We start from the raw sequence: 227,674 nt of genomic DNA, 5'->3' as shown, positions 1-227,674 counted from the left end.
GATAGAATGCTGAGCAAGGAAGGCGGAAACCCAAATCTTCTATGGGGGATTGAGTCAAAAAGCTTGGTCGTAATTGATCACAACCAAGCGTTCGATCTCGATTTTTCTATCGAAAACTTTACTGACATGCATGTTTTTCATGATCAAATCAACACTTTGTGTGGCGATTGGCTCACTCGCGAGAATTATTGCACTAGGTTTGCCGATGTCGTGGCAAATTGGGATTTTATCTGCAATACTATCCCTCTAGAGTGGTGGTTTGTAGATCCTGAGCAGACCATTCTTGTAGACTTTGACCGCGCCGCGGTGAGGCAGCAACTCCTAGAGTGTCAAAATGACACGTTCTGGAAAATGATATGAACAACATTCCCTGCCTATATGCAATCATCCGCTTTTGTCCTTTTGTGGAGACTGGCGAGTTTGCGAATGTCGGCATCATCTTGATGTCGCCAGATCACCGATACTTCGGCTACAAACTCATGGGGAAGCGGCATGCGCGAGTGACGCAGTTCTTTGAGGATCTTGACGCCCAGGTTTTCAAGGCAACAATGCACACATTGCAAGAGGAATTGAAACGAATTTCCGATACCCTTAAGCCGCATGGCTTCGATAGACGCTTGAAGCTTAATGATACCGAGTCCGCAAGGAGAATTTTCTTGGAGGTGATTCGCCCGCGAGAAACTGTAATCAAATTTAGCGAAGCTCGAGGAGTACTGACAGGCAGCCCCATCGAAAAATTAAAAGATCTTTATGGGTATTATGTTGGCAGAAACTTCGTCACTCCTGAATACAGGGAAAAAACCTTGGAAAACGGAATGAGGAAATGGCTATACCAAGCAGCCATAGGAAATAGGTTTGAACGGCTTGAAGTGGGGAATGATGAATATCATGCCACATTCCCATTTGTCGAAACAAATGGTGATCTTCCGGTGACTGCTATAAAGCCACTAGACCTTGCACAGGATCAGCCAAATAAAATAATTGATCATGGCGGCACATGGGTTCATAGGATTAGAGCTCTAAAGAAGAGAGATTTACTACCCGAGAAAGTTTTATTTGCTGTTGATGGCCCTGATGAAGACGGCCCTCGATTTAGAGCCTACGAAGATATCATCAATGAAATGATGGATGTTGGCGTAAAAGTCATACCGTTTTCTGAGAAGAATGAAATTCTTGATTTCGTTGCCTCATAACTGACGTGTATCGCAACTGGCCCGCCCCGCGCGGGCTTTTTTACGCCTGTCACTGCAACTATTGGTTAGATTTACTATTGCTAATTTTACATATAATTGGTGTGCGAAACGGCACGCACCTATGCCGCACCAGGAATAAAAATGAAAGCAATATTGGTTGCAGCACTGGCAGTTTCCGTCTCCGTATCCATTCCAGCCTTCGCACGCGGCGGACATTCGGGCGGCCATGTAAGCCCATCTGGCCACAGCGCCAAAGCCGCAACTGGAACGGGGGCGAAAGCATCTCACGAACATGTCGGCAGTTATACAAGAAAAGATGGCACGGTCGTCAAGGCTCACGACCGGTCCACGAAGGACGACACCTCGGCAAATAACTGGTCGACGAAGGGCAATACCAATCCCGAGACTGGCAAGGCCGGGACGAAATGAAATCCATTTTCCTTAGCTTCGCCTTGATCGCCTCTGTCGCATTGAGCGGCTGCGGCGGTGGCGGCATTGATGACAGCGACACCGTTACCTGCAAAGATGGATGGATTTCCCATTCAAAAGATAAGCAAGGTGCATGTTCCTCTCATGGCGGCGTGCGATAACTTTCTGTCGAATTTCCTTTAAGGCAACCGACGTGCGCGGGCTCATTAATGCCCTCGCATTCCCAATAGCTTCCAAATTGGCAATATTCAAAGCATAATGCATTTATGCAACTATGCGCCGCCATAATTAAGATCAAGCAAATCAAGATAGCCGTGGTCCAGGTCGAGCCAGAACACACCTGGCCCGGCACTGGACCGGCCGCGCTGGTGCGAGCGCAACTGTTCTTCCCTACCCTCCCCATCCTGCTACTGGCGCCACGCGTCGGCGGCTTCTCGCGAAGCTACGCCACGTTCGATATCACGCCACTGATCAGCAAGATCAACGCTAACGAAATCAAATGGCAGGCTTACCGGCGCCCACCGCCGCCCGAACTCCCTTTTTAAGCATCCATACCAGCCTCGACGATTCGAGGCTTTTTTTCGTCCGTCAAATCCTATCATCTCCCGACACACAAAATAATTACACAAATTGTTTGCTATGAATACACACCATGTGTAATACTTCATTTATCGAAAGCAAATACAGGAGTACGACATGTCCCCAGCCGAACTTGCAGCACTCGAAGCGGTCCTCATCGCACACGGCGAAGTGATCCCTGCAATCGCAATCCCAGCGCGCGGCTGATCGCTATGAAGATCACTCCACAAGTCCGCGCCCTGCTGCCGCTGCGCCACGCCGGCCACCGCACCATTACCAGCGCTGCTTACGACATGGTGTGCACTGTTCGTTCGGCAGGATTTGGCGCGAAAGCCGCCGACGAGCTGGAATCTCTGATCGTCACGGCGGTGAATGCGCACGAGGCGCTGGTAGCGGCACTGTCAACCATGGTCGCAGCGAACGCGACGGGCAAAGAGGTTTCGATTGATGAGTTTCGCGCTGCAACCGAAGCGCTGGCACTGGCAGCAAAGCCATGAGCGCCCGTGATGCGCTCCCCGGTCTGTTCACCGCCCCACCGGCGCGCGCAACGCTGCGCAAGTACAACGTATCGATCAAGTTTGCAGACGGAATTTTTGAAGCCACAGCTTGGGCAGGAAGCCCGAATCAGGCGCATGAGCTAGCGCGAGTAGATGCGCGCATGGCGTCTTGCACCGGCACGTTTTATGGCCGCGAGCTGGGCTGGACTGCGGAGCTGGCAAAGGTTTAGCGGTCGCCCGCGCCGTAGTTCAAGGCGGGACAGGCCGGCGGGCCGGATAAATGCCCTGTGGGATCAGCATGCCCCGATTGATCTTCGTGAGGATCAGGCGCCCGGGGAAGCCCGGCGCCACAACCAACCTTGAAGGAAACACAGCATGTCGAATTTCAAAGAAAACCAGAAGGTGAATGTGAAGGGCACGAAAACCGAGCCGCTGCCGCGCCCGGGCAAGTTCGTGAAGACGCATCCGGGCGCCCGTGGCGACTTCCTGGAAGTGCTGCTGGACGGCTCGACCGCATCGGCCAAGTTCCGCCCTTCGCAGGTGTCGGCAGCCTAATTTCACCCCGGCCAGTCGCCCTGGCCCGTCTCGCCGGCGTAACCGGCGGCCAAGACATGACCATCGAATCTGCCGGGGTGATTGCCGAGCAGGTACGGCCAGATTAATCACCTGGTGTCGGCGTCCCACGAGGGATTCTCGATGGTCATGTGTTGGCGGCCCACCAGCCGCAGGAATCACACGCCCGACGGATTGACCGGGTCGCCAGCAACCCATTTAACCAGAGGAGCAGGACATGAGCTACATCATCACCATCCGCACCGCCAGCACGGTGCACAGCTTCGCCGCCATCGGCAATCTGGCCGCGCTGATCGATGCCGCCTACGACGACGGCGCACTGGGCGTCACAGCAATGGTGCAGCCATGATCGCCCTCTTCCACCGCCTGTTGGTCGCCCACCGCCATTACCAGGCACAGCACCAGCACCGCATGAACAAGATGCGCCTGGCCGGCGTGCGCCGTGAGCTGGCCGGGCTGGAAGAAATGCGCAAAGAACTGATCACCGCGCAGATCGAAGCGCTGATCGACCTGGACGCATCCGCCGCGCGCGTGCAGCGCCTGGGCCGCGCCCACCGGGAGGCGCAGTGGACGTCGTCAGCCAAGCCGTGATGGACGTGGCCAGCCAGGCCCTGCGCAACTGGCATGCCGGCCACGCCATCGTCTACGCCGTCCGCCTGGCGCTGTTGAAGGCAGAAATCATAAAACTCACAAGGAAAAAGTCATGAACGCAGTTACGCAAGAAAGCCGCACCGTCATGCAGCCGACGCAATACGACCAGGGCGACATGCCCGTGGTGGCCACTAGCAGCGCCTCGTTGATTCTGGACAGCGCAAGCATGGACAGCATGATGCGCCTGGCCGACATCATGGCCAAGGGCCGCGCCACCATCCCGGAGCATCTGCGCGGCAGCCCAGCCGACTGCGCCGCCGTCATCATGCAGGCTATCCAGTGGCGCATGAACCCATTCGCCGTCGCGCAGAAAACCCACCTGGTGAACGGCGCCCTTGGTTATGAAGCCCAGCTGGTCAATGCCGTGATCCAGTCGAGCGGTGTCACGCGGGATCGCTTCAACTACGAATGGTATGGCCCTTGGGAAAAGATCATCGGCAAATCCAAGGTCTGCACCGCGCCGGCGAAGGGCACGAAGGGCGCTGCTGACTACAAGAAAGAATATCAGTTCCGCGTGCCGGACTACGACCTCAAGGACGAGGATGGCCTGGGCGTGCGCATCTGGGCGACGTTACGCGGTGAGGCTGAGCCACGCGTGCTCGAACTGCTGTTGGTGCAGGCCAGCGTGCGTAATTCCCCTCTGTGGACGACGGACCCGAAACAGCAGTTGGCGTACCTGGCCGTGAAACGCTGGACCCGCCTCTACTCCCCCGACGTGATCCTGGGTGTCTACACCCCCGACGAGCTGGACGAAGGCAACCGCGAGGCGCGCGATATTACGCCGGATACGGGAGGCATGCGCGCACCAGCGCCAGCCCAGGCATCGCAAGCATTGATCGACGTGGCCGAAGCGGCCGCAGGCAAAGGCGTAACTGCGTATCAAAAATTCTGGACTGACACTGGCGTACCGAACCGGAAAGCCCTGGCTGCCGATCACGAAAGACTGAAAGCAAAAGCTGTGGCTGCCGATCAAAGCCGTACGGTTGATGCGGCGCCGGTGGCCAGTGCAACCCCTCCCCCACTCTCGCTTGAAATGGAAGAGTTGGCTGCCGACCTTGGCGCGGTCGCTGACGAGGGCCTGGAGGCATTTGTTGGCGCTTGGGATCGGCTCTCCAAGACCACGCAGGACAAGTTGGCCGGCGCCTACCCTGCAATGAAGGCACGCGCAGAAGCTGTCGAGGTGTCCAAATGATCATCCTTACCTGCGAGCAAGGAAGCCCCGAATGGCATGCCGCCCGAGCCGGGGTAATCACCGCCAGCATGTTTGTGGTGGCGCGCGCCAAGCTGAAATCGGGTGCAAACAAAGGCCAGCCCACGTCAGCAGCCAATGATTACGCCTTCCGCCTGGCCATCGAGCGCATCAGCGGCATGCCGCTCGACGAAGGATTCGAAACCTATGCTATGCGACGCGGCCATGACCTGGAGCCGGCCGCACGCCATGAGCACGAGGTGCAAAGCGGTCACGTTGTTGAACGCGCTGGCTTTGTCCTTACCGAAGATCGCTTGTTTGGAGCCAGTGCGGACGGGCTGATCGGCGATGACGGAGGCAGCGAATACAAATGCCTGATCTCACCCGAACGTCTCCGCGACGTTCTGATAAACGGCGATTTCAGTGAATTCATGGACCAGGTGCAGGGCTGCATGTGGATCACGGGCCGCCGCTGGTGGGATTTCTGCCTGTACTGCCCTGCTCTGGCTCCAGTCGGCAAAGAGCTGTGGTTCCGCCGCGTCGAGCGCGACGACGCCTACATCGACGCGATGGTGCTCGACCTGGTCGATTTTGAAAAACTGGTTACTGAAAACGAAACAATTTTACGAATGAAGGAGGCAGCATGATCACCGAAACCACCCAGGCCACGCCGGCTACCACCGCCCTCACCCTGCCGCAGCGCGCTGCCGTCGCGCTGGGCGCCGTGGACTATGAGGCAAAAATCAAGGAACAGGTTGCCGCCTCGACCGATATCACCGCCGTCATCGATCCCGCCGGCCGCGAGCAGGCACACCGTATCGGCATGAACCTACTGAAACTGCGCACCGGCATCAAGGCCGTCGGCGAGGCCGCACGCAAAGACGCGACAGATTTCAGCAAGGCGGTGATTGCAAAGGAAAAAGACCTGATTGCGCTGATCACGCCAGAAGAAAATCGCGTGTTCGAGCTGCGCGACGCCTACGACACCAAGGTCGAGGCCGAAAAGCAAGCTGCGATTGCGAAGGAGCGCGAACGCATTACTGCGATCCAGGCTGATATTGCGGCAATCCATGATGCGCCGCTGGAACTGGTGGGCAAGTCCGCTGCCGATATTCAGGCGGCTGCAGCTACCGTGGCTGCCATCGTCGTGGATAAGGAGCGCTTTGCCGAATTCGAGAAGGATGCTGCCAAGGTCTTTGCCGAAGTGAGCGCCAAGCTGGCCAGCCTGCATGCCGCAGCAGTGGCGAACGAAGAAGAGGCCGCCCGCATTGCCGCCGAGCGCGCCGAGTTGGCGCAGCTGCGCGAAGCGGCTGCCGAGGCCCGGCGCATCGCGCAGGTGGAAGCTGAGCGTATCTCCGCCGAACGCCAAGCCGAAGACGACCACCGCGCGGCGCTGGTCGCCGAGCAGGAAGCCGAGGCGCTGCGCCAACGCGAGGCCCAAGCCGCTGAATTGAAAAAGCAGGCAGACGCCCAAGCAGAGCAGAACCGGCTGGAGCAAGCGGAAATCGCACGCCAGCGCCAGGAACTGCTGGACATGCAAAGCGCTGCAGCAGAAGCCGCACGGCTGGCCCAGGTCGACGCCGACCGATTGGCCAATGAAACTGTGCAAGCCGCACAGCTCGCCGTGGCGCGCGCCACCGAGCAAGCCGCCCAGGTTGCCGCGCCTGCGCCCTCCGCTCCTATCGGCATCCGCCGCGCGCCCGCCGCCATCGCGCAGGCCGCGAGCCACCCAGCGCCAGCACCTGACCTGCTCGACGCCGCTGCCGATGACCTCTACCCATCCGACAGCGACATCCTCGACGTGCTGTTCGACCAGTTTGGCCTGACGGCGGCCGAGGCCATCGACCGCCTGGCCAAGTTCGACTTTGCCGCCGCGCGCGCCGGCCTGGTCGCCCAAGCCGCATAAAACACAGCCCCGCCCACCACCAGGAGAAACCAATGAATACAGCAGTCGGAGCACCCCAAATCACCCTGCAAGCCATCCAATCCTCGCAGATCGCCGCCATCGGCCACTGCCCGTCGACCGAAACGCTGGCCGTGCAGTTCTTCCGCAAGGGCGCACCGGCGGACGTCTACCACTACGCCAACGTCACGGCCACCGAGTATGCGGCCTTCGCCGGCGCCGAATCGGTCGGCAAGCACTTCTACGCGCACATCAAGCCGCATGCCGACAAGCACCCGTACACGAACACGGGCACGCCGGCCGTCGAGCTGACGCCGACCAAGCTGAGCAAGGAGCTGCTGGCCGGCTTGCTGACGGGCCGCGAATACGGCAGCGAAATGGCGAAGGAAGAGGAGCAGCAGGCCAAGGCCGCCGGGTTGATCGTGATTTTTGGCGCCAGCGACGACCTGATGGAGTTCCGTGGCTTCGTGGACGACGAGCGCGGCGCGCCGACCATCGCTCTGCTCGACGCCAAGGGCTTGCTGCCGTTCCGCGAGGATATCCAGCACGACGACGATGCACTCAAGGACTATTTCGCCCGGGCGCCACAGGTGCGCGCCGTGGATGCCCTGTGGGGCAAAGAAGACGGCTACAGCTGGACCTATCGCACCGACGTGCCGCACGCCACGTTCGAAATCGTGGAAGACGGCGAGCCGTATTGCCGCGGCATCGTGATCGACGTGGCCGACCTGGCGCTGGCGGCGGTGCCAGCGTGACTTCCTACCGCAAACCCGATCCGGCGAAGCTACAGGCTGCTTGCGACAAGTTCAATGCTGTGCACCAGGTCGGCGCGGCCGTCCGCGTCGAGCTCGACGGCGGGGAGATCCGCGAAACGATTACCACCAGCGAGGCCCAGGTGCTCAGCGGGCACACCGCAGTCATCTGGCTCAAGGGCGTCAGCGGCTGCTACCTGCTGGACCGCGTCGCGCCGTTGCCGCCAGCCAGCACGGCTGCTGGATCGCCGCCATGACGAAGCAAACCTATTTCCTCGTGCACGACGAGGCACGGCGCCGGGCGGCTGAATTCGCCAAGACCGCGCCGCCCGGCTGGATGGTTGTGTTTTCCGAGCCGAAGAAGAAGCGTGCCCAGGAAGAAAAGTACCACGCCATGATCGGCGAGATCGCCAAGCAGGTCAAGCACATCGGGCGCAAGTGGGATGCGGATGACATGAAGCGGCTGCTGGTGGACGAGTTTGCCGACGAAATGCGCCTGGCCGGCACGCCGCTGCACCACGACGGGCGCGTGACGCCCAGCTTCGACGGGCGCCGCATCGTGCAGCTGGGCGTCCAGACCAGCGACTTCTACGTGAAGGAAGCCGCGCAGTTCATTGAATTTTTGTATGCCTTCGGTGCCGCGCGCGGCGTCATGTTCTCAGAATAAGGAAGCGCCATGTTTTTCAAGAATCTTCAAATCTACCGCCTGCCCACAAACTGGCCCATGAGCGTCCCGGAGCTGAACAGCATGCTCGAGCGCCAGGCCTTCACGCCCGCCACGAGCGCCGAGCTCCAGCGCCAGGGCTGGGCCGCGCCACGCGGCGCCGGCGAGCCGCTGGTACACGCCGTCGGCGGCCAGTTCCTGCTGCAGCTGAAAACCGAGAAGAAGCTGCTGCCGTCGACCGTCATCAACCAGGTGGCCGCCGCCCGCGCGCTGGAAATGGAAGAAGCCCAGGGCTTCGCGCCCGGCAAGAAGGCCATGAAGGAACTGAAAGAGCGCGTCACCGACGAACTGCTGCCGCGCGCCTTCGCGATCCTCAGCAGCACGGCCGTGTGGATTGACCCGATCAACGGCTGGCTTGTGGTGGACGCGGCCAGCCCGGCCAAGGCCGACGAAGTGGTGAAGCTGCTGCTGAAATCCGTCGACAAGCTCCCGCTGGAAAGCCTGCGCGTCATGCGCTCGCCGGTGGGCGCGATGACGGAATGGCTGCAGGCGGACGAATCCCCTGCCGGCTTCACGGTCGATCAAGACGCGATCATGCGCGCCACGGGCGAAAGCAAGGCCCAAGTGGCGTACAAGCGCCACACCCTGGAAGCGGACGATATCCGCCGCCACATCGCCGCCGGCAAGCAGTGTACCCGCCTGGCCATGACCTGGAGCGACAAGATTAGCTTCGTGCTGGACGAGTCGCTGGCCATCAAGTCCGTCAAGCCGCTGGAGATCATCAAGGAAAGCGCCACGCGCAACGACGACGAGCGCTTCGACAGCGATTTTGCGCTGATGACGGGCGAGCTGGCCAAGCTGCTGGCCGACCTGGTCGATGCGCTGGGCGGTGAAGTGGATGCCGTGGAGCCTGCGGCGCGCCCGGCCGCAAACGCGGCGCCAGCCAAAGGCCATGAGCCTGTGCGTGAGCAACGCGTGGTGCTGGAATTGAACGGCCAAGCGCCCGGTACCGTGCCGCCAGGTGACGGCAGCGCGAGCGATCCGCTGTACGAGCAGGCCGTCGAGGTGGTGCGCACCCAGCAACGCGCATCGGTCTCGCTGGTGCAGCGCCACCTGCGGATCGGCTATAACCGGGCAGCCCGGCTGCTGGAGGCGATGGAGGCGCTAGGCGTGGTGAGCGACATGGCCTCGAACGGCGCGCGCGAGGTGCTCTCCCAGGGGAATTGGCTAAGTCATTCTAAGAGCGCTCCCGATGGTGGGTCAGATGATCTGCCGAAGTAAAGGAAAGCTGAAGCGGCAGATTCTGCGCGACACAGAGCTGCCGCCTCACTGTCGCAAATTTCGCTTGCACAGAATAGCTTGCGCTCAAGACATCTGGTAAATGCGCTCATGGATTCATCACATTCAGGAATGGCCTCGCAATAAAAGGCCGCCCAATATCCGTTTCGCTTCCGCTTGGCAAAAACGCAAGCGCAGCCGTAGTCGAAGTCGATTGTTATAGCAGTAGCGTCCATATAGGAATATTAACATGAGCCTGCCTTACGAAAACGCCACCAGCGGCGCCAACGCGCTGGACGAGATCGGCAAGGTGCTGACGCGCTTTGGTTGCGCGCGCTTCGGCACGATGACAGATAACGAGGCCGGCGAGCTGCTGGTGCAGTTCAGCCATCGCGGCAAGGACGTGTCCGTGAAGGCCAGCTACCGCGGCTACGCCGCGGCTTGGCTGAAGGCGCACCCGCACTCGAACCGCATGAAGTTGAATAAAGCACAGCACGAGCTGGCGGCTGTGGCCCAGGCTAAGATCAGCGTTTGCTCGATCTTGCGCGACTGGATCAAGGGCCAGGTCACGGCCATCGAAGTCGGCATCCTGACGTTCGAAGGTGCATTCCTTGGCCATATCCTGCTGGGCGATGGCAAAACGGTGTTGGACCACGTTACAGGCAGCGGCCTGCTGCGCATCGAATCGGAGGGGAAATGAAAGAAATTGGCATGCTTTTCAACGCAACCATGGTGCGCGCCCTGCTCGACGGCAGCAAGGTACAGACGCGGCGGATCGTCAAACCCGCTCCGCAAATGGTTACCGACAAGCGCATCGAGCCGTGGGCAGGCAATCCAGCGGCTCTGCTCCAATTGCTGCTGGCATCGAAGCGCGGATGCCCCTACGGCCAGCCCGGCGACCGCATCTGGGTGCGCGAGACCCATCGCCCGATCTTCGGCCAAACCTGCGGCCTGATCGTGGTCGACTATCGCGCAGACCCACGGGAAAAGTGGGAGCGCTTGTTCGACGCCCCCGGTTGCCTGGTCAAAGGCACCAAGTGGACGCCTTCCATCCCCATGCGCCGTGAGTACAGCCGGATCCTGTTGGAGATCGTGTCTGTTCGCGTCGAGCGGCTGCAGGACATCAGCGATGCCGATATTTTGGCCGAGGGTATCGACGCGGAGAAGTTGGCGGAATCGCAGGACAAATTCAACACCCTATTCCGCCCTGGTGAGGCCGATGGCCGGCCAACGCTTCGCAGTGCATGGCGCAACCTGTGGGAATCCACTGGCGGCGACTGGGATGTCAACGAATGGTTGTGGGTGATCACGTTCAAGCGGGTGACGCCATGAACCCGCGCATCTACAAGAAGCAGGCAAAACGGGCCGCCCAACTGCTGCGCAGCCATGGCGACACGACCAAATACGCGCCCACGGGGGAGCCCGGCGTCACTGAGGAGCCGTTTTCTTACAAGCGCGCCAAGTGGCTGCGCCGGCACCGGCCAGCGGAATACGGAATGTGGCAGCGCATCAGCGGCATCCCGGAATTTGCCTACCAGGACTTCGATGGCGAATGGGATGGCCATGATTCGCGCGTGGGCTGGGAGCGTCATTACGATCACGCCCGCTTGCCAGCGGATTATTGGGAGGGCCCGGAATGGGAGTGCGGCGGCAAGCCGTGGCCGCGCATGACCACCAGCGATCGCATGGGCATGTGGCGCTATAGCCAGATTGCACCAGGCTGGCGGTGGCGCGGCGGCCGTGCTGTGCGAGCGGCTTCATGAAGCCGGCGGTCGCAGCGTGCGTGCATGGGGTACACGGGGTCGGAAGTCGCAACCCTAGAGGTAATGCGCAATGAACGACAACGACGAAGTGCCGAACGGCGAGCGCAACCCTGGTGCTGCGCGCGTCGCGACGGCCCTGATCCTGATTTACGTGGCGGCGACCCTGACGGGCGTCCTGGCCACGACAACCTGAGAGGCAAATATGGAAAAGATGATTGAAGCAGCGCCGGTGGCGCGCGATGAATACGGATTCTGGAGCCACCCCGACCTGCCAGGCTTTTACGAAGGAGACGGCGACAAGTACCGCGCATGGATCGAGCAGCAACAGCTCACGGCCAAGCGCGTCGACATGGAGGATGACGCCTCGGACGAGCTCAGCGACCGCATCATGGATGGCGACATCTCCGCTACCGCCGATTGGGCGCCGACCTCGCCAGGCCCGTGCTGGTTCCTGCTGGCGATCTACGACACCGAGGACGGCCCGGTGGCCTGGTTCGCCTCTCGTGCGCCGACTGACGGGAGCGCGCCATGAACATGAGCGATATTGAAATGCGCCACATCGCTGAAATGGTGGCGGCGCTGAACAAGGCTGGCGGAAAGCGCACCGCCAACACTGCCGGGGAATTGAATAGGCAACAAATCTGCGCCGCCCTCGGGGTCAGCGAATCAACGATACGGCGCCTCGAGCAGGCCGGGCTGCCATATACACCGGTCGGTGCGCGCTCCAAGCGCTACGACCTTGAAGAGTGCAAAAACTGGTTAAAGGAGAACAACCAATGTCCATCTGGGACGACAAGGACGGAAGGAAGCACATCGGCTTTATGGTCGGCGGCAAAAGATTTCACCATATCCTGCCGCAGGGCACAACTGCGCGTGATGCCAAGCGAATAGAAGCTGAAATGCGCGCCTCCGTGGCGCGCGCACCCACGAAGCCCGTAATTATTCAGGGCGACCCTCCCATGCTTGCCATCTTGGCTATCTATGTGGAGCACTCAAAAACCCTTCGCAGTGCCGAGACGTCTGAGCATCACGCAAAGCGTCTTGAGCCATGGGCTCGGAAGTATAAGGCAAGTCAAGCGCAAGAATTCTCTGATCACGTCATCAAAGATATGAGCCAGAAGATACTGGACAAAAAAACAGGAAAAATGAAGCATGCATATGCGCCTGCCACCATCAATCGCTCGCTGGCCTGCGCAAAAAAGGGACTTGCGATTGCATGGCGGCAACGGTTAATTTCCGAAAACTTCGGATTAAGAATTGAGAATATGAAAGTGAACAACAAACGGGAGGTATTTCTTTCTGTGGATGAAGTCCAGCAGATCGCTCAGCATTGCACTGTCCAGGTACAGGCCGCCATCTGGGCTGCGCTTTTGACGGGTGCCCGTCGTGGAGAGTTGTTCCAAATTCGTGAGGAGGATATTGGCATTGACACGATCACCTTGCCTTCGATCCACACAAAGACCTTAAGGGCGCGTGTAATTCCAATCATCCCCGCGCTGCGACCTTGGCTCGCCCACTTTCCGCTTGAAGTGAGTGTTGATGGGCTGAAATCCGCTTGGCGCCGGGCGCGCGTAAAGGCTCGTATGGAGCATGTGAACTTTCACGACCTACGGCATTCTTGTGCCAGCATCATGCTTGGTTTGGGGGTCGATCTTTATACTATTAGCAAGATTCTCGGCCACAGCAATGTGCAGACGACTCAGCGCTATGCGCACCTCCAGGTCGACGCTCAGCGTGCTGCGTTGGATAAGCTATCGGTGCTAGTACAAAACAAAAAGTAAAATTACACAGGCTAATTACACAGGCACAAAAAAAGCCGATCACGTAACGTGTCGGCTTTAATGTAAGTACTTGATTTTACAGCGAATTCTTGGTGGGAAGTGCAAGTTTCGAACTTGCGACCCCTGCAGTGTGAATGCAGTGCTCTACCCCTGAGCTAACCTCCCGAAGCGAGGCGAATTATCGCATAGGTGTTGCGGCATCTGCAAGGGCTGGCAACAGTAAATTTGCCACGCCCACGCTTTTTTCTCAGGTGGCGGCCGGGGGAGCCGTGACGGCGGTCCAGATGCACTGGCCTTTGGCTGCCTTGTCGAGGCCAGCGATGGTCGCTTCGTGGGCGGCAAGCTCGTCGGCCGTGGCGCTCTGGAAGATGACTTCGGCCAGGGGCACGATTTCCAGCACCCCGCCATCGGCGGCTACTTCCACTTCTTCCTCCATGCTCAGGCTGTTCTGGCCGCGCGTCATGGCCAGGTAGACGTCGGCCAGCAATTCGGAGTCGAGCAGCGCGCCGTGCAGCTTGCGGTGGGCGTTCGACACGCCATAACGGTCGCACAGGGCATCGAGCGAGTTGCGCTTGCCTGGATGCATTTCCTTCGCCTGCACCAGGGTATCGATCACGCCATGCACTTGCTCATGCACGGGCGGCAGGTTCAGGCGCTTGAATTCAGCGTTGAGGAAGCCGATATCGAACGGGGCATTGTGGATGATCAGCTCGGCGCCGGCGATAAACGCGCGGAATTCTTCCGCGATTTCCGCGAACTTCGGCTTGTCGCTGAGGAATTCCGTCGTCAATCCGTGGACGGCCAGCGCGCCCTCTTCCGAATCGCGCTCGGGATTGATGTAATGGTGGAAATTATTTCCCGTCAACATGCGGTTGTTCAGCTCGACCGCCCCGATCTCCAGGATGCGGTCGCCCGTGCGCGGGTTCAGGCCGGTGGTTTCAGTATCGAGAACAATTTGACGCATGGCAGATTCAGTCGTAAAAGCAAAAAGCGAAGGGCACAGTATAGCAAACCTGTGCCCTTCGATTACGCCCTGCCCGCCGTTTCGCGACAGGAATTTTTAACATCAGGCGCGCACGGTTTCCACGCCCAGATTAGCCAGTTCATCGGCCCGCTCATTGCCCGGATGTCCATTGTGGCCGCGTACCCAGCGCCATTCCACTTCATGGACGGCCTGGGCCGTATCGAGGGCCTGCCACAGGTCGACGTTCTTGACGGGCGCCTTGGCCGCCGTTTTCCAGCCGCGCGCCTTCCAGCCGTGGATCCATTCGCTGATGCCCTTCTGGACATACTGGCTATCGGTATACATCACCACTTGGCAGGGGCGTTTGAGCGCCGTCAATGCTTCGATCACGGCCTTCAATTCCATGCGGTTATTCGTCGTGTTCAGTTCCCCGCCGTAAATTTCTTTCTTGGCGCCATCGGCCACCATCAGCGCGCCCCAGCCACCCGTGCCTGGATTGCCCTTGCATGCGCCATCGGCGTAAATTTCTACCTTATCTTCAAACTTAGCCATCTTGCTGTTCCCGCCTTTTATTCGTGACCGGTGCGCCTGCGGGCGCCGTCGCCGGTTTCTTGGTCCACGCCGGACCGATCAAACGCATCCCTTTGACGCGCTTGATCGCCTGCACTATATACACTGCGCCCAGATATGGCCACCAGCGCGCGCCCGCCTTGTCCATGAAGGCGTTGCGGCGCAGCCATTTTTCTGTCCTGCAGGCTGGTGCGTAGCAGCCGAAATGGCTTTGGCTGACGCCCATGTTCAGCAATTTTAACCAGTCTTTCATACGCGGCATAGAGATCAGCTCGCCCGCCTGCGGCAGGTAATGACGTCCCGTGACCCGTCCCAGGCCCTGGCGCATGCCCCACAGGCTGGCCGGATTGAAGCCGCAGACGATCACGCGCCCCTCGGGGATCAGCACGCGCTCGACCTCGCGCAAGACCTGATGTGGCTCGGCGGCAAATTCAAGCACGTGCGGCAAGACCACCAGGTCCAGGCTTTGCGAGTCGAATGGCAGCTCGTCGAAGGCCGATACCAGGGTCAGGCGCCTCTCCTGCGGCGGACGCGACGGCAGACGCGAATCGAGCAGCCATTTGTTCGGCATGCGGCTGGCAGCCAGCGCGTCGAGCTGGGGCAAGCCAATCTGCACCGCATTAAAACCGAAGATGTCGACAGTCAGGCTATCGAGGCATTGCTGCTCCCAGGCGCGCACGTAGAGACCGGCCGGCGTCTGTAGCCAGCCGTCAAGCGCTATAATGGATTTTTCGGATGCTGCACTGTCCATTCAGTTTTCTCTTTTGCTCATGACACACTCCCCTGAACACGCTTTATCGGTACTTGCCGTGCCCGCCTTTGCCGACAACTACCTGTGGCTGATCCATGACGGCCGCCACGCCGCCGTGGTCGACCCTGGCGATGCAATGGCCATCCTCGATGCGCTGCAGGCCCATCAGTTGACCTTGTCCGCCATTTTACTCACGCACCACCACGCCGACCACACGGGTGGCGTGCCTGAATTGTTGCAGCACTTCGCCGTGCCCGTCTTCGGTCCACGCAATGAGGCTATCACAGCCATCACGGAACCGCTTGCTGAAGGCGATGTCGCCTATGTGGCCGAGCTGGGTTTGCAGATGACGGTCATCGACGTGCCCGGCCATACCAAGGGACATATCGCTTACGTGCGCCAGCGCGACGACCGCAGCGGCGCACCATGGCTATTTTCCGGCGACACCCTGTTTGCCGGCGGCTGCGGTCGCCTGTTCGAGGGCACACCCGGCCAGATGGCCGACTCGCTGGGCAAGCTGGCCGCCCTGCCCGACGATACCGAGGTATTTTGCGCGCATGAGTACACCTTGTCCAATCTGCGCTTCGCCAACGCCGTCGAGCCGGGCAATGTGGCCTTGCAGGAACGCATCGCCATCGACACGGAAAAGCGCCAGCAGGGTTTGTCCACCGTGCCGTCGACCATTGCCATGGAAAAAGCCACCAACCCCTTCCTGCGCTACCGCGAGCCCGCGATTTTGACCAGCCTGAAGGTGGAAGGCAAGCTGGCCACCGACGCCTCGCCCGTGGAAGCGTTCGCCGCGCTACGTATGTGGAAAAACAACTTTTAAGGTTCTGCTTCTAAAAAGAAAATCCCGGCGGCGCCATCAGGCATCGCCGAGATTTTTTTATGCTTCTATTTGATCAGGATCAGATTTCTTCGTAAAGAGGCAAGGTCAGGAATTCGGCGAACGATTCCGACGTCGACATTTCCTCGAAAATCTGGCCGGCGCGCACATAGGTTGGGCCGTCGCCGCCTGGCGCATCGCGCTGCACCTTGGCCAGCTCTTCCGGAATCATGGCGCGCACCATTTCGGCCGTCACCTTGCGGCCATCTTCCAGCACGCCCTTGCTCGAACGAATCCACTGCCACACTTGCGAGCGGCTGATCTCGGCCGTGGCCGCATCTTCCATCAGGTTGTGGATAGGCACGCAACCATTGCCGGCCAGCCAGCTGCCCAGGTAGTGGATGCCCACGTTGATGTTGTAGCGCAAACCCGCTTCCGTGATCGGCGCTTCCGGCTGGAAATTCAGCAAGTCAGACGCCTTGACGTCGATATCGGGACGCTGCTTGTCGATCTGATTTGGCTTGTCGCCCAGCACTTTGGTGAACTCGCCCATGGCCAGCTCCACCAGACCCGGATGAGCAACCCAGCCGCCGTCATAGCCGTCGGTGGCGTCGCGCGCCTTGTCGTTGCGCACGCCGCCCATGGCGATGTCGTTCTTTTCGGGATCGTTCTTGATCGGGATCAAGGCTGCCATGCCGCCAATCGCTGGCGCGCCGCGTTTGTGGCAGGTTTTCAGCAGCAGCAAGGCGTAGGCGCGCATGAATGGCGCCGTCATCGTGACCTTGGCGCGGTCTGCCAGGCAGAAATCCTTGTCCAGCTTGAATTTCTTGATGCACGAAAAGATGTAATCCCAGCGGCCCGCGTTCAGGCCCGAGCTGTGTTCTTTCAATTCGTACAGGATTTCATCCATTTCAAAGGCGGCCAGGATGGTTTCGATCAGCACGGTCGCCTTGATCGTGCCTTGTGGCAAGCCCAGCTCGTTTTGCGTCATGACAAAGATATCGTTCCACAGGCGCGCTTCCAGGTGCGATTCCATCTTCGGCAGGTAAAAGTATGGGCCGGCACCGCGCGCCAATTGCTCCTTGGCATTGTGGAACATGAACAGGGCAAAATCGAAGATGCCGCCGGAAATGCGCTTGCCGTCGACCAGCACGTGCTTTTCATCAAGGTGCCAGCCGCGCGGACGCACGACCAGGGTAGCGATCTTGTCGTTCAGCTTGTACGACTTGCCATTTTGCTCCAGCGAAATCGTCTTGCGCACGGCGTCGAACATATTGATCTGGCCCGTCAGCTGGTTATCCCAGTTCGGCGTGTTCGAATCCTCGAAGTCCGTCATGTAGCTGTCGGCGCCGGAATTGAAGGCATTGATGACCATCTTGCGCTCGACGGGGCCGGTGATTTCCACGCGGCGGCATTCGAGCGCCTTCGGAATCGGCGCGATCTTCCAGTCGCCGTCGCGGATGTGCGCGGTTTCTGGCAGGAAATCAGGACGCTCGCCCGCGTCGAGGCGCTTGGCGCGCTCCACGCGCACGGCCAGCAATTGCTGGCGGCGCGGCTCGAATTCACGCGTCAGCTTGGCCACCAGCGCCAGTGCCGCAGGCGTCAAAATCTGTTCGTAGCCGGGCTGGATTTCACCCGTGATTTGCATGCCTTCGGGAAGTGCGATCGTGTTCTGCGTCATGAAGTTCTCCGGTTTTTAATAAATGTAAGCAAAAGTAATCTGGTGATCCAAGTATAAGCTGAACGACTGTGCGGGCAAGCTGGACAGAGGTGCAAAAACACCCTGCCGGGCGGCGCGTTTATTCTATAGTATTGCACTATAAGGCATGGAAACGAGATTAAAAATCACTTCATCTATGCGTTTTTATCACAAGTGATGGCACCGCGGGAGCACGGCATGGGACAGTTCAGACAAATATCAACGTTCGTGGAAGTCGTGGCCAAGGGCAGCCTGTCGGCGGCCGCGCGCGCGGAAGGGATAGCGCCGGCCATGATAGGCCGGCGCCTCGATGCGCTGGAGCAGCGCCTGGGTGTCAAATTACTCCAGCGCACGACGCGCAAGCTGGCGCTGACGAATGAAGGCGCCGCCTTCCTGGAAGATTGCCAGCGTATCCTGGGCGAACTGGAAGAGGCGGAAGCGGCCGTGGCCGAGCGCAGCGTGAAGGCCAGCGGCCATTTGCTCATTTCCGCACCGGCCGGCTTCGGACGCCAGCATGTGGCGCCACTGATCCCCTCGTTTGTCGCCGAACACCGCGACGTGACGGTGTCGCTGAACCTGAACGACCGCCTGGTCGACCTGATCGGCGAAGGCATCGACGTGGCCATCCGCATCGCCAGCCTGTCCGATTCCACTCTGGTGAGCACGAAACTGGCCGATAACCAGCGCGTGCTGGTCGGTTCGCCCGCCTATTTGAAACGGGCAGGCACGCCGCGCATCCCCGCCGACCTGGCGAAACATAATTGCCTGGCGATCAGCAGCGAAGGTAGCCAGCGGGGCTGGACCTTCCGCGAAAACGGCAAGAACGTCATTTTAAAGGTGGCGGGCAATATGGTGTGCAACGATGGCGAAGTGCTGCACGACTGGGCCCTGGCCGGCAAGGGGCTGGCGTGGCGCTCGATGTGGGAAGTGGGTGCCGAAATCGCCTCGGGCCAGCTGGTGACGGTGCTCGATCAGTTCGCCGCGCCGGGCAACGACATCTACGCCGTGTTCGCCCAGCGCCGTCATTTGCCGCTGCGCATACGGGCGTTTGTGGATTTTTTGCGGCATAGCTATTCGCAAGCCGATTACTGGCGCGAACGCGCTATCTGAGGACGCCGGACCAACGCCGCTGCGCGTCTGCACAAGCCGCCTGCGATGCTCACCACCTCGGCGGCCCCGTACTGACGACGGTTGCGCTTCTCGGCCACCTTTGCCTTCCGCTTGCAATGGTGTTGTCCGGGTCGTGACGTCAATGGAGCAAATCGCAGCGGAGCAGCCTGGCCCCTGACGAAAAGTACGCAAAAAAGAGCTGCGGAACCCATAAAACACACGCAAAACCCATGCTTCACGGAAATTTAGGCGAAAAAAAATCCTCGGAGACCGAGGATTTCTTTATTTCGTTTGATCCAGCGTATTAGATTGGCTGAATGTTCGAAGCTTGCTTGCCTTTAGGGCCAGCGGTCACTTCAAAAGAAACGCGTTGGTTCTCTTGCAGGGACTTGAAGCCGTTCGACTGGATAGCCGAGAAGTGAGCGAACAGATCTTCGCCGCCTTCGTCAGGGGTAATAAAGCCGAAACCCTTCGAATCATTGAACCATTTTACGATGCCAGTTGCCATTACAATTTCCTATTTCAGTTAAGTTGGGCTTGCGCCCGTTATATCGTTTGAAGCAAGAAAGAAATGACAGACTAACTGCACTACTACCTCGAATCCAACGATGTCCAATTATACCAACAAAACCGAGAAAAACCATTCTTTCGCAAAATAAACTTGCGAACACTACTTTGATAGCCAAATCCCAGTCTTGCGGCGCCCCGTACCAGCGGCTTGGAGACACTATATCCTAATCTGCGACGCCGATGCTTTGCGTTGCATCAAATGAATCATAGTAACCACAATGCCTAGCTGAACTTATTCACACGCTGAAATGGGTGGCGCCTGCGTCGCGTGCGGCCCAGTGCAACAAGGCCTCCACTTGCCCCCGCACGGCGGGCCATTCCGCCACCGCCTGCGCCGGCGCATTGAGCATGGCGCGCACCTGCTGTTCGATGCGCCGGCATTCCTGGCCCAGCGCAGCGAAACCGAAGGTGGCGGCCGAGCCGGCAACCGCATGCAGCGCACGGTGCAGTTCCGTCAACGGTTCCAGGCGAGGGCCTTCGCTATCGCAGCGGCCGCTGGCCTGCGTGATCGCTTGCATCAGGGCTGGCACGCCGGCCGCATACTTCTCGTTCAGGGCGCGCAAACGCGCGCGATAATCCGGGTCGATCAAGGTTGCCATCGCAATACTCGCCTGAATGCGCTTACTTGGTGCCGAAGATGCGGTCGCCGGCATCGCCCAGGCCCGGCACGATGTAGGCGTGATCATCCAGGTGCGAATCAAGCGAGGCGCAGAACATCTTGACGTTCGGATGCGCGTTCTGGAACACGGTCACGCCTTCCGGTGCGGCCACCAGCGCCAGGAAGATGATCTGCTCGTCCGTCACGCCCCGCTTCTTCAGCACGTCAACGGCGTACACGGCCGAATTGCCGGTCGCCACCATCGGGTCGCACAGGATGAAGGTGCGCTCGTTCAGGTCCGGCAGGCGCACCAGGTATTCCACCGGCATATGCGTGGCCGGGTCGCGGTACACGCCGATGTGACCCACGCGAGCCGATGGCACCAGGTTCAGCAAGCCATCGCTCATGCCGATGCCGGCGCGCAGGATGGGCACAATCGCCAGTTTCTTGCCTGCAATAACAGGCGCGTCTATGGTCACCAGCGGCGTCTTGATTTCGCGCGTGGTCAACGGCAGGTCGCGCGTGATTTCATAGCCCATCAGCAAGGTGATTTCCTTGAGCAATTCGCGGAAGGTACGCGTCGACGTGTCGTGCTCGCGCATGTGGCTCAGTTTGTGCTGGATCAATGGATGATCGGTAATGAACAAATTCGGGAAGCGTGGATCTTGTTTCATCTTGTTTTTCTTTCTCTGCTATCTGGCGCGGCGGCAAGCATGGCCGCAGGCGCGTTGTGTGTCGATAAAATGATGGATTGCCGCATTATCCCAGCCCACAGCCCGCCTGTGGCTGGAATTTTCGAAATAATCGGATTTATCGGGGTCAATACTCGCGCAGAGCGCGCCTCAGGATAGCCGCGCAATCGGTGCCCGCCGGCAAGCGCCCATACGCGCCACCCGGCGCTTGCACCAGCCGCGACTGCAGGAATGCCTGCGCAACGAAGGGCGGCGCATGGCGCAGCAGCAATCCCGCCTGCACGGCCAGCACGATGCGCTCAGATAATTGCCTGGCGCCAAATTCATCGGCCTGCGGCCCGTCCAGTTCGGCCATCAGGCGCGTCCGGTACTCAGCAAAGGCGGCGTCGGTATCGCCGGCCAGCGCCAGCTCGGCCGCCAGGGCGTCGCGCGCGGCCGGCGACTTGCCGAAAGCGCGCAAGACGTCGAGACACATGACGTTGCCCGAACCCTCCCAGATCGAGTTGACGGGCAGCTCGCGATATAGGCGCGCCAGCGGCGCATCTTCCACATAGCCAGTGCCGCCCAGCACCTCCATGGCTTCCGCGCCGAAGCCGGGACCGCGCTTGCAAATCCAGTACTTGCCGGCCGGTGTCAGCACGCGGGCCAGCATGGCTTGCTGCGGATCGTCCTTTTCATCGAAACAACGGGCCAGGCGCAGGGCAAAGGCCGTGGCGGCCTCGGATTCAAGCGCCAGGTCGGCCAGCACGTTCTGCATCAGGGGCTGCTCGACCAGCGGCTTGCCGAACACGGCCCGCTGGCGCGCATGATGCAGCGCCTGCGTCAGGGCGGCGCGCATGATGCCGGTGCTGCCCAGCACGCAATCGAGGCGCGTGTGGCTGGCCATTTCCAGGATGGTGGGAATGCCCCTCCCCGGCTGGCCCACCAGCCAGCCGTAAGCATTGACAAATTCCACTTCCGACGAGGCATTCGAACGGTTGCCCAGCTTATCCTTCAGCCGCTGCACGCGGATGGCGTTGCGGCTGCCGTCGGGCAGGTAGCGGGGCAAAAAGAAACAGGACAATCCCCCCTCTTCCGCCTGCGCCAGGATCAGATGGGCATCGCACTGCGGCGCCGAGAAAAACCATTTGTGGCCGACGATGCGCCAGGCACCGCCAGCCTCGTCGCCGAACAGGGCCCGCGCCTCGTCCGGCGGCACGGGCACGGCGCGCGTGGTATTGCTGCGCACATCCGAGCCGCCCTGCTTTTCCGTCATGCCCATGCCGACCAGGGCGCCGCGCTTCTGCTCCACAGGCAGGGAGCGGGGATCGTATTCGCGCGAGAGGATTTTCGGCAGCCAGCGCTGCGCGATTTGCGGCAGATCAAGGGCCTGGCGCAAGGCCGGCACCGAGGCATACGTCATCGTCACGGGACACTGCGTGCCGTTTTCCACCTGCCCTACTAATAGATAGGCGGCCGCGCGCGCCACCTGGGCACCGGGGCCTGGCGACGCCCAGGGCGCAGCGTGCGCGCCGGCGCCCACGAGGATAGCCATCAGCTCATGCCAGGCCGGATGGAACAGCACTTCGTCGATGCGGCGCCCGGCCCGATCGAACTGCTGCAGCTCGGGCGTATGGATATTGGCCAAGCGCGCCAGCGCGTAGGTCTCGGCATGGCCCAGCTTTTCGCCCAGCGCGTCGAGCTCCTGCAGCGCGGCGCCGCCGCCCTCGCGCAGCAGCGCTTCGATCAGCGCGGGATCGCTGGCGAACAGATTGACGTTTTCAAACGGCGTGGCCTGGTTGAAAACTTCATGCGTGTCAAAGGCATTCATGGGGGTCTCCCGCGTTTTGTTATCATGGCGCCCTTGCCGTCGCTGGCGCACCGTCAACACCGTCTGCCAGCCAGACTAGCCTAAAGCGCATGTCAGGGCAAGCGCGCTACAGGAGACAGGTGCGGCAGAAAGTTTCCACAGGGAACGAAATGCCTGCGCGTGTGGCGCGGGATGATTTTTTTCATGGAAGACAGGAATATTTACAAAACCTGAAGTAATGTTGCTCTATTTCATGTAATCGAATGCTTTTCAATGATACATTTCGTGTAGATCGCGTTCAGATATTTGCCCGCCGGCCCGCTGTGGCGCGCGTAGCGCACGATGCACTGTTTCCGTTGGCGCCCTGCCCTGCAGCGAGCGCCGGCACTGATAATAAAAAGGTAAAAGCCAGCACGATGTTTTCCAGTACCCCATCCGCCGCCCACCGCGAGGCACGCCACGAGTTGGACAACCTCATGGAAGAGGCCGGCGACGTCGTGTTCCGGCTCGATACGGACGGCCTGATCCTGTTCGCCAGCAAGCGCGCAGCCACCCTGTTCGGCGCACCATCGGGCCTGACCGGCCATTTGCTGCTGCCGCTGGCGGCCGAAGCGTCGCGCGCGGCGCTGCAGGCCGCGCTGGAAGATTCCCTGGAAGAACCGGGACGCCTGGAAGTGCGCCTGCAAACGCCGGACCAGGAAATCTGGTTCGAGCTGCGCCTGTCTTCTTATATGAACGCGGACGGCATCGCCGAATTGCTGGTGGTCGGGCGCGACACGTCGGCCCAGCACAACACGGAAGAACGCTTGCGCCACATGGCCACGCACGACGCGCTCACCGGTCTGCCGAACCGCCTGTTGCTGTCGGACCGTATCCGCATGGTCATCGCCCAGGCGGCGCGTTCGGGCCAGGGGTTTTCGGTCGCCACCATCGGTCTCGATGGTTTTAAAAAGGTCAACGATGGCCTGGGCCACCCCGTCGGCGACGCCGTGCTGCGCCTGGCCGCCGCGCGCCTGCGCAAGACCTTGCGTGACAGCGATACCCTGGCGCGCGTTGGCGGCGATGAATTTGTCGCCGTGCTGCCCGGCAGCGCTACCGATGCGCAAATCAAGCTGGTGACGGGCCGCCTGCTGGCCACCCTGCAGGCGCCTTTCGAAGTCGACGGCCATACGATTTACGTGGGAGCGTCCGTCGGTGTATCGATCTATCCGCAGCATGCGGAAGATGAAGTGCGCCTGGTGGCGCTGGCCGATGCAGCCATGTCGCGCGCCAAGGAAACGGGCAAGGCCCGCTGCCTGGTCTACAGCCCGCGCCTGAATGGCCCGTCGGAACATGATATTTCGCTGGAAGCGGCCATGTTCCACGCCGTGCGCGAAGGAGAATTTCTGCTCTTTTACCAGCCCATCGTCGATGCGCACACGCGGCAAATCCAGGGTTTCGAAACCCTGATGCGCTGGAAACACCCGACCTTGGGCCTGGTGCCGCCCGTGCGCTTCATCCCGATCGCCGAAGCCAATGGCCTGATCAACCTGCTGGGCGCCTGGGCGCTAAAGGCTGCCTGCGTGCAGCTCAAGCAGTTCCAGGAAGTGGCCAAGCGGCCGCTGTACATCTCCGTCAATATCAGCCCGCGCCAGTTCCGCAACGACAAATTCCTCGACGTGCTCGATGACGCCATCGCGTTTTCAGGACTCTCCGGCGAACATCTGGTGCTGGAAATTACGGAAGGCACCCTGATGATCGACCCAGTGCATGCGGAAACTATCCTCGTCAAGATGACGGAGCGCCGCGCGCGCATCGCCATCGACGATTTCGGCACCGGCTATTCCTCTCTCGCGTACTTGAAACGCTTCCCCATTTCCGTACTGAAGATCGACCGTACCTTCATCAAGGACTTGCCCGAATCGAGCAAGGATGCGGCCATCTGCAACACCATTCTCGACCTGGCCAAGCATTTGAATTTGTCCGTGGTGGCTGAAGGCGTGGAAACGGAGGAGCAGATGCACTTCATGGAGTCGCGCGGCTGCCAGTATGTGCAAGGCTACTTGACGGGCAAGCCGATGCCGGCCCATGCCGCGCTATCGGCCTTGAGCGAAAAAACCTATGCGGCGCTGGTGCCCACGCCGTCTGCCAATGAACAGCGCGGAGGGGTGCAATGAATCCAGGTCATTTCACAGTGCCGACACAGCTCGGCAAAAACACCCTGGACCTGCTGTGGGCACGCACGCGCCAGCAGGGCGACATGCCAGGCTTCGCCAAGGCCATCAGCGCCATTCTGGGGGCCATGCGCGGCGAGGATGACCACGAATTCGATATCACGCAAACGGTGCTGTCGGATCCTGTCCTCACGCACAAGGTGCTCAGGCTGGCCAACAGCGGCATGTACTCGGCCTTCGGCCAGCGGGTCAACACCGTCTCGAAGGCCGTGCTGGTGCTGGGCATCGACGCCATCGGCCATCTGGCGCTGGGCCTGAAACTGATCGAGGAGCTGTCACAGGCGTCGCCCGACTCCGTCAGCGCCCACGTGGAAATGGAAAAGGCCGTGCTGGCCGGGATGGTGGCGCAGCAGGTAGCCACCAGCGCCGGCAGCTTGCAGGCGGAGCAAGCCGTCGTCTGTTCGATGCTGCACACCCTGGGGCGCATGATGGTGACGTTCTACATGACGGACTTCTGGGCGCGCATGCAGGCGCATGCGGGTCCCGGCAATGAAGCGGCCGCTGCGCGCGAAATCCTTGGCCTGTCGCTGCCGGAAGTGGGCTATGCCACGGCCGCCCACTGGGGCTTGCCGCAGCACCTGATCAACGGCATGCGTCCGATGGACCCGTCGCCCGACAACGCGCCCGTCAGCGGCGCCGACTGGATGGCAGGATTGTCGACCATGGCGGCGCGCTGCGCCGACTCGCTGTGGCATGACGATGCGGCCGGCGCGGCGCAGGTGCATGCGCTGATCGACGACTATGCGGGCACCCTGGGCATCACGGCGACGGACCTGGTGGTGGCCGTGGACAAGGCCAAGGCGATGGCGGCGGCCGACCTGTCGATCGCGCCCCTGTCGAAACCGGCCGAACGGCGCGCGCGCCAGCTGGCCTCGACGCGCATGCGCGCCGAAGGCAATCGCGTCCTGATCAGCGGCCTGGCAGACCTGCGCGGCGCCATCGGCAGCGCCAACCCGGGCCAGATGGTCTCGATGGCGCTCGAAACGCTGCACCAGGGCTTTGATTTCTCGCGCTCGGTGGCTTTCGTGCGCAACCACCGGGATCATTTGTACTCGGCGCGCATCAGCATGGGCGAAGGCATGGCCGACCTGCAGGACTTGATGGTGTTTGGCGACACGTATGAACCGAACGTGTTCCACGCGGCCCTCAATAGCGACCGCGTGATCTTCATCGACAATGCGCGCGACCCGAAATTTGCCGCCAAGCTGCCGCAATGGTGGAAAGCCACGCTGTCGGAGGCGCGCAGCTTCGTCGTGCTGCCCCTGTCGGCCAACGGCCACCCCACGGGGTTCCTGTACGGCGACTGGGACGACAGCTTCCCGCCGATCCAGCTGAACCAGACTGAATTCAACCTGATCAACGATATCAGGGCGTTACTGGTGCAGTCGGTGGAGATGCGCCATCAACTCGAATTGGTAGCAAATAAGGTAGCGTGACAGAAACGCCAACGATGTTGTCGGATTACGCGGGGAGATGCCCCGCTAATCCGACCTGCACATAGCGTGGGTCGTAGGTCGGATTAGGGCCGCAGGCCCGTCATCCGACAACATTCAACTTACTTCAACTTCGGCGTATTCACCGACACATCGCCGCATTGCGCGCGGTGCATCAGGGCATGGTCGATCAGCACCAGCGCCAGCATGGCTTCGGCGATCGGCGTGGCACGGATCCCCACGCAGGGGTCGTGGCGGCCGAAGGTTTCCACCATCACGGGATTGCCCTCTTTATCGATCGAGCGGCGCGGCGTGCGAATCGACGACGTTGGCTTGATGGCAATCGACACTTTGACATCCTGTCCCGTCGAGATACCACCGAGTACGCCACCGGCGTTATTGCCGATAAAGCCTTCCGGCGTCAGTTCGTCGCCATGCTCGGAACCCTTTTGCGCCACCGAATCGAAACCGGCGCCGATTTCCACGCCCTTGACGGCATTGATGCCCATCATGGCGTAGGCGATGTCCGCGTCAAGCTTGTCGTAGATGGGCTGGCCCAGGCCGACCGGCACGTTTTGCGCGATCACGTCGATGCGCGCACCGATGGAATCGCCGTCGCGGCGCAATTGATCCATGGCCTCCTCCATGCGCGCGATCAGGTCCGCGTCGCCGCTGGCAGCAAAGAACGGATTCGCATGCACGTGTTCCCAGGACTGGAACGGCACGGCAATATCGCCCAACTGGCTCATGCAGCCCTTGAAGGTGGTGCCGTACTGCTGCAGCAGCCATTTTTTGGCGATGGCAGCCGCGCCCACGACGGGCGCCGTCAGGCGCGCCGAGGAGCGCCCGCCGCCGCGCGGGTCACGCACGCCGTATTTATGCCAGTAGGTGTAATCGGCGTGGCCGGGGCGAAAGCTTTCCGCGATATTGCCGTAATCCTTGCTGCGCTGGTCTTCATTGCGGATCAGCAGCGCGATGGGCGTACCCGTCGTCACGCCCTGGTACACGCCCGAGAGAATCTCCACCGTATCCGATTCCTGGCGCTGCGTCACGTGGCGCGACGTGCCCGGCTTGCGGCGATCCAGCTCGGGCTGGATATCGGCTTCCGACAGGACCAAGCCCGGCGGACAGCCATCGATCACGCAACCGATGGCCGGGCCATGCGATTCGCCGAAAGTGGTAACAGTAAACAGTTTGCCAAAAGAATTGCCGGACATAGTAGGAAGTGTGAAAGACTGGAAAACTCAATTCTACCAGCCTGCGGGGCATGCCATGCCGCTAATGCCGCAGCAAGGCCCGATATTCCCCAGCCCACATCGCCATTTTTATATCCCGTGTGTTTTTTTCAACTAAAAAACACCAAGTATGAGTTGCAATCATGCAATACAAGAAATATTGCTCGACGGAATAGATTTAAAAAAACATTTTGCTTGTTAAATAGCTATATACTTGAACGATAGCGCGCCGACCATGTCCGATGCCAAGCCGGATTTGGGCTGCGCCGAGAGCACGTCACAACATGCCCGGGGCTAGGCGTCGTTGCCGAAGACAGTACGCGAGTACGGCGAGGCAGCGCAACAACACCATGGGCTTCTTTGACGTGCTCGTAAAAAATATCGAGTCATCTTGGAGAAGCTATACATGCCCGCACCGATCATCCCCCTTGACGCCAACAAGGACGATCACGACGACCTGGTATTCCTCGATGAGCAACCAGCGCCGCTGGCCGTCGCACCGCGCAGCGTCTGGCGGGTGATGATCATCGACGACGATGAAGACGTCCACTCCACCACCACTTTCGCCCTGGGCAACCTGGAAATGCAGCACCGCCCGCTGGAATTCGTGCATGCGTATTCAGCCGGCCAGGCGCGCGAACGGCTCAAGCATGAAGACGACATCGCTGTCATCCTGCTCGACGTGGTGATGGAACAGGATGACGCGGGCCTGCACCTGGTACGCTACATTCGCGAAACCCTGAAGATGACGGATGTGCGCATCATCCTGCGCACGGGCCAGCCCGGCTACGCGCCGGAAATCGACGCCATCCGTGATTTCGACATCAACGATTACAAGACCAAGTCCGAATTGACACGCATCAAGCTGTTTACCACGGTGACGGCGGCCATCCGCTCGTACGAGCAGATACGTTCGATCAGCAACAGCCGGCGCGGCCTGGGCCAGATCGTCCACGCCAGCACGCAGCTGATGGCGCTGCACGGCGTGCAAAATTTCTCGGCCGGCGTGCTGGCGCAGATCGCCGACCTGCTGGACATCCGCGCCGACGGCGTGTTGTGCGTGCAAGACTTGCAGGACAGCGGCGCAAGGGAGCTGCTCGTCTCGGCCTGCACGGGCAGCTTTTCCGGCTTGCCGCACAGCGCGCTGTGCGGCCTGCAAAACCCCCGCGTGATGGCGGCCATCGAACACACGCTGGCGCAGCGGCGCAATGTCTACACGCACGACTACGCCACCCTGTACTTCGCGGGCAAGGCCAGCCGCGACGCGGCCGCCTACCTGGTGCTGCCGCGCCCCCTCTCGGCCATCGATGAAAGCCTGCTGGAAGTGTTCTGCAGCAACGTCGCCGTGGGCCTGGACAATGTCGAACTGGTATCGCACCTGCACAATGCCGCCTTCTACGACCAGTTATCGAAGCTGCCCAACCGCACGCGCCTGGTGGAAATCCTCGACGCTGCCCTGGCCGGTCCGGCGCGCGACGATGCCACACTGGCGCTGGTCGATCTCGACCACTTTGCCGAGACCAACGACGCGCTGGGACACCAGTTCGGCGACACCCTGCTGATCGCCGTGGCGGGCCGCCTGCAAACCCAGCTGGGGGCCCAGCTGACCGTGGCGCGCCTGGGCGGCGACATCTTTTGCGTGCTGGGCGACTCCTCGCAAGTCAATCCGGCCAATATCCTGGCCCTGTTCCAGGCACCGTTCAGCATCGATGGCCAGGATGTGCAGCTGTCGGCCACCCTGGGCCTGGTACGGCTGGGCGAACATGCGGGCACGGGCGCCGATGCGCTGAAGGATGCCGATATCGCCTTGAAACGGGCAAAAAGCCAGCAGCGCGCCGGGCACTTCTATTTCTCGCGCAGCATGGGCATCGAAATCCGCGAACGGGTGCGCATGATGCACGCGCTGCGCACGGCCTTCAGCCAGGACCAGCTGTTTGTCGTCTACCAGCCGCAGATCGACCTGACCACGCGCCGCCCGGTAGGCGCCGAAGCGCTGCTGCGCTGGCAGACGCCGGATGGCAAATTCATCTCGCCTGACCGTTTCATCCCCATCGCCGAGTATTCGGGCATCATCATCGACCTGGGCGAATGGGTGCTGCGCACGGCTTGCCGCGAACTGGTGCTGCTGCGGGAGCAGGGCCACCGCAACTTCGTCATGTCCGTCAACGTGTCGCAAGTGCAGTTCCGCCACCCCCTGTTCCTGGAAATGCTGCGCGCGGCGCTGGAAGAGACACAGGCACCGCCCGAGTTCATCGAGCTGGAAATCACGGAATCGATGGCCATGGAAGAGCCGGACATGCTGATCAAGATGTTGTGGCAGATCAAGCAGACGGGCGTCAGCATCGCCATCGATGACTTCGGCACGGGCTTTTCCTCACTATCGTACCTGCAGCGGCTGCAAGTCGACCGCCTGAAAATCGACCGCGCGTTCGTGACGGAAATCACGGGTTCCGCGCGCGGCAGCAGCATCGCCGAAATGGTCATCCAGCTAGGCCGCAACCTGGGCCTGGCCGTGATCGCCGAAGGCGTGGAAGACGAGCGGCAAGCACAAATTTTGCAGGCGCTGGGCTGTCCCATGGCGCAAGGTTTCCTGTTCGCCCGCCCCATGACGGCCACGGCGCTGGGCACCTGGCTGAACAACGAGGCGCTGCAGGGCGCGGCATAGGCGCCACTCGCCCCTGCAATGCAAAACGCCGGCAGTTGCCGGCGTTGCCTTTTATTGCATGAGTGAAGCTTAGTCGGTAGTTTCGGCCGGCCAGTCGCGGATATACGCCTTGAGCATCTGGTTTTCAAAGCTTTGCGCTTCGAGCACGGCGCGCGCCACGTCGTAAAAAGAGATAACGCCCAGCAAGGTCTTGGCGTTCATGACGGGCAGGTAGCGCGCATGCTTTTCCAGCATGATGCGGCGCACTTCGTTCACTTCCGTATCCGGGGTGACGGTGATCGGGTGGTCGTCCATGTGCTTGCGCACGGTGCCGCCACCGATCTGGCCCGCGTTTTCATGCAAGGCATTCAATACTTCGCGGAAGGTCAGCATACCGACCAGGTCGCCAAATTCCATGACCACCAGCGAACCGATGTCTTTTTCAGCCATGGTATTGGCCGCGTCAAGCAGGGGCTGGTCAGGCGTGACCGTGTAGAGGATGTTGCCCTTGACTTGGAGAATTTCAGATACTTTCATATTGGCCGTCCTGTCCGCGTGATTGGTATTTTAGTTATTCTAGCCCTTACTGCGACTGTAGCCTATGCCTGCGGAAAAATCCAGCCTTGCGCGCAATCAAATCGAAGAGGATTGCGCGCAACTTTTCATCACGCGCGGCGGCGGAACCAGCCTGCGATCGAAAGGCGTTCATGCGCCGTCGGCAGCACCTCGTGCAGCATCTCGCCCGACAGGAACATGGCCATGCGGCCAGCTACCGGCGCGATATCCACGTGGTCGCCGTCCTGCGGGTGCAAACGCAGCGCGCCGCCGTGTTCGGGCAGCCAGTCGTCGTTCAGGTACAGCACGACGGACACGGTGCGCTTGTCGTCGTCGCGGAAACGGTCCAGATGGGCGCGGTAAAAGGCGCCCGGCGCATACAGCGCGAAATGGCTTTCGTACTCGTCCAGCCCCAGGAACAGCTCACGGTTGAGTACCTGGCGCAAGGCTTCCATGTGTTCCAGATAGCGGTCACATACCTCTGAACGGCCCGCTTCCAGCCATGCGATATGGTCGCCGCGGATGTCCGGCTGCAGCAGCGGTGCATGACCACCGCCCACGCCGGCGCCTTTCATCTTGCCGCTGAGCATGGCCTGCACGCATTCGGCGGCCAACTGGTGGCTGAGCTCAGGGGAGATAAAATGCTCTTGCATGTGCCAGCCTGCGCGGCACAGGCCGTCGACGATAGACGGTCCGGGCACGGCTAGGTCGCCGTCGAACGATATTGCGGGCATAAAATCTTTCCTGGTGGACATACATGAGAGTGCGCCTGAAGCCCAGGATTTCGTTCGCTTGCAGCTGTTTCCCCGCGGTGCGGCGCACGCGCAAAGGTCGAACAGCCCGAATATCGCTGACACGGCATCCTACCACCGCCACGCAGTGCCGGTCACATTTTTTCGACTTCAAGTTACACGCACGGCCCGCCAGGACGGCGCCATGCGCCCTGCACGCCAGCCCTTTTACTCGGCTGCAAATCAGGTTACGATCTTGCCACTATAAAACTTGGCGGAGACACCATGAGCGGCCCGAAATACCCCGGTTTCGACACTTTATCCCTGCATGCGGGCGCGGCGCCCGACCCGGCCACGGGCGCGCGCGCCACGCCCATCCATTTCACCTCCTCGTTTGCCTTCAAGAGTTCGGAACATGCGGCCTCGCTGTTCAACATGGAACGGGCCGGCCACGTGTACTCGCGCATGTCGAATCCCACCAACGCCGTGCTGGAAGAGCGCATCGCCGCACTGGAAGGTGGCGTGGCCGGCATCGCGACGGCCAGCGGCCAGGCCGCCATGCACCTGGGTTTATGCACCATCGCCGGCGCCGGCTCGCACATCGTTGCCTCGCGCGCCCTGTACGGCGGCTCGCACAACCTGCTGGCCTACACATTAAAACGCTTCGGCATCGAGACGACCTTTGTCGACCCGCGCGACGTGGATGCCTGGCGCAGTGCGATACGCCCAAATACGAAAGTGCTGTTTGCCGAAACCCTGGGCAATCCCGGCCTCGACGTGCTCGATATCCCGACGATTGCCGCCCTGGCGCACGAACACCAGCTACCGCTGATGCTCGATTCAACGTTTACCACGCCGTATTTGCTGCGCCCCTTCGAGCATGGCGCCGACCTGGTGTTCCACTCGGCCACCAAGTTCCTGTGCGGGCACGGCACGGCCATCGGCGGCTTGCTGGTCGATGGTGGTACCTTCGACTGGCAAGCCGCGTACGACAAGACGGGCCGTTTTGCCGAACTGTGCGAACCGTACGACGGCTTTCACGGCATGGTCTTCGCCGAGGAATCGACGGTGGCGCCGTTCGCCCTGCGCGCGCGGCGCGAAGGCTTGCGCGATTTCGGCGCCGCCATGAGCCCGCACAATGCCTTCGCCATCCTGCAGGGCATCGAAACCCTGGGCCTGCGCATGGACCGCCACGTGGCCAATACACGCAAGGTGATCGACTTCCTGCTGGCCAATCCGGCCGTGGATGCCGTGTCCTACCCCGAACTGCCGTCCCACCCCGACTACGCACTGGCGAAAACCCTGCTGCCGAAAGGCGCGGGCGGCGTCTTCACGTTCCGCCTGCGCGGCGACCGCGCGGCCGGCCAGCGCTTTGTCGATAGCCTCAAGATATTCTCGCACCTGGCCAATGTGGGCGACGCCAAGTCGCTCGTCATCCACCCCGCCTCCACCACGCATTTCCGCGTGCCCGACGATCAACTGGCGCAGGCGGGCATCACGCAGGGCACCATGCGTCTGTCGGTGGGCCTGGAAGACGCAGACGATTTAATTGAAGACCTGGCCCGTGGCCTGAAACTGTCGCAGAAAGGCGCCTGAGATGTTATTCACCATCGAGAACACGAGGGCCTACTGTTATACGGGCGGCAAACCATTCAATCCGAGCCAGCCCACGGCTGTCTTCATCCACGGCGCGCAGAACGACCATTCCGTGTGGGCCCTGCAAACGCGCTATTTTGCCCACCACGGCTGGAACGTGCTGGCCGTCGACTTGCCCGGCCACGGGCGCAGCCTGGGCGCGGCGAAAACCAGTGTGGAAGCACTGGCGCGCTGGATCCTTGCCGTGCTGGACGCGGCTGGCGCTGCCAAGGCCCTGCTCATCGGCCACAGCATGGGCTCATTGATCGCGCTGGAAGCGGCGTACCTGGCGCCGGATCGCATCAGCCACCTGGCCATGCTGGGTTCCACCTACCCGATGAAGGTCTCGCCAGCGCTGCTGGAAACGGCGCTCAAGGACGAACAGGCGGCCATCGACATGGTCAATATATGGTCGCATTCGTCGATCGCGCAAAAGCCGTCGTTCCCTGGCCCCGGCTTTTATGCCATGGGCGGCGCGCGGCGCTTGAAACAGCGCATCGCCGCCCTCAACCCCGATCACGTGTTTCACACGGATTTTTTCGCCTGCAATGCCTATGCGAACGGCGAAATCGCCGCCGCTTCGGTACACTGCCCCGCTTTATTCATTTTCGGCGCGCGCGACATGATGACGCCGCCCAAGTCGACCCGGCTGCTGACAGCGGCCATAGCGCATGGCACCGTGGTGCAGGTCGACAGCGGACATGAATTGATGGCCGAGCAGCCCGATGCCGTGCTCGACGCGCTGTTTGCGTTTGCGCAAAGCACCCAGGCATGACGCCATGCCACGCACACTTTTTTAGGATAGATAGATGATGTTGTTAAATACCCTGCTCGATGAATTGACTGGCCGCGGCAGCGGCACGGAAGCGGAACGGCACGAACGCTACAACTGGCTGGAGCAGCTGCGCTGCACCAATCCCCAGGCGGACGAAAATGGCCCCATGGCCGGCATACCCAGCTATCACTGGTTCCGGCTGCCGCAGGCGCTGCAGGTGGCGGGACAGGAGTCCGACCTGCTGGCCGGTACCATGAACGCCCAGTACCTGGTCTTCGAGGGCCGCCATGCGGCGGCGTTTGCGGCCGAACTGGGGCTGCAATACGACGCCAACAACCGCATCGACCGCCCCGGCGGCATCGACGAGCTGCTCGACGCCTATGAAGAGCAGGACGACGGCAGCTGGACCACCGTGCCGAATGAAGCGCCTGCCCCACCGCTGGCCGGCTGGGACGACGTGTATTTCCGCGTGCGTGACCTGAGCGACGGCATAGCCATCCAGAGCGTGACCACCATCGCCTACGAGAGCAGCCGTTTTCCCGGCTACACCCTGCTCGGCACGACCCTGGTGGGCGCGGGCGCCATCGCCCACGACGACGAGACGGCGGAATATTTGCAACAAATCTTCGCCGACTGGGCTATCCAGCGCGAATGCGCCGCTACCTGCCTGCCTTCATCCACGCCCTGGCCATGCACGCCGCGCCAGGCGCCGCCCGCACCGTTCGATTTCGCCCGCAACCTGACTTACCTGGACGCGCTGCTGGCTGCCTACGGGCGTGCGCAGGCGCAGGCGGAAATCGATGGCGGCGATGATGCGTACTGGGCGTGCGCGGCCGCCAGCACGGCTTATCAGGTATTCTCGCTGCGCTACACGGCTGGCTTGCCCTTGCTTGACGTGGAAACGGCGCTGGAAACGGCGATTGCCGCCTGCGAAACGGCGCGCGCGGCCCTGGCCGCCGCCTACGATGACGACGCCTTGCCCGCCTTTGATTTCGAACAATTGACGGACTATGCGCGCACCTTGCAGTTGCTGGGCGCCGCCCTGCTGTTCGGCCGCCACGACCTGGCTGCCCGCCTGGCCGCCCTGCAAACGGCCTTCGATGGCGAAGACGGCGTGTATGAGGCACTGCTGTCGACCATCGATCCACAGCGTCCCGCCGTCGACGAATGGTATTTCGCCGAACCCTACTCGGCCCTGTTCGAGTGCCTGGATGCGGACGATCCCGCACAGCAGCTGGAACACTTGCGGCAGTATCTGGCCAGCTGGCATGGCGCGCTGGTGCACGAAGACTGGTTCAACGGCCATTTGCGCGCGCAAGGCCTGGGCGGCTACTACGGCCTGTGGGCCTTCGAGGCGGCAGCCGCAGCAAAGCAGCTGGGACTCGATCGCAGCGCGCTGGCGCACTGGGTCATGCCGCCATCGCCCTGACTACCCCGTTCACCTTTACATAAATATCAATGATCAATACCGCAGCCCTGTTCAGCACCACCTTCCTGCCCGGCCAAGCCGGCTTCGACACTGACGCCATCACGGGCCTGGCTGAATGGCGACTGGACACGCCCATGCTGTTCAAGCTGCTCATCGGCGCCGATGCGCAAACCGTCGCCTGGCCCATCTACGGCGATGGCGAAGACTGCCCCTGCGTGCTGGCCGCGCCGATGGCGCAGGCGCAGGTCAGCTGGCAAGCATTGTCCGCGCTCATGGACAAGCCGCGCGACGCGGCCGCCATCGTCGCGCGCAGCGCCATCAGCGCCCTGCTGGCCGGTGGCCAGGCGTGGCTGATCCTCGATTGCGTGCAGCTGATCCCCCACGATATCGACACGCCGGAAACCGCCGCCGCGCTCGAGGCCCTGCGCGCCGAAGCGCAAGCCTTGCACTCTGCCCTGCAGCGCGGCGACCGGGAAGCGCTGGCGCCCCTGCTGGCCGCTGGTTCTGCAGCGCCTGCGACCGGCTACTGGTCTGCGTCCGCCATCGCGCAGCTGGCCAATGTCGAGGAACTCGGCGCGGAAGAGCTGCCTTTCCTGCAAGGCCTGGAAGTAGTGAGATGGAAGGAAGACGCGCTGTGCTATGAAGTAAGCACCGCCGGCGAACCGGCCGTCACCGGGCTGGTCACGCCTTATGGCCGCTGGATCGTGCCGCTGTCGCAGCGCTATGTCGACCTGTGTGCACACGATGCGGAAGAGGGCTGGATCACCTTTGCCACGGCAGACGCACCCGATGCGCACGGCGTGTTGGATCTCAATGGCACAGTGGTGCTGCCGCCCGCCCCCGGCGCCCTGTATGTGATCAGCCCCCATCTGGTGCAGCAGATCGATGCAGACGGCGCCAGTCGCTTGTTGCGCTTGCCCGATGGCGCGCTGCTCATCGACAGGGTAAACAACATGTGCGAGCGCGAAGACGGCTATATCGACATCGAGCGCCAGACAGACAATGACGACGAACGCAATGTCTGCGGCGTGCTCGACAAGACAGGCAAGGTCGTGGTGCCGCCGGCCTACAGCTCCGTGCAGGATTTCGGCACGAAGAAAAAAATCGCCGTCGTCAGTCAGCGCATCGCCGGGCGCTTCCTGTTTGGCCTGATCAATAGCCAGGGCGAACTGCTGGCGCCCTGCCAGTACGAAGCCATCGATAGCGCCACCACCTCGTCGCCGCCAAAAGTGCGCAAGAACCTGATCTTCGCCATCGACGCGCAAGGGCTGGCCTGCATGCTGACGCTCGATGGAAAACAGGCCTTCACGCCCCTGTATCCGCCCGCCCACCATTTGCGCGGCGTGGCCGTGCAAAGCGACTTTTTATATGTGGTCAAGGATGGCATGGCCTGGAGCATGGATTTCACGGGCCAGCTGCTGGAGCAGTTCGACACCGTGGAAAACTTCAAGGCGGCCATCACGGCCCAGTTGAGCGAGGCCATGGGGCTGAGCAAGAAAAAACCCGTCAGGCGCCGCAGCTTTACGCCCGCGCAGATCCTGGCAAAGGCTGACCGCGAGCAGTTGCGCGCCATGGCCGCCCTGCTCTTGCTGGGCGATGCGGCACTGGCCGCGCGTTGCGTGGACATCACTTTGGAAGAGCTGGCAGAGGACGACCCGGAAGAGGAATACGAAGGCGATACACCCGAAGCGGCGTGCTTCTTCCTGCTCTGGTCCACGGCCGCCGATGCGCTGGGCCACGGCACCACCCTGGACTGGAAATCAGTCGATGAAGTGCCGCGCATCGGCCAGCATATCGGCCTGCCCGCGCTGCGGGACTTCCGCTGGACGGACCGGGAAGATGACGACGCGATGGCCGAGGGCCTGACCGCCATCGCCGCCCACCTGGCGCCGCACCAGCTGCGCCTGGTGAACATGCACGGTGGCGAAGACACGTATTACCTGGGCGTGGTGCGCGCGTCCGATGCGTCGGCGTTCAGCAAGTTGGCGCTGCAGGCGGCCTTGCGCCCCGTGCTGCTGTAAGTTTTTCCACCCGGCGGCGGCCATGCGGCCACGCCCGTTCAAGACAAGGTAGCCATGCGCGCGAAAAAATTCATCGATGATGTCGTCGCATCCAATGCTTCGCTGCTAGCGCTATATGCGCAGGGACGCGAGGGACAGACCCGGCTTGGCGCCCTGCTCGACGGGCTGGCACTGGCCGAGGGGCAGCGCGAGCAAATCCTGGCGATGCTCAAGCTGGCGATCGATGACACCACCTACCAACTGGTGTGTGGCATCGAGGGCAGCGCCTCGCTCGGCGACAGCCAGCAGGATTACACGCTGCTCGACGAAGAGGGCAACACGCTGACGGGCGCACTCGATACCCTGCTGTACGACAGACTGAACACCTGATCGTCCGTCAGGCGCAGCGCACTTCGCCAAAATGCTGTGCCAGGGTCAGGCCCAGCCCCTGCTCCACGGCGTTTTCCACCTGCGCCGCCAGGGCGGCCGCTTCTTCCGCCGCCTTGATGTCGCGTTCATTGGTGGAACCGGCCGGATAACCGGAGTTCACGCGCATGCCGCCGAAGACGAATAAACGGTAGACGTCGGCCAGGCTGATGCGGTTGACATTGCCCAGCAAGACCCAGTGATCGGAACTGTCGGCCACGCGCTTGCCCCACTGCACCCGCACGGCACCATCCACATTGACCCTGCCCACCCAGCCCTGCTGCACCATCTTGTCGAGCAGGGTTTCCATCTCTTCGAAACCCAGGCGCGTGCTTCGGCGGATTTCGGCCGCCCCCACCAGGGCCGAATCGGCGCAGTGGCAGGCCTGGTGCAGCACTTTCAGGATGGCGACCGCGTCGACGAATTCGCTGCCCGGTGCCGCCTCGTACCACCAGCGTTCGTATTTCACGACGGGCAAGGCGGCCACCAGCAAAGCGCCCACAAGGGTGATCATCCAGCTCAGGTAAATCCACACGAGGAACAGCGGCAAGGCGGCCAGCGCGCCATAGATGCGCGAATACGTAGGGAATTCCTGGATGAATTCACCGAAGCCACGCTTGGCCACCTCGAAGGCCAGTGCCGCCAGCAAACCGCCCCAGGCCGCGTCGCGCCAGTCCACGTCGCGGTTCGGCACGGCGATGTACAGCAGGGTAAACGCCAGCATGGTCAGGCCGATCGACACCAGGGTATAAAACACGGCGCCGAGGAAAGGCACGGCGCCCACCACGCCGCTGGTGGCCATGAAGAGGCGCGAGGTCACCGTCAGCGACACGCCCACCAGCAGCGGGCCCAGGGTGACGATGGCCCAGTAGACGAGCAGGCGCTTGGTCCATCGGCGTTCCTGGCGCACGCGCCAGATGCGGTTGAAGACGCGCTCGATCAAGCCCATCATGCCCACCGAGGTGACGATGAGGGCGCCCGCGCCGATGGCCGACAGGCGCGTCGCCTTCGAGGCAAACGTGGTCAGATAGTCGAGGATGGTGTTCGAAATGCCCTTGGGCATCACGCTTTGCACGAAATAGTCTTCCAGCGCGTGGCGGAAGGTATTAAACAGGGGGAAAGTGGTGAAGATAGCCAGGGCCAGTGTGAGCAGGGGCACCAGCGCAAACACGGTGGCGAAGGTCAGGCTGCCGGCCACTTGCGGCAGGCTTTCCTCGCGCACGCGGCGGCGCGCGAACTGCAGCAGGTCGCGCGTTTCGGACCATGTCAGGCCGCGCACGACGGCCAGTCCCATGCTCAGGGCGCGCCACAGGTATTGAAAGAGGGGGAGTATATATTTTGAAAACATGTGCAAAATCAGAACGGCGCCATGACAGCAGTCGTATCAGGCTGTAAAGCGCCCTATAATACCAATGATGAAGCCAACCAATCTGATTATTCTCGTATTGTTTTATTCACGCCATGGCGCCACGCGCCAGTTGGCCGAGCTGATAGCCCAGGGAGTGGAAAGCGTGCCTGGCTGCGACGCGCGCCTGCGCACTGTGCCCGCCGTCTCCACGGTGACGGAAGCGACGGCGCCGGAAGTGCCGCCTGATGGCGCTCCTTATGTGGAACTGGAAGACTTGCAGGAATGCGCGGGCCTGGCCCTGGGGTCGCCCACGCGCTTCGGCAACATGGCCGCCGCCATGAAGTACTTCTGGGATGGTACGGCCAGCGACTGGCTGGCCGGCAGCCTGTCCGGCAAGCCCGCCTGCGTGTTCACGTCCACGGGCAGCCTGCACGGCGGCCAGGAATCGACCCTGCTGTCGATGATGATTCCCCTCTTCCACCACGGCATGCTGGTCATGGGCCTGCCCTACACGCATGCTGAACTGATGACGACGTCCACGGGCGGCTCGCCGTATGGCGCCACGCACTGGTCAGGCATGGCTGGCGACAAGGCACTCAGCGAGGATGAAAAACGACTCGCCATCGCCCTGGGCCGGCGCCTGGCGGAAAACGCCGCGAAACTGGCAGGCGCATGATGCACGGCGTACTGCACAAGTATTTTCACTGGGGTGCCATCGCCAGCCTCGTCACCCTGATCATCTGGTGCCTGCTGTGGGAAACCATCGTCGCGCCGCTGCAGCCGGGCGGCTCCTGGGTCGTGCTGAAAGCCGCACCACTGCTCATTCCCCTGTACGGCGTCATCAAGCGTGACGTGTACACCCTGCAATGGTCGTCGATGGTGATCCTGCTGTATTTTACCGAGGGCGTGGTGCGCGGCTACAGCGACACGAATCCCGTCTCCGCCATGATGGCCTGGGGCGAGGCGGCCATCGTCTGCATTTACTTCTTCTGCGCCGTGCTGTATCTGCGCCCGTACAAAAAGGCCGCCAAGCGCATGGCCAGGGAACTGCTGGAAAAAGTGAATAAAGTGAGCATCAAGAAATGAGTGATCAAGACTATGAGTGAGCAAGCCGATTTCCTTACCGCCTGCCGCAACCTGCTGGGCGACACCTATGTACTCACCATCGACGCCGAGATGTCGCCCTTCCTTACCGACTGGCGCGACAGGTTCACAGGCAAGGCGCTGGCCGTGCTGCGCCCCGCCAGCGTGGAGCAAGTGGCAGCCATCCTGCGCGCTTGCGCGCAATGGCAAATTCCCGTCGTACCGCAAGGCGGCAATACGGGCCTGGTATTGGGCAGCATCCCGGACGACGCCGGCACGGCCATCGTGCTGTCGCTGGCGCGCCTGAACAGCATCCGCGCGCTCGACCCCGTCAACCGCACCATTACGGTGGACGCGGGCTGCATTTTGCAAACCATCCAGGAAGCGGCCAGCGCCGCCGGCTGTCTGTTCCCCCTGTCGCTGGCGGCCGAGGGCAGTTGCACCATAGGCGGGAACCTGGCGACGAACGCGGGCGGCACCGCCGTGCTGCGTTACGGAAACACGCGCGAACTGTGCCTGGGCCTGGAAGTGGTCACGCCGCAGGGCGAAATCTGGAGCGGCTTGCGCGGCTTGCGCAAGGACAATACCGGCTACGACTTGCGCGACTTGTACATCGGCGCCGAGGGCACCCTGGGCGTGATCACGGGCGCGGTCATGAAACTGTATCCGCAGCCGAAGGCCTGCATCACGGCGCTGGCCGCCATGCCCTCGCCCGCCCACGCCCTGCGTTTATTAAGCCTGATGCAGGACCATTGCGGCGCCAGCCTGACGGGTTTTGAATTGATGTCGCAGTATTGCTTGCAACTGGTGGCCGAGCAGTTCCCCCAGTTGCCGCGCCCCTTTTCCTCCCCGCATGGCCAGTACGTGCTGCTCGAATTGTCCAGCAGCCAGTCCGAGGCGCACGCCGTGGAATTGCTGGAAGCGAGCATAGGCGCGGCCCTGGAAGACGCGTTGATCGAGGACGCCGTCGTCGCCAGTTCCGTGGCGCAGTCCGAAGGCCTGTGGCAGCTGCGCGAGCACATTCCGCTGGCGCAGGCGCAGGCGGGCAAGAACATCAAGCACGATATTTCGCTGCCCATTTCCTGCATCGCCGATTTCATCGCCGTTACGGACGTGGCTTTGGCAACGACCTTCCCCGGCTGCCAGCTCGTGTGCTTCGGCCACCTGGGCGACGGCAACCTGCATTACAACGTGGCGCCGCCTCCCGGCATGACGGACACGGATTTCCTGTCCAACCAGGAGGCGATCAACCGCATCGTGCACGACCAGGTCCATGGCTACGGCGGCTCGATATCGGCCGAACACGGCATCGGCGCGCTGAAGAAGGATGACCTGGCCCGCTACAAGTCGCCGCTGGAATTGCAGCTGATGCGCGCCGTGAAGCAGGCGCTGGACCCGCAGAACATCATGAATCCGGGGAAAATCCTGTGAAATCGCCTTCCCTCCTGCTCTGCGCCATGGCCTTGCTGGCCGGTTCCGCCAGTGCGCAGGACGTCTACAAATGCGTGCAGGATGGCCAGACCAGCTACAGCGCCACGCCATGCACGGGCGGCCAGCTGCAGATCCTTAAAATCCCCTCACCGCCGCCTGCCGTCGACAAGGGCGCAGCCACGCGCCAGGAGCGTGTCGCCAGCCAGATGGAAGCGGCGCGCAAGAAGCGCGAACGCCTGGAAGACCAGGCGCGCGAACGGGCCGCCAAGCAGCTTGAGGCGCGCGACAGGCATTGCGCCCAGCTGCGTCTGGATCAGAAATGGGCGGCGCAGGACGCCGTCGGCGCCGGCGACAAGAACCGCGACGCGGCGCAATTGAAAGCGCGGCGCGCCGGCGAACGCCTGGCCGTCGAATGCGGCAATTGAGTGCGCCACTGGCCAGCGCGGCGACGACGCGCCTGCTGTCGCGCTGGCTGCTGCTGGGAGAATGGCGCGCGCATCCCGTGCGCGCCCTCGTCGCCATCCTCGCCATCGCCATCGGCGTATCACTGGGCTTTGCCATCCACCTGATCAACGCGGCCGCCTTCAATGAGTTTTCCACGGCCGTCAAAAGCCTGTCAGGCCAGGCCGACGTGCAGGTGTCCGGGCGCGAAGCGCTGTTCGACGAAGCCATCTATCCTTGGCTGGCGCAGCGCGATGGCGTGGCCGTCGCTTCGCCCGTGCTGGAGCTGCAAGCCGGCGTGGCCGGCAAAAAAGACGGCGGCCCGCTGCACATCCTGGCACTCGACGTCTTCCGCGCCGGCTTCATCTCGCCCGACCTGATCGGCGCGCCAGCCGAGGGGCAGCCTTTCGACACCCTGGCCGATGACGCCCTCTTCCTGTCGCCGGCAGCCTTGCGCTGGCTCAATGTCGCCGAAGGCGGCCAGGTCGCGCTGCAATCGGGCACGAGCACGGTGTCGCTGCGCGTGGCCGGCTCCCTGCAGCGGGCGCGCGCCGGACAGCGCATCGCCGTGATGGATATCGGCGCGGCTCAGTGGCGTTTCAACAAGCTGGGCAAGCTGTCGCGCATCGACTTGAAACTGCGCCAGGGCGTCAACCGCGACGCCTTCCAGGCGGCGCTGAGCAGCGCGCTGGAAGCGCAGTATCCGGGGCGCTACCAGGTGGGGCAGCCGAATGACGAGAACCAGAATAGCCGCAACAATAACCTCAGCCGCGCCTACCGCGTCAACCTGACGGTGCTCGCCCTCGTGGCCCTGTTTACGGGCGCCTTCTTGGTATTTTCCACGCAGGCCTTGTCCGTCATCCGCCGCCGCGGCCAGTTCGCGCTGCTGCGCGTGCTGGGCATGGAGCGGGGACAATTGCTGCGCCAGGTACTGCTGGAAGGCGCCAGCCTCGGTATCGTCGGCGCCGCGCTGGGCATCGCTGGCGGCTATGCCATGGCGGCCGTCGCCCTGCGCTTCTTTGGCGGCGACCTGGGCGCCGGCTATTTCGCTGGCGTGCAGCCGCAGGTGCAATTCACGCCCGTCGCCGCCTTCGTGTATTTTGCCCTGGGCCTGGGCGTGGCCTTGCTGGGCTGCGCCGCACCCGCGCTGGAAGCGGCGCGCGCCGCCCCCGCCATCGCCCTGAAATCGGGCAGCGAGGAAGTCGTGACGACGCGCCTGGCGAAAACCTGGCCCGCACTGGCTTGTTTGCTGCTGGCCGGCGCCCTGACCTTGTTGCCTCCCGTGTTCGAGCTGCCTCTTTTCGGCTATCTGTCCATCGCGCTGCTGCTGATCGGCGCCATCGCCCTGATGCCGCAGCTGGCGGCCGTCGTCTTCCGTTTCCTGCAGCGCACCTGGCTGCGCACGGGCGTGAGCAGCCACGCACCCGTGCGCAGCCTGACCCTGGCCCGCCTGGCGAATGCCTCGGGCCAGGCCGGCATCGCGCTTGGCGGCGTGCTGTCGAGTTTTAGCCTGATGGTGGCGATGGCCATCATGGTGTCGAGTTTCCGCGTCTCCGTCGACGACTGGCTGCTGCAGATCTTGCCGGCCGACCTGTATGCGCGCACGGCGGCCAGCGGCGGGACGGCAGGCCTGAATCCGCGCGAACAAGCCGCCATCACCGCCCTCCCCGGCGTGGCCAGGGTGGATTTCCAGCGCCTCCGTTCGCTGTCGCTGGCGCCCGACCGCCCGAACGTGGTGCTGCTGGCGCGCCCCATCAATTTACAGGACCCGGGCAAGAGCCTGGTGCTGGTGGGAGATACATTGCCTGTGCCAGGTGGCGCGAAAGCGGTGTGGCTGTCCGAGGCGGCCGCCGACCTGTATAGCGTCAGACCGGGCCAGCAGTTAGACCTGCCGCTGGCGGGCGGCCTGCACCAGTTCTTCGTCGCCGGCATCTGGCGGGACTATGCGCGCTCCTCCGGCGCCATCCAGATGCCGCTGGACGACTACCGCGCGCTGACGGGCGACCTCGATGTCAGCGATGCGGCCCTGTGGCTGGAAAAGGATGCCACTGGCGAGCAGCTGCAGCAGCGCCTGAAAGCCCTGCCCTTCGGCGCCAGCCTGGAAGTATCGAATCCCTCGGCCATCCGCGCCCTGAGCCTGCAGATTTTCGACCGCAGCTTTGCCGTCACGTATCTGCTGGAAGCCATCGCCATCGTCATCGGCCTGTTTGGCGTGGCCGCCACGTTTTCCGCGCAGACCCTGGCGCGCGCCCGCGAATTCGGCATGCTGCGCCACGTGGGCGTGACGCGCGGCCAGATTTTAGCCATTTTGGCGCTCGAAGGCGGTGCGCTGACGGCGCTGGGCATCGCCACCGGTTTTGTTTTGGGCCTCTTGATCAGCTTTGTGCTGGTCTTCATCGTCAATCCGCAATCGTTCCATTGGACCATGCAACTGCACCTGCCGTGGCCCTTGATCGCCACAGTGGCCGGCGCCCTGCTGACGGCAGCCGCCCTCACTGCCCTCATCGCGGGCCGGCAAGCCCTGTCCGCTGGCCCCATCCGCGCCGTCAGGGAGGACTGGTAATGCGCCGTTTGACTTGTTTATTGTTGTTCTGCAGCGCCGCCGCCATCGCCGCGCCGCCCGCGTTCGCCCCCGTCACGCCGCTGCCGGCCGGTCAAAGCCTGCGCCTGCCGCACGACTTTGGCGCCCATCCCGCGTATAAAACGGAATGGTGGTATGCCACCGGATGGGTCAAAACCGCCGGCGGTGAACAACTGGGTTACCAGGTAACCTTCTTTCGCAGCGCCACGGCCACCGACACGATGAACCCCAGCGCCTTCGCGCCGAAACAGCTGATCATCGGCCACGCGGCCCTGTCCGACCCGAAGGTGGGCAAGCTGCTGCATGACGAGAAAAGCGCGCGCGAGGGGTTCGGCCTGGCCTACGCCAAGGTGGGCAACACGGATGTCAGGCTGGACGACTGGCGCATGCAGCGGCAAGCAGACGGCAGCTATCAGGTCAGCCTGGCCGCGCGCGACTTTAGCTTGCAGCTGACCCTGGCCCCCACACAAACCGTGCTGCTGCAGGGCGAAGGCGGCTACTCGCGCAAGGGCGCCCGGCCCGCGCAATCGAGCTACTACTACAGCGAACCGCAGCTTGCTACCCGTGGCACGATCGCGCGCGCGGGCGGCAAGGCGGAAGCCGTGACGGGCACCACCTGGCTCGATCACGAGTGGTCCAGCCAGGTGCTCGATGCGGATGCCAGCGGCTGGAACTGGATAGGCGCCAACCTCGCTGATGGCGGCGCCCTTATGGCCTTCCAGATCCGCAGCAAGACAGGTGCTAAACTATGGGCGCACGCGACATGGCGCGATGCGTCCGGTAAGATGACGCAGTTCGCCCCAGGGGACGTCGATTTCACGCCCACGCAGCTATGGCGTTCGCCCCGCACACAGGCCGAATACCCGGTCGCCACCGAGATCCGCACGGGCACCACGCGCTGGCAGATCAAGCCATTGCAAACCGACCAGGAGCTCGATTCGCGCCGCTCGACAGGCGCCGTGTACTGGGAAGGCGCCGTGACGGTGGAGCGCGACGGCCAACCGGTCGGCCGCGCCTACCTGGAAATGACGGGCTACGTGCAGCCGATGAAATTATAAGTAATTATAAATAAGCAATACCGGATACAGTACCTACTAAGCGAAAAACAATGACAACCAGCACAGATACAGGCAATACCAGCAGCACCGCAGCAAGCGCAGCCCCCTCCCCCGATACCGGCAGCAGCCGCGAACTGAAAAAAGGCAGCCTGGCCGCCTTCAAGGGCTTGATGCCCTTTTTGACGCCGTACCGCAAGCAGTTCTTCCTGGCCGGTATCGCGCTGGTGGTGGCCGCCGCCTCCACCCTGGCCATCCCCGCCGCGTTCAAGCAGATGATCGACCTGGGTTTCGGCGGTGCGGCAGGCTCCAAGAGCATCCAGCACGTCGACCTGGTGTTCCTCGCCCTGTTCGGTGTGGCGTCCATCCTGGCGCTGGCCACGGCGGCGCGCTTTTATACGGTATCGTGGCTGGGCGAACGGGTCACAGCCGACATCCGCAGCGCCGTGTACCGCCACGTCGTCACGCAAAGTCCCGAATTCTTCGAAACCACGCAGACGGGCGAAGTCCTGTCGCGCATCACCACCGACACGACCTTGATACAGGCCGTAGTCGGCACCAGCATCTCCATGGCGCTGCGCAATGTGCTGCTGTTCCTGGGCGGCCTGGTGATGCTGTTCGTCACCAGCGCCAAGCTGGCCGGCATCATCATCGGCTTGCTGATCCTCGTCGTCGTGCCCATCATCGTGTTTGGCCGCCGGGTGCGCAAGCTGTCGCGCGATTCGCAGGACCGCATCGCCGACGCTTCGGCCATGGCTGGCGAAATCCTCAACGCCATGCCCACCGTGCAGGCGTTCACGCACGAGAAAATCGAATCGAAACGCTTCGGCGACTCCGTCGAAGGCGCCTTCATGACGGCCATGCGCCGCATCCGCGCCCGCGCCCTGCTGACCATGATCGCGATTCTGCTGGTGTTCGGCACCATCGTCTTCGTGCTGTGGCTGGGCGCGCGCGCCGTGCTGGAAGGCTCGATGACGGGCGGCGACCTGGGACAGTTCATCCTGTACGCCTCCATCGTGGCCGGCGCCATCGGGGCCCTGTCCGAGGTCATGGGCGAAGCGCAGCGCGCCGCCGGCGCCACCGAGCGCCTGCTGGAACTGATGGCCGTCAAATCGGAAATCGAGTCGCCTGTCGCGCCCCTGCCGCTGCCCGCGCGTGCCGCGAATGGCGCTTCGCTGTCGCTGGACAATGTCATGTTCTCGTATCCGTCGCGCCCGGATACCCATGCGCTGGACCACGTCAGCCTCGATATCCGCGCCGGCGAAACGGTGGCCGTGGTGGGGCCGTCCGGCGCCGGCAAGACCACGCTGTTCCAGCTGTTCCTGCGCTTCTATGACCCGCAAAGCGGCAGCATCCGCCTCGATGGCGTCGACATCAAGCAGCTCGACCTGCATACCCTGCGCGACGCCATCGGCATCGTGCCGCAGGATACCGTGATCTTCTCGGCCGATGCCATGGAAAACATCCGCTACGGCCGCGCCGGCGCCAGCGACGAGGAAGTCATCGCGGCGGCAAAAATGGCAGCCGCCCACGAATTCATCGAACGCCTGCCGAATGGCTATAAATCCTTCCTCGGCGAACGGGGTGTGCGCCTGTCCGGCGGCCAGCGCCAGCGTATCGCCATCGCCCGCGCCCTGCTGAAAAACCCGCCGCTGCTACTGCTCGACGAGGCGACCAGCGCGCTGGACGCTGAATCGGAGCGCCTGGTGCAAAAGGCCCTGGAAGCGGCCATGGTGGGCCGCACCACCGTCATCATCGCGCACCGCCTGGCCACCGTGCAGCGGGCCGACCGCATCATTGTCATGGAAGACGGCAAGATCGTCGAGACGGGCACGCACGCGTCGCTGGTCGCCCTGGGTGGCATTTACGCCAATTTAGCGGCCCTGCAATTCCATCACGTACAGCTCAATCCAGCAGAATAATCATGAACGCACTTTTTCACGCCAACCTGGGCATCACCGATTTCTGGACCTTTTTACTGGGGACCATCTTCATCGTCATCCTGCCCGGCCCCAACTCCATGTATGTGCTGTCGGTGGCTGCCCAGCGCGGCGTGCGGCCCGCCTACCAGGGCGCCTTCGGCATTTTCGCTGGCGACCTGATATTGATGGTGCTGTCGGCCTGCGGCGTGGCGTCGCTGCTGAAAGCCAGCCCGGCCCTGTTCTACGTGGTGAAATACATCGGTGCGGCCTACCTGGGCTGGATCGGCCTGCAAATGCTGATCGGTTGCTGGCGCAAGCTGCGCGCGCCAAGCCTGCCCGATGGCGAAACGCCTGCGGTACCCAACCCCGTCAAGGAAAGCGATCCATTCCGCAAGGCCCTGATCATCAGCCTGATGAACCCGAAGGCGATTTTGTTCTTCATCTCGTTTTTCATCCAGTTCGTCGACCCGGCCTTCCCGAATCCCGTGCTGTCCTTCATCGGCCTGGGGCTGATCTGCCAAATAATCAGCTTCACCTATCTGACGGCCATCATCTTTATGGGTGCGCGCCTGGCAGAGACCTTCCGCCGCCGTCGCCGCCTGTCGGCCGGCATGGGCGGCGGCGTGGGCGCCATGTTCATTGGATTCGGCGCGAAACTGGCCACCGCCACACTTTAACTGTACTGGAGATGCGCCGTGACCGACTTGAACGAGCTTGAACTGCGCCAGCGCTGCCATACCGTCCTGCCGGGCCACCGCCAGCCTACGCCAGCGGCCACTTTCACCGCCATGGCCGCCTGGTGCGACGCCAACGACATCGCGCACGACACCTATGGCGAAGGCGCGCTGATCGAACAGTTCGAGAAAAAGGTCGCCAGCCTGCTCGGCTTCGAGTCGGCCGTATTCTGCATCACGGGCACCATGACGCAAGTGACGGCCCTGCGCCTGGCCTGCCAGGACCGGGGTTCCTCCCTGGTCGCGCTGCATCCCACTTCGCACATCCTGCGCCACGAACGGGGCAACCATGCATTGCTCGAACACTTCACGGGCCTGATGATCGGCGACCCGCATCGCCCGTGGACGGTGGACGACTTGCGCGCCGTGCCCGATGCGCTGGGCGCCGCGCAGGTCGAACTGCCAATGCGCGAAATCGGTGGCCAGTGCCCTTCCTGGGAAGACTTGAGCCAGATCAAGCGGCACTGCCGCGAGCACAATATCCACCTACACATGGATGGCGCGCGCCTGTGGGAAGCACAAGCGGGTTTTGGCCAGACCCTGCCCGCCATCTGCGACGGCTTTGATTCCGTGTATGTCTCGCTGTACAAGGGCATCGGCGGCCTCGGTGGCGCCATGCTGGCCGGCAGCCGCGGCTTTGTCGAACGGGCACGCCCATGGTTTCACCGCCAGGGCGGCAGTATCGTGCACCGTACACCCTACGTGGTCGCCGCCGCCATGCAGTTCGACGCGCGCATCGCCGCCATGCCCCGCTATTTCGAGCGCACGCAGTGGCTGTATGCGCTGCTGCGCGACTATCCGGCGATTGCCGTCAACCCTGCCCAGCCGCAGGCCAACATGCTGCACTTGCACTTGCCCGTCTCGCGCGAGCGGGCCATCGCCATCCGCAACCAGGTGGCCGCAGACCACGGCATCTGGCTGTTTGCCCGCGCCAGCCACGCAGCCCTGCCCGGGCATAGCGTGGTTGAATGGTATGTGGGAGATCAGTTGCTGGAGCTGCCGGACGACACGGTGCGGCTGGCTTTGACCTTGCTGGATCAGGGCATGCGCGCCAGAGAGTAATCGACACAGGTCGGCGTCGGCCGGGTTAGCGTAGCGTAAGCCGACACCACCACCACCGTAACACCAAAAAAAAAGCGCCCGAAGGCGCTTTTTTCATTTCATGGCGGCCGGGTTGGCCGCCACTACCTGCTTAGAACTTGTAGTTATAAGCGAGACCGATCAACTGCATGCGGGTCTTGAACAGGCCCTTGGTGGTTTCACCGTTGCCGGTGCAGCCAGTCTTGACAGGCGAGCAGTCGTTTGTGTAGTTGACGTCAGCATCCTTGAAGTCGATATAGCTGTAGGCCAGGTCAAGCGAAGAATTGGCGTTCAGCTTCCAGTTCGCGCCGATCGAGTACTGCATGCGGTCGCTGTCTGGCAAGGCCGGGTGGCGCAGTTCGGCGCTGCGGACCGGCGCCTGGTCGTGGGCGATACCGGCGCGCAACATCAGGCTTTCGCTGTACTTGTAGTTGGTACCCAGCGAGACGCGGTAAGTGTCTTTCCAGCTCTGGCGGATACGCTCGGCGCCTTCGGCCGTCGGCGGGAACTGGATGTCCAGGTTCTCTAGGCGCGAAGTGCGGGTCCAGGTCACGTCGCCCATCAACGCCCACTTGTCATCCATCTGGTGGAAGGCGTTGACCGACAGAGTTTCCGGCGTGCGCAATTCCACCAGCGCCTCGGAATTGACCTTGTTCGAGGCTTTGGCGATGAAGGCGTTCACGGCAGGATTGCTCGTCACCTGCGAGAAGTCCCAGATGGTGCTGCCCTTGAGCTTGTGCGAAATCGACGAGCGGTAAGCGATACCGAAACGCGTGCCTTCATTCAGCTGGTACAGATAGCCCAGGTTGAAGCCGAAGCCCCAGTCATGGCCATCCATCGAAGCGTGGCCATCCTTGATTGGACCTTGCAGCGCGGCGCCGGCAGCTTGCGCCGCAGCCAGGCCTTGCGTCTTGGCGATATTGGCCAGGAATGCCTGCGATGCGCCAGGCGCAAACTTGCCCAGGAAGGCAACCGAACCCGGCACGTCCACGCCCTGGCCCAGTTCCGCCTTCATGTATTCAGCCGTCACGCCGAAACCGAACGAGTGGTGCTGGTCCAGCTTGAACGATACGGAAGGATTCAGAGCAATGGCTTCCAGTTTGATATTGGTGATCGCATAGCGGCCAAACCAGTCATTGCCGTAGTCGAGCTTGGCGCCGTAGGGCACGAACAGGCCAGCGCCGACGGTCCACTGCTCATTGATTTTCTTGCTGGCGTACAAGGCAGGCGCGAACACCGCGTCCGGCGCGTAGTCCTTGGTTTGCGCGTAAGGCGCGCGATTACCCGGGAAGAAAGGCTTCGAGCCCGCATCCGTGTAGGTCGAATGCGGTACCACCAGGGTGCCGCCGCCAACGAACTGCGTGCCTTCCAGGCGCGACAGGCCGGCCGGGTTGTAGAAAATGGTCGACGCGTCGGCCGCTTCAGCGCCGCTGGCATCGGCCGTGCCTTGGGCGGAAACGCTTTGCGAGCCAAAACGGTAGCCCGATGCTTGTGCGGTGGAGGAGATGCCGGCGAAAGCGGCAACGATCAGGAGGGGCAGATATTTATGTTTCAAGTTAGTCTCTCTTTATTATATGAAATTGTCTTCGGCACACTATCGCGGGCATCACAAGCTGCCCCGTCTTGCACTTTTCTTGCCGCCGTGAACTCCAATTCACTGACGGCATGAGCGAAGCATATAATATTTTTTAGAAAAAAGCGAACGTTCGCTCTTTTTATGAAACAGCGTTGTTTTCCTCGTCAATCACGGGGCTGTAGGGGGGCAACACGGGCGCTGGAAGCGGTATCAGAAAGCGCTGGTGCATCAGCGCCAGCATCTGTTCGGCCGGCACAGGGCGCGAAATGAAATAGCCTTGCACTTCATTGCACTGCAACGCGCGCAGGATGTCGAGCTGCTCGCGCGTTTCCACCCCTTCGGCCACCACGCTCATGCCCAGCGCATGCGCCATCGACAGGATGGCGCGCACGAAGACCTCGCCCTGCTCCGAACGGCCCAGCTCCATGGTGAAGGCACGGTCGATCTTCAAGCCATCCATGGCGAACTTCTGCAACTGCGACAGCGAAGAATAGCCGGTGCCGAAATCGTCGACCAGCAGGCGCACGCCCAGCGCGCGGATGGCAGATAGCTGCTCCACGGCGCGGTTCTGTTCATCCATCATGGCCGATTCCGTGATTTCCACCTCGATCAGGCGCGCATCGATGCGGTGGCGCGTCAGCGCGGACGCCAGCACCTGGTGCACATCGCCACGGCCGAACTGGCGCGCCGACACGTTGATGGACACGGGCACCAGTTCCAGTCCGCTGGCCTGCCAGCGCGCCATTTGCAGGCACACTTTCTCGATGACAACTTCGCCCAGCTGCGAAATCAGGCCGCTGCTCTCGGCCACGGGGATGAATTCCAGCGGTGGCACCATGCCATGCTGCGGATGCTGCCAGCGCACCAGCGCCTCCATGCTGCACAGCTGCCCGCTCATGGCGTCGACCCTGGGCTGGTAGACGACAAGGAACTGGTCCTGCTCCAGCGCCGCCACCAGGCTTTGCTCCAGTTCGCGGCGGTTGCGGATGGTTTCAAACAATTCCGGCTGGAAGAAGCGGTGATGGCCCTTGCCTGCCACTTTCACGGCGTACATGGCGATATCGGCGTTCTTCAGCAGCACTTCCGTTTCGGCGCCATCGCGCGGATACAGGCTGATGCCGATCGAGGCGCCCATCTTGTGGCGTTCGCTGCCCAGGTAAAACGGTTCATCAAAGGCGATGGCGATGCGCTGCGCCACCTGCTCGGCGCGGCTGTCGTCTTCTACCGGGTCGAGCACGACGACGAATTCGTCGCCGCCCAGGCGCACCACGTGGTCGCCCGGTCGCAGCACGGCCTTCAGGCGCAGCGACGCGGCGCGCAGCACCTTGTCTCCCTCCGCATGGCCCTGGGTGTCGTTGATATCCTTGAATCCGTCGAGGTCGATGAACAGCAGCGCCAGCATCTGCCGCGCAATGGCGGCGCGCCCCAGGGCGCCAGGCAGGAATTGCTGCAGCCAGTAGCGGTTGGGCAAGCCCGTCAAGCCATCTTCATTGGCCAGGCGGCGCAAATCGCGCTCGTGCTCCTTGGCCGTGCTGATATCTTGCAGGGTGACAGCCAGGCGGTCGCCGCTGCGCACCAGGCGCCGGCGTATCCAGCGCAGCTTGAATGGATTCCCTTCCGGCAACTCGATCTCTTCCTCGGAAAAACCGGACTGCATGGCGGCCCGGTAATTATGGATCAGGTCGCGGAAATACGGCTCGTGGGCGCGCGACTGCAGGCGCATACCCAGCAACTGCTCGCGGCGCACGCCGAAGTAGCCGGCGCCCGGCTCGTTGCAGTCAACGATCTCGAAATCGAGGATGCTGCCATCCTCGCCGCGCAGGGCGGCAATGATATAAAAGCCATCGCTCGTGCCTTCGGTGGCCATGCGGTAGGCATTGCGCACGCCTTCGGACTGGTGGTGGCGCCACGCCAGTCGCAGCGACAGCATGGTGGCGACGGCGGCAAAGGCCAGCAGCAGTACAGTGACGGCCAGGGCGATGCCGATATAAATGGTGCGCGTTTCCGCGTAGGGGTGCAGCATTTCGCCGTCAGACAGCCCGACCACGGCCGTAAACGGATAGGCTTTCAGCGCCTGCCAGCCTACATAGCGGCTTTGCTTGTCGGAAAACGCGATCCTGCCGCCCGAATGCACGGCACCGCTCTCCGTTTCCAGGAAGCTGGTGTCGAGAAACGGCGTGCCTTTGCCGCTCTGGCTCGGCAGCACGCGCGAACCGAGGCGCGTGCTGAACAGCTCGCCCTCTTCGCCCACCATGGCGGACATGCCGAACTTGCCGAAATTGACACTATTGTAGAATTCGGAAAAATAGCTGGAATGGATGGAAATGAGCAGCACGCCGTCAAAATTGCCATCCTCGTCTTCCAGCCGACGCGTGAAGTGCACCAGGCTTTCGTCGGCGCCCGGGGTAGCCGGCGCCGCCTCGCTGGCCCTCCCCAGCGCGATGCGCAGCGCGCTGGAATTGCTGCGCCAGTGGCGCAGCAGGAAATCGCTGCGCTCATTGACCCGCAGGCGCTGCAGCGGTGCCGTGGCCGTCACGGGGTGGCCCTTGCGGTCGAGGATGGCGACGATGGCAAATTGCGGCAAGGCATACATGCCCTGCGTCTTCAAATGATCGAGGCGCAGCTGGCCGCGCGAATTTTCCCACTCATACTTGAGCTGCAAGGTCAGCTGGTCCATCTGTTCCAGGGTGCGCAGCAGATACTGGCCATACGCTTTCGACAGCGAAGACACGCTGTCAAGCGCCTGCTGCTGCGCCACCTTCTTTTCCGCTTCCAGCTGCAGCAAGGTGGCCGTCCACAGCACCGCGCACAGGACCAGCCCTAGCAAGGGCCAGGCCAGCATCAGACGCAGGTTGGCCTTGAGAAAATCGGCCCTGCTCATTTCCACCACGGCGGCGTTATTATTATTTACAATTTGTCGCAAGAACATGGTGCAGCATCTGCCGTTTCTGTGTATTTCTTTAAGGACACACAAATTACCACAGAGTCATGTTTGCAGGTGAAACGGCAGCGCATTTATGTGCGTGGACGGCAGCCCGCCTGTCGCGCCTGCGTTACAATCACCGTCCTTACCGTTGGAGAAATACATGCAGCAATATCAAGATTTGATCAAGACCGTGCTCGAAACGGGCAGCTGGCAAGACAACCGCACGGGCATCCGCACCCTGAGCGTGCCGGGCGCCATGATGCGTTTCGACTTGGCCAACGGCAGCTTCCCTGCCGTGACAACCAAGAAACTGGCTTTCAAATCCGTGATTGGCGAACTGTGCGCCTTCCTGCGCGCCTCGCGCAATGCGGCCGAGTTCCGCGCGCTGGGCTGCAAGGTGTGGGACCAGAACGCCAACGAAAATGCGCAATGGCTGGCCAACCCCTACCGCGAAGGCGAGGATGACCTGGGCCCCGTGTACGGCGTGCAATGGCGCTCATGGCCCGCGTACAAGCTGCTCGATGCCGACAAGCCGGCACAGATTGCCGATGCGCAAGCGAACGGTTTTACGCTGGTCTCCCCCATCGTCGACGATGGCGTGCAAAAAGTGCTGCTGTACAAGGCCGTCGACCAGTTGCGTGCATGCCTGGACACCATCATGAATAACCCGGGCAGCCGGCGCATCCTGTTCCACGGCTGGAACCCGGCCGTGCTGGACGCCGTCGCCCTGCCCGCCTGCCATTTGCTGTATCAATTCATCCCGAACGCCAGCACGCGCGAAATCTCGCTGTGTTTATATGTGCGCAGCAACGATATCGGCTTAGGCACGCCGTTCAACATCGCCGAAGGTGCGGCCCTGCTGCACCTGGTGGCGCGCCTGACGGGCTACACACCGCGCTGGTTCACCTACTTCATCGGCGATGCGCATATCTATGAAAACCACCTCGACATGGTGGAAGAACAATTGAAGCGCACGCCCTTCCCCGCGCCGCGCTTCGTCATTTCCGACCGCGTGCCAGACTATGCGAAAACGGGCAAGTACGAGCCGGAATGGCTGGAAAAGATCGAACCGTCAGATTTCTCGCTGGAAGGCTATGAACACCATGCGCCCATCAAGGCGGCGATGGCCGTCTGATGGCGGTCGCTCCGCTGGCCGCCCTGCACCGCAAGCTGTTTGACGAAACGGATGGCAGCAAGTTCGCCCGGCTGAAGGAACGGCTGCTGAAAAAGCATGTGCCCGACGACCGGCTGGCCGTGCTGGACATTCTGATGGCGTATGCGCGCGATGGGCAACTGCTGCACTGGCGCAGCTTCCTGATGACGGATATCGTCGCGCTGGTCGAACCCGGCGAGCACGGCACATTTTTCAGCTGGAGTCTCGAGATGGCCAGCCTCGCCTACTGGGGCGTCGATGGCATGCTCAAAAGCATGGGCAAAGCGGCGTACGGCCCGCTGCTTGCGCTGGCCACCGCAGAACATACCACGCTGAGCGTGCGGGCCAAGGCCGTGAAAAGCCTGGCCGTCTTCAGCCGCCAGCCTTTCGATGCAGGTTTGCCTTACGATCCCGGTCACTGGAAGGCAGAGCAGCTGCAACTGGACGCCGTACTGGCCTGGCAGCGCGATGGCTATCCGGATGGCGCAGGCCACGCGCTGCCCGCCACGCATGCGGCGCTCGATGATCCGCGCACGCCACTGGAAAAAGCCGCGGCCATGCTGGATAAAAAGCTGGCGGCCAGACGCAGGAAAGAGCAGGACCTGGCGCAGCCATCGAACTGGCTGACCATCGCCAGCGCCGCCGACATGGCCGGCATCGCGCAACGCTGGGCCTTGCCGGAACACTACCGGCGCTTCCTGGCTTGCCATTCGCCGCTTCGGGTATGTATCGACAGCCCACAGTATTTCCAGGGTTTGAGCCTGTACGGCGCGGCAGAACTGATCAAGGCTCAGCACGGTTACGCCTGGAATCCCGTCAGCGGTGACGCCATTGCCGGCTGGCCGGAACAGTACCTGGTGATTGCCGACGCGGGTGCCGATCCGTATTGCCTGGACCTGGGCGCCATTGCCGACGGCGATGCGCCCGTGTACACGGCCGAGCATGGCACGGGCACATGGTGCTTCGAGCGCCATGCGGATAGTTTCATCGACTTCCTGAACGAGATCGCGACAGCGGCCTAGCCTGCTTCGCCTGCAGGTCCGCCCGGGCCTGGACCGCCAGGCCCGCGTCCGCCCGGCGGACCGAACCGCGGTTCCCGCTCGCCTTCTTTCGCCGCCGTGGTGGCGCCGCCGAGGCGGTACGACAGCCCCACATAAATCATGCGCCCATCGAAGCGGCGTGTACTCGTCTCGCGCAAGGAGGCACTGTTGATGACGGTTTCCATTTTGTTGGTGCTGAACACATCGGTCACATTCATGACCAGGCTCAGCTGCGGGGTCACCGTGTGGCGCAGACTGAGGTTCAAGGTGTTGTTCGGCGAGCGGTAGCCCTGTCCCGACAGCATCTTGCCTTGCATTTGCAGGGCCAGTTGCAGCTGGTTAGCCGGATTGATCTGGTAATTCAGGCGTGCGCGACCGCTCAGGGCATTCGCCGTGCGCGTGCTGCGGTTACCCAGGTCGTCCGAGCTGGTTTGCTGGCTGCGCGCCAGGTTGCCACTCGTGTTCAGGGTCAGGGACGGCGTCAGCTTGCCGCTGACGCTGAACTCCAGACCGCTCGCATGGCTGCCTGCGCCGTTTTCGCGCGTGGTCAGCAGCACATTGTCGCTAATAAAATAGCGGTAATCGACGATGGCGTCCGTGTCGCGCCGGTGATAGGCGCGCAAGCTGCTTTCCAGGCCAAACAATTTGGTTTCATAGCCGATCTCGAACGAGTCCGTTTGCGTGGGTTTCAGCTTGGGATTGCCAGCCGACACATTGAACTCGTCGCGGTACACCACGTACGGGTTCAGGTCGCCCGCGTTGGGGCGGCGCAGGCGGTGCGCATAACTGAAGCGCAAATTGCTCTCGTCGCTGACTTTATAAGTGGCGAACAGGCTGGGAATGTAATTGACGTAGTTGTTGCTGGCCTCGACGCCGCCCGTGATCTGGCGCACGTTCAAGTCCGTGTATTCGGCGCGCAAGCCGGCCAGCGCGCCCCAGCGTTCGCTAAGGCGCATCTGGTAAGAGCCGTACAGCGCGATGGTGCGCTCATCCATCTCGAAACGATTGCTGCGCATGGGGTTGACGATCTCCGCCAGGCTGGCCGGGTTGATGTCCGTGTACAGGGTGTCGAAGCTGCTCTTGTTGTCGGCCACCTTGTAGCCCAGCTTGGCCGTGCCGCCCGCCAGCGGACGCTCGTAATCGCCGCTGAAGTCGATGATGCGGTTGCCCGTCTCGCTATGCTGGCGCGCGCGGCTGTCGAAGGCATTCACGGGCGTCACCGTGTAGGTGTTGGCGTAATCGCTGTCGCTCTCGTTGGTGGACGAGGACACGCGCAAGTCAATTTTGAGGGTTTCGCCCGGCAGTTCCCCCTTGTGGTCGTAGCGCGCGCCCCAGCTGTAGTTGCGGCTGTCGCCATTGCGCACGGTGCTGCGCACATAGTCGACTATGGTGCCGCCCATGGTGTCGCCATTGATGTAGCGGTCGAGCGAGCGCTGGTCGTTGCTGCGCCCGTTATACGACATGCTGGCGGCCAGGGTGTCATTCGTATTCAGGTTGTAGTTCACGGTGCCGTGCAAGCCCAGCGAGTCATTCAAGCCATTGCTGATGGAGCTTTGGCTGCTGGGGGCAAAGGCGCCCATACCGGGCTCCAGGCGCTCGCGGCTGACCTCGCCCACGGAATTGCGGCCGTCGTGGCGCACATTGATGCCGCCCTGGTAGCCCCACGGACCTTCATTGTAGCTGCCGGAGACGGCGCTGTTATAGCGCCCGGCAATGCCCGCATTCGCATTCACGGTGGCAAAGCCACCCGGCTTGCGGTTGCGCCGCATCACCAGGTTCAGAATCGGGCCGCCACCGGCCTCGTTGCCGAACTGGGCGCCGGGATTGTTGATCACTTCCACCGATTCGATATCGTCCGCTGCCATGGCGTTCAGGGTGGCGCCGCGCGAGTCGCCCTGCAGCATGGCCGAAGGCTTGCCATCGATCAGGATTTGCACGTTGCTGCTGCCGCGCAGGGACACGGAACCGTCGGGGTCGACGGCCACCGACGGTACATTGTTCAAGGCGTCGGCCGCCGTGCCATTGCTGCTACCCACGTCGGACTTGACATCGTAGACTTGCCGGTCGATGCGGCCCGTGGGACGCTCGGCCGTCACGCTGACGGACGGGGTATCGGTGGCCGGCGCCTTGGCCGATACTGGCGCTGGTGCTGGTGCTGGTGCGGGCTTGATGACGGTGTCGCCGGTGACAGTTTGCGCCTGAACAAAGGCGCCGGAGACCAGCAGGCTACTGCCCGCCAGACAGTGGAAAAGGATTTTATGCATTTGGCTAAAAAATAATCGAGACGCTACGGATGAGGCGCTACGCCGCAGCGTGAGGGCACCGTCAAAGCATGCCACGAGTCCCGGGACCAAGGCAAATGCGAACCATTGTTATTTACTTCAATTTACAAATCTCTTCCACTTGTGGCCGTACAGCCTCATCCGATGAGCTTTGCGCCAGCTTTACACTATCTCAGCAAGCCCTTGCCGCGCGCCAGTGTCAGCCAGCCCGGATATTCCGTCATCAATAAGTCATACAGTTCCGCATCGCTGTGCTCGTCGGGCGAGCTGACGGAAAAGTAATTGGCGTTATCGACCAGGCGTCCCTGCAGTTCGTCGAGCTTTTCCAGGAAGGGGAAGTCGGAATCGGCAAAGGCGGCGAGGAACTTGCTTTTCGATTTGCGTCCTTTGCCGATGCCCATGAATTGCCAGAAAATCGGCTCATTGCTGGCCCAACGCAACTGTTTCTCTGTCGTCGCCTGGTCGCTCGTGCCGCCATCGGTCACGAACATGACGTACACGGGTAATTCCGCCGCGACCGCCCGCGTGCGCTCGCCGCCAGCCGCGTCGGGGAAATAGAACGCACGAATGGCTTGCATGGCAGCGCCATAACGGGTGTCGCCTTCCAGCGGGTGGCGCTGTATGGCTTGACCCACATAGCTATTGCAGTTGCTCAAGGCCATGGGCGCCGGATGGTGGACGTTCTTGCCGAACAAGAAAACATCGATCTCGCCATCGTCATCGAACTTGCAGCCCAAAGCGAGGATGCGCTCGGCAAAGCGCTGCACCAGGCCTTCTTTATACAGCCGTCCCATGGAACCGGAAATGTCCAGGCATAAACAGACCTTGGCGCGGTGGTCGGATAAGCCCACTTTTTGCAGGGACACGCCCGCCTGCTTGACCAGGCTGACCAGTTGCGGCGCTTCGCGTTCAACGCGCTTTTCCAGGTTGATCTTCGCCTGCATGACGGCCGAAGCCGCCGGGGCCGCCGCAGGAGCGGCCGGCGCGGCCTGGTCGACTTCGCCGCCGAAATGGCGCACCAGCGCATCGAGGCCCCCATTGAAACCCTGGCCCACGGCCATGCAGCGCCAGCCGCCATCCTTGCGGTAGAGTTCCAGCAGCATGACGGCTTTTTCTTGCGCAAAATCAGACCCGGCAAAGGTAAAGCGGGCCAGTTCGCGCCCGCCCGCCTGCAAGCGCACGTGGCCAGATTGCAGCTGCGACATCACGCCGCCGCCATCGATGGACGCCGTCACGACAAGGCGGTCGATATTGGCCGGCAAGTGCGCCAGCTGCAAGGCAAATTCGGCCGTGTCGCCACCACTGCCGGCGCGCGCTTCCACGCCGCCGCACGGCGTGCGCGGTTGGTTGAAAAAAGTCATGTAGCGCTCGTCGGACAGCTTGCCCGCAGCATCGAGGCCAAAACAGGCCACGTCGAGCGCCAGCGCCTGCGCGGCAACGCCGATCTGCAGCACGCCATCAGGAACAAGATTGGCCAGCGGCAAGCGCTGACCCTTGGTCAAGGTTTCCATCAATGCCTCCTAGGCAATGTAGCGGCGCGGATTGTCCGCATTGAAATCATCCTCATCGTCCTTGTCCTCACCCTTGAAGACGACGGGACCATTGAAGGCCAGCTGCAGGTTCTCTCCCTGCCAGCTCAGCCACGGCGTCGCTTCGCTGCCGGGATCGGACGTCTTGCCGGACGGCTCCAGAATGATGCTGTCCGGCGTGATGCGGGCCATGCCGATCACATAGGTGTAGACCGTGTCGTCCTCGGCCGCCTTGGACAGGCGGAAGTCGAAGTCGCACTCGACGATTTGCTGGCCGTATTGCATGACCATTTTCGGCCGCATGGACGCCACCGGGACGGCGCCGTTGGCCAGCGCAGAATACACGCTGAAAACGAGGCCCACCGTGCCGCCGTAATGCTGCGCCAGCGCTGGATTGACTTCCACCGTTTCCGTGGCAGGCTCCTTGCCTGACGCGCCCGCCACATCGCCCAGGTGGCGTACAAACGGCATGGCGTCAAAGCTGCCGGGCGTGTCCGGCGCCTGGATGAAGCGCATCTGGCCATTCGGCAAGAGGATGCCGACCCGCAAGTCGAGATCGTCGTTATCATCGTCGCCATCGCCGTTATCGACCCAGGTGGCCTTGACGGTCAGTTTGCTGGGCGCGCCAGCGCCTTTTTCCAGCGACACCTTGTGCGTCTGGCCCGCCTTGGTCAGCGAGATTTTCGACAAGGAAATCTTGGGGGACGGCGCCGGTTCAGCGACCGGCTGCGCCACTTCGCCGCCGAAATGGGCCACCAGCGCGTCCAGCCCGCCGTTAAAACCCTGGCCCACGGCCATGAAGCGCCAGCCGCCGTCCTTGCGGTAGAACTCGCCCAGCATGACGGCTTTTTCTTGCGCAAAATCAACGCCCGCATACGCGTAGCGGGCCAATTCACGCCCGCCGTCGAGCAAACGCAGGTAGCCGCTGCCCAGCTGCGCCATGGTGGCCGCACCATCGATGGCGGCCGTGACGACCAGGCGTTCGATGGACGCAGGCAAACGCTCCAGCTGGTAGCTGAAGCCGGCCGCATCGCCGGACGGCGCCGATGTTTCCACGCCGCCGCACGGCGTGCGCGGCTGGTTGAAGAAGGTCATGTAGCGCTCGTCGGACAATTTACCGGCGGCATCGAGGCCGAAACAGGCAAAGTCCAGCGGCACGCCGGCGCTGGCGAGGCCCAGTTGCACGACATTGCCCGTGACGAGGCCGGACAGCGCCAGGCGCTGCCCCTTGATCAGGTTTTCCATGGGATCAGGTAGTAAGAAGGGAGATACAAAGGATAAGCAAAACCGGGCAGCGTGGCCGCCCGGCAAAGGTACGCCCTTTCAGGCGTCAACATGCTTTTTAAGCATTAATACCAAAAGAACGCGCCAGAGGGCCCAGGCCGCCTTTAAAGCCTTGACCAATCGCCTTGAATTTCCATTCGCTGCCGGCGCGGTAGATTTCGCCGAAGATCATGGCCGCTTCCGTCGAGCCGTCTTCCGACAGGTCGTAGCGGGCGATTTCCGTGCCGTTGTCGCCGTTCAGGCAGCGGATGTAGGCCTTGCCCACCATGCCAAAGTTCTGCTTGCGGGCTTCCGCGTCGTGAATCGTGACGGCCACGGCGATCTTGTCGATGTCGGCCGGCACGTTGGCCAGGTCGACGGCGATTTTCTCGTCATCGCCATCGCCGCCGCCCGTGGTGTTATCGCCCGCGTGGACGATGGAGCCGTCCACCGACTTCAGGTTATTGTAAAAAATGAAATCAGCGTCGGAACGGGCCTTGCCGTCGGTTTTCAGCAGGAAGGCGCTGCCATCCAGATCGAAAGCGGCGCCATCGGTGGCGCGCGGGTCCCAGCCCAGGCCAATCACGATTTTCTTCAAGCCAGGAGCTTCCTTGCTCAGGTTGACATTGCCGCCTTTTTGCAAACTGATCGCCATGGTATTTCCTCTTTAATGTGGGGGTTGCATTCGGTGTTTCAGGTCACGCCGCCGGTACTCCGGCTTGATGAGCCATGAGCCTACCATAAAGTTAGTGCTTGCCAGCCGCGCACTATTGAAAATAATGCCATACGGAAAAGACGGGGCCACTGCCCGGAGGCGCAAAATGACGGATAATGCCGCTCGACAAAAACTTTCACCATCCTGTACCCAGGCTTGTCCTTGAACAATACCAAAATACGACTCGATTGCATTCCTGGCACCCTGTGCGACGAGCGCCTCTGGTCGCGCCTGGCGCCTGCCCTGGGCCACGCCTTTGATCTGCAGCACGTGCCCCTGCACCAGGCGCGCACGCGCCCGCAAATGCAGCAGATGATCGCCAGCCATAGCGCTCCACAAGCCCATCTGGTGGGCTTCTCGCTGGGCGCCTACCTGGCGCTCGAACATGCGCTGGCGCACCCGCAGCGCGTGAAGTCGCTCACGTTGATCGCCAATTCGGCCCAAGGCTTGCTGCCGGCGGAAATTGAAGCGCGCCAGCGCATCGTCGCCATGCTCGAGCGCAATACGTATGCTGGCATCACGCGCCAGCGCCTGCGCGAACTGCTGCATCCATCGCACCTCGACGATGTCGCCATCTCGGGAATGATCCAGCAGATGGGGCTGGACCTGGGCAAGGACGTGCTGCTGGCGCAATTCATCACCACGATAGACCGCCCCGACCTGATGGCGCGGCTGCCCGAGCTCGATTTTCCCGTGCTGATCGTGGGCGCCGAAGACGATAAGCTCGTCAATCCCGACGACCTGCGCGCCATGGCGGCCCGGCTGCCGCAAGCCACCCTGCACTTGCTCAAAGATAACACCGGCCACATGATCCCGCTGGAAGCGCCAGGCGCGCTGGGGCAAGCCATGCGTGCGCATCTGGAGGCGGCAAGCGATTTCAACGATAATGACGGGCATCGGGTCATGCCCCCACCACTTTTACAGAACCAATGAGCCATTTGACCATCATCGTCGCCACCGACCAGCAAGGCGGCATCGGCATTGACAACACCTTGCCATGGAAATTGCCGGAAGACCTCGCGCACTTCAAGCGCTTGACGACGGGCCATCCCATCCTCATGGGGCGCAAGACCTTCGATTCCATCGGCCGTCCGCTGCCGAACCGCCGCAACATCGTCATCACGCGCAATCCGGACTGGCGCCATGAGGGGGTGGAAGCGGTGTCGTCGGTGGAAGCGGCCATCGCCCTGCTCGATGGCGCGGAAGGCTATGTCATCGGTGGCGCCGAGATCTACAAACAGTCACTGGCCCTGGCGCAGCGTTTGATCATCACGGAAATCGGCCAGACGTTTGACTGCGACGCCTTTTTTCCCGCCGTGGATCAGGCCGTATGGCAAGAAACCGCGCGCGAAGCGCATGTCTCTGAGAAATCCGGCCTGGCTTACGCCTTTGTCACCTTGCAACGCAAAGCCTGATAAGGTTGCTCATAAAGTTGAAATAAGGCTGATGTAAGGCTGATATGAATTCGGACAGAACGTTGCTGTAATACCCCTGTCACACCTTTGCGTCACGCTAGCGCACGCTGCTGACGTTTTGCTACGATATTTTTTTCCCGCAGACGCCGCATTTCTGCGAGAATCCCGTTCTTATTTTTTTTCTGCGGCTGCCGGGTTGCACTACCGCCTGACCGTCGCGCCCTAGTCCGCCCCTTCACATCTGTCAGGGGCGGCTTGCTTTTTTGGAGACATGCATGAAATTTCGTTTCCCCATCGTCATCATTGACGAGGATTTCCGTTCTGAAAATACGTCCGGCCTGGGCATTCGCGCCCTTGCCGCCGCAATGGAAAAAGAAGGCATGGAAGTGCTGGGCGTGACCAGCTACGGCGATTTGTCGCAATTTGCCCAGCAACAATCGCGCGCGTCGGCCTTCGTGCTGTCGATAGACGATGAAGAATTCGGCGCCGGGTCCATCGAGGAAACCGATCACGCCTTGAAATCGCTGCGCGCCTTCGTCGAGGAAATCCGCTACAAGAACGCCGACATCCCCATCTATCTGTACGGTGAAACGCGCACCTCGCGCCACATCCCCAACGATATTCTGCGCGAACTGCATGGTTTCATCCACATGTTCGAAGATACGCCGGAATTCGTCGCGCGCCACATCATCCGCGAAGCGAAATCCTACCTGGACGGCCTGTCGCCGCCCTTCTTCCGCGCGCTGGTGCACTACGCCAACGACGGCTCCTATTCGTGGCATTGCCCCGGCCACTCGGGCGGCGTAGCGTTCCTGAAGTCCCCGATCGGCCAGATGTTCCACCAGTTCTTCGGCGAAAACATGCTGCGCGCCGACGTCTGCAACGCCGTCGAGGAACTGGGCCAACTGCTCGACCATACGGGCCCGGTCGCCGCGTCGGAACGCAATGCGGCGCGCATCTTCAATGCCGACCATTGCTATTTCGTCACGAATGGCACGTCGACCTCGAACAAGATGGTGTGGCACTCGACGGTGGCGCCAGGCGATATCGTCGTCGTCGACCGCAACTGCCACAAGTCGATCTTGCATTCGATCATCATGTGCGGCGCCATTCCCGTGTTCCTGATGCCGACGCGCAACCACCTGGGCATCATCGGGCCCATCCCGCTGGCTGAATTCACGCCGGAAAGCATTGCCCGCAAGATCGAGGCAAATCCGTTCGCGCGCGAAGCGAAGAACAAGAAGCCACGCATTTTGACCATCACGCAATCGACTTACGATGGCGTGATCTACAACGTGGAAACCCTGCGCGAAATGCTGGACGGCAAGATTGACACCCTGCACTTCGATGAAGCATGGCTGCCGCACGCCACCTTCCACGACTTCTACAAGAATATGCACGCCATCGGCAAGGACCGTCCGCGCGCCAAGGAATCGATGATCTTCTCGACCCAGTCCACGCACAAATTGCTCGCCGGCCTGTCGCAAGCCTCGCAAATCCTCGTGCGCGAATCGGATACGGTCAAGCTGGACCAGGACGCCTTCAACGAGGCTTACCTGATGCACACCTCGACCTCGCCGCAGTACTCCATCATCGCCTCGTGCGACGTGGCTGCGGCCATGATGGAAGCGCCGGGCGGCACCGCCCTGGTGGAAGAATCGATCATGGAAGCGCTCGATTTCCGCCGCGCCATGAAGAAGATCGACCAGGAATGGGGCCAGGACTGGTGGTTCCAGGTCTGGGGTCCGGAAAACTTCAACGACGAAGGCATGGGCCAGCAGGAAGACTGGATGATACGTGCCGAGGATGACTGGCACGGCTTCGGCGATCTCGCTCCCGGCTTCAATATGCTCGACCCGATCAAGGCGACCATCGTCAACCCGGGCCTGTCGCTGGACGGCCAGTTCGGCGAGACGGGCATCCCCGCGTCCATCGTCACCAAATACCTGGCCGAGCACGGCGTCATCATTGAAAAATGCGGCCTGTACTCCTTCTTCATCATGTTTACCATCGGCATCACGAAGGGCCGCTGGAATACCCTGCTGACGGCCTTGCAGCAGTTCAAGGACGACTACGACAAGAACCAGCCGATGTGGCGCATCCTGCCGGAATTCGCGGCGGCCAACCCGCGTTACGAAAAAATGGGCTTGCGCGACCTGTGCCAGCAAATCCACGATTTCTACAAAGCCTACGACGTGGCGCGCCTGACGACGGAAATGTATTTGTCGGACATGATCCCGGCCATGAAGCCGTCGGACGCCTTCGCCAAAATGGCGCACCGCGAAATCGAGCGCGTGGCGATCGACGAACTGGAAGGCCGCATCACGTCCATCCTGCTGACGCCGTATCCACCGGGCATTCCGCTCTTGATCCCGGGCGAGCGCTTCAACAAGACCATCGTCGACTACCTGCGCTTCGCGCGCGACTTCAACGAGCGCTTCCCCGGCTTCGAGACGGATGTGCATGGCCTCGTGAAACGCGAAGTCGATGGCAAGCGCGGCTATTTTGTCGATTGTGTGAAATTGGATGAGAACGCCTAAAAACGTCATCGTTCCTTGAACTGTAGTCATGGACGCCGCCTGATGCAAATCAGGCGGCGTTTTTCATTTCAGGCCAGCGCGCACGCTTGCGCCAGATCAGACGGCGGGAATATCGGGCTACCCGCATGGGTGACTCATGCCAGGCGGTCTGCTTCGCGCCGCTTCAGGGCCAGCGGCGAAGCACCATGCGGAGACAGCCTGCCCGGCGCAGGAGAAGAGCGGCTTGGTACGGCGAACGGCGTTTCGCCGATAGCGTATAAACCATCGTTTCCGGAGCAGCGGGTTTCCTTGTCAAGATGAGCGTTCAAACAAGCTTAATTGACAGGAATGATTACGTCGCTTATACGCCACAGTGCACGTGCTCGACAAAAAAGTAATTTTCATTTTCAAAAAGGAAACTTCGCCTTAGTTCGGCAAAAACATCCTCACTAACACGCCAACACCCATTAAAAGCAAACCAGGCCAACATGCAGCCAGTTAATTGGAAACAGGATTTTGCTCAACAAGCCCTACACTGAACGGGCGAGATCTTTATTGCCCGAAAGAAACCAAATGACTCATCCTGCTTTGCACCGTGTGCTGGTCATCACCCTACTCAGCCTGCTTGCCGCCTGCGGCGGAGGCGGCGACAGCAAGACCGGCGCCACCCAGAACCCGGACATCTCGGCAGTGCCGCCAGCGACCGCCGGCCCCGGCACCACGCCGGGCGATACCAATGCACCGCCGCCTCTGACCACGCCGCCGTCCAGGCAGACAGCCACCTTTACGCGCCAGGAAGCGTCGCGTTTCCTGGGCCGTGCCACGTTCGGGCCGAACATCGCGGCCATCGAGGCGCTGGCCGCCAGCGATAGCGACGCCTGGCTCCGCGCTCAGTTCTCCAAGCCGCAAACGCTGCACCGCAGCTACATCGACGCCATGCTGGCAGCGCAGGCCGCCGGCGGGCAAAAAGTGGGGGTTACGGGGGTATATGAAACCTTCTGGCAGCAGGGCATCCGTGGCGAGGACCAATTGCGCCAACGCATGGCCTTTGCCCTGTCCGAGATTTTCGTTATTTCCATGCAGAATGATGCCGTACGGCCGCAGGTGCGTGGCGTGGCCAGTTATTACGACATGCTGGGCCAGCATGCTTTTGGCAACTTCCGCGACCTGCTGGAAGGCGTGGCCCTGCATCCGATGATGGGGCTGTACCTGTCCCATCTGCGCAACCAGAAAGAATCGGCCACCCGCACGGCAGATGAAAACTTCGCCCGCGAAGTGATGCAACTGTTTACCATCGGCCTGTACCAGCTGAATGCGGATGGCAGCCTGAAACTGTCCGGTGGCAAACCCATCGACACCTATACGCACGACGACGTGGCGGGCCTGGCTCGCGTCTTTACAGGCTGGAGCTGGGCCGGGCCGGACCAGAGCGCTACGCGCTTCTATGGCGGCACGGCCGATCCCGACCGCGACTGGAAGCCGATGCAGAACTACGCGGCCTATCATTCCAGCGGCGACAAGCGCTTCCTGGGCCAGAGCATCTCCGGTGCCAGCAGCGGCCAGGCCGACCTGAAACTGGCACTCGATACCCTGTTCAATCATCCCAATGCGGGACCGTTCTTTGCCCGCCAGTTGATCCAGCGCCTGATCAGCAGCAATCCCAGCCCCGCCTACGTGGGCCGCGTGGCCGCCGCGTTTGCAAATAACGGCAGCGGCGTGCGCGGCGACATGCAAGCCGTCATCCGAGCAGTACTGCTCGACCCGGAGGCGCTGGCCCCAAGCGGCAGCACCTTGCGCACAGGCAAGCTGCGCGAGCCACTGCTGCGCCTGGCTGGCTGGATGCGCGCCTTCGATGCCAAGCCAGCTGGCGGCCGCTACAGCCTGTATTACCTCGACGATCCTTTGAGCGGGCTGGGCCAGAGTCCCTTGAATCCGCCTTCCGTATTCAGTTTTTTCCGCCCTGCTTATACGCCGCCCAATTCCGCCCTTGCCAGCGCGGGCCTGGTGGCGCCGGAACTGCAAATCACGGCGGAACCGTCGGTGACGGGCTACCTGAACTTCATGCAAGACGCCATCAATAGCGGTGTGGGCGAGAGCCGTGAAGTCAAGCCCGACTATACGCGTGAACTGGCGCTGGCCAGCGACACGGGTGCCATGCTCGACCGCATCGACCTGCTCCTGATGCATGGCAGCATGCCAGCCAGGCTGCGCGGACAAATCCTGACCGCCGTCAATGGCATCAGCATCCCCACGGCGACGGCCAGCAATGCCACGCAAGTTGCCACCGCCAAGGCCAACCGCGTCAAACTGGCCATTTTCCTGACCATGGCCTCGCCGGCCTACCTGGTGCAAAAGTAAGAGCGATCACATGCAAAATTCCCCCTTTTCCCGCCGCCGCTTCCTCGGCTCCATGCTGAGCCTGGCCGGTACCACGGCCACCCCCTTCGCCATGAACCTGGCCGCCATGGGCAACGCCGCCGCGCAATCGGCCAACGACTACAAGGCCATGGTCTGCCTGTTCATGGCAGGCGGCAACGACGCCTTCAACACGGTGCTGGCCACCGATACGACCTCATGGAATGAGTACTCGCGCCTGCGCAACACGGGCGGCGCCGATTCCATCCATCTGCCCGGCGTGGGCGAGACGGGCGGCGTCTTGCCGGTCACGCCCGCCACCGTGCAAACGGGCCGCGCCTTCGCCCTGCATCCCCAGCTGGCGCCACTGAAAGACCTGTTCGACAATGGCCGCGCCGCCATCGTGGCCAATGTAGGCACCTTGATCCAGCCCGCCACTCTGGCGCAGTACAAGGCGGGCAGCGTCGCCCTGCCACCCAAGCTGTTCTCGCACAACGACCAGCAATCGACGTGGCAATCGGGTTCGCCGGAAGGCGCCAGCGTGGGCTGGGGCGGCCGAATGGCCGACGTGGCCGGCTCGCTCAATACGAATGCGATGTTCACGGCCATTTCCGCCGCAGGCAACACCGTCTTCCTCAGCGGGCGCCAGGTGCGCCAGTTCCAGGTGGGGCAGGCAGGTGCCGTGCCCATCCGTGGCCTGGGCGGCAGCCTGTATGGCAGCACGGGCGGCGCGGGTGCGCTGCAAGCGATCGTCAACGATGCGGGCAGCGACCTGATCGAACAGGAACACGTGGCCGTCGTGCAACGCGCCATTTCCAGCCAGAGCATCCTCAACGGCGCCATGCTGGCAGCCGGCGCGGGCGGCGTGCCCAATCCCCCACCCTACATCAATCCGAACACGGGCGTGTCCGGTGTCAATCCGCTGGCCGTGCAATTGCAGACGGTGGCGCGCATCATCGGCGGGCGCGGCCCCCTGGGGGCGAAACGGCAGGTGTTTTATGTGACACTGGGCAGTTTCGACACGCATGACCGGCAAAAAGTGCTGCATGCCGACCTGATGGCGCGCCTGGCGCACGCGCTGGCGTATTTCGACGCGACCCTGGCCGCCCTGCAGGGCGCGGACTTGCGGCGTCAGGTGACAACGTTTACGGCGTCGGACTTCGGCCGCACCTTCAGCAGCAATGGCGACGGCACGGATCACGGCTGGGGCGCGCACCACTTTGTCGTGGGCGGCGCCGTGAAGGGCCGCGACATCTACGGCACCTTCCCCGTCACGGGTCTGGGCCATGCGCTCGATGTCGGTTCCGGCGCCCTGCTGCCGGCCACCTCCGTCGACCAGTACGGCGCCACCCTGGCCAAATGGTTCGGCGTGGCCGACAACCAGATGGCCGAGGTGTTCCCGAACATCGGCAACTTCAGCCGGCGCGACCTGGGCTTCATGACGGCAACTTAACCGTTCACGGCCACCGTCAGGGTCGCCACATAGCCCTCTGTGGCATTGCCCGTTACCGTGGCCATCTGCAGGCTGGTGCCGTCGCGGAAGACATTGTCGGAGGCATAGCTGATCTGCGCCAGGTTGCGCACGCTGGCCGTGTAGCCGCTGGCCGTGTAGACCTCGTTTAACGTTCCCATCGGAAAGGTGAACTGCGAGGTCTTGAGGCGGTTCGCGGCAGAGGCCGCCTTGGCCAGGCTGGGATAGACCTCGAGATGCACGTGCGGCATGCGCCCCGCATAGCAGCCGGGAAAGATCGTCGTGAAGGCAAGGTTGCCGGCGCCGTCCGTTTCCTGCACGCCCCGCAAATAATTTTGCGCCGTCACGCCGCTCGAATACTGCGAATACTGGCCGTCGCGGTCACAATGCCATAAATAGACGGCGTAGCCGGCCAGGCTGGCGCAGCTGCCGCTGGCGTTGAGCAACTGCAGCTTGATAGTGAGTGGCACGCCCGCCGCCATACCCGTGGCGCCATTAAAACTGGCGCGAATATCGCTGCGCACCACCCCCGACTGGTTCAGCACGTTGATGATGCTGCCGCCATTCGTATTCGTGCCGTCGGCCGGATACGGCCCACCCGTTTCTTCGGGGATCACCGGACAGGCGCCCGCCGTCGGTATCGTGACGGTGCCGCTGCCGGAAATGCCTGTGCTGGCAGCGCTGGCTGCCGCCGGGCCGCTGGCGTCCGAACCGCCGCCGCAGCTGCTCAGGGGCAAGGTAGCGGCGCCGGCCAGCAGCCAGCGCAGGACTTGCCGCCGCTCAACCGCATGGCGCATCATTTCGAGGTCGGATGCCAGACCGTGATCATGTAATTCCATACATATTCCAACAAGTGGGGCAAACCCGCCAAGGCAGGACTCAGGCTGGCGCACAGGAACAGCGCCTGCGTGGCCCGTGGCGAGAGCGCCTTCCTGGCAACCAGGGCGAGCTTGCGTTCCATGGTTCAGGCCGTTGTATTGACCAGGTTGCCGCTGGATGGCAGGCTGGCACTGCTGCCGGAAGCCCCCAGGCTGCCCGATAGCGCCTGCAAGAAACTGCTCAACTTGGCGCTGCTGTCGCCGCTGGTGCTGGCGCCGCCGCCCAAGGCAGTGATCAGGCTGGAGAAGCTTGATTGCAAGTCCGAAACGCTGCTGTTATCGCTGCCCGTGCCGGACGACAGGGTCTGGATCAGGCTTTGCAAGTCCGATTTGATATTGCCATGCCCCCGTGCCCGTGCCCCGCCGCCATCCTTGTCTCCGTCCTTGTCTGCGCCGGCGCTGGCGCCAGAGCCACCTTGGGCATGCAGGCTGCCCATCAACTGGTGCAGGAACGCTCCCAATGCCTGGCCGGCATCGCTGCTGCCGGCGGTGCTGGTGTCGGCGCCAGTGCTGTCGGACGATGCCGTGTCGGGCAGCGTCACGCCGATCGACGACAGCGCGCTGGAAACGGCATCGAGAAGGCCCTTATCGTCCTGCCTGGGCGGCCTCGCGCCGCCCAGGCTGTCGGCGCTGCCGGTATTGCTGCCGCTGACGCGGTTGAAAGCGCTCAGCTGGGTAGCGGCGCTGCTGGAACTCAAGGCACTGATGCTCATGCTCAATCTCCTGTCGTTGGATGATGTCGTTATTGGGGACGGTGCGGGCCGGGGCGTCTGTCGCGCCGCTGCTGCGCCTGCTTGCGCTGCTCCGGCGTCAGCACGGCCAGCAATTGCTGCTCCAGCCGCGCATGCAGCAAGCTGATCTGCGCCATGGCTTGCGCCGCCGTACTCGCCAGCGCGCTGGCCTTCGCATCGTCATAGGCGCTGGATCCTGCCAGCTCGCGCAACTGCGCATGCGCCTTGAGGGCGATTTTTTCCTGTTCGCGCAGCAAGGGCGCCTGGGCGTAGGTGGCGGCGAAAACCTTGTCCTGCTGCGCTTCGCTCAGTTCGATCCCATGCAGAAACGGCGGCAAGCCTGGCGCGCCGGGGCCGCCCGCACCGTGACCGGGGCCATGGCCAAAGCCGGGTGGCGGCCCCGGCATGGCGCGCGGCGGCGTGCCGTCCGGCGCAGGCTCCTGCTGGGCCAGTGCGAGCAGCGGCATGCTGCAGGCAGACAGCAGCAACAGGGATACGGCGATACTCAGGTGTTTCATTGGGTTTTCCTTTCGTGGCGACCAGCCCTGATTGTCGGCGTCTGGCATGTAAAGCAACGTTAGGCTGGGGTAAAAGCGTGTAAAGGAAGGTGCGGAAATGTAAGCAGAGGTATGTAAAAGCGGGTAAAACCGTCCTGAACAGCCCCCCTTGACTGCTATCATCGGGCGATATTCACCCGAAAAAAGCACAGGCATGAGCAAGGTTTTGTTAATCGATGACGACGTGGAACTGGTTGGCATGTTTCAGGAATACCTGACGCAGGAAGGTTTTGACGCCCGCGCCGTGCATGACGGCGAAAGCGGCGCGGCCGAAGCACTGACAGGCCTGTACGCCATCGCCGTACTCGACGTCATGATGCCGCGCATGAATGGCCTGGAAACCCTGCGCCGCATCCGTGGCGGCAGCAACCTGCCCATCCTGATGCTGACGGCACGCGGCGACGACACGGACCGCATCGTGGGCCTGGAGCTGGGTGCCGACGATTACGTGACCAAGCCGTGCACACCGCGCGAGCTGACGGCGCGCATCCGCGCCATCCTGCGCCGTTCGCAAGCGGCGCCGCACGATAGCTCGGGCCTGGCGCCGCTGACCGTGGGGCAACTGACGATGTGGCCGGAACAGCGCCGCATCGCCTGGGCCGGCACGCACCTGGAACTGACGAGCACTGAATTCAACCTGCTGGAAGTGCTGGTGCGCCATGCGGGCAAGCCCGTGAGCAAGAATCAGTTGTCCGAACTGGGCCTGGGCCGCCCCATGGCGCGCTTCGACCGCAATATCGACGTGCACTTGAGCAGCCTGCGCCGCAAGCTGGGCAGCCTGGCCGATGGCCGTTCCTGCCTGCAGACCGTGTACCGTCTCGGCTACCAGCTGATCAAGGAATAAGCGTGGGCCGTCTGTTCTGGAAGTTTTTTCTGTGCATCATGCTGGCGCAAGTCACGGCCACCATCGGCATCGGCGGCACTTTCTGGTTGAAAAACCGGGCGGCGCAACAGGAGCGGGCCCTCGACATCGATACCAGCCCGCCCGCACAGATGGCCATCGAAGCGGCCAGCGCCACCCTGGAAGCGGGCGGCAGCAAAGCCTTGCAGCAGTTTCTCGGCAAGATGGAACGCATGCGCGTGTTTGCCGTCGATGCAAAAGGACAAGAACTGATGGGCCGCAAGGTCCATCCGGCCATACTCGGCAAGGCGCGCGCGCTGCTGGCGCAAGGCTCGCCCCATGCCGTGGTGCGCGAGGTCATCGGCAGCGACGGCGTGCGTTACCTGCTGTTCCTGCCCTCGTCCGTCCGCTTTCGCACTGCCGAGGCGGGCGCCGCGCGCGACACGCTCAACGCCGTCACCCTGAGCGGCCCGCGCGGCATGGGCGGCCCCCGTTCCGAAGCGTCCGGCATGCCGCCGCCGCACGCCGACTACCAGCGCGGAGGGCCGCGCGAGATGGGTGGCATGGGCGGCATGCCGCCGGGACCGCGCATGGACAACCCCTACCGCACCTTCATTCCCCTGGCCGCCGCCATCGCCGCCAGCCTGCTGTTCTCTTTCTTGCTGGCCTGGTATTTTGCGCGTCCCATCCGCGACCTGCGACAAGCGTTCGAGGCCGCCTCGCACGGTGACCTGGCGCCCCGCTTTCACGCCAGCGGCAAGCGCGGCGATGAATTGACGGACCTGGGCCGCGATTTCGACCGCATGACGGGTCGTTTGCGCAGCCTCATGGAGAGCCAGACGCGTTTGCTGCATGATGTGTCGCACGAACTGCGCTCGCCGCTGGCGCGCTTGCAAGCGGCCATCGGCCTGGCGCACCAGCAGCCGGACAAGGTGGACGCCTCGATGCAGCGCATCGAACGCGAAAGCGAACGCATGGATAAGCTGATCGGCGAGCTGCTGACCCTGTCGCGGCTGGAAGCCGGCGCTGGCTCACCGCTCAGCGAAGACGTCGGCATCGCCGACCTGTTGCACGACATTATGGAAGACGCCCGCTACGAAGCGAAGGCGCGCCAGGTGGAGATAGCCCTCGCGGGCGACGCGGCCATCGCCGACGCCGCTGTCACGGGCCGGCCGGAGCTGCTGGCGCGCGCCGTGGAAAACGTGGTGCGCAATGCCGTCAAGCACAGTCCCGATGGCGGTACGGTGGAAGTGAATTTGTCGCGCCAGCATGATTGGCTGCGCATCGCCGTGCTGGACCGGGGACCCGGCGTCGCTGGTGCCGACCTGGCCAGCATTTTCCAGCCGTTCTTTCGCGCCAGCAATACCCAGCACAGCACGGACGGCCATGGCCTGGGCCTAGCCATCGCCCAGCACGTCATCAGCGCCCATGGCGGGCGCATCGGGGCCAGCTTGCGTAGCGGTGGCGGGCTGTGTGTGGAAATGTTGCTGCCCACCAAAACGCCAGGCTGACCTTCCGGCGAGCCTGGCGGCGAGCATTGCCGCTAACCTTGTTACGCCTGGGTATCGATGATGCTGCCCAGGGTGGCCGAGCTTGATTTGGCCGGACTCGTCGCCGTATCGGCGCTGCTGGTCGTCTGAGGAGCTTGCTGCGCCGCCTCTTGCGCCGCTGCCGCCTGTAACTGGGCAATTTGCGCCTGCAAGGCCTGGATTTGTTGCGCCAGCTGCTGCTGCAGCTTTTGCGACGCGTCCGTCTGCGCGCCCTTCTGCGATTCCGTCAACTGCTTTTGCGCCGCCGTGATCTGCTTTTGCAGCGCCGCGATCTGCGAACTGCTGCCCGAGCTGGCGCTACTTGCCGCACTGACCGCGCTGCCTGAACCGATTGCCGCTACCATGATGCCTCCTCAGTGTTTCACTACCAAGGTTAACGGCAAGCATGGGCGCGGATGTAGTGCTGCGGGTGTAAAGGCAGGTAAAGAAGGGAAAGACGGCTGGCGCCCCGCCCTTCCAGCAATCAGGTCTTCGGCAGGGTCACGCCAACCTGGCCCTGGTATTTGCCGCCACGGTCCTTGTACGAGGTTTCGCACACTTCATCGGATTCGAAGAACAGCACTTGCGCCACGCCTTCGTTGGCGTAGATTTTCGCCGGCAACGGTGTCGTATTCGAAAACTCCAGGGTCACGAAACCTTCCCATTCCGGTTCGAACGGGGTGACATTGACGATGATGCCGCAGCGCGCATACGTGCTCTTGCCCAGGCAAATCGTCAATACATTGCGGGGAATGCGGAAATACTCGACCGTGCGGGCCAGCGCGAACGAGTTCGGCGGGATGATGCAATAGCCCTTGCCAGACACATCGACGAAGTTATTCGCGTCAAAATCCTTCGGATCGACGATGGTAGTGTTGATGTTGGTAAACAACTTGAACTCGTCGGCGCAACGGATGTCATAGCCATAGCTGGACGTGCCGTAAGAAACGATGCGGTTGCCGTCGCGTTCCTTGACCTGGCCCGGTTCGAACGGCTCGATCATGCCCGTTGTTTCCGCCATGCGGCGTATCCATTTATCGCTTTTAATCGTCATCGCAGGGGCTCTTTCTAGAATATCGGAATGGCGGGGGCCGCACGCCTGCTGCAGGCGCGGCCCGAATGGCAGGATTTTACGCGAAAACCCGCCACTATTGGCCCTTGCAAGATGAAAATCGTTGGCGTCAGGCTACTGCTTCGCCAGCAAGGAAGCGATCATCTCGCGCACCACTTGCGCCGTCAGTTCCGGGTTTTCCATGGGAAACAGATGGCCGCCCGGCACCTGGCGGAAAAACCTGCCGACCAGCTTGCGCGTGGCCTTCAAACCCGCCTGGCGGCATTCCACCGATGCCGTGCCGCCGATAAAACCGATGGGCACGGGAAAGCCATCCTTGACGAGGCCGCCGATATGATGCGGCAAGCTGCGATAAACATCCGTTTCCACTTCGCGCGTAAAGCGCAGCTGCACCCCGTCCGGGTGGGGAACCAGGCCGCTATCGATATAGTCGCGCAAGACTTGCGGCGCCCAGATCGCGAACATGTCCTTGGAGGCAAAGTGTGCATACGCGGCTTGCGCATCGGGCCACAACTTGCGCCGCCGGGCGGAAAAGCGCGACGGAGAAAACCGTTCGCCCAGCGCCGTATTGCGCGCCAGGCGCACCAGCAAGGCGCGCCAGCCCGCCACCACGGGCGAATCGAGCAAGACCACGCAGCGCACCAGGTCGGGGCGCTGCTTGGCCACCATGACGCTGAGCATGCCGCCAAGCGAATGGCCGACGAGGATCACGGGCGCGCTGTAGCGGCGTTCCAGGTCGTCGATGTATTCGCGCACCAGCTCGGGCCAGCCCGTGCTGACGGGGTAAGCGGGATCGTGCGCGTGCATGTCGAGCGCCTGCACGCTGTAGTGCTGACCCAGCAAGGCGAACAGCCTGCGGTAGGTGCCTGCAGGATAACTGTTGGCATGGGCAAAGTGCAGTTGCGGGAGTGTCATCGTGGGATGGTGCCGGTGAATGCAATAGGCAATTGTAATGGCATGCCGGCAAGCCGTATCAGAGGAAGGCCTCTAATTTGCGGGGTAGCAGCGGGGGTGCTTGCGCCATGCCGGGCACGAAGGAGGCCAGCACCGCGCCCAGCTCGGCACTTGATTCCACTATGCAAAAGGCGTCGTCGAACGCATGCTCGCGGTTCATATGATTGCGCACGATGATGCATTCCAGCCCAGCGGCCTTGGCGGCGCGCAAGCCGCGCGGCGAATCTTCCACGGCCACGCATTGGGCCGCGGCCAGCCCCAGGCGCTGCAAGCCCAGCTGGTAGCCGTCGGGCGCCGGCTTGCTTTCCCCATACATTTCACGCGTCAGCACGAAGTCGAAGTGCGGCAACATGCCCGTGGCCGCATGGCTGAGCTGGAAATGCTGTGCGTAGGCGCTCGTCACCACGCCCATGGCAACATGCGGGCGCAGCGCCGCCAGCACTTGCCCGATGCCGGGCATGGCCAGCTGGCGCGCCTGGCGCAGCCGTTCCGCAAACAGCACGGTACGCTCGGCGCGTAGGCGATCGACCAGTTCGATAGCGTGGCCCTGTCCCAGCAGCACATGCCAGGCGCCGTAGTTATTGTCCAGGAACCAGTCAAAGAATTGCTTTGGCGTCAAGTCTATGCCGTAGGGCAAGAGCAAGTCGCGGTTGCTTTCATAGAACAGCTGCTCGGTGTTGACCAGCACGCCATCGTTGTCCCACAGCACGCCCTGGATGGTTTTCATGGCTTGTTGTCATTTAAAAACTTACTTGAAGAAGATGTCGTAAGACAATTTCACAATCAGCAGCACCAGGAGCACGAGGAACAGGATGCGCACGAAGGCGGCGCCGCGCCGCACGGCGATCCAGGTGCCCGTCAGGGCGCCCAGGATGTTGCACACAGCCATCGGTGCGGCCACGGCGTACACCACGTGGCCGGCGGGAATGAAGAAGGCCAGTGCGGCCACGTTGGTGGCGATATTCACCAGTTTCGAGCAGGCCGAAGCAAGGATGAAATCAAAGCCGAAAACGCGGATGAAGAGGAAAATCAGGAAACTGCCAGTGCCTGGCCCGAACAGACCGTCATAAAAGCCGATGGCGCCGCCAATGACGATGGCAAGGATGCGTTCGCGCGGACCGATGGGGCGCGCTTCGCGCGTCGTGCCGAAATCCTTCTTGATGAAGGTGTAGATGGCCATGATGATGATCAATACCAGCACCATGGGGCGCACCACCTGTTGTGGCACATACGACACGGCGGCCGCGCCGATGAAGGACATGACGAAGGCGCTGGCCACGGCGGGCAGCACCAGAAGCCACGGGATATGCACCTTGCCGACAAAGGAACGGGCGGCAAACGTGGTGCCGCAGGCGGACGCCAGTTTATTCGTCCCCAGCAAGGACGTGGAAGCCATGTTCGGCATCAGGTTGAACAGGGCCGGCAGCTGTATCAGCCCGCCCCCGCCCACGGCGGCATCGATCAGGCCGGCAAAGAAAGCAAATAAACACAGCAGCGAAATGGTCAGCATGATAGGCAATAAGGAATGGGCGACAGCGGCAGTATAGGCGCCGTGGATTTTTCCGGATGCAACTTCATATTGCGGAAAACGCAATCAGACGTAACGCTTGACGGAATACGCCCCGTGCGGTCTACTGGCCTTTTTTGCCGGGAGTCACACGATGTCGATGAAACTGATGTGGGAGATCCGCGCCTTTTGCACCGTCGTCGAAAAGCGCAGCTTCATCCACGCGGCGCGCATGCTGGGACGCTCGCCGTCGGCCGTCACGCGCGCCATCCAGTTCCTCGAAGACGCCATCGGCGCCGAGCTGATCTTGCGCACGCAAAAGCAGTTCACCCTGACGACGGCCGGCGAAACGTATTACGCGTCGGCCAAGCACTTGCTGGAAACGCAGGCCGAGGCGGAAGACCAATTGGCCGAGCTGAGCAACTCACCGCAAGGCTGGGTGCGCCTCTCGGCGCCGGAAATCCTCTCGCTGGGCTTCTTGCCGAAGGTGGTGGCACAATTTTCGCGCGACTACCCGAACGTCTCCGTGGACATCCATTTTTCGGACAAATCAATCGACCCCATCCAGGAAAAGCTGGACTTCGCCATCCGCGGCGCCTTCCCCCAGTCGAGCGAGCTGATCGGTTATCCCCTGTGGTATTACCGCCGCTACATGTACGCTTCGCCCAGCTATATAGCCCGCATGGGCGCGCCAGACGAACCGGAAGAGCTGGCCGGTCACGACATCATCATGCACTCGGCCCCGCGCATCCTGCGCGACTGGCATTTCGTCTCTGCTACGCGCAATGTGCGCTACCAGGTGCAACCGCGTTTCCGCTTCACTTCCGGCATCGCCACTTTCCAGGCGGCCCTGGAAGGCGCCGGCATCGTGCGTCTGGCCAGCTGGCTGGCCGAGCCTGCCGTGGCCGCCGGCACCCTGCGCCGGGTCTGCACGGCGTACCGGCTGACGTCGTCAAAGGAGCTGGACCCCAGCATCCACGCCGTCTACGGCACCTCGCGCATGGCCAAGGGGGCGCGGCTGTTTCTGGAGTATGTGCGGCAGCGGGGGCTGGAGATACCCGACGAACGGGCAAGTTAGCACCTATTGCGCGACGACGGCATCGCTATACACGGCAAACTGCGCGCCATCGAAAACAAAACCGGCCACTTCGCGCATGCCCAGCCTCTCATGCGCACGCAGCGAGCCGATATTGTCGCGCCGGATGAACAGCACCGCCTCCGCCCCGCCATGCTGTGCGCGCAGGGCTGCGTACAGCAGCGCCAGCAAGCCCTGCCCCCGCTCCGAGTCCGCAATGCAGACGGGGCCATACACATAGGCGTTGTCACTTCCCGCATACGCGGCCAGCATGGCCAGCACCACGGGCGCCTGCACGGTGGCTGGCGCCGCGCTGAACAGTACGCCAACGACAGGCCCATCGGCCACGCGCCGCGCCACGATGACGGGCGAAACACCATCCACCATGGTCGCCACCTTTTTCAGTGAAAACTCGCCCGTCAGGCTGCCGCCCTGAGAGGGGGAGTTGGCTTGCAGCAAGGCAGTGATGGCGTCGATATCGGCGGTTTTGGCCGTGCTGACAAGATAAGTTGTGCCGGGGTACGTCAATTCATTCTCCCTTGAGCATCGCGACGGCGAACCCGGCGCGCGCAGCAATTGGCGATTATTTTTTCACGTAAATGCAAAGCGGCGTATCCAGCACGCATGCCACATCATAAAGTGGCGCCTCGCCACGAAACGATATCGCGATCAGCATCAGCGGCGTCAATGTGCCGTGAGCAATAAACGTCTCCACATAACCCTCGGAACCGACGTGGTGGTAAGCCACCTCCGGCGCTTTCGGTGACGGCACTTCCCCGACCATGGAGCTTCCCTTGAATTGAAAAATCAGCGCACAGCCTTTTCTTTCCGCCTGTTGCGCCGCGCCTTGCAGTTCCTGAGACAGTGTCACGTAGGGGAAAATGCCCTGCAGTTGCCGCGAGTTCACGATAGCCTCGGCGGTTGGAAGGTCCGTCACATGAAACAGATACGGATGTTGCAGGCGAACGGCGTCAGTTTGCCTCCCCTGCAAGTCAAACTGACGGGACTTTGCCGGCTTGCTTTGCAAACGGATACGTTCCTCAAAGCCGACCTGCGGCATGGCCGCTTCTTTCTTGCACCAGTCAAACAGCCCCATCTTTATCCTTTTAGCATGGTCCAGGCAGCGACGTGCGCCGCCAAACCCCAATCATAGAGAGATGTGGCATGAAACTCAACGACCCAGGCCACTAGCGCCCATGCCAGTAGCGCGGCCGGCTGCTGCGATACAGCGTCACGTCAATATCCGCGCCAAACGCCAGCACCACTGCCCCCGTCACGTCCGTGCGCAAGCGGGTAATCCCCATGTCGCCATAGCGCGCATATACCTGCGCTTTCGGATGTTTATAGCGGTTGCGATGTCCGACCTGGAAAATCGCCAGATCGGGATGGACGGCGTTCAAAAACGCCTGTGTCGACGAGGTGCCGCTACCATGATGGGGCGCCAGCAGCACGTCGGCCGCCAGGTCGCCGTGCGCCGAGCGCGCCAGCAATTGCGCTTCCTGCGCCGCTTCGATGTCGCCGGCCAGCAAAATTGCATGCTTGCCCGCAGTGATTTTCACGGTGCAGCTGCGGGCGTTCGGTTTCAATGAAATGTCCGTGTGGCTGACGGGCAAAGGGTGCACCATGGTGAACTGTACGCCTTCCCAAGTCCAGCTCTGGCCCGCCATGCAGTGCAGATAGGGCCGGTGCAACTCCCGCCGGGCCTCGATGGCCGGGTGACCGTCGAACAGGGACGAGGCCAGCCAGCCCACGTCTATGTTTTCCAGCAAGGACATGGCACCGCCCGCGTGATCGAGGTCGCTGTGGGAAATAATCACGCCGTCGAGCTTGGCGATGCCGCGCGCACGCAAGTACGGCACGATGACCCTGCTGGCACCATCGGAATCGAGGCTGTAGGCGGGCCCCGTGTCGTACAGCAGGCGGTGGCCGTGGGTTTCCACCAGCACGGCCATGCCTTGTCCCACGTCAAAGGCCGTGATCCACATCTGGCCAGCTGGCGGGCTCGATGGCAAGGCTGTCAGCAGGGGCAGCCAGCCCAGCATGCCCGCCCAGCGATGGGGCCATCCCCTGGGCGCCAGCAGCCATGCCGTGCCAAACAATGCCCAGCAAAAACTCCACATTGGCGGCGCGGGCGCCGTCCACACGGCAAAGCGGCGTGCGCCCAGCCAGTCCAGCACTTGCGCCAGCACTTGCACGATGGCGTGCGCCAGCAGCAACAGCCAGTCGCACAGAGGCGCGGGCAGCAGGCTGCCAGCCAGCGACAGGGGCGTGACGACCAGGCTGATGACGGGAATGGCCAGCGCATTGGCCACGGGGCTGACCAGCGACACTTGCGAGAACAGCAGCATCGTCAGCGGCACCAGCCCCACCGTCACCACATACTGCGTGTGCGCGCCCAGCGCCACGGCGGCTTGCATACGCCGCCAGCGGCTGGCGCTCTCTGGCAAGGGGGCCGTGGTGCGGCCCGCCGTCGCGTACAGCATGGTGGCGACGGCGCCGAATGACAGCCAGAAGCCGGGCCACAGCACGGCCCACGGATCGAGCAGCAGCACCACGCCCAGCGCCAGGCACAGCACGTGGCCTATGCTGGTGATGCGCCCCAGCCACAAGGCCAGTGCCACCACCAGCAGCATATATAAAGTGCGCTGCGCGGGCACGCCGAAGCCGGCCAGCAGCACATAGACAAATGCCGCCAGCGCGCCGGCCAGGGCCGCCACCTTTTGCGCCGGCAGCAGCAAAGGCAGTTGATTGTCCGTGAAAAACGAGCACCGCCACAGCGCGTCCGCTCCCAGGGCGAACAGGCCCGCGATCATGGTGATGTGCAAGCCGGAGATCGAAATCAAATGACTGACGCCCGTGCGGTTGAATACTTGCCAGTCCGACTGGGGAATGGCACGCTGGTCGCCCACCACCAGCGCCACGATCACGCCTGCATACTGTTTTCCTTCCAGGCTGCGCAGGATACGCGCGCGCAGTGTCGCGCGGCTGGCCTCCACCACATTGCCGAAAGCGGGCACGAAGGCTGCCAGGCGCAGGTTCGGCGTATCGGCGCGCGGCTGCGGCCGTACATAGCCCGTGGCGCGCACGCCCTGCTCCAGCAGCCACGCCTCGTAGTCAAAACCCATGGGATTCGCATTGCCGTGCGGACGCTGCAGCCGTACTGTCAAACGCCAGCGCTCGCCAGGCTGCACGTCGCCCACCTCGTTCGTCACTTCATCGCGAAAGCCCTCGTACCAGGACAGGGCGATCAGGGGCGGCACCTTCGCCCCCACCGACTTTTCCACGGCAAAATTGAAACGCACACCCTGCTCGAAGCGGTACGGCAGGCTGGCGACCGTGCCAGTGACGGTGATGTCCTGTCCTTCATCGGCCAGCGCCAGTTGTGGCGACAAGGCGGCCTGGGCCAGCCAGGCGGCCCAATAAAAGCCCAGTGCCACGCCCGCAGCGAAGCCGACAATGCAGCGCCAGTATGCGTAATGGCGCAGCAGCAGTACAGTCATCAGCGACACACCAGCGATCACCCACAGCAGCGCGCGCGCATGCGGCGGCAAGCTTGCCTGCGTCTGCAGCCAGGCGGCGCCAGCGGCAAAGCCAAGTATCAGGGTGCGCATGGGAAGGTAGGATCAAGGCAGGATCGTCGCTCGCTGCGAAAGGTACTCGGATACTCTGATCGTTTTCCACTCTTTGCCGTCTGATCTGGCGCAATGGTGACGTGGATAAGGACGTCCATGCACGCCATCCGTTGCCACCATTGACAATACTTCCCCCATGCTAAGATGACCATCCGGCGCCCGGGCGCCATGACTTGGCGGACCTTGCATGAGCCCACTGACAGCGGCCGAAACCTATTTGCACGACTTTCATCAAAGGCAAGTCGGCGTGACCAGTGCCGCGTTTGCCCACCTGCCCGCCCACTCCCCAACGGGCACCTGGGACTCATCCTATGCAGCACTGACCGACCTCGTGCCGGTCGGCAATAGCCCCTTGACGGTGCTCGACCTGGCCTGTGGCGACGGCCATCTGCTGGGCTTGCTGGCCGCCAGGCGGCAGCCAGCACTGCATTTGACCGGTATCGACATGAGCGACGCTGAACTGGCCGTCGCGCGCGCCGCCTTGCCCGCATCCGTACGCTTGCAACAGGGACGCGCCCAGGCGCTGGACTTGCCATCGTCCAGCGTGGATTATCTCGTCTCGCACATGGCGCTGATGCTGATGGACGATGTCGAACAGGTCATGCGCGAAATGCGCCGCGTGCTGCGACCCGGCGGCCAGTTGGCCGCCATCGTCGGCCGGACTTTTTTACTGGGCGAGGTGAATGACGTATTCATGCGCGTCTTCAAGCCCATCGCCAGCGACGCGCTGCCGCAGCTGCGCTTCGGCGACCGGCGTGCGGGGTCGGAGGCCGGCTGGCGCGAGCTGCTCGACGGCAGTTTCGACCACATCGCGTTTGACGACATCGACGTGCCCTGGTCGCCCACGCCAGGCGAACTGTGGGACGCCTTGCTGGACACCTACGATATTGACCGCCTGGACGATGACGCCAGGCAGCGCCTGCGCGGCGCGTTCCTCGTTGCCGTGGCGCATCTGCAAACCGGTGACGCAGTGATCACCACCGGCTGGGGGCTGCGCCTGGTGCGCGCGCGCCGCCTGAAAACGCTGCACGGAAAATTACTTTCATAGTAATATTGCCTTTATGAAAATTATCGTTAACACCACGGCGTCGAGCGCAGTGTATGGTAGCGATAGGACACCATAAGGACACAGGCATGCCCCCATTCAAGAAACTGATCCTCGTCGCCATGCTGAGCTACGGCGCCACGGCAGCATCCGCTGCCAGCGTAGCCGAGTACAACAGTCCCGACAGATATGACTGGTGGAAATACTTGCAGTTACTGGAGAAAAATGTTCAGCAGGAAATGCCGGCCGGCTCTACAGTCCAGGCCTCGGATGCGCAGCGCATGCAATTGTTGCGCGCCGTGGGCTCACCGCTGCAGCGCCTGGGCACGGCGCGCGCGATGCTCGGTGACAGCATGGGCGCCATCGCCGCCTTCGATACCTTTGAGCAGCTCACCCTGTATCAGCAAAGAAAGGGGCAGCCGCATGCCGACGACGATGCGCGCCTGGCCGCCGCCACGCCTCGCGACGCCATACACGCCATTGTCGAAGCGGCCAGCAAGCGGCAGATCGTCATCCTCAACGAATCCCACCATGTGCCCATGCACCGGGCGTTTGCCGCGGCGCTGGCTCGCGAGCTGCGCAAGATCGGCTTCGACACCCTCGCGGTGGAGACCTTTGGCACGACTCCGAATGCATGGCCCTACATCCATGAACAGACCGGCTACTATTCGAATGAGCCCGTGTTTGGCCACTTCTTGCGCGAGGCGCGCCAGGACGGATGGGCCTTCGTCCAATATGAAGAAGAGCGCGCGGACCGTGGCGCGGACGACTATCCGCGCCAGCGCGAACTGGAACAGGCCGAAAATATCCAGTCCAGGATCTTCGCCAGCCGCCCCAATGCCCGCGTATTCATCTATGTCGGCTATTCGCACAGTGTGGAAACGCCCATCGCGAACAAAAGGGAGGACGACGTCCGCATGGCCTCGCACGTGCGCCGCATCACCGGCATCGATCCACTGACGATAGACCAGACCGTCATGTACGCGCACGCGGCGCCGGGTGCTGAACAGGCGTCATACCAGCAGGCGCAGGCCAAGTCGGACAGCCAGCGCCCCTTTGTGCTGCTCGGGCCGGGCGGACAACAGGAAGTATTTGGCGCCTACCGCAACGGCGTGGACATGCAGGTCATCCATCCGCGCTACGCCGCCGGCGCCAGCGGGCGTCCGGGATGGTACGCCATGCTGCCCCAGCTTCAGCCACATAGGATTCCCGCCAACCTCTACCCCGCCACCGGCAGAAAGCTGATCACGGCGCGCGCCACTGGCGCGGACCTGCATGCCGTGCCTTACGACGCCATCGTGATTTCGGCCGATGCGCCAGCACCGCAGTTGATGCTGCCGCCCGGCTCCTACACGCTGCTGGAAAGCCTTTGAAGGAGGCGGCGCCACCGTGCGCCGGGCAAAATCTTTTGCCCGGCGCACGGTATAATCGGCCTCGCTTACTTCAACACCCAGGCACGACATGACCTCCTCCGCACCTCCTCCCGATACTTCCACCGCCATTTCCGACAGCACCGAAGACAATAACGACGCCACCCTGGTCGCGGAACTGGGGGAACTGGCCGAGCATATCCGCCTGGTCAAGATGGAGGGGCGAGTCTTCGTGCGCTTTTCCGGCGTGGTCAAGGCGGGTCACCTGGTGGTGCCCTATGCGCTGGTGCCGGCACAGGGCGTGCTGGCGCGGCCGGCCAAGTGGCGCAAGATGGACCGCGAAACCAAGCTAGCCCTGGTGCGCGAACGGGCCAGCGCAGCCATCTTCGAGGAGTTGCGCCAGCATGTGATGGATTTCGTCGCCGATATCGCTGGCCTGAGCGAAGACGTGGACACGGACCCGATGGTCTTCCTGCACACCTTGGCCGACATGCAGACGTCGGAACCTGCAGGCATGGTCTTCGACCGCATCCGCCAGCGCTTCAACCACGCCATCGAGCGCCAGCAGGAAGAGCAGCACGCGGCGCGCACGCGCCAGAGCATCAACCTGGCCGAGTATCCGGCCTCGTTCGAGATGGCGCGCCGCCTGCCGCGCCGCTTCATCGCCCTGCTGGGCCCCACCAATTCCGGCAAGACGCACCGCGCCATGGAAGCGCTGGTGAAGGCGAAAAGCGGCATTTATCTCGCGCCCCTGCGCCTGCTGGCCCTGGAAAACTACGAACGCCTGCAGGAAGCCGCGCCGCATGGCAAGCCGCTGGCCGTGAGCCTGATCACGGGCGAGGAGCGTCGCGTCGTCGAGGGCGCCACGCACGTGGCCAGCACGGTGGAAATGCTGGACACGAAAACCGTCGTCGATGTGGCCATCATCGATGAAATTCAGATGCTGGCCGACCCGGACCGCGGCGCCGCGTGGACGGCGGCCGTCTGCGGCGCGCCGGCCCACACCGTCTACCTGGTAGGGGCACCCGAAGCGCGGCGCGCCATCGAAGCGCTGGCCGAACGCCTGGACTGCCCGCTGGAGGTGCATGTCTTGAAGCGCATGGCGCCCCTGTCGATGGAGCCGACCGCCGTGCGCAAGGTGCGCAACTTGCGCCGCGGCGATGCCGTCATCGCCTTTTCTCGCCGCGAAGTGCTGATGTGGCGCGACATGATTACGGAAACGGGGCTGTCAGTGGCCACCGTCTACGGCAACCTGTCGCCCGAAGTGCGGCGCGCGCAGGCGCAGCGCTTCCGTGACGGCACGGCAGATATCGTGGTCGGCACGGACGCGCTGGCGATGGGCTTGAACATGCCGATCGCGCGCATCGTCATGACTACCTGCGTCAAATACAATGGCCGCGAAGAAGAAGAGATTTCAGCGGCGCTGGCGCGCCAGATCGCCGGGCGCGCGGGCCGCTATGGCGTGCATGAAGAGGGTTTGGTGGCCGGCTACGACAACGAGACGCATGAAGTGATGCGCGCGCTGCTCCAGGAAAAGCTGCACCCGCTGAACACCAGCGGCTTTGCCGTGGCGCCATCGCTCGAACATCTGCACCGCATTTCGTCGGTGACTGGCGAGCTGTCACTGTCAAAACTGCTGCGCCGCTTCATCCACAATATCGACGTGCCGGACGGCTTTTTCTTCCCCCGCATCACGGAAGACCAGAAGGAGCGCGCCATCTGGCTCGACACCCTGCCCCTGTCCGTGGCCGACAAGTTCACCCTGTCGCTGGTACCTATCTCCAGCAAGGTGCCGTCCTTGCAAACGGCGTGGGAACACTGGTCGAAGAATCTGTCGTTGGGCAAGACCTCAACCCTGCGCCAGCACGCGTATGGCGGTGGCACACAGAATCTGCAGCAAGTGGAAGACACCTGCCGCTACTACTCCGCGTATGCGTGGCTCAGCTACCGCCTGCCAGAATTTTTTCCCGATATCGCCGTGGCGCAAAACCTGTCACGCGATGCCTCGGAACGCGTCGATTCCATCCTGCGCGCGCACAATGCGGCATCGCGCGGACGCTCCGGCAAAAAGTTCAAATAAGCGTCCGCTGATTTCCAGAAGCCAGCCCTGGTCGGTGGTGGAATGCCTGGCCGCTCGTAGAGCAATGCGGCGACCTCGCGCTGAGCGAGGGCAGGCCATCGGCATTAAGGTTTGGGCGTCTCATAGTGCAGCTTCAGCACCAGGCCATTATGGTCATCGGCCATATAGATGTCGCCATCCTGTCCCAGCTTCACGTCGACGGGCGCGCCCCTGCCCTGCTTGCCCTTGCGCTCCCAGTTGCCGATCAACTCGACGGACTTGCCCAACGGCGCGCCCGCCTTGTCGGGCAGCAGGGCCACAAGGCGGTGGCCATTGCTGCGGTAGCCGTGGTAGCCGATGATCAGACTGTTCTTGTACAGCTCCGGGAAGCGGCTGGCCGTATAGAACGTCATGCCCAGCGGCGCGGCGTGGCCGGGCAGCAGGCGCTGGGGAGCCGCGTATTGGGCGGAGCATGCCGTCTTCGGATACTCCGGGCTGGCCACATTGTCGTCATAACAGTACGGCCAGCCGTAGTGGCGATCTGCCTTGATCAGATTCAGTTCTTCATGCGGCAGGTTCTCGTCGCTTTTCAGCTGCGGCAAGGCGGCCTGGATGGCGTCGCGCGCGTTTTCCGCTTGCCACAGCTCGCCCGTGGCCGCGTGGAAGGCCAGCGCCATCGAATTGCGCAAGCCGCGCGCATGCGTGCGCCAGCTTGTTACCGTGCCGGCAGGCCAGTCCATTTTGTATTCGCGGATGGCACCCAGCGCCTCCGGTCCCTCCGCCGATGCGCATGGTTTGCTCGCATCGGGCGCCTTGCCATCGTTCTCGCAATGGTCGGTACTGGAACCCACGTTCACATACAAGTCGCCCCTGGGGCTGAAGCGCATGTTCGTCAGCAGGTGCAAGCCCATGCCCGGCAGGCGCGGCGTCTTCGCCGTGCCGCCGATCACGTCGGTGCGGGTGCGCGTGGTGTCGCGCAAGTCGAAGCGGAAAATGCGTCCCACCTCGCCCACGTAGACCATGCCGTCCGGTCCCTGCACGATGCCATTCGGGCGATCGAGCTTGTCGAGCAGCAGCTTGCGCTCGTAGCCGGCGCCGGCAGCCTTGCGCTGCAACAGCCACAATTTACCTAGCTTTGGCGCCCATCCCGCCATGTCCGTAACGAGGATGTCGCCATTTGTCAGCGGCAGCACGCCACGGGGGAATTTCAGGCCGTCGGCCAGCACGGCCACGCAAAAGCCGGGCGGCGTGGTGACATCGAGGCGCGGCATGCCGTCGCACTGGCTGCTGGTCGTCGCCGCCATGGCGTGGCCAAACGCGGTGGACATGCAGGCTGCCATGGCGCCCGCGAGCATTTTCTTGTTCATGGTCTCATTCCATCAAGGGTAAACGGGGCAGCACGGCGCGCGCATTGGCGCTGGTTTGCGCCGCAACGTCAGCAAGCTCCAGGCCGCGCAATTCGGCCAGCACGGCGCCGATGCGCGGCAATTCTTCGGGGCTGTTGCGGCCAGGGTGGATCCAGCTGGGAGAAATATCGGGCGCGTCCGTCTCCAGCACGATGGACGCCAAAGGCAGGTCCGTCGCCATGCGGCGTATCTGCAGCGCGCGGGTAAACGTCATGGCGCCGCCGAAACCGAGCTTGAAACCGAGATCGATATAACCCTGCGCCTGCTGGAAGCTGCCATTGAATGCATGCGCGATGCCGCCGTTCGGGCGGATCTGGCGCGCATGCTTGAGGACGATGTCCTGCGAGCGGCGCACATGTGTCAGCACGGGCAGGTCGAAGTCGCGGGCGATTTTCAGCTGCTCGCGCAAAAAATGCTCCTGCTTGGCGCGCATGGCCGGTTCGCACAGTATGGGAATGAAGAAGTCCAGGCCGATTTCGCCGATGGCGACGAAACGCGGGTCATTCATGGCCTGCGCCACTGCATCGCGCAGGGCGATCAAATCGTCTTCGGTGGCGTGCGGCACGTAGATCGGGTGTATGCCAAGGGCAAAGCAGGCGTTGGGCGCCGTTGCCGCCAGGTCGCGCACGATGCTGAAATTGGCCCGTTCGACGGCGGGAATGACGATCATCGCCACGCCTTGAGCGCTTGCATGCGCCGCCACCTGCAGCGATTCGCTGCCGAATTCGTGCGCGTCGAGGTGGCAGTGCGTATCGATCCACAGCATGGCGGCTCCTTGGTATTGCTCAGTATTGGTAAGGCTGCAGCCCCTCATCCGTCAGGCGCAGCACGCGGTCGCAGCGCTTGGCCAGTTCGATATCGTGCGTGACGATGACGAAGGCCGTGCCCAGAGTGCGCGACAGTTCCAGCATCAGGTCAAAAATTTGTTCGGCCGTGGCGTGATCGAGGTTGCCCGTCGGTTCATCGGCCAGCACGCAGGCCGGCTGCGTGACGAGGGCGCGCGCCAGGGCCACGCGCTGACGCTCGCCGCCCGACAATTCGCCCGGCGTGTGCGTAACGCGCTTGGCCAGGTTCACCCGCGTGAGAATTTGCTGCGCCAGGTCGGTGGCCTGCGCGCGCTTCATGCGCCGTATCATCAGGGGCATGGCGACGTTGTCCAGCGCGGAAAACTCGGGCAGCAGGTGGTGGAACTGGTAGACGAAGCCCAGCGAGGCATTGCGCAAGTCGCCGCGCGCCTTTTCGCTGAGGGTGGCGAAATCCTTGCCCAGCAAGGTCACCTTGCCGCTGGTGGGCGTATCGAGGCCGCCCAGCAGGTGCAGCAGGGTCGACTTGCCCGAGCCGGAGGCGCCGACGATGGCGACGCGCTCGCCGCGGTGAACATCGATGTCGATGCCGGCCAGCACCTGCACCTTGTAGGCGCCCTGCGTAAAAGTCTTGCCCAGGCCGCGGCAGGAAAGCACGGCAGAATCAGCGGAAGCGCCGTTGGAAGCGGGTTTGTTCAGATCGGTCATGGTAGTAGTCAATGGTTTATTCATAGCGCAGGGCTTCCGCAGGTTTGACGCGGGCAGCCCACCAGCTTGGGTACAGGGTCGCCAAAAAGGCGAGGATCACGGCCAGCACGCCGATCTTGGTGACGTCGGGCCAGCGCAGGTCGGATGGCACGGTGCTGATGAAGTAAATGTCCTTGGAGAGGAACTGCACGCCCAGCAAATGCTCGATGAAGGGCACGATGACGTCGATGTTCATCGCCACCAGCACGCCGCCGCCCACGCCCAGTATCGTGCCCAGGATGCCCACCAGCGCGCCCTGGATCATGAAGATCTTCATGATGGAGCGGGGCGAGGCGCCCAGGGTGCGCAGGATCGCGATATCGGCCTGCTTGTCCGTCACCGTCATCACCAGGGTCGACACAAGGTTGAAGGCGGCCACCGCGATGATCAGGGTCAGGATGATGAACATCATGCGCTTTTCCGTCTGCACGGCGGCGAACCAGTTGGCGTTCAGCTTGGACCAGTCGCGCAGCCACAAGTCGCCCGGCATGGTCTTTTTCAGTTCCGCCGCCACTTGCGGTGCCTGGTTCATGTCGGCCAGACGCAAACGCAGGCCGGACGGGCCGTCGAGGCGCAGCAGGCGCTGGCCGTCTTCGATATTGATGAAGGCCAAACCGGCGTCGAATTCATTATGGCCCGCCTGGAAGATGCCGCTGACGGTGAAGCTGCGCATGCGCGGCAGCACGCCGGCCGGCGTGACCTGGCCCTGCGCCAGCATCAAGGTAACTTTTTCACCGAGGTTGACGCGCAGGGCGCGCGCCAGCTCGATGCCCAGCACGATATTGAAGGTGCCCGGCTGCAGCGCCTTGAAGCTACCCATGCGCGTCTGGCCGGCCACGTCGGAGACGTTCGGCTCTTCCTCGGGCAGCACGCCGCGCACGATGGCGGGGCGCAGCGCATCGTCGCGCAGCAGCATGCCCTGCGTTTCCACGAATGGCGCGGCGCCCTTGACGGCGGGATTCTTGAATGCCTGCGCAGCTTCCGCGCGCCAGTCCGGCATGCTGCCGCTGTTGTCGAACACTTCCACGTGGGCCAGCACGGACAGCATGCGGTCCGTCACTTCCTTCTGGAAGCCGTTCATCACGGACAGCACGACGATCAGCGCCGCCACGCCCAGGCCGATGCCAGCCATGGAAATGAGCGAGATAAAGGAGATGAAACTGTTGCGGCCACTGCGCTTGCCGGCCCGCGTGTAGCGCAAGCCGACCAGCCATTCGAAAGGAATATTTTTTAACATGCTCATTGATTCGCTATTTCTAAGGGGTCAGACCCGCCGGGTCTGAGCCCAGCAGTTTGTTGATCAGCCATTTACTCATAGCGCAGCGCTTCGGCCGGCTTGACACGCGCGGCGCGCCAGCTCGGGTAGATGGTCGCCACCAGCGCGAGGCCAAAGGCGATGAGGCCGATCTGCGCCACGTCCAGCCAGTGCACGTCCGACGGCACGGCGCTGATCTGGTAGATTTCCTTGGAGATGAAGTGCAGGCCGAAGATGCCTTCGATGAAGGGCACGATGACGCCCACGTTTAGCGCCAGCACGACGCCGCCGATCACGCCCAGGGCACTGCCCAGCAAACCCACCAGCGCGCCCTGGATCATGAAAATCTTCATGATGGAGAATGGCGAGGCGCCCAGGGTGCGCAAAATGGCGATGTCGGCCTGCTTGTCGGTGACCGACATCACCAGGGTCGATACCAGGTTGAACGCGGCCACGGCGATGATCATGCTGAGTATGATGAACATCATGTTCTTCTGGCTTTGCACCAGCGCATACCAGCTGGCGCTGGCGCGCGACCAGTCGCGCATCCACAGCTGGCCCGGCATCGACGCTTTCAGTTCGCGCGCCACTTGCGGCGCCTGGTTCATGTCATGCAGACGCAGACGCAGGCCGGACGGGCCATCGAGCTGCAGCAACTGCTCGGCGTCCTGCATGTTGACGAAGGCCAGGCTGCCATCGAGTTCGTTATGACCTGCCTCAAAGATGCCAGCCACCTTGAGCGCGCGCATGCGCGGCATCACAATACCGTTGGCCGGGTCGCCCGCCCTCGGTTCGCGCTCCAGCATCAGGGTCACGTTCTGCCCCACTTTCACGTCGAGCGCCTTGGCCAAGTCGATGCCCAGCACGATGTTGTACGAGCCTTGCGTCAAGTCCTTGAAACTGCCCTGCTTCATCTGGGAGGCCACGCTGGAGACGGTCGCTTCCTGCTGCGGCAGCACGCCGCGCACGATGGACGGGCGCATGGTTTCGTCATTGAGCAGCATGCCCTGAGTTTCCACGAACGGCGACACGGCCTTGACTTGCGGATTGGCGTAGGCGGCGCGCTCCTGCGCCTGCCAGTTGGGCATGGAGCCGCTGGTATCGAACACCTCGACGTGGGCCAGCACCGACATCAGACGGTCGGTGACTTCCTTCTGGAAGCCGTTCATGACGGAGAGGACGACGATCAGGGCGGCCACGCCCAGGCCGATGCCGGCCACGGAAATGAGGGAGATGAAGGAAATGAAGCTGTTGCGGCCACTGCGTTTCCCGGCACGCGTATAGCGCACGCCAACCTGCCACTCAAAAGGAAATTGTTTGATGATGCTCATGCGCTCCCGCGACAACGATAATATGCGAGCGCGCAGTGTGCCACACAAATGACACTCATGCGTGAAACACATCACCGGGGCGCCACTTTTCGCGCGCCCGCCGCCAAGGGAAAAACCGCGGGGACTACTCCCCCGGCGCCACAATCGCCTACAATCTCGGGATGAATCAACTTACCCTCGTCCTGCCCTTCGCCTTGCCCAATGCCGAGCTGGCTGCCGACCTGCTCAAGGTCTTGCAGGCGCCCGCCCTGGCGGCACTGCTGTCACGCACCTCCACCTGCAATTTGGAAACTTTTGACAACGCCAAGCGCCTGCTGCCACACGAAACGTGGCTGGCGCACGCGCTGAGCCTGTCGCCCGCGCCCAACGGCGAAGCGGCGCAGGCGGCCTTTGCGGCCCAGGCCATGCGCGGCTACGGCCTGGCGCCGGAACCGGGCGCGCGCTATTTCCTGCTGCATCCAGCCCATCTGGCCATCGCCCGCAGCCATATCAGCCTGGAAGACTTGCGCCAGCTCAAGCTCAGTGAAGTGGACGGCCGCGCCCTGTTCGACATTGCGGCCCCGTATTTCGACGAAATCGGCCAACCGCTGGCGTATGGCGACGCAAGCACCTGGTTCATGCGCGCCGATGCCTGGAGCGACTTGCAGTGTGCCTCGCCGGATGCCGCCACCACGCAGGACCTGTCAGTCTGGATGCCGGAAGGCGAACACGCGCGCGCCGCGCGCCGCCTGCAAAACGAGGTGCAGATGCTGTGGCATGAACATCCCGTCAACGCGGCGCGCGAAGAACGTGGCCTGAAAGCCATCAACTCCTTCTGGATCTGGGGCGCCAGCGTGGCCACGGCTGAACCTGCCCGCTGCGCGGCCAGCCTGCATACCAAGGACGCACCCGGCTGGCTGGCCGCGCTGGCGGAACCAACGCTGCGCGATGCCAGTCCAAACAGTGTGCTGGCAAGCAAACAGGACGCGATTGTCGTGCTGGGCGGCCTGATCGAGGCGGCGCAGGCCCAGGAATGGGGCATGTGGCTGCAGCAGTTGCAGGCACTGGAAGCCGACTGGTTCGCGCCCCTGCTGGCGGCCGTAAAAGATGGCCGGCTTGCGCAGCTGCGCCTGGTGCTGAGCCACCGCGACGCCTGGCTAGCTTGCAGCACCAGCAAGCATGCGCAGCGAAAATTCTGGCGCGCGATTACCCTGAACAAGTTGAAAGCATCATGACCCGCACCCGCATCGCCACCCGTCCCTGCCCTTACCGCGAATCCGAACTGCTGCGCCAGGGCGGCATCCATCCCGTGCTGGCCCGCCTGTACGCCTCGCGCGGCCTGTCCGACGCGAAAGAACTGTCGAGCGAACTGGCGGCCCTGATGCCGCCGTCCGGCTTGCTGCACATCGGCGCGGCCGGCGTCTTCCTGGCCGATGCGATTGCCGCCAAGAAGCGCATGGTCATCGTCGCCGACTACGATTGCGACGGCGCCACCGCCTGCGCGGTGGCCATCCGCGGCTTGCGCGCCATGGGCGCCGACGTCGATTTCATCGTGCCCAACCGTTTTGAGTACGGCTACGGCCTGACGCCGGAAATCGTCGAACTGACGGCCCGCGAAAAGTCGCCCGACATCATCATCACCGTCGATAACGGCATCGCCAGCATCGACGGCGTGGCCGAGGCCAACCGGCGCGGCATCCAGGTCGTCGTTACCGACCACCATTTGCCCGCCGACACCCTGCCCGACGCGGCCGTCATCGTCAACCCGAACCAGCCCGCCTGCGGCTTCCCCAGTAAACATCTGGCCGGCGTGGGCGTCGTGTTCTACGTCTTGCTGGCCCTGCGCGCAGAACTGCGCCGGCGCGGCATCTTTGATGCGCAAACGCAACCCAAGCTCGATAATCTGCTCGACCTGGTCGCGCTGGGCACGGTGGCCGACGTGGTGCGCCTCGATACGAACAACCGCATCCTCGTCGCGCAAGGCTTGAAACGCATGCGCAAGGGCAATATGCATGCGGGCGTGGCCGCCCTGTTCCGCGTGGCGGGCCGCGAAGCGCGCAGCGCCACGCCATTCGACCTGGGCTTTGCCCTGGGACCGCGCCTGAATGCGGCCGGGCGCCTGCAAGACATGTCACTGGGCATCGAATGCCTGATCACGGATGACGAAGGCCGCGCCTGGGCGCTGGCGCAGCAACTCAACGATATCAACCTGAAGCGCCGCGAAATCGAGGCGGAAATGCAGGACACGGCCCTGCTGCACCTGGACGACTTCGAACCGGCCAACAGCAGCACCATCAGTGTGTTCGACGAGTCCTGGCACCAGGGCGTGATCGGCATTGTCGCCTCGCGCCTGAAGGAAAAGTTTTATCGCCCAACGATCACATTTGCGCCCGGCGCGGACGGCTGGATCAAGGGTTCGGGCCGCTCGATTCCCGGCTTCCACTTGCGCGATGCGCTCGACCTGGTGTCGAAACGGGCGCCCAGCCTGATCGACAAGTTCGGCGGCCACGCCATGGCCGCAGGCTTGACCATCCGCGCCGACGCCTTCGAGGCGTTTTCCAAGGCCTTCGAAGCCGTGGGCCAGGCCTGGCTCAGCCAGCAACAGCTGGAAAGAGTGGTGGAAACGGACGGCCCCCTGGAAGACGCCTATTACACGACGGCTTTCATCGAACTGATGGATGGGCAAGTGTGGGGCCAGGGTTTCGCCCCGCCCGTCTTCTGCGACGAATTCCGCGTCGTCAGCCAGCGCATATTAAAAGAGCGCCATTTGAAACTGCTGCTGGAAAAGAACGGCGTGCGCTTCGACGCCATCTGGTTCGGCCACACGGACGCCCTGGGCGAACGCACAAGGGTCGCCTTCCGCCTCGATGCGAATGAGTACAATGGCACGACCAAGGTGCAACTGATGGTAGAGCACGCCGAACCTATCTGATGGCACCGGCCCAAACCTACTGCGCGTCGCGCTTTGCGGCCGGCGATGCTCACCGTGCCCTGGCACGGTTGCGCTTCTCGGCCACAAATCACTGCCGCTCGCTACGGTTTGGTCAGGTGCCGTGATGTTTGTGGTCTTGTTGCTGTATCTCAAACTTGTGTGGAACAAAGTCATATCAAATCATGGCGATGGCCGACACAGGCCTACCCCACCTAAAAGGTGCCAAGCACCATGTTGACCGGCCTGAACCACCTCACGCTGTCCGTGCGCGGCCTGCCGCGCAGCGCCGTATCCAGGCATGGTGTTCGAAGCTGATGATTAAAACAGTATATTTGATAAATTCATTAAAATAATTACTCTACCAATAAGATCAAGCGTCGTTGCTGTAAAAAACACTGTCACACATCGATACCGCTCTGATAACCTTGTCTTTAAGGCTTAATCAGGCTGGCAAGATTGCCTCCTGTAATAGGCAAATCTGCCACATTCCATTGCAAAAATAAAAATATTGATTGAAAATAGTTAACACTTATTTGGCAAATTCGCTAGAATCGATAGCGCATCAGGGTAAGTAGCGATGCATGATCAATTCTGAGGGCAAACCCGTCGAAAGACGGGGACGCAAAGCCACCGGCCTACCGCGCGCAAGCGCCACGGCAGCGGGGCTGCCAATGCAGGGCCGGGACCGCCAGCGCGGCACCATGCCAGGATGCATTGTCGAGATGTGGCCCTCGCCAACTCGGAGAGTTTCGCCATGAAAAAATTCAGCCCCCTGCATCCCCGTCCCGGGCACCTGCTTCTGGGCGCCACTGCCGCCATCCTGCTGGGCGCTTGCGGCCCCGGCCAGGAGACATCGGCGCCGCCCGCCGTGATTGCCACGGCGGCAACCCAATTCACTGTCGAGGTACCCGTCATCCCCGCCGCCGTCGGCGCGCTGGTGGCGCAGCCGATGTTCCATGCGGCCCCCGCCCTGCTCGATGCGCCTGACGGGCGCGACAGCGCCAACAGCAGCGGCTCGGCCCACTGGCGCCCGCACATGCAGCGGGTGCCCGGCGCCATGGCGAACATCAGCACGCGCCGCCTGACGGCGCAAAAGATCGCCGCCGCGGAACAGACGGCACAGGACATCGCGCCGCTGCAAGCCGGCGGCGCGGCGGACACCGCCGCCCCCATGGCTGGCAGCAGCGTGGTGGCAACGTACTCTCCCGCGCAAATCCGCGCCGCCTACGACTTGCCCGCATTACCGGCAGCGGGCACGGCGCTGACGCCAAGCCAGGCAGCCCAGCTGGGCGCGGGGCAAACGATCTATATCGTCGACGCCATGCACAACCCGAACGCGGCCGCAGAACTGGCCATCTTCAACCAGAAGTTCGGTTTGCCCGGCTGCACCACCAAGGCCATCGCCACCAATGCCACCCTGCCCTTGCCACCAGCGCCGGCCAGCGGCTGCGAGTTTTCCGTCGTCTACAACACGCCATCGAGCACCATGACGGCCACGGCGCCCGCCTATAACTCGGGCTGGGCCATGGAAATCGCGCTCGATGTGCAGTGGGCGCATGCCACGGCGCCGCTGGCACGCATCGTGCTGATCGAGGCGCCAGACGCTTCCATCAACAGCCTGCTGGGCGCCGTGCGCCTGGCCAACCTGATGGGGCCTGGCGTCGTGTCAATGAGCTTTGGCGCCGCCGAAGGCAGCTGGACGGCTTCCGTCGACAGCGCCTTCACGGGCAAGAACATGAGCTATCTGGCCGCCACGGGCGACTCGGGCAGCGGCGTGTCCTGGCCGTCCGTGTCACCCAACGTGCTGGCCGTGGGCGGCACCACGCTCAGCTACAGCGGCAGCGGCGTGCGCAGCGAAGCGGCCTGGTCCGGCACGGGCGGCGGCATCAGCGCCTATACGGCACTGCCCACTTACCAGACAGCCAGCGTACCCGGCCTGACCAATCTGCTACGGCGCAACGTGGCCGACGTGGCCTTCAATGCCGACCCCGCCACTGGCCAGTACACGGCCGTGATGGCGCAGGGCAGCAGCACCGCCAGCTGGCTCAGCATCGGCGGCACCAGCCTGTCTACCCCACAGTGGGCCGGCCTGGTCGCCATCGCCAACGCCAGCCGCGCGCTGCAGGCCAAGACGGCGCTCGGCTTGCCGCACAGCATGCTGTACGGCCAGATCGCCACCGTGCCCGGCACCTTTGCCAGCAGCTTTGCCGACATCACGCGGGGCAGCAACGGCAGCTGCAGCGTTTGCACGGCCAGGATCGGCTATGACCCGCTGGGCGGCCTGGGCACGCCGAACGTGAAAAACCTGCTGGCCAGCCTGTCGGGCACGCAGATCGCCCCCGCCGCCCCCGTGGTGGCGCCTGCCAGCATCAGCGGCGCAGCCGGCAAGCCTCTATCGTTTACCGTCTCGGCCAGCGCATCGAACCCCCTCAGCTACACCATGCTGGGCGCGCCGGCCGGCATGAGCATCGCCGCCACGGGCGTGGTCAGCTGGGCCGCCCCCATCGCGGGCAAGTATGCCGTGACCATGGTGGCGCGCGATACCGTCAGCGGCCTCAGTGGCCAGGGCGCCTACAGCATCGTCATCACCCCTGTCGCGCCGCCCGTCGTCGCCGCCGGCGCCATCACGGGCAAGGTTGGCACGGCCCTGGCATTCAATGTCAGCGTCACGGCCGCCAATCCCGTCAGCTACGCGCTGAGCGGCGCGCCGGCCGGCATGAGCATCAGCGGCGCCGGACTGGTGAGCTGGCCCCCCCCCGTTGCCGGCACCTATGCCGTCACCGTGACAGCCACCGACAGCAAGACTGGCCTGAGCGGCAAGGGCATCTATACGGTAGCCATCGCCGCCCCGCTGCCACCCGTGGTGTCAGTAGCCAGCGTCAGCGGCAAGCCCGGTGTTGCCCTGTCGTTCGCCACCACGGTAGTGGCGCCCAACCCCGTCACCTACAGCCTGTCGGGCGCGCCGTCCGGCATGAGCATCAATGCCGCCGGCGTCGTCAGCTGGGCCAAGCCCGTGCTGGGCAGCTACAACGTGACCATCATCGCCAAAGATAGCAAGACGGGCTTGAGCGGCCAGGCCGTGGCCACAGTGAAAATCGCCGCCGCCGGTCCCACGATCAGCGCCGCCGCCATGACGGGCGTGGCGGGCAAGGCCATGAGCGGCAGCATCGTGCTGACGGCACCTGGCGCGAACGCGCTGCAGGTCTCGATCAACGGCGCGCCGCTGGGCATGCAGTTTTCCATGAGCGGCCTGACCATCACGGCCTACTGGCCGCAGCCGGTGGCCGGCAGCTATACGCTGAAGCTGGTGGCGCTGGACAATAACGGCTTGACGGCGCAACTGACCGTGCCGGTCACCGTCACGGCAAAATAAGCCTGCACGGCCCGCCAACGGGGCGCACCGGGACACACGTCTTGGCGCGCCCCGTTTTTCATGCGTGCGACCGTTGCAAAGAATCCGAAAAAGGAGTATATATAGTCCATAAACAGAGTTCCATTGAAGGAGTGCCATGAATCTCGCCTACGCCTACCCGAAAAGCCGCTTCGAGCCGGCCGTGCTGGTCGACTTGAACGCCAAAGCCGAACGCGAGCGCTTGTCGCAGGCGGCACTGAAGGGTTTTTTCAAGCTGGCCGCCGCCTGGAAGCTACGCGACGATGATGCGCGCGAATTGCTGGGCGGCCTGTCCAGCAGCGCCTATTACGAGTGGAAGAAGCACCCGGATCGCGTGCTGGAAGTGGACCGCATCACGCGCATTTCCTATTTGCTGGGCATCTACAAGGCCTTGCACATCCTGTACGGCGACAAGCTGGCCGACGAATGGGTGAGTTTGCCCAACAAGAACCCCATCTTCGGCGGCCGCACTCCCCTGTCGCAAATGCTGGCCGGCGGCTTGCTTGCCATGCAGACCGTGCGCAAGCTGCTCGACGCGCGCCGCGGAGGGCTGTAATCGTGCCTGCCGCCGCGAATGTACACCTGCCGCCGCTGGCCGCCCTGCGCCAGATCGACACTTGCCGTTTGATACCCTCGCGCTTCGCCGACATGGAAGACTCCGTGCTGGCGCCCCTGGCCGAGGACGACGAGCACCTGCGCGAGCTGTTCGAACTCGATAACGCGACCAACGCGCGCCTGGTGGCCGAGTATGGCGGCGCGCCAGGAATTGGCGTGGACGAGCTGGTTTTTGGCGTACCGAACTTTCGCATCATCAACGCCGCCTATACCTACGCCCGCCCGGAAGGGGCGCGTTTCAACGATGGCGAGCGGGGCGCCTGGTATTGCGCCTTCGACATGCAAACGGCGCTGGCCGAGATCATTTTTCATAAAACCGTGGAATACCAGGAAATCGACTATTTCGACGACAGCGTCAGCTACCAGTCGCTGCTGGCCGATTTTTCCGCCAGTTTCCACGACCTGCGCGGCCAGGAGCGCTACCAGGCTTGCCTGGACCCGGCCAGCTATATCGCCTCGCAAGACCTGGCCGCCATCCTGCTCGAAGCGGGCTCCATGGGCGTGATCTTCCCCAGCGTCCGGCATGCCAGCGGCACCAACCTGGCCTGCTTCCGCCCTGCCCTGGTGGGCAATGTTCGCAAAGGCGCCGCCTATCGGTTAACATGGCAGGGTACGCCGACGCCGCGCGTGGAAGCCCTGTAAGGCAAGCCTAGCGCGCGCAACGGCACCCGACTCACCGCAACTTGATATATCGCATGCAAACCAATCCTGAAAAAGACACCGAACTGCGCCTCAAAGTCAACAGCGAAACGGCCCGCCTGGCCTGGAGCGAACTGGAAAAGCACTTCGCCCAGGGCAATGTCGTCTGGGTCGCCAATGAACTCGATCTGGTCGAAGTGGCCGTGCGCATCTCGCACGACGACAAGGCCAGCATCACGCAATGGATGGTCGATGGCAAAGTGGCCAAGGTGTCGGACCAGCAGGCGCTGGACTGGCAAGCGGCCGATGCGGCCCTGTGGGCTGTCGTCGTCAGCCCGTTTATTCTGGTGCAGCAGGACAAGCCGACGAAACACTAAAGACTGCGTTCGAGCCTCAGGCGCAGCGATGTATGCCTGGAATGCGGTGTCGTTGTACGCATAACGCCCTGCCTACACTACGGAAAGTCGTATCGCGCAGCGTGGCAGGTTTGACAATGCGCAGCAAGCGCATTGTCAGCTCGTCAGTGCCCGCCGCCCAGGTAGGCCGCAATCACCTTCGGATCGTTTTTCAGGCTGTCGGCCGGGCCATGCACGGAGATGCTGCCGTTTTCCAGTACGTAGCCGTAATCGGCCACGTTCAGGGCGGCGGCGGCGAATTGCTCCACCAGCAGCATGGTCACGCCTTCCGCCTTTAATCTCGTGATGATGCGGAAAACCTCCTCGACCAGGATCGGCGCCAGGCCCATCGACGGCTCGTCCAGCAAGATCACTTCCGGATTCAGCATCACGGCGCGGGCCATGGCCAGCATCTGCTGCTCGCCGCCCGAGAGCGTGCCAGCCAGCTGGTCGCGCCGCTCCTTCAGGCGGGGGAACAGCTCCAGCGCCTTGTCCAGGTCGCCCTTGATGTCGCCTTTCGGGCGTGAGCGCGTAAAGCGGGGAAAGGCGCCCAGCAGCAGGTTGTCCGTCACCGACATGGAGGCGAACACGCGCCGGCCTTCCGGCGAATGGGCCAGGCCGGCGCGGGCGATGCGGTGCGAGTCGAGCCCCGTGACATCCTTGCCGCCCAGGGTGACAGTGCCTGATTTGGGTTTCAGCATGCCGGAAATGGCGCGCATGGTGGTGGTCTTGCCGGCCCCGTTCGAGCCGATCAGGGTCACCAGCTTGCCCTTCGGGACGTCGAGCGAAATGCCGTGCAAGACTTCGACTTTGCCGTAGGCGGCGTGCAGATTTTGAATGGTCAGCATGGTCTTCCTCTCAGTGCGCCGCAGGGCTTAGGGTGTCGGCGCTGCCGCCCAGGTAGGCTTCAATCACTTTTGGATCGCTCTGGACAAGCGCGGGTGCGCCTTCGGCGATCTTCTGGCCGAAGTCCAGCACCGTCACCACGTCCGACAAGGCCATTACCACGTCCATGTGGTGCTCGATCAGGATGATGGTGATGCCATGCTCGCGGATCTTGCGGATGATGGCCATCAGTTCCTTGATGTCGGGCGCCGTCAGGCCCGCCGCCGGTTCATCGAGCAGCAGCAGGCGCGGGTTGAGACCCAGCGCACGGCCGATTTCCAGCAGCCGCTGCTTGCCATATGGCAGATTGCGCGCTTCTTCGTTGGCCAGGTCGGCCAGGCCGACAAATTCCAGGATGCTGGCGGCCCGCTCGCGCGCCGCCTTCTCTTCGCGCTTGTAGCGGGGCGTGTGCAGCATCACGTCCAGCACGTTCGACTTGAAGGTGTTGTGCAAGCCCACCAGCACGTTCTCGGTCGCCGTCATCTCGCCGAACAGCTGCACGTTCTGGAAGGTGCGCGCCACGCCGCCCAGCGCGATCTCGGACGGCGTGCGGCCGGAAATCACGGCGCCGGCAAATTCCACCTTGCCCGCCGTCGGCTTGTAGATTCCCGTCAGCACATTCATCATCGTGCTCTTGCCCGAGCCGTTCGGTCCGATCAAGCCGTGCACGGAGCCCTGCGTGACGTTCAAGTCCACCTGGTTCAGCGCTTTCAGGCCGCCGAACTGCATCAGGGCCTGGTCCACGCGCAGCAGCGTTTCGCCGCGCTGGCCGCCCAGAGCGTGATCAAAAGGCGCCACGCCCTGCGAAGCGACGGCCTGCACATGGCGCCGGCCCTTGCCGATAAAGCTCATCAGGAACCCGACGATGCCGTCCTGCAGGTAGTAGACGACAAATAAAGTCATCAGGCCGAAGATGGTCAGGCGCCAGTCGATCATATTGTCCAGTTTATAGGAATATGCGGCCAGGCCGATGGTGGCGACCAGCGGCACGAGCACGCCGCGCACCGTGGAGCGCTTCTTGGCCAGCATGTAGATGGAACCGATCACCCCCAGCACGGCGGCAGCGACGGCGATCTTGCGGAACAGTTCGATGTCCGCCAGCAGGCTGGGCAGCATGACGACGATCAGGGCGCCGATCAGCGCGCCCGAGCGCGTCTTGCGCCCGCCCATGATGACGGCCAGCAGGAACAAGATCGTCAGCTCGAAGTTGTAGGTATTGGGCGAAATGTATTCTTCCGAATACGCGTACAGGCTGCCGGCCAGGCCGGCGAAACCGGCACTGATGACGAAGGCATAGACTTTATAGCGATAGACGGAGACGCCCATGCAGTCCGAGGCGATGGGACTGTCGCGCAATGCTTCAAACGCCCGCCCCAGGTTCGACTTCAAGATACGGTGCACGACCACCAGCGAAATCACCATCAGCGCGGCGACCATGTAGTAGTACTCCACTTCCGACAGTTTGTGCCCGAACATGACGGGCTTGTGGATCTTGATGCCCATCGGGCCTTCCGTCAGGAAGCTCATTTCATTGATCAGGATTTGCACGATAGTGCCGAAGGCCAGGGTCACCATGGCCAGATAGGGACCCGTCACGCGCAGGGCCGGCAAGGCCAGGATGGCGCCAAACAGGGCCGCCCCCACGATGCTGGCGGGGATGGCCAGCCAGAACGGCAGGCCCAGCTTGAACACCAGCACGCCCGTGGCATACGAGCCGATGCCGAACAGGCCCGCGTGGCCCAGCGATACCTGCCCCGTGTAACCGACGACGATATCGAGGCCGAACAGCAGGATGGCGTAGATCAGGATGGTCTCGGCCAGGTGGATGTAATAAGGATTCGGGATGACGATGGGGAACAGCACGAGTGCGGCCAGGCCCGCCGCGCTCAACGCCAGCATGGTGATTTTCTTGTTCATGTGATCCTCAGACTTTCTTGATCGCGGCTTTGCCGAACAGGCCGGACGGCTTGATGGCCAGCACCAGCAGCAGCAATAGCAGGCCAGGCACTTCCTTGTAGCCGGTGGAAATGTAATAGCCGGTGGTCGTCTCGGCGATGCCCAGTATCAGGCCGCCGACGATGGCGCCCACGCCCGAGGTCAGGCCGCCGATGATGGCCACGGCAAAGGCCTTCAGGCCCAGCGAGGCGCCCATGGTGGCGCCCGTCAGCGTCAGGGGCGCCACCAGCACGCCTGCGAAGGCAGCCGTGGCCGATGACAGCGCGTAGGAAAAGGTGATGACCATGCCCGTGTTGATGCCCATCAAACCTGCCGCGTCGCGGTCGTTGGCTGTCGCTACCACGGCCTTGCCGTAGATCGATTTGCGGTTGAACATTTCGACGGCCAGCATGATGGCCAGCGCGCCGACGATGACGGCCACCTGCATCGGCTGTACGTTCGCGCCCAGCACCTTGAATGGCGCTGCTGATAGGGGCGACGGGAATGTCAGGTCATCCTTGCCCCAGATATTTTCCGCCACGTTCTTGAAGATGATGGCCAGCGCGATGGTCGACATGATCCAGCCGAATTCGGACTTGATCTTGATCGCGGGCCGCACGCCTATCCACTCGACGAACACGCCCTGCAAAGCGCCGAAGGCGATGACGATGGGGATCATCAGCAGATAGCTCATGTAGGGGCCGCCGTGGATGGTGCCCACCAGAGAGAGGCCCACGAGCGCGCCCAGCATCAGGGATTCGCCCTGGCCGAAGTTGAGGGTGCCGGACGTGGCAAAGGTCAGCTGGTAGCCGAAGGCGATGACGGCATAAATCATGCCCAGCGCGATGCCGCTGAAGACTAGCTGCAGGAAGATTTCCATGGTATTCCCCGAAGGACGGAAGATAAAAAAATGGCCAGTCCTGATTCCTCAAGGCTGGCCATGGCGTGGCAGGTGTCCGCCAGGCTTATTTCGCGAGGACGACCTTGCCGTCCTTGACTTCACCGAAAACGGTCAGGTCGGCCGTGATCGCCTCGTGGTTGGTCTTGCTGAACGGCTTGTTGTAGGTGGTGACGGCGCCTTCCACTTTTTCCGTCAGGTTTTCCAGCGCGGCGCGCACTTTCGGGCCATCGGTGCCGCCCGCCTGCTTGAAGGCCGCGGCCAGCAGGTAGATGGAATCGTAGCCTTGCGCAGCCGACACGGCCGACGGCATGCGGCCGCCCGATGGCTTGTAAGCGGCCACATAGGCGTCGATGAAGGCCTTGCGCTTCGGCGTGCTGGCATCCTGGATGAAGGTTTGCGGCATGCGCGTGCCGTCACCGTTCTTGCCCGCGTTATCGATGAAATTGCCCATGGCCAGGGTCCAGCTGCCGATCAGCGGCACTTTCCAGCCCAGTTTTTCCATGCCGTTGGCAATCTGCGCCAGTTCCGGGCCGATGCCGTAGGTCAGCACGACTTCCGCCCCCGCCTGCTTGGCTTTCAGCAACTGGGCCGTCATGTCGACGTCCTTGATGTTGTATTTTTCAACGACAACGGGCTTGATACCTTTCTTGTCCAGCGCCTTTTCCAGGTCTTCGCGGCCCAGCTGGCCATAGTTGGTGGAGTCAGCCAGGATCGCCACTTTCTTGAACTTGCGGTTTTCGATCGCCTCGTGCACGATCATGCCGGATTGGATGGTGTCATTGGCCGCATTGCGGAAGATGTAGTTTTCTGGCTGGTCGGCGAATTGCTTGGTGACGATGGAGCCCGTCGCCACATTGTTCATCACGGGAATTTTCGCTTCCTGGTAGAAGCGCTGCGAAGCCAGGGCCACGCCTGTGTTGATGTAGCCGACGGTGGCGGCGACCTTTTCCTTGTTGATGAGCTCCTGGGCGATCTGCACGCCCCGTTCATTCTTGGCTTCATCATCGCGTTCGATCAGCAGCAGGGAACGTCCCAGTACGCCGCCCTTGGCATTGATTTCAGCGACAGCCAGCTTGACGCCGTCGCGCATCGACACGCCCATCGGCGCGGAACCGCCCGTGAACGGACCGGACACGCCGATCTTGATGGGGTCGGCTGCGACTGCCGCCTGCGAGAATCCCAAAACCAAACTTGCCACGAGCAATTTCTGTTTCAAATTCATTGTCATCTCCTCTGATACAACGTTTTTAATGCCACTTATTTTTATAGTCGTACGCTGGATAACCGCCCCATCGATAAATCATTGTAGGTGAGTAAACATGCACCAGCAACAACTACATATGACGCATCGCAACATGCAGAAAAGACCGGTTTTCTGGCCCGATGTCAGTCTTTTGTAAGGAAAATATGACGCAAATTTTCGCAGCTGCGCCATTCGCCAACCTGACTGTGGCAAAACGCGACAGGCAAGCAGACGAGCTCTGCTATTCCCCCGGCCCCTGATCTGGCGCAATACGGGCACTGTCCAGCATGCTAACGTCGGCCATGCCAGCGCGTGCGCGCCGGTCCAGTCAACCGCACCTACCGCATGGAGGCCATATGCAGCGCCCGTCGAACACCTGCCTTTTTTCCCTGCTGCCTGGCGCCATCGCCAGCCTGCTGCTGGGCGGTTGCGCCACCGACCTGGCGCCCGTGCGCACCTTCGCCGAACAGACGCAGAAAATGTCGGTCCACTTCGAACCCATGCTGGCGGGCGGCGTCCACAGCTGCATGGACAAGGCCATGCGCAAGCGTCTGATCCTGGCAGAGCGTTTCGATGCGCAAGCCAGCGAGCAGGCGGCGCGCGCCGATTGCGCCGCCATCGCGCAGGCCAGCGCGTCGGTCGCCAGCCTGAACGACGTCCTGCTGCGCTATGCCCACACCCTGGCAGCGCTGGCCGGTGACAAGCTGCCTGTCTACAAGGAAGAGCTTGGCGAACTCGGCGATGCGCTGAGCGGCCTGGCACAGCCGGATGGCGGTGCGCCCCTACTCGATGCGGGCAAGCTGGACAAGGTGATGAAACTGAGCGAACACCTGAGCCGGCTGGCCACGCAGCGCCTGCAGAAATCGGCCTTGCGCGAACTGCTCGACGAGCAGGAAGCCATCGACATTGTCAGCAATGCGCTCAAGGAGTATGGCCAGCGCAGCTACCGTGCCGGCTTGCAGGATGAATTGCGCGACCTGGACCTGCTGCGCGGCGCCGTCGACAAGTCCGCGCCGCGCGAACCGCTGGCCGCCAACTACATCCGCACGCGTCTGCACCTGGAAGGACGGCAATTGAAAGAAAGGGAAAAGATCGTCGCCGCGTATGTCGCCGCCGTCGACGCGCTGCAAGCCAGCGTGGCCGCGCTGCGGAGCAATCTCGACCACCTGCAGGCGCCCGAACTGGAACGGCAACTGGCGCAGTTTTCACGCCACGTCGACACGCTGCAAAAACAGGCTGTTTTCTATGGCCCCGCCCGCTGGTAAGCGGCGCGCACACAGGAGTATCCCATGGCCCAACTGACCGAACTGACGAAGGACCAAAGCTACGCCATCGCCGACAACCTGGCGCAAGCGTCAAACCTGGTGCTGGAATTGCGCATCCGCGAACGGGAGGCGCTGACGCCGGACGAGCGCGCGCTGCTGGAGCAATATGAAGACCACCTGGACCAGATGGTGGCCCTGTTTCGGGCCTATGGCATTTACCTGACCGCCGCAGGCGCCGAGCAGGCACGCGGCGATATCGAGGGCGCCATCGCCAAGGGCAAGCTGCAGCTCAAGCGCATCGCCGACATCAAGGCCGCCATAGTCGCCGCTGCCAGGCTGGTCGACCTGGGCGCAGCCATTCTGTCGCGCGACCCGTTCGCCATCGGCGAGGCGGCGGCCAGCCTGCGGGCCAAGCCAAAAAAAGATGTACCAGGCTAGCTCAGGGTTCCGGCGGGCGGTGTCCCATCGCGTGCGTGGCCATTTTCAGGTACAGGAAGGACTGCTCCTCGTTGTGCGCATAGCCCATGCGTCCCTCCGCCAGCGCCACGGATTTCTGCTGCAGCGCTTCCGGGTAGTTCAGGTCGCAGGCAGCGTCGAGCCAGAAACGCGCCCTGCCCTCGTCGCTATCCTGCAGCATGTTCGCCACGATAAACATGGCTGGCGCCACCTGGCGCTGCGCGGCCAGCTCCAGCCAGCGCAGCGCGGCGGCGCTGTCCTGCGGCCCGCCCATGCCGTTCTTCAGCATCAGGCCCAGGTAATACGCAGCGGGGCCGCTGCCCTGCCCCGCTGCCTGTTCGAACAGGGCGCGCGCCTGCGTCTGGGACGCTACTCCCGCGCGCATCAGCACCTTGGCCCGGGCCGTGACATCGGGCGCCGCCAATGCCAGGGGTGACGCCAAGGCGGCTGCCAGCAGCCATGCCGCCCGCTTCATTTGGACAGGTCGAGCTGGTACAGCGCAAAGCCCTTGCCCGCGCCATCGTCGGCCTTCAGCTGCGTGACGTTATCGATGCCGGCCGCTTTCGCCAGGTCGATCACGTTCGGCGCCGAATGGAAGACCACCGGGCCTTTCGTGGCGATTTTGGCAAAGCGCCAGCTGCGCGCCGAGCCGTTTTTCGCGCGTGTCAGGTTTTTCTGCTGCGTGACGTAGGCGATCAGCAGTTCGCGGTTGTTGTCGGGCGAGGCCACCACCGTCTTGCTGCCGTCGAGGCCAGGGAAATTGCCGCCGCCGCTGGCGCGGTAGTTATTTGTCGCGATGAGGAATTCCTGGCCCGCGTCCATCGGCTTGCCCTTATAGGTAAGCGCCTTGATGCGCTGGCCCGGCGGTTGCGTGACATCGATCTGATAGCGCACGTCGGCACTGGTGATGGTATCGAAGTTGTAGCTCGGGTGGGCCGTGTTGACCAGTTCCTGCGGCTCCGTCTTGTGCGGGGCGATGGTATTGAAACGCTGCGCCGACTGCTCCAGCCAGGCTTTCAGCTCCGCGCCATTCATCTTCACGCCATACAGCGCATTCGGATACAAATACAGGTCGGCCGCGTTGTTCAGCGCCACATTGCCTGCCTTGACGTCCGTGTAGTCGGACACGCCGGCCGAGCCGCTCTTGAACGGTGACGACATCGACAGCACGGGCAGGTGCGCATACTGCGGCAAGTTCGCCTTGACATAGGCGGCCAGGTAGCCCGATTGCGCCTGGTTCACTACTTCGATGGCGCTGACGTCGCCCACGTCGGCGAAATACGTCGACATGCGGAAGTCCGTGGCACCCACGGGCGTCTGCACGTAGGCGATGGTGGCCGCGTGTTCTTCGGCCACCAGTTTGGCGATGGCCGCATCGGGCTGGATATAGCTTTTGTCCGCATTCTGGATGCCGCGCGCTTCCACCGTGGTGGCACTCTTGTCGATGAGCCACTGCTTGCCGTCATGGCGCAGGCGCAAACCGATCACGCCCAGGTGCTTGCCCCACAAATTGGCCATCACGGTAGGCACGCCATTGACCAGGCCACGGGCCTTGTCGACGCCGGGCAAATTAAACTGCGGCACCGTGCTGCTGGCGTTCGGAAACAGCTGGTGCGAGTGGCCGATCAGCATGGCGTCCACGCCCGGCACTTGCGACAGGTAGTAATTGCCGTTTTCCATGGTGGGCGAGTACGGGCTGTTATCCAGGCCGCCGTGCGAGATCGCCACCACCAGCTCGGCGCCCTTGGCGCGCATCTCGGGAATGAATTTTTCCGCCGTCTCGCGCACGCCCTGCGTGTAGACGCGGCCTTCGAGCCAGCGCTTGTCCCAGGCCATGATGGTGGGCGGCGCAAAACTGATGATGCCGACCTTCACGGTGCTCGTGATGGCCTTGCCATCGGGGCCGGTCGCCGTGATCTGCTTGTCTATGATGTGATACGGCGCAAACAGGGGCTTGCCCGTCTTGGCGCTGTAGACGTTGGCCAGCACTTGCGGGAACGCGGGGCCGGCGCAGCGCGGTTTGGCCGCGTCGACGCTGTCGACGTCAAAACGGTTGCCCGTCACCTGGCTCAAAAACGCCAGGCCGTAGTTGAATTCGTGGTTGCCGATGCCGCCGCCATCGACCTTCAGCAGATTCATGGCCTTGTAGATGGCCAGGGTCTGGTCGCAGGCCAGCGGTTTCACGAGGGCCTGGTAGTCGGCCAGCGCCGTGCCCTGGATGGTGTCGCCGTTGTCGAGCAGGAGATTGTTCGGGAACTCGGCACGTGCCTGCGCGATCAGTGCCGCCGTGCGTTCCAGGCCGATCGAGGGCTCCGCCTGCAGCTTGTAGTAATCATAACTGAGTACATTCGCGTGCAAGTCCGTCGTCTCCAGCAGGGCCAGGGTGGCGCTGCTGCCCGCCGGCGCCGCTGCCAGAGGCCGGGCCGGTTCGTGGGCGGCGGGCGGCAAGGCGCCGCAGCCAGCCAGCAGCAGCGGTAACAGGGCGAGACGGGGGAGTTGGCGCAAGGGTTGGCACATGAGTTATTCCTGTGGAAAGACAATATGGCCAGCATCATACGCAGCACGGCAGCCATCTTCAAGGCAAAAATATTGTCGCAAATATAGCAAAATCGTCATTTTATTGCCCGGTGCAGCAGCAATTGCGCCGCAGCGGCAGCGGAAACGCGCCGCGCTCGCGTATAATTCAAGGTTTGATTTCACCATAGAAGACCAGAACATTATGGAAGCCGAACGCATCAATATCATCTCCGCCCTGCTCAACGACCTGACGGTCCGCGAAGCCGAACTTCGGAGGTATCTTTGACTTCACTGTCAAGTCGGAGAAACTAGAGCAAGTCAACGAAGAACTGGAAGATCCGACCGTCTGGAACGATCCCAAGCGCGCCCAGGACCTCGGTAAAGAGAAGAAGGCGCTGGAAGCCATCGTCTTCACGCTGACTAAGGCGGATGCCGACCTGCGCGACACCCGCGACCTGTTCGACATGGCCCGCGAAGAAGGCGACGACGATACCCTGGAAGCGATCGAGCAGGACGTGCAGGAAATCCGCAAGGTCATCGAAAGCATGGAGTTCCGCCGGATGTTCAACAATCCGATGGACCCGAACAACTGCTTCATCGACATCCAGGCCGGCGCCGGCGGCACGGAGGCCCAGGACTGGGCTTCGATGCTGCTGCGCCAGTACCTGCGCTATTGCGAACGCAAGGGCTTCAAGGTCGAGATCCTGGAGCAGTCCGACGGCGAGGTTGCCGGCATCAAGACGGCCACCCTGAAGGTCGAGGGCGATCACGCCTACGGCTTCCTGCGCACGGAAACGGGCGTGCACCGCCTGGTACGCAAGTCGCCATTCGACTCGGCCAATGGCCGCCACACCTCGTTTACGTCGCTGTTCGTGTATCCGGAAGTCGACGATTCGATCGAGATCGACGTCAACCCGGCCGATATCCGCGTCGATACCTATCGCGCGTCGGGCGCCGGTGGTCAGCACATCAACAAGACCGACTCCGCCGTCCGCATGACCCATGCGCCGACCGGCATCGTGGTGCAGTGCCAGAACGACCGTTCGCAGCACCGCAACCGCGCCGAAGCGATGGAAATGCTGAAAGCCAAGCTGTACGAACATGAACTGCGCAAACGCATGAGCGAGCAGCAAAAGCTGGAAGACTCGAAAACGGACGTGGGCTGGGGCCACCAGATCCGCTCCTACGTGCTGGATCAGTCCCGCATCAAGGACTTGCGCACCGGTTTCGAGACGGGCAATACCAAGGGCGTGCTCGATGGCGACATCGACGAATTCATCTCCGCCTCGCTGAAACAAGGCGTGTAAGGATGAATGCGTCCGTTCCAGCCCGGCGTGCCTTCCTGTTCGACATGGATGGCACGATCGTCGACAACATGGCCTTCCACACGACCTCGTGGCTGGCGTTCTTTGAACGACAGGGTCATGCGCTGGATGCGGACGCCTTTTTCCGCGACACGGCAGGACGGCAAGGACACGAAATTATCGCCAAGTACCTGGGCGAGGATGCCGACCATGTCACCCTTCTGGCTGAAAAGGAAGTCGTCTACCGCGAACTGTATGGCCCGCACCTGGCCACGGTGGCCGGTTTCGGCCAGCTGATCGCCAGCGCGCGCCAGCACGGCGTAGCGCTGGTGGTGGGCACCGCCGCACCAGACGAGAACATCGCGTTCACGCTCGACGGCCTGGACCTGCGGCACCGCTTCGACGCCATCGTCGGCGCCGCCGACGTGGAACGGGGCAAGCCGTACCCGGACGTATTCCTGAAGGGCGCGCTACTGGCCGGCGCGCTGCCGCAAGACTGCATCGTCTTTGAAGACGCGCCCCTGGGCGTGGAAGCGGCGCGCCGTGCCGGCATGCGCGTCGTGGTACTCACCACCACCCTGCCGGCCGAGGCGTTTGCCGCCTTCGACAACGTCATTGCCATCGTGCCGGATTTCTCCGCACTCGATGTCGACGCACTGTTTGCCAGCGTGGCGCCAGCGCTGGCGCCACATCATCAATAATCACCAACGAAGAACACCATGACTACGGATATCCAAGAACAAGCCGCCGCCCCCGATGAAAACAAGATCATCGCCGAGCGCCGCGTCAAGCTGGCAGCACTGCGCGAACAAGGCGTCGCCTTCCCGAACGACTTCCGCCCCGAGCACAAGGCAGCCGACCTGCATGCGCAATACGGCGCCAAGACGCGCGAAGAGCTGGAAGAAAACCCCGTACACGTAGTGCTGGCCGGGCGCATGATGCTCAAGCGCGAAGCGGGCAAGAAAGCCGCCTTCGCCACCCTGCAAGACGCTTCCGGCCCGAAAGCCGACGGCCGCATCCAGATCTACGCCACGCTCGACCTGACGGGCGAAGCGGCCATGGCCGCCCTGCACCACTATGACCTGGGCGATATCCTGGGCGTGCAAGGCACGTTGTTCAAGACCAAGACGGACGAACTGACCATCAAGGTCACCGAACTGCGTTTGATCACCAAGTCGCTGCGCCCGCTGCCGGACAAATTCCACGGCCTGGCCGACCAGGAAACGAAGTACCGCCAGCGCTACGTCGACCTGATCATGAACGAAGAGACGCGCCGCACCTTCAAGGCGCGTACCGCCGCCATCTCGTCGATCCGCCGCTTCATGGAAAAGAACGAGTTCATGGAAGTGGAAACGCCGATGCTGCACACGATCCCGGGCGGCGCCGCGGCCAAACCATTCATCACGCACCACAATGCGCTGGACATGCAAATGTTCCTGCGTATCGCGCCCGAGCTGTACCTGAAGCGCCTGGTCGTGGGCGGCTTCGACCGCGTGTTCGAAATCAACCGCAACTTCCGCAATGAAGGCGTGTCGATCCGTCACAACCCTGAATTCACGATGATGGAATTCTACGCGGCCTACACCGACTACAAATGGCTGATGGACTTCACGGAAGCCGTCATCCGCCAGGCCGCCATTGATGCGCACGGCACCGCCACCCTGACCTACGGCGGCCGCGAGCTGGACCTGGCCAAGCCGTTCCACCGCCTGACCATCGTCGAAGCGATCAACAAGTACGCTCCGGGCTACACTGCCGAGCAGTTGAACGATGCGGAATTCATCAAGGAAGAACTGAAGAAATTCGGCGTCAAGCCGTTCGCCACGGCCGGCCTGGGCGCGCTGCAACTGGCGCTGTTCGAAGAGACGGCTGAAGCTCAGCTGTGGGAACCGACCTATATCATCGACTACCCTGTCGAAGTGTCGCCACTGGCGCGCGCTTCCGACACGGTGGCCGGCATCACTGAGCGTTTTGAACTGTTCATGGTGGGCCGCGAAATCGCCAACGGCTTCTCCGAGTTGAACGATGCGGAAGACCAGTCGGCCCGCTTCCTGGCGCAAGTGGCCGCCAAGGACGCAGGCGATGAGGAGGCGATGTTCTACGACGCCGACTACATCCGTGCGCTGGAATACGGCATGCCGCCAGCCGGCGGCTGCGGCATCGGCATCGACCGCCTGATGATGATCATCACGGATTCGCCGAACATCCGCGACGTCTTGCTGTTCCCTCACCTGCGCCGCGAAGACTAATCACGGACGCAAGCCAGTAAAAAGCCGCCTGATCGCAAGATCAGGCGGCTTTTTTAATTGTACGGCCGGCCGTCAGCCGGCCAGGGTCACGCGCTGGTGGCTGCGGCTGGCCTGCTGCGCCGCCAGCGCCGTGGCCAGCGCGCGCATGCCATCGTCGCCAGTGGCGGCCGGCTGCCCTTCGCCGCGCATGGCGCGCTGGAAGGCGCGCACCGAGCGCACATACAGGTTTTCATGTTCGACGGGGATGTCGACGCTGCCGCCATCACGGGTCAGGCAAATGGTGCCGACGGGGCGCTGCGTCATCACGCCGGTGGCGAAGATGGTGCCCTTGCTGCCGATGATTTCCACTCCCGACAGCGAATACGGCGCATTGAACGCGTCGTGCACCTGCACCAGGGTGCCGTTATCGAACTCGATGACGGCCATCAAACCCTCTTCCAGCCCGGCCACCGTCATGCCGCCGCTGGTGGCACAGGCGGTGACGTGGCGCGGCTCCGAGTCCAGCAAAAAGCGCAAGGTGTCGACGTCGTGCACGAACATGTCGAGCGTGACGCCACCCGATTCCGGCGCGTCCAGGCGCCAGCCGCGCAGGTGCTGCGGCAGGTTGTTCGCGTGCAGCACGCGGCAATACAGGGGCTGGCCGATCTCGCCCGCGCGTATCAGCTCGCGCACCTTGCCGTGGCTGGCGGCGTTGCGCAGGTGGTGGTTAATCCCCAGCACCACGCCCGCTTCGGCGCAGCCGTCGACCATGCGGCGGGCGTCGTCCATGTTCAGCGCCAGCGGCTTTTCGCACAGCACGTGCTTGCCCGCGCGCGCCGCCTGCAAGGTCTGCGCCATGTGCCACTCATTGGTGGTGCTGATGTACACGGCCTCCGCACCCGGATGGGCCAGCGCCGCATCCAGGTCGGTATAACTGGCGCCGATGCCGAACTGCTCGGCGAAGGCGGCGCCGCGCGCGGCATCCGTGCTGACCACGGCCAGCACTTCCGCGTCGCCCTGCTGGCGGATCGCGTCGACCATCCATTCGCGCGCCACGGTGCTGGCGCCGACCAAAATCCATCCGATCTTCTTCATTCGATTCTCCAGTTAAAAAGTGTGGCGCAGGCCGAGGTTCCAGGCCTGGTTGCCGCTGCCATTGTCGGTGGCGTTGCCCACCACGTAGGCGGCGCCGTTGCGGTTGTCGATATGCGCATAGGCCGCGTACAGCGTGCTGCGCTTCGACAGCGCATAGGTGTAGCCGATGCCGATCTGGGAAGCGTCGCCGTTGGCGGCGCGCCGGTCGTCGCGCCGCACGTACGAGAACAATACGCGGTGCGGGCCCACCGGCAAGGTGGCGCCCAGCATCAGGTCCGCGCTGTCGACCGTGGTGGCGGCGCCCGCCGAGCTCTTGCTGACGGCAACGGCGCCGTGCGCCTTGACCACGCCGAAGTCCCAGGTGGCGCCAAGCACCGTGTTGCGCGCCCTTCCCCTCACCAGCGCGGCCGACAGGGTGTTGGCGTCCTGGTGCGCCATGCGCACATACAGTGGCCCGCTGGCATAGGTGGCCGCGGCGCCGGTGTAGCGCTTTGCCGCCGCGTCGCCAGGTACTTCGCCGTAGCCGTACGCCGCTTCGCCGGAAAGGCCGCCGCGCACGGGCGAGCTGTAGGTAATGCTGTTATCGACCCGGCTGATGTAGCCAGCCGTGAAGACATTGCTCATCCTGCCCGCAAAACCAAGGTAAAACGGATCCAGCGCGCCCAGGCTGCTATCGATAAAAGTGTACTGGCGGCCCAGCCGTAGTGTGCCCGCCTCGCCGGCGAGGCCGACGAAAGCCTGGCGCCCGAACAGCAGGCCGCCCTGAGCCGAAGCGCCCGTGTCAGCCAGGATGCCCGCATCCATCGTAAAGATCGCCGTCATGCCGCCGCCCAGGTCTTCGCTACCCTTGAAACCCAGCCGCGAACCGTTGGCGATGCCGCTGGTCAGCTTGAGCACCCTGCCGCCGGCACCGCCACTCTCGGACACCACGCCCAGGTCCGCGATACCGTACATGGCCACGTTCGACTGCGCCGAGCACAGGCTGCCGCAAGCGCCGGCGCCGATGATCATTGCTCCTACAACCTTGTTCTTCATGTCTTGCCCTGTCTGTCTTTTTATCGATACTGTTCTTAGCTCACCAGGTAGCGCGGACGCTCGCCGCGCAAGCCGGCCAGCAGGTTGTCCACGGCCTGCTGCGCCATGGCGTAGCGCGTTTCATGCGTGGCCGAGCCGATGTGCGGCAGCGCCACCACATTGGCCATGGCCAGCAGCGGATTGTCCGGCGCCACCGGCTCGCGCTCGAACACGTCGAGGCCGGCACCATGGATCTGGCCCTGTTGCAGTGCCTCGATCAGCGCCGCCTCGTCGACGATGCGCCCGCGCGAACCATTGATGAAGATGGCGCCGGGGCGCATCAGGGCGAACTCGCGCCGGCCCATCATGCGTTCCGTCTGCGCCGTCAGCGGCAGGACCACGCAGACGAAGTCCGACCCGGCCAGCAGCTCGTCGAGCGCCACCTGGCGCGCGCCCAGCGCAGCCTCCACCTCCGGCACCGCTTCGCCGTTCACGTACAGCACCTGCATGCCGAAACCCAGCGCGGCGCGGCGGGCGACGGCGCGGCCGATGCGGCCCATGCCCAGCATGCCGATGGTTTTTCCATGCACGTTGACGCCGTACTGGCTTTCGCCCACGCTGCGCGTCCAGCCTCCAGCCTTGACGAATTCGGCCAGTTCGACGACGCGCCGCGCGCTGGCCAGGATCAGCGCAAAGATCGTGTCGGCCGTCGTTTCCGTCAGCACGTCCGGCGTATTGGCCAGCAAGATGCCCCGTTCGCGCAGGTAATCGACGTCGAACTGGTCGACGCCCACCGAAATGGTGGAAATGATGCGCAGCCCGGCAGCCGGGTCCAGCAGTTCTCGGTCCAGGCGCACGCTGGCACCCAGCAAGCCGTGCGCGCCACGGATGGCGGCGGCGAACGCGGCGCGGTTGCCCGCATCGATGGCCTCGAAATACGTCACATCGCATTCCGCGCGCAGGCGCGCCAGCAGCGGTTCGGCCAGCTTTTTATAGACAACGACATTTTTTTTCATGTGTTTCCCCTGTTCGGTTCAAGATGGGACCAGCGCATCGAGCTGGGGGCGGGTCGGCAAACCTTCCATGTCGCCGGCCACCTGGATGGCGAAGGCGCCGACCCGGTTGCCGCGCCGTACCGCCTGCGCCAGCGGCAAGCCTTCCAGCAAGGCGCTGACCAGGCCGGCCGCGAAGCCGTCGCCGGCACCCACCGTGTCGACCACGTTGACCACGCGCTCGCCCGGCACCATGCCGCTGTCGCCATCGGCCGTGCGGTAATAGGCACCCTCGGCACCCAGCTTGATGACCACCAGCCGCGCGCCCTGTTGCAAATAAAAGCCGGCGACGTCGTGCGGCAGGTCGTGACCGGTGAGGATTTTCCCTTCCCCCAGGCCGGGCAGTACCCAGTCCGCCTTGGCGGCGAGGCGGTTGATCTGTTCGACCATGACGGCTTGCGAAGGCCACAACGAGGGCCGCAGGTTCGGATCGAACGACACGCTCCGACCATGGTCGCGCATGAAGTCGAGCGCCTGGCCGGCGAACGCCAGGCTGGTCTCGGATAGAGCCGCCGCCACGCCCGTGGCGTGCAAATGGCGCGCGGAAAGGAAATAGGCGGGGTCGAAGTGCTCGGGCGCCAGCCGGCTGGCGGCGGAACCCTTGCGGAAGTATTCGACCAGCGGATCGGCGCCGTTCTCGGCCTTTTCCTTGAGCAGGAAGCCGCTGGACTGGCCGGCGACGGCGACGACCCGGCTGCAATCGACGCCTTCGGCCTGCACGCTGGCGCGGATGAAGCGGCCGAACGAGTCGTCGCCCACCCGGCTCAGCCAGCCGACTTTCAGCCCCAGGCGTGCCAGGCCGATGGCGACATTCGTCTCGGCGCCAGCCAGGCGGCGCGTAAAATGCGCCACGGCCGCCAGGTCCCCCGTTTCCTCGGCAACGAACATCGCCATCGCCTCGCCGTAGGTGACGACGTCGAGCGCATACGCAGCCTGCCCCTCTTCTGCCCGGCCCTCCTCATGCGGCATCATGCGGCCTCCAGCATCTGGATGTAGCGGCCCGTTTCGGCCACCAGGTCTGCCCCCTCCAGCGGGAATTCGATGGCCCGCTGCACGCCCGGTGCAAAGTGCGCGAAGACGGCGCGCCAGGCCGGATCAGCCTCGGAGACAGCACAGGCGGACAGCCGGCCAGCGTCCTCCAGGACAGCCTTGCAATGCACGTAGCGCACATACGGCGCCAGCAGGCGTGCCGCCTGCTGCGCATCCTCGCCCACCCAGCGCCAGTTGCCGATGTCGAACGTCAGTCCCACCGGCAGCCCGCCTTCGCGCGCCGCCGCCAGGAAGCGCGCCATAGTTGACAGCTTGCCGCCATGGGCCGTCTGGTCGTTTTCAACCAGCAGCGCCACGGGCGCCGCCGCCAGCTGGGCCTTCAAGGCCTGCAGGTCCGGCGCGGCCGGGTAATGGCCCAGCGACACCTTCAGGTAGCGCGCCCCCAGGCGCGCCGCCTCGTCCAGCATCTGCTGCAGCAGCTCCTGCTGCAGCAGTCCGTCCGCGCCCCACAATTCGATGGGCGTGGAATACACGCAGTACAGGCCGCGCGCGGCCACTGCCGCGCCCATGCGCGCCAGGTCCGGCAAGTCGGAGGTGAACAGTTCGCGACGGATTTCGATGCCTGCGCCGCCCGCATCGGCCACAACGTCGATGAAATGGCTTTGACCCAGCTGCCTTACCCTGCTTGCGCCGTAGGCCGACGCTGCCACCAGAACGGGGCTCATTTGATCGCTCCCGCGCCGACGAACTGGCGCGCTTCGGGCGTTTGCGGATTGCTGAAGAAGGCTTCGGACGGCCCGCTCTCCCACACCGTCCCCTGGTGCATGAAGACGGTGACGTGGGCCATGCGCCGCGCGAACTCCATCTCGTGCGTCACCAGCAGCATCGTCATGCCCGCCTGCGCCAGCTCTTCCATCACCTTCAGCACTTCCTGCGTCAGTTCCGGGTCGAGCGCCGACGTCACTTCGTCGAACAGCATCACCTGCGGTTCCATCGCCAGCGAACGGGCGATTGCCACGCGCTGCTGCTGGCCGCCCGACAGCTGCTCGGGATAGGCGTCGCGCTTGTGGTCCAGGCCCACCTGCTTGAGCACGCGCAGCGCCGTGGCGCGGCCTTGCACGTCGGGCACCTTCTTGACGATGCGCGGCGCCAGCATGACGTTTTCTTCCACCGTCAGGTGGGGGAACAGGTTGTAGCTCTGGAAGACCATGCCGACATCCTTGCGCAAGTCGAGCAAATGCTCCTGGCGCGCCGTCAGCGTATGGCCTGCCACGACGATGCTGCCGCTGTCAATGGTTTCAAGGCCGTTGATACAGCGCAGCATGGTGCTCTTGCCGGAACCGCTGCGCCCGATCACGGCGATGACCTGGCCACGCTCGACGGCGAACGAAACGCCCTTGAGCACGTGATTGGCGCCGAAGCTCTTGCTGATATTGTCAATTTCAACGATGGGCATGGAATTTCCTTTCCAGTGAATGGCTGTAGCGCGACAGTGGGTAGCACATCGCGAAGTAGATCAGGGCGACGACGGGGAAGACGATGAAAGGCAGGAAGGTCGCGTTGCTGACCAGTTGCCCTGCCCGCGTCAGTTCCACCACGCCGATGATCGAGGTGATCGAAGTGTTTTTGATGATCTGCACCATGAAGCCCACCGTCGGCGGCAACGAATGGCGCAGCGCCTGCGGCAGGATGACGTAGCGCAGCTGCTGGTAGCGGTTCAGCGCCAGCGCGGCCGATGCTTCCCACTGCTGCCGCTGTACGCCTTCGATGCAGCCGCGCCAGATCTCGCCCAGGTAGGCGCTGGCAAAGATCGTCATCGCCGCGCCGGCCGCGATGATCGGCGACAGCTTGTAGCCGAACAAGGCCAGGCCGTAATAGGTGAGGAACAGCACGATCAGCACGGGCGTGCCCTGGACCAGCTGGATGTACAGGGCGCTGATGAAGCGCAGGAACGGGCTGCGCGCCGTGCGCAGCAGCGCCACCGCGAAGCCGGCGATGCCACCCGTGATGAAAACGATCAGCGACAGGCCGATGGTCCAGCGCGTGGCCTCAAGCAGAAATTGCAGGTTATCCCAGGAAAAATCACTGATCATGTCATGCTCCCATGCGCACCGCGCCCAGACGGCGGCGGCGTTTGAAGACGATCTGGCCCAGTACCCAGAAGCTGAAGCGGAACAGCAGGGCCAGCAGGATGTACAGCACCATCACGACGATGTAGATCTCGAAACTGCGGAAGGTTTCCGCATCGAGCAGGTGGGCGGCGGCAGTCAGCTCTTCGGCGGAAATGGCCGACACCACGCTCGAGGCGAGCATCATCAGCGTGAACTGGCTGGCCAGCGCCGGATACACTTTTTCCAGCGCCGGCAGCAGCACTACATGGCGCATCACTTGCCAGCGCGTCATGCCCAGCGCCTGAGCCGCCTCCAGCTGGGACGGATGCACGGCGCCTATGCCGGCGCGCACGATTTCCGCCGCATAGGCGCCCAGATTGACCGTCATGGCGACGAGCGCGGCGCCATTCGCGTCCAGCTGCAGACCCAGCGACGGCAAGCCGAAGTAAATGATGAACAGCTGCACCAGGAACGGCGTGCTGCGGATCACCTCGACATACGCGCGCACCAAAGCGCGGGCATAGGCGGGACCGTTCTTCAGGATGACGGCGGCGCACACGCCCACCGCCAGTCCCAGCACCATCGCCAGGGCGCTCAGGCGTATCGTCAGCGCCGCGCCCCACAACAGACGGTCCAGCGATTGCATGACGAGCTCGAAATGAAATTCATACGGCATACTCAACTCCTTATCTACGTGCACATCCCCGGCGGCGCCACCATGGTGGCGCGCCGTACGGACCAACACTTTCCCTATGCGGCTTGCGGTATCAGAAGGTCGGCAATGGCGGCAGCGGCGCGCCGCTCCACTTGCGCGCGATGGCGTCGAGTTCGCCGTTCAGCTTGACGTAGTAGATGAAGTTGTTGAGCCACTGATGCAGCTCGAAGTCGCCGCGGCGCACCGCCATCGAATTCGGTTGCACGGAATACGTGAACCTGACCTCGATCTTGCCCGCGCCGCGGGTCTTGATGATGTCGAGCGCCATCGTGCTGGGGATCGACACGGCGTCGACCTGCTTGCTGAGCAAGGCCTGGGTGACGGTGGCATCATCCTCGAAACGCACGATGGCCGTGCCGGCCGGCGCCATGCGGCTCAGCGCCGTGTCATTCGTGGTGCCGCGCGTCACGCCCACCTTCTTGCCCTTCAGGTCGGCCAGGGCCTTGAATTTGCCGCCGACCGGCGCGACGATCGCCAGTTCGAACGCGCTGTAAGGCATGGTGAACATCAAGGTCTTGGCCCGTTCCGGCGTGGGCGCCAGGGTCGCCACAAGGAAATCGACCTTGCCCGACTCCAGCGACGGCACGCGTGAGGGCGCCGTCAGGGGCACCACTTCCACGGGCAGGTTCATGTATTTGCCGATCAGGTTGGCGACATCGACGTCATAGCCGACGGGCGCGCCCTTGGCGTCGATGCTGCCAAACGGCGGCGTGCCGCTGACCACGCCGATGGTCAGCTTGCCTTTCTTGATGAGGTCGCCAAGCGTCTGGGCGCCCGCGTCGGCGGCCGCGCCCAGGGTGCAGGTGGCGGCGAGCGCACAAGCCACGATCTTCGCGTAAAACAGTGTAGTCATCTTCATGCTTTAGTCTCCTGTGATCCCGGTACCGGCCTCGTCGAGGCACTTCCGGGAATATTGTCAAATGGACGATTTAGTTCGTCTCTTGCCGTGTCGTTTCAACCTCATGCCAACCTCGTGCAACCATTGCCCTGCCTGCCTATCCATGCTCCTTTCCAGTGAGAACATCTTCTATGAAACCGGTTCCATACCTTCCCCAAAAAAAAGGGCAACGCCCTCTTCCCCGTCAATCGGCACTCTTGCCCGCAATTCCTCCCTGGGTGGAGTTGCGCACAATCAACTTACCCGGCAACAGCACCTCGCGCGGCGGGCACTGCTCGCCCTGCAGGCGCGACAACATGCACGTCATCGCCGAAAAACCGATCTCGTAAGTCTGCTGCTCGATCGTGCTCAGGCCCGCCAATGGTGACCACGGCAATTCGTCAAAGCCCAGCAGGCCCACGTCTTGCGGCATGCGCAGCTCGAGGCGCTGCAGCATCAGCGCCAGTTCCAGCGCCACCATGCCGTTCGACGCCAGCAGCGCCACGCGGCGGCCGCGCCACTGCGCCAGGCATCGCCGCACATGCGCGTCGATGGAGGGCCGGTCGTCCAGGTCCACCGCCAGTACTTCGCCCACGCAGCCGGGATGCTCGGCCATCACGGACTGAAAACCCTCGGCGCGCATCAGCCGCGAACTGACGCCCGTCAATGGCGGCGCGACGAAGGCGATGGCGTCGAAACCCTGTTCGATCAGATGCGAGGTGGCCAACCTGCCAGCCTGTACATTGTCCAGGCCCACCAGATCGAAATCGGCGCCCTCGATGCGGCGGTCGACCAGCACGATGGGCATGTCCGCCTGCTGCAAGTCAGACGATTGGATGTTGCGCCCCTGCGTGTTGACGATCAGCCCTTCCACGCTGTACGAGCGCAGCGCTGCCAGCGACTGCCGTTCGCGCAGTTCGTCATTGCCTGTATTACACAAGATCAAGGTATAGCCATGCTGCTGGCAAGCCGCCTCCACGCCTTGCAGCACTGCCACCGTGTAGGGGTTCAGCATGTCCGCCACGACCATGCCGATCAGGCGCGTGCGTCCACGCTTGAGGCCGCGCGCCATCTGGTTCGGCTGGTAGCCGAGGCGCGCGATGGTGCTGGTGATTTGCTGGCGGATATTCTCGGACAAAGCGTCCAGTTCGCCGCCGAGAAAGCGCGACACGCTGGTCTTCGACACGCCCGCCTCGCGCGCCACCTGGGCGATGGTCACGGGCCGGGCCGGCTCGCCGGAAACTGTTTTTTTATTGCTGCGTACTGAATCCAAGGTTGCTCTCCACTACCTGTTGACGTTCATATTTTTATTTTGGAACCGGTTCCAAAGATAGCACCCACGCATCGATGAGGCAAGCGATTTGATTACTTGTGGTGGCGAAAGCACGCTGGGGGCAAATGTGAAAGGCGCCACCCTCCCCCGGCAAACGCAGGGGGAGAGCGGACGGTGACTTGCAACACCTGACAAAACCGTAGCGAGCGGAAGGAAGGCTGGCTGGGCGCCCTCGATGGCTCGAGAAGCGCAACTGTACGAAGTACGGGGCCGCCGAGGCAGTGAGCATCGCAGACCGCCGATTACGACGCGCAGTAGGTTTTGATAGGTGTTACTAAGTAGCTTACTGGATCACGGTATAGCAAGGTACGTATGCCGTACCGGCCAGCTTCATGCGGTGCTGCGCCACGAAGGAGGCCAGCAGCGCATCCATGGGGCCCATGATGTCCTTGTCGCCATGGATTTCGAAGTTGCCGTGCTCTTCGATCGAACGGATGCCGTCGTCCTTGACGTTGCCCGCCACTACACCGGAAAACGCGCGGCGCAGCTGGGCTGCCAGCAAGTGCGTGGGCTGGTTCTTGTGCAGGCTCAGGTTACGCATGTTTTCATGCGTGGGGTGGAACGGCTTCTGGAACTCGTGGTCGATCTTCAGCAGCCAATTGAAATAATAGGCATCGCTGTGGGCCTTGCGAAATTCGCGCACCAGGCGGATGCCTTCGAGCATTTCGCGCGCCACCAGTTCCGGGTCGTCGATGATGATTTTATAGCGCTGCTGCGCTTCCGGACCCAAGGTGTCGCTGATGAACTGGTTGATCTGCACGAAGTACTCGCGCGAGGTTTCCGGGCCCGTGAAGATCAGCGGGAAGGGAATATCGGCGTTGTCCGGGTGCAGCAGGATGCCGAGGATATACAAAATCTCTTCGGCCGTGCCCGCGCCGCCGGGGAACACGACGATGCCGTGGCCCGCGCGCACGAACGCTTCCAGGCGTTTTTCGATGTCCGGCATGATGACCAGGTCATTGACGATGGGGTTCGGCGACTCGGCCGCGATGATGCCCGGCTCGGTGATGCCCAGGTAGCGGCCATTGTGCAGGCGCTGCTTGGCGTGGCCGATGGTGGCGCCCTTCATGGGCCCCTTCATGGCGCCCGGGCCGCAGCCGGTGCAGATGTCGAGGCCGCGCAAGCCCAGCTGGTAGCCCACTTCCTTCGAATAATTGTATTCGGCGCGGTTGATCGAATGGCCGCCCCAGCATACCACCAGGTTCGGGTTGAGCTGGGTTTGCAGCACGTTCGCGTTGCGCAGGATGTGGAAGACGGCGTCCGTCACGCCTTCCGTGCTCTGCAAGTCGAATTTCGGATTGCCCGTGACTTCATCGCTGACGAAGATGATGTCGCGCAGGACGGCAAACAGGTGTTCGTGGATGCCCTTGATCATCTTGCCATCGACAAAGGCGATGGCTGGCGCGCCCTTGATGTCGAGCTTGATGCCGCGCTCGCGCTGAATGATGGAGATTTCAAACGATTGGTAGCGCTCCAGCAAGGCGCGGCCATCGTCGATGGTGCTGCCGCAATTCAAGACCGCCAGCGCGCAGCGGCGGAAAGTGTTGTACAGGCCGCCCTGGCTGGTGTCGAGCAGTTTGTTGACTTCAGTCTTGGAGAGCACGTCCAGGCGGCCTTCCGGTGAAACCAGAGTATCGATAACGTCGTGTTCCATAATGCGAAAAATCCCTTTAAAAATCGATGCTCGAAGGTCTTGCAGCCTTAATATACGACAAGTCAGGCAAGTTGTGCTGTGCCGCCGCAAAATCGCCGGGGCCGCCCTTGCCTGCAAACCGGTTTGACTAATATGAAACAGTCATTCTTGCTAATGCAAATCGAAACTTACGCTCAGCGCAATTTGTAGATTAGAATGCCAGCCTATTGGAATTCCCGTGCGTGAGGTTCTTCATGAGAGTCCCCGCCGCCCGCAGGCTTCCATAAGTTTTTTTATCGATTGACTATAATAATTTTTCAGGAGGAACCGCATGAGCGGTGCGACTACGCCCAACAAGGAAGCCGTTATTCCCGAGTTCAAGCAGATTATGGGCCATCCAGGCCCATTATGGATGTTGTTCATGACTGAATTCTGGGAACGCTTCGCGTTCTACGGAGTTCGCTGGGCGCTGGTACTGTACATCGTTGCCCAGTTCCACGGCGGCGACGGTTCGGGACAGGCAGCGGCCAACCTTACCTACGGTTCCTTCCTCGCGCTGGTGTACGCCGGCGCTCTGTTCGGCGGTTACATCGCCGACCGCGTCATCGGTTACCAGCGCTCCATCCTGCTGGGCGCCGTCTTCATGGCCGCCGGCCTGTTCTGCATCTCGGTACCGAACCAGGACATCTTCAACCTGGGCCTGGCCACCATGATCGTCGGTAACGGCATGTTCAAGCCGAACATCTCGACCATGGTCGGCAAGCTGTACGCGACAGCCGATCCGCGCCGCGACAGTGGCTTCACGATCTTCTACATGGGCATCAACATGGGCGCCATGGCCGCGCCCGTCTTCACGCAATGGCTGGCAGGGTCGATCTTCGGCACCAGCGATATGCCTGCGTACAAGATGGTCTTCATGGCTTCCGGTTTCGGCATGCTGATCAGCCTGGTATGGTTCTTCATCGGCCGCCGTGCCCTGAAGGGCATCGGCGCACCGGAAGCCGGTGCCGGCAGCCCGATGCGCGTCGTCTGGGTGGCCGTCGGCTCGCTATGCGTGATCCCGCTGATGTACTTCCTGCTGACCGTTGGCGCTGAAAAGTTGCAAATCGTCCTGACCGTGTTGTTCGCCGGCCTGGCCGTCATGCTGATGATCGAAGGCATACGCAATGGCAAGGTGGCGCGCGACCGCGTCATCGCCATGCTGCTGATTTTCGTCTTCAACATTCTGTTCTGGATGTTCTTCGAACAGGCGGGCAGCTCATTCACCTTCCTGGCCGACAAGATCGTCAACCGCGACCTGGGCTTCGCGATCTTCCCGACCGCCTACTTCCAGACCGTCAATTCGGTGGCCATCATCGTCTTCGCGCCTATCATCGCCGCCGTCTGGGTCTACCTGGCGCGCCACAACGTCAATCCATCGATTCCGCGCAAATTCGGCCTGGGATTGCTGGGCAATGCATTGGCTTTCGGCTTGCTGATCTTCGCTCTGTCGAGCCTGGTTGGCGCCGACAACAAGATCCCGTTCTGGACGCTGGCGACCGTGTACATGCTGCAATCGATCGGCGAACTGTGCCTGTCGCCTATCGGCCTGTCGATGGTCACCAAGCTGGCCCCTGTGCGCCTGGTTGGCCTGGGCATGGGCGGCTGGTTCCTGTCGACCGGTATCGGCAACAACCTGTCGGGTATCTTCGCCAGCTACGTCAGTGGCGAAAGCGGCATGTCGGTGCAGTCGGCCCTGTCCGGCTATACCTTCGGCTTCTGGTCCCTGCTGGGCGCCGGTGTCGTACTGTTCCTGATCGCACCGCTGATCAACAAACTGATGCACGGCGTGAAGTAAGCGTCTTGTACTAGCTCAAAACGGCGGCCTGCGGGTCGCCGTTTTTCATTCCGCCAGCCGTTTCACCCTGGCCTGGCGGTACAATACTGCCATGGCCAGCGGCCACCCGACCAACCCCGATAAAGAATCCCATGTCCAGCATCTCCACCACCACGCCCCTCTCCGACGACGAATACGCCGAACTCGACACCCTGCTGGCCGCGCCCGCCCTGGCCGACGCCGCCATGGACGTGTCGATGCTGGAAGGTTTCCTCACGGCCGTCGCCCTGAGCCCGAAACAAATTACCGTTGAGCAATGGTTGCCCTGGGTCTGGGACAAGGCGGCGGGCAGCGCCGCGCCCGCGCCGGACGAGGCCAGCGAACGGGCAGCCAGCCTGGCGCTGCGCCACCACGCCTACATGGTCGAATGGCTGACGAAGGACCCGGACAGCTTCGAGCCCATCTACGTCTGCGGCCCCGAATGGAGCGTGCCCGCCTGGTGCGCAGGCTTCCTGCTTGGCACCAGTCTGGACAAGCCCCAGTGGGCGGCCCTGGCCGTCAGCCACCCGCAATACCTGGCGCCCTTCCAGCACCTGGCCACGGCCAGCGAGCTCGACGACGAGGCGGCCGAAACGGCCATGGATGGCGTGATTCCCGCTGTCATTGCCATCAATGCCGCCTGGGCGCGCCAGCGCCACCTGAAAAGCCAGGTGCAAAGCCAGTCCGGCGCGACGGTCTTGCGCGACGTACCGAAAACGGGCCGCAACGACCCGTGCCACTGCGGCAGCGGTAAAAAATATAAAAAATGCTGTGCCGACGCCGATAGCGCGGCTGGCCAAGGCTAAAGCGACGCCTCCTTGCGCCAGCTGCTGACGGCCCTGTTGCGTTTCCTGCTGCGCCACGCGCTGCAGTTCGCGCTCTTTATCGTCATCCTGCTGGCCGGGCGCTTGCTGCTGGCCGAATGGCGCGCCTACAGCGCCGCCAGCGGGGCCGTCACCGCGCTCAGGCTGGCCGCCAGCGGCGCCGATCATCATGGCGCCGGCCTGGCGGATGCCGCTATGGCCAGGGTCAACGCCCTGCAAACAACCTCACAAACGGCCATCGACGCCCGCCTGGCGCAAGTACAAGCGCAATTGCGCCAGCTGCGCGCGCAACAGCAGCCGTCGCTGTTTACCCTTCCCCTGCCCGACACGAGCACCTTGGCCATGCACGCACGGGAAGAAGCCACGCGCCGCGTGGAAATCGAGGTGCTGGCGCAGGAAGAACACTATTTGACCGCGCTTCAGGCGGCCCTGAACGGCGAGGATGCGCGGCATACCCTGGCGCGCCTGCATGCGGAACATGTCGACGCATATGCCGCGCTGCAAAATAATGTGCGCCAGCGCCGCGAACTGGAAGCGCAGCACCCCGTGGCCGCGCGCCTGCCCGGCAGCGACACCTACGCGCAGCTGGCACGCCTCGAAGCCGAGGGCCAGCGCTTGCGCGAGGTCAACCTGCAAGCGTATCGGGCCTGGCTGGCGCAGCGGGCGCGCACCAACGATGCGGCCCGCCCCGCGCCCTTCGCCATTGACGACAGCGCGCTGGCCGGCGCACTGGCGCCCGTGCGGGCGGCAATGACGGCAGGAGAAGCACAGCTGGCGCGCAACTGGATCGCCCGCTGGCGCGGCCCCGTCATGGACGTGGTGCCCACGGCCGCCCTGCTGGTGCTGTCGGCCATCCTGCTGCCGCTAGCGATCAAGGCCTTCTTTTACTTCGTGCTGGCGCCATTGGCTTCGCGCCTGAAACCATTGTCCATCGGGCACGCGCTGAACGTGACAGCCACTACTCTCCCCCTGCCGCCCGATGGCCAGTCCCGCATTTCCGCCGTCTCGCAGGCGCTGCAACTCGGACCTGGCCAGCAGATGCTGATCCACCCGGCATACCTGCAATCGTCGCCCGTCAGCAGCACCAAGCGCACGCAGTGGCTGCTGGACTGGCGCTTCCCGTTCACCAGCCTGGCCGCCGGCATGGTGGCGCTGACCCGTTTGCACAGCGACGCGCCAGCGTCCGTGACGATTTCCGCCAGCGACGACCCGCTGCTGGAAATCGCCATCGTCCACCTGCCTGCCGGCAGCGCGCTCGTGTTCCAGCCGCGGGGCCTGGTGGGTTTGATCTGCGACTCGGGCCAGCCGCTGGCGATATCGAGCCACTGGCGCCTGGGCAGCCTGCACGCCTGGCTCACCTTGCAACTGCGCTTCATCGTCTTTCGCGGCCCCGTCACCCTGATCGTGCGAGGCTGCCGCGGCGTGCGGATGGAGCGGGCAGGCCAGGGCCGCAGTATCAGCCAGTCCGCCACCCTGGGTTTTAGCACCGACGTGCTGTATTCGACCCTGCGCAGCGAAACCTTCATCCCCTACCTGCGCGGCCAGCAGGCCCTGCTCAACGACCGCTTCGACGGCGACAACGGCGTCTACCTGTACGAAGAAACCCCGCGCCACGGCAAGCAGCCGGGCAAGGTGGGCAGCTGGTTCGAGGGTTTCACGGACGCCCTATTGAAAGTGTTCGGCATCTAGCCGAAGCAAGCAAGATGAACGACTTCCTGTTTGCCGATTTTCTCGATGACCCGGCCGCGTATGCGGCGGCGCAAGCGTACTGGCAGGCACGCCTTGCCTTCCTCAACGGTCTATGCGCGCCGTATCTGCGCACCGCGTTTGCCAATGGCCAGCCGTTTAATGACGGCAATCCCATCGTCAACCTGGCGGACCGGGCCGCTGGCAAGGCGGCGCGCATCGTTCAGCATTGCCCGCGCGAATTCGGCCATGACTACACGAGCTTCGAGCAAGCCATCGAGCTGGCCTGCAGCGATGGACAGCGCCCGGCGCGGGAAAAAATCATCGTGCTGACCTTGACCGCAAACTCGGCGCAACGCGCCGAGGAAGAACTGCGGGCCTGGTTTGATCCAGCGTAAGGCCTCGCGCTACCAGAGGTAGGCCAGGCGCAGGCCGACATTGCGCTGCTCGCCATAATTACAGGCCCGCGCCGAGAAACACGAGGCGACATGGTATTTGTCGAACAGGTTCTTGACCGTCATGCTGACGCTCACGCCGCGCCAGACGCTGCGGGCCTGCCCCAGGTCATAGCGCAGCGACAGGTCGGCCAGGGTGAACGCCGGCACCTGGAAAGTGTTCTCCGCATCGCCCCAGCTGGCACCGACATGGCGCACGCCAGCGCCGGCCGACAGGCCGCGCAAGCCGCCGGCAAAGGCGTAATCGGCCCAGGCCGAGGCCATCTGCCTGGGTACTTCAAATGGCGACTTGCCCTGCACGTTCGAGCCCCACCTGTCCGGAAACGCCTTAGTCACTTTCAGGGGATTGTAGGTCAGGGACGCCAGCAGTTTCAGCTGGCTGCTCGGCTGTGCCGCCACTTCCAGTTCGATGCCGCGCGAGCGCACTTCTCCCTGCTGGATCGAAAAGTTCGGGTCATCCGGGTCCGTCGTCAGCACATTCTGGCGGCGCAGTTCAAATGCAGCTGCGGTCACGGAAAGATGCGCGCCAGGCGCGTACTTCACGCCGACTTCCACTTGCCGGGCCGTTTCCGGCGCGAATGGACGGTCCAGGCGGTCCGCGCCGGAGACGGGCGAGAACGATTCGCTGTAACTGGCGTAAGGCGCCAGGCCGTTCGCCGCCAGATAAGTGATGCCAGCGCGCCCAGTGAATGCCCTGGGCTTGCGCAAAGTCGTGGTCGAAGGCGATACCAGCAGATTGAGCTGCTCCTGGCGCGTCCAGTCCTGGCGCCCGCCCACGGTGAAGACCCAGCTGCGGTACTGCATGCGGTCTTGCAAATACGCCCCCAACAGCCGGTTATGCTCGCGGCGCAGGGCATCGGGTGCCAGCGCCGCCAGGTTCAGCGGACTGCCGTAGACGGGGCGGTAGATATCGATCTGCGGACCGTCGGCAATATACGAGCTGAACGAAGTATTGCTGCGGCTGTAATCGATGCCGGCAACCACCTCATGGCGCAGCGCACCTGTCGCCACATGACCCGTCACGCTGGTATCGAGCGAGTACACGCTGCCCTTGCCGTCGCGCGTATCGATCTCGCGGTTGGTGATCACCTTGTCGATCAAATTGCCGTAACGAAACATGTACTGTTCATGGTTATCCGCGTGCAGGTAGCGAAAGTTCTGCCTGACTGTCCATCCGTTGTCGAAGGTGTGGCGCGCCGCGTAGCCCGCCGAAGCGACGCGCGTTTCCTCACGGTCGAAGCCGGGCTCCCCCAGGAAACGCGTCAGCGGCAAGCGGCCGTTGGGATTGCTGCCGTTCAGGGCCTCCCACTGCACGTTCGACGATTGCATGGCGCGATTCTTCTGGACAAAGCCCAGCAAGGTGATGCTGGTGCGGGCGCTCGGCGTCCACGTCAGGCTAGGCGCCAGATAGTAGCGGTCATCCCTCATGTCATCGATCTGCTGGTCCGCATTGCGCGCCAGCCCCACCAGGCGGTACTGCAGGCTGCCATCGTCCGCCAGCTTGCCGCCCACGTCGAGGGCCAGTTGCTTGCGCGCGTAGCTGCCGAGCGATAATTCGACCTGGTTCAGCTGGTCCGCCGCGGGGCGCTTGGCGACGAAATTGACGATGCCGCCCGGTGCGTTCTGGCCATATAACACGGACGAAGGCCCCTTCAGCACTTCCACCCGCTCGGCACCGTATGGTTCCACACCGAAGAAGCCCAGCGTCCCCATGGGCATCAGGCGCATGCCATCGAGGTAGAACGCGCCCGAGAACTGGCTGAAGCCGCGCACCGCCAGGCTGTCGTCGGCAGGATTGGCGCCTGCCGTGTTGCTGCGCAAGCCGGCCGTGTACTGAATCGCGTCGTTCAGGGTACGCACGCCCTGGTCATCCATGCGATCGCGCGTGATGACGGATACCGATTGCGGCACTTCCAGCAAGGAAGCGTCGGTCTTCGTGGCGGTACTGCCGCGCCGCGCCACATAGCCGCTGACCTTGCCCCAGGGGTTTTCCTCTTCCGCCTGCGCGCTGACGGTCACGGGCGCCATCGTCTGCACGCCATCGGCCGCTGCGCCAGTAGCGGACGCGGTGGCGGCGCGCAGCGCATAGCCGCCACCGTCCGTACGCACGGCATCCAGCCCGGTGCCGGCCAGCACGCGAGCGAGCGCATCGTCCACCGCATAGCTGCCGCTGACGCCACGGCTGCGCAATCCTTCCGTCGTGGCCGACCCAAAGGCGATCAGCAAGCCCGCTTCACGCCCCAGCCGGTTCAGCGTCGCTTCCAGCGGCCCGGCCGGGATGGCGTAGTGGCGCAGGGCCTCGGCCTGTACGGCTGTCTGTGCCTGCGCCGGCGCGCCGGCCAGGCTGGCCACGGCGCCCAGGCACAAGGCATGCACCAGGTGGGCGAGCGGCTTCATTGCCAGCAGGCCCGGTAGCCGGCTGCGCGTGGATGGGAGGAATGTGCTGCGATCGTTCATGGCATACCTTCGTATCATGGGATGGGTGGAACGGGCCAAAACCTGTGCCCTCACTTCCCTTGACAAGGCAGCGTACAAAAACAGTCCATGTATTTTCAGTTTATTTTTTCGTGGCGCGCGGCCGCAGCGTGACCCAGAAGCGCGTCAGATAATGCAGCTCTACGGGCAAGGCCTCCACCAGCGCCAGTAGCGCCCTGTCGGTATCGGCCAGCGGATAGGCGCCCGACACCAGCAGATACGCCAGCGCCGGGTCGCATGCCAGATGGCCGCGCCGGTGGCGCGACAACTCCAGCAGGAAGGCGTCCAGGCGCATGTGCGCGGCGACCAGCATGCCGTCAACCCAGGCGCCCGCGCCGGCATCAAGCGCATGCGCCGCGCCCAAGCCGTCGCGGGTAAAACTGCCCTCCTCGCCCGCCTGCAGCACGCGTGCCTGGCCATGGGCCGCCGCAGGCCGCAGCTCGACAGCCCCTTCCAGCACGCCGACCTGCACGAAACCGTCGCGCAGACGCACGATAAAACGCGTGCCCAGCGCCCGCGCCGTGCCATCGGCGGTGTGCACGAGGAAGGGCCGCCGCTGCGCGTCGGGCACCGTCTGCAGCAGTACCTCGCCGCGCAGCAGCTGCACCGTGCGCGCGCTGGCGTCGTAGCGCAGTTTGATGGCGCTGTCCGTATTGAGCACCAGCGTGCCGCCGTCCGGCAGGCGCAAGCTGCGCCGCTCGCCCGTGGCCGTGCTGGCATCGGCATTCCACGACTGCCAGACGGGTGCCTGGCGCAAAAGAGCGGCGCTGCCGCCCGCAACCACCAGCGCCGTCAGCAGGCGCACCGCGCGGCGCCGCTGTGCGCCTGCAGGCGCGGCCAGAGCGGCGCTGGCCAACGGCGGCGGAATGCCCGCCAGCTGGCCGCTGACCGCCTCGATGCGCTGCCAGGCCAGTTCATGTTCGGCGTCCTCGGCGCGCCAGCGCTGCCAGGCATCGAGTTGTGCGGCAGTGGCGTCACCGCCCTGCAGCGCCAGCCACCACTGCACGGCCCGCCGCGCCACGGCGGGCGCCACGCGTGCGGCAGCAACCAAGCTGCCCAGCGGAAGCTGTAACTCTTCATCCATCGTGCTGCTCCGGGAAAAAGCAGCGCAGGGCCGCCCTGGCCAGATGGCGCTTGACGGTGGACAGGGAAATTCCCAGCTCGGCGGCGACCTCCTGCTGCCCCATGCCGTCGAGCTGCACCAGCAGGAAAGCTTGGCGGGCCTGCCCAGGCAGCGCGGCCAGGCGCCGGTCCAGCTCCACCAGCCGTTCCAGGAACATCAGACGCACCTCGGGAGGCGGCGCCACCGGTTCCGGCATCAGGGCAAGGGCATCGAGGTAGGCCTGCTCGATGGCGCGCCGGCGCACATGGTTGATCAGCAGGTTGCGGGCGATCGTCGTCAGATACGCGCGCGGCTCCTGCACGCCTTGCATGCCTTGTGGCGCGAGCACGCGCAGGAAGGTGGCCTGTGCCAGGTCGGCCGCGTCGAAGGCGTTGCCCACCTTGCGCTGCAACCAGCCACGCAGCCAACCGTGATGCTGGCGATACAGAATGGCGATGTCATCGAAATCATGCAGGGAGACGTGGTCGGCGGACATGGAGCGGCGGGTCTGGCGAATAGCACAAAATTAATGAGAATTATTCTCAATTATAGGCAGAAGTGAGCGACTCGGCAAGATCAGTGGCTGCCGCGGCCAGCGCAGGCGGCTCAATCCGGCCTGAAGTCAGCCTGCAGCAAAGCGTAGACATGCAGGTCGACAAACACGCCGTTTAACCATTCCGCCTGCCGCAACACGCCTTCGTGGGCAAATCCCAGCCGCCCGGCCAGCGCCATGCTGGCGTGATTGCCGGCCGCGCATTGCAACGCGATGCGATTCAATTGCAGCATGCCAAACGCATGCGCCAGGACGGCGCGTACCGCCGCGCTGGCGATGCCCCTGCCCTGGAACTGCCGTCCGACGTAATAGCCGATGCTGGCCTTGCGGTCCGCTGTATCGATCTCTTTCAAGCGGATGCTGCCGCATAAGGCCGTGCCGGAAAAAATATGCCATTCCAGAACGCCACCGCTGGCGGCGCGCGCGGCAGCGGCGCACAGATACTCCCGGGCATCGTCGACGCACGCCAAATGCACCACGGCGGGCAGGAAGGCGTGCAGGTGCTCACGGTTATGCCCCACCAGTTCAGCAAGGGCTTCGGCGTGTTGCGCCAGGGTTGGAACAATAGAGATATCAGGAAATGCTGAAAGATTCACGCACAAAACCCTGGCGGGCCGAAAAAGTGAAAGTAGAAAAAACTGGCTTGACCGCTACGCCGCAATCGAATGCGACACCGTCAGCCACTCGCCCGGCTGCAGCTTGGCCGCTGCCTCGCGGGTGGCCAGCACGCTGTCGGGGTCCAGGTCAGACCGGTTCAGCTTGTAGGAATAGGCGAAATCGTCGGCATCGAATGCCTGCCCCGCCTTGACGTAATACTTGAAGCCGACAAAGGAGTCGGGATTCGTGACGACAGTGTATTCAAGCGTGACGCTGTTCATGGCGGGCCTCGTCGACGTTGGTAAAGTATTCATTATGCGTCAATTCCTTCGGCAGCGACGCAGCAACGGCGCATCGCCGTCATGCGCACCCATAAAAAAACCGCCCGGGTCGTTATGACACCGGGCGGTTTTCATTGGATAGGCTACAGCATCACGCCTGCGGGCTGTCCGCCTTTTTCTCTCTTGCGACGACGTACAGCAGCACGATGATGAGCGCATACGGCAGCAGTGACAGCGCGTCCGAATGCAGGCCCGCATAAAACGGGTTGCCGTGCTCGGCCCAGTCGGCCATCATCTGGTCGAAGTGCGTCAGCACGCCGGCTGTAATCGCAATGATGATGCCGGCCAGCGCGCCGCCGGCGATGTAGCCGGACGCCAGCAGCACGCCCGAACTGCGGTCGCCCGCCAGCTGGCGCTCTTCCTCGTTCAGTTTCGCGTTGTGTTCCAGCTTGTTGTTGCGGCGGTCCGCCAGCCAGCGCACCAGGCCACCGACGAAGATCGGCAAGGTCGATGACAGCGGCAGGTACACGCCCACGGAAAATGCCAGCGACGGGATGCCGGCCATTTCCAGCACCACGGCGATCATCACGCCGAACAGCACCAGGGTCCACGGCAGTTGCTGGTCGAGGATGCCCTTGATGATGTAGGACATCAGCACGGCTTTCGGCGCATCATATTTTTTCACTTCCGAGCCATCCGGACGCTTGCTGTAATGGCCATTGATGCCCGGGTCGACCAGGTAAGCCAGCTGGCCATCTTCCTTGACAAAATATTTGCCGGCCGGGCCGCCCACGGTGTCCGTCTTTTGCCAGACTTTATACGTATTGTGGTCAGTGTCGGCTTGCGGGCCATGCAGCTCGCCCGTCACGGTCAGCTTCGACGCGTCCACCGTCAGGCCAGGCGCTACTTGCGCGGCCGGCACGTAGACGGTGCTCGCCTCGTTCAGTTTCAGCAAAATCGGACCGAGAATCAGGGCGGACGACAGCGCGCCCGCCAGAATCGCATACTGCTGCAGGCGCGGCGTGGCGCCCACCAGGTAGCCGGTTTTCAAATCCTGCGACGTGGTGCCGGCATTGCTTGCGGCGATGCACACGATGGCGCCCACCGACAGGGCCGTCACATAGTAACGCCCGCCCGTCCAGCCCATGAGGAGGAAGATCAGACAGGTAAACAGCAAGGTGGCCACGGCCATGCCGGAGATCGGGTTCGACGAGGAGCCGATTTCGCCCGTCAGGCGCGAAGACACGGTGGCGAACAGGAAGCCGAAGACGAGGATCAGCAGCGCACCGAGGAAATTCATGTGCAGCGGCGTGGCGAAGGTGATCACGGCGATGATGGACAGACAGCCGATGATGACCCATTTCAGGGGGATGTCCTGGTCGGTGCGCAAGGTGGAATTGCTCTTGACGCCCTTACCGATGCCTCTCAGGCCAGCCGACAGGCTGCGCCAGATCATGGGCATGGCGCGCACCAGGGAAATCAGGCCGCCGGCGGCCACGGCGCCCGCGCCGATATACAGCACATAGGCGCTGCGCACGTCGTCGGCGCCCATTTCGCTGATCAACTTGGTACCCGGCGAGAGCACGGTGGTCAGGCTGTCGCCAAAGAACTTGATCATCGGGATCAGGAGCAGGTAAGACAGCACGCCACCGGCCGCCATGGTGGCGGCGATGCGCGGGCCGATGATGTAGCCCACGCCCAGCAACTCAGGCGAAATCTCGGCGCCGATGGAGCCGCCCTTCAGCGGCGCGGCAAATTCCACGCCCGGCGTGTCCTTCCAGCCCTTGAACGAGATATTGAAGACCTTGTACAGCAAGCCGACGGCGAAACCGCCGAAGATGATCTTGGCGCGGCGCTTGGCGTCCAGCGCGGCAGCCGAATCCTTCTCGATGCTTTCGCCGGCGGCGATGCGCGATTCTTCCGTGGCGGCCGCCTTCAGCACTTCGGCGCAAGCCGTGCCTTCGGGGAATTTGAGTTCCTTGTGCTGGTCGACGATCATGGTGCGGCGCATGGGGATCATCATCAGGATGCCCAGCAGGCCACCGAGGATACCGACCAGCATGACGCGCGAGATTTCCAGGTCGAAGCCGAGGATCAGGATGGCGGGCATGGTCACGCCCAGGCCGAAGGCCAGCGATTCGCCGGCCGAACCGGCCGTTTGCGTGATGCTGTTTTCCAGGATTGACGAATCCTTGCCGCCCACCTTCTTGGCCAGGCCGAACAGGGTGATGGCGATCACGGCGACGGGGATCGAGGCGCTGACAGTCAGGCCCACTTTCAGCACCAGGTAGAGCGAGGAAGCGCCAAAGACCATCCCCAGGATGACGCCCATGAACAGCGCGCGGAAGGTCATCTCGGGCAGCTTCGCATCGGCCGGAATATACGGCTTCACGGCGCTCGGCATTGCATCTTTTGCCATAAATAAATCCTTAATTGTATAAAATAAACAGCCCGGATTGACGCCCGGGCTATTTGCTTGAAGCCGAGACTATCGCACAGCCACGTTTCGATGAAAAGGTTTTTTGCTCCCCGTCCCTGCGCCCCGGCCGCACAGGAAGCGCCGGCGCATTGGTCTATAATCGCTGCCACCGTGCCTTGCACGCTACTGTGAGACTGCCTTGACTGCCAAACGATCAGGATTCCCCTGGCCTTCCCGCCGCGCCACCATGCGCGGCTTCATCATCGCCGGCTGCGCCGCGCTGGCCGCCGCCGTGCTGCTGGCCGCCTACCTGTTCCTGTACGTGCGCCCCCGCCTGCCCGAGCTGGGCGTCATCACCGACTACCAGCCGAAGATACCGCTGCGCGTGTACACGGCCGACAATGTGCTGATCGGCGAATTCGGCGAAGAACACCGCGACTTCGTGCCGATTGCGCAAGTGCCGGAAATGATGAATAAAGCCCTGCTGGCCATCGAGGACAGCCGCTTCTACGAACACCACGGCATCGACTTCGTGCGCGCCGGCGGCGCCGTGCTGTCGAACCTGCGCCACGGCTTCGGCCACGGCGGCGGCTCCACCATCACCATGCAGGTGGCGCGTAACTTCTTCCTGACGCGCGAAAAAGTCGCCTCGCGCAAGCTCAATGAAATCATGCTGGCCCTGAAGATCGAAGCGGCCCTGTCGAAAGAACAGATTCTCGAGCTGTACATGAACCAGATGTACCTGGGCCAGCGCTCGTTCGGCTTCGGCAGCGCGGCGCAGACGTATTTCGGCAAGCCTTTGTCCGAACTGTCGATCGCCGAAATGGCCATGCTGGCCGGCTTGCCACAAAACCCCTCGCGCCACAACCCGATCAGCAACCCGAAGAAGGCGCACGCGCGCCAGCAACTGGTGCTGAAACGCATGCGCGAACTCGATTACATCAGCGAGGGCCAGTACCAGCAGGCGCTGGCGCAGCCCCTGCATATCAACAGCCGCGGCAAGCAGGGTTTTGATACGCACGCCGAATACGTGGCCGAACTGGCGCGCCAGGCCGTGTACGCGCAGTTCAAGGAAGACAGCTATACCAAGGGCATCAGCGTCTACACGACCATCCTGAAAGCAGACCAGGACGCGGCTTACGCCTCGACGCGCCGCAACGTCATCGCCTACGACCAGCGCCACGGCTACCGCGGCCCGGAAACCTTCATCGACATGCCGGCTGACCCCGAGCAGCGCGACGACGCCATCGATGCTGCACTGCAAAAACGCCCGGACAGCGACGGTTTGATCGCCGCCGTCGTCACGGAAGTCGGCAGCGGCAAGGTGGTGGCCGACACGGGCGACGGCGACGCCAAGGCCATCACGGGCGAAGGCTTGCGCTTTGCCGCCCCCGCGCTGTCGGCCAAGGCGAGCGCAGGCATCAAGCTGCGCCCGGGCGCCATCATCCGCATCACCAGGGACGGCAAAGGCCATTGGTCCATCACGCAAGTGCCGCTGGTGGCCGCCGCCTTCGTCTCGCTGGACGCGGACACGGGCGCCTACCACGCCATGGTGGGCGGCTTCGACTACAACCTGCAGAAGTTCAACCACGTCACGCAGGCCTGGCGCCAGCCCGGTTCGGGCATGAAGCCCTTCGTGTATTCGGCGGCGCTGGAAAAAGGCTTTTCGCCGGCCACCCTGATCAACGACGTGCCACTGGAAATGCAGGCGGGCGGCAAGGTGTGGGCGCCGCAGAACGACGACTTCAAGTTCGACGGCCCCATCACCATGCGCTACGCGCTGGCGCAATCGAAGAACGTGGCCTCGGTGCGCATCCTGCGCGCGCTGGGCGTGTCATACACGCACGATTTCCTGGAAAAATTCGGCTTCGACCCGGCCCGCCAACCCAGCAATCTCACCATGGCGCTGGGTACGGGTTCCGTCACTCCCGTGCAGATGGCGGGCGCCTACGCCCTGTTCGCCAATGGCGGCCACCAGGTGGAGCCGTATCTGATTGACCGCATCGTCGACGCCAAGGGCACGGTATTGATGCAAACCAAACCGCCTGTCCCGAACGACGACAAGACCCTGGCACTGGACCCGCGCAACGCCTTCGTCATGGACAGCATGCTGCGCGAAGTGGCCCGCACCGGGACGGGCGCGGCGGCGACGAAAAAACTGGGGCGCAGCGACATCGCCGGCAAGACGGGCACCACCAGCGACGCCGTCGACGGCTGGTTCGCCGGCTACGGCGGTGGCATCGTGGCCGTGGCGTGGATGGGCTATGACGAGCCGAAATCGCTGGGCGAACGCGAATTCGGCTCGACCCTGGCCATGCCGATCTGGATCGACTACATGCGCACCGCGCTCTCCACGCGTCCACAATTGACGCGCGCCGTGCCGGCAGGCCTGAGCCAGGTCGATGGCGAGTGGCTATACGACGAGTTCATCGACATGAATGGCGTCAAGACGCTGGATATGGATGTGGAGACGCCGACGGACCCGGCGGCAGTGCCGGAGACGCTACCCATAGAAACCACGAACTGATGAACCCGTAGGTCGGGTTAGCCGGCACGGCGTAACCCGACATGAGCCGCCGTCCGCGCGTGTCGGATTACGCGACGCTAATCCGACCTACCTCACCTACGTCTTGACCATGCTCAGATACCCGCGCACCGTACTGACGACGCTATCGGCAAAATCGTCGACATTGACCTTCGCCGCGCGGTACTTCCAGCGCTTCACGTACCAGTCCTGGAACAGGGCCAGGCAGTGGGCGGCCAGCAAGGTGGGGTCGCCCTGCGGCTCCGGCTCGATTTCCCCGATGGTGGCGGCGATCAGCGTCTGCACATACAGTTCCGAATTCTTCGCCATGCTGCGCTGCTCTACCTGCAGCACGCGCGAATCCATGAAGACAAAATAAAACCACGGCTGCAGCACTTCGGACAGGTAGATCGACGAGCGTATCATCGCCTCGAGCCGGTCCAGCGGCGACTTCACGTCCGCAAACAGCAGCGGCAAGGCTTGCGTGGCGTGGCGCACCACGTCCTCGATCATTTCGGCCAGTTGATCCTTGCTGGTGATGTAGCCATACAGGCCGCCCATCGACAGCCCGGTCTCGCGGCACAGGTCGCGCAAGCTCATGGCGCGGAAGCCCACGTCATTGGCCAGACGGAAGGTGGCGACGAAGATGCGTTCGAGATTTTCCAGCGCCGGCTTGCGGCGCTTGACGCCGATACGTTCCGCGTGGCGGTCAAGAATATATTCCCAGATGTTTTCGCCATTTAAAGGCGTCATCTGCTGAAACTGTTCAAAATTAAAATGGGTCGACAAGTGCATTCCCAAGTAGCGGTGTAAGAGCGATATCTATGCAATGCCTGGACACGGCATTGCAAGACGGCGGGACGGCTGATGCCGGGCCGATTATAGCTCAGGAAAACAACTATTTTACTTTTCAACTATGCAATGGGTGCATAAGCAACGCCAAATTCCCACAGTTATTGCGCTGCATCATGCAATTTAAATCCAGCGGTGTTACATTCAAAAAACCGAGCGCTCGCTATATTTAATGCATCGATAGAATGTGAAGGAGCACACGGGTAATCGCTACAGCATCGACATTTCCACTATTAATCGAGTATTAATACATAACGGAGACAAAATGAAGACTCGCTTTTGGCAACTGCTATCCACCCTTCTGCTTTCCCTCGCCATCCTGCCCGGCAGCGCCAGCGCCGCCGGCTACACGCAAACGAAGTACCCGATCGTGCTGGTGCACGGACTGTTCGGCTTCGACAAGCTCGGTCCCGTCGAATATTTTTATGGCGTCCCCGCCGCCCTGCGCAGCGGCGGTGCGCAAGTGTATGTGACCACCGTGTCGGCCGCCAACAGCACGGAAGTGCGCGGCGAGCAGCTACTGTCGCAGGTGCGGCAAATCCTCGCCGCCACGGGGGCAAGCAAAGTCAATTTGATCGGCCATAGCCACGGCGGCCCCACGGCCCGCTATGTCGCTTCCGTGCGGCCCGACCTGGTGGCATCCGTCACCAGCGTGGCCGGCGTCAACAAGGGTTCCAGGGTGGCAGATATCCTCAGCGGCGCCATTCCCAACACCAGCGGCGCGCTGGGCAATGCACTCGCCTCCCTGATCGGCATTTTGTCGGGCAACAAGGGACTGCCGCAAAACGCGGGCGCCTCGCTGACCTCCCTGTCCACGGCCGGCTCACTGGCCTTCAACAGCCGACACCCGCAAGGCATCCCGACCACCGCCTGCGGTGAAGGCGCCTACCAGGTGCAAGGCGTGTACTACTTTTCGTGGAGCGGCGCGCAACCGTATACGAATCTGCTCGACGTGGGCGACCCTGCCCTGGCGGCCATCAGCCTGGCCTTCGGCGGCGTCAAGAACGATGGCCTGGTCAGCAGCTGCTCCAGCCACCTGGGCAAGGTGATCCGCGACGACTACGCCATGAACCACCTCGATGAAGTCAACCAGTTCGTCGGCATCGTCAACCTGTTCGAAACGAACCCCGTCACCGTCTTCCGCCAGCAAGCCAACCGCCTGCAAGGCCTGGGACTGTAAGGAGATGCGCATGCACGCGAAATGGATCATCGGCGGCAGCCTGGCAGCCCTGGCCCTGTACCTGGTGCTGCGCCCGGGCGAGCCGCCCGCCCCGCCACAGGAAAAGCCGGAAGCGGACCTGTTCGCGTTCGTGCGCTCGATGCAAGGCACGCGGCCCGACGGCAACGTGACGGTGGCCGCCGGCGACAAGCTGGTGGTCGACGCGGAACTGGGCCACCTGTTCGACTACTACCTGGCGGGGCTCGGTGAAAAACCGCTGGCGGCCATCCGCAGCCAGATCGAGGCGGAACTGGACAAGCGCCTGGCGCCCGTCCCCGCCCGCGAAGCCAAGCGCCTGCTGGATGCCTGGCTGGCCTACAAACAGGCGCTGGCTGGCGCGGAACAAGCCTTGCCGGCGCAAGCCGATGCGGCCCTGGCGGCGCGCGCACGCCTGCAGGCGATGCGCGCGCTGCGCGGCAATTATTTTACGCCCGAGGAAAGCGCGGGGCTGTTCGGTGCCAGCGATGCGTATGACGACGATGCCGTGGCACGCATGGCCATCCTGGGCGATGCGGGCCTGGACGAAGCACAGCGCCAGGCGCAATTGGCGGCGCTGGATCAAAAAATGTCGCCGGCCCAGCGCGCCGCGCGCGATGCCCCGCTGCAGGTGGCCCAACTGGACGCCTCCGTCAAAACCCTGCGGGCACAGGGCGCCGGCGAGAATGAAGTCTATCGCCTGCGCGCCAGCACCTTCACGCCGGCAGCGGCGGCGCGCCTGGCGGAACTGGACCGCGAGGAATCACAGTGGCAGCAGCGCATCATCGCCTATCAGGCGCAGAAGGCGCAGCTGGCCAGCCTGCCCGGCGGCGCGCAGGATGCGGCAGCCCTGCAGCAGCTGCGCGACGCCAGCTTCACGCCGGAAGAACAGCGCCGGCTGGGCGCCTACGAATAGCCATCAGGCAAGCTGCACCAGCAAAGCCGCAGCCGCCATCACGTCCGTGGTTTCGCGCCCCTGCCGGTAGCCGGCATGGACAGGGGCCAGAACGGCGTGCGCGGCGGCGCGGCGTCCTTGCACCAGCAGCACGGTCGCCAGGCTGGTGGCGCAGCGCAGTTCCCAGCCTGGCGCCTGCTGGCCTCTGGCCAGTTGCAACGCCTCTTCCAGCTGCACCCGTACGGTTTCCAGGCCGAGCGCATCGCCTTGCGCCAGCGCCCGCCAGCGGTGGTGCGCATCGCGGCGCAGCACTTCCGGCGCACTCCACGGCGCCACACCCATGCGCGCGCGCCGCAGCGCCTGGCTATCGGCGGCGGCGTCGTGCAGGGTGGCCATCAAATCGATTTGTATAGGCCAGCTGCGCACCGAGGGCCAGGGAAACTCCGTCATCGCCTCGCCCGCATCGAGCAGGCGCTGGTAGGCGGCACCCCAGGCGCTCCAGTACAGCAGGCCATATCGGGCAGCATGCTCGCACAGCAGGCAAGTCCAGGCATGCGCCAGTCCCCGCTGCCCGCACCACAGGGCGACGGGGATGGCATTGATGGCCAGCGCCACGCACAGTGTGACACGATTGTGCTCGAATCCCACCGTCACCGCCTCGCGCGCCAGCGCCAGCGCATCGTCGGGACGGCCCTGCATCCACAGGCAGCGCGCCAGCGTGCCGCGCAGGCAGACCTGGTGATCGGCCAGCAAGGCATTGTTGAAGCCAAGCTGGCCGGCGCCCTCGGGGTGCGCCAGCACCATGCGCGCCAGTGCCGCCGACTGCGCGTAGCGCCCCCGCAAATACTCGCCCGCCGAGCGCATGCGCGCCAGCACCAGCCGCATCGCCGTGTCGTCGCGCGCTGCGCACAGGGCGGTAAGCTGGACCACGTAATTGTCGGCGCCCTGGAAATCGGCCATCTTCAGGCTGCAGATCCACATGCCGCAAATCGCCTCGGCGCGGCGGTTGTCGTCGTCCGTGCGCATGGCCAGCGCATAGCCGCGCTGGAAGGAACGCAGCATGGTGCCGGTGACGCCCTGCGTATGCAGCAGCAGGTGCGCCAGCGAGGCATGCAGCTGCATCTCGCTGTCGGGATCCTCCATCGCATGCGTGGCCATGCATTCTAGCGCCCGCTCGACGCGCACGCGGTATTCATCCATCAGCGACAGCTGATAGAACAGGGTTTGCGCCGCCAGGGTCAGGGCCACGCCCAGCGCCACGTCACCGTCCTCGCCGAAGGCCCAGTCGATGGCTGCGCGCAGGTCATCGACATGGCGGCCGTAGCGCGCGCTCCAGTGCTCCGGGGCCATGCTTTCCCAGTCGGCGGCGATGCGTCCGGCCAGGCCCAGGCAATGGCGTGCATGGCGCAGCAGCACGGCGCCCGCGCCCCCGCTCGCCGACAGCTGGGCCGCAGCGTAGGCGCGCGTGGTGTCGAGCAGCCGGTAATACACGTGCTGGCGGAAAAATTCGATGCTGACGAGGGACTTGGCCGCCAGGTCGGCCACCGTGTCGAAAACCTCGCAGCCCACCACGGCGCTGGCCGACTCCAGGCGGAACCGGCTCCTGAACACGCTCAGCGCCTGCAGCACCTGACGCTCCTGCGCATCGAGCAAGCCGTAGCTCCAGTCCAGGGTGGCGCGCAGAGTCTGGTGACGCAAGGGCATGTTGCGCGCGCCGCGCGTCAGCAAGCGAAAGCGGTCATCGAGCTGGCGGCGCAATTCGTGCAAGCCGAAATGGCCGATGCGCCCGGCCGCGAGCTCCAGCGCCAGCGGGATGCCGTCGAGCCGCCGGCAGATATCCACCACCACAGGCACATCGGCGTCGGCCAGCATGAAGGCATCGTCGAAGGCCGCGCAGCGTTCGCAAAACAGCTGCACCGCCGCGAAATGGCGCGCCGCAGTCACATCGGGCACGGCATCGTCCGGCGGCAATTCCAGCGCGGGCAGGCGCAGCAACTGTTCGCTGGAGATGCGCAGCGGCTCGCGGCTGGTGGCCAGCACGTGCAGCAGCGGTGCGCCCTTGAGCAAGGCATCGGCCAGCGTGGCGGCCGCGCCGATCACGTGCTCGCAGTTATCGAGCACGATCAGCATGTGGCGCGGGCGCAGGTAGGCCAACAGGGCCGGCATGGCGTCGCCGGCCGGCACCGCCACTCCCAGCGCCGTGGCCAGCGCCAGCGGCACCAGGCGGCCTTCGTCCAGCGGAGACAGGTCGACGAAACACACGCCGTCGGCATAGCGGCGCAGCACGCGCATGGCCAGGACGACGGCCAAGGTGGTCTTGCCGATGCCACCGGGGCCGGCAATGCACAGCAGGCGCAATTGCAGCAACTGGTTGGACATCGTTTGCAGCGCCTCGGCGCGGCCCAGCATGCGCGTCAGCATGACGGGCAGGTTATGCCACGGCTCCACGCCAGCCGTACCGGACTCCGGCCGGCCCGTGTGTGTCAGCGGCGCCAGGAAGCCGTAGCCGCGCCCGGGGATGGTGGTGATGTAGCGCTGGCCATCACGGCCATCGCCGAGCGCCTTGCGCAGCGCCGCCAGGTGCACGCGCAAGGTCGCGTCATCCACCACGGCATGGGGCCAGACGATGTTCACCAGTTCATGCTTGTCGACGATGTCGCCGGCGCGCTCCAGCAAGGCCAGCAGCAAGTCCATGGCCCTGCTGCCCAGGCGCAGCGCGCGGTCGCCCTCGAACAGCAGGCGTTCTAGCGGCAAAAGGCGAAACGGACCGAATACATAGGCCGGGACGGGACTGTTTATCATTCTTGCGTGGGGGAGAAAGTGGTCAAGCATGCGGCTGGCAGTGACCATATTTTACTGAGCATCCGCGCCACGCCGCATGGCGCCATGTTGCGGCGCTGTTACACGGCAGGCCGGCGCGCCAGCGGCCAGCAGCGCGGCCACGTCGGCCGCAGGTGCCGGGCGGTGCAGGTAAAAGCCCTGAACCTGGGGGCAGCCCAGGCGCCGCAGCTGCGCCAGCTGTTCGCCGTTTTCCACGCCCTCGGCCAGCACCTGCAAGCCCAGGCCGCGCGCCATTGCAATCGTCGAGGCGACGATCACAGCATCGCAGCCACTGCTCCCCAGGTCGCGGATGAAGCAGCGGTCGATCTTGATGGTTTGAATCGGCAGCATCCTGACATGGCTCAATCCCGAATGACCGGTGCCATAGTCGTCGAGCGAAATGACCAGGCCCAGCGCGCGCAGGCGGCATAGCACCTGCGTTGCCTGCGCCATGTCGTCGATGCAGCAGCTTTCCGTCACTTCCAGCTCCAGCAGGGCGGGAGGAATGGCGTGCCGCTGCAGGCAGCGCAGTACAAAATCGGGCAAGTGCGGCTGGCACAGCTGGCGCGCAGAGACATTCACCGCGACAGGCACCAGAGGCAGGCCCGCCACGCGCCACTGCGCCAGCTGGCGGCAGGCGGCATCGATGCCCCAGTTGCCCAGTGCGGCGATGGCGTCGGTCTGCTCGGCCAGGCCGATGAAGGCGTTCGGGTAGATCAGGCCATGGTGCGGATGATCCCAGCGCAGCAGCGCTTCCAGGCCGACCAGGCGCAGTTGCGCCGTATCGAACTTGCCTTGGTAGTGGAAGCAGAATTCGCCGTCGACGATGGCGCTGTCCAGGCGCGCCTGCAGCTCGCTGTTGCGCGCCGATGCGGGGGCTGTGCCGCCTTGCCCCAGCAGCAACCGGCGCCGCGCCCACCACAGCATGGCGCAGCCCAGCGCCAGCGACATCAACGCCACCTGCGCTACATGCCGCAATGGCGCGCCGTCCAGCCAGATGCCCAGCGGCAGGCAGGCGGCCAGCGCACAGCACAGCAGCGCCCGCGCGCGCGGGCCGCGCCTGAACCTTGCCAGGCGCGCCACTAGGCCAGCAGGCGCGGCACGGCCCGCGCAGGGCGACCCGCCAGAACCGCCGGCCCCTGCTGCAGGCGAAACACGCTGACCACCTGCAGCAGCTTTGCCGCCTCGCCTTCCAGCGATTGCGATGCCGCCGCCGCTTCCTCCACCAGGGCGGCGTTCTGCTGCGTCACTTCATCCATCTGCAGCACCGCCTGGCTGACCTGGCCGATGCCCGTGCTTTGCTCGGCGCTGGCAGCCGTGATGTCGGCCACCATCTGGCTGACCCGGCCCACGGCGGCCACCACGTCCTGCATGGTGGCGCCGGCCCGCGCGACCAGGGCGGCGCCTGCGTCAACCTGCTGGGTGGAATTGGCGATCAGGGCACGGATATCGCGCGCCGCCGCCGCGCTGCGCTGTGCCAGGTTGCGTACTTCCGTCGCCACGACGGCAAAGCCGCGCCCCTGCTCGCCCGCGCGCGCCGCTTCCACGGCCGCATTCAGGGCCAGGATATTCGTCTGGAAGGCTAGCATGTCGATTACGCCGATGATGTCGGCAATCTGCGCCGACGACGCGCTGATGGCGTCCATGGTATGGATCACCTGCCCCACGGCCTGCCCGCCGGCGCCGGCGATGTTCGCCGCCTCGATGGCCAGCACGCTGGCATGGCGCGCATTGTCCGCGTTCTGCTGCACGGTGGAGCTCAGTTCCTCCATGGCCGACGCCGTCTGTTCGAGCGCGCTGGCCTGCTCCTCGGTGCGCGACGACAAGTCGATATTGCCGGCCGCGATCTGCGACGATGCGGTGGCGATGGTGTCCGTGCCGCTGCGCACCTGCTGCACGATCTCGAGCAGGTTGCCGTTCATGATGCACAGCGCGTCGAGCAGCTTGCCCGTTTCATCGCCGCCGTGACTACCGAAAGTCGATGTCAGGTCGCCTGCGGCCACGGTCTGCGCCACTGTCAATGCGTGCAGCAGCGGCTTGACGATGCTGCGCGTGACCAGCCAGGCGGTGACGAGCGAGAACAGCACGGCCAGCGCGCTCAGCGCCAGCATCATGTTGCGCGCCGTGGCGTATTCCGCGTCCACCTGGGCGCCCGCCTCCTCCATCAGCTCATGCTGGTGCGTGATCAGGTTTTCCAGCGCCGCCATGTAGCGCAGCTGCTCGCCGCGCACCGCGCCGAGCAGCAAACTGGCCGCTTCGTCGCGCGCGCCCTCTTCCAGCAGGGCCAGCACCTTGTCGCGCCCGCCGTTGAAGGCGGCGCGCGCCTGGGTCACGGCCGCCATCAGTTGGCGGCCCTGTGGCGACAGCACCACCTTGTCCAGCTGCGCCAGTTCCTTTTCCGTTTCGGCGCCAGCCCGGGCGATGGTGGCGCGCTCCTGCGCCAGCTGCTGCGGCTCGCTCATCAAGAGCAGGTTGCGCGAGGAGCGCGCGATGATGTTGACATTCTTGATGATGTCGTTCGCCAGCACGGTTTTCGGATATTTATCATCGATCACGTCGCGCATGCGCTGTTCCAGGCTCGACAGACGCAGCATGCCCAGCGCGGCGGTCGCCAGCAGCAGCAAGGTCAACAACGCAAAGGAGCAGCGCAGGCGCGTGCCGATTTTCATATTTGCCATCTATTCGCATCCTTCAGTGTGGTGCATCGGCCATCGCGCCGGACTCGCATGCAAGGCTGACGGCAATGGCTGCCGCCTGCCACGAATGGCCGGACGCAACAGGCGAAGGGGGCAGCCGGGATGTGGCCGAGGCGGGAACAAGGGGTGGTACGGCAGGCAGTGTGAGTTATCTCACAAGCAATGTCGCGTTAAGTTTTGAAAAGATTTGCTTAGATAGCAAAACAGCTATTTATGTAACGCTGTTTTTTTAGTAAGTAGTAACCGCAGTGCACGCATGGGCACGCAGGCAAAAACGGCCGCGCAGGGCGGCCGTCCGGAAGCGCATGCTGGCGCCGTCAATCCATCAGAACACTTCCCACTCGTCGTCGCGCGGCGCGCTGTGGCGCGAGGACGGTACGGCGTGCAGGGCCGGGCGGCCCGCGGCAGGTCGCGATGGCGGACGCGGTGCCGGCCGCTTCGGTACGGCGCTGGCCATCACGGCGCGCGGCGCGGGCGCCTTCGTGCGGGCGGCGGGCGCCTGTGCGCCATCGAGCTTGAAGACGCTGACCACACCAGCCAGCTGGCCCGACTGCTCCTGCAAGGATTCGGCTGCGGCGGCCGCCTCTTCCACCAGGGCCGCATTTTGCTGCGTCACCTGGTCCATCTGGCCGATGGCTTGGTTGATTTGGTCGATGCCCGAGCTTTGCTCCTGCGTCGCCAGGCTGATTTCCGCCATGATGTCCGTCACGCGCTGCACGCTGGAGACGATTTCGGCCATCGTGCTGCCCGCCTCGGCCACCAGCTTGCTGCCAGCGTCGACCGCCACCACGGAGTCGCCGATCAGGGTCTTGATTTCCTTGGCCGCCGCCGCCGAGCGTTGCGCCAGGTTGCGCACTTCTGTCGCCACCACGGCGAAACCGCGTCCCTGCTCGCCCGCGCGCGCCGCTTCCACGGCCGCATTCAGGGCCAGAATATTCGTCTGGAAGGCGATGCCGTCGATGACGGAAATGATGTCGACGATCTTGCGCGAGGAATCGTTGATGGCCTCCATGGTCTCGACGACCTTGCCCACCACCTCACCGCCCTTCACGGCGACGCCGGAAGCGCTCAGCGCCAGCTGGTTGGCCTGCTGGGCATTGTCGGCGTTCTGCCGCACGGTGGAGGTCAGCTCCTCCATCGACGATGCCGTCTCTTCCAGCGAGCTGGCCTGCTCTTCCGTGCGCGAGGACAGGTCCAGGTTGCCGCTGGCAATTTCCGACGACGCCGTGGCGATGGTCTCCGTACCGCTGCGCACCTGGCCGACGATGTTGACCAGGCTGGAATTCATGTCTTTCAGCGCCTGCAGCAGCTGGCCCGTTTCTTCCGTCGTGTGCACCTCGATGTGGCTGGTCAGGTCGCCCGAGGCCACCGTTTGCGCCACTTTCACGGCCGAATTGATCGGCTGCGTGATGGCGCGCGTGATGTAGGCGGCGCAGCCGATGCCCAGTGCCGACGCCAGCAAGCCCAGAAGCAGCATCAGGCTTTCCGAACGCACCACGGCAGCGCTGCCATCCTTGACGCTGGCATCGGCCACGCCGTTATTGAGCTTGATGATCTCATTGAGGGTGGCTTCGGCCTTGCCGAACAGGCTGCGCGAATCCAGATACTGCTTGTAGAACGCCACGAACAGGGTCTTTTGCTGCTGCTCGTCGCGATTGTCGGCCAGCTGGCGCAAGATGGCGCGCACCCTGTCGTCGTCCGCCTTCCAGGCCGTCCACTCGCCCTGGAAGCGCTTCCACAGCACGGCTTCCTCCGGCGTCTGCGGCAACGGCTCGTACAGCTTGCGGCCCGCCTCGATATTGCTCCAGGCCTTGGTGCGCAGCTGCAGCGCTTCCGCGAACTTGTCTTGCGCCTGGTAATTGTTTTCATAGATGGCGGCCGTCAGGGTGGCGGCCGCGACGGCCGTCTGGCCTTCGCTGATCATCATCAAGCCCTGGATCGACGGCAGGCGCACCACGCCAATTTCATTGACGGCGGTGCCGACGGTGGCGATACCCGTGTAACCGCAGATGCCCACCACCAGCAAGGCCGCCATCATCACGGCGACGAGCGTCGCCAGCTTCCATTTGATCAGTAAATTCTTAAACATGGCTAGGTCCTTTATAAAGTCACGACGACTGCTGGCGAGGTTCGGGCTGGCATGTTCGAGTAAAACAGCTGACACTTGTATAAAGGTGGCGGGGATGGGGCGTACGCTTCGTTACAATTGGCGAGAATTCATAAGTGGAAGCATAGAGGAAAAATATGTTTCTGGCTGATACATACTTGATACAAAACAAGATTTATTTCTTTACTGTGGCGCGTATTGCACAGCGGTCAGAAAAAATGGCCTGGCGCCCAGCTTTGGTGCAAAAAAATCCCCGTGCGCCACTACTGGCTGCGCAGTTCATAGTCGTATAAGATAGTCAACACGTACACCACAGGAACAGCATGGCTTATCCTATCGAACACAAACTGGTGATCGGGGTCGCTTCCAGCGCCCTGTTCGACCTGGCCGAATCGCACCAGGTCTACCTCGACAACGGCCCCGAGGAATACCGCAAGTACCAGGAAACGCATATCGACACAGTTTTGCCGCGCGGCGTGGCCTTTCCCTTCATCCGCCGCTTCCTGAACATCAACAAACACTATCCGCGCCAGTCGCCCGTGGAAGTGGTGCTGTTTTCGCGCAATTCGCCCGAAACGGGCTTGCGCGTCATGCACAGCATCGCCCACTACGGCCTGGACATTTCGCGCGCCGCCTTCATGACGGGCAAGTCGCCCTACCCCTACCTGCCCGCCTTCAACGCCTCGCTCTTCCTCAGCGCGAATGAAGACGACGTGCGCAGCGCGCTGGCCTGCAACTATCCGGCCGGGCTGGTGCTGCCGTCGCGCACGGAAGACGACGAAAACGACGAAGAACTGCGCGTGGCCTTCGATTTCGATGGCGTGATCGCCGACGACGAAGCGGAAACCGTGTTCAAGCGCAACAATGACGTCGATGAATTCCACGCCCATGAAACCCTGAACGTGGGCACACCGCACCGCCCCGGCCCGCTGGCCGACCTGTTCCAGAAACTGGCCACCATGCAGCGCCTGGAAGAAAAGGCGCAGCGGCGCGACCCCGGCTACAAGAAGATACTGCGCATTGCCATCATCACGGCGCGCAACGCACCGTCGCACGAACGGGTCGTGACGACCCTGAAAAGCTGGGGTGTGGCGGCCGATGAGACATTTTTCCTCGGCGGCATGGACAAGTCGCGCGTGCTGGCCGTGTTCAAGCCGCATATTTTCTTTGACGACCAGCTGAGCCACCTGAAATCGGCGGGCGGCACCATCCCGATGGTGCACGTCCCCTTCGGCATTGCCAATGTCCGCGCATGATAAAACCTGCTGCGCGTCGCGCTTTGCGGCCTGCGATGCTCACTGTGCTCAAGCACAGTTGCGCTTCTCGGCCACAAATCACTGCCGCTCGCGACGGTTTTCTCAAGCGCGGAGATATAAGTGATGGTCTATAATCTCGCCTGTCGGCGCCGTCACTGGCGGCGCTGCGCGCACCACAGCTGTCCCACTCAACTGCCTCTGCCACTAGTGTCATCGCCTGCATGTCCTTAGACTTAAAAAAAGCTCTCCCCAAGCCTGGCAACCGCTACGCGCTGCCCGCCCTGTATGGTTCATCCGACGCCTATGCCCTGGCGCTGGCCGCTTTGGCCTTGAAAGCGCGGGGCCAGATGCTGGCCGTGGTGGTGGCGCAGGCCAGCGACGGACAGCGCCTGCTCGATGAAATCCCGTGGTTTGGCGGCACGGAACTGCGCTGCCATCTGCTGCCGGACTGGGAAACCCTGCCCTACGACGCCTTTTCGCCGCACCAGGACCTGGTCTCCGAGCGTCTGGCCACCCTGCACGAAATCCAGACGCGCCAGTGCGACGTGCTGATCGTGCCGGCCACCACGGCGCTGGTGCGCCTGGCGCCACCGTCCTTTTTGGCCGCCTACACCTTCTTCTTCAAGAAGGGCGAAAAGCTCGACGAAGCGCGATTGAAGTCGCAACTGACCCTGGCCGGCTACAGCCATGTCTCGCAAGTGATGTCGCCCGGCGAATACTCGGTGCGCGGCGGCCTGCTCGACCTGTTCCCCATGGGCTCGGCCCTGCCTTACCGGCTGGACCTGTTCGGCGACACCATCGAAACCATCCGCACCTTCGACGCCGACACCCAGCGCTCGCTCTACCCCGTGCACGAAGTGCGGCTGCTGCCGGGGCGTGAATTCCCCATGGACGAAGCGGCGCGCACGACCTTCCGCAACCGCTGGCGCGAGCAGTTCGAGGGCGATCCATCGCGCTCGGTCGTCTACAAGGACATCAGCAGCGGCATCGCCTCGGCCGGTATCGAATACTATCTGCCCTTGTTCTTCGAGCAGACGGCCACCCTGTTCGACTACCTGCCGCCTGACGCCTCGCTGGCTCTGGTAGGCGAGATCGACGCGGCCATCGGGCGCTTCTGGACCGATACCCAGTCGCGCTACCGCTTCTTGAAGGCGGACCGCGAGCGGCCGATCCTGCCGCCCGAAGCGCTATTCCTGTCCGACGAACAGTTCTTCGGCCTGGCCAAGCCGTATCCGCGCCTGGCCATCACGAAGTCGAACGACGCCCTGGCCTCCGAACTGTCGGCGCCCGTGCCGAACATCGCCGTCAACCGCCGCGCCGACGACCCGCTGGCCAACCTGCGCAGCTATCTGCTGCAATCGGGCCGCCGCGTGATGATCTGCGCCGAATCGAACGGCCGCCGCGAAACCCTGCAGCAGTACTTTACCGAATACGATCTGCACCTGACACCAGTGGAAGGCTGCGACGGCTTCCTGCAGTCCGACGCCAAGCTGATGCTGGGCGTGGCGCCGCTGCACGCGGGTTTCGAACTGTTTACGCCAGAAGGCAATCTGGCCTTCATCACCGAGACGGAGCTGTATGCCGGTTCCGGCCGCCGCGTCGGCACCAAGAAACAGGAAGGCGTGACGCAGGTCGAATCGATGGTGCGCGACCTGTCGGAGCTGAAAATCGGCGACCCCGTGGTGCACATCAACCATGGCATCGGGCGCTACATGGGCCTGACCAGCATGGACCTGGGTGAAGGCGAGACGGAATTTTTGCACCTGGAATACGCCAAGGACACGAAACTGTATGTGCCCGTGTCGCAGCTGCATGTGATCTCACGCTATTCGGGCGCCTCGCCGGAAGACGCGCCATTGCACTCGCTCGGCTCGGGCCAGTGGGAAAAGGCCAAAAAACGTGCAGCCGAACAGGTACGCGACACGGCCGCCGAGCTGCTCAACCTGTACGCGCGCCGCGCGCTGCGCCAGGGCCACTCCTTCGAATTCTCCGCGCACGACTACCAGCGCTTCGCCGACAGCTTCGGCTTCGACGAAACGCCGGACCAGGCCGAGGCCATCCACAACGTCATCAAGGACATGACTTCCGGCAAACCGATGGACCGCCTTGTCTGCGGCGACGTCGGCTTCGGCAAGACGGAAGTGGCCTTGCGCGCCGCCTTCATCGCCGTCATGGGCGGCAAGCAGGTAGCGATACTGGCGCCCACCACCCTGCTGGCGGAGCAGCACGCGCAAACCTTCGCCGACCGCTTTGCCGACTGGCCCGTGCGCATCGCGGAATTGTCGCGCTTCCGCAGCGGCAAGGAGATTACGCAGGCATTCAAGGGCATGGCCGACGGCACCATCGACATCGTCATCGGCACGCATAAACTGCTGTCGGACGACGTCAAATTTACCCGACTGGGCCTGGTCATCATCGACGAGGAACACAGGTTCGGCGTGCGCCAGAAGGAAGCCTTGAAGGCCTTGCGCGCGGAAGTGGACGTGCTGACCCTGACGGCCACGCCGATTCCCCGCACCCTGGGCATGGCGCTGGAAGGCTTGCGCGACTTTTCCATCATCGCCACGGCACCGCAAAAGCGCCTGGCCATCAAGACGTTCGTGCGCAGCGAGGGCGAAGCCATCATCCGCGAAGCGTGCCTGCGCGAGCTCAAACGGGGTGGCCAGATCTACTTCCTGCACAACGAGGTGGAAACCATCCAGAACCGCCTGGCCATGCTGACGGAACTACTGCCCGAGGCGCGCATCGCCGTGGCGCACGGCCAGATGCACGAGCGCGACCTGGAAAAGGTCATGCGCGACTTCGTCGCCCAGCGTTTCAACATTTTGCTGTGCACGACGATCATTGAAACGGGTATCGACGTGCCGACCGCAAACACCATCATCATGCACCGCGCCGACAAGTTCGGCCTGGCGCAGCTGCACCAGCTGCGCGGCCGGGTCGGACGCTCGCATCACCAGGCCTACGCCTACCTGCTGGTGCACGACGTGCAGGGCCTCACGAAACTGGCGCAGCGCCGCCTGGACGCCATCCAGCAGATGGAAGAACTGGGCAGCGGCTTTTACCTGGCCATGCACGACCTGGAAATACGCGGCGCCGGCGAGGTGCTGGGCGAGAGCCAGTCGGGCGAGATGACGGAAGTCGGCTTCCAGCTGTATTCGGACATGCTCAACGAAGCCGTACGCTCGCTGAAAGCGGGCAAGGAGCCGGACCTGGCCGCACCGCTGGCCTCGACGACGGAAATCAACCTGCACGTGCCGGCCCTGCTGCCGGCGGACTTCTGCGGCGACGTGCACGAGCGCCTGTCGATCTACAAGCGCCTGGCCAACTGCGCCACGCAGGAGAAGATCGACGATATCCAGGAAGAACTGATCGACCGCTTCGGCAAGCTGCCCGACCCCGTGAAAGCGCTGATCGAGACGCACCGCCTGCGCATCGCCGCGAAAACCGTGGGCATCGTCAAGATCGACGTGCATGGCGAGGCGGCCACCCTGCAATTCATGGCCAAGCCCCCCATCGACCCGATGCGCATCATCGACCTGATCCAGAAGAACCGCCATATCAAGCTGCATGGCCAGGACAAGCTGAAAATCACGGCCGCCATGCCCGACCTGGCCGCGCGCGTGACGCAGATCAAGACCACCATCAAGCAATTGACGGTGTAAACAATTTCGATAATCTATGCAGGACTGCCCCATGACCAACACGACTTCCATCACCATGAATCTGATCCTGCAGGGTCTCGACGGCGACATGGCCAGGCTCGATCGCATCGCCGCCCTGGCCGCGCCGACGTCCATCACGCGCCTGGGCCCAAACGCCGTGCGCTGCGAAAAGATCGCCTATTCGCCCGCGCTGCGCCCCACCATCGAGGTGGCGGCCCAGGCGGCCCAGCTGGACGCCACCTACATGATGGGCCAGCGCGAACTGAGTGAATTCAAGCTGGTGGCGATGGACATGGATTCGACCCTGATCACCATCGAGTGCATCGATGAAATCGCCGACATGCAGGGTCTCAAGCCGCAGGTGGCGGCCATCACGGAAGCGGCCATGCGCGGCGAGCTCGATTTCGCCGCCAGCTTGAAGCAGCGCGTGGCCCTGCTCGAAGGCCTCGACGCGTCGGCCTTGCAGCGCGTCTACGACGAGCGCCTGAAACTGTCGCCTGGCGCCGAAAAAATGCTGGCGGCCGTGCAGAAGGCCGGCCTGAAAACCCTGCTGGTATCGGGCGGCTTCACCTTCTTCACCGAGCGCCTGAAACAGCGCCTGGGCCTCGACTATACGCACGCGAACGAGCTGGAAATAGTCGATGGCAAGCTGACGGGGAAAGTGTTAGGGGGCATCGTCGATGCCGAGGAAAAGCAGCGCACGGTGGAGCGCGTATGCGCGGAGCTGGGCATTACGCCATCGCAGGCCATCGTCATGGGCGACGGCGCCAACGACTTGAAAATGATGGGCATCGCCGGCCTGTCGGTCGCCTTCCGCGCCAAGCCCGTGGTGCGCTCGCAGGCCGATGTGGCGCTGAACTTTGTGGGTCTCGATGGCTTGCTGAACGTATTGACCTGACTTGGCGCCTGGTGGTGCGCGCACGATCGCATATTTTTGCTATATTGCAAACTTGTGATTACCAAGCTTGCCCACCGTGAAAGAACACCGCATGCCGCCATCGCTGCCAGAAGAGGTACAACGCCATCTGGACTTGTTTGTCGCCGCCGCGCAAACGGCATTCGGGGATGACCTTGTCGCCGCCGTGCTGTTTGGCTCGGCCGCCGACGGCCAGCTACGCGCCACGTCCGACGTCAACCTGCTGTTGCTGCTCAAGCGCTTTGCGCCGCCAGCGGCCGATGCGCTGCGCGGGCCCTTGCGCATGGCGCACGCCGCCATCGATTTGCAAGTGATGTTCCTGCTTGAAAACGAATTGACGGATGCGGCCGACGCCTTCGCCGTCAAGTTTGCCGATATTATTGCGCGCCATCAAGTGCTGCTGGGCAATGATCCCTTCGCCAGCCTGCATACCAGCCGCGACGCCGTGCTGCGCCGGCTGCGGCAAGTGCTGCTGAACCAGCAAGTGCGCATGCGCGAACGCTATCTGCTGCTCAGCCTGAACGAAGAACAGCTGGCGGGCGCCATCGCCGACGCTGCCGGCCCGCTGCGCTCGGCCGCAGCGTCGCTGGCGCAGCTCGATGGCCGGGCGCCGCTATCTGGCAAGCAAGCGCTCGAAGCGTTTGTCGACCAGCTGGGCGAACCTGCCCTGTACTCTGCCTTGCAAGCCATGTCGACGGCGCGCGAAACGGCGCGCCTGGCGCCGGGCCAGGCCCTGCCCGCCTTTACTGGCCTGATGACCATTACCGAACGCTTGCGCGAGCACGCGGAGCACATGCAGTGAAGGGCGCGAATCCGTTTGACTGGAGCGGGCCGTGGTTCCTGCTGGCCTACCTGATCTTTGGTGTGCTTGTGCTGTACCTGGTACGCGAGCTGCTGATCCGCCAGGAATTGCGCAATCCGCACGCCCGGCTCACGCTGGCCGATGACCCTTACCGCATCGCCTTCCTGCGCGGCGGCGCCCTCGAAGCGTTGAAAATTGCCGCCATCGTGCTGGTCGACCGCGGCTTGCTGCGCGCCCAAGGTCCGCTGCTGGAAACGGCCAGCGCCGACAGCCTGCGCTTCGCCATCCATGACATCGAACGCGACGTGCTGCGGCTCTACCTGGGCCGCCAGGGCCACAGCAAGGAACTGGCTGTGCAGGCCGACACGCTGCCTTCGTGCCGCGCCTACCAGGACAGCTTGACGCAGCAGGAATTACTGCTCGGCCCGCCGCTGCTGCGCCGGCGCGAACGCATCACCTGGGTCGCACACTACCTGCTGCTGACGGTGGCCGCCGTCAAGGCCGTCATCGCCATCGGCAACGGCCACTACAACCTGCTGTTCCTGGCACTGCTGCTGGCGATATTTTTGCTCAAGCTGCGCGGCTTGCGCAAGCGAACGGCCAGCTGGGGCGCGCAGCGGCTGCTGACCGCCCTGCGCATGCTGTTTGGCCGCCTGAACATGCGCGCATCACGCCTGCAGGCGGGCGGCAGCAGTGGCGACATGGCACTGCTGGCCGCCATCTTCGGCATCGGCGCCCTGCCGCCGTCGGTGTACGCGTATGTCGCCGAGCTGTACCCCGTGCCCCGGCAAAGCACGGGCGGCGACGCGTCGTCCGGCGGCACGGGCGACTCGGGCGGCTCCTCCTCGGGCGGCGACGGCGGCGGCTCTTCGTGCGGCAGCGGCTGCGGAGGTTGCGGCGGTGGCGGCGGCTGTGGCAGCTAGCAAGGGGGCCGCACGCGACCGCGTCGGCCTGGGCTGGCGCGGCGAACTGGCCGCCGGCATCCTGTCCAACCTGGCGCAGATCGACATACTGGAAGTGATCGCCGATGATTATTACCACGCCCCGCGCGCAGGCATCGCCGCCCTGTGCAGCCTGGCGCGCCAGGTGCCGCTGAGCCTGCACGGCGTGGGCATGGGGCTGGCGTCAAGCATTCCCGCCGACCCGCGCCGCCTGCATGCGATGGCGCGCCTGATGAAGACGGTACAGGCGGAGTCATGGTCCGAGCATCTGAGTTTCGTGCGCGCGGGCGGCGTCGAAATCGGCCATCTGGCGGCGCCGCCGCGCACGCCGCACACCGCCGCCGGCGCCGTGGCCAATATCGCGCTGGCCACCCGCATCGTCGGCAGCGCGCCGCTGATGGAAAACATCGCCACCCTGGTCCAGCCTCCCGCCAGCACGATGGCCGAAGCCGCATGGCTGGCGCAGATTATCCACGGCGCGCAAGTGCCGCTGCTGCTGGACCTGCACAACCTGTATGCGAATGCCGTCAATTTTGGCGAGGCGCCGGAGGAACTGCTGCTGCGCCTGCCCCTGGCCATGGTCGGCGCCGTGCACCTGAGTGGCGGCCACTGGATCGAAGCACCGGGCGGCGCTGGCAAGCGCTTGCTGGACGACCATTTGCACGATGTACCGCCCGCCGTCTTCGCTTTATTGACCTTGCTGGCGCGCCATGCGCCGCAGCCTCTAACGGTGATCGTCGAACGCGACGGCAATTACCCGTCGTTCGACCATGTGCTGGGTCAGCTGGAACTGGCGCGCGCTGCCTTGCGCGCGGGGCGGTGCGCATGAGTTCCGCCGCACTGGAAACCTATTTGGCAAGGCTGTACACGGACGACGCCCTGCATGCTGCCTTCCTGCTCGAACCCCGGACGCAGGCCTTGCTGCACGGCTTGTCTCAGCAGCAAGCCGAGGCGATGGCGGCGATGGACCTCATCGGCCTGCAAATGGCGGTGGCCAGCTATCGCGCCAAGCGCGCCGGGCGCGCCGAATGCGGCCCCAAGGCCACGCCGGCGCAACGCTGGTGGCGACGGCTGCTGCACGTCTGGCGCTGACGGCCCGCTACAGCGACTACAACTGCCACAGTCGCAGCGGCAGCAAGCCCCACCAGGCCAGCACCAGCAGCAGTTGCAATGCCGCCAGCAAGCCTACCCAATCCCATTTCGCCCACGAGCCGGCCTCGGCCGCCGTGCCGCGGCTGCGCCAGCAGCGCGCCAGGCCAAACGCCATGGCCAGCGGCAGCGCACCCGTGACCAGCGCCAGCAGCACGCTGGCGACAGTGACATCGCCCAGGCGCAGGTAAGACTGAAAATAGAACAGCGGCAGAGGCAGGAGCAGCGACAACAGCGACAGCAGGGGCGCGAACAGATGGTCGCCCCGTCGCAGGCTGCGCAGTGCGGCGCGCCAGACGCCCACCACCAGCACATACAGCAAGCCCGCCATGCCCAGGGCCAGGCTGCCCCACAAGACCAGCATGCGCAGCATCGACACCCGCTCATAGCTGCGCAAGCCGTCGCTGAGGATATGCTTGCCATCCTCTTGCATCAGCACATGCGACGCAGTGCTGCGGTCGCTGGCGCGGAACAGCAAGCCGCCCACCGGTTCCAGTTCCTTCGGCTCGCCCTGGAACGGGATCAGGAACAGCGACTCGCCATCCCATTTCAGGCGCGTAAAGCCGAAGACGGCATCGACCCAGGCCATGCTGGCCATGGGGCTGGGCGACGGCACGTACACACCCTGCCAGTTTTCCACCGTGGGGGCGGGCGTGCCCTGCGGAGCCGGCGCGCGCAGCGGCAGCTCCAGGTCGCGCAGCAGCAGGCGGTTGAAGCGTTCATAGTCGGCCTGCTCGGCATCCGTATTGAAGGCCACGAAGAAGGCGCTGTCCTGCTCCGGGTAGATGCACAGCATGGCGCGGAAACCCACGGCCGTGCCGGGGTGGCAGGCGCCCACCACATTATGGCGGTCGCGTACGGCCAACGCCAGGCCATGGCCCGTTGCCAGGCCCGCCTGCGCCGCATCCGTGCCGGCCGGTTCGGACAAGGCGCCCATCAGCGCCAGGTCGATGAAGCGCTTGCCCTGCAACTTGCCATCGCCCATCAGGAATTGCGCCAGCTTGCCCATGTCGGCCGCCGTGGTGGTAAATTGCGCGGCCGGACGCAAATACTGCGGCACGGCCGGTTGCGCCACGCCATGCTCGAAGTGGCCCATGGCCAGGCGCGGATCCGCATGCGCGCCTGTCTGCGTGACGAAGCCAGACGTGCTGTCCGCCATGCCCAGCGGCTGCAGCAGCTGCGCATCGAGATAGCGTTCGTAGGGCTGGCCCGTGACTTTTTCGATCACCATGCCCAGCAAGCCATAGCCCATATTGGAATACGCATAGCGGCTGCCGGGCCGGGCGCGCACGCGCAGCAGATTGCCGTCGCCGTCAAACGCCTCGGCCAGCGGCGTTTCCGGTGCCGGGTTCAGGCTGAACGCCTGCCAGAAGCGCACATTGTCCAGGCCGGACGTATGCGCCAGCAGGTGACGGATGCGCACGGGGTCGCTGGTCTGCCACGGGTTTTTCAGCGCCAGTTCCGGCAGCACCTGCTGCAAGGGCGTGTCGAGCGTGAGCCTGTCTTCGCTGACCAGGCGCAAGACGCCCAGCGCCAGCGCCACCTTGCCCACGGAACCCACCTGCACGCGCGTGTCCGCCTGCATGGGCAATTTCTTGGCGACATCGCGCTGACCGGACGCGCCAACTTTGACTGTCCCATCTGGCAAGACTTCGCTCCAGACGGCGCCCGCCAGGCCCTCTTCCTTCAAACCAGAAACAAACTCCGCCTCCAGCGTAGGGCCGGCGGCATGGGCCACCGTGGCGCACAGCAGCAAGGCCGGCAAAGCGCAGCGCAGCCATGATCCGGCGCGCGCGGCCAAGGTGGGATGTGGATCTGCTTTCAACAATGTATTCCGCCTTTTTTCATGGATTGCGCTCCTGCGCAACAGAGCTTGTTACAATAAAAACCTGATTCAAACATCAAGCAGGAGCCTGCATGTCACAAGATCTGATTCTCGATACCCCACTCCAGCAGACCAGGAACCTGGCCTGGTGGCTGTACCTGATACATGGCGCCAGCTTTGTTTTTTCGCTGGGCGCGTTTTCCTTCATTCCGCTCATCATCAATTATGTGAAACGGGACGAGGCGGCCGGGACCTTCGTGTACAGCCATCACAGCTGGATGATCCGCTCCTTCTGGTGGTATGTGGCCTGGATCGTCGTCGGCGCCATCCTGTGGATCACGCTGATCGGCATTCCGCTGGCGCTCGTCGTGTGGGGAGTGGCCTGGCTGTGGAAAGCCTACCGCTTGCTGCGCGGCTTCCTCGACCTGAACAACAACACCCCCGTCCCCATGTAAAAGGTGCTTCGCGGCAAGCCAACGGCTTGCCGCTTCCTACATCGCCGCGAACGCCCGTTCGATATCGGCAATCAAATCCTGCGGATCTTCCAACCCCACGTTCAGGCGCACCAACTGACCCGGCAACTGCCAGCCCTTGCGCATGGCGGCGATACGGTAGGGCATCACCAGGCTGTTCGCGCCGCCCCAGCTGTAGCCTATCTTGAACAACTGCAAGGCATCGACGAAACGGTCAGTATGTGCCTCCGTGTAGCGGGCATCGAACAGCACGGAAAACAGGCCTCCCGCGCCCGTGAAATCGCGCTGCCAGATGGCGTGGCCCGGGCAATCGGCGAAAGCCGGATGCAACACGGTGGCGATCTCGCTGCGGTCCTTGAGCCAGCTTGCCACCGTGCGCGCGCCCGCATCATGGGCATCGAAGCGCAGCTTCATGGTCGGCAAGCCGCGCAGCACCAGGTAGGCATCGTCCGCCCCCACGCCCATGCCAAGGCGCATGTGCGCCTGCGCCAGGCGCTCATGCAGCGCCCTGTCCCGCGTGATCAAGGCGCCCATCAGCACATCCGAGCCGCCCGACTGGTATTTCGTCAGCGCCTGCATGATGATGTCCACGCCCAGGTCAAAGCCGCGCAGGGCCAGTCCGGCCGACCAGGTGTTGTCCAAAGCCACCAGCACGCGGCGCGCATGGGCGGCCGCGCAAATGGCGGGCAAGTCCGGCACTTCCATGGTCACGGAGCCTGGCGCTTCCGTCCAGATGAGCTTGGTATTCTCCTGAATCAGGGCGGCGATGCCGGCACCGATCAGCGGATCGTAATAGCGGGCCGTGATGCCAAAATCCTGCGCCAGCCAGCGTCCCAGTTCGCGGTTCGGGTTATAGATGTTTTCCGGCAGTAAAACGTCGTCGCCCGTTTTCAGCAGGGCAAAGTCCGCCATGGCGATGGCCGCCAGCCCCGACGGCGCCAGCAGGCAGTGCTTGCCCCCTTCGATTTCGGCCAGCCGCGCTTCCAGCGTGAACGTGGTGGGCGTGCCGTGCAAGCCGTAGGTGTAGGCGTTCTTTTCTTTCCAGTCGCCCGAACGCATGGCGGCCACGTCCTTGAACAGCACGGTCGATGCATGGTGGATGGCGTTGGGAAAGGCGGCAAAGCCTTGCGGCGCCTGGTAATCGCTGTGGATCAGCGCCGTCTGGGGAGATTTGGGTGTGGTCATGGCGTCGGCATCGAATCGTAGGCAAATAAAAAGGCGGGCCAGCAATTGCTGATCCGCCTTGATTGTAAGGGCTTATGCCCTTGCCTGCCGTACGTCTGACAGAGTGTTGCACCTGCATAAAAAACGTTCAGGCCAAGGCGCGCTGCCGAAGACAGTACTTTACTGTACGGCAAGGCAGCGCAACGCAGGCATGGACGTTTTTTACTCGGCGGCGCCCCACAGGTCGTGCGCATCGGCCGAAGTGATTGTCACGTCGACGAATTGACCGACCGCCAGCTTGCGGTGGGGTTCGAATGGCGGCTTCACATACACGACGCCGTCGATTTCCGGCGCGTCGGCGGACGAGCGGCCCACGCCGCCGGAGCGGGTGACTTCATCGATGAGCACGCGCACGGTCTTGCCGACCTTGGCTTGCAGGCGTTTTTTCGAAATTTCTTCCTGCAGCAGCATCACGCGGCCGCGGCGCTCTTCGCGCAGCTCTTCCGGCACGGGATTGGCGATGGCGTTGGCGGTCGCGCCTTCGACAGGCGAGTAGGCGAAGCAGCCCAGGCGGTCGATCTGCGCTTCCTTGAGGAAATCGAGCAAATACTCGAATTCCTCTTCCGTTTCGCCTGGGAAACCGGCGATGAAGGTCGAGCGGATGGTCAGGTCCGGGTTGATGGCGCGCCAGGCCTGGATGCGATCCAGGTTTTTCTCGCCGCTGGCCGGGCGCTTCATGCGTTTCAGTACGTCAGGATGCGCATGCTGCATCGGAATGTCCAGGTATGGCAGGATGTGGCCGCCGCTCATCATCGGGATGATCTGGTCCACGTGCGGGTAGGGATACACATAGTGCAAGCGCACCCAGGCGCCGTAGGACTTGGCCAGTTCGCCCAGCGCTTCCGTCAGCTGCGTCATGTGGGTCTTCACGGGACGGCCATTCCAGAAGCCGGAGCGGAATTTCACGTCCACGCCATACGCCGAGGTGTCTTGCGAAATAACCAGCAATTCCTTGACGCCGGCCTTGAACAGGTTTTCCGCTTCGATCATCAGTTCGCCGATCGGACGCGACACCAGGTCGCCGCGCATCGACGGGATGATGCAGAAACTGCAACGGTGGTTACAGCCTTCGGAAATTTTCAGGTAGGCATAGTGCTTCGGCGTCAGCTTGACGCCTTGCGGCGGCACCAGGTCGAGGAATGGCGCATGCGGTTTCGGCAGGTGCAAGTGGACGGAATCCATCACTTCGGCCAGCGCGTGCGGACCGGTGACGGACAGCACTTTCGGGTGCACCTTCATGATGATGTCGTCGCCGGCAGCATCTTTCTTGGCGCCCAGGCAGCCGGTCACGATGACCTTGCCGTTTTCAGCCAGCGCTTCGCCGATGGCGTCGAGCGACTCTTGCACGGCAGCATCGATAAAACCGCAGGTATTGACGATCACCAGATCGGCGCCAGCGTAGGATTTCGCCGTTTCGTAGCCTTCGGCGCGCAGTTGGGTCAGGATTTGTTCGGAGTCAACCAGCGCTTTCGGGCAGCCGAGCGAGACAAAGCCCACTTTCGGCGCCGCACCTGGCATGGCCAGCATGGCCTCGGGCTGGGCGGAAGGAACAGGAATACGGTGAATTTCAGACATAGTTGGCAGCTAGTAAAATGGTGAGGCGAATCGGCTATTGTACCCCGAGCCGCCCCTTGCTGGCAGAACTATGCTGTTTTGATGACGCCAATACAACTCCCGGGCACTGAATGGCCCGTGAGTGCCTGGGTTTGACTACTTTTTGTCCGTTGGGGGAACAGGCGGAACGAAGGGGAAGGTGCCGAACAGATTCTTGCTCTGGCTCTGCATCTGCTCCTGCATCTGCACGAACAGACTCTTGCTCTGGTCGATGTAGTTGTTCATCATGCCTTGCATCATCGGACCCTGAACATTCATGAACTGGGTCCACATTTCCGGGCTGAATGGCTTGCCTTCGAAACTGCCGGCCGACGTGCCAGTGAACTTGTGCTGGATATCGGTGAACGCTTGCACGTTCTTTTCCAGGTAGGATCCCATCATGCCCTGCATGGCGTGGCCATAGTAGCGGATGATCTGCGACAACACGCTGCTCGAGAACATGGGCGCGCCGTTCGCTTCTTCTTCCAAAATGATTTGCAGCAAGATGCTGCGCGTCAAATCTTCATTGGACTTGGCATCGACGACCGTAAACACTTCATTGTCCAGCACCAGCTGCTTGACGTCCGTCAAGGTGATGTAGGAACTGGTTTGCGTGTCATACAGACGGCGGTTGGGATATTTTTTAATCAGGCGGTCTATACTTTTTTTTGCACTACTCATCACAAGTTCCACTTATTGCGCCGCAGCGCGTACAGAGTTAATCCGAAAAAAAAGCGAACGTGGGTCCGCTTTCGCACCTGCCTACTTTTTCCATTATAGAGTGGAAAACGGCTCCATTGCACATCAGGGTAGTAGATTCCCGCATTTATTGCAACGCAACTAAAAGTAGATTCCTGATAAGACCGGAGATTACGCCGGTCTTGCCTGGCGAGAAGCTTTTACACACTAATCTGCCCTGACTTTAACATACCGTCCTGGCGCCGCCTCGATTGCCGCGTGCCGCTTGTTGCCCGGCTTGCCTGGCGCCTTCACCTGCGCGCCGCCGTGCTCGGCCAGGAAGGCTGCCCATTCGGGCCACCAGCTGCCCACGTGCTCGGTCGCGCCTACCATCCATTGCTCGGCGCTCAATGGCTTGGCTTTCGCCGTGCGTGGCTGGTCATTGCTCCAGTAACTGCGCTTTTTCTTCGAGGCCGGGTTGATCACGCCGGCGATATGGCCCGAGGCACCGAGGATGAAACGGTTGGCTTTCGGCTTTTTCGGATTCAGCAAGGCCGTGCTGGCGTAGGCTGCGCCCCAGGGCACGATATGGTCTTCGCGCGAACCGTAGATGAAAGCGGGCGCGTCGATGCTGCTCAAGTCGACCTGTTCGCCGGCCACCGTCAGCTTGCCCGGCACTTTCAGGCTATTTTCCAGGTAAGTGTTGCGCAGATACCAGCAGAACATGGGGCCGGGCAAACCCGTGCCGTCGCCGTTCCAGTACAGCAAGTCGAACGCGGGCGGCTCCTTGCCTTTCAGGTAATTCGACTGCACGTAGTTCCATACCAGGTCGTTCGGCCGCAGGCTGGAGAAAGTGCTGCCCAGGTCGCGCCCCGTCATCAGGCCGCCCTTGGCCAGGCTTTGCTCGCGCAACGCCACTTGCGGCTCGTCAATGAAGACGTCGAGCGCGCCCGCGTCGCAGAAATCGAGGAAAGTGGTCAAGAGGGTCAGGCTGGCGGCGGGATTCTCACCCCGCGCCTTGAGCACGGCCAGCGCCGTCGAGACGATGGTGCCGCCCACGCAAAAGCCGAACATATTGAGCTTGTCCTGGCCGGAAATGTCCTGCGTCACACGGATGGCTTCGATCACGCCTTGCTCGACGTAATCGTCCCACGTCAGGTGCTGCATGCTCATGTCCGGATTGCGCCAGGACATCAAAAACACGGTATTGCCCTGCTCCACCGCATAGCGCACGAGCGAGTTTTCCGGCTGCAAGTCAAGGATATAGAATTTATTGATGCACGGCGGCACCATCAGCAGCGGCCGCTGGTGTACCGTGGCCGTCGTCGGCGTGTACTGGATCAGCTGGAACAAGGCGTTTTCAAACACCACCGTGCCCGGCGTGGTGGCCACGTTGCGGCCCACTTCGAAGGCCGATTCGTCGGATTGCGAAATGCGGCCCTTGCCCATATCGGACAGCATGTTGCTCAAGCCCTTGGCCAGGCTTTCACCCTTGGTCTCGATCAGGGTTTGCTGGGCGTCGGGATTGGTGGCAAGAAAATTGGCAGGCGACATGGCGTCGACGATTTGCTGCACGGCAAACGCAATCTTTTGCTTCTGGTGCGGCGTCGCTTCCACGGCATCGGCCATGGCGCTGAGAAACTCCGCGTTCAGCAAATAAGCTGCCGCATTGAAGGCCGACAGGGGGCTGGCGTGCCAGGCGGGAGCGGCGAAACGGCGGTCTTTCAGCTCCGGCGCCTTGCCGGCCATAAAGTCAGTCCACAAGCCCGTCAGCTTGGCCACATAGTCATTTTTCAGTTGCTCGATCGCTTCCGGCTTGATGCTGGCGCCCGCATCCTGCAAAATGCCGGCAATCGGATTGCCGGCCGGCTGCGGTACCATGTTGAACCACGTTTTCCACTGCTCAGGATTGCTGATCTGCGCCATCCATTCCTTGGTCATCATTTGAGGATCGGGCATATTCATAAAATGTAAGTCCATTCAAGAATTAATAAATAATTACTTCCGGGCCAACTGCATGCAAACTTTTACTGACTGCCACTACTCATGATGCTCATGACCGCTGTTGCCTGGATCTATGTCGTCGGCCTCATGGCGCTGACGGAACCATCCATCGTCGCCGGGGTGATGACCTTCGTGCTGTACTGCGTCATCCCGCTGTCCATCCTATTCTATCTGACGGGCTCGCGGCGACGCAAACGCAAGGCTGAGCGCGTCGCTGAACTGAAGGCGCGCGCCCTCGCCTCAGCAGACGATAAAACAAAAACGGCAGACACATAAGTGTCTGCCGTGCAGATTACTTGCGCCAGATCAAGCTGGCCTGTCTTCCCGTGACGCCATCGCGCCGGTACGAATAAAACTGCGCCACATCGCTGACGGTGCAGTATTCCCCGCCCGCCACTTGCGCCACGCCATCACGCAGCAGCATGGTACGGGCCAGGGCATAGATATCGGCCAGGTACTTGCCCGGCTTGCCGTCGATGGCGGCGAACGCGGCGCTCAACACTTGCCGCTCGGCAGCATCACGCGCGCCATCGCGAAACGCCTGCAGCACGTCCTGCCCTACCTCGAATTGCTGCGGACCGATAGCCGGCCCCAGCCAGGCGAGGATATCCGTCGCACCGTGCGCGCGCATGCTGTCCACCGTGCGCTGCAGGACGCCGTTGGCCAGGCCGCGCCAGCCCGCGTGGGCCGCGCCGACGACCAGACCATCGCTTGAGCTGAACAGCACCGGCAGGCAATCGGCTGTCATCACCACGCACACGGCGCCCGCCTGCGTGGCGATGCTGGCATCGGCATCGGGCACGCAACCGTGCAGTTTGGCTGCGTCCGCCACGGCCACGCCATGCACCTGCGACAGCCAGGCGGGTTCGGATGGCAGGATGGCCGCCAGCCGCGCGCGGTTGGCGGCCACGAGCGCGGGCTCGTCGCCCACGTGCGTGCCCAGGTTCAAGCCACCGCCGCCCTGCCCGTCCCCATATGGTTGCCGGCTGACGCCGCCCTCCCGCACGGTCGCCAGCGCGCCCACGTTGGCGGGCAGGCCGGGCCAATGGGGTATCAGGCCAGGCAACGGTGCCGTCATCAGACCTGTTCCGGCTCGGGAATGCCCGCTGTGGCGATCAGCTCGGCGAAATCATCGGCCAGCGGTACGATCCATTCGCACGCTTCCAGGGTGCCCGGATGCACCAGACCCAGGCGGCGCGCCTGCAATGCCTGGCGCGAGAAGACGGACACCAGGTGCTGCTTGCCGTACACGGAGTCACCGACCAGTGCAAACCCCAGATGCTGCATGTGCACGCGAATCTGGTGCGTACGGCCTGTTTCCAGGCGGCATTGCATCAAGCTGACGGGACGCCGGTCGAGTTCGCCGCTGCCGATCAATTCATAATGCGTGATGGCGGGCTTGGCGGTGAAATTCTCCGAGACGGCCATCTTGACCCGGTCGCGCGGATGGCGTGCGATGGATGCGTCGATGGTGCCCGCCATTTTCGGCGTGCCCCACACCAGCGCAAAATACTCGCGCTTGACGGTGCGCGCCTGCAACTGGCGCACCAGGTCCGTTTGCGAGGCCAGGGTCTTGCCGACCACCATCAGGCCGCTGGTATCCTTGTCCAGGCGGTGCACGATACCGGCGCGTGGCACGCCAGCCAGTTGCGGACAGTGGTGCAGCAAGCCGTTGAGCAGGGTGCCCGACCAGTTGCCGGGGCCAGGATGCACGACCAGTCCGGCCGGTTTGTTGATCACGATGATATGCTCATCTTCGTGCACGATGTTCAATTCCATCGCTTCCGGCTTAAAAGCCTCGTCTTCCGGCGCGCTTTGCGGCAGAATGACGATCTTTTCGTCGCCATAGGCGGTCATGTTGCGTTTGGCAACTTTTCCATCGACGGTCACGAAACCGGCTTCCAGCCACAATTGCAAGCGGCTGCGCGAGTATTGCGGCACCAGCTTGGAGATGACTTTATCGAGGCGGTGGCCGCAGGCGTCCGGCGTCAGTTCCAATGTAATCGGGGCCATGATCTCGAAGGCGTCGTCGGCGGCAAAATCGCCGTCAAACGCATCTTCGGCGCCATGGTCAGAAAGGGAGTCAAACGCGGAGTCAGCCAAATTAGGCTTCGGAGTTAATATCACAGCATTCCCATCGGCTATAATCAGCCTATTGTAAAATCTTGGTTAAAACCTTCTTGCAAAACGTCATGCAAAAAAAATTATCGTTGGTAGTCGCTTCAGTCGTTCTGCTCGGCATGTCCGCTTGCAGCTTGTTGCCTGAAAAAGTGGATGAGACCAAAAACTGGTCCGTTACGAAATTATACTCGGAGGCGCGTGAAGAAATGGCCGGGCAGCACTATGAAGCTGCAATCGGCCTGTTCCAGAAGCTGGAGGCTAACTATCCTTTCGGCAACTATGCTCTGCAAGCGCAGATGGAGATCGCTTACGCGTATTATAAGGCGGGAGACCAGGCGCAGGCACTGGCTGCCGTCGAACGCTTCATCAAGTTGCATCCGAACCACGCCAATGTAGACTATATGTACTACTTGCGTGGCCTGATCAGCTTTAACGATCAGATCAGCTTCCTGAACTTCCTGTACGAGCAAGACCCGACCGAGCGCGACCCGAAAGCCACGCGCGAAGCGTTTGCGGCCTTCAAGCAACTGGTCGACAAGTTTCCAAATAGCAAGTACGCGCCCGATTCGCTGGCCCGCATGAACTATTTGATCGATGCAATGGCGAAATACGAAGTGCACGTGGCGCGTTATTACTACCGCCGCGGCGCCTACCTGGCCGCCGCCAACCGCGCGCAAACGACGGTCAGCGACTTTGCCGCTTCGCCCGCCATCGAAGAAGCGCTGTTCATCATGTACCGCTCGTATGACAAGCTGGGCTTGACCGACCTGCGCGACGACACTTTGCGCGTGCTGACCAAGAACTACCCGAACACGGCATTCCTCAGCCCGGAAGGGGTGAACAAGGAACGCAAGTGGTGGAAATTCTGGCAGTAAGCTGCAATAAAAAACCGGGCTAGCCCGGTTTTTTTACTTATTCAGCTACTTTACGCCGGAACACCCAGTTTTTATCGTTCGACGCTTCCGGCACATACGCATAGCCATCGACATCGAACTGTTTCAGCTGCTGGGGATCGCGGATCTGGTTGACGGCCGCATAGCGGGCCAGCATGCCGCGCGCACGCTTGGCGTAGAACGAGATGATTTTATACTTGCCATTCTTCCAGTCCTCGAACACGGGCGCGATGACGGGCACGTCCAGCTGGCGCGGCTTGACGGATTTGAAATATTCTTCGGAAGCCAGATTGACCAGCACTTTCGCGCCCTGCTCTTTTGCCGTGCGGTTCAGGCCATTGGTGATGGTGTCGCCCCAGAACGCATACAAATCCTTGCCGCGCGCGGTCGACAGGCGCGTGCCCATTTCCAGGCGGTGCGGGTGGATCAGGTCCAGCGGGCGCAGCAAGCCGTACAGACCAGATAAAATACGCACGCGCGACTGGGCATAGTCGAGCTGTGCAGGCTGCAGGCTGCGCGCCTCGAAACCGGCATACACGTCGCCATTGAAGGCCATGATGGCCTGGCGCGCTTCCGCCAGCTTGGGCGTCCAGGAGGCGTAACGGGCCACGTTGAGAGCTGACAAGGCGTCGGAAATGCCCATCAGGCTACCCACTTCGGCGAGCGAGAACTGACGCATGCGCTCGATGAGCTGGGCGGAATGGTCGAGAAAATCGGGAGTGCTGTGCAACGAGGTTGTTGGCGGCGTCTCCAGGTCGAGACTCTTGGCGGGCGAAAGCACGATCAACATAAATTATCACTACAGAATAGAATTGCCGACATGATACCTGCTCCACAAAAACTCGTCCTCGACACCAACGTTTGCCTCGACCTCTTCGTCTTCAACGACCCCCGCTGGGCGGGCCTGCTGGCGGCCATGGAAAGCGGCGCCGTGCACGCCATCACGCGCGAAGATTGCCGCGCGGAATATCTTGTCGTATTGCATTACAAACACCTGCCGCTCGACGAAGCCAGCCGCGCGGTTGCCGCCGCCCGCTTCGACGCCCACATCACGGTGGTGGCGCCGCCCGCCTCCGGCGTGCGCCTGCCCGTCTGCACGGACAAGGATGACCAGAAATTCCTCGAACTGGCGCGCGACGCCAACGCCGACATTCTCATCACCAAGGACAAGGCCCTGCTGAAACTGGCCCGCAAGACGGCCAAGGCCGGCATGTTCAAGATCATGGTGCCGGAAGGCTGGGCCTTGCCAGGCTGAGCCATCGCGGCCTGCACGGATCGACACGCGCTGCGCTAGAATGGGACACGATTCCACTTTGCGCACCGCGACCCTACCGTTCATGAACAGCCAGTCCCTGCCCCACCTGACTCCTAGCCTGACCTCCCGCTTGCCTCTAGTGGGCACCACCGTATTTACCCGCATGTCCAGCCTGGCGGCCCAGCATGGTGCCGTCAACCTTGGCCAGGGCTTTCCCGACTTCGATTGCGACCCCGCCCTGGTCGATCTCGTCAGCAACGCCATGCGCGCCGGCCACAACCAGTATCCGATGATGACGGGCGCCGCACCCTTGCGCGAAGCGATTGCCGCGAAGATCGCCAGCCTGTACGGCCACAGCTATGATGCGGGCACGGAGATCACCGTCACGGCCGGCGCCACGCAGGCGCTCACCACGGCCATACTGTGCTGCGTGCACCCGGGCGACGAAGTCATCGTCATCGAACCGGCCTACGACAGCTACCTGCCCGCCATCGCGCTGGCCGGCGGCGTGCCAGTGCTGGTAGCCATGCAAGTGGGTGAGCAAGGCTACAGCGTGCCCTGGGACAAGCTGGCCGCGGCCGTCAGCCCCAGGACGCGCTTGATCATCATCAATACGCCCCACAACCCGACTGGCACCATACTGCGTCCTGCCGATGTGGCGGCGCTGGCCGACATCGTGCGCGGCACGCAAATGTTGATCCTCTCTGACGAAGTGTACGAACACATGGTGTACGACGGCGTGCCGCACGCTTCGCTCTCACGCCATCCGGAACTGGCGGCGCGCAGCTTCATCGTCTCCAGCTTCGGCAAGACGTATCACGTGACGGGCTGGAAAGTGGGCTATGTGGCGGCACCGTTGGCCCTGACGGCGGAATTTCGCAAGGTGCACCAGTACAACGTATTTTCCGTCAACACACCGATGCAGCACGGCATTGCCGGCTACATGGCCAAGCCGCAGCCCTACCTGGACTTGCCCGCGTTTTACCAGCGCAAGCGCGATTTGTTCCGCGACGGCATGGCGGGCAGCCGCTTCACCCTGCTGCCGGCCGACGGCACGTATTTCCAGTGCGTGCGCTACGATGCCATTTCGCAAGAGACCGAAGCGCAGTTTGCCGAATGGCTGACGACCGAGATCAAGGTGGCCGCCATCCCTGTCTCCGCGTTTTACGCGCAAGGCAAGGAGTCAAGCATCGTGCGTTTCTGCTTTGCCAAGCAGGACGACACCTTGCGCCTGGCGCTGGAGCGCCTGCGCAGCATATAACTGGGTACCGCTCCGCCACGGGGGAGCAAAGGATGACAGCATGGTACAACGTCGCATCGGCCCGGCCGACCTGGTTCCCGGCGAACCCCTGCCCTGGGATCTGTATCTGGCTGACCATAGTGCCGGCCCGCAACTGCGCAAGGGGCAGATCATCACCGACGGCACGCAGTTGGGCCGTTTGCTGCAGCTGGGCCTGTATGTGGGCACGCCCGAGCAGCCGTCCGTCTTGCGCCTGGTCAACGAGGCGGCGCAGCGCCTGGAACGCCTGCTGCTGGACTTGCGCAGCGAAAGCAATGCCGAGCGCGACGTGCGCGACATCGCCCGCGACCTGCTGCGCGCACTCGAGCACGATGCCGACATCTCCCTGGCCAGCATCTTGCTCAACCAGATCGCCGGCACCTACGCGGTGCGCCACTGCATCGAAACGGCGCTGCTGGCCATGCTGGTGGGGCGCAGCATGCACAAGTCCCACGATGAACTCATACTGATCGGTGCCGCCGCGCTGACCATGAACGTGGGCATGTTGCGCCACCACGACAGCTTCCAGGACCGGCGCGGCCCCCTGAATGACGAAGAAATGCGCATCGTGCGCAAGCATCCGCAGGAAAGCACGGAACTGCTGCGCTGCGCCGGCGTCGACGACGAGGAATGGCTCAGTTGCGTGCTCTTGCACCATGAAAACGACGACGGCAGCGGCTACCCGCAAGGACGCACGGCCGATGAAATCCTGCAAAACGCCAAGCTGATCGGCCTGGCCGACCGCTATTGCGCCCGCGTCTCCGCGCGCAACTACCGCCGCTCCATCGTCCCCGACCAGGCGCTGCAGCATACCTTTCTCGACCAGGGCGTGCCCATCGACCCGTTGCTGGGAGAACAGTTTGTCAAGCTGCTGGGCAAATATCCGCCCGGCACATTGGTCCGCCTGCGCAGCGGCGAACTGGGCGTCGTCACGCAACGGGGCGCAGCACACGTGCATCCGCTGAGCGACCCGCTGGGCGCGCCGCTGGCCGCCGCGGAGCTGGCGCAACTGTCTCCCCGCGACACGGCCGACAGCCGCTTTGCCATCGTTTCGTCGCTGCATGAAGACGATGTCGGCTTGCATTTCAGCATGCGGAATGTGTGGGGCGATGAGGCGCGGCTGTAGCGCTGCTACAGGAACGCAAATTCAGAACTCTGGCGCATGTGTGGCCGTCGATTCCCGCAATCAGCCATCCAACGCCAGTGGAACACTGCTGGATCCTGCGTCTCAGTCCTGGCATGAGCGTGTGAATTGATACGTTTCCTTCCGCGCAGCAGCCCTCAGCGTATCAAACAGCGGATGTGATTTTTTCTTTCGCCATGTTCTACATCATGTTGCACATGGAAAACTTATGAGACCGCGCGGAATTCCCCGTGTACACTCGTTCAGGCACCTGCCATTCACATGGAGAGGTCAGCGATTAACCGCAGAGGTCATTCAATGAACATGCTCACTCATCTCATTTATGCAAGCACCTCTCCTCGCGAATTCGACAGGCAAGAACTCTTGATATTGCTAAAGAAGGCGCGTGCGACAAATGCCATGCTCGACATAACAGGCATGCTTCTGTACGAAAACAAAAACTTCTTTCAGGTGCTGGAAGGATCCGAGGCGGCAGTCATGCAGCTGTTCGAAGAAATCTGCGCAGACAAGCGCCATCAAGCCATCGTCCGTATCATCCAGGAGCCCATCGCCAAGCGTTCCTTTTGCGATTGGACAATGTCCTTTTCGAACGTTTCTCGTGAAGAACTTTGCAATATCGAGGGGTTGAACGACTTCTTCGAAGGGAATTCGGTATTTTTGCAATTGGACGGCGGGAGAGCGAAGAAACTCCTGGCGGCATTCCAGCGCGGACGTTGGCGGCACAAGTTGGCCCCGCATCCAACGATGGCATTGGAGCATGTTCCATGACCGCCATCTTTACACCTTGCAATTCAGAGAGCCATGCCGCATCGATTGAATTCGGACATGCTTTCCAGCCCATTATCGACGTGGCCGCTCACAGGATTGTCTCGTATGAAGCGCTCATACGTGGCGCTCACGGCGAAGCAGCATCGCAAGTGTTCAGCTCTGTGGCACCAGAGGATATGCATCGCTTCGATGCCGCCGGCCGCGTGGAGGCAATCCGGCTGGCTGCCCAGCTAGGCATCGGCTGCGATCTCAACCTGAATCTATTGCCACAAAGCCTGCTGCTTTCCTCGTCGTCAATCGACAGCATGCTCGATGCCGCCGCAGAGTGCGGGCTTCCTGTCAGGCGCCTCGTGATCGAGGTTACCGAAGGTGAAATGATACATGATCACGCACGCTTCTCTCAACTGATCAACGTGTATCGCAGGGCAGGTTTGAAGGTTTCCATCGATGATTTTGGCGCTGGATATTCAGGCTTGAATTTGCTGGCGGAACTCCAGCCCGACCAGATCAAGATGGACATGGCTTTAATACGCGGCATAGAAAGCAATGGTCCCAGACAGGCCATCGTGCGGGCGATTGCCAGTGTATGTATCGATCTTGGCATTGATTTAATGGCCGAGGGCGTTGAAACACTGGATGAGTTCCAATGGCTGAGGGGTGAAGGCATACAGCTCTTTCAGGGTTATTTGTTTGCGAAACCCAGTTTCACGAGCCTTCCACCAGCGCAATTTCCAGACTGATTCCACGATTCATTGGCAACAATAAAATGCTCTTCGATCTGGCAAGCGACGCCAATCATAGCCTCAGCAACATTGAGCAACACTAGCGCCGGAGCATAAGTTCACTTGAGAGCACCAACGAAGTCTGGCGGTCAATGTCAATGCCATGACAGTCTCCACTTGCCTTCTTTAAAAGCCCCTAATACTGTCTTGGCCCTGCCCTTCGTAGTCATGACACATGCACGACGGGAGCAACGTTCACTACCTCCGTGGTCGTAAAGCACACAGTATTGGGGGCATCGGGGAATGTCCAGGCAGTGGTCATCTTGTTTGCGGGATCATCTGCTTCAGTCAGGTGGTACAAGTCCATCCCCCCATAGCTTGCGATGCTGCTTGCAGGGGGAGATGAAAGTGGTGCGCTAGGCCAGCGCTTATTTGGCGGTCGCCGCCGTCAACTGCACCAGCTTGCGCTCGACAAACGCCTGCAGTTGGGGCGACAGGGTTTGCAAGCCCTTGGCCCGTTCGTAGGCCTGGCGCGCCTGGGCCGGATGGTTGTCGGCTTGCAGGGCTATCCCCAGGCCCATCCACCAGACGCTGTTGTCGGGCGCCGCCTGCAGGGCCAACTGGTATTGCTCGGCTGCTTCGCGGTAGCGCTGTTCGCGCTGCAGCACGCCGGCCAGGAAGGCGCGGTAGTCGCCGTTATCGGAAGCATGTGGCAGGCTGCGCATCAGGGTATCGAGGGCGGCTGGGCCGTTGGCCTTGTCCAGCTGCAAACGGGCCAGCATCATCGCCTGCGCCGGCTGTTTCGGGTCCAATGCCAAACTCAGCTGCAATTGGCGGGCTGCGTCATCGGGGCGCTGCGCTTCGAGCAGCAGGCGCACCAGGGTTTCGCGTGCACCCTGGTGGCGCGGGTCCAGCTGCAGGGTCTGCTGCAAGGCCAGCATGGCGTCGGAGACGCGGCCATCCTGCAACTGGGCCAGCGCGCGCCGGTATTCATTTTCCACGCGCTGCTGGGGCGTAACTTGTTTTCCGTCCAGGATACGCTCGCTGGCGGCGGGCACTGCCGTCTTCACCACGGGCACAGGGACTGGGACAGGCCTGGCAGGTTTTCCCGTGATGCGGCGCAACTCCGCAGCACGCACCTCGGCGGACGCGGGGACGGCCTCCTCGGCAAGGAACACGGGCTCGGGTTTTGCTGCCACGACGTGCGCCGCCGGGGCGGCCACCACCGGTGTGGGTGCTGCGGCGACGGGCACAGGTACGGGCACAGGTACGGGCACCGGCGCAGGCGCCGGGGCCAAGGCCGGGATGTTGGCCACGCTGACCAACACGGGCGGCACGGGCGGGCGTTTCAGGTAGACCCAGCCCAGGGCGATGGCGGCGGCCGTCAGGCCGGCCGCACCGCCGAAGACCAGCGCGCGAGAGACACCCCGCTCGCGTTCGGGCACGGAGCGGATGCCGGCCGCGTCGCCGCGTCCATCGGGGGTGCCGCGTGCATCGAGGTCTTGCAACATCTTGTTAATCAGGCTCATCTACAGGCTCATCTTCGTCATCGGTTCAATAAGGTCCAGCTCACGCCGCAAGCGGCGGCCAGCACACCGGCGCCGGCCAGCCACGGCCAAGGCTTCTGCCAAAAGCGGGCCTTGCTGGCCAGGGTATCGCTGGCGGCCAGCGCCACGTGGCGGCCGCTGACTTGCTGGCGGCCTTCGCCGTACGCCACCATCAGCGCCTTGTGCGCCATGATGTTGATCAGGCGCGGGATGCCTCCGGACGCCTTGTACAGCTTGCTCACGCCGCCACGGCTGAACAGGCGCGCGCCATCGAAACCGGCCACGCGCAGGCGGTGCGCCACATAAAAATCCACGTCGTCGCGGCACAAAGGCCCCAGGTGATAGTGAAAGGTGATGCGCTGCGCCAGCTGGCGGATTTCCGGCAGGGCCAGCTTGACGTCCAGCTCGGGCTGGCCGAACAGCACGATTTGCAGCAGCTTGCGCTTTTCCGTTTCCAGGTTCGTCAGCAGGCGCAAGGCCTCCAGGCTGTCGACGGGAATCGCCTGCGCTTCATCCAGGCACAGCAGCACGCGCTTGCCCTGCGCAGCCAGGTTGAGCAAGCGCAGGTTGAGCGACTTGAGGAGCTGATGCTGGTCAGCATCTTTCTCCAGCAGCACATCGAGGTCGTCGGCCAGCGCCAGGATCAGCGAACGGGGCGGCAAGTTCGGATTCGGGATGTAGGCTGTGACGAAATCCGGGCCCAGGGATTGCATGAACTTGCGGCACAGAAAAGTCTTGCCGGTACCCACTTCGCCAGTAATCTTGATGAAGCCCTCGCCATTGCGCGCCGCCACCAGCAAGGTGTTGAGCGCCTTTTGCGATTGCGGGCCGTTGAAGAAGAAACTGGTATCGGGCGTGAGGCCGAAAGGCGCCTCGCGCAAGCCGAAATGGGCCTGGTACATTTAGCGCCGCTCCGAAGGACGGCGCGGGTCGAGCGCCTCGATGCGCCGGCCCGAATCGAGCAAGTCCTCGTTCCAGCTGTTGGCGCCCTCGACGATGGTGGGCTTGATCAGCACCACCAGTTCGCGCTTCTGGATCACTTGCCCCGTATTGCGGAACAAGGCACCCAGTACGGGAATATCGCCCGCGCCCGGCACTTGCGAGCGGTCCGAGGTGGTGGCCTGGCGCATCAGTCCGCCGATGGCGACGATACGTCCATCCTGGCTGCGCACCATGCTGTCCATCTCCGAGGTGCTGGAAGCGGCCAGTGGCAATTTCAGCGAACCGGCACTGCCCAGGTCGATTTGCTTGTTGACGGTCGTCACCTGGCTGACGGACGGGTGCACGTGCAGGATGATGTTGCCCTGTTCGTCGATCTGCGGCGTCACGTCCAGCACCACACCGGAAAAGAATGGCTGCAGGGTGACGTTCGGGCTGGAGGTGGTGCCGCCCGTGGTGCCGGTCGACGTCACGGTGGTGCTCACGCCGGTGACGAAGAATTCGTCCGTGCCTATCTTCAGCACGGCCTTCTGGTTGTTCATGGTGGCGATGCGCGGACTCGACAGCACGTGCACGGCGCCCTGCGACTCCAGGAAGGTGATCATGGCGGCAAAGTTGGCGGTCTGGAAGGCCAGGCCGAACATCGAACCGGCCGCCGTGGCCGCCGAGCTCAAGCCAAAACCGCTGCTGGCCGTCAGGCCGTTGCCATTCGTCATGTTCGGCGGCTGGCCGCCGTTGAACGGCAGCGGCGCCAGGGTGCCGCCCGGCTGGATGAAGCCCGTCGAAATGCGATTCGTGTGGCCGCTCTTGATGGAGGCAAACGAAGCCCAGTTGATGCCGGTCTGGAAATTATCGTTCAGTTCCACTTCGAGAATCTTGGCTTCCAGGATCACCTGGCGGTCCACCGACAACTGCGTCGCCTTCAGGTACAGGTCGACGGCGCGCAATTCCTCTGGCATGCCGCGCACGACGACGACGCCTGACTGCGGGCTGATCACCACCTTGCGGCCGTCGGCAGTGCCGCCGATGATGGCGCCCAGCGACTCTTTCAGTTCGGCCCAAAAATTGCTGTCGGACGTGGTGCTCAGGTTGGAACTGTCCTGCACCACTTGCTCGCCCGGCTGGCCAGGCTGCTGCTGCTGGTTCTGCTGCGACTGCTGGCCGTTGTTGCCCCCGCTCTGGCCGCTGTTGCTGATGCCGGCATTCGACACCGACGTCGAGGACACGCGCAAATTCGACGTGCCCTTGCGGTTGCCCGTCAGGTAATTGACCTGGAACATGCGAGTTTGCATGGTGAGGGGCCGTATCGAAATGCGCGTGCCATCGACCTTGTAATCATAGCCATACATCTCGCGCATGGCGTCAAGCGCCTCGAACAGGGTCACATCTTTCAGGTTGGCGGAAATGCTGCCCTGCACATCCGGATGCACGAGCATGTTGTAGCGCGTGCCGTTGACGAGCGAGTGAAAGAACTGGCGTGCCGGAACGTTGTTGAACGCGACATTGAAACGCTCGTCCAGCACGCCGCGCGCCTTCGGCAACTGCGCGGCCAGCGCGGACGCCGGCGGCAACAGTGCGTTTTCCACCGCCGCCGATTGCGCCGCCGGGGTGGTGGTGGCCACTGCGCCTGCCACCTGCTCCTTGATTGCATTGTAGGTGTCGCGCTTCACAGGCGCGACGTTGCAGGCACACAAACCCGCTGCAAGTCCCAGGACGCTTGCCCGCTTGCTTATTTCAAATATCTTACGCATTCCCGCCTTGTGTTTATTGGGTGACATGAACCTGTTTCCTTCGTACATGCATTGCATCATTCGCATCGACCGTCTTCGGGTACAGCCGCAGCGTTTCCAAGGTCTTGCCGCGCCGCAGCGCCACGCTCGCCTCGTCTATGCTGACGACGACTGCGCCGCCCACCTTGTCGCCCGCGCGCACGCTGCGGCCATCGATCACGGCCAGGCGCCGTCCGCCAGGCTGATGGGAGATCAACACCGATTGCAGCTGCGGCCGCGCCGCGCGGGCGGACACGGCACTGCCCTCGACAGGCGCCGCATCGGGCGGTCTGGTCGGATCGACCAGGCCCTGTCCAAAGGCCCATGGCGCCAAGGCCAGCAGCACAGTACCAACAGCGGCGTAGCGCCTGGCGCGCATCACAGCGCGATCCATTTCTCGTCCAGGCTGAGCGTGTACAGGGTCAGGCTCAGCGTGGCATTCGGGTACTGCTCGACTTGCATATTGACCTTGCCCCAGAACACATGGGCCGGCATGGCCTCCACGGCATCCATATAATTCACCATATCCAGATAATTCCCACGCAATACGATTTCCACACCATGACGGTATAGCAAAGCCGGCGCCTTCGCCGGTTCGGCATCCGCTGGCGACTGCCCGGCAGGCACGGCCGCAGGTGCGGACGGCGCCGCCTTGGTGGCGACATGGCCGCCCTGCCCCATGGCGCCGGATGGCAATGTGGCCAGCGACACCAGGCGCAAGTTGGCCTGCTGTTTCAGCAATTGCTGCAGCATCGGCACGATGCGCTCGGGCGCCACCAGGCCGTTTTGCGTCGCTTGCAGGGATTGCCGCATCTGCTGGACTTCCTGCCTGATCCGTTCGAGCCGGATGCGGTCCTGCTGGTTGGGGTCGCCCGCATGCGCCGCCATCCTTTGCGCCATCTCGACATCGATGGCCGCGACGGCCTGCTGACGCTGGGCAATCGTGTCGGCCAGCGCCTTGCGCCTGGTCAACAGCGGATCGACGAACAGATAAACAACCATGAAAATCAGCAGCGCGGCACTGGCGCCAAAGACCATGATCCGTTCCCGCACGCTGAGCACCTCAAATTTCAGGGCAAATTGTTGCCATTGCTGTTTCATTGCTTGACCGCCCCTGCATCGCTGGCGGGTGCCGCCGACGATTGCAAACTGAATTCGATAAAGCGCGGCGCCGGTGCCGCCACGGCAGCGGCCGGCGCTGCGCCTGGCAATGCTGGCGCTGAGACGGCGGCCTGGGCAGGAAGCTGAGCGGTGGCCATGTCCAGGCGCGCGAACGATTTGCCTTGCAACGCCGATTCCCTGGACAGGGCGCTGATGTACTGGGGCAGCAAGTCCGGCTGCACGACGCGCCCCCGCAAGCCAATTTCCTTGCCGGCGCCGGCGATGCTCGCCCCCGTCAGCCACAAGCCATTGACTCTGGCGCGCGCGAAGGCGCGGAAATAATCGGCATAGCCCTGTGTATTGCCCAGTTCGCCGCCCTGCAGAATTTGCCCGGCTTCCAGCAAGGCGCCGCGGTCAGCCTCTGCCTGGCCCAGCGCGCCCGCGATCAGCGGGTCCTTGCCGGGCACGGGAAACCGCGCGAACACATCCGCCCGCCGCGCCTCGCGTGCATCGAGCACGGCCTTGGCGTCGGCCGCCGTCCGCTCCAGCGCGGCCACCTGGCGCGCGCCGAACCAGACCACTGCCACACTGGCGGCAAGGACCAGACCCAGGCCACGCAGCAAGCCCACCGCCGACAGCGCCTGCTTCTGTTTTTCAAACGCGGGGTTGAACAGATTGATTTGCTGGCTCACGCTGGCATCTCCTCCTGCCGCAGGGCCGCACCCAGGGCCAGGAAAAAGCGCGCCTGGCCGGCAGCGGCCAACAGGTCCGGCACCTTGGAAAAATCAAACAATGCCGTCAGATCCAGCGCTTCGACCGGCATGTACAAATTGTCTGCCAGGTAAGCATGCAGGCCGTCGCTGCCGGTCGGCGCCAGAACCAGCCTGGCAAGGGAAATAAAATGGAATTGACGGTCGAAATGGTCAAAGGAACGCTGCAGTTCCAGCGTGATCCTGTCGTAATACTGCTGCCGCTGTGTGTCGCTGGTATCGGCCAGCTGCGCCACGGTCACGTCGATGCGGCGCGCCAGATACAGTTCCCCATCGAACGTCACGGTCAACAGCCCCCCTTCGCCATCGAAAGACAGCATGGCCAGGCCGCGTCCCGGCGTTTCCATCAAGCCCGCGATATTTCGCTGGGCCATTTCCGGGATATCGATGACCGACAGGGCGATCTTGCTTTCGCCATACAGCGCCTGGCGCTGGGCCACGGCAGTGTTGCGCGCCGCAACGGCGAACAGCGATTGCGCGCGTCCCGGCCCGTTCTTGTCGGCGGGAATATCGATGACGTCGACGGTGGCGTCCGCCGCAGGAAAGTCGATCATGTCCTTCAGGCGCCAGCGGACGGCGGTCTTGAGCTCGTCCGGCGGCACGTTCGGCGCGTCGAGCGTCAGTATCTGATACTCGCCCGCGCCGAGCAAAGTGGTGTTTCGATAAGACTGGGCATGCACATCCCGGTTCATTTTTTCCAGGGTCGCCGCCGCCAGCGGCTTGCGTCCGGGATACATGACCGCCGCCTGCACCAGCGGCTTGTCATCCGCGCGCCGCTTGACCACGGCAGCGCACACGCCTTCCGCTGACAATGATGTCGCCAGCCAACCCTCGTATTTTTTTGCTTTTGCGAATAAACCCATGCCACCGATCCAGATAATGAAATGCTACGACAGCGGTGCCGTCCGAATGATGCATTCAGTCAATTTTAATTCATAGCAGGTATGAACAGGTTAAAAAAGAAAACATTGGCAACACATTTACAGGAAAACATCACGAATGTCACGACGCGCCGAAAAATCGCATGCCCTTCAATACATTTCGCGCATGTACAGCATGAACTCGCTCTTGAACGTGCCGATGGTTTGGCGCGCCTGTCCCGGCAGGTACGGTATCAGCGACTGTAGCGTAAGCGTGCCTTTTTTCGTCACGGGTGCGGCGGGCTTTGCCATCAGCACGCTGCCGGCGCCCTGCTGCAGCAAACCACTGTCGAGCGGCAAGGTGGTCGCGGCAGGCAACTGCGCATCCGTCAGGTTGAGATAATCCTTCAAGATGAAATTCTTGCGCAGCAGGGCCGTGCAATTGTCCAGCGTATTGGCGGCATATGCGCTGCCGTTCCAGTATTGCGCGACCAAGGGCACCAGCAGCGCGCGCTTTTCCGAGCCATACATACTGTTGATGCGCAAGCGGCCATGACGCAGGCGGGTATCGCCGATGGCAACGCTGGCGGCGGGCGCGACCGCCAAGCCATTTACACTGGAAATGAGCGCGCCGTCGCTGTCGCTGATACCCACCACCAGCGAAAAATCGTCGTACGGGCCATCCTGGCCGCTGGCCACTCGGTCAAAGCTGTGCAGTACCGTGATGCCGGTCGTGCCACTGGGAATCGCCTGCTGCAGACCAGGCGCGGCGAGCGTAATGCTACCCGCGCCGGCAGTGCCTGCCTGCACCGTATAGATGGCGCCGTCGCCGCCAAACTTGATCAGTTCGCCCGCCGACAGGCCGCCGCTGCCTGCCACCACCACTTGCGTGCTGCCGGCGGCATACGCAGCACCATCGGTCGTGTAGGAACGCCCGCTGCGCCCCTGGTTCCACGCAAAGGCGGGCAAGGCTGGCGCCAGGCGGCCGATGGACAGTGCCGCGCCGGCATTGCCCGCGCCCACGCTGACGCTGGCGATTCCGGGATAGGCGCTGCCATAGCGGGCCAGAATCTGGTTGCTCTTGCTTAATGCCGTCGCACCCAGCACGACGCCCAGTTCGCGCTGACCCATGTAGGTGAAGTCGCCGCAGGCCGCCGTCAGTGCGCCCGTGAGCGCGTAGTGGTCAGGGAAAAAGCGGCCGAAGACGGGCGCCGGGGTTTGCGCCTGATTGGCGATATTGCAGCCAAACTTGCCATTCACGGCCGTATTGCTGCTGCTGCCAATGACGCAATCGGCAGGCTGGTCGACGCTGGTGTAGGCATTGTCGAGCACGGCCTCGGGCAGCATGCGGAAGGTGCCGACATCGCCATAGGTCACGCCACTGTTGCTGGCCAGGCCGCTGGCCAGCACGGCCTGCCCCAGCGGAAACGGGCTGGCATTGGATGTCGACGCGAGGCGGTTGGTGTAGTCGGTGACACTGAGGAAACCGGTGATTTTCTGGCCTGCCGCAGTATTGTCGACCAGCGGCGTGCCGTTATAGCCGGCAACGGCCGCCGCGCTCAAGGTAAACTGGGCGCCCGCCGCCAGGCTGGGCGTGCCGCTCAGGCCGCTGTTGCTCATGTTGGAACTGAGCGTGAACTGCTGTGGCCGCACCGCGAAATTGTCGGTCGAACAACCCACATTGGCCGTGCCGCACACGGCCGCGGTGCAAGTCACGCGCACACGCACATCGCGGTAAGCGCTGTACTTGGGCGCCACGGCGCTGATGGCGCTGGCCGGGATGATCACATTGGCACTCGAATAGCCGCCCGTGAACGCCACCAGGCCCAGCGGTATGACCGCCGTCTGGGTCAGCGGGCAGTTATTCGCCCCCAGCGCGACGCCGGTGGCGGTATTGACCAGCAAATCCACCGTGGCCGCGCCGGCGAAATTCGTTTCCAGGCTGGCATCGGTTTTCAGTTTCACCAGGTCGAGCTTGAAGGCCGTGTCGGCCAGCTTGGTATTGAGGCGCGCATAGCTGATACTGCTGGTGCTGGGCACGCAACGGGGCGACGTCGCCTCGCAGGCGTTGAAGCGCGCCACCGCGCACGCCTTGATCACCAGCGACTGGTCTTCCTGCTCCGTGAACTGCCCATCCGTCACATTGACGCTGACGGTGGCTGCCGTGCCGCTGCTCAGGCCAAACACGGCCTGGTACTCGCCGTTGAACAGATAGGTCGCCACCCCGTCGTTCAGCGTGCCATTGGAAAGCACGCCATAGCCCGAGATCAGGGCCCAGTCGCCGATGCCGTTCGAGGTACTCAGCTGGATTTGCGTGGTGTTGTTGGGCATCACAATATTGTTGTGATTGACGTCATGCGCCGTGACCGTGAGCGTGCTTTGCTGGCAGGTCAGGCCGGTACCCGTATTCGTCACCGCGTAATGGTTCAGGCAGCCCGCCTGGCTCAGGTTCTGGTCGCGCTGCACCAGCGCCAGGCCGCCTTCATAGTTATAGGCACGCAATTCGTCGATCGCGCCATCGGTGGAATTGCCGCTGCCGTTCTGCCCCGTAAATGCGCTGCGGTTGTCGCCGATAAACAGGGACCCGATGCGCGGCGACACTACCGCCGCGGTGGTAAACGCCGACTCCTTTTGCAGCACGCCATCGACATAGATACGCAAGTGGTCGCTATTGGACGCCGCCAGCGCATTGAAGCTCCAGCTTACGGCGATATGCTTCCAGGTGCCGGCGGGCACGCTATTGGCAGCCGTTTCCACTATGCGCTGGTTGCCCAGGCTGTCCGTGACGACGAAGCGCAAGGCGCCGGTGCTGCGCCGCACGAGAAAAAACCATTCGTTGTTCAGCTGGGTGGCGTCGAGCAGTTGCGCATCGCGCGCGCCGCTGCCCGACCAGGCCGTGTTGGCCTTGTACCAGAACGTGATGGTGCCGGCACCGCCCATGCTGCCGGGCACGGAAAGGCCGCTGTCGACCGCATCGATGGCGGAGGTGCTGGTGTTGAGGGGGAAACTGGCGGCACGGCAGACGCGACCGGCAGCTATCGTCTGCGCGCCACCCAGCACCGTGCCATCACGACCGTTGCCGCTGGTATCGCTGACTTGCGCCGGCGTATTGTTCCAGCTGGGCTGCTCCATGCGGTACTCGAGCACCGGACGGGGAATGTAGAACTTGATCGCCGAGTTCGTCACCGGAAACCCTGTTTGCGGTGTGTCGTAATCGTTGCTGTCCGCCTGCCAGCCTATCTGCCCCAGCTTGGCGGACGGCCCCGCCACGGCGGCGCCATACTGGTAAACGAATTCACCGTTTTCCTGCAAGATCAATTGCAGCGTGTAGGAACCCGTGGGATTGGCGCCCGTGGTCCATTCCGGCACATTATTCCAGGTCACAACGAAGCTGCGGTATGGCGCCGTGCCGATGGTGGCGTAGCTGACATAGCAGGTGGTGCGGCTGGCGCAGGCGGTATTGTAGGTGGGCAGTTCCAGTTTCGAGGTGGGATCGAGATCGTTGCCATAGATGCGCATGGTGTAATTCAAGCTGCTGTCCGGATACGGCAGCGTCTGGACCGGGCTGCCATAGCCGCAGGTGACATTGTTATTGAATTGCACCCGGCCATTCGTCATCACGCGCAAGGTGGTGAAGGCCACGCCCGAATACATGAAGCTGAAACCGATAGGCAAGGCATCACTGAGCGTATCGTCAAGAATGGGCGGCGAGGTACCGCAGCCGGCTGAGCCGTTGAATCGGTAGGGCGTGGTGTTATAGCCGAGCTTGGCATGATTGCTGGCGTCGATCCAGCTGTAGGCAAAACTGGTGTTGGCGTAGGTTGCCGCCTGGGCCGGCGCGCAAGCAAGCAGGGCCACGACGGCTATCCATAAGGCGATGATTGCCTGCATATTGCTCCTTTAACGTGCCGTGTTTAAAACTCCGCCTGCACGACGCGCTGCACATAATCGGGATTGTTGGTGGCGTTGGCAGTGGCGCAAACGCTGCCCACCGGCTGGTTGCAGGCGGTCGCAATCACTTGAAAACGGGGCAGTGCTCCCGCCGCCTGCGTGCAGCGCACGGTGACACTGAAACCGCTCAGCGCGCCATTCGCGGGCAAGGCAAAACTGTTACTTGGCTCACAAATGCCATTGATGCGCTGCTGGTACACGCCCCACTCCATGCCGGCCCGTGCCGCCTGGTAGGCGCGCGCGCCCTGCACGTCCAGCGCCGACTCGGCGTGCTGCATGGTCGAGATGGAAACTAGCGCCACGCCCAAGGCGGACAGCACCACCAGCAGGAAGATGGCGGTGATGATGCTGAAGCCGCGCGCCGGGCGGCATGGGCGCCGTCCACGCGGCATGGGGGAAATGGCTATTCTCATGGCGAATTATTGACCTGTGCCTGTTGCACCAGCGTGATCTGGCCCGCGTTGCCGCCGGACGCGCCCAGGGTCAGGCTGACACTGACCAGGCCCCGCTGCAGGTTGGGCAGCGTATCGAAAGAAAAACCGCAAGCGGCGACCTGCGTCGCCATCAGCGCTGCCGACGGCGCGCCGTCGAGCGGCAAGCCAACGGTACTCACCGGCTGGGCCACCTGGATCGCATAGCCTGCATAGCGCGTCAGCGTGCCCGTGCCGTTCGCATTCGGCGCGCAATGATAAGTCACGGCCGTACTCACCACCTGGAAACGATAGCTGAGCGAAGGCATGGATGGTGTTTGCTCGACAAAGGGGTTCTTGGCCAGCGTAACATTGGTGCCGCTGATGGACGCGACTTGGGCGCGGTTGCACTGCCCACTGCAGTCATAGGCATTCACGGGAGGCTGGCCGCCCAGATTGTTGACGACGATAAAGTCGCCGGGCACGATGGCTTGCATGCCGGACGGCGCGGCGCCAACGATGGTAAAGACGTTCGCAGTGCTCATCGGCGTGAGGGGATCGAAGGCCAGCACATTGCCCGGCACTAAGTTAGGATTATCGTCTTCCGACAGATAGCGTCCACCCGCCTTGGTCAGCAGCAGCTCCAGATAAGTGCCGCTGCTATTGCTCGTCACGCGCACGCTGTTGGGCAAGGCCAGGCGCACCTCACGCGTGATGCGCCGCGATGCCGTATCGGCCGCATCCGCCAGTTCGGCGCGAGCGGTCACATCCAGGTAGCTTTGCACGGGGGCACGAATGAACACCGTCACCATGCCGGCGATGATGGCCGTGATGACGATCACCACGATCAGTTCAATCAAGGTAAAGCCACGCGAGCGGCGCTGGGGGAAATAAGTCTTCATGGAATACTGTTCGGCGCATAGCGCGTGCGGTAGCCATCCAGCACGATCTGCTGATTCGCACCGTATGACACAGTGACCGTGATACGCAGCGCCGTGGGATCGGTGGCCGAGGGAGCGTGCTGCAAACCTTTGTCATTTACCAAAACAGGGCTGATGACCACGTCGGCGACATAGCCCTTCGGAAAGTCATTGCCAGCCGCATCGGTGGTGGTATACGTATATGGCGGGTTGATCAGATTGTAATCGCTTACCCTGTAATAGGGGCGTATCGAATTTGCAGGCCCTTCCGCCAGCGTGCAATCGGCCACGCTGGTGGCCGTTTCCGCCGCGGGATCGTCCGCCGGACAATATGTAAACCGCGCCCCTTCGATCTCATCGAGCATGGCTTCCGCGATGGCCAGCGCCTGCTTGCGCAATTGCGGATCGGCGCTGCTGGCCGTGGTGCGGGCGAAAATTTGCAGCAGGCCAACGACGGCGATGCTGACCACCACGATGAAGATGACCAGTTCGATCAAGGTCACGCCCCGCTGCCCCGGCCCGCGCGCCGCGATGATGGCGCCCCTAGTAATGGACATAGCCGGTTTCCCCTTCGACCACGATAGTGCGCGGGATGCCGCCGCCGCTGATGCCGATGCTGACGCGCGCGGGAAAGCTGGAGACGGGTTCGGTGTCAGTGGACTTGTAAGGTCGGCCAAGGGCATTGAAATAAAAGGCTGCCGCTTCCTGCGGCACGCTGTAGCTGATCTTGTCGGGCGCGCCCTCGCACAGCCACGCCGTGGCATTCGCACAGGCGGCCAGGGTGGCCTTGCGGCCGCTGTTACCGCCGGCTGGCGGCAAGACGCGGTTGGCCGCCTCGCAGGCGGCGCTAAAGCACAGGGCAATGCTGCTGCCGTTAAGCAGCACGAAGACGGGCCGGTTTTGCGCAATCGCCAATTTTTGCGCATAGCGCAGCATGCTCACGTTTTGATCGGCAAAACTGCGCGCATCAAAACTGTCTTGCTGGAAGAAGCGCGGCATGGCGAAAGCGGCAAGGATGCCGGTCACTACGATTATGGCCACAAGCTCGACCAGGGTGAAGCCGCGCGCGCGCCGGCCGCGTATGATGCGGGTAGGAAAACTATGCTGCTGCATCATTGAGTATGTCGCGATGAGTCGTCTAGCTGTACATGCCGCCCTGACCACAGCGGCGACGCCTATAAAAAAGCCCAAACGGGAAAATATCACGTTGGGCTCGAAGTCCAGGGTATGCCGCCTGCAAAATGCCTGCGGCATGCACATTTCATGATCAGCAACCGCCTGTCGTCTGCGCGATCGCCGGAGGCACGGTAAGGGAAGTAGCTGGAGTGTAGGTCACAAAGCAATTGGCGCGGGCTGGCACTTCTGAGAAGCTTACCACTCCAGCAGTTGTCACGTTGCTGTAGTCAGTCGCGCTCAAGTTAACGGCATTCAAAATACCAGCCGCAGAGGGGTAACCAAATGCTATGTCGACATTACCCGTGCCTTCCATGCTGACCGTCGCAGCAGAAGAGCCGGTCAATACCCATTGGGCATGTGCCAGCGCGGCAGCACTTTGAAGTGCACCACGCGCCGCACTAATTTTGGCAGTACGCGCTTGCGTCGCCATGTCGATGAAGCGCGGAATAGCGGTGGCCGCCAGAATGCCCAGGATAACAATCACGACAACGAGTTCGATCAATGTAAAACCCGCTTGGGTGCTTTGTTTAAAACGGCGAATCGACTTATTCATGCGGATCTCCAAAAATCATGTAAATGTTTCATTCGCAAACAGAAATCTGCTTGCCTATACCTACCAAACGTTACTTAATGCCAATCTTGGCAATATTTTTACGAACTTGGACCGGCCTCATATCCAATGTGCCTACGGCATCGACAGTTGAATTTCCAGGCTCTTGCGACAAGCTTACCTTGAATTGAAGCAACTCGGAACCCTCTTTACTGAAAGTGTTGCCCCGATTTAATAAATACACCAAAAATCCATCATCCCTATCAAAAAACCAATGACCTGTAGCAAGGTTATTAGTGTCAGGGGAATAATATTCACCTAGATAATTTGCCGGTTTTTGCGCCAGCCAGTTGATTGGATTCTGTCCCACCAGCGCAGCGCCCTCCTGTTCGCGGCCGGCAATCATCAATCCGAAGGCTTTCAAGCGTACTTCCGTACGCAATGCCGTCACCGTTTGCTCGAATGCCAGCCGCTCAGCTTCATCACGGTAAAAGCTTAGCCGACTCAGCAAGACAACCACCAGGATGGCGATAACGGCCACTGCCACCCCCAATTCAAATAGCGTGAAGCCCCGCTGCCTTGCCTTGCGGCTCATCATGTTGTTTTTTGATGCAATGGCGGCCTCATTTATGCAGGGCGACCTTGCCCAGGTCCCACACTGGCAAGAAGATGCCCAGCGCCAGCACCAGTACCATGACACCAAGAAAGGTGATCAGGATGGGCTCGATCTGCGCGGACAGGGTCTTCAATTCGTAGTCCACTTCCCGCTCGTACATCTGGGCGATTTCATTCATCAGCTCGTCCAGCGAGCCGGACTCTTCGCCGACGGCGATCATTTGCAGCACCACCGGCGTGAAAACGCCCGCCGCCACCGAGGTGCGCAGGATGCTGTCGCCGCGCTCGACGCCGTCGCGCATCTGTTCGACCCGGGCGCACAGGTAGGCGTTGTCTACCGTCTGCGACACCACCGTCAACGCCTGCACGATGGGCACGCCGCTGGTGCTGGACAGGGCGAAACTGCGCGCGAAGCGCGCCATCGTGCCTTTCAGGATAATCTTCCCGGCGATGGGGAAGCGCAACTTGTAGCGGTCCCACGTGTAGCGGCCCGGCACGGTGCGCAACCAGGCACGAAAAGCGGCTATCGCGGCTATCGTCACTACCAGCAGCACCGGCCAGTACGCCACCATGAAGCCCGACGTGCCAATCAGGATGCGCGTCATCAAAGGCAGTTCGGCATTGAAGCTGGCGAACACTTTCACGAACTGGGGAATCACGAACATGTTGACGATCACCATGGCGACGAGCATGGCCACGATCACGAAACTGGGGTAGCGCGTGGCCGTCTTCACGCGCGCGCGCATGTCGCGGTCGAATTCCAGGTGGTCGAACAGGCGCAGGAACACTTCATCCAGCCGCCCCGTCATTTCGCCCACGCGCACCATCGACAGGTAAAACTGCGAAAACACGGTGGGGTGGCGCGCCATGGCGGCCGACAGTTCGCGGCCTGCGTCGAGCGACTCGCGCACATCCTTGATGACGCGGCCAAATGCGGGGCTGATGGCGGATTCCTGCAGGCCGGCCAGGCCGCGCATGATGGGCACGCCCGCCTTGAGCAGGGTGTACAGCTGGCGGCTGAACAATTGCACGTCCATCGAGCTGACTTTTTTCTCCGTCAGCCTTTGCCACCAGCCGATATCGGCGCCGGTAGTGGCGGCTTTTTTGGTCACCAGGATTTCCACCGGCGTCGCGCCGGTGGAAAACAACTGATCGGCCACGGCGCCGCTGTCGGCGCCTTCCATCACGCCGGTCAGCAGCTCGCCGCTGGCATTGCGCGCCTTGTAAGCAAAAAATGGCACCTCAATCCTCGCTCTGGTTGCTGATGCGCATTGCTTCCATCACCGTCGTGCGGCCTTGCACCACCAGCTGCACGGCGTGACGGCGCAGGGTTTCGCCCGCCATCTGCTCCATCGCCACCCTCATGAAGTGGGAAGGATCGGCATGGTTCGCGGCGTCGGCCACGGCGCGCGTAATTTCCAGCAACTCGTACACGCCCGTGCGGCCCCGGTAACCCATGCCGTTGCAATGCGAGCAGCCCTTGCCATGGAAATACTGGTTGCGCTCGACCAGCTCGCCCAGTTCCAGGCGCAGCCATTCGTATTCGTTGGGCGTGGGCTGGTACGGCGTGCTGCAGCTTTCGCAGATCACGCGCACCAGGCGCTGCGCCAGCACGGCTTGCAGCGAGCTGCCCACCATGTAGCGGGGCACGCCCATGTCCATCAGGCGCAGCGGTGTGCTGATGGCGTCATTCGTATGCAGGGTCGACAGCACCAAATGGCCCGTCATGGCGGCGCGCAGGCCGATTTGCGCCGTTTCCTGGTCGCGCATCTCGCCCACCAGCACGATATCGGGATCCTGCCGCAGGGCCGAGCGCAGCACGCGGGCAAAACTGAGCTCGATCTTGTCGTTCACTTGCACCTGGTTAATACCGGGCAAACGGTACTCGACGGGGTCTTCCACCGTGATGAGCTTTTTTTCCACGGAATTAAGCTCGGACAAGGCACAATACAAGGTCGTCGTCTTGCCGCTGCCGGTCGGCCCCGTCACCAGCACCAGGCCATTCGGGCGGTTCACGATGGCGCGGAACTGTTGCACCAGCTTGGGCGGCATGCCGATGGCGTCCAGGCGCAAGGTCGTGCCGCCCTGGTTCAACAGCCGCATCACCACCGATTCGCCATATTGCGTCGGCATGGTGGAGATACGCACGTCGATGCGCTGATTTTTTACGCGGATGGCGAAGCGGCCATCCTGCGGCAGGCGCTTCTCGGAAATATCGAGGTCCGACATCAGTTTCAGGCGCAGCGCCAGCGAACTGGCGATCTTGCTGTCCGCTTCCGTCTGCAGGTGCAGCACGCCGTCGATGCGGAAACGGATCTGCAGCCGGCCTTCCTGCGGTTCAATGTGGATGTCCGAGGCGCGCACTTGCGTGGCGTCCTCGAACACCGATTGCAGCAACTTGACGATGGGCGCCTCTTCCAGGCCCGGATTGGCGGCCAGGGCGCCAAAGTCGACGGACACGTCGCCCAGGTCCTGCTCCAGCTCGCGCGTCAGGGTGGAGATATCTTCCGTCCGACGGTAGATGCGGTCGATGGCGGCCAGCACTTCCGTTTCATTGACCACGGCCAGCTCGATTTGGCGCTTGACCAGGCGCGCAATCTCATCGTACGCGAACAGGTCGGTGGGATCGGACATGCCGACCAGCAAGCCCTCGCGCCGGTCTTCCAGCACCAGCGCGCGAAAACGGCGCGCCTGGGTTTCCGGCAGCAGGCGCACCAGCTCGGAATTGATGTTGTAGAACTTCAGGTTGATGTAGGGAATGTCCAGCTGGCGCGCCAGCGCGCCCGAAATCTGCTCTTCCGTGACAAAGCCGTGTTCAACAAAAACGCGGCCCAGCTTGCGCCCCGAGCGCTTCTGTTCCGTCAAGGCCTGGCCCAACTGTTCTTCCGTCAGCAATTGCTGCTGCACTAAAATTTCACCGAGCCGGACTTTCTCTGGCCTTGCCATGCTTGCTCCTCGACAGATTCATCAGACGATGCACGCCAGCGGCGCGTGGGGGTATTTTATTCCAGAACCTGTTGTTTCTTAAAGAAAATACATTCCGTCACTTGATTTTCGTGCATTTCAACACTCTGCAAGGAAACACTTGCCGTGCACCTGCGCCCGTGCCAATAATGGTGACCGTACGCCGTCTTGCCTGCTGACCATTGCCCCTATGACCACCTGTTCCATCGAGTTTCACAACGTGCATCTGCAGTTGGCGGGCATCGCCGTGCTGCGCGGCGTCGATCTGCAGGTACGCGCGGGCGAACTGTTCGGCCTGGTCGGCGTGAATGGCGCGGGCAAGACCAGCCTGCTCAAATGCCTGCTGGACTTTTGCACGCCCGAGCGGGGCAACATCGCCATTTTCGGCCAGCCGCACAGGCACGGCGCGGCGCGCCAGCCCCTGTCCTTTCTGCCGGAACGTTTCCAGGCGCCCTACTACCTGACGGGTGGCGACTTCCTGCGCTATTTGTCGCGCCTGCACAATGTGCGCCCCGATGCGCAAGCGCTGCAGCAAGCGCTGGGCGCGCTGGACCTGGCGCCCGATGCCTTGCTGCGCCCCGCGCGCGACTACTCGAAAGGCATGATGCAAAAACTGGGGCTGGCCGCCTGCTTGCTGTCGGGCAAGCCGCAATTGCTACTGGACGAACCGATGAGCGGACTCGACCCGAAGGCGCGCGCCCAGTTCAAGCAAGTGCTGCGGCAAGCGCGCGCCCAAGGCCGCGGCGCCCTGTTCACCTCGCATGCACTGGCCGACGTGGAAGAACTGTGCGACCGCATGGCCATCCTGCATGCGGGCCGCATCGTGTTTACGGGCACGCCCGCCGAATGCCGCGCACGCCACGGTGGCACGGCGGACGCCAGCCTGGAACAGGCGTTCCTCAATTGCATCGCAGCATGAACGCCGACACGCACGCCCCTCTTCCTGCGCCGCCCGGGCGGCCTTACGCACCGTCCCCGCACGGCATGTATCTGCGCCATTTCGACTTGCGCACCGCGCCCTTCGGCATCACACCGGACCCGGCCTTCTTCTACCCCGGCAATACACGTGGCGAACTGCTCGCGGCGCTGCTATATGCCGTCACGCAAGGCGAAGGCATCATCAAGCTGACGGGCGAAGTGGGCAGCGGCAAGACCATGCTGTGCCGCATGCTGGCCGAACGCCTGCCGCCTCACGTCGATGTGGTCTACCTGCTCAATCCCCGCCTGGAACCGGACGAAGTCTTGCACGCCATCGCCGCCGAACTGGGCCTGGCGCTGGATGGCTGCCGCGCCGATGCCGTGCTGCGCGCCCTGCATGGCGAGCTGATCGCCAGGCATGCGGCCGGGCGCCAGGTGGTGCTGCTGGCAGAAGAAGCGCAAGCCATGCCGGGCGCCACCCTGGAAGCGCTGCGCCTGCTGACGAACCTGGAGACGGCCAGCCACAAGCTGCTGCAAATCGTCCTGTTTGGCCAGCCGGAATTGCAGCACACCCTGGACTTGCCCCAGTTCCGCCAGTTAAAGGAGCGCATCACCCACAGTTTCATCGTACCTTGCCTGCCGCAGGCCTTGCTGAACGACTATCTGACGTGCCGCCTGGCCGCCGCCGGCCGCACGGCGCCGCTCGTTTTCACGCCGGCCGCGCTGCGCCAGCTGGCGCGCTCCTCGCAGGGCATCGTGCGCAGGGTCAATGTCCTGGCCGACAAGGCCTTGCTGGCCGCGTATGCAGAGGATGCTCAACAAGTGAGCGCGCGCCATGTGCGCCTGGCCATCGCCGACAGCCCCTTTTACCGCGCACCCTGGCATGCGGGCAAGCTGCTGGCGGGCGCCTTGTGCGCGCTGATGCTGCTGCTGGCCGCTGCGCTGCTGTGGCAATGGCTGAGGCCGGGCCAGACAACGGGCATGGCGGCGCCAGCCACGCTGCAGGCAGCGGTCCAGCACCCCCGCTTGCCAGCGCCGTCAACGCTGCTCAACAGCAAGCTGGCCGAATCGCGCGGCTGGCTGGAACAGCAGGGGCCGCAGCAGCTGGTACTGCAGATTGCCAGCCTGCCTGCCAGCGAGACGGCCGCAGCAGAAACCTTTTTGCAGCAGGCGCAGCAAGCCATCGGCTTGCATGACGTCCACGTCTTTCGCCTGCCTGGCACGGCGCCCGCCAGCAGGCCAGCAGCTACGTCGCCGCAGCAGGCACCCGCCAGCGCCGCCGCGCGCCTGGCCATCGTCTACGGCAGCTTTGCCGACCGGGCCAGCGCCGAAGCCGTCTGGGCCAGGATAGCCCCCGCATCGCCGCAGAAAATATTACTTAGAAGCATAGACAGTATCCGCACGGAAATTAATGCCGCGATCCCGGCACAAGCAGGGCGTGGCGCACCCTAACTTTATTTCTCCATATTGCGTCCCGGGCCTGCACAGCCGATTGCTTTTAGGCGATCATGCTGGTTAAAATTACAAAAGCACAACACGACTCAAAGGGCGAACTTTTCATGAATCAACACCCTATTCCTGTGCTGGCCTCTTGGGTCACCCTCGCATGCAGCGCCATGCTGGCCGGTTGTGCCGCACATCAACCGCAGCTATCGCCTGGCCACATCAATGCCGCGCCCCCACCTGCTGGCGCCATTCCCGAACCGGTGCAGCAAAGCAGCGCGCTGGCCGCGCCCCTGCCCGCGCCCAAGGTGGAAACCTACAGCGTCACCGTGCACAAGGTGCCCGTGCAATCGCTGCTGTTTGCGCTGGCGCGCGATGCTGGCATGAACGTCGACATCCACCCGCAGATCGAGGGCAGCGTCACCCTGAATGCGCTGAACCAGACCCTGCCGCAACTGCTGTCGCGCATCGGCAAGCAAATCGACATGCGCTATGAAATCGATGGCAAGAACCTGACGGTGCTGCCCGACGCGCCCGTGTGGCGCAATTACAAAGTCGATTACGTCAACATGGCGCGCAGCACCAACAGCAGCGTGAATATCGCCACGCAAATCTCCACGGCGGGCGGCGGGTCGAACAACGCCAGCAATCCAGTGGGCAGTACGCAAGGCGGCAATGGCAACAACAATTCGACCACCCTGGTGGTGAATCGTTCGGAAAATAATTTCTGGTACAGCCTGGAAAAAAATATCCGCGACCTGCTGCGCGAGACCACGCTCAACGATGTGCAGGTGGACCCGCTGGCGCAGCTGAACCAGCAATTGACGAGCGTGCCCGGTCAGCAGGCGCAACAAGGACAGCCAGGCCAGCAGCAGAACCAGGCCGGCAATTTCCCCGCGCCGGGGCAGGCGGGCCAGTACGGCGCCCAGCCGCCGATGCAGAATACGGTGCCGAATGGCGGACAATATGCGCCGGGCCAGCAGGTGCCCGGCCAGAACGCGAACCCTGGCCAAGCGCTGGACGCGAACGGCATGCCGCTGCTGAAACTGGCCAACAAGGGCGGTCCCTCGTCCGTGGTCGTCAACGTCGAGGGCGGGCTGATCGCGGTGCGGGCCACGGGGCGCCAGCATGAAAAGATCGCTGAATTCCTCGATGCGGTCTTGCACAGCGCCAAGCGGCAAGTGCTGATCGAGGCGACCATCATCGAAGTGCGCCTGAGTAATGAATACCAGCAAGGCATCAACTGGGCGCGCCTGACGGGCAGCCTGCAGCTGAGGCAGGGGCAAGTGGGCACGTCGGTACTGTCCAGTGGCGTCACGCCCAATGTCACGCCGGGCATCTTCCTTCTCAATTATGTGAAAGACAGTTTTGCCACCACCATCCAGCTGCTCGAATCGTTTGGCAAGGTGAAAGTGCTGTCCAGCCCGAAGATCAGCGTGCTCAACAATCAGACGGCCATGCTGAAGGTGGTGGACAACAATGTCTTCTTTACCATCAAGGTGACGCCCGCCGTGATCAGCTCGACGGGCACCATCACCACGCCGGCCACCTATGAATCGAAGCTCGAGACGGTGCCCGTGGGCTTCGTCATGAGCGTCACGCCGCAGATTTCCGACAGCGATGAAGTTACCCTGAACGTACGCCCCACCATCACGCGCATCGTTGGCTACGTGCAAGACCCGAATCCGGCCCTGGCCACGGCGAATGTGCAAAGCCGCGTGCCCGTGATCCAGGCGCGCGAGCTGGAATCGATCATGAAAGTGAGCAATGGCCAGATCGCCGTGATGGGCGGCCTGATGCAGGATTCCGTCGACAATGCCAAGGATGGCGTACCGGGCCTGTCCAGCCTGCCTTTGGTGGGCAATTTATTTACTTATCGCAATGAGGCGAGCAGCAAGACGGAGCTGGTGATTTTCATGCGCCCCGTGGTGGTCAAGGATGCCAGCATCGACGGCGATTACCGCGACTACCGCTACCTGCTACCCGGCCAGGCGCCGCTCAACAGCCAGCCGTACACGGATGGCCCGCCAGCGCCCGCCGTCCAGCCGCAGGCACGCCTGCAGGGAGACTTCCCATGAGCTTGCTGATGCAGGCGCTCAAGAAGGCCGAGCGCGCCAAACAGAACAGCCTTTCCGACGAGGAGCTGGAAAAGCCGTCCGAAGCCTACGACCAGGTGCTGGAACTGGCGCCGGCCGACGCCGTGCAGCCCCTTGCCATGCCTGCCGCGCCGCCCATGCAGGCGGCCAGCACCCTGAGCCTGGAACCGATGCCGGACGCCCCCGCGCCGCCGCCCGAGCCCAGTGCTGCCCAGCCGGGTTCACCGCCAGACCCGCAACCGGGTGCGCAGCAGTCCCCTCGCCCCGAAGCGCCGCCCGCCCGGCCACGCGCCAGCCGCAGCAATACGCCGCCAAAAGGCCCCACGGGGCCCATCAGCGTGGACCCGGCCACCATGCGCCTGGCCGTCCTGCTGGCGATTCTGCTGCTTGTGGCCGGTTCCATGGCGTACTGGTACTGGCGCGCCAGCACCAACCCAGGCGCGGGCGCCAACCTGCCCGGCGTGCCCATGCCGCTTACGGACGCCCCGGGCACGGCCGGTGTTGCCGGCCCTATCGTGGTGGTGCCGGGCGCAGGCACGCCAGGCGCGGCTACAGCCCCTGCGCCACAACAGCAAGCATTGCCGCCTGAATTACAGCAGGCGCCGCGCCAGCAAGCCGACGCGGCGGAACAGCAAGCCATGATACAGGCAGCGGCCGAGGCTGCCGTGGCCGCGCAACTGGCGCGCATGCCGCCGCCAGCACCGCCCAGCCTGCCGCCCGTGGCCGCGCCCGACAACAGCCAGATTCAGGTGCAACGCAGCGTCGCCGCGCCGCAAATCAACCCCGGCGTGCAGCAAGCCTATCAAGCCTTCAATGGCGGCCAACTGGGTCTTGCTCGTCAACAATACGAAACGGTGCTGCGGCAAGATGCCAACAACCGCGATGCGCTGCTGGGGCTGGCGGCCCTGGCCCTGCGCGAGAACCAGGGCGCGCAAGCGGCGTCGCTATACGTGCGTTTGCTGGAAATCAATCCCGACGATGGCGAGGCGCTAGCCGGCCTGATCGGGCTGCGCCAGGGCGACGTCGTGCAGAGCGAAGCAAAGCTAAAAGCCATCCTGGCGCGTACCCCCGACAGCGCCCCCGTGCTGTTTGCACTGGGTAATGTGTACGCCAAGCAGCGCCGCTGGAACGAGGCACAGCAGCAATTTTTCCGCGCCTATGGCGCCGCGCCAGGCAATCCCGACTATGCCTTCAACCTGGCCGTGGGCCTGGACCGGTTGAACCAGCCCCGGCTGGCCGCCACGTATTACCAGCGCGCATTGACCCTGGCGCAAGCCACGCCCGCCGCGTTCGACCGTGCCGTGGTACAGGCGCGCCTGCGCGACATGGCAGCCCCCGCGCCGGCAGCAGCAGTGACAGTCCCGGCCCCGGCCGAGTCGGCCACTATTACCCCCCGTCAGGAATAAGTATTACATGGCAGAACAAGCAAAACTTCCGCTCGGCAAGTTGCTGATACAGAAAGGTGTGATCAGCGAAGACCAGCTGCGCATCGCCCTCATCGAGCAGCGGCGCAGCAGCGAACCGCTGGGCAAGCTGCTCATCACTTTGGGCTTCGTCACGGAAGCGACCGTGCGCGAGGCGCTCAGCGAAAACCTGAAACAGGTCAGCGCGGACCTCGCCAGCCTGGTGGTCGACGCCATCGCCCTGAAACTGATCCCGAAAGACGTGGCCAAGCGCTACCGCGTGTTTCCCATCGTGTACGAGCGGCAGGCGGACAATCTGATCCTGGCCATGGCCGATACCAGCAACATCGTTGCGCTCGATCAAATCAGCGCCATGCTGGTCAAGGGCATCACGATTTCCACCGTGCTCGTCAACGAATCCGATATTTCGCGCGCCATCGACCAGTACTATGGCTTCGAGCTGTCGATCGACGGCATCTTGCACGAAATCGAAACGGGCGAAGTCAGCTATCAAAGCATGGCCTCGCCGTCGGACGAGTACAGCCAGCCCATGGTGCGCCTGATCGACGCGCTGCTGGCCGACGCCGTGCAAAACGGCGCCTCGGACATCCATTTTGAGCCGGAACAGTCGTTCCTGCGCATCCGCTACCGCATCGACGGCATCCTGCGGCAAATCCGCAGCCTGCATAAATCGTACTGGCCGGCCATGGCCGTGCGCCTGAAGGTGATGTCGAACATGAATATCGCCGAGGCGCGCGCACCGCAGGATGGGCGCATCAGCATCAAGTTTTCCGGGCGGCAAATCGACTTCCGCGCCTCGGCCCAGCCCACCACGCACGGCGAAAACGTCGTGCTGCGCGTGCTGGACCGGCAAAAAGGCCTCGTGCCGCTGGACGCCCTGGGCCTGGCCGAGTCGGAACTGAACTTGCTGAAACTGATGATAGCGCGCCCTGACGGCGTGATCCTGGTGACAGGCCCGACGGGCAGCGGCAAGACCACCACCCTGTATTCAATACTCAACCATATCAATACGGAAAGCGTCAACATCATGACGCTGGAAGACCCGGTCGAGTATCCCATGAACATGATACGCCAGACCTCCGTCAACGAATCGGTCAAGCTGGGCTTTGCCGACGGCATCCGCTCGATGATGCGGCAGGACCCGGACATCATCCTGGTGGGCGAGATCCGCGACCGCGAAACGGCGGAAATGGCCTTTGCCGCCGCCATGACGGGCCACCAGGTGTATTCCACCCTGCATACGAGCTCGGCCATCGGTTCCGTGGCGCGCCTGCTCGACATCGGCATCCTGCCCGACATCATGGCTGGCAATATCATCGGCATCGTGGCGCAGCGCCTGGTGCGCCGTTTGTGTCCGCATTGCAAGGAAACCGTGATCGCCGACGACGTCGAGCGCCGCCTGCTGGGCCTGGCGGCAAGTGATGCGCCCGTGTCCATCTGCCGCGCCGTGGGCTGCGAACGCTGCGCACACCAGGGCTACAAGGGCCGCCTGGCCATCATGGAAATCCTCAAGATGACAGCCGAACTCGATGAATTGACGGCGCGCCGCGCCAGTAGCCGCGAATTGAAGAACGCGGCGCGCGCGGCCGGTTTCAAGGGTATCGTCGACGACGGCATGCGCCGCGTGATGGAAGGCGTGACCACCCTGGAAGAAGTGGGCCGCGTGGTCGATCTGACGGAAAGGCTGGCCTGATGCCGCAATATGTCTACCGCGCCATGGATGCCGCCGGCGGCTTGATTCCCGGCAGCATGGAGGCGGCCAACGTGCCGGACCTGGAAGCGCGCCTGCACCGCATGCAGCTCGACTTGATCGACTGCAAGATCACGGGCCAGTATCTGGTACTGCTGGGCAAGCGGATCATCCACCGCCGCGACCTCATCAATTTCTGCTTCCACATGGAACAATTGACGGGGGCGGGCGTGCCCATCCTGGAAGGCTTGAACGACTTGCGCGAAAGCACGGACCACCCGCGCCTGCGCGAAGTCGTCACGGACTTGATTGAAAGCATCGAGGGCGGTTTGCCTCTGTCGGGGGCGCTGGCCCAGCATGGCGACATTTTCGACGCCACGTTCACCAGCCTGATACTTGCGGGAGAACAAAGCGGCAGGATCGCCGACGTGTTCAAGAACCTGTCGGAAAGTCTGAAATGGCAGGACGAGCTGGCGTCGCAGACGCGCAAGATCATCATGTACCCCATCATCGTGGCCGTGGTAGTGGCTGCCGTGACGTTTTTCCTGATGATTTATCTGGTGCCCCAGCTGACGGCCTTCATTCGCAACATGGGCGGCGAGCTGCCGCTGCATACGCGCGTCCTCATTTTTATATCGAATGTCTTCATCGCTTACTGGTATCTACTGCTGGCCTTGCCCGTGCTGCTGTTTTTCGGCCTGCGCGCACTCGTGCGCCGCAGCAGCGCGGCGCGCTACGCCTGGGATGGTCTGAAACTGCGGCTGTGGCTGGTCGGTCCCGTGCTGCACAAGATCATCCTGGCCCGCTTCGCCACTTTTTTTGCCTTGATGTATGCCTCCGGCATCACGATACTGGAATGCATCCGCCTGTCCGAAGGCATTGCCGGCAACCAGGTGGTGGCGGCCGGCCTTCGCCGCGCCGCGCAGCTGATCAGCGAGGGCTACGGCGTCACCGCCGCCTTCCAGCACACGGGCATCTTCCCACCGCTGGTGGTGCGCATGCTGAAGGTGGGCGAAGCGACAGGCTCGCTGGACACGGCCTTGCGCAATGTCAGCTATTTCTACAATCGCGAAGTGAAGGAATTGATCGAAAAAGTGCAGGCCATGATCGAGCCAACCATGACGGTCATTCTGGGCCTGCTGCTGGGCTGGATCATGCTGTCGGTGCTGGGGCCGATTTACGACACCATCAGCACACTCAAGACCTGAGGCCGCCGTGTTCCGCAAACTATTACTCTACATTACCAGCGACGCCCTGTGCGCCTACGACTGGGACCACGGCGTGCTGGGCCAGGGCCAGACCTTCCCTGCCAGTACGGCCGGGGTGGACGGATTCGCCGCATGGCTGGAAGAACCGCAGGGACAGCGGCTCGATGTGCCCGCCTACCTGCTGACGGACCTGATCGAGGAAGATTTCCAGCGCCAGCTGCTGCCCCACGTGCGCGGCAAGGCGGGCCGGGCGCTGCTGGAGCGGCGCAAGCAGCAATTGCACCGCGATACACCCTACCGTGGCAGCACCTTGCTGGGCCGCGAAGACTCTGGCCGCCACGACGACCAGGTGCTGTTCTTTGCGCTGACCAATCCCGCCTTGCTGCAGCCGTGGACAGAGACGCTCGAGCACTTGCGCGTGCCCGTGGCCGGCATTTATTCGACCAGCCTGCTCAGTATTGCGCTGGTAAAAAAGCTGTCGATCGCGCACGAACACCTGCTGCTGGTCACGCAGCAATCGGGCGGCTTGCGGCAAAGCTATTACGAAAAAGGCCAGCTGCGCTTTTCGCGCCAGACACTGGCCATCGCGCTCGATGGCGTGGCCGTGAATATTGCGCTGGAAACGGAAAAGACGCGGCAATTTCTCACCAGCACGCGCATGCTGGCGCGCGGCGACGTCTTGAACACCGTCATCCTCGCGCCGGCCGTGCAAATCGCCAAGCTCGAACTGCTGTGTGACAACGGCCTGGAAGTGGCTTACCACTTCATCGACCTGCAGCTGGCCGGCAAACGGGTAGGCTTGCGCCGGACGCCGGCGCTGGCCGATGAATTGCTGCTGACCTTGCTGGGCAAGCATCCGCCGTCCAGCCATTATCCGCCCGGCGCACTGGCCCGCTATTATCACTTCCAGCGCGCGCGCAACACGCTGTATGGCCTCAGCGCACTGATCGGTGGATCGGCAGCCCTGTGGTGTGCAATTAACTTGCTCGGCGGCATTGCCGACGATGCCGCCACGGAGCGCCTGGCGCAGGAAACGACGACCTACCAGGAGCGCTACCGCAGCGTCATGTCGACACAGCCGCCGGCGCCGGCCAAGACGCAGAACATGAAAGTGGCCGTGACCCTGGGCCAGATGATCGCGAGCCAGGCGCCGGAACCGGGCCGGCTGCTGGGCATCCTGGGCGCCGCGCTGGACCAGGCGCCGCAGGTAGCGCTCAGCCAGTTGCACTGGCATGCGGGCCAGGCCCCCGCGCGCGCAGCCGGCAGCCAGCCAGCGCAGCAGCGAGGCGCCAGCTTGCAGGGCGGCAGCGCCCTGGCCGGCATTCCTGTCGCGCCGCCGCAGGCGCTGCGCATGGAAGCGGACGTGGCCATGCCGAACAATGACTACCGCGCCGCGCTGGCCACCATCACGGCCTTCGCGCAAACCCTGGCGCGCCAGCCGGGCATGCAGGTGACAATCGAGGAAACGCCGCTGGACTTGCGCCCCACCGTGGCCCTGTCCGGCAAGAGCGCCGCTTCGTCGCCGGACAGCCAGGCCCGCTTTACCCTCTTGCTCGCGTGGCAGCCATGAGCGGCCCCGTCAAGCAGCCGCCCCTTCCCGGCATGCAACGTGCCGGCAGACCCGCGCGCGCCCTGCCCGCCTGGCTTGGCGAACTGCATCTGGTGCGTAACGCCCTGCTGTGCTTTGCGCTGACCCTGCTGGCCAGCATGGTGCTGCTCAGCCTGAGCGCCACCTACCGCGCGCGCGAAGCGCAGCAGCTGGACATGGCGCACCGCACACGCTCGGCGGCCACCACCCTGTTCAACCACGCGGAAGCGGAGAAGCAGGAAATCCGCGCCTACGAACCGCAATTTCTGGCCCTGCGCCAGCGCGGCCTGATCGGCGAGGAAAACCGCCTGGCCTGGATCGACGCCATACGCCGCAGCCAGGAACAACGCAAATTACTGCCGATCAGCTACGAAATCAGCCCGCAACAAGCGCTGCAAGTGCCATTGCCCATGGTGATGGGGCAATATCATCTGCGCGGCAGCCACATGCGCCTTCGGATGGACTTGCTGCACGAGATGGACTTGCTGAACCTGTTTGACGATTTGCGCCAGGCCGGCTATTTCGCCGTGCAGGATTGCACGCTCAAGCGCCAGGCAGCGGCCGGGGGCGCCAGTGGGGCGCCGCCTACCCTGGGCGCCGAATGCGAGCTGCTGTGGCTGACTCTGGGCAGCGTGGCCGTGCCCGAACTGGGGCGGCCATGAGACGCGCCCTTGTCCTGTGCGCACTGCTGGCTTGCACCGCGCTGACGGCCCGCGCCCAGTCTTCCCATCTGGGACGATTGTTCCTGTCGCCCGAGCAGCGCGCCCAGATCGACGCGCAACGCTACGGGCCGCCGCCCGCCGATCCGGCCCTGGCGCCGCCCCCGCCGCCGCCACCACCCGGCCCGCCCGTGGAATTGAATGGCGTGGTGGTGCGCAGCAGCGGCCGCTCCACCGTCTGGCTGAACCAGGAAACGCAGAACGAGCCACACAACCGTCTCGCGCGCGACAAGTCCGGCATGCCCGGCACATTGACCTTGCGCCTGTCGACGGGCCAGGAGGTGCGGCTCAAGCCCGGCCAGCGCTACGACCCGGCCAGCGGCACGGTCACCGAGGCGCAGGAGATGCAGCAATGACGCCAGGACAGAAGTATCGCCAGCGCGGCGCCGCCCTGTTGCTGCTGCTGGCCGTACTGGGCCTGAGCGCGGCCAGCCTCCTGATCGGCGCCTTCGGCCGCAATACGGGCGAGGCCGCACGCCAGCAGCGCACCCTGGCCACCCTGGCGCAGGCGCGCGAAGCCTTGCTGGGCTTTGCCGCCACGCAAGGCCGCCTGCCCCGTCCAGCTGCCTCCGCCCTCGACGGGCGCGAACGGGCCGGCGACTGCACCGACGACGCCCAGTGCAGCGGCTTCCTGCCGTGGGTGGCGCTGGGCGTGGAGGGCAACGACGCCTGGGGCAAGCTGCTGCGCTACAGCGTCACTCCGGCAATGGCGCGCGCGCCCATCGTCTCGTTTTCCGCCATCGCCGACCGCGTCGTCCTCACACGCGATGGCCGCGGCGACTTCGCCTTCGTGGCGGGCCAGGAGCAATGCGACATCAGCGCCCAGTGCCTGCCTGTCGTCGTGTTCTCGCAAGGCAAGGATCATTACGGCACGGCCGCCAGCGGCGTGCCCCAGATCAATACGGCGCGCGGCAATATCGATGAAGCCAGCAACGACAGCGCCAGCCGCAGTTTCATTGCCCGTCCCGCCAGCGACAATGCCGCGCTACCCGGTGGCGCCTTTGACGACATCCTGAGCTGGATCACCTTGCCCACCCTGTATCAACGCATGCGCGCCGCGCGCAACCTGCCATGAGCAACATCTACTGCTCCCGACGCCGCCAGGGTGGCTTTTCCCTGATCGAAATCGCCATCGTGCTCGTCATCGTTGGCCTGATGATAGGCGGCCTGGTCACGCCATTGACGGTGCAACTGGAACAGCGCAAGGTGGCCGAGACGCAAAAGGCCCTGGACGAGGCGAAGGAAGCGCTGACGGGCTACGCACTGCGCTACGGCTACCTGCCGTGTCCCGCCATCTCCGCCGGCAATGGCCTGGAAGACCGGCGCGGCGCCCGCTGCACGGGCGAAAAACGCGCCGGCTTCCTGCCGTGGGCCACCCTGGGGCTGGCTCAAGGCGACAGCTGGAGCAATCTGTTCCGCTACAGCGTGACGCCCGCTTTCAGCGACAGCGACCAGCTCTTCAGCCTGTCCACGCCGCGCGACATCAGCATCGTGACGCGCAATGGCGGCGCGCTGCTGCAGGCGACGGCGCTGAACGACATCCCCGCCATGATCATGTCCCATGGCAAGAACGGATTTGGCGCCACGAGCGTGCAGGGCCAGCGCCGGGCTGTGCCTTTTGGCAACAATGTCGACGAACGCAACAACGCGTCGAACGCCACCACCGTCATCAGCCGCGCCGCCAGCGGCCCGCAGCAGCCCGGCGGCGAGTTCGACGACCTCGTCGCCTGGCTGTCGCCGAACATCCTGTTCAACCGCATGGTGGTGGCACAGAGGCTGCCACGCTGATGCCGATGCTCTTGCCCACCTTCACCATCGCCCGCTACACGCTGCTCGAAGCGCTGCGCAGTCGCCTGCTATGGCTATTCGTGCTGGCCGCCTGCGGCGCTGCCGGCCTGGCAGGCTTCCTGCAGCAACTGGCGCTGACGGAAAGCGGCGCCGTGCAGGCGGCGCTGCTGGCGGCCACCTTGCGCCTGGCCAGCGTCTTCCTGCTGGCCACGTTCATCATCACCAGCATGGCGCGCGAAGCGGCCGACCGGGGCCTCGAGTTGCTGCTGGCCCTGCCCATGCCGCGCGCCGCCTACCTGCTGGGCAAGCTGCTGGGCTATGGAGCGCTGGCGGCCGTGCCCGCCGTGCTGTTCGGGCTGCTGATGGCGCTGTTCGCCGCGCCCGCGCACAGCGCGCTGTGGGCGTTGTCCTTGCTGGGAGAACTGTGGATAATCGCCGCCTTCAGCCTGCTGTGCGCGGCCAGCCTGCAACAGGCCTTGCCTGCGCTGGCCGCCACCGGTGGCTTTTATGTGCTGGCGCGCATGCTGGGCAGCCTGCAACTGCTGGCGCACGGTCCACAGGCGGTCGACTCCTGGCTGCAGCGGGCCACGGCCGGCACCATCGACGTGCTGGCCCTGCTCCTGCCCAGCCTCGACGCCTTTACGCGCACAGACTGGCTGCTGTACGCGACGGGCGACTGGCAAGCCCTGGGCCGCGTGGCGGCGCAAACCATCATCTATGTCGGCTTGCTGGGCAGCTGCGCGCTGTGCGACTTTTACCGGCGCAACATCTGATGGCCAAGACCACCCAGCGCCCCTGGTCCAGCGTGCCGCGCCCCCTGTGCTGGCTGCTGGCGGCCTGTCTGCTGCTGCAGCTGGGCTGGCGCCTGGCGCAGCAGCACTCGCCGGCTCAGCCGCAGCCCCTGCCTGCCGCGCCGCCGGCAGCCGTGGCGCGCCTGGCCAGCCTGGGCGAGCCGCTGGCCATGGCTAAGGCCATGCTGCTGTACCTGCAATCGTTCGAGGACCAGCCCGGCGTCAGCCTGCCCTGGCGCCAGCTCGACTATAATCGCCTGGCCAGCTGGCTGGAGACGGCGCAAACGCTCGATCCGCGCAGCCAGTACGCACTGGTGGCCGCCAGCGAAGTATATGCAGGCGTGGCCGATCCGCAGCGCGCGCGGCGCATGCTGGCGTTTGTCGCCGCCAGCTTTGCCGCCGACCCGGACCGCCGCTGGCCCGCCATGGCGCAGGCGGCGCTGGTGGCCAAGCACCAGCTGCACGACCTGCCGCTGGCGCTCAGCTACGCACGCCAGCTGCGCCAGCTGGCGACAGGGCCGCAAGTGCCATCCTGGGTGCGCGAGATGGAAGCGTTCATCCTGCAAGACATGGACCAGCTCGACAGCGCCCGCCTGGTAATCGGCGGCCTGATCGCCAGTGGCCAGATCAGCGACCCGCACGAACTGGCTTTCCTGGCGCGCCGGCTCGACGAACTTGCCAAGCAGATTGCCGCAAAGAAAGCAAAGATGCCGCCATGACCCGCAGCCTGAAATGCCATGCGCATCCGGCGCCAATTGCAGTAAACTGCGATATCAAGTCCCAGCACTTTTTTCCAAGGAATCCCCATGCTCTCACGCCGCCAGCACGGCTTTACGCTCGTAGAAATCGCCATCGTCCTGGTCATCATCGGCCTGCTGCTCGGCGGCGTGCTCAAAGGGCAAGGCTTGATCGACAGCGCCAAGGTGAAAAACATCATCCAGCAGTCGAATGCGCTGACGGCCGCCGTCAACGCCTACCAGGACAAGTTCCGCGCCCTGCCCGGTGACGATATCCAGGGCACCACCCACGTGCCCAACTCGGCCGGCAACGGCAATGGCGACGGCCAGATCGGCGACGGCCAGCCGCGCGAATTCACGCTGGCGCCGCAGCACCTGGCGCTGGGCGGCTTCATTACCGGCTCCTACAACGGCACCTCGCAATTCATGACCAGTGCCCAGGGCGGCGCCGTCTACCTGTACAACGATGAAGTGGGCGGCCGGGCCGGCAACGGCATCCGTTTCGACAACCTGCCCGAAAGCTACGCCGAGCAGATCGACAGCAAACTCGACGATGGTGTGGCCAACACGGGCAGCGTGCGGGCGAACGCGCCCTATGGTAATACCGGTGCTATCATTCCCCGTACCGCCGTGTTTTTCTGACAAGGCAGTCACTATCAAAGGAGTACCATGTCATTGCACCATAAACTCATCGTCTCCCTGGCCGCAGCTTGCGCCTTGCTGGCCGGCAGCGCGCAAGCCCAGTACGTGGGACCGACGGCTGGCCCCACCGCGCCCAGCAGCGTGGCCGCCATCCTGAAAAATCCCGTCGACGACCAGGCCGTCGTGCTGCGCGGCCACCTGCTGCGTAAAGTGGGCAAGGAGAAATACACCTTCTCCGATGGCACGGCGGAAATCCGCGTGGACATCGACGACAAGGTCTTCATGAACCGCAAGATCGATGCCAAGACCCAGGTGGAAATCCGTGGTGAAGTGGAAAAAGACTTCATGGAAAGCCCGGAAATCGATGTCGACGTGCTGACCCTGGTCCCGTAAATTTCCTTGCCATCCCGCCGCCATGGCGGGATGGGCGTTACCCCTCCTCTGTATGCCTTGCACAAGCTTTTTTCCATCCCAGAAACTAGGCTTGTCAGAACAATCAATTTCGTCTAGCATCTTTTCATTCAAGGTCAGCCAGCGCAAGCGTGAGCCTGCCTGTCTACTCATCCATTCTGGGAGCTTTCCGGGTGCAAGATTTGCCTTCGATACGCTCAAGAATTTCGTGGCTGGTGCTCGCCTGGGTCATTCCGACGGCGCTCGTGTTTCTCCTGCTCGTCGCGCATAGTTACACGCGCGAACGCGAGCATGTCGTCAGGGAAACGGCGCAAGCGGCGCTGGCGGTCGCCGCCGCCGTCGAACGCGACTTGAACGGCGCCCAGATGGCTGGGCGCATCCTGGCCGCCTCGTCCGCCCTGCATACCGACGACGTCGGCGCCCTGCGCGCCCTGAGCGACAGCCTGTTGCAACCGGGTCTGGCCGTCAGTGCCTTCATCGTCTCCGACGCCAGGGAACGCCAGCTGATCAATACTGCTCTGCCCGCCAGCCAGGCGGCGCCTCCCCTGCCGCAAAAATGGGCCGCCAGCATCGAGCGCACGCGCGAGTATGGCAAGCCGCGGCTGACCAGCCTGCTCATGGCGCCGGACGACGTGCCGCGGCTGGCCCTGAACCTGCCCTTGCCTCGCGACAAGGGGCCCGCCTATGTGCTGACCGCGCTCTACCCGCCCGACTATCTGTCCGTGCTGCTGCGCGAGTTGCACCTGCCAGCCTACTTGGGCGCGGCCATCATCAATGCCGACGGCATCAACGTGGCGCGCACCCTGGCGCCGCAGCGCTATGTGGGCCAGCGCAGCACGGCGCCCCTGCTGGAACAGATACGCCAAGCGCGCGAAGGCGTACTGCGCCATGCCACCCTGGAAGGCCTGGACGTCTACACGGGCTTTCGCCGCGCTCCCGACGACAGCTGGACGGTGGCCGTCACCATGCGCACCAGCACGGTAGCCGAAGCCCTGCTGCGCTCGGTAGTCACGGGTTCCGTCATCCTGGCCCTGTTGCTGGGCGCCGGCTTTGCCCTGGCCTGGCGCGTGGGCGGCCGCCTGGCCAGCACTCTGGAGGAACTGACCTTGCAGATCCACGCGCTGGCGCAGGGCAAACCGCTGCTCTCGAACAGGCACACGGACCGCGAATCGGCCGACATGGCCAATGCCCTGGGCGCGCTGGAACGCGACCTGCGGCGCCACCGCACGCAGCTCGAAAGCCTGGTGGCCGAACGCACGCTGGCCCTGGAAAAATCCACGCGCCTGCTGGAAACCGTGTATGCGACGGCGCCCATCGGCATGCTGTTCGTGGGCCTGGATTTGCGCATCGTCATGATCAACCACTACCTGGCCGCCATCAACGGCGCCAGCGTGACGCAGCACCTGGGCCGTCCCGTGGGCGCCATGCTGTTCGACGACGCTGTGCGCGCGGACGTGGAGCGCTGCGTGCGCCAGGTACTGGAAACGGGCATCCCCATCGTCGACATGGAGTTGAAAGGCCATAGTGGACAGCAGCGCGAACAGCTGAGCCACTGGATCGTCTCGTATCACCCGATTTTCGGCCCGGACCAGCAGTTGCTGGGGGTATCGGGCCTGTGGCTGGACGTCAGCGAGCGCAGGCGCAGCGAAGCGGAATTTCGCCGTTCGAAACATCTGTTCGGCACCATTATCGAAAACATCCCGGCCATGGTCTTCGTCAAGCGCGCCGACAAGCTGAGCTTTGAAATGGTCAACCGCCACGCCGAACTGACCCTGGGACGCTCACGCGAGCAATTGCTGGGCAAGACGGACCACGACTTCTTCCCGCCACAGCAAGCCAGCGCATTCATCAGCGCCGACCGCAAGCTGCTGGCCACGGGGCAGATGGTGGAAATCGAACAGGAGGCGATCAATACGGCCGACGGCACCACGCGCCACTTCACCACGCGCAAGGTGGTCTTGCGCGACGATGCCGGGCGCGCCAGCCACGTGCTGGGGGTATCGATCGATATCACGGAACGCAAGCGCGCCACCGAGGTGCTGCACGCCACCACCTTGCGCCTGGAACAGAGCGAACGCTTCATCCGCACCGTCACCGACAACCTGCCCGGCATGGTGTCGTACTGGGGTGCCGATTTGCGTTGCCGCTTCGCAAATAATTTCTATAATGAATGGTTTGGCCGCAATAGCGCCGAGTTGGCCGGCATCCACATGCGCGAATTGCTGGGGCAAGAACTGTTCGACGTGTATGCGCCCCATGTCGAGGGCGTGCTCGCGGGCCGGCCGCAAAGCTTCGAGCGCGACCTGCTCGATCCCGCCGGCCAGGTGTGCCATACGTGGACCAACTACATCCCCGATGTCGACGACGGCGGCGGCGTGCGCGGCTTCTTCGTGCTGGCCTCGGACGTGTCCGAACTCAAGCGCACGGAATTGCGCCTGCACGAGCTCAACGAGCAGATGGTGCGCGCGCGCGACAAGGCCGAGGCGGCCAGCACCGCGAAGAGCGAATTCGTCGCCAACATGAGCCATGAAATCCGCACGCCGATGAACGCCATCATCGGCCTGGCGCGCCTGCTGGAAGAGTCGCCGCTGGAGCGGCGCGAGCGCAGCTATGTCGGCAAGATCCAGATGGCCACGCAGTCGCTGCTCAATATCGTCAATGACGTGCTCGATTTTTCCAAGATCGAGGCGGGGCAGATGGTGCTGGAACAGCACCGCTTCCAGCTCGAACGCATGCTGGACAGCGTAGGCGTCTTGCTGGCCAGCAGCGCCTGGGCGCGCGGCGTGGAACCCGTGTTCGTGCTCGGCCCCGGCGTGCCGGACGAACTGGTCGGCGACGCCCTGCGCGTGGAACAGATCCTGATCAACCTGGTGGGCAACGCCGTCAAATTTACTTCGCATGGTGAAGTGGTGCTGGCCATCGCCAAGGTGGCCGAGGATGCGGCCGGCGCCACCCTGGAGTTTTCCGTGCGCGACACGGGCATCGGCATCGGCGCAGCTGAGCAGGAACGCATCTTCGACGCGTTTTCCCAGGGAGACAGCGGCACCAGCCGCAAGTACGGTGGCACGGGACTGGGGCTGGCCATCTGCCGGCGCATGGTGGAATTGATGGGAGGCAAACTCAGCGTGAAAAGCGCGCTGGGCGAAGGCTCCGACTTCCGCTTCAGCTGCCGCTTCGACAAGGTGGCGCCGCCGTCCGAGCCGCCCCCCAAGAGTGCGCCCAGGGCCCTGTCGCTGCTGATCGTCGACGACAATGCCAGCGTGCGCGCCATGCTAGAAGACTGGTGCGCGGCGCAGGGTTGGCACAGCCGCAGCGCGGACAGCGGTGCGGCCGGCCTGGCGCTGCTGCGCGCCAGCGCCAGCGGCATGGACGGCTTGCCGCCGGCTGACCTGGTGATGCTCGACGCGGCCATGCCAGGCATGGATGGCATTTCCATGCTCACCGAGGCACGCGCCGACGAACACCTGGTGCTGCCGCCCGTGATCATGCTGGTGGCCGACCAGGATAGCGAAAACCTAGAACGCCTGGCCGACAGCCTGATGCTGGCCGGCATCGTCTCGAAACCGGCCACCCCGGCGCGCCTGCTGGCGGCCGTGACGGCCGTGCGCGAAGGCCGCAGCGCCCCGTCCGCGCTGCCCGTGTCCACACCCCTGTCGGGCTTGCTGGAAGGCATGCGCGTGCTGCTGGTGGAAGACAATGAAATCAACCAGGAAGTGGCGCAGTACATTCTGCTGCACTCGGGCGCGCGCGTGGCTGTGGCCGCCAACGGCAAGCTGGCCGTCGACTTGCTCACCAACACGCCGGACGCCTGGGATGCGGTGCTGATGGATTTGCAGATGCCCGTCATGAATGGCTACGACGCCACCCTGGCCATCCGCGCGCTGGGCTTGCCGGACCTGCCCATCATCGCCATGACGGCCAATGCCATGGACGAGGACCGCCTGCGCGCCATCGCCAGCGGCATGAATGCGCACGTGGCCAAGCCCATCGATGTCGACGAGATGATCCAGACCCTGACCCGGCTGGTGCAGGCGCCCCAGGGGAAGGGCAATAGCGCCGTCCACGCAGGCAATGCCGGCACGGAAACGCTGGAAGTGCCGGCCGCAGTGCCCGGCATCGACCTGGAAGCGGCATTGCACCGCTTCGGCGGTGATTATGGCGCCTTCCTGGCACTGCTCAAGCGTTTTGAGAATTCGCAAGGCGATGCCGTCGAGGAAACCCGGCGCCTGCTGGCTGCTGGCCAGGCGCGGCAGGCGGCACAGCTGCTGCACCGCGTGTGCGGCGTGGCGGCCAACCTGGGCGCCGTCCACATCGCCAGCCTGGCAGGCGAAGCGGAAAAGGCGCTACAAGGGGGCCGCGCGCACGCCACTGCAGCCCTCCTCGGACAACTGGAACTGGCCATGGCCGAGGTCATCGAAGCGGCGCGCGCCCTGCCCTCGCCCCTGCGGCACAGCCAGCCGGCGCCCCCCGCCCCCGGCAGCGGGCCAATCGACCTGCGTGCCGGCCTGGCCGAGCTGCTCGTCTTGATCCGCAACAATAACCTGAAGGCGCTGGCACAATTCCACGCGCTGCACCCCGCCTTGCAACAGTCAGACCGGGAAGCGGCTCTGGCGATGGCAAACGCGATCGAGACCTTGAATTTTTCCGAAGCGGAAAAGCTTGTGCTCGATCAGCTGAAACGAGAGGAAAACAAGTGAGCTGGACCAACCTTGCCATGAACGGGCGCATCCTCATCGTCGATGACGCCATGGAAAACATCCAGATCCTGCACCAGTTGCTGCGTGAGGAACACGACGTGCTGTTCGCCCTGAACGGCGAGAAGGCGCTGGAAATTGCGCATAATCAACTGCCCGACCTGATCCTGCTCGACGCCGTCATGCCCGGCATGGATGGCTATGCCGTCTGCAATGCGCTGCGCGATTCGACCATCCTGAGCGCCATTCCCGTCATCTTCGTCACAGCCCTGAACCAGCCAGAAGACGAGACGCGGGCGCTGGAAGCGGGCGCCGTCGATTTCATCACGAAACCGTTCAACGCAGCCGTCGTGCGCGCCCGCGTACGCAGCCAGCTGACCATCAAACGGCAGGCCGACGCCATGCGCGAACTGTCGCTGACCGACTCGCTGACGGGCGTGGCCAACCGGCGCAGCTTCAATGACACCATGGACAGCGAATGGCGGCGCTGCGCGCGCGATGGCGTGCCGATGGCCCTCATCATGGCTGATATCGACCACTTCAAGGATTACAACGATACGTATGGCCACCAGGCGGGCGACCTGTGCCTGCAGCAGGTGAGCGCCGCCCTGCGCCGCTGCGCCGTGCGCCCGCCCGACCTGCTGGCGCGCTATGGCGGCGAGGAATTCATCATCCTCCTGCCGCAGGAAACGAGGGACGGCGCCGAAGTGGTAGCCCGGCGCATGCTCGACGAAGTGCGCGCCCTGCACATCGCGCACGCCAGATCCAGCGTCGGCCCGCATGTCACGATCAGCCTGGGCGTGGCCAGCGTCATGCCCACCGAAGGCATGGACCCCAGCGCCCTGATCCGCGCCGCCGACGCCCTGCTGTACCGCGCCAAGCATACGGGGCGGGACAGGTATTGTGCGTCGGACGGGGCGTGAGATTGATTCTTTACGGATAACAGCGCATCAAAAACTCCGCCACGCACACGGGTTTCGGGTCACCCTCGCGCTCCATGGTGACGGCCCAGTTCACTTGCGCCCCTTCCGACAGGTCGTCGACGCAAAGAATGTCGAGCCGCGCGCGCAATCGGCTGCCGACGGGCACGGGCGCGGGAAAGCGCACTTTATTGAGCCCATAGTTGATGGCCATGCGGATGCCGGCCATGTGCAGCGCCCCCTGCAGCATGGCCGGCAGCAAGGACAAGGTCAGGAAACCATGCGCCACGGTGCAGCCGTAGGGCGACTCGCGCGCGCAGCGCTCGGCGTCGACGTGGATCCACTGATGGTCGTCCGTGGCGTCGGCAAAGGTGTCGATGCGCTGCTGGGTGATGGTGAGCCAGTCGGAGACAGCCACGTGCTGCCCCGCCAATGCTTTAAAACCGGCAATGCCGGCGATATCACGCACGCGCCTGCTCCTCTTGCGCCACCGGGCGGCGGCCGAACATGCCCATGCCTTCCACCGTCGTCACCACGTCGCCATGCTGGTTGCGCACGCTCCACACGGAAATGACGATGCCACGGTCCGGCTTTGACGTCGATGGCCGCACCTCCTTGACCTGGTAGGTCAGGTGCAGGGTATCGCCCGCGCGCACGGGTTTGAGCCAGCGGATACTGTCCAGGCCGGGTGAGCCCATGCTGGACGAGTGCTTGAGCAGATTGTCCACCACCAGGCGCATCATCATGCCGCAGGTATGCCAGCCGCTGGCGATGACGCCCTTGAAGATGGTCTTTTCGGCAGCCGCATGGTCGACGTGGAAGGGCTGTGGGTCGAAATCCGTGGCAAAGGCGATGATTTCCTTTTCCGTCACATGGCGCTGGCCCAGGTCGATTTCCAGGCCTTGCGTAAAGTCTTCGAAATACCAGTGTTTGGGTTTGATTCCGGTCAATGCGGTCATGCGGTCTCCGTCGGCAAGAAGCCCGGCTGGGCGATAAAGCGCTCGATATGGTGCTCCACGTCGCCCAGGGTCAGGCCGATCATGGACAGGCGCTTGAAGTGGTGGGCGGCGGGCAATTCATCCGTCACGCCCATGCCGCCATGCAATTGCACGGCTTGCTGGCCGACAAAGGTGGCGGCCAGTCCCACCCGCGCCTTGGCGGCGGAGACCGTTCGGCGGCGTTCCGCCACGTCGTCGCTATCGACCTTGGCGGCGGCCAGCATGGCCATCGAACGCGCCTGCTCCAGGTGAATGAACATGTCGGCCATGCGGTGCTGCAAGGCCTGGAATTTGCCGATCGGCGCGCCGAACTGCTGACGCGTCTTCAGGTACTCGAGGGTGGCCGCAAAGATGGCATCCATGGCGCCCACGGCTTCTGCGCACAGCAGCGTGGCACCGTAATCCACGGCCGCATCCAGCACGGGCCAGCCCTGCTCCGCCTGGCCGAGCAGCGCGTCGTGCCCCAGTACCACTTGCACAAAGGTGACAGTGGCAGCGCGCTGGCCGTCGATAGTGCGATAGTCGCGCACGGAAACGCCCGGTGCGTCAACAGGCACGAGAAACAGCGAGATGCCGTCCGTCTCATCCTGGCCGCCGCTGCTGCGCGCCGAAACGATCAAGGCGCCCGCCTGGGCGCCGTGTATGACGACGGTCTTCTCGCCATCCAGCACGAAACCGTCGCCGCCGGCGATGGCCGTGGTGGCGATATCGTGCATATCGTGGCGCGACTGGCGCTCGCCCAGCGCACAGGCCAGTTTCAGGCTGCCGCTGGCGACCTGCTCCAGCACGCCATCATGGCCGCCGGCCAGGGTGAGAAAACGCGCCCCCAGCATGGTGGCCAGATACGGTTCGACCACCAGGCCGCGCCCCAGTTCCTGCATCACCAGCAGCATGTCGACGGCAGAGCCGTCGAAGCCGCCCGCGCCGGCCGGCAGCGGCAAGGCCGTCATGCCCAGCTCGGCCAGGGTGGCCCAGGCGGAATCGGACGTGCCCGTGGCCGAGTGGACGATTTGCTTGCGCGTTTCAAACGGGTAATCCTTGTCGACCCAGCGCCTGAGCGCGTCGGCAAATTGCTGCTGTTCCTGATTAAATTGGAAGTCCATGTCGTCTCCTTCTGGCTTACAGGCCCAGGATCATCTGGGTGATGATGTTTTTCTGGATTTCATTCGAGCCGCCATAGATCGATGTCTTGCGGTAATTGAAGTAGTAGGCGGCCAGCGGCGCGGCCAGGTCGTCGCCGCCAGCGCTGTGCGGCGCGCTGCCGTCAAGAAAATCGGGGTCGAAAGGCAAGGCTTGCGGGCCGAGCGCTTCCACCATCAGTTCCGTCAGTTGCTGCTGCAGTTCCGAGCCGCGCACCTTCAGCATGGAAGCCTGCGGTCCCGGTCCCTTGCCCTCTTCGCTGATGACGCGCAAGACCGTCATTTCCAGTGCCATCAGTTCGATTTCCAGATGGGCCACCTTGGCGGCAAAAGCGGGATCATGCAGCAGCGGCGCACCGCGCTTGGATTGCTGCATGGCCAGCTGCTTGAGGAAAGTCAGCTCGCGCTTGGAGCGGCCCACGGCGGCGATGCCCGTACGCTCGTGACCCAGCAGATACTTGGCGTAAGTCCAGCCCTTGTTTTCCTGGCCCACCAGATTGCTGACGGGCACGCGTACATTGTCAAAAAAGACTTCATTTACTTCATGTTCTTCATCGAGCATGATGATGGGGCGCACGGTGATGCCCGGCGTTTTCATGTCGATCAGCAAGAAACTGATGCCTTCCTGCTTGCGCACCGTGCTATCCGTGCGCACCAGGCAAAAGATCATGTCCGCGTGCTGGCCCAGGGTGGTCCAGGTTTTCTGACCATTCACGATGTAATGGTCGCCGTCGCGCTGGGCCGTGGTTTTCAGGGAAGCGAGGTCGGAACCGGCACCCGGCTCCGAGTATCCCTGGCACCACCAGTCATCGCAGTTCAAAATGCGCGGCAAATAATAGGCTTTTTGTTCGGCGCTGGCGAAGGCCATGATGACGGGCGCCACCATGTTGATGCCGAAAGGCAAAATCGGCGGCGTCGCGGCGCGCGCGCACTCGTCTTCCCAGATATGGCGCTGCACGGCCGTCCAGCCCGTGCCGCCATGTTCGACAGGCCAGGCCGGTGCGGCCCAGCCTTGCTGCGCGACAATCTTGTGCCAGCGCACATAATCATCACGGTTCAGGCGCAGATGCTGACGCACCTTGCGCTGCAAATCCGCTGGCAAATGCGTGTCGAGGAAGGCGCGCACCGTAGTGCGGAACGCCGTTTCCTCGGCCGTGTAATGCAGGTCCATGTCTGTCTCCTTGTTCTTATCGGTTGCCGTATTGACTGCACGCAAGGAAGCTCAGCGCACAAAAAAGCACGACCGTTCTCAAGGATTGTACAACAGAATGGGGGCGGCGCCAGGGGTTTTACAAAGGCTGGCGCGGAGAGGGAGTTGACTCGAATTGGCCAGCCGCCACAGACGGCGACCAGTGAGCGCATGCCCGATTGTAATGGCAGACACAGCCGCCATAGCTTCGCGACACAGTCAGGACTGCATATCCCAGAGTGAAGGAATAGGCCAAAACGGCATGTACTCATGCCAACCCACGAAGAATGAGAAGACTGCGTGGATTGCCGGCGACGAAGCAAAGGCCAGCAACACGTACCAAGCGAACTCGCTGCGCTGCATGCGCAACGCCAGCGGAGGAAGTGCAAGTGTTGCGGCGGCCGGGACGCCATAGTAGACCGGCCATGGAAACCCGGCGGTCGCACCGAACTTGGCAAAACACATGCCGACAACTACGACGACGAAAGCAATGCCGCAAGTGAGGCCAGCGGTCGGCATCACCGGCCTGGCGCGCAAGGTCCAGCGCAGGATGCCGATGAATACGAGCAATGAAACCACAATGAAGATGAAGAAACGCGTGGGTGGCAAGTTTATTCCTTCAAGTAGGTGTGCATTACAGCCCGCTTTTGGCCGATAGTCGAAGTTCCCAGGAGCCTCGCCCACGTGTGTCGGTATTTACTGGCGGTTAGCTGGCTTTATTGTCGATCGATGGCCGAAAAAATCATGGCAAACATGGGTATTGCGTGAATATTCTCTCGCAGCCTACGGATGATCTTGAATGCACTTTACGCCCTCGGCGACGTGCTCCGCCCAACCGGTTTTATGCGTTGCAAACCATGCCTCAATTTGTGGCTTTGTAGCACCACAATCCAAGGCAATTTTTTCGATTTCTTCCGGACTCTCCTCGGGCGGAGATTCGCTACATCCGGAAATGAAAGATACCAAAACGACGGTACCCAACCATAAATTATTGCTCATCAATTTCTTTCCTATTTCAGTAGCACCACCAGCGCGGTCATCTGTTTGAGCGACTCCGGCAGGATGCGGCCCAAGAGCTTAACGAATTGCCAATAAGAAAAATTCACACATTGTCACATCGATGCGAATATTTGCTGTTGGCCTATTGTGTTGAAAGACGCGGGCAAGCTGAAGTTTAGATAGAAATCCAGGCAAAAATCAGCCATACAAATGCAGCAGCACCTGCACGGCGACGATCTTGACGATGGTCATGCTGGGGAAAATCATGGCATAGCCGAGGTTCGGGCGGTCCGACTTGGCCAGGCGGTTGGCGAACACCAGCACGGCCGGGTTGCCCGTGGCGCCTGCCGCAATGCCTAGCAATTCGGGAAACGGCAGGCGCAGGAAAATCTTGCCAAGAATCACGACGAGCGCCACTACCACCAGCACCGTCACGGCACCGAGCGCCAGCATGGGCAAGCCATCGGCGCCCACCTGCTGCACGAAGGGCAAGCCGGACGCCATGCCAACGGAAGCGAGGAAAATCGTCAAGCCATAGTTGCGCATGACCAGGTTGGCCGACAGGGGCAGGCGCCAGCTGATCTTGCCGACTCTGCCCAGGCGCCCCAGGATCAGCGCCATCACCAGCGGGCCGCCCGCCAGGCCCAGGCTGAACGAGCCTATCCAGGGCAAGGGGATCGGCACCAGTCCCAGCAACACACCCAGCACCATGCCCATGCCCAGCGAGACATAGCTGAACTCGGCCGTGGCCGTGATGGAATTGCCGAACAGCTTGCGCACGTCGGCCGCGTGTTTCGCTGGCGCAATGGCCATCACCCTGTCGCCAAATTCCAGGGTCAGGAAGGGATGGGGCAAAATCATGGCGTCGCCGCGGCGTATGAAGGCGATTTGCAAGGGGAAGTCTTTCGACAGGTTCAGTTCGCCCAGCGGCACGCCAACGATTTCCGCGTCGGACACAAACACTTCCGTGCCGTCGAACGCGCTGCGGTCCTTCATCAAACGGCCCGGATCCAGGTGGCCCAGCGCCGTGCGCGCCGCTTCCACGCCCGCCACCGTGCCCGACACCATCAACGCGTCGCCCACGTCGAGCACCAGCGATGGATCGGGCAAGCGGTTCTGGTGCCCCTGGCGCACGCCGATCACCTGCACGCCGGCCAGCGGGCCATCGGCCAGTTCGGACAGGGCCGCGCCCGCCAATTTCGCTTCGTCGATGGTAATTTCCGACACGACGATGGGCGCGGGCGGCGGCGTCAGCACGGGTTTCAAGATGCGCCCGGCCAGGTACAGACCCAGCATGGGGCCGACGACGCCGAAAGGATACGCGACGGCATAGCCGACGGCTGCGTCGCCATTGCCGTGCGACGCTTCCAGTGCCGCCTGCAGAGCCGCCGTGCTGGTCATGGCGCCGGCAAACACGCCGCTGGCCATGCGCAGCGAGATATCGATCCACTGCCCGCCCCATACGGACACGGCCAGGCCGCCCATGACGGCGGCAAACGCGATCAGATTGTGTTTCTGGCCCGCGCCGCGCAAACCGGCGAAAAACTGCACGCCATACTGCACGCCTATGCCATACAGAAACAACAGCAAGCCGATGGAGCCGACCATCGGCGGCGGCACGGAGCCGGGAGCGAATGCGCCCAACGCCAGCCCCGCGAACAGCACGCCGCCCACGCCCAGCGAAAAACCGAACACGCTGATACGCCCCAGTGCATAACCGGCGCCGATGACGAGAAACAGGGCGAGGATGGGCGTCGACTCCAGCGTGTGGCGAAATAATTGAAGCATCAGACAACCTTGATCTGGAGAAAGCCCAGTTTAGCATGCACAAAAGCAACACGATGGCGATGATGACGAGCAAGCGTGCGCTCGTTCATGCGGTCAAAAACGGGCAAAAAAAAGCCCGCTGCGGGAGCGGGCTGAATCTAATTCCTGTGAGGAAGTAGAGGAGACAGGTGCAACGATGCCGCGTTGCAACATAACAATCCAATTGCATGTTGTGATGATAGAAATATGCTTTATCAATATCTCGTCAGACCGTTCCAAAAATGATCAGTGTTCGATCAGTTCTTTGTAGGCGAGTGACCAGCACCCGGGCGCGCTCTAGAGGTACGCAAGTCTTCAGCGCAAACCCCTTCGGCACTGTCACGGCATCCAGCTTGAGCATCGACGGTTCGTTGATGACATCGAAGCCGTTGCGCTTGAAAGTCAGTTGTTCGATGCTGTCGTTGCCGGCTGGAGCGGGCTTGACGACGATGAGTGACCAGTGGCCTTCATCACCCACAAATTGTTTTTGCGCCAGGAATGCGTTGACGCTCTCCGCGAGAGGCTCCGAGCTGGGCAGCTGGCTCTGGTACATGGTCAGCGGACATAGCAGCGTCCCGGCCGGCCAGGCCATATCGGGCAGCGCTGCGACCGCGTCCGGTCGCAATTGGGCCAAATGGCGATCAAGCGGATGCCACTCCTCCGAGCAGGCCCCGAGCGCCATCAACGCGAGCATGCCGGCGGCGCGAAACACAGCCTTCATCCGCTTGCCTCCTTTTGGATGCTTGGTTTACGTAAGGGCATATTAAGCGACGAAGCTGTGATAGCCAGCGCAATAAGGCGCAACGGGCAAAAAAAAAGCCCGCTGCGGGAGCGGGCTGAATCTAATTCCTGTGAGGAAGTAGAGGAGACAGGTGCAATGATGCCGCGTTGCAGCATAACAATCCAATTGTATGTTGTGATGATAGAAATAGCTATTCCCTATATCTGCCCTCTCCCCCTGCCTTCCTCAGGCGACGTTGTCGCCGCGCAAGGTTTTTGCCGCCGCCACCATGTTCGCCAGCGCGGGAATGACTTCTTTCCAGCCGCGCGTCTTCAGGCCGCAATCGGGGTTGACCCACAGGCGATGCGCGGGGATGCGTTCGGCCGCCTTGCGCATCAGCTTGACCATCTGTTCCTGGCTCGGAATGTTGGGCGAGTGAATGTCGTAGACGCCAGGGCCGATTTCGTTCGGATACTTGAAATCATCGAAGGCGTCGAGCAATTCCATGTCGGAGCGTGAGGTTTCTATCGTGATGACGTCCGCATCCATGTCGGCGATTTGCGCGATGATGTCGTTGAATTCCGAATAGCACATGTGCGTGTGGATTTGCGTTTCGTCAGCCACGCCATTGGCCGTGATGCGGAACGATTCCACGGCCCAGCGCAGGTACTCGGCCCACTGCGATTTACGCAGCGGCAAGCCTTCACGCAGTGCCGCCTCGTCGATCTGGATCACGCGGATCCCGGCCTGTTCCAGGTCCTGCACTTCGGCGCGGATGGCCAGCGCCAGCTGGTAGCACGATACGGAACGGGGTTGGTCGTCGCGCACGAAAGACCAGTTCAGGATGGTGACAGGCCCCGTCAGCATGCCTTTCATCGGTTTGTCCGTCAGCGACTGGGCGTAGGTGCTCCACTCGACCGTCATCGCACGGGGGCGGCTGATGTCACCGAACAAGATGGGCGGTTTCACGCAGCGCGAACCGTACGATTGCACCCAGCCGAACTGGCTGAAGGCGTAGCCGTCGAGTTGTTCGCCGAAATACTCGACCATGTCATTGCGTTCCGCTTCGCCGTGCACGAACACGTCCAGGCCCAGGGTTTCCTGTTCCCTCACGCAATGGGCGATTTCCGCCTGCATCCGTTTTTTGTAGCTGGCGTCGTCCAGCTGGCCGCTGAGGAACTGGCTACGCGCCTGGCGGATTTCCGCCGTCTGCGGGAAGGAACCGATGGTTGTCGTCGGATACAGCGGCAGTTGCAGCAACGCGCCTTGCTTGGCGGCACGCACGGCATAGTCGCTGGCGCGCTGGCCCAAGGTCGAATCGATGCAGGCAACCGCCGCTTTCACCTCCGGATTGTGCACGCGGCTCGACTGGCGACGCGCTTGCACGGCCGCATGGTTGGCATCCAGCGCCGCTTGCACAAAGGCGCGGCCATGGTTCAGTGCGCCGGCGATGGTGTGCACTTCATCGAGCTTTTGGCGGGCAAAGGCCAGCCAGGAACGGATATCGGCATCAAGCTTTTGCTCACTGTTCAGGTCGACGGGCACGTGCAGCAGCGAGCACGACGGGGCGATCCACAGGCGCGACTGCAGGCTGCGGTGCACGGGTTCCAGCCATGCCAGCACTGCGTTCAAGTCCGTCTTCCAGATATTGCGGCCGTTCACCACGCCCAGGGACAGCACGCTGGTGGCGGGCAATTGGGCGATGACTTGCTCGACTTCATCGCGGGCGCTGATGGCGTCAAGGTGCAAGCCTTGGACCGGCAATTTGCACGCCAGTTCCAGATTCTCTTGCAGCTTGCCAAAATACGTGGCCAGCAGCAGTTTGACGTGATTGACCTTGCTCAAAGCGTCATAGGCCGTGACCAGCGCCTGCTGCCAGGCGCTGTCGAGTTCCGTGACGAGTATCGGTTCGTCGATCTGCACCCATTCCACGCCTTGGGCGGCCAATTCCTGCAGCAGTTGCACGTAGACGGGCAGCAAGCCTTGCAGCAGCGCCAGTTTGTCGGAGTCATCCTTGGCCTTGCCCAGCCACAGGTAGGTAACGGGGCCGATCAGCACGGGCTTGGCTTTCACACCCAGCTGGCGCGCCTGCGCCAGTTGCAGCAGCAGGCGGCTGCTGTCGAGCTTGAATTGCGTGTCGGCAGCGAATTCCGGCACGATGTAGTGATAATTCGTGTCGAACCATTTCGTCATTTCACCGGCATGCACACAACTGCAATCGCTGTCGCTGGCCGAGCGGCCACGGGCCACGCGGAAATAATTATCGATCGCCGCACCGCCCAGATTGCGCACGCGCTGTGGCAAGTTCCCCAGGGTAAAGCTCAGGTCCAGCACTTGGTCATAGAAGGAAAAGTCACCGACGGGCGCCAGGTCCAGCGCGCTCTGGTCTTGCCAGTGGCGCTGGCGCAATGCGGCGCCATGGCCTTCCAGCGCTTCCAGGCTGCTTTGGCCCTTCCAGTAATCTTCCAGGGCGAATTTCAATTCGCGTTTGGCGCCGATGCGCGGGTAGCCCAAATTATGTGTCGTGACGGTCATGGTGGTAATGCCTCCTCGTGAAGTATGGAGACATCATAAAGGCTTCTATCCATGAAAAATAATGGTAAAACTTCATGCATTCATGATTGATATTCATGTGAACTCATGCTCGAACGCATTCACCTGGCCGTGCTGCGCGAAGTCGACCGCCTCGTTCGCCGAGCGTGCCGGCCGGTACCAAGGCCAAGACGACAGGCAAAAAAAAGCCCGCTGCGGGAGCGGGCTGAATCTATTTCCTTGGAGGAAGATAGAGGAGACAGATGCATGATGCCGCGTTGCAGCATATAAAACCACTTTATATTCGTGATGTCAGAAATACGCAGCAGTGATATTAGGGGCAACACATCATTCTATGCGGCAACTTTTTACGCTGCTGTTTCCGTTTTCCCGTCGCCGGAACGCAACATATTCTTGATGCCGCGTAATGCTTGCCGCACCCTGGCTTCGTTTTCGATCAGGGCGAAGCGCACGTATTCGTCGCCGTATTCGCCGAAACCGATACCGGGCGAGACGCTCACCTTGGCTTTTTGCAGCAGCAGCTTGGCAAACTCGAGCGAACCCAGGTGGCGGTAAGCTTCCGGGATATGCGCCCAGATATACATCGAGGCCTTCGGCTTTTCTACCATCCAGCCCGCTTCATGCAAGCCTTTCACCAGCACGTCGCGGCGACGCTGGTACTGGGCGCAAATTTCCGTCACGCAGCTTTGATCGCCTTCCAGTGCGGCGATCGCCGCCACCTGCACGGGCGTAAAACTGCCGTAGTCGTGATAGCTCTTGATGCGCGCCAGGGCCGACACCAGTTCCGCGTTGCCCACCATGAAACCGATGCGCCAGCCCGCCATGTTGTAGCTTTTCGACATGGTAAAAAACTCCACTGCCACGTCGCGCGCACCGGGCACCTGCATGATGGATGGCGCCTTCCAGCCATCAAAAGTGATATCGGCATAGGCCAGGTCATGCACTACCAAAATATTGTGCTGCTTCGCCAGCGCGACGACCCGTTCAAAGAATTCCAGCTCCACGCATTGCGCGGTGGGGTTGGACGGGAAGCCCAGCACCATCATCTTCGGTTTCGGGTAGCTTTCGCGGATGGCCCGTTCCAGTTCGGCAAAGAAATCCACGCCAGGGCCCATGCGCACGGAACGGATGTCGGCGCCTGCGATCACGGCGCCCCAGATGTGGATGGGGTAACTGGGATTGGGCACCAGCACCGTGTCGCCACGGTCGAGTGTCGCCAGCATCAAATGGGCCAGGCCCTCTTTCGAGCCGATGGTGACGATGGCTTCGCTGTCCGGGTCGATATCGACCTCGTAACGCTTTTTGTACCAATGTGCAATCGCGCGGCGCAGGCGCGGGATGCCCTTGGAGGCGGAATAGCCGTGCGTGTCGGGGCGTTTCACCGTTTCGACCAGCTTGTCCACGATGTGGGCCGGCGTGGCGCCATCGGGATTGCCCATCGACATGTCGATGATGTCCTCGCCACGGCGGCGTGCGGCCATCTTGAGCTCGGCAGTGATATTGAAAACGTAAGGGGGAAGACGATTGATGCGCGAAAAGCTGCGCGGAGCTTGGCTGTCGGTCATGATATCTCTATACGTAAGCGCCCGGATCCGTCCGAGCGACGTTGGCGCAATGGGTGCGCCTGCAACGATACTAACCCGGTTTATCCAGCACTGGCAAGGGTGCTGCAGAGCCGTTACAATGCAGGCAGATCGAAAATGAGCGCACCGGTTGGTAACCCGGTAAGTGCCTGGCGCAGTCCAGCATGCTCCCGCCCACGCGGACCCACGGCGCTGACCCTTGGCTGTTACACCAGCCGGGGAGGTGTTCTGGTTCGTGCATGTTTTTCGCCGCGCCATCCCTCCCCTGCTTTTTTTACTTTAGGAATGAGACGGATGGCAACACACGACACTGCAGCAAGCAGCATGACCCTGGATCGCGCCGGCATCGAGCAGCAACTGGCGCAATCCGTGCACCATTTCATCGATTGCACCTTCGATGGCGAAGACTTGTCGCGCCTCGATCTGCAGGGCTGCACCTTCGAGCGCTGCACCTTTGCCGAAACCAGCTTGTTCGCCAGCAAACTGGCGCGCAGCACCTGGCGCCGCTGCCGCGCAGGCAGCGCCGATTTCGAGTCCGTAGACGCCGTCGATGCCACGTTCGAAGGCTGCGACCTGAACAACACAAAATGGCGGCGCGCCAAGCTGGCCTCGGTCACGTTCCGGGGCTGCAAGCTGACGGGCGCCTCGTTCGAGGAAGTGGCCCACCTGGGCCTCACCTTCGAAGACAGCCTGCTGGTGGGCGCCGACTTGCGCGGCTTCTCCTTCCGCAAGGCCATCTTGAAACAACTGGACTTTTCCGATGCCTACCTGGCAGGCTGCGACTTCCGCGACGCCGTCTTCGAAGGGGGCAGCTTGCGCAATGCCACCATCAAACTGGCGAAGTTCCAGGGCGCCGACTTGCGCGGCGCCGACATCGACGGTTTCAAGCTGAGCGAAGCGTCCTTGCTGAAAGGCGCCGTCATCACGCATGCGCAGGCAGCCAACTTCATGCGCGCGCTCGATCTGGTGGTGATTTAAGCCTTGCCCCACAACCGCCATTGACAGCAAGCTTGCGGTAAGAGCGGGTTGCCGCAACTAAGGGTTCTGGGCTGGTGGCATTGCTTGTTCCATGTCCATCGCCCACTCTGCGTCGCTCGCCAGAGGGTTTTCGGACCCACGCAATTTCTCACGCCACGCCATTCAGCCCAGTCCATGCCAAATAATGCGTGCTATATTCCGCACGCAGGTTTCCATTTAAGCATCCTTCGACGATAGTGCCAAATTATAATGATGAAGATAATAAAAATAATCTTATTCATACTGCTGTGCATCCTGACATCCATCACCATTCCGCCAGCGGGAATAATTTTTAGCTATATGGCGCTGCGTGAAAACAAGGAGAGCATCAGAAGATTTATCGTCAAGATATCTCCCGACACCGAAAAAATCATCCCGGCGCTGATCGAAAGATATAACGATCCCAAAACCATTATTTCACTTGTTATTTTTTCCATTGCCACGATAGGCGGCCTGATCCTCCTGGTCTCGCACCTACATATCCAGGAAACAGATGATTATGTAAATTACATCCTCGAACAGGTGGCGCTGACAGGCATTCTCGTCGTTGGCGTGTCAGGCATTGCATGGGTACTATTTTCGCTGAATTCCGTTTTTGCGAGCCTGCTGGCAAAAGTAGGGGTTTCCCTGGTGGTGTCTGCTTGCGTGATTTTTTCGCGCCTGAGCGCAGTCGATTTTTTTGCGGCCAATTTTCCATTTCCGCCGTCCTACCTGCCCTTTTCTTTTGGCCTCGCCACCCTGATATTTGCCTTCTCGTTCAGCGCCTTTGCCTATGCTGTGCTGGCTATCATATTCGAGGTCATTTTCCTGTTGTTCTTGTTTATTTTCGATTTCAAGACCAATAAAAAAACCACTTACTTCCTCTTTGCAATCTCTATTGCTGGCTTTATCGGAAGTTATTCGGCGGCCCAGGCCATGATCCAGGGCATCTCAAACAAGGGGCCACTTTTCATGATCAAGGCCGCTGAACGCTATGACTTCACTACCAATCATATGTGCCAGGTGCAGGACGGTGAAACCGTTCTCTTTATCGAAAATGTCGCGGATCGCGCGATTGCAGCGACTTTTCCGCCGCCCCCACAAGGCGGAAAAATTTCCCCTCGAAATATCTCTGATGCCATACTAAAAACTTATCTTCCGAAAAATTTTCGCACCGTTCATTGCAACCCGCTATCGGAACCCCGCAAGGAAGCGGGTTGGTGCGGCAATTCCTATGGCTTTTGCGATGCTGATCGCATTCCGCACAAGTAAAAACACAAAAAAAAAGCCCGCTGCGGGAGCGGGCTGAATCTATTTCCTTGGAGGAGATAGAGGAGACAAGTGCATCTTGCGGCATTGCGGCATATCACGCCACTTTATATTCATGATGATAGAAATACCTGTCAGTGATAATGGGGCTGCATCAGCGCTTCAAGCCGTACGGCGCGTGGCCAGCGGCAAAAATTCTGCCAGCCACACCAGCAAGGCCAGGCCCGGAAACGCCATGCCGGTCAGCAAGGTCGCTGGCCAGCCATAGCTGGCGTACACCCAGGCGCCGATGGCCGAACCGGCCGCGCCACCGGCAAAGAACAGCGCGAAATACAGGCCGTTCAGACGGCCCCGCACTTCCGCGCCCAGGCTGAAGATGGCGCGCTGGCCCAGCACCAGATTCGCCGCCACACCCATGTCGAGCACGATGGAAGCGATGACCAGCAAAGCCAGCGCCACATGTTTTGATTCCGGTGCCAGCATCGGCAAGGCAAAGGCGACGATGCCCAGCACCAGTGCAGCGGCCGTGGCCGGCAAGGTATGGCCCGCATCGGCCAGGCGGCCGGCGATGGGCGAGGCAACGGCGCCTGCCATGCCCACCAGGGCAAAGATGGCGATGCCCGTTTGCGTCAGGCCGAACGCGGGGCTGGCCAGCACCAGCGGCGTGACGGTCCAGAACAGGCTGAAGGCGCCGAACAGGCCGGCATGATAGGCGGCGCGGCGGCGCAGCACGGGCGTGCCCAGCAGCAAATGCCACAGCGAAGCCATCAAGGCCGGATAGCGCATGTTCGAGACAGGCTGGCGCACGGGCAAGGCGCGGCGCAGGACTGCTGCCAGGGCCAGCATCAGTACGGCGGCGCCGCCGAACACCACGTGCCAGCTCGCATGGGCCGCCACCAGCGAGGCCACGGGTCGGGCCAGCATGATACCCAGCAACAAGCCGCTGACGACCTTGCCCACGGTTTGTCCCCGCGTCGCTTCCTGCGACAGGTGAGCGGCAAACGGTACGATCACTTGCGCCGCAACGGAACCGAGGCCAATGGCCAGCGCGGCAGCCAGGAATACCACGGCGCCTGTGGAGAGGGCCGCCACCACCAGGGCCGTGGCCGTCACCAGTAAGGCGGTGATGATCAGGCGGCGGTTTTCCAGCAAGTCGCCCAGGGGCACGACAAACAAAAGTCCTAGCGTATAGCCCACTTGCGTCAGGGTGACGATCAGCCCGGCCGCCTTGGCAGACAGGCCCGTCGAGGCGCTGATGGGCCCGACGAGGGTTTGCGCGTAATACAGATTGGCCACGATCAGGCCGGAAGCGATGGCCAGCAGCAGCACCATGGCCGGCGCAATGTCGTGGGGAGCAGAAGATGAGGCCTTGTTCATGTTGTTTCCTCGGTTCGATAGGGATGTCGCCATTCTAGGCAAAACCGGGCCTCAGATAATTAGGGCATAATCCACTTACACCTTTCACATAAGATGAACAATTAAAACGAAAGCTATCCCTTGGACAAGATCAAGGCCATGCAGACCTTCGTGCGCATCGTCGAAGCCAACAGTTTTTCCAAGGCGGCCGAGACCTTGAATTTGCCGCGCGCCGCGCTGACGGCCACCCTGCAAAAGCTGGAAGCC

Annotated in this window: 209 protein-coding genes, 1 tRNA gene, 1 pseudogene and 1 riboswitch (2 of these 212 only partly in view); of the genes and pseudogenes, 112 read left to right on the top strand and 99 right to left on the bottom strand. The window is 62.9% G+C overall.

Translation table 11 applies throughout. The features are described 5' to 3' along the window. The 26 genes and pseudogenes from ACQ4WZ_RS06920 to ACQ4WZ_RS06795 all read left to right on the top strand — a co-directional run. Nucleotides 1–360: the 3' end of a HipA family kinase gene (locus ACQ4WZ_RS06920; RefSeq protein WP_436572910.1), read on the top strand. Its footprint begins 375 nt before the window's first position; the window shows 360 of its 735 coding nt (coding positions 376–735); its start codon lies beyond the left edge, outside the window; its stop codon occupies nucleotides 358–360. After that, nucleotides 357–1,193, top strand: coding sequence for a DUF3037 domain-containing protein (locus ACQ4WZ_RS06915; protein WP_436572909.1), 837 nt, complete (start codon nucleotides 357–359; stop codon nucleotides 1,191–1,193). The genes ACQ4WZ_RS06920 and ACQ4WZ_RS06915 overlap by 4 nt, the downstream gene beginning before the upstream one ends. A 141-nt stretch (nucleotides 1,194–1,334) precedes the next feature. Then, on the top strand, nucleotides 1,335–1,622 hold the full coding sequence (locus ACQ4WZ_RS06910) for a hypothetical protein (protein WP_436572908.1): 288 nt from the start codon (nucleotides 1,335–1,337) through the stop codon (nucleotides 1,620–1,622). Further along, complete coding sequence (locus ACQ4WZ_RS06905; protein WP_436572907.1) at nucleotides 1,619–1,783, top strand: DUF3761 domain-containing protein; 165 nt, start codon at nucleotides 1,619–1,621, stop codon at nucleotides 1,781–1,783. Before ACQ4WZ_RS06910 ends, ACQ4WZ_RS06905 begins: the two co-directional genes overlap by 4 nt. 105 nt (nucleotides 1,784–1,888) lie before the next feature. Then, nucleotides 1,889–2,167, top strand: a complete 279-nt coding sequence (locus tag ACQ4WZ_RS06900) for a hypothetical protein (RefSeq protein WP_436572906.1) — start codon at nucleotides 1,889–1,891, stop codon at nucleotides 2,165–2,167. A 246-nt stretch (nucleotides 2,168–2,413) separates the two neighbouring features. After that, nucleotides 2,414–2,698, top strand: a complete 285-nt coding sequence (locus ACQ4WZ_RS06895) for a hypothetical protein (protein ID WP_436572905.1) — start codon at nucleotides 2,414–2,416, stop codon at nucleotides 2,696–2,698. Then, nucleotides 2,695–2,928, top strand: coding sequence for a hypothetical protein (locus ACQ4WZ_RS06890; protein ID WP_176383173.1), 234 nt, complete (start codon nucleotides 2,695–2,697; stop codon nucleotides 2,926–2,928). Before ACQ4WZ_RS06895 ends, ACQ4WZ_RS06890 begins: the two co-directional genes overlap by 4 nt. Nucleotides 2,929–3,073: 145 nt before the next feature. Then, nucleotides 3,074–3,253, top strand: coding sequence for a hypothetical protein (locus tag ACQ4WZ_RS06885; protein ID WP_436572904.1), 180 nt, complete (start codon nucleotides 3,074–3,076; stop codon nucleotides 3,251–3,253). 235 nt (nucleotides 3,254–3,488) lie between these two features. Beyond that, nucleotides 3,489–3,620 carry a hypothetical protein gene (locus ACQ4WZ_RS06880; protein WP_436572903.1) on the top strand — a complete coding sequence of 44 codons (132 nt, stop codon included), beginning with the start codon at nucleotides 3,489–3,491 and terminating at the stop codon, nucleotides 3,618–3,620. Beyond that, nucleotides 3,617–3,862 (top strand): hypothetical protein, encoded by a 246-nt coding sequence (locus ACQ4WZ_RS06875; RefSeq protein ID WP_436572902.1) that lies wholly within the window; start codon nucleotides 3,617–3,619, stop codon nucleotides 3,860–3,862. Before ACQ4WZ_RS06880 ends, ACQ4WZ_RS06875 begins: the two co-directional genes overlap by 4 nt. Continuing rightward, nucleotides 3,838–3,978: a hypothetical protein gene (locus tag ACQ4WZ_RS06870; protein WP_158301319.1), complete on the top strand. Its 141-nt coding sequence runs from the start codon at nucleotides 3,838–3,840 to the stop codon at nucleotides 3,976–3,978. The genes ACQ4WZ_RS06875 and ACQ4WZ_RS06870 overlap by 25 nt, the downstream gene beginning before the upstream one ends. Beyond that, nucleotides 3,975–5,114 (top strand): RecT family recombinase, encoded by a 1,140-nt coding sequence (locus ACQ4WZ_RS06865; RefSeq protein ID WP_436572901.1) that lies wholly within the window; start codon nucleotides 3,975–3,977, stop codon nucleotides 5,112–5,114. The genes ACQ4WZ_RS06870 and ACQ4WZ_RS06865 overlap by 4 nt, the downstream gene beginning before the upstream one ends. Beyond that, nucleotides 5,111–5,758, top strand: a complete 648-nt coding sequence (locus tag ACQ4WZ_RS06860) for a lambda exonuclease family protein (protein ID WP_102293746.1) — start codon at nucleotides 5,111–5,113, stop codon at nucleotides 5,756–5,758. Before ACQ4WZ_RS06865 ends, ACQ4WZ_RS06860 begins: the two co-directional genes overlap by 4 nt. After that, nucleotides 5,755–7,017: a coiled-coil domain-containing protein gene (locus tag ACQ4WZ_RS06855; protein ID WP_436572900.1), complete on the top strand. Its 1,263-nt coding sequence runs from the start codon at nucleotides 5,755–5,757 to the stop codon at nucleotides 7,015–7,017. Before ACQ4WZ_RS06860 ends, ACQ4WZ_RS06855 begins: the two co-directional genes overlap by 4 nt. 32 nt (nucleotides 7,018–7,049) lie before the next feature. Next, nucleotides 7,050–7,769: a KTSC domain-containing protein gene (locus ACQ4WZ_RS06850; protein ID WP_436572899.1), complete on the top strand. Its 720-nt coding sequence runs from the start codon at nucleotides 7,050–7,052 to the stop codon at nucleotides 7,767–7,769. Then, on the top strand, nucleotides 7,766–8,023 hold the full coding sequence (locus ACQ4WZ_RS06845; RefSeq protein ID WP_436572898.1) for a hypothetical protein: 258 nt from the start codon (nucleotides 7,766–7,768) through the stop codon (nucleotides 8,021–8,023). The genes ACQ4WZ_RS06850 and ACQ4WZ_RS06845 overlap by 4 nt, the downstream gene beginning before the upstream one ends. After that, nucleotides 8,020–8,433, top strand: coding sequence for a recombination protein NinB (locus ACQ4WZ_RS06840; protein WP_436572897.1), 414 nt, complete (start codon nucleotides 8,020–8,022; stop codon nucleotides 8,431–8,433). The genes ACQ4WZ_RS06845 and ACQ4WZ_RS06840 overlap by 4 nt, the downstream gene beginning before the upstream one ends. Nucleotides 8,434–8,442: 9 nt before the next feature. Next, a pseudogene (locus ACQ4WZ_RS06835) lies at nucleotides 8,443–9,360 on the top strand (recombination-associated protein RdgC); the annotation flags it as partial. Then, complete coding sequence (locus ACQ4WZ_RS06830) at nucleotides 9,334–9,711, top strand: DNA translocase FtsK (RefSeq protein WP_436573864.1); 378 nt, start codon at nucleotides 9,334–9,336, stop codon at nucleotides 9,709–9,711. The pseudogene ACQ4WZ_RS06835 and the gene ACQ4WZ_RS06830, both read left to right, overlap by 27 nt. Before the next feature lie 247 nt (nucleotides 9,712–9,958). Continuing rightward, nucleotides 9,959–10,408 carry a hypothetical protein gene (locus ACQ4WZ_RS06825; RefSeq protein WP_436572896.1) on the top strand — a complete coding sequence of 150 codons (450 nt, stop codon included), beginning with the start codon at nucleotides 9,959–9,961 and terminating at the stop codon, nucleotides 10,406–10,408. Then, nucleotides 10,405–11,040 carry a hypothetical protein gene (locus tag ACQ4WZ_RS06820; RefSeq protein ID WP_436572895.1) on the top strand — a complete coding sequence of 212 codons (636 nt, stop codon included), beginning with the start codon at nucleotides 10,405–10,407 and terminating at the stop codon, nucleotides 11,038–11,040. Before ACQ4WZ_RS06825 ends, ACQ4WZ_RS06820 begins: the two co-directional genes overlap by 4 nt. After that, nucleotides 11,037–11,471 (top strand): hypothetical protein, encoded by a 435-nt coding sequence (locus tag ACQ4WZ_RS06815; RefSeq protein ID WP_436572894.1) that lies wholly within the window; start codon nucleotides 11,037–11,039, stop codon nucleotides 11,469–11,471. The genes ACQ4WZ_RS06820 and ACQ4WZ_RS06815 overlap by 4 nt, the downstream gene beginning before the upstream one ends. A 70-nt stretch (nucleotides 11,472–11,541) precedes the next feature. Then, on the top strand, nucleotides 11,542–11,664 hold the full coding sequence (locus tag ACQ4WZ_RS06810; protein ID WP_436572893.1) for a hypothetical protein: 123 nt from the start codon (nucleotides 11,542–11,544) through the stop codon (nucleotides 11,662–11,664). Nucleotides 11,665–11,673: 9 nt separating this feature from the next. Then, complete coding sequence (locus tag ACQ4WZ_RS06805; protein ID WP_436572892.1) at nucleotides 11,674–12,003, top strand: hypothetical protein; 330 nt, start codon at nucleotides 11,674–11,676, stop codon at nucleotides 12,001–12,003. Further along, a complete protein-coding gene (locus tag ACQ4WZ_RS06800; protein ID WP_436572891.1) occupies nucleotides 12,000–12,362 on the top strand; it encodes a helix-turn-helix transcriptional regulator in 363 nt (120 codons plus the stop codon). The genes ACQ4WZ_RS06805 and ACQ4WZ_RS06800 overlap by 4 nt, the downstream gene beginning before the upstream one ends. Beyond that, on the top strand, nucleotides 12,248–13,252 hold the full coding sequence (locus ACQ4WZ_RS06795; RefSeq protein WP_436572890.1) for a tyrosine-type recombinase/integrase: 1,005 nt from the start codon (nucleotides 12,248–12,250) through the stop codon (nucleotides 13,250–13,252). Before ACQ4WZ_RS06800 ends, ACQ4WZ_RS06795 begins: the two co-directional genes overlap by 115 nt. A gap of 90 nt (nucleotides 13,253–13,342) precedes the next feature. Here ACQ4WZ_RS06795 and ACQ4WZ_RS06790 read toward each other — a convergent pair. The 4 genes from ACQ4WZ_RS06790 to ACQ4WZ_RS06775 form a co-directional block, all read right to left on the bottom strand. Further along, a tRNA-Val gene (locus tag ACQ4WZ_RS06790) sits at nucleotides 13,343–13,417 on the bottom strand. A gap of 82 nt (nucleotides 13,418–13,499) precedes the next feature. Continuing rightward, entirely contained in the window at nucleotides 13,500–14,216 is a 717-nt protein-coding gene (gene dnaQ / locus ACQ4WZ_RS06785; protein ID WP_133990878.1) for a DNA polymerase III subunit epsilon, read from the bottom strand. A gap of 102 nt (nucleotides 14,217–14,318) precedes the next feature. Then, the gene (gene rnhA / locus ACQ4WZ_RS06780) at nucleotides 14,319–14,768 is read right to left on the bottom strand and encodes a ribonuclease HI (protein WP_101481623.1); all 450 of its coding nucleotides are present in this window, start codon (nucleotides 14,766–14,768) and stop codon (nucleotides 14,319–14,321) included. Further along, nucleotides 14,761–15,537: a class I SAM-dependent methyltransferase gene (locus ACQ4WZ_RS06775; RefSeq protein WP_101481624.1), complete on the bottom strand. Its 777-nt coding sequence runs from the start codon at nucleotides 15,535–15,537 to the stop codon at nucleotides 14,761–14,763. Before ACQ4WZ_RS06775 ends, rnhA begins: the two co-directional genes overlap by 8 nt. Before the next feature lie 19 nt (nucleotides 15,538–15,556). Between ACQ4WZ_RS06775 and gloB the strand changes: the two genes are divergently transcribed. Next, a complete protein-coding gene (gene gloB, locus ACQ4WZ_RS06770) occupies nucleotides 15,557–16,366 on the top strand; it encodes a hydroxyacylglutathione hydrolase (RefSeq protein ID WP_101481625.1) in 810 nt (269 codons plus the stop codon). A gap of 79 nt (nucleotides 16,367–16,445) precedes the next feature. On the opposite strand, the gene aceB is transcribed toward gloB, so the two are convergent. After that, nucleotides 16,446–18,044 carry a malate synthase A gene (gene aceB, locus ACQ4WZ_RS06765; RefSeq protein WP_101481626.1) on the bottom strand — a complete coding sequence of 533 codons (1,599 nt, stop codon included), beginning with the start codon at nucleotides 18,042–18,044 and terminating at the stop codon, nucleotides 16,446–16,448. 216 nt (nucleotides 18,045–18,260) lie between these two features. Between aceB and ACQ4WZ_RS06760 the strand changes: the two genes are divergently transcribed. Continuing rightward, nucleotides 18,261–19,172 (top strand): LysR family transcriptional regulator, encoded by a 912-nt coding sequence (locus tag ACQ4WZ_RS06760; RefSeq protein ID WP_436572889.1) that lies wholly within the window; start codon nucleotides 18,261–18,263, stop codon nucleotides 19,170–19,172. A gap of 304 nt (nucleotides 19,173–19,476) precedes the next feature. Here the strand turns inward: ACQ4WZ_RS06760 and ACQ4WZ_RS06755 are convergent, their stop codons facing one another. The 4 genes from ACQ4WZ_RS06755 to ACQ4WZ_RS06740 form a co-directional block, all read right to left on the bottom strand. After that, a complete protein-coding gene (locus ACQ4WZ_RS06755; protein ID WP_010398811.1) occupies nucleotides 19,477–19,680 on the bottom strand; it encodes a cold-shock protein in 204 nt (67 codons plus the stop codon). A 298-nt stretch (nucleotides 19,681–19,978) separates the two neighbouring features. Continuing rightward, complete coding sequence (locus ACQ4WZ_RS06750; RefSeq protein WP_436572888.1) at nucleotides 19,979–20,341, bottom strand: Hpt domain-containing protein; 363 nt, start codon at nucleotides 20,339–20,341, stop codon at nucleotides 19,979–19,981. A 22-nt stretch (nucleotides 20,342–20,363) separates the two neighbouring features. Further along, nucleotides 20,364–21,014 (bottom strand): uracil phosphoribosyltransferase, encoded by a 651-nt coding sequence (upp, locus tag ACQ4WZ_RS06745; RefSeq protein ID WP_010398816.1) that lies wholly within the window; start codon nucleotides 21,012–21,014, stop codon nucleotides 20,364–20,366. A gap of 145 nt (nucleotides 21,015–21,159) precedes the next feature. Next, a complete protein-coding gene (locus ACQ4WZ_RS06740; RefSeq protein WP_436572887.1) occupies nucleotides 21,160–22,842 on the bottom strand; it encodes an isovaleryl-CoA dehydrogenase in 1,683 nt (560 codons plus the stop codon). 395 nt (nucleotides 22,843–23,237) lie between these two features. Here ACQ4WZ_RS06740 and ACQ4WZ_RS06735 point away from each other — a divergent pair, with 395 nt between their 5' ends. Then, nucleotides 23,238–24,977, top strand: coding sequence for a putative bifunctional diguanylate cyclase/phosphodiesterase (locus tag ACQ4WZ_RS06735; RefSeq protein ID WP_436572886.1), 1,740 nt, complete (start codon nucleotides 23,238–23,240; stop codon nucleotides 24,975–24,977). After that, on the top strand, nucleotides 24,974–26,470 hold the full coding sequence (locus ACQ4WZ_RS06730) for an HDOD domain-containing protein (protein WP_101481630.1): 1,497 nt from the start codon (nucleotides 24,974–24,976) through the stop codon (nucleotides 26,468–26,470). Before ACQ4WZ_RS06735 ends, ACQ4WZ_RS06730 begins: the two co-directional genes overlap by 4 nt. 119 nt (nucleotides 26,471–26,589) lie before the next feature. Here the strand turns inward: ACQ4WZ_RS06730 and aroC are convergent, their stop codons facing one another. Next, complete coding sequence (gene aroC, locus ACQ4WZ_RS06725) at nucleotides 26,590–27,684, bottom strand: chorismate synthase (RefSeq protein ID WP_101481631.1); 1,095 nt, start codon at nucleotides 27,682–27,684, stop codon at nucleotides 26,590–26,592. Nucleotides 27,685–28,108: 424 nt separating this feature from the next. Between aroC and ACQ4WZ_RS06720 the strand changes: the two genes are divergently transcribed. Beyond that, nucleotides 28,109–30,367 (top strand): putative bifunctional diguanylate cyclase/phosphodiesterase, encoded by a 2,259-nt coding sequence (locus tag ACQ4WZ_RS06720; protein ID WP_133990870.1) that lies wholly within the window; start codon nucleotides 28,109–28,111, stop codon nucleotides 30,365–30,367. 69 nt (nucleotides 30,368–30,436) lie between these two features. On the opposite strand, the gene ACQ4WZ_RS06715 is transcribed toward ACQ4WZ_RS06720, so the two are convergent. Then, nucleotides 30,437–30,883, bottom strand: coding sequence for a CBS domain-containing protein (locus ACQ4WZ_RS06715; protein ID WP_010398828.1), 447 nt, complete (start codon nucleotides 30,881–30,883; stop codon nucleotides 30,437–30,439). A gap of 128 nt (nucleotides 30,884–31,011) precedes the next feature. After that, nucleotides 31,012–31,635, bottom strand: a complete 624-nt coding sequence (locus ACQ4WZ_RS06710; RefSeq protein ID WP_133990868.1) for a 2OG-Fe(II) oxygenase — start codon at nucleotides 31,633–31,635, stop codon at nucleotides 31,012–31,014. A gap of 282 nt (nucleotides 31,636–31,917) precedes the next feature. On the opposite strand from ACQ4WZ_RS06710, the gene ACQ4WZ_RS06705 reads away from it, so the two are divergent. From ACQ4WZ_RS06705 to ACQ4WZ_RS06685, 5 genes are read left to right on the top strand one after another with little or no spacing between them, the layout of a single operon-like run. Then, complete coding sequence (locus ACQ4WZ_RS06705; RefSeq protein WP_436572885.1) at nucleotides 31,918–33,228, top strand: O-acetylhomoserine aminocarboxypropyltransferase; 1,311 nt, start codon at nucleotides 31,918–31,920, stop codon at nucleotides 33,226–33,228. Nucleotide 33,229: 1 nt separating this feature from the next. Further along, nucleotides 33,230–34,042 (top strand): alpha/beta fold hydrolase, encoded by an 813-nt coding sequence (locus ACQ4WZ_RS06700; protein ID WP_436572884.1) that lies wholly within the window; start codon nucleotides 33,230–33,232, stop codon nucleotides 34,040–34,042. A 34-nt stretch (nucleotides 34,043–34,076) separates the two neighbouring features. After that, entirely contained in the window at nucleotides 34,077–35,471 is a 1,395-nt protein-coding gene (locus ACQ4WZ_RS06695) for a PoNe immunity protein domain-containing protein (protein ID WP_436572883.1), read from the top strand. A 29-nt stretch (nucleotides 35,472–35,500) separates the two neighbouring features. Next, nucleotides 35,501–37,492 (top strand): DUF6630 family protein, encoded by a 1,992-nt coding sequence (locus ACQ4WZ_RS06690; protein WP_436572882.1) that lies wholly within the window; start codon nucleotides 35,501–35,503, stop codon nucleotides 37,490–37,492. 54 nt (nucleotides 37,493–37,546) lie between these two features. Beyond that, entirely contained in the window at nucleotides 37,547–37,861 is a 315-nt protein-coding gene (locus ACQ4WZ_RS06685; RefSeq protein ID WP_436572881.1) for a hypothetical protein, read from the top strand. 7 nt (nucleotides 37,862–37,868) lie between these two features. Here the strand turns inward: ACQ4WZ_RS06685 and ACQ4WZ_RS06680 are convergent, their stop codons facing one another. Beyond that, nucleotides 37,869–39,245 (bottom strand): YihY family inner membrane protein, encoded by a 1,377-nt coding sequence (locus ACQ4WZ_RS06680; protein ID WP_436572880.1) that lies wholly within the window; start codon nucleotides 39,243–39,245, stop codon nucleotides 37,869–37,871. Nucleotides 39,246–39,312: 67 nt separating this feature from the next. Between ACQ4WZ_RS06680 and wrbA the strand changes: the two genes are divergently transcribed. Genes wrbA through ACQ4WZ_RS06635 form a run of 9 tightly spaced genes read left to right on the top strand, consistent with a single transcriptional unit; the run spans nucleotide 39,313 to nucleotide 49,554 of the window. Continuing rightward, nucleotides 39,313–39,921: an NAD(P)H:quinone oxidoreductase gene (wrbA, locus tag ACQ4WZ_RS06675; protein ID WP_101484585.1), complete on the top strand. Its 609-nt coding sequence runs from the start codon at nucleotides 39,313–39,315 to the stop codon at nucleotides 39,919–39,921. Next, nucleotides 39,918–40,331 (top strand): DUF2069 domain-containing protein, encoded by a 414-nt coding sequence (locus ACQ4WZ_RS06670; RefSeq protein ID WP_133990856.1) that lies wholly within the window; start codon nucleotides 39,918–39,920, stop codon nucleotides 40,329–40,331. Before wrbA ends, ACQ4WZ_RS06670 begins: the two co-directional genes overlap by 4 nt. 12 nt (nucleotides 40,332–40,343) lie before the next feature. Further along, complete coding sequence (locus ACQ4WZ_RS06665) at nucleotides 40,344–41,759, top strand: FAD-binding oxidoreductase (protein WP_436572879.1); 1,416 nt, start codon at nucleotides 40,344–40,346, stop codon at nucleotides 41,757–41,759. Continuing rightward, nucleotides 41,756–42,184, top strand: coding sequence for a DUF4124 domain-containing protein (locus ACQ4WZ_RS06660; protein WP_436572878.1), 429 nt, complete (start codon nucleotides 41,756–41,758; stop codon nucleotides 42,182–42,184). The genes ACQ4WZ_RS06665 and ACQ4WZ_RS06660 overlap by 4 nt, the downstream gene beginning before the upstream one ends. After that, nucleotides 42,172–44,763 carry an FtsX-like permease family protein gene (locus tag ACQ4WZ_RS06655; RefSeq protein WP_436572877.1) on the top strand — a complete coding sequence of 864 codons (2,592 nt, stop codon included), beginning with the start codon at nucleotides 42,172–42,174 and terminating at the stop codon, nucleotides 44,761–44,763. The genes ACQ4WZ_RS06660 and ACQ4WZ_RS06655 overlap by 13 nt, the downstream gene beginning before the upstream one ends. After that, nucleotides 44,763–45,839, top strand: a complete 1,077-nt coding sequence (locus tag ACQ4WZ_RS06650; protein WP_101481643.1) for a lipocalin-like domain-containing protein — start codon at nucleotides 44,763–44,765, stop codon at nucleotides 45,837–45,839. Before ACQ4WZ_RS06655 ends, ACQ4WZ_RS06650 begins: the two co-directional genes overlap by 1 nt. A gap of 50 nt (nucleotides 45,840–45,889) precedes the next feature. Further along, the gene (locus ACQ4WZ_RS06645; RefSeq protein ID WP_101481644.1) at nucleotides 45,890–47,758 is read left to right on the top strand and encodes an ABC transporter transmembrane domain-containing protein; all 1,869 of its coding nucleotides are present in this window, start codon (nucleotides 45,890–45,892) and stop codon (nucleotides 47,756–47,758) included. A gap of 2 nt (nucleotides 47,759–47,760) precedes the next feature. Continuing rightward, complete coding sequence (leuE, locus tag ACQ4WZ_RS06640; protein WP_101481645.1) at nucleotides 47,761–48,435, top strand: leucine efflux protein LeuE; 675 nt, start codon at nucleotides 47,761–47,763, stop codon at nucleotides 48,433–48,435. Nucleotides 48,436–48,462: 27 nt separating this feature from the next. Further along, a complete protein-coding gene (locus tag ACQ4WZ_RS06635; protein WP_436573863.1) occupies nucleotides 48,463–49,554 on the top strand; it encodes a threonine aldolase family protein in 1,092 nt (363 codons plus the stop codon). Nucleotides 49,555–49,684: 130 nt separating this feature from the next. On the opposite strand, the gene ACQ4WZ_RS06630 is transcribed toward ACQ4WZ_RS06635, so the two are convergent. Together ACQ4WZ_RS06630 and ACQ4WZ_RS06625 are read right to left on the bottom strand one after the other, a co-directional pair. After that, nucleotides 49,685–51,127 (bottom strand): OmpP1/FadL family transporter, encoded by a 1,443-nt coding sequence (locus tag ACQ4WZ_RS06630; RefSeq protein ID WP_101481647.1) that lies wholly within the window; start codon nucleotides 51,125–51,127, stop codon nucleotides 49,685–49,687. Between the two features lie 160 nt (nucleotides 51,128–51,287). Next, a complete protein-coding gene (locus ACQ4WZ_RS06625) occupies nucleotides 51,288–54,077 on the bottom strand; it encodes a bifunctional diguanylate cyclase/phosphodiesterase (protein ID WP_243858034.1) in 2,790 nt (929 codons plus the stop codon). Nucleotides 54,078–54,234: 157 nt separating this feature from the next. On the opposite strand from ACQ4WZ_RS06625, the gene ACQ4WZ_RS06620 reads away from it, so the two are divergent. Further along, entirely contained in the window at nucleotides 54,235–55,209 is a 975-nt protein-coding gene (locus tag ACQ4WZ_RS06620) for a thymidylate synthase (RefSeq protein ID WP_133990847.1), read from the top strand. Next, nucleotides 55,209–56,249, top strand: coding sequence for an SMI1/KNR4 family protein (locus tag ACQ4WZ_RS06615; protein WP_436572876.1), 1,041 nt, complete (start codon nucleotides 55,209–55,211; stop codon nucleotides 56,247–56,249). The genes ACQ4WZ_RS06620 and ACQ4WZ_RS06615 overlap by 1 nt, the downstream gene beginning before the upstream one ends. On the opposite strand, the gene ACQ4WZ_RS06610 is transcribed toward ACQ4WZ_RS06615, so the two are convergent. The 4 genes from ACQ4WZ_RS06610 to ACQ4WZ_RS06595 form a co-directional block, all read right to left on the bottom strand. Further along, nucleotides 56,246–58,531: a TonB-dependent receptor domain-containing protein gene (locus ACQ4WZ_RS06610; RefSeq protein ID WP_436572875.1), complete on the bottom strand. Its 2,286-nt coding sequence runs from the start codon at nucleotides 58,529–58,531 to the stop codon at nucleotides 56,246–56,248. The genes ACQ4WZ_RS06615 and ACQ4WZ_RS06610 overlap by 4 nt on opposite strands. 185 nt (nucleotides 58,532–58,716) lie before the next feature. After that, entirely contained in the window at nucleotides 58,717–60,060 is a 1,344-nt protein-coding gene (locus ACQ4WZ_RS06605; protein WP_436572874.1) for a VWA domain-containing protein, read from the bottom strand. Nucleotides 60,061–60,069: 9 nt separating this feature from the next. Then, nucleotides 60,070–61,323 (bottom strand): TerD family protein, encoded by a 1,254-nt coding sequence (locus ACQ4WZ_RS06600; RefSeq protein WP_436572873.1) that lies wholly within the window; start codon nucleotides 61,321–61,323, stop codon nucleotides 60,070–60,072. A gap of 97 nt (nucleotides 61,324–61,420) precedes the next feature. Next, complete coding sequence (locus tag ACQ4WZ_RS06595; protein ID WP_101481653.1) at nucleotides 61,421–61,996, bottom strand: TerD family protein; 576 nt, start codon at nucleotides 61,994–61,996, stop codon at nucleotides 61,421–61,423. Between the two features lie 222 nt (nucleotides 61,997–62,218). On the opposite strand from ACQ4WZ_RS06595, the gene ACQ4WZ_RS06590 reads away from it, so the two are divergent. From ACQ4WZ_RS06590 to ACQ4WZ_RS06570, 5 genes are all read left to right on the top strand, one after another. Next, a complete protein-coding gene (locus tag ACQ4WZ_RS06590) occupies nucleotides 62,219–62,989 on the top strand; it encodes an alpha/beta fold hydrolase (protein WP_436572872.1) in 771 nt (256 codons plus the stop codon). Further along, nucleotides 62,986–63,471: a dihydrofolate reductase gene (locus ACQ4WZ_RS06585; RefSeq protein ID WP_436572871.1), complete on the top strand. Its 486-nt coding sequence runs from the start codon at nucleotides 62,986–62,988 to the stop codon at nucleotides 63,469–63,471. The genes ACQ4WZ_RS06590 and ACQ4WZ_RS06585 overlap by 4 nt, the downstream gene beginning before the upstream one ends. A 275-nt stretch (nucleotides 63,472–63,746) precedes the next feature. Continuing rightward, on the top strand, nucleotides 63,747–66,011 hold the full coding sequence (locus ACQ4WZ_RS06580) for an arginine/lysine/ornithine decarboxylase (RefSeq protein ID WP_101481656.1): 2,265 nt from the start codon (nucleotides 63,747–63,749) through the stop codon (nucleotides 66,009–66,011). Between the two features lie 552 nt (nucleotides 66,012–66,563). Continuing rightward, a complete protein-coding gene (locus ACQ4WZ_RS06575) occupies nucleotides 66,564–68,348 on the top strand; it encodes a DUF1800 domain-containing protein (protein ID WP_436572870.1) in 1,785 nt (594 codons plus the stop codon). 10 nt (nucleotides 68,349–68,358) lie between these two features. Next, nucleotides 68,359–69,798: a DUF1501 domain-containing protein gene (locus tag ACQ4WZ_RS06570; protein ID WP_436572869.1), complete on the top strand. Its 1,440-nt coding sequence runs from the start codon at nucleotides 68,359–68,361 to the stop codon at nucleotides 69,796–69,798. Here the strand turns inward: ACQ4WZ_RS06570 and ACQ4WZ_RS06565 are convergent. Genes ACQ4WZ_RS06565 through ACQ4WZ_RS06550 form a run of 4 tightly spaced genes read right to left on the bottom strand, consistent with a single transcriptional unit; the run spans nucleotide 69,795 to nucleotide 71,943 of the window. Beyond that, nucleotides 69,795–70,655: a dioxygenase family protein gene (locus ACQ4WZ_RS06565; RefSeq protein WP_436572868.1), complete on the bottom strand. Its 861-nt coding sequence runs from the start codon at nucleotides 70,653–70,655 to the stop codon at nucleotides 69,795–69,797. The two genes, ACQ4WZ_RS06570 and ACQ4WZ_RS06565, sit on opposite strands and share 4 nt — an antisense overlap. Then, nucleotides 70,613–70,777 carry a hypothetical protein gene (locus ACQ4WZ_RS06560; protein WP_166674759.1) on the bottom strand — a complete coding sequence of 55 codons (165 nt, stop codon included), beginning with the start codon at nucleotides 70,775–70,777 and terminating at the stop codon, nucleotides 70,613–70,615. The genes ACQ4WZ_RS06565 and ACQ4WZ_RS06560 overlap by 43 nt, the downstream gene beginning before the upstream one ends. Before the next feature lie 3 nt (nucleotides 70,778–70,780). Continuing rightward, nucleotides 70,781–71,407: a hypothetical protein gene (locus ACQ4WZ_RS06555; RefSeq protein ID WP_436572867.1), complete on the bottom strand. Its 627-nt coding sequence runs from the start codon at nucleotides 71,405–71,407 to the stop codon at nucleotides 70,781–70,783. Nucleotides 71,408–71,436: 29 nt separating this feature from the next. Continuing rightward, complete coding sequence (locus tag ACQ4WZ_RS06550; RefSeq protein WP_436572866.1) at nucleotides 71,437–71,943, bottom strand: Spy/CpxP family protein refolding chaperone; 507 nt, start codon at nucleotides 71,941–71,943, stop codon at nucleotides 71,437–71,439. Between the two features lie 193 nt (nucleotides 71,944–72,136). Between ACQ4WZ_RS06550 and ACQ4WZ_RS06545 the strand changes: the two genes are divergently transcribed. Then, the gene (locus tag ACQ4WZ_RS06545) at nucleotides 72,137–72,826 is read left to right on the top strand and encodes a response regulator transcription factor (RefSeq protein ID WP_101481662.1); all 690 of its coding nucleotides are present in this window, start codon (nucleotides 72,137–72,139) and stop codon (nucleotides 72,824–72,826) included. A gap of 2 nt (nucleotides 72,827–72,828) precedes the next feature. Further along, nucleotides 72,829–74,334: a sensor histidine kinase gene (locus ACQ4WZ_RS06540; protein ID WP_436572865.1), complete on the top strand. Its 1,506-nt coding sequence runs from the start codon at nucleotides 72,829–72,831 to the stop codon at nucleotides 74,332–74,334. A gap of 41 nt (nucleotides 74,335–74,375) precedes the next feature. Here ACQ4WZ_RS06540 and ACQ4WZ_RS06535 read toward each other — a convergent pair whose 3' ends face one another. From ACQ4WZ_RS06535 to ACQ4WZ_RS06515, 5 genes are all read right to left on the bottom strand, one after another. Continuing rightward, on the bottom strand, nucleotides 74,376–74,717 hold the full coding sequence (locus ACQ4WZ_RS06535) for a FlxA-like family protein (protein ID WP_436572864.1): 342 nt from the start codon (nucleotides 74,715–74,717) through the stop codon (nucleotides 74,376–74,378). Between the two features lie 119 nt (nucleotides 74,718–74,836). Continuing rightward, entirely contained in the window at nucleotides 74,837–75,406 is a 570-nt protein-coding gene (gene dcd, locus ACQ4WZ_RS06530) for a dCTP deaminase (protein ID WP_035819543.1), read from the bottom strand. Nucleotides 75,407–75,538: 132 nt separating this feature from the next. Then, on the bottom strand, nucleotides 75,539–76,339 hold the full coding sequence (locus ACQ4WZ_RS06525; protein WP_101481665.1) for an alpha/beta fold hydrolase: 801 nt from the start codon (nucleotides 76,337–76,339) through the stop codon (nucleotides 75,539–75,541). 58 nt (nucleotides 76,340–76,397) lie between these two features. After that, nucleotides 76,398–77,105, bottom strand: coding sequence for an HAD family hydrolase (locus tag ACQ4WZ_RS06520; protein ID WP_436572863.1), 708 nt, complete (start codon nucleotides 77,103–77,105; stop codon nucleotides 76,398–76,400). Nucleotides 77,106–77,126: 21 nt separating this feature from the next. Beyond that, nucleotides 77,127–77,888 (bottom strand): sulfite exporter TauE/SafE family protein, encoded by a 762-nt coding sequence (locus tag ACQ4WZ_RS06515; RefSeq protein WP_034756294.1) that lies wholly within the window; start codon nucleotides 77,886–77,888, stop codon nucleotides 77,127–77,129. A 151-nt stretch (nucleotides 77,889–78,039) separates the two neighbouring features. Here ACQ4WZ_RS06515 and ACQ4WZ_RS06510 point away from each other — a divergent pair, with 151 nt between their 5' ends. After that, complete coding sequence (locus ACQ4WZ_RS06510; protein WP_436572862.1) at nucleotides 78,040–78,963, top strand: LysR family transcriptional regulator; 924 nt, start codon at nucleotides 78,040–78,042, stop codon at nucleotides 78,961–78,963. Nucleotides 78,964–78,966: 3 nt separating this feature from the next. Here ACQ4WZ_RS06510 and ACQ4WZ_RS06505 read toward each other — a convergent pair whose 3' ends face one another. From ACQ4WZ_RS06505 to ACQ4WZ_RS06495, 3 genes are all read right to left on the bottom strand, one after another. Further along, complete coding sequence (locus tag ACQ4WZ_RS06505; RefSeq protein WP_436572861.1) at nucleotides 78,967–79,488, bottom strand: GNAT family N-acetyltransferase; 522 nt, start codon at nucleotides 79,486–79,488, stop codon at nucleotides 78,967–78,969. A 55-nt stretch (nucleotides 79,489–79,543) separates the two neighbouring features. Continuing rightward, on the bottom strand, nucleotides 79,544–80,056 hold the full coding sequence (locus tag ACQ4WZ_RS06500) for a hypothetical protein (protein WP_101481669.1): 513 nt from the start codon (nucleotides 80,054–80,056) through the stop codon (nucleotides 79,544–79,546). A gap of 91 nt (nucleotides 80,057–80,147) precedes the next feature. Continuing rightward, entirely contained in the window at nucleotides 80,148–82,571 is a 2,424-nt protein-coding gene (locus tag ACQ4WZ_RS06495; RefSeq protein WP_436572860.1) for a DNA internalization-related competence protein ComEC/Rec2, read from the bottom strand. A 208-nt stretch (nucleotides 82,572–82,779) separates the two neighbouring features. Here ACQ4WZ_RS06495 and ACQ4WZ_RS06490 point away from each other — a divergent pair, with 208 nt between their 5' ends. From ACQ4WZ_RS06490 to ACQ4WZ_RS06480, 3 genes are all read left to right on the top strand, one after another. Further along, nucleotides 82,780–83,640: a class I SAM-dependent methyltransferase gene (locus tag ACQ4WZ_RS06490; RefSeq protein ID WP_436572859.1), complete on the top strand. Its 861-nt coding sequence runs from the start codon at nucleotides 82,780–82,782 to the stop codon at nucleotides 83,638–83,640. Nucleotides 83,641–83,726: 86 nt separating this feature from the next. Further along, nucleotides 83,727–85,010: a hypothetical protein gene (locus tag ACQ4WZ_RS06485; RefSeq protein WP_101481671.1), complete on the top strand. Its 1,284-nt coding sequence runs from the start codon at nucleotides 83,727–83,729 to the stop codon at nucleotides 85,008–85,010. Nucleotides 85,011–85,098: 88 nt separating this feature from the next. Beyond that, nucleotides 85,099–87,087, top strand: coding sequence for a helicase-related protein (locus ACQ4WZ_RS06480; protein ID WP_436572858.1), 1,989 nt, complete (start codon nucleotides 85,099–85,101; stop codon nucleotides 87,085–87,087). A gap of 104 nt (nucleotides 87,088–87,191) precedes the next feature. Here the strand turns inward: ACQ4WZ_RS06480 and ACQ4WZ_RS06475 are convergent, their stop codons facing one another. From ACQ4WZ_RS06475 to ACQ4WZ_RS06455, 5 genes are all read right to left on the bottom strand, one after another. After that, nucleotides 87,192–88,433 (bottom strand): PQQ-dependent sugar dehydrogenase, encoded by a 1,242-nt coding sequence (locus tag ACQ4WZ_RS06475; protein ID WP_436572857.1) that lies wholly within the window; start codon nucleotides 88,431–88,433, stop codon nucleotides 87,192–87,194. Nucleotides 88,434–88,437: 4 nt separating this feature from the next. Beyond that, the gene (locus ACQ4WZ_RS06470; RefSeq protein WP_436573862.1) at nucleotides 88,438–89,235 is read right to left on the bottom strand and encodes a TatD family hydrolase; all 798 of its coding nucleotides are present in this window, start codon (nucleotides 89,233–89,235) and stop codon (nucleotides 88,438–88,440) included. A gap of 22 nt (nucleotides 89,236–89,257) precedes the next feature. Further along, on the bottom strand, nucleotides 89,258–89,983 hold the full coding sequence (gene lolD / locus ACQ4WZ_RS06465) for a lipoprotein-releasing ABC transporter ATP-binding protein LolD (protein WP_436572856.1): 726 nt from the start codon (nucleotides 89,981–89,983) through the stop codon (nucleotides 89,258–89,260). 16 nt (nucleotides 89,984–89,999) lie between these two features. Beyond that, nucleotides 90,000–91,265: a lipoprotein-releasing ABC transporter permease subunit gene (locus ACQ4WZ_RS06460; protein WP_086139677.1), complete on the bottom strand. Its 1,266-nt coding sequence runs from the start codon at nucleotides 91,263–91,265 to the stop codon at nucleotides 90,000–90,002. A gap of 65 nt (nucleotides 91,266–91,330) precedes the next feature. After that, a complete protein-coding gene (locus ACQ4WZ_RS06455) occupies nucleotides 91,331–92,608 on the bottom strand; it encodes a lipoprotein-releasing ABC transporter permease subunit (RefSeq protein ID WP_436572855.1) in 1,278 nt (425 codons plus the stop codon). Between the two features lie 161 nt (nucleotides 92,609–92,769). Here ACQ4WZ_RS06455 and ACQ4WZ_RS06450 point away from each other — a divergent pair, with 161 nt between their 5' ends. The 6 genes from ACQ4WZ_RS06450 to ACQ4WZ_RS06425 all read left to right on the top strand — a co-directional run bounded on the left by ACQ4WZ_RS06450 (nucleotide 92,770) and on the right by ACQ4WZ_RS06425 (nucleotide 100,541). Beyond that, nucleotides 92,770–93,822 (top strand): hypothetical protein, encoded by a 1,053-nt coding sequence (locus ACQ4WZ_RS06450; protein WP_133990807.1) that lies wholly within the window; start codon nucleotides 92,770–92,772, stop codon nucleotides 93,820–93,822. Continuing rightward, nucleotides 93,819–95,519 (top strand): single-stranded-DNA-specific exonuclease RecJ, encoded by a 1,701-nt coding sequence (recJ, locus tag ACQ4WZ_RS06445; protein WP_101481678.1) that lies wholly within the window; start codon nucleotides 93,819–93,821, stop codon nucleotides 95,517–95,519. The genes ACQ4WZ_RS06450 and recJ overlap by 4 nt, the downstream gene beginning before the upstream one ends. A gap of 586 nt (nucleotides 95,520–96,105) precedes the next feature. After that, nucleotides 96,106–96,192: riboswitch (cyclic di-GMP riboswitch) on the top strand. An 81-nt stretch (nucleotides 96,193–96,273) separates the two neighbouring features. Then, entirely contained in the window at nucleotides 96,274–98,892 is a 2,619-nt protein-coding gene (locus ACQ4WZ_RS06440; RefSeq protein ID WP_436572854.1) for a putative Ig domain-containing protein, read from the top strand. Nucleotides 98,893–99,028: 136 nt separating this feature from the next. Beyond that, complete coding sequence (locus ACQ4WZ_RS06435) at nucleotides 99,029–99,466, top strand: MbcA/ParS/Xre antitoxin family protein (protein ID WP_046682984.1); 438 nt, start codon at nucleotides 99,029–99,031, stop codon at nucleotides 99,464–99,466. 2 nt (nucleotides 99,467–99,468) lie between these two features. Continuing rightward, entirely contained in the window at nucleotides 99,469–100,167 is a 699-nt protein-coding gene (locus ACQ4WZ_RS06430; protein ID WP_436572853.1) for an RES family NAD+ phosphorylase, read from the top strand. Between the two features lie 53 nt (nucleotides 100,168–100,220). Next, nucleotides 100,221–100,541: a DUF2288 domain-containing protein gene (locus ACQ4WZ_RS06425; RefSeq protein ID WP_101481680.1), complete on the top strand. Its 321-nt coding sequence runs from the start codon at nucleotides 100,221–100,223 to the stop codon at nucleotides 100,539–100,541. A 143-nt stretch (nucleotides 100,542–100,684) separates the two neighbouring features. Here the strand turns inward: ACQ4WZ_RS06425 and ACQ4WZ_RS06420 are convergent, their stop codons facing one another. The 4 genes from ACQ4WZ_RS06420 to ACQ4WZ_RS06405 all read right to left on the bottom strand — a co-directional run bounded on the left by ACQ4WZ_RS06420 (nucleotide 100,685) and on the right by ACQ4WZ_RS06405 (nucleotide 105,502). Next, a complete protein-coding gene (locus ACQ4WZ_RS06420; RefSeq protein WP_133990798.1) occupies nucleotides 100,685–101,407 on the bottom strand; it encodes an ABC transporter ATP-binding protein in 723 nt (240 codons plus the stop codon). 10 nt (nucleotides 101,408–101,417) lie between these two features. After that, the gene (locus tag ACQ4WZ_RS06415) at nucleotides 101,418–103,361 is read right to left on the bottom strand and encodes a branched-chain amino acid ABC transporter ATP-binding protein/permease (RefSeq protein ID WP_436572852.1); all 1,944 of its coding nucleotides are present in this window, start codon (nucleotides 103,359–103,361) and stop codon (nucleotides 101,418–101,420) included. A gap of 7 nt (nucleotides 103,362–103,368) precedes the next feature. Beyond that, on the bottom strand, nucleotides 103,369–104,259 hold the full coding sequence (locus ACQ4WZ_RS06410) for a branched-chain amino acid ABC transporter permease (RefSeq protein ID WP_436572851.1): 891 nt from the start codon (nucleotides 104,257–104,259) through the stop codon (nucleotides 103,369–103,371). A gap of 85 nt (nucleotides 104,260–104,344) precedes the next feature. Continuing rightward, the gene (locus ACQ4WZ_RS06405; RefSeq protein WP_101481684.1) at nucleotides 104,345–105,502 is read right to left on the bottom strand and encodes an ABC transporter substrate-binding protein; all 1,158 of its coding nucleotides are present in this window, start codon (nucleotides 105,500–105,502) and stop codon (nucleotides 104,345–104,347) included. A 377-nt stretch (nucleotides 105,503–105,879) separates the two neighbouring features. Between ACQ4WZ_RS06405 and ACQ4WZ_RS06400 the strand changes: the two genes are divergently transcribed. Then, nucleotides 105,880–106,788 (top strand): hypothetical protein, encoded by a 909-nt coding sequence (locus ACQ4WZ_RS06400; protein ID WP_436572850.1) that lies wholly within the window; start codon nucleotides 105,880–105,882, stop codon nucleotides 106,786–106,788. Nucleotides 106,789–106,812: 24 nt separating this feature from the next. Next, the gene (locus ACQ4WZ_RS06395; RefSeq protein WP_436572849.1) at nucleotides 106,813–107,226 is read left to right on the top strand and encodes a hypothetical protein; all 414 of its coding nucleotides are present in this window, start codon (nucleotides 106,813–106,815) and stop codon (nucleotides 107,224–107,226) included. 1 nt (nucleotide 107,227) lies between these two features. On the opposite strand, the gene ACQ4WZ_RS06390 is transcribed toward ACQ4WZ_RS06395, so the two are convergent. Both ACQ4WZ_RS06390 and ACQ4WZ_RS06385 read right to left on the bottom strand, forming a co-directional pair. Further along, nucleotides 107,228–107,686, bottom strand: coding sequence for a tetratricopeptide repeat protein (locus ACQ4WZ_RS06390; protein ID WP_436572848.1), 459 nt, complete (start codon nucleotides 107,684–107,686; stop codon nucleotides 107,228–107,230). Between the two features lie 29 nt (nucleotides 107,687–107,715). Then, nucleotides 107,716–109,761 carry a bifunctional 2',3'-cyclic-nucleotide 2'-phosphodiesterase/3'-nucleotidase gene (locus ACQ4WZ_RS06385; protein ID WP_436572847.1) on the bottom strand — a complete coding sequence of 682 codons (2,046 nt, stop codon included), beginning with the start codon at nucleotides 109,759–109,761 and terminating at the stop codon, nucleotides 107,716–107,718. Here ACQ4WZ_RS06385 and ACQ4WZ_RS06380 point away from each other — a divergent pair. The 4 genes from ACQ4WZ_RS06380 to lysS all read left to right on the top strand — a co-directional run bounded on the left by ACQ4WZ_RS06380 (nucleotide 109,760) and on the right by lysS (nucleotide 113,314). Further along, nucleotides 109,760–110,047 (top strand): hypothetical protein, encoded by a 288-nt coding sequence (locus ACQ4WZ_RS06380; protein WP_180338394.1) that lies wholly within the window; start codon nucleotides 109,760–109,762, stop codon nucleotides 110,045–110,047. The two genes, ACQ4WZ_RS06385 and ACQ4WZ_RS06380, sit on opposite strands and share 2 nt — an antisense overlap. Continuing rightward, nucleotides 109,964–111,068, top strand: a protein-coding gene (gene prfB / locus ACQ4WZ_RS06375; protein ID WP_133990783.1) for a peptide chain release factor 2 whose coding sequence is annotated in 2 segments (ribosomal slippage) — nucleotides 109,964–110,044 and nucleotides 110,046–111,068 — 1,104 coding nt in all. Because the reading frame shifts where the segments join, the coding sequence is not laid out codon by codon here. Before ACQ4WZ_RS06380 ends, prfB begins: the two co-directional genes overlap by 84 nt. Nucleotides 111,069–111,070: 2 nt before the next feature. Further along, on the top strand, nucleotides 111,071–111,766 hold the full coding sequence (locus ACQ4WZ_RS06370; RefSeq protein ID WP_436572846.1) for an HAD family hydrolase: 696 nt from the start codon (nucleotides 111,071–111,073) through the stop codon (nucleotides 111,764–111,766). An 18-nt stretch (nucleotides 111,767–111,784) separates the two neighbouring features. After that, nucleotides 111,785–113,314 (top strand): lysine--tRNA ligase, encoded by a 1,530-nt coding sequence (gene lysS, locus ACQ4WZ_RS06365; RefSeq protein WP_101481691.1) that lies wholly within the window; start codon nucleotides 111,785–111,787, stop codon nucleotides 113,312–113,314. A 72-nt stretch (nucleotides 113,315–113,386) separates the two neighbouring features. Here lysS and ACQ4WZ_RS06360 read toward each other — a convergent pair whose 3' ends face one another. The 11 genes from ACQ4WZ_RS06360 to ppnN all read right to left on the bottom strand — a co-directional run bounded on the left by ACQ4WZ_RS06360 (nucleotide 113,387) and on the right by ppnN (nucleotide 124,134). Next, nucleotides 113,387–114,388, bottom strand: coding sequence for a Gfo/Idh/MocA family protein (locus ACQ4WZ_RS06360; protein WP_436572845.1), 1,002 nt, complete (start codon nucleotides 114,386–114,388; stop codon nucleotides 113,387–113,389). Between the two features lie 12 nt (nucleotides 114,389–114,400). Beyond that, nucleotides 114,401–115,423, bottom strand: coding sequence for a porin (locus ACQ4WZ_RS06355; RefSeq protein WP_436572844.1), 1,023 nt, complete (start codon nucleotides 115,421–115,423; stop codon nucleotides 114,401–114,403). A gap of 35 nt (nucleotides 115,424–115,458) precedes the next feature. Beyond that, nucleotides 115,459–116,418 carry a 2-hydroxyacid dehydrogenase gene (locus tag ACQ4WZ_RS06350; protein ID WP_101481694.1) on the bottom strand — a complete coding sequence of 320 codons (960 nt, stop codon included), beginning with the start codon at nucleotides 116,416–116,418 and terminating at the stop codon, nucleotides 115,459–115,461. Nucleotides 116,419–116,436: 18 nt separating this feature from the next. Beyond that, a complete protein-coding gene (locus tag ACQ4WZ_RS06345; RefSeq protein WP_279587393.1) occupies nucleotides 116,437–117,426 on the bottom strand; it encodes a sugar kinase in 990 nt (329 codons plus the stop codon). After that, the gene (locus ACQ4WZ_RS06340) at nucleotides 117,423–118,169 is read right to left on the bottom strand and encodes a sugar phosphate isomerase/epimerase family protein (protein WP_436572843.1); all 747 of its coding nucleotides are present in this window, start codon (nucleotides 118,167–118,169) and stop codon (nucleotides 117,423–117,425) included. Before ACQ4WZ_RS06340 ends, ACQ4WZ_RS06345 begins: the two co-directional genes overlap by 4 nt. Then, a complete protein-coding gene (locus ACQ4WZ_RS06335; protein WP_133990771.1) occupies nucleotides 118,166–118,900 on the bottom strand; it encodes an amino acid ABC transporter ATP-binding protein in 735 nt (244 codons plus the stop codon). The genes ACQ4WZ_RS06340 and ACQ4WZ_RS06335 overlap by 4 nt, the downstream gene beginning before the upstream one ends. Next, nucleotides 118,887–119,537 (bottom strand): amino acid ABC transporter permease, encoded by a 651-nt coding sequence (locus ACQ4WZ_RS06330; protein WP_101481697.1) that lies wholly within the window; start codon nucleotides 119,535–119,537, stop codon nucleotides 118,887–118,889. Before ACQ4WZ_RS06330 ends, ACQ4WZ_RS06335 begins: the two co-directional genes overlap by 14 nt. Nucleotide 119,538: 1 nt before the next feature. After that, complete coding sequence (locus tag ACQ4WZ_RS06325) at nucleotides 119,539–120,231, bottom strand: amino acid ABC transporter permease (RefSeq protein WP_101481698.1); 693 nt, start codon at nucleotides 120,229–120,231, stop codon at nucleotides 119,539–119,541. Nucleotides 120,232–120,322: 91 nt separating this feature from the next. Further along, a complete protein-coding gene (locus ACQ4WZ_RS06320; RefSeq protein ID WP_436553252.1) occupies nucleotides 120,323–121,129 on the bottom strand; it encodes a transporter substrate-binding domain-containing protein in 807 nt (268 codons plus the stop codon). 223 nt (nucleotides 121,130–121,352) lie between these two features. Then, nucleotides 121,353–122,420 carry a LacI family DNA-binding transcriptional regulator gene (locus ACQ4WZ_RS06315; RefSeq protein ID WP_436572842.1) on the bottom strand — a complete coding sequence of 356 codons (1,068 nt, stop codon included), beginning with the start codon at nucleotides 122,418–122,420 and terminating at the stop codon, nucleotides 121,353–121,355. 343 nt (nucleotides 122,421–122,763) lie between these two features. After that, entirely contained in the window at nucleotides 122,764–124,134 is a 1,371-nt protein-coding gene (ppnN, locus tag ACQ4WZ_RS06310) for a nucleotide 5'-monophosphate nucleosidase PpnN (protein ID WP_101481700.1), read from the bottom strand. Between the two features lie 310 nt (nucleotides 124,135–124,444). Between ppnN and ACQ4WZ_RS06305 the strand changes: the two genes are divergently transcribed. From ACQ4WZ_RS06305 to ACQ4WZ_RS06290, 4 genes are all read left to right on the top strand, one after another. Next, entirely contained in the window at nucleotides 124,445–125,950 is a 1,506-nt protein-coding gene (locus tag ACQ4WZ_RS06305) for a peptide MFS transporter (RefSeq protein WP_101481701.1), read from the top strand. Between the two features lie 131 nt (nucleotides 125,951–126,081). Further along, entirely contained in the window at nucleotides 126,082–126,774 is a 693-nt protein-coding gene (locus ACQ4WZ_RS06300; RefSeq protein WP_101481702.1) for a UPF0149 family protein, read from the top strand. 12 nt (nucleotides 126,775–126,786) lie between these two features. Further along, nucleotides 126,787–128,481, top strand: a complete 1,695-nt coding sequence (locus ACQ4WZ_RS06295) for a hypothetical protein (RefSeq protein ID WP_436572841.1) — start codon at nucleotides 126,787–126,789, stop codon at nucleotides 128,479–128,481. 14 nt (nucleotides 128,482–128,495) lie between these two features. Continuing rightward, nucleotides 128,496–128,876: a hypothetical protein gene (locus ACQ4WZ_RS06290; RefSeq protein WP_133990761.1), complete on the top strand. Its 381-nt coding sequence runs from the start codon at nucleotides 128,496–128,498 to the stop codon at nucleotides 128,874–128,876. A 9-nt stretch (nucleotides 128,877–128,885) separates the two neighbouring features. Here ACQ4WZ_RS06290 and ACQ4WZ_RS06285 read toward each other — a convergent pair whose 3' ends face one another. The 6 genes from ACQ4WZ_RS06285 to ACQ4WZ_RS06260 form a co-directional block, all read right to left on the bottom strand. Further along, complete coding sequence (locus tag ACQ4WZ_RS06285) at nucleotides 128,886–131,390, bottom strand: TonB-dependent siderophore receptor (protein ID WP_436572840.1); 2,505 nt, start codon at nucleotides 131,388–131,390, stop codon at nucleotides 128,886–128,888. A 100-nt stretch (nucleotides 131,391–131,490) separates the two neighbouring features. Beyond that, a complete protein-coding gene (locus ACQ4WZ_RS06280) occupies nucleotides 131,491–132,492 on the bottom strand; it encodes a FecR domain-containing protein (protein WP_436572839.1) in 1,002 nt (333 codons plus the stop codon). Beyond that, entirely contained in the window at nucleotides 132,485–133,006 is a 522-nt protein-coding gene (locus ACQ4WZ_RS06275; RefSeq protein ID WP_101481707.1) for a sigma-70 family RNA polymerase sigma factor, read from the bottom strand. The genes ACQ4WZ_RS06280 and ACQ4WZ_RS06275 overlap by 8 nt, the downstream gene beginning before the upstream one ends. 110 nt (nucleotides 133,007–133,116) lie before the next feature. After that, on the bottom strand, nucleotides 133,117–133,659 hold the full coding sequence (locus ACQ4WZ_RS06270; protein WP_436572838.1) for a GNAT family N-acetyltransferase: 543 nt from the start codon (nucleotides 133,657–133,659) through the stop codon (nucleotides 133,117–133,119). 54 nt (nucleotides 133,660–133,713) lie between these two features. Continuing rightward, complete coding sequence (locus ACQ4WZ_RS06265) at nucleotides 133,714–133,974, bottom strand: hypothetical protein (protein ID WP_436572837.1); 261 nt, start codon at nucleotides 133,972–133,974, stop codon at nucleotides 133,714–133,716. Between the two features lie 118 nt (nucleotides 133,975–134,092). Further along, entirely contained in the window at nucleotides 134,093–136,360 is a 2,268-nt protein-coding gene (locus ACQ4WZ_RS06260; protein ID WP_243858033.1) for an OPT family oligopeptide transporter, read from the bottom strand. A gap of 247 nt (nucleotides 136,361–136,607) precedes the next feature. On the opposite strand from ACQ4WZ_RS06260, the gene ACQ4WZ_RS06255 reads away from it, so the two are divergent. Beyond that, nucleotides 136,608–138,887 carry a penicillin-binding protein 1A gene (locus ACQ4WZ_RS06255; protein WP_436573861.1) on the top strand — a complete coding sequence of 760 codons (2,280 nt, stop codon included), beginning with the start codon at nucleotides 136,608–136,610 and terminating at the stop codon, nucleotides 138,885–138,887. Nucleotides 138,888–138,983: 96 nt separating this feature from the next. Here ACQ4WZ_RS06255 and ACQ4WZ_RS06250 read toward each other — a convergent pair whose 3' ends face one another. Then, nucleotides 138,984–139,637 carry a TetR/AcrR family transcriptional regulator gene (locus tag ACQ4WZ_RS06250; RefSeq protein ID WP_243858032.1) on the bottom strand — a complete coding sequence of 218 codons (654 nt, stop codon included), beginning with the start codon at nucleotides 139,635–139,637 and terminating at the stop codon, nucleotides 138,984–138,986. A gap of 364 nt (nucleotides 139,638–140,001) precedes the next feature. Here ACQ4WZ_RS06250 and ACQ4WZ_RS06245 point away from each other — a divergent pair, with 364 nt between their 5' ends. Together ACQ4WZ_RS06245 and ACQ4WZ_RS06240 are read left to right on the top strand one after the other, a co-directional pair. After that, nucleotides 140,002–140,916 (top strand): lipase family alpha/beta hydrolase, encoded by a 915-nt coding sequence (locus ACQ4WZ_RS06245; protein WP_436572836.1) that lies wholly within the window; start codon nucleotides 140,002–140,004, stop codon nucleotides 140,914–140,916. A 10-nt stretch (nucleotides 140,917–140,926) separates the two neighbouring features. Beyond that, nucleotides 140,927–141,847, top strand: a complete 921-nt coding sequence (locus ACQ4WZ_RS06240) for a lipase secretion chaperone (RefSeq protein WP_436572835.1) — start codon at nucleotides 140,927–140,929, stop codon at nucleotides 141,845–141,847. A 3-nt stretch (nucleotides 141,848–141,850) separates the two neighbouring features. Here the strand turns inward: ACQ4WZ_RS06240 and ACQ4WZ_RS06235 are convergent, their stop codons facing one another. The 4 genes from ACQ4WZ_RS06235 to ACQ4WZ_RS06220 form a co-directional block, all read right to left on the bottom strand. Beyond that, complete coding sequence (locus tag ACQ4WZ_RS06235) at nucleotides 141,851–144,580, bottom strand: ATP-binding protein (protein WP_436572834.1); 2,730 nt, start codon at nucleotides 144,578–144,580, stop codon at nucleotides 141,851–141,853. Nucleotides 144,581–144,679: 99 nt separating this feature from the next. Beyond that, complete coding sequence (locus ACQ4WZ_RS06230) at nucleotides 144,680–145,729, bottom strand: putative bifunctional diguanylate cyclase/phosphodiesterase (protein ID WP_436572833.1); 1,050 nt, start codon at nucleotides 145,727–145,729, stop codon at nucleotides 144,680–144,682. Beyond that, a complete protein-coding gene (locus ACQ4WZ_RS06225; protein WP_436572832.1) occupies nucleotides 145,729–147,324 on the bottom strand; it encodes a methyl-accepting chemotaxis protein in 1,596 nt (531 codons plus the stop codon). The genes ACQ4WZ_RS06230 and ACQ4WZ_RS06225 overlap by 1 nt, the downstream gene beginning before the upstream one ends. Before the next feature lie 343 nt (nucleotides 147,325–147,667). Beyond that, nucleotides 147,668–149,431 carry a methyl-accepting chemotaxis protein gene (locus ACQ4WZ_RS06220; protein WP_133990743.1) on the bottom strand — a complete coding sequence of 588 codons (1,764 nt, stop codon included), beginning with the start codon at nucleotides 149,429–149,431 and terminating at the stop codon, nucleotides 147,668–147,670. Between the two features lie 341 nt (nucleotides 149,432–149,772). Between ACQ4WZ_RS06220 and ACQ4WZ_RS06215 the strand changes: the two genes are divergently transcribed. From ACQ4WZ_RS06215 to ACQ4WZ_RS06185, 7 genes are all read left to right on the top strand, one after another. Then, on the top strand, nucleotides 149,773–150,705 hold the full coding sequence (locus ACQ4WZ_RS06215) for a 5'-nucleotidase (RefSeq protein ID WP_101481718.1): 933 nt from the start codon (nucleotides 149,773–149,775) through the stop codon (nucleotides 150,703–150,705). A gap of 221 nt (nucleotides 150,706–150,926) precedes the next feature. Next, nucleotides 150,927–154,370: a transcription-repair coupling factor gene (gene mfd / locus ACQ4WZ_RS06210; protein WP_436572831.1), complete on the top strand. Its 3,444-nt coding sequence runs from the start codon at nucleotides 150,927–150,929 to the stop codon at nucleotides 154,368–154,370. A gap of 55 nt (nucleotides 154,371–154,425) precedes the next feature. Beyond that, nucleotides 154,426–155,268: a phosphoserine phosphatase SerB gene (serB, locus tag ACQ4WZ_RS06205; RefSeq protein WP_133993419.1), complete on the top strand. Its 843-nt coding sequence runs from the start codon at nucleotides 154,426–154,428 to the stop codon at nucleotides 155,266–155,268. Nucleotides 155,269–155,359: 91 nt separating this feature from the next. Continuing rightward, nucleotides 155,360–156,088: a nucleotidyltransferase domain-containing protein gene (locus ACQ4WZ_RS06200; protein ID WP_133990741.1), complete on the top strand. Its 729-nt coding sequence runs from the start codon at nucleotides 155,360–155,362 to the stop codon at nucleotides 156,086–156,088. Further along, entirely contained in the window at nucleotides 156,085–157,011 is a 927-nt protein-coding gene (locus tag ACQ4WZ_RS06195) for a TIGR04222 domain-containing membrane protein (RefSeq protein ID WP_436572830.1), read from the top strand. The genes ACQ4WZ_RS06200 and ACQ4WZ_RS06195 overlap by 4 nt, the downstream gene beginning before the upstream one ends. After that, on the top strand, nucleotides 157,001–157,858 hold the full coding sequence (locus tag ACQ4WZ_RS06190) for an MbnB/TglH/ChrH family RiPP precursor modification enzyme (protein ID WP_436572829.1): 858 nt from the start codon (nucleotides 157,001–157,003) through the stop codon (nucleotides 157,856–157,858). Before ACQ4WZ_RS06195 ends, ACQ4WZ_RS06190 begins: the two co-directional genes overlap by 11 nt. Then, complete coding sequence (locus ACQ4WZ_RS06185) at nucleotides 157,855–158,121, top strand: hypothetical protein (protein ID WP_436572828.1); 267 nt, start codon at nucleotides 157,855–157,857, stop codon at nucleotides 158,119–158,121. The genes ACQ4WZ_RS06190 and ACQ4WZ_RS06185 overlap by 4 nt, the downstream gene beginning before the upstream one ends. A gap of 16 nt (nucleotides 158,122–158,137) precedes the next feature. Here the strand turns inward: ACQ4WZ_RS06185 and ACQ4WZ_RS06180 are convergent, their stop codons facing one another. Further along, nucleotides 158,138–160,003, bottom strand: coding sequence for a serine hydrolase domain-containing protein (locus tag ACQ4WZ_RS06180; protein ID WP_436572827.1), 1,866 nt, complete (start codon nucleotides 160,001–160,003; stop codon nucleotides 158,138–158,140). A 92-nt stretch (nucleotides 160,004–160,095) separates the two neighbouring features. Here ACQ4WZ_RS06180 and ACQ4WZ_RS06175 point away from each other — a divergent pair, with 92 nt between their 5' ends. Then, nucleotides 160,096–160,458, top strand: a complete 363-nt coding sequence (locus ACQ4WZ_RS06175; protein ID WP_436572826.1) for a DUF4870 family protein — start codon at nucleotides 160,096–160,098, stop codon at nucleotides 160,456–160,458. Between the two features lie 36 nt (nucleotides 160,459–160,494). On the opposite strand, the gene ACQ4WZ_RS06170 is transcribed toward ACQ4WZ_RS06175, so the two are convergent. The 4 genes from ACQ4WZ_RS06170 to phaC all read right to left on the bottom strand — a co-directional run bounded on the left by ACQ4WZ_RS06170 (nucleotide 160,495) and on the right by phaC (nucleotide 165,915). Then, on the bottom strand, nucleotides 160,495–161,661 hold the full coding sequence (locus tag ACQ4WZ_RS06170) for a cystathionine beta-lyase (RefSeq protein WP_436572825.1): 1,167 nt from the start codon (nucleotides 161,659–161,661) through the stop codon (nucleotides 160,495–160,497). 201 nt (nucleotides 161,662–161,862) lie between these two features. Further along, nucleotides 161,863–163,218: a 30S ribosomal protein S12 methylthiotransferase RimO gene (gene rimO / locus ACQ4WZ_RS06165; protein ID WP_133993417.1), complete on the bottom strand. Its 1,356-nt coding sequence runs from the start codon at nucleotides 163,216–163,218 to the stop codon at nucleotides 161,863–161,865. A gap of 192 nt (nucleotides 163,219–163,410) precedes the next feature. Further along, nucleotides 163,411–163,974: a polyhydroxyalkanoate synthesis repressor PhaR gene (gene phaR / locus ACQ4WZ_RS06160; protein ID WP_010399000.1), complete on the bottom strand. Its 564-nt coding sequence runs from the start codon at nucleotides 163,972–163,974 to the stop codon at nucleotides 163,411–163,413. Nucleotides 163,975–164,199: 225 nt separating this feature from the next. Continuing rightward, nucleotides 164,200–165,915 (bottom strand): class I poly(R)-hydroxyalkanoic acid synthase, encoded by a 1,716-nt coding sequence (phaC, locus tag ACQ4WZ_RS06155; RefSeq protein WP_101481728.1) that lies wholly within the window; start codon nucleotides 165,913–165,915, stop codon nucleotides 164,200–164,202. Between the two features lie 102 nt (nucleotides 165,916–166,017). On the opposite strand from phaC, the gene ACQ4WZ_RS06150 reads away from it, so the two are divergent. After that, complete coding sequence (locus tag ACQ4WZ_RS06150; protein WP_257561042.1) at nucleotides 166,018–166,251, top strand: hypothetical protein; 234 nt, start codon at nucleotides 166,018–166,020, stop codon at nucleotides 166,249–166,251. A 16-nt stretch (nucleotides 166,252–166,267) separates the two neighbouring features. On the opposite strand, the gene pgeF is transcribed toward ACQ4WZ_RS06150, so the two are convergent. Together pgeF and ACQ4WZ_RS06140 are read right to left on the bottom strand one after the other, a co-directional pair. Further along, complete coding sequence (pgeF, locus tag ACQ4WZ_RS06145; protein ID WP_436572824.1) at nucleotides 166,268–167,053, bottom strand: peptidoglycan editing factor PgeF; 786 nt, start codon at nucleotides 167,051–167,053, stop codon at nucleotides 166,268–166,270. Then, entirely contained in the window at nucleotides 167,053–168,078 is a 1,026-nt protein-coding gene (locus tag ACQ4WZ_RS06140) for an RluA family pseudouridine synthase (protein WP_101481730.1), read from the bottom strand. Before ACQ4WZ_RS06140 ends, pgeF begins: the two co-directional genes overlap by 1 nt. A gap of 89 nt (nucleotides 168,079–168,167) precedes the next feature. Here ACQ4WZ_RS06140 and ACQ4WZ_RS06135 point away from each other — a divergent pair, with 89 nt between their 5' ends. Beyond that, on the top strand, nucleotides 168,168–168,971 hold the full coding sequence (locus tag ACQ4WZ_RS06135; RefSeq protein ID WP_071076763.1) for an outer membrane protein assembly factor BamD: 804 nt from the start codon (nucleotides 168,168–168,170) through the stop codon (nucleotides 168,969–168,971). 37 nt (nucleotides 168,972–169,008) lie between these two features. On the opposite strand, the gene yaaA is transcribed toward ACQ4WZ_RS06135, so the two are convergent. Further along, complete coding sequence (gene yaaA, locus ACQ4WZ_RS06130; RefSeq protein WP_436572823.1) at nucleotides 169,009–169,779, bottom strand: peroxide stress protein YaaA; 771 nt, start codon at nucleotides 169,777–169,779, stop codon at nucleotides 169,009–169,011. Nucleotides 169,780–169,809: 30 nt separating this feature from the next. Here yaaA and ACQ4WZ_RS06125 point away from each other — a divergent pair, with 30 nt between their 5' ends. The 5 genes from ACQ4WZ_RS06125 to ACQ4WZ_RS06105 all read left to right on the top strand — a co-directional run bounded on the left by ACQ4WZ_RS06125 (nucleotide 169,810) and on the right by ACQ4WZ_RS06105 (nucleotide 174,175). After that, nucleotides 169,810–170,244 (top strand): putative toxin-antitoxin system toxin component, PIN family, encoded by a 435-nt coding sequence (locus tag ACQ4WZ_RS06125; protein WP_133990723.1) that lies wholly within the window; start codon nucleotides 169,810–169,812, stop codon nucleotides 170,242–170,244. A gap of 82 nt (nucleotides 170,245–170,326) precedes the next feature. Beyond that, complete coding sequence (locus ACQ4WZ_RS06120) at nucleotides 170,327–171,505, top strand: pyridoxal phosphate-dependent aminotransferase (RefSeq protein WP_436573860.1); 1,179 nt, start codon at nucleotides 170,327–170,329, stop codon at nucleotides 171,503–171,505. Nucleotides 171,506–171,545: 40 nt separating this feature from the next. After that, complete coding sequence (locus ACQ4WZ_RS06115) at nucleotides 171,546–172,649, top strand: HD-GYP domain-containing protein (protein ID WP_133990721.1); 1,104 nt, start codon at nucleotides 171,546–171,548, stop codon at nucleotides 172,647–172,649. A 315-nt stretch (nucleotides 172,650–172,964) separates the two neighbouring features. Further along, the gene (locus tag ACQ4WZ_RS06110; RefSeq protein WP_436572822.1) at nucleotides 172,965–173,435 is read left to right on the top strand and encodes a BLUF domain-containing protein; all 471 of its coding nucleotides are present in this window, start codon (nucleotides 172,965–172,967) and stop codon (nucleotides 173,433–173,435) included. After that, nucleotides 173,432–174,175: an EAL domain-containing protein gene (locus ACQ4WZ_RS06105; RefSeq protein WP_436572821.1), complete on the top strand. Its 744-nt coding sequence runs from the start codon at nucleotides 173,432–173,434 to the stop codon at nucleotides 174,173–174,175. The genes ACQ4WZ_RS06110 and ACQ4WZ_RS06105 overlap by 4 nt, the downstream gene beginning before the upstream one ends. Before the next feature lie 410 nt (nucleotides 174,176–174,585). On the opposite strand, the gene ACQ4WZ_RS06100 is transcribed toward ACQ4WZ_RS06105, so the two are convergent. The 16 genes from ACQ4WZ_RS06100 to ACQ4WZ_RS06025 form a co-directional block, all read right to left on the bottom strand. Continuing rightward, on the bottom strand, nucleotides 174,586–175,686 hold the full coding sequence (locus tag ACQ4WZ_RS06100) for a tetratricopeptide repeat protein (protein ID WP_436572820.1): 1,101 nt from the start codon (nucleotides 175,684–175,686) through the stop codon (nucleotides 174,586–174,588). A gap of 17 nt (nucleotides 175,687–175,703) precedes the next feature. Beyond that, nucleotides 175,704–176,606 (bottom strand): ExeA family protein, encoded by a 903-nt coding sequence (locus tag ACQ4WZ_RS06095; protein WP_101481735.1) that lies wholly within the window; start codon nucleotides 176,604–176,606, stop codon nucleotides 175,704–175,706. Then, nucleotides 176,607–178,394 (bottom strand): pilus (MSHA type) biogenesis protein MshL, encoded by a 1,788-nt coding sequence (gene mshL, locus ACQ4WZ_RS06090; RefSeq protein WP_133993411.1) that lies wholly within the window; start codon nucleotides 178,392–178,394, stop codon nucleotides 176,607–176,609. Nucleotides 178,395–178,407: 13 nt separating this feature from the next. Further along, nucleotides 178,408–178,806 carry an MSHA biogenesis protein MshK gene (locus ACQ4WZ_RS06085; protein WP_243858030.1) on the bottom strand — a complete coding sequence of 133 codons (399 nt, stop codon included), beginning with the start codon at nucleotides 178,804–178,806 and terminating at the stop codon, nucleotides 178,408–178,410. Next, entirely contained in the window at nucleotides 178,791–179,513 is a 723-nt protein-coding gene (locus ACQ4WZ_RS06080) for a type II secretion system protein M (RefSeq protein WP_436572819.1), read from the bottom strand. The genes ACQ4WZ_RS06085 and ACQ4WZ_RS06080 overlap by 16 nt, the downstream gene beginning before the upstream one ends. After that, on the bottom strand, nucleotides 179,510–180,205 hold the full coding sequence (locus ACQ4WZ_RS06075) for an MSHA biogenesis protein MshA (RefSeq protein WP_436572818.1): 696 nt from the start codon (nucleotides 180,203–180,205) through the stop codon (nucleotides 179,510–179,512). Before ACQ4WZ_RS06075 ends, ACQ4WZ_RS06080 begins: the two co-directional genes overlap by 4 nt. After that, nucleotides 180,202–181,146, bottom strand: coding sequence for a type IV pilus biogenesis protein PilM (gene pilM, locus ACQ4WZ_RS06070; RefSeq protein WP_436572817.1), 945 nt, complete (start codon nucleotides 181,144–181,146; stop codon nucleotides 180,202–180,204). Before pilM ends, ACQ4WZ_RS06075 begins: the two co-directional genes overlap by 4 nt. Before the next feature lie 168 nt (nucleotides 181,147–181,314). Next, complete coding sequence (locus ACQ4WZ_RS06065; RefSeq protein ID WP_436572816.1) at nucleotides 181,315–185,034, bottom strand: LamG-like jellyroll fold domain-containing protein; 3,720 nt, start codon at nucleotides 185,032–185,034, stop codon at nucleotides 181,315–181,317. A 23-nt stretch (nucleotides 185,035–185,057) separates the two neighbouring features. Continuing rightward, entirely contained in the window at nucleotides 185,058–185,507 is a 450-nt protein-coding gene (locus ACQ4WZ_RS06060) for an agglutinin biogenesis protein MshP (RefSeq protein ID WP_436572815.1), read from the bottom strand. Beyond that, nucleotides 185,504–186,406 (bottom strand): prepilin-type N-terminal cleavage/methylation domain-containing protein, encoded by a 903-nt coding sequence (locus ACQ4WZ_RS06055; protein WP_436572814.1) that lies wholly within the window; start codon nucleotides 186,404–186,406, stop codon nucleotides 185,504–185,506. Before ACQ4WZ_RS06055 ends, ACQ4WZ_RS06060 begins: the two co-directional genes overlap by 4 nt. Further along, a complete protein-coding gene (locus tag ACQ4WZ_RS06050; protein WP_436572813.1) occupies nucleotides 186,403–186,981 on the bottom strand; it encodes a prepilin-type N-terminal cleavage/methylation domain-containing protein in 579 nt (192 codons plus the stop codon). Before ACQ4WZ_RS06050 ends, ACQ4WZ_RS06055 begins: the two co-directional genes overlap by 4 nt. After that, nucleotides 186,968–187,537 carry a pilus assembly FimT family protein gene (locus tag ACQ4WZ_RS06045; RefSeq protein ID WP_436573859.1) on the bottom strand — a complete coding sequence of 190 codons (570 nt, stop codon included), beginning with the start codon at nucleotides 187,535–187,537 and terminating at the stop codon, nucleotides 186,968–186,970. Before ACQ4WZ_RS06045 ends, ACQ4WZ_RS06050 begins: the two co-directional genes overlap by 14 nt. 154 nt (nucleotides 187,538–187,691) lie before the next feature. Further along, complete coding sequence (locus tag ACQ4WZ_RS06040) at nucleotides 187,692–188,153, bottom strand: type IV pilin protein (RefSeq protein ID WP_436572812.1); 462 nt, start codon at nucleotides 188,151–188,153, stop codon at nucleotides 187,692–187,694. Between the two features lie 70 nt (nucleotides 188,154–188,223). Further along, nucleotides 188,224–188,748, bottom strand: coding sequence for a prepilin-type N-terminal cleavage/methylation domain-containing protein (locus tag ACQ4WZ_RS06035; RefSeq protein WP_436572811.1), 525 nt, complete (start codon nucleotides 188,746–188,748; stop codon nucleotides 188,224–188,226). A 25-nt stretch (nucleotides 188,749–188,773) separates the two neighbouring features. Next, nucleotides 188,774–190,006, bottom strand: a complete 1,233-nt coding sequence (locus ACQ4WZ_RS06030) for a type II secretion system F family protein (RefSeq protein ID WP_436572810.1) — start codon at nucleotides 190,004–190,006, stop codon at nucleotides 188,774–188,776. 1 nt (nucleotide 190,007) lies between these two features. Then, entirely contained in the window at nucleotides 190,008–191,711 is a 1,704-nt protein-coding gene (locus ACQ4WZ_RS06025) for a GspE/PulE family protein (protein ID WP_101481749.1), read from the bottom strand. A 208-nt stretch (nucleotides 191,712–191,919) separates the two neighbouring features. On the opposite strand from ACQ4WZ_RS06025, the gene ACQ4WZ_RS06020 reads away from it, so the two are divergent. From ACQ4WZ_RS06020 to ACQ4WZ_RS05940, 17 genes are all read left to right on the top strand, one after another. Further along, entirely contained in the window at nucleotides 191,920–192,648 is a 729-nt protein-coding gene (locus ACQ4WZ_RS06020; RefSeq protein ID WP_436572809.1) for an ABC transporter ATP-binding protein, read from the top strand. Then, complete coding sequence (locus tag ACQ4WZ_RS06015; RefSeq protein ID WP_436572808.1) at nucleotides 192,645–194,099, top strand: ExeA family protein; 1,455 nt, start codon at nucleotides 192,645–192,647, stop codon at nucleotides 194,097–194,099. Before ACQ4WZ_RS06020 ends, ACQ4WZ_RS06015 begins: the two co-directional genes overlap by 4 nt. Nucleotides 194,100–194,206: 107 nt before the next feature. Further along, complete coding sequence (locus tag ACQ4WZ_RS06010) at nucleotides 194,207–196,168, top strand: secretin GspD/PilQ domain-containing protein (RefSeq protein ID WP_166674752.1); 1,962 nt, start codon at nucleotides 194,207–194,209, stop codon at nucleotides 196,166–196,168. Then, on the top strand, nucleotides 196,165–197,592 hold the full coding sequence (locus ACQ4WZ_RS06005; RefSeq protein ID WP_436572807.1) for a tetratricopeptide repeat protein: 1,428 nt from the start codon (nucleotides 196,165–196,167) through the stop codon (nucleotides 197,590–197,592). Before ACQ4WZ_RS06010 ends, ACQ4WZ_RS06005 begins: the two co-directional genes overlap by 4 nt. Before the next feature lie 7 nt (nucleotides 197,593–197,599). Beyond that, nucleotides 197,600–199,303, top strand: coding sequence for a GspE/PulE family protein (locus ACQ4WZ_RS06000; protein WP_101481753.1), 1,704 nt, complete (start codon nucleotides 197,600–197,602; stop codon nucleotides 199,301–199,303). After that, nucleotides 199,303–200,508, top strand: coding sequence for a type II secretion system F family protein (locus ACQ4WZ_RS05995; RefSeq protein WP_101481754.1), 1,206 nt, complete (start codon nucleotides 199,303–199,305; stop codon nucleotides 200,506–200,508). Before ACQ4WZ_RS06000 ends, ACQ4WZ_RS05995 begins: the two co-directional genes overlap by 1 nt. Before the next feature lie 7 nt (nucleotides 200,509–200,515). Continuing rightward, nucleotides 200,516–202,078: a hypothetical protein gene (locus tag ACQ4WZ_RS05990; protein WP_436572806.1), complete on the top strand. Its 1,563-nt coding sequence runs from the start codon at nucleotides 200,516–200,518 to the stop codon at nucleotides 202,076–202,078. Continuing rightward, complete coding sequence (locus ACQ4WZ_RS05985) at nucleotides 202,075–202,758, top strand: hypothetical protein (RefSeq protein WP_243858028.1); 684 nt, start codon at nucleotides 202,075–202,077, stop codon at nucleotides 202,756–202,758. Before ACQ4WZ_RS05990 ends, ACQ4WZ_RS05985 begins: the two co-directional genes overlap by 4 nt. Beyond that, the gene (locus tag ACQ4WZ_RS05980; protein WP_436572805.1) at nucleotides 202,755–203,171 is read left to right on the top strand and encodes a hypothetical protein; all 417 of its coding nucleotides are present in this window, start codon (nucleotides 202,755–202,757) and stop codon (nucleotides 203,169–203,171) included. The genes ACQ4WZ_RS05985 and ACQ4WZ_RS05980 overlap by 4 nt, the downstream gene beginning before the upstream one ends. Continuing rightward, nucleotides 203,168–203,890 carry a hypothetical protein gene (locus tag ACQ4WZ_RS05975; protein WP_436572804.1) on the top strand — a complete coding sequence of 241 codons (723 nt, stop codon included), beginning with the start codon at nucleotides 203,168–203,170 and terminating at the stop codon, nucleotides 203,888–203,890. Before ACQ4WZ_RS05980 ends, ACQ4WZ_RS05975 begins: the two co-directional genes overlap by 4 nt. After that, nucleotides 203,887–204,603 carry a type II secretion system protein gene (locus ACQ4WZ_RS05970; protein WP_101481758.1) on the top strand — a complete coding sequence of 239 codons (717 nt, stop codon included), beginning with the start codon at nucleotides 203,887–203,889 and terminating at the stop codon, nucleotides 204,601–204,603. The genes ACQ4WZ_RS05975 and ACQ4WZ_RS05970 overlap by 4 nt, the downstream gene beginning before the upstream one ends. Beyond that, a complete protein-coding gene (locus ACQ4WZ_RS05965; protein ID WP_436572803.1) occupies nucleotides 204,603–205,376 on the top strand; it encodes an ABC transporter permease subunit in 774 nt (257 codons plus the stop codon). Before ACQ4WZ_RS05970 ends, ACQ4WZ_RS05965 begins: the two co-directional genes overlap by 1 nt. After that, a complete protein-coding gene (locus ACQ4WZ_RS05960; RefSeq protein WP_436572802.1) occupies nucleotides 205,376–206,113 on the top strand; it encodes a hypothetical protein in 738 nt (245 codons plus the stop codon). Before ACQ4WZ_RS05965 ends, ACQ4WZ_RS05960 begins: the two co-directional genes overlap by 1 nt. 87 nt (nucleotides 206,114–206,200) lie before the next feature. Beyond that, nucleotides 206,201–206,773, top strand: a complete 573-nt coding sequence (locus tag ACQ4WZ_RS05955; protein ID WP_133990683.1) for a prepilin-type N-terminal cleavage/methylation domain-containing protein — start codon at nucleotides 206,201–206,203, stop codon at nucleotides 206,771–206,773. A gap of 27 nt (nucleotides 206,774–206,800) precedes the next feature. Beyond that, a complete protein-coding gene (locus tag ACQ4WZ_RS05950; protein WP_133990681.1) occupies nucleotides 206,801–207,166 on the top strand; it encodes a NirD/YgiW/YdeI family stress tolerance protein in 366 nt (121 codons plus the stop codon). 233 nt (nucleotides 207,167–207,399) lie between these two features. Then, nucleotides 207,400–211,881, top strand: coding sequence for a PAS domain-containing protein (locus tag ACQ4WZ_RS05945; RefSeq protein ID WP_436572801.1), 4,482 nt, complete (start codon nucleotides 207,400–207,402; stop codon nucleotides 211,879–211,881). Next, the gene (locus ACQ4WZ_RS05940; RefSeq protein ID WP_436572800.1) at nucleotides 211,878–212,801 is read left to right on the top strand and encodes a diguanylate cyclase domain-containing protein; all 924 of its coding nucleotides are present in this window, start codon (nucleotides 211,878–211,880) and stop codon (nucleotides 212,799–212,801) included. The genes ACQ4WZ_RS05945 and ACQ4WZ_RS05940 overlap by 4 nt, the downstream gene beginning before the upstream one ends. Nucleotides 212,802–212,811: 10 nt before the next feature. On the opposite strand, the gene ACQ4WZ_RS05935 is transcribed toward ACQ4WZ_RS05940, so the two are convergent. The 10 genes from ACQ4WZ_RS05935 to alaC all read right to left on the bottom strand — a co-directional run bounded on the left by ACQ4WZ_RS05935 (nucleotide 212,812) and on the right by alaC (nucleotide 223,768). Further along, the gene (locus ACQ4WZ_RS05935; protein WP_436572799.1) at nucleotides 212,812–213,267 is read right to left on the bottom strand and encodes a MaoC family dehydratase; all 456 of its coding nucleotides are present in this window, start codon (nucleotides 213,265–213,267) and stop codon (nucleotides 212,812–212,814) included. Beyond that, complete coding sequence (locus tag ACQ4WZ_RS05930; RefSeq protein WP_101481765.1) at nucleotides 213,260–213,757, bottom strand: MaoC family dehydratase; 498 nt, start codon at nucleotides 213,755–213,757, stop codon at nucleotides 213,260–213,262. The genes ACQ4WZ_RS05935 and ACQ4WZ_RS05930 overlap by 8 nt, the downstream gene beginning before the upstream one ends. Continuing rightward, on the bottom strand, nucleotides 213,754–214,899 hold the full coding sequence (locus tag ACQ4WZ_RS05925; protein WP_133990674.1) for an acyl-CoA dehydrogenase family protein: 1,146 nt from the start codon (nucleotides 214,897–214,899) through the stop codon (nucleotides 213,754–213,756). Before ACQ4WZ_RS05925 ends, ACQ4WZ_RS05930 begins: the two co-directional genes overlap by 4 nt. Nucleotides 214,900–214,915: 16 nt before the next feature. Then, the gene (locus tag ACQ4WZ_RS05920) at nucleotides 214,916–216,106 is read right to left on the bottom strand and encodes an acyl-CoA dehydrogenase family protein (protein WP_436572798.1); all 1,191 of its coding nucleotides are present in this window, start codon (nucleotides 216,104–216,106) and stop codon (nucleotides 214,916–214,918) included. 237 nt (nucleotides 216,107–216,343) lie between these two features. Beyond that, nucleotides 216,344–216,733, bottom strand: coding sequence for a hypothetical protein (locus ACQ4WZ_RS05915; protein WP_436572797.1), 390 nt, complete (start codon nucleotides 216,731–216,733; stop codon nucleotides 216,344–216,346). Between the two features lie 174 nt (nucleotides 216,734–216,907). Beyond that, nucleotides 216,908–217,123, bottom strand: a complete 216-nt coding sequence (locus ACQ4WZ_RS05910; RefSeq protein ID WP_436572796.1) for a hypothetical protein — start codon at nucleotides 217,121–217,123, stop codon at nucleotides 216,908–216,910. A gap of 198 nt (nucleotides 217,124–217,321) precedes the next feature. Continuing rightward, nucleotides 217,322–218,911 (bottom strand): aspartate:alanine exchanger family transporter, encoded by a 1,590-nt coding sequence (locus ACQ4WZ_RS05905; protein WP_436572795.1) that lies wholly within the window; start codon nucleotides 218,909–218,911, stop codon nucleotides 217,322–217,324. Between the two features lie 244 nt (nucleotides 218,912–219,155). Beyond that, nucleotides 219,156–219,650: a hypothetical protein gene (locus ACQ4WZ_RS05900; RefSeq protein WP_436572794.1), complete on the bottom strand. Its 495-nt coding sequence runs from the start codon at nucleotides 219,648–219,650 to the stop codon at nucleotides 219,156–219,158. 246 nt (nucleotides 219,651–219,896) lie between these two features. Then, nucleotides 219,897–222,185 carry a 5-methyltetrahydropteroyltriglutamate--homocysteine S-methyltransferase gene (metE, locus tag ACQ4WZ_RS05895; protein WP_436572793.1) on the bottom strand — a complete coding sequence of 763 codons (2,289 nt, stop codon included), beginning with the start codon at nucleotides 222,183–222,185 and terminating at the stop codon, nucleotides 219,897–219,899. A 365-nt stretch (nucleotides 222,186–222,550) separates the two neighbouring features. After that, nucleotides 222,551–223,768, bottom strand: a complete 1,218-nt coding sequence (alaC, locus tag ACQ4WZ_RS05890) for an alanine transaminase (protein ID WP_101481777.1) — start codon at nucleotides 223,766–223,768, stop codon at nucleotides 222,551–222,553. Between the two features lie 342 nt (nucleotides 223,769–224,110). Here alaC and ACQ4WZ_RS05885 point away from each other — a divergent pair, with 342 nt between their 5' ends. Then, nucleotides 224,111–224,764: a pentapeptide repeat-containing protein gene (locus ACQ4WZ_RS05885; RefSeq protein WP_101481778.1), complete on the top strand. Its 654-nt coding sequence runs from the start codon at nucleotides 224,111–224,113 to the stop codon at nucleotides 224,762–224,764. Nucleotides 224,765–225,013: 249 nt separating this feature from the next. Further along, nucleotides 225,014–226,054: a hypothetical protein gene (locus ACQ4WZ_RS05880; RefSeq protein WP_436572792.1), complete on the top strand. Its 1,041-nt coding sequence runs from the start codon at nucleotides 225,014–225,016 to the stop codon at nucleotides 226,052–226,054. Nucleotides 226,055–226,213: 159 nt separating this feature from the next. Here ACQ4WZ_RS05880 and ACQ4WZ_RS05875 read toward each other — a convergent pair whose 3' ends face one another. Then, nucleotides 226,214–227,428 carry an MFS transporter gene (locus ACQ4WZ_RS05875; RefSeq protein WP_133990656.1) on the bottom strand — a complete coding sequence of 405 codons (1,215 nt, stop codon included), beginning with the start codon at nucleotides 227,426–227,428 and terminating at the stop codon, nucleotides 226,214–226,216. A 120-nt stretch (nucleotides 227,429–227,548) separates the two neighbouring features. Here ACQ4WZ_RS05875 and ACQ4WZ_RS05870 point away from each other — a divergent pair, with 120 nt between their 5' ends. After that, nucleotides 227,549–227,674 carry the start of a LysR family transcriptional regulator gene (locus ACQ4WZ_RS05870; protein WP_101481780.1) on the top strand. The gene runs 801 nt beyond the window's last position, so the window shows 126 of its 927 coding nt (coding positions 1–126); the start codon lies at nucleotides 227,549–227,551; the stop codon falls past the right edge of the window.

The sequence above is a fragment of the Janthinobacterium darwini genome (assembly GCF_051380905.1).
Taxonomy (GTDB): Bacteria; Pseudomonadota; Gammaproteobacteria; order Burkholderiales; family Burkholderiaceae_D; genus Janthinobacterium.
The sequence above is the reverse complement of the archived record's forward strand: the minus strand, read 5'-3'. Positions and strand labels throughout refer to the sequence as shown.

Coding starts and splice junctions, on each gene's coding strand:
- ACQ4WZ_RS06915 (WP_436572909.1), top strand. CDS start 357: ATGAACAACATTCCCTGCCTATATGCAATCATCCGCTTTTGTCCTTTT.
- ACQ4WZ_RS06910 (WP_436572908.1), top strand. CDS start 1,335: ATGAAAGCAATATTGGTTGCAGCACTGGCAGTTTCCGTCTCCGTATCC.
- ACQ4WZ_RS06905 (WP_436572907.1), top strand. CDS start 1,619: ATGAAATCCATTTTCCTTAGCTTCGCCTTGATCGCCTCTGTCGCATTG.
- ACQ4WZ_RS06900 (WP_436572906.1), top strand. CDS start 1,889: ATGCAACTATGCGCCGCCATAATTAAGATCAAGCAAATCAAGATAGCC.
- ACQ4WZ_RS06895 (WP_436572905.1), top strand. CDS start 2,414: ATGAAGATCACTCCACAAGTCCGCGCCCTGCTGCCGCTGCGCCACGCC.
- ACQ4WZ_RS06890 (WP_176383173.1), top strand. CDS start 2,695: ATGAGCGCCCGTGATGCGCTCCCCGGTCTGTTCACCGCCCCACCGGCG.
- ACQ4WZ_RS06885 (WP_436572904.1), top strand. CDS start 3,074: ATGTCGAATTTCAAAGAAAACCAGAAGGTGAATGTGAAGGGCACGAAA.
- ACQ4WZ_RS06880 (WP_436572903.1), top strand. CDS start 3,489: ATGAGCTACATCATCACCATCCGCACCGCCAGCACGGTGCACAGCTTC.
- ACQ4WZ_RS06875 (WP_436572902.1), top strand. CDS start 3,617: ATGATCGCCCTCTTCCACCGCCTGTTGGTCGCCCACCGCCATTACCAG.
- ACQ4WZ_RS06865 (WP_436572901.1), top strand. CDS start 3,975: ATGAACGCAGTTACGCAAGAAAGCCGCACCGTCATGCAGCCGACGCAA.
- ACQ4WZ_RS06860 (WP_102293746.1), top strand. CDS start 5,111: ATGATCATCCTTACCTGCGAGCAAGGAAGCCCCGAATGGCATGCCGCC.
- ACQ4WZ_RS06855 (WP_436572900.1), top strand. CDS start 5,755: ATGATCACCGAAACCACCCAGGCCACGCCGGCTACCACCGCCCTCACC.
- ACQ4WZ_RS06850 (WP_436572899.1), top strand. CDS start 7,050: ATGAATACAGCAGTCGGAGCACCCCAAATCACCCTGCAAGCCATCCAA.
- ACQ4WZ_RS06840 (WP_436572897.1), top strand. CDS start 8,020: ATGACGAAGCAAACCTATTTCCTCGTGCACGACGAGGCACGGCGCCGG.
- ACQ4WZ_RS06825 (WP_436572896.1), top strand. CDS start 9,959: ATGAGCCTGCCTTACGAAAACGCCACCAGCGGCGCCAACGCGCTGGAC.
- ACQ4WZ_RS06820 (WP_436572895.1), top strand. CDS start 10,405: ATGAAAGAAATTGGCATGCTTTTCAACGCAACCATGGTGCGCGCCCTG.
- ACQ4WZ_RS06815 (WP_436572894.1), top strand. CDS start 11,037: ATGAACCCGCGCATCTACAAGAAGCAGGCAAAACGGGCCGCCCAACTG.
- ACQ4WZ_RS06810 (WP_436572893.1), top strand. CDS start 11,542: ATGAACGACAACGACGAAGTGCCGAACGGCGAGCGCAACCCTGGTGCT.
- ACQ4WZ_RS06805 (WP_436572892.1), top strand. CDS start 11,674: ATGGAAAAGATGATTGAAGCAGCGCCGGTGGCGCGCGATGAATACGGA.
- ACQ4WZ_RS06800 (WP_436572891.1), top strand. CDS start 12,000: ATGAACATGAGCGATATTGAAATGCGCCACATCGCTGAAATGGTGGCG.
- ACQ4WZ_RS06795 (WP_436572890.1), top strand. CDS start 12,248: ATGTCCATCTGGGACGACAAGGACGGAAGGAAGCACATCGGCTTTATG.
- dnaQ (WP_133990878.1), bottom strand. CDS start 14,216: ATGCGTCAAATTGTTCTCGATACTGAAACCACCGGCCTGAACCCGCGC.
- rnhA (WP_101481623.1), bottom strand. CDS start 14,768: ATGGCTAAGTTTGAAGATAAGGTAGAAATTTACGCCGATGGCGCATGC.
- ACQ4WZ_RS06775 (WP_101481624.1), bottom strand. CDS start 15,537: ATGGACAGTGCAGCATCCGAAAAATCCATTATAGCGCTTGACGGCTGG.
- gloB (WP_101481625.1), top strand. CDS start 15,557: ATGACACACTCCCCTGAACACGCTTTATCGGTACTTGCCGTGCCCGCC.
- aceB (WP_101481626.1), bottom strand. CDS start 18,044: ATGACGCAGAACACGATCGCACTTCCCGAAGGCATGCAAATCACGGGT.
- ACQ4WZ_RS06760 (WP_436572889.1), top strand. CDS start 18,261: ATGGGACAGTTCAGACAAATATCAACGTTCGTGGAAGTCGTGGCCAAG.
- ACQ4WZ_RS06755 (WP_010398811.1), bottom strand. CDS start 19,680: ATGGCAACTGGCATCGTAAAATGGTTCAATGATTCGAAGGGTTTCGGC.
- ACQ4WZ_RS06750 (WP_436572888.1), bottom strand. CDS start 20,341: ATGGCAACCTTGATCGACCCGGATTATCGCGCGCGTTTGCGCGCCCTG.
- upp (WP_010398816.1), bottom strand. CDS start 21,014: ATGAAACAAGATCCACGCTTCCCGAATTTGTTCATTACCGATCATCCA.
- ACQ4WZ_RS06740 (WP_436572887.1), bottom strand. CDS start 22,842: ATGAATGCCTTTGACACGCATGAAGTTTTCAACCAGGCCACGCCGTTT.
- ACQ4WZ_RS06735 (WP_436572886.1), top strand. CDS start 23,238: ATGTTTTCCAGTACCCCATCCGCCGCCCACCGCGAGGCACGCCACGAG.
- ACQ4WZ_RS06730 (WP_101481630.1), top strand. CDS start 24,974: ATGAATCCAGGTCATTTCACAGTGCCGACACAGCTCGGCAAAAACACC.
- aroC (WP_101481631.1), bottom strand. CDS start 27,684: ATGTCCGGCAATTCTTTTGGCAAACTGTTTACTGTTACCACTTTCGGC.
- ACQ4WZ_RS06720 (WP_133990870.1), top strand. CDS start 28,109: ATGCCCGCACCGATCATCCCCCTTGACGCCAACAAGGACGATCACGAC.
- ACQ4WZ_RS06715 (WP_010398828.1), bottom strand. CDS start 30,883: ATGAAAGTATCTGAAATTCTCCAAGTCAAGGGCAACATCCTCTACACG.
- ACQ4WZ_RS06710 (WP_133990868.1), bottom strand. CDS start 31,635: ATGCCCGCAATATCGTTCGACGGCGACCTAGCCGTGCCCGGACCGTCT.
- ACQ4WZ_RS06705 (WP_436572885.1), top strand. CDS start 31,918: ATGAGCGGCCCGAAATACCCCGGTTTCGACACTTTATCCCTGCATGCG.
- ACQ4WZ_RS06700 (WP_436572884.1), top strand. CDS start 33,230: ATGTTATTCACCATCGAGAACACGAGGGCCTACTGTTATACGGGCGGC.
- ACQ4WZ_RS06695 (WP_436572883.1), top strand. CDS start 34,077: ATGATGTTGTTAAATACCCTGCTCGATGAATTGACTGGCCGCGGCAGC.
- ACQ4WZ_RS06690 (WP_436572882.1), top strand. CDS start 35,501: ATGATCAATACCGCAGCCCTGTTCAGCACCACCTTCCTGCCCGGCCAA.
- ACQ4WZ_RS06685 (WP_436572881.1), top strand. CDS start 37,547: ATGCGCGCGAAAAAATTCATCGATGATGTCGTCGCATCCAATGCTTCG.
- ACQ4WZ_RS06680 (WP_436572880.1), bottom strand. CDS start 39,245: ATGTTTTCAAAATATATACTCCCCCTCTTTCAATACCTGTGGCGCGCC.
- wrbA (WP_101484585.1), top strand. CDS start 39,313: ATGAAGCCAACCAATCTGATTATTCTCGTATTGTTTTATTCACGCCAT.
- ACQ4WZ_RS06670 (WP_133990856.1), top strand. CDS start 39,918: ATGATGCACGGCGTACTGCACAAGTATTTTCACTGGGGTGCCATCGCC.
- ACQ4WZ_RS06665 (WP_436572879.1), top strand. CDS start 40,344: ATGAGTGAGCAAGCCGATTTCCTTACCGCCTGCCGCAACCTGCTGGGC.
- ACQ4WZ_RS06655 (WP_436572877.1), top strand. CDS start 42,172: ATGCGGCAATTGAGTGCGCCACTGGCCAGCGCGGCGACGACGCGCCTG.
- ACQ4WZ_RS06650 (WP_101481643.1), top strand. CDS start 44,763: ATGCGCCGTTTGACTTGTTTATTGTTGTTCTGCAGCGCCGCCGCCATC.
- ACQ4WZ_RS06645 (WP_101481644.1), top strand. CDS start 45,890: ATGACAACCAGCACAGATACAGGCAATACCAGCAGCACCGCAGCAAGC.
- leuE (WP_101481645.1), top strand. CDS start 47,761: ATGAACGCACTTTTTCACGCCAACCTGGGCATCACCGATTTCTGGACC.
- ACQ4WZ_RS06625 (WP_243858034.1), bottom strand. CDS start 54,077: ATGTTCTTGCGACAAATTGTAAATAATAATAACGCCGCCGTGGTGGAA.
- ACQ4WZ_RS06620 (WP_133990847.1), top strand. CDS start 54,235: ATGCAGCAATATCAAGATTTGATCAAGACCGTGCTCGAAACGGGCAGC.
- ACQ4WZ_RS06615 (WP_436572876.1), top strand. CDS start 55,209: ATGGCGGTCGCTCCGCTGGCCGCCCTGCACCGCAAGCTGTTTGACGAA.
- ACQ4WZ_RS06610 (WP_436572875.1), bottom strand. CDS start 58,531: ATGCATAAAATCCTTTTCCACTGTCTGGCGGGCAGTAGCCTGCTGGTC.
- ACQ4WZ_RS06605 (WP_436572874.1), bottom strand. CDS start 60,060: ATGGAAACCTTGACCAAGGGTCAGCGCTTGCCGCTGGCCAATCTTGTT.
- ACQ4WZ_RS06600 (WP_436572873.1), bottom strand. CDS start 61,323: ATGGAAAACCTGATCAAGGGGCAGCGCCTGGCGCTGTCCGGCCTCGTC.
- ACQ4WZ_RS06595 (WP_101481653.1), bottom strand. CDS start 61,996: ATGGCGATCAGTTTGCAAAAAGGCGGCAATGTCAACCTGAGCAAGGAA.
- ACQ4WZ_RS06585 (WP_436572871.1), top strand. CDS start 62,986: ATGAGCCATTTGACCATCATCGTCGCCACCGACCAGCAAGGCGGCATC.
- ACQ4WZ_RS06580 (WP_101481656.1), top strand. CDS start 63,747: ATGAAATTTCGTTTCCCCATCGTCATCATTGACGAGGATTTCCGTTCT.
- ACQ4WZ_RS06575 (WP_436572870.1), top strand. CDS start 66,564: ATGACTCATCCTGCTTTGCACCGTGTGCTGGTCATCACCCTACTCAGC.
- ACQ4WZ_RS06570 (WP_436572869.1), top strand. CDS start 68,359: ATGCAAAATTCCCCCTTTTCCCGCCGCCGCTTCCTCGGCTCCATGCTG.
- ACQ4WZ_RS06565 (WP_436572868.1), bottom strand. CDS start 70,655: ATGGAATTACATGATCACGGTCTGGCATCCGACCTCGAAATGATGCGC.
- ACQ4WZ_RS06560 (WP_166674759.1), bottom strand. CDS start 70,777: ATGGAACGCAAGCTCGCCCTGGTTGCCAGGAAGGCGCTCTCGCCACGG.
- ACQ4WZ_RS06555 (WP_436572867.1), bottom strand. CDS start 71,407: ATGAGCATCAGTGCCTTGAGTTCCAGCAGCGCCGCTACCCAGCTGAGC.
- ACQ4WZ_RS06550 (WP_436572866.1), bottom strand. CDS start 71,943: ATGAAACACCTGAGTATCGCCGTATCCCTGTTGCTGCTGTCTGCCTGC.
- ACQ4WZ_RS06545 (WP_101481662.1), top strand. CDS start 72,137: ATGAGCAAGGTTTTGTTAATCGATGACGACGTGGAACTGGTTGGCATG.
- ACQ4WZ_RS06535 (WP_436572864.1), bottom strand. CDS start 74,717: ATGGTAGCGGCAATCGGTTCAGGCAGCGCGGTCAGTGCGGCAAGTAGC.
- dcd (WP_035819543.1), bottom strand. CDS start 75,406: ATGACGATTAAAAGCGATAAATGGATACGCCGCATGGCGGAAACAACG.
- ACQ4WZ_RS06525 (WP_101481665.1), bottom strand. CDS start 76,339: ATGACACTCCCGCAACTGCACTTTGCCCATGCCAACAGTTATCCTGCA.
- ACQ4WZ_RS06520 (WP_436572863.1), bottom strand. CDS start 77,105: ATGAAAACCATCCAGGGCGTGCTGTGGGACAACGATGGCGTGCTGGTC.
- ACQ4WZ_RS06515 (WP_034756294.1), bottom strand. CDS start 77,888: ATGCTGACCATTTCGCTGCTGTGTTTATTTGCTTTCTTTGCCGGCCTG.
- ACQ4WZ_RS06510 (WP_436572862.1), top strand. CDS start 78,040: ATGTCGATGAAACTGATGTGGGAGATCCGCGCCTTTTGCACCGTCGTC.
- ACQ4WZ_RS06500 (WP_101481669.1), bottom strand. CDS start 80,056: ATGGGGCTGTTTGACTGGTGCAAGAAAGAAGCGGCCATGCCGCAGGTC.
- ACQ4WZ_RS06495 (WP_436572860.1), bottom strand. CDS start 82,571: ATGCGCACCCTGATACTTGGCTTTGCCGCTGGCGCCGCCTGGCTGCAG.
- ACQ4WZ_RS06490 (WP_436572859.1), top strand. CDS start 82,780: ATGAGCCCACTGACAGCGGCCGAAACCTATTTGCACGACTTTCATCAA.
- ACQ4WZ_RS06485 (WP_101481671.1), top strand. CDS start 83,727: ATGCCCCCATTCAAGAAACTGATCCTCGTCGCCATGCTGAGCTACGGC.
- ACQ4WZ_RS06480 (WP_436572858.1), top strand. CDS start 85,099: ATGACCTCCTCCGCACCTCCTCCCGATACTTCCACCGCCATTTCCGAC.
- ACQ4WZ_RS06475 (WP_436572857.1), bottom strand. CDS start 88,433: ATGAACAAGAAAATGCTCGCGGGCGCCATGGCAGCCTGCATGTCCACC.
- lolD (WP_436572856.1), bottom strand. CDS start 89,983: ATGACCGATCTGAACAAACCCGCTTCCAACGGCGCTTCCGCTGATTCT.
- ACQ4WZ_RS06460 (WP_086139677.1), bottom strand. CDS start 91,265: ATGAGCATGTTAAAAAATATTCCTTTCGAATGGCTGGTCGGCTTGCGC.
- ACQ4WZ_RS06455 (WP_436572855.1), bottom strand. CDS start 92,608: ATGAGCATCATCAAACAATTTCCTTTTGAGTGGCAGGTTGGCGTGCGC.
- ACQ4WZ_RS06450 (WP_133990807.1), top strand. CDS start 92,770: ATGAATCAACTTACCCTCGTCCTGCCCTTCGCCTTGCCCAATGCCGAG.
- recJ (WP_101481678.1), top strand. CDS start 93,819: ATGACCCGCACCCGCATCGCCACCCGTCCCTGCCCTTACCGCGAATCC.
- ACQ4WZ_RS06440 (WP_436572854.1), top strand. CDS start 96,274: ATGAAAAAATTCAGCCCCCTGCATCCCCGTCCCGGGCACCTGCTTCTG.
- ACQ4WZ_RS06435 (WP_046682984.1), top strand. CDS start 99,029: ATGAATCTCGCCTACGCCTACCCGAAAAGCCGCTTCGAGCCGGCCGTG.
- ACQ4WZ_RS06425 (WP_101481680.1), top strand. CDS start 100,221: ATGCAAACCAATCCTGAAAAAGACACCGAACTGCGCCTCAAAGTCAAC.
- ACQ4WZ_RS06420 (WP_133990798.1), bottom strand. CDS start 101,407: ATGCTGACCATTCAAAATCTGCACGCCGCCTACGGCAAAGTCGAAGTC.
- ACQ4WZ_RS06415 (WP_436572852.1), bottom strand. CDS start 103,361: ATGAACAAGAAAATCACCATGCTGGCGTTGAGCGCGGCGGGCCTGGCC.
- ACQ4WZ_RS06410 (WP_436572851.1), bottom strand. CDS start 104,259: ATGGAAATCTTCCTGCAGCTAGTCTTCAGCGGCATCGCGCTGGGCATG.
- ACQ4WZ_RS06405 (WP_101481684.1), bottom strand. CDS start 105,502: ATGAATTTGAAACAGAAATTGCTCGTGGCAAGTTTGGTTTTGGGATTC.
- ACQ4WZ_RS06400 (WP_436572850.1), top strand. CDS start 105,880: ATGCAGCGCCCGTCGAACACCTGCCTTTTTTCCCTGCTGCCTGGCGCC.
- ACQ4WZ_RS06395 (WP_436572849.1), top strand. CDS start 106,813: ATGGCCCAACTGACCGAACTGACGAAGGACCAAAGCTACGCCATCGCC.
- ACQ4WZ_RS06380 (WP_180338394.1), top strand. CDS start 109,760: ATGAGTTATTCCTGTGGAAAGACAATATGGCCAGCATCATACGCAGCA.
- ACQ4WZ_RS06385 (WP_436572847.1), bottom strand. CDS start 109,761: ATGTGCCAACCCTTGCGCCAACTCCCCCGTCTCGCCCTGTTACCGCTG.
- ACQ4WZ_RS06370 (WP_436572846.1), top strand. CDS start 111,071: ATGAATGCGTCCGTTCCAGCCCGGCGTGCCTTCCTGTTCGACATGGAT.
- lysS (WP_101481691.1), top strand. CDS start 111,785: ATGACTACGGATATCCAAGAACAAGCCGCCGCCCCCGATGAAAACAAG.
- ACQ4WZ_RS06360 (WP_436572845.1), bottom strand. CDS start 114,388: ATGAAGAAGATCGGATGGATTTTGGTCGGCGCCAGCACCGTGGCGCGC.
- ACQ4WZ_RS06355 (WP_436572844.1), bottom strand. CDS start 115,423: ATGAAGAACAAGGTTGTAGGAGCAATGATCATCGGCGCCGGCGCTTGC.
- ACQ4WZ_RS06350 (WP_101481694.1), bottom strand. CDS start 116,418: ATGAAAAAAAATGTCGTTGTCTATAAAAAGCTGGCCGAACCGCTGCTG.
- ACQ4WZ_RS06345 (WP_279587393.1), bottom strand. CDS start 117,426: ATGATGCCGCATGAGGAGGGCCGGGCAGAAGAGGGGCAGGCTGCGTAT.
- ACQ4WZ_RS06340 (WP_436572843.1), bottom strand. CDS start 118,169: ATGAGCCCCGTTCTGGTGGCAGCGTCGGCCTACGGCGCAAGCAGGGTA.
- ACQ4WZ_RS06335 (WP_133990771.1), bottom strand. CDS start 118,900: ATGCCCATCGTTGAAATTGACAATATCAGCAAGAGCTTCGGCGCCAAT.
- ACQ4WZ_RS06330 (WP_101481697.1), bottom strand. CDS start 119,537: ATGATCAGTGATTTTTCCTGGGATAACCTGCAATTTCTGCTTGAGGCC.
- ACQ4WZ_RS06325 (WP_101481698.1), bottom strand. CDS start 120,231: ATGCCGTATGAATTTCATTTCGAGCTCGTCATGCAATCGCTGGACCGT.
- ACQ4WZ_RS06320 (WP_436553252.1), bottom strand. CDS start 121,129: ATGAAGATGACTACACTGTTTTACGCGAAGATCGTGGCTTGTGCGCTC.
- ppnN (WP_101481700.1), bottom strand. CDS start 124,134: ATGGAACACGACGTTATCGATACTCTGGTTTCACCGGAAGGCCGCCTG.
- ACQ4WZ_RS06305 (WP_101481701.1), top strand. CDS start 124,445: ATGAGCGGTGCGACTACGCCCAACAAGGAAGCCGTTATTCCCGAGTTC.
- ACQ4WZ_RS06300 (WP_101481702.1), top strand. CDS start 126,082: ATGTCCAGCATCTCCACCACCACGCCCCTCTCCGACGACGAATACGCC.
- ACQ4WZ_RS06290 (WP_133990761.1), top strand. CDS start 128,496: ATGAACGACTTCCTGTTTGCCGATTTTCTCGATGACCCGGCCGCGTAT.
- ACQ4WZ_RS06285 (WP_436572840.1), bottom strand. CDS start 131,390: ATGAACGATCGCAGCACATTCCTCCCATCCACGCGCAGCCGGCTACCG.
- ACQ4WZ_RS06280 (WP_436572839.1), bottom strand. CDS start 132,492: ATGGATGAAGAGTTACAGCTTCCGCTGGGCAGCTTGGTTGCTGCCGCA.
- ACQ4WZ_RS06275 (WP_101481707.1), bottom strand. CDS start 133,006: ATGTCCGCCGACCACGTCTCCCTGCATGATTTCGATGACATCGCCATT.
- ACQ4WZ_RS06265 (WP_436572837.1), bottom strand. CDS start 133,974: ATGAATACTTTACCAACGTCGACGAGGCCCGCCATGAACAGCGTCACG.
- ACQ4WZ_RS06260 (WP_243858033.1), bottom strand. CDS start 136,360: ATGGCAAAAGATGCAATGCCGAGCGCCGTGAAGCCGTATATTCCGGCC.
- ACQ4WZ_RS06255 (WP_436573861.1), top strand. CDS start 136,608: ATGCGCGGCTTCATCATCGCCGGCTGCGCCGCGCTGGCCGCCGCCGTG.
- ACQ4WZ_RS06250 (WP_243858032.1), bottom strand. CDS start 139,637: ATGACGCCTTTAAATGGCGAAAACATCTGGGAATATATTCTTGACCGC.
- ACQ4WZ_RS06245 (WP_436572836.1), top strand. CDS start 140,002: ATGAAGACTCGCTTTTGGCAACTGCTATCCACCCTTCTGCTTTCCCTC.
- ACQ4WZ_RS06240 (WP_436572835.1), top strand. CDS start 140,927: ATGCACGCGAAATGGATCATCGGCGGCAGCCTGGCAGCCCTGGCCCTG.
- ACQ4WZ_RS06225 (WP_436572832.1), bottom strand. CDS start 147,324: ATGGCAAATATGAAAATCGGCACGCGCCTGCGCTGCTCCTTTGCGTTG.
- ACQ4WZ_RS06220 (WP_133990743.1), bottom strand. CDS start 149,431: ATGTTTAAGAATTTACTGATCAAATGGAAGCTGGCGACGCTCGTCGCC.
- ACQ4WZ_RS06215 (WP_101481718.1), top strand. CDS start 149,773: ATGGCTTATCCTATCGAACACAAACTGGTGATCGGGGTCGCTTCCAGC.
- mfd (WP_436572831.1), top strand. CDS start 150,927: ATGTCCTTAGACTTAAAAAAAGCTCTCCCCAAGCCTGGCAACCGCTAC.
- serB (WP_133993419.1), top strand. CDS start 154,426: ATGAATCTGATCCTGCAGGGTCTCGACGGCGACATGGCCAGGCTCGAT.
- ACQ4WZ_RS06200 (WP_133990741.1), top strand. CDS start 155,360: ATGCCGCCATCGCTGCCAGAAGAGGTACAACGCCATCTGGACTTGTTT.
- ACQ4WZ_RS06185 (WP_436572828.1), top strand. CDS start 157,855: ATGAGTTCCGCCGCACTGGAAACCTATTTGGCAAGGCTGTACACGGAC.
- ACQ4WZ_RS06175 (WP_436572826.1), top strand. CDS start 160,096: ATGTCACAAGATCTGATTCTCGATACCCCACTCCAGCAGACCAGGAAC.
- ACQ4WZ_RS06170 (WP_436572825.1), bottom strand. CDS start 161,661: ATGACCACACCCAAATCTCCCCAGACGGCGCTGATCCACAGCGATTAC.
- rimO (WP_133993417.1), bottom strand. CDS start 163,218: ATGCCAGGTGCGGCGCCGAAAGTGGGCTTTGTCTCGCTCGGCTGCCCG.
- phaR (WP_010399000.1), bottom strand. CDS start 163,974: ATGAGTAGTGCAAAAAAAAGTATAGACCGCCTGATTAAAAAATATCCC.
- phaC (WP_101481728.1), bottom strand. CDS start 165,915: ATGATGACCAAGGAATGGATGGCGCAGATCAGCAATCCTGAGCAGTGG.
- ACQ4WZ_RS06150 (WP_257561042.1), top strand. CDS start 166,018: ATGATGCTCATGACCGCTGTTGCCTGGATCTATGTCGTCGGCCTCATG.
- pgeF (WP_436572824.1), bottom strand. CDS start 167,053: ATGACGGCACCGTTGCCTGGCCTGATACCCCATTGGCCCGGCCTGCCC.
- ACQ4WZ_RS06135 (WP_071076763.1), top strand. CDS start 168,168: ATGCAAAAAAAATTATCGTTGGTAGTCGCTTCAGTCGTTCTGCTCGGC.
- yaaA (WP_436572823.1), bottom strand. CDS start 169,779: ATGTTGATCGTGCTTTCGCCCGCCAAGAGTCTCGACCTGGAGACGCCG.
- ACQ4WZ_RS06125 (WP_133990723.1), top strand. CDS start 169,810: ATGATACCTGCTCCACAAAAACTCGTCCTCGACACCAACGTTTGCCTC.
- ACQ4WZ_RS06120 (WP_436573860.1), top strand. CDS start 170,327: ATGAACAGCCAGTCCCTGCCCCACCTGACTCCTAGCCTGACCTCCCGC.
- ACQ4WZ_RS06115 (WP_133990721.1), top strand. CDS start 171,546: ATGGTACAACGTCGCATCGGCCCGGCCGACCTGGTTCCCGGCGAACCC.
- ACQ4WZ_RS06110 (WP_436572822.1), top strand. CDS start 172,965: ATGAACATGCTCACTCATCTCATTTATGCAAGCACCTCTCCTCGCGAA.
- ACQ4WZ_RS06105 (WP_436572821.1), top strand. CDS start 173,432: ATGACCGCCATCTTTACACCTTGCAATTCAGAGAGCCATGCCGCATCG.
- ACQ4WZ_RS06100 (WP_436572820.1), bottom strand. CDS start 175,686: ATGAGCCTGATTAACAAGATGTTGCAAGACCTCGATGCACGCGGCACC.
- ACQ4WZ_RS06095 (WP_101481735.1), bottom strand. CDS start 176,606: ATGTACCAGGCCCATTTCGGCTTGCGCGAGGCGCCTTTCGGCCTCACG.
- mshL (WP_133993411.1), bottom strand. CDS start 178,394: ATGCGTAAGATATTTGAAATAAGCAAGCGGGCAAGCGTCCTGGGACTT.
- ACQ4WZ_RS06085 (WP_243858030.1), bottom strand. CDS start 178,806: ATGGATCGCGCTGTGATGCGCGCCAGGCGCTACGCCGCTGTTGGTACT.
- ACQ4WZ_RS06080 (WP_436572819.1), bottom strand. CDS start 179,513: ATGAAACAGCAATGGCAACAATTTGCCCTGAAATTTGAGGTGCTCAGC.
- pilM (WP_436572817.1), bottom strand. CDS start 181,146: ATGGGTTTATTCGCAAAAGCAAAAAAATACGAGGGTTGGCTGGCGACA.
- ACQ4WZ_RS06065 (WP_436572816.1), bottom strand. CDS start 185,034: ATGCAGGCAATCATCGCCTTATGGATAGCCGTCGTGGCCCTGCTTGCT.
- ACQ4WZ_RS06060 (WP_436572815.1), bottom strand. CDS start 185,507: ATGAGAATAGCCATTTCCCCCATGCCGCGTGGACGGCGCCCATGCCGC.
- ACQ4WZ_RS06055 (WP_436572814.1), bottom strand. CDS start 186,406: ATGAAGACTTATTTCCCCCAGCGCCGCTCGCGTGGCTTTACCTTGATT.
- ACQ4WZ_RS06050 (WP_436572813.1), bottom strand. CDS start 186,981: ATGTCCATTACTAGGGGCGCCATCATCGCGGCGCGCGGGCCGGGGCAG.
- ACQ4WZ_RS06045 (WP_436573859.1), bottom strand. CDS start 187,537: ATGCAGCAGCATAGTTTTCCTACCCGCATCATACGCGGCCGGCGCGCG.
- ACQ4WZ_RS06040 (WP_436572812.1), bottom strand. CDS start 188,153: ATGAATAAGTCGATTCGCCGTTTTAAACAAAGCACCCAAGCGGGTTTT.
- ACQ4WZ_RS06035 (WP_436572811.1), bottom strand. CDS start 188,748: ATGATGAGCCGCAAGGCAAGGCAGCGGGGCTTCACGCTATTTGAATTG.
- ACQ4WZ_RS06025 (WP_101481749.1), bottom strand. CDS start 191,711: ATGGCAAGGCCAGAGAAAGTCCGGCTCGGTGAAATTTTAGTGCAGCAG.
- ACQ4WZ_RS06020 (WP_436572809.1), top strand. CDS start 191,920: ATGACCACCTGTTCCATCGAGTTTCACAACGTGCATCTGCAGTTGGCG.
- ACQ4WZ_RS06015 (WP_436572808.1), top strand. CDS start 192,645: ATGAACGCCGACACGCACGCCCCTCTTCCTGCGCCGCCCGGGCGGCCT.
- ACQ4WZ_RS06010 (WP_166674752.1), top strand. CDS start 194,207: ATGAATCAACACCCTATTCCTGTGCTGGCCTCTTGGGTCACCCTCGCA.
- ACQ4WZ_RS06005 (WP_436572807.1), top strand. CDS start 196,165: ATGAGCTTGCTGATGCAGGCGCTCAAGAAGGCCGAGCGCGCCAAACAG.
- ACQ4WZ_RS06000 (WP_101481753.1), top strand. CDS start 197,600: ATGGCAGAACAAGCAAAACTTCCGCTCGGCAAGTTGCTGATACAGAAA.
- ACQ4WZ_RS05995 (WP_101481754.1), top strand. CDS start 199,303: ATGCCGCAATATGTCTACCGCGCCATGGATGCCGCCGGCGGCTTGATT.
- ACQ4WZ_RS05985 (WP_243858028.1), top strand. CDS start 202,075: ATGAGCGGCCCCGTCAAGCAGCCGCCCCTTCCCGGCATGCAACGTGCC.
- ACQ4WZ_RS05980 (WP_436572805.1), top strand. CDS start 202,755: ATGAGACGCGCCCTTGTCCTGTGCGCACTGCTGGCTTGCACCGCGCTG.
- ACQ4WZ_RS05975 (WP_436572804.1), top strand. CDS start 203,168: ATGACGCCAGGACAGAAGTATCGCCAGCGCGGCGCCGCCCTGTTGCTG.
- ACQ4WZ_RS05970 (WP_101481758.1), top strand. CDS start 203,887: ATGAGCAACATCTACTGCTCCCGACGCCGCCAGGGTGGCTTTTCCCTG.
- ACQ4WZ_RS05965 (WP_436572803.1), top strand. CDS start 204,603: ATGCCGATGCTCTTGCCCACCTTCACCATCGCCCGCTACACGCTGCTC.
- ACQ4WZ_RS05960 (WP_436572802.1), top strand. CDS start 205,376: ATGGCCAAGACCACCCAGCGCCCCTGGTCCAGCGTGCCGCGCCCCCTG.
- ACQ4WZ_RS05955 (WP_133990683.1), top strand. CDS start 206,201: ATGCTCTCACGCCGCCAGCACGGCTTTACGCTCGTAGAAATCGCCATC.
- ACQ4WZ_RS05950 (WP_133990681.1), top strand. CDS start 206,801: ATGTCATTGCACCATAAACTCATCGTCTCCCTGGCCGCAGCTTGCGCC.
- ACQ4WZ_RS05930 (WP_101481765.1), bottom strand. CDS start 213,757: ATGACCGCATTGACCGGAATCAAACCCAAACACTGGTATTTCGAAGAC.
- ACQ4WZ_RS05925 (WP_133990674.1), bottom strand. CDS start 214,899: ATGGACTTCCAATTTAATCAGGAACAGCAGCAATTTGCCGACGCGCTC.
- ACQ4WZ_RS05920 (WP_436572798.1), bottom strand. CDS start 216,106: ATGGACCTGCATTACACGGCCGAGGAAACGGCGTTCCGCACTACGGTG.
- ACQ4WZ_RS05910 (WP_436572796.1), bottom strand. CDS start 217,123: ATGAGCAATAATTTATGGTTGGGTACCGTCGTTTTGGTATCTTTCATT.
- ACQ4WZ_RS05905 (WP_436572795.1), bottom strand. CDS start 218,911: ATGCTTCAATTATTTCGCCACACGCTGGAGTCGACGCCCATCCTCGCC.
- ACQ4WZ_RS05900 (WP_436572794.1), bottom strand. CDS start 219,650: ATGAAGGCTGTGTTTCGCGCCGCCGGCATGCTCGCGTTGATGGCGCTC.
- metE (WP_436572793.1), bottom strand. CDS start 222,185: ATGACCGTCACGACACATAATTTGGGCTACCCGCGCATCGGCGCCAAA.
- alaC (WP_101481777.1), bottom strand. CDS start 223,768: ATGACCGACAGCCAAGCTCCGCGCAGCTTTTCGCGCATCAATCGTCTT.
- ACQ4WZ_RS05885 (WP_101481778.1), top strand. CDS start 224,111: ATGACCCTGGATCGCGCCGGCATCGAGCAGCAACTGGCGCAATCCGTG.
- ACQ4WZ_RS05880 (WP_436572792.1), top strand. CDS start 225,014: ATGATGAAGATAATAAAAATAATCTTATTCATACTGCTGTGCATCCTG.
- ACQ4WZ_RS05875 (WP_133990656.1), bottom strand. CDS start 227,428: ATGAACAAGGCCTCATCTTCTGCTCCCCACGACATTGCGCCGGCCATG.